Raw genomic sequence first — 199,982 nt, 5'->3', positions numbered from 1 at the left:
AACCTGAAATTGTTAAATCAGGCGAAAGGTTCAAAATGCCTGGCGGAATCGTTAGTCGTTCCTATTGTGCCTCTTCTGGCATGTTACCATCGGAATCTTGTCAAAAGGCTGGGCTTGTTCGAACAGATATTTTCAATGCTAAATACGTTCCTAGTAAAACAGATGATAGCTTAAGCCCTGGTGGTCGTTATATCCTTGCAAACGGAAAAAAATATAGTGCGCTATCTTCTACTCCAAAAGAATTTACTAAAGAAGGTCTTGTAGTCAACCCAGAATTTTTAAAACAGATGACCCTTGGCTTAGTTCGTGACTATTCACAACTCATTCCGCAAAATTCTGGATGGAAGAATTTAATTGTTGCTGATGCAAAGCTAGAAGATGACGGAAAAGCACCAGCTGCTGTTAAAGCTAGTTTAGCGGGTGACACAATTAAATGGAGTGCTTCTTCAAGTAAAGATGTTGTTGGCTATCGTGTCTATAGCGAAGCTGGTAAAAAGATTGCCTCGATTGTTTCTGATGAAACATTTGCCCATAAAGTTGGCAAAGGGAAATTCTATGTAGTAGCCGTCGATGTGGCTGGAAAAGAATCCCAACCTTCGAACCAAGTAGGCGAAGAAGAAAAAAAGGAAGAGGAATCAACCGAAGTAACTAAGCCTAATGATTCTGAAAAAGAACAAACAAACAATGGTCAGAAAGAAGAAGGCAAAAATAATCAACCTAATAAAGACAAGGATCAAAAAGAAAACAAACAACCAGAAAAAGAAAAGCCAAAAGACGAATAAACAGAACAAAAGCGCAAGCGCCTGTTTAGCGACGTACAAATTTAAATAATAAGGATGAACGGCTAAAAACGCGCCGTCCTGGCGCAACGCCGTTCTGACCAACATCCTGTTGGCCTGAGATAAAGGAAACACGGCGAAGCATGAGCCGATGTTGACTTATCGTAGGAAGAAGACGTAAATTTGCTAGTCGCTAGGCGCTGGAGCTGGGCGACAAACCCTTCTGTTAGAACTTATCCACACGCTAAAATTTTATCATTTCCTAAACATTAAAAAAAGCAAGTGGAGGAAATATCTCTTCTCGCTTTTTCTCTTAGAGTAGAACCTTAATCGCAATCAACAATATGCAACAGTCCAAGTTAACAAAGTCAAAGAAATCAGCCATTCCCTTATGGAAGGCTGATTTCCTTTTATGATTAATCTTCCATTGTCGATAGATCCCCTGTAGGTAAATTCAATTCCCATGCTTTAAGAACACGGCGCATGATTTTCCCACTACGAGTTTTTGGCAGCTTATCACGGAACTCAATTTCCCTTGGGGCTGCATGGGCAGCTAAGCCAAGTTTTACAAACTGCCTAATATCCTCTTTTAATTCATCAGTTGGCTCATAACCGTCCAATAACGCAACGAAGGCTTTAATTATTTCTCCACGAACGGGATCTGGTTTACCAATGACACCTGCTTCAGCAACAGCTGGGTGCTCAAGAATTTTACTTTCAACTTCAAAAGGACCGACACGCTCACCAGAAGTCATAATTACATCATCGACACGGCCTTGGAAGAAGAAATAGCCATCTTCATCCATATACGCAGAATCACCTGATACATACCAATCGCCTGGTAGAAAATATGATTCGTATTTTTCTTGATTATTCCAGACAGTACGCATCATCGACGGCCACCCTTTTTTAATAGCAAGGTTCCCCATCCGATTTGGAGGAAGAATGTTCCCTTGATTATCAACAATAGCAGCTTCAACTCCCGGAATTGGCTTACCCATCGACCCAGGCTTAATGTCTAAGCATGGATAATTCGTAATTAAGATTGCTCCTGTTTCTGTCATCCACCAGGAATCATGAATGCGTTTATTAAACACTTTTATCCCCCAGCGAATCACTTCTGGATTTAGTGGCTCACCAACACTTAATACGTGGCGCAGTTCGGATAGATCAAATTGCTTCACTAGTTCATCCCCTGCACCCATTAACATCCGGAACGCCGTTGGGGCGCTGTACCAGACAGTTACACCAAAGTCTTCTAATGTTTGATACCATGTCTCCGGTTTGAAACGTCCACCAACAATGACATTAGATGATCCTGTAAGCCATGGTCCAAAGATTCCGTAGGATGTTCCCGTTACCCAGCCTGGGTCAGCCGTACACCAATAAATATCCTCTTCTTTCAAATCATGGACGAAACATGCTGTCTGATAATGTTGAATCATCGCATTATGAACATGAAGAACTCCTTTAGGTCTTCCTGTTGAACCAGATGTGTAATGAAGAATTAACCCATCTTCCCGGTCAACCCACTCAATGTCGAGGTCTTTACTAGCTTCTGCTAATCGTTTATTAAAATCAATATACTGATCCTTTTCTTCCACATTTTCTCCAACTAGAAAAATATGCTTTAAATTAGGTAACTCGGCAACTGGAACTCTACTAAGTAATTCAGGAGTTGTAACAAGAACTTTCGCTTGACTATCTTCTAAACGGTCGCGAACAGCTCCCTCCATAAACGCTTCGAATAAAGGCCCTACAATCGCTCCGAGCTTAATGGCACCGAGAGTAGCAAAATACAATTCAGGAGAACGAGGCATAAAAATAAAAACTCGATCGCCTTTTACCACATTTCCGTAGCTTTTTAATACATTCCCTGCCTTGTTAGACATGACTTTCATATCCCGGAATGTATACTTCTCTTCCCTGGAATCATCACGGAAAAAAAGAGCCACTTTATTTTTTCTGGATGTCTCTACGTGGCGATCAATTGCTTCATAAGCCATATTGACTCGGCCTGTTTCAAACCACGAAAAGTTTTTTTCTGTTTCAGCCCAATCAAAATTAGCATAGCTTTCATCGTAGTTCTGCAAATTATAGTCTCCCTGAACCGCTGGCAACGCTTTCAAATCCATATTACGTAACTCCCCTTTTCTCTCAGATTGCACAGACGCCATTAAGTTTTTTAACGTCTATAAACTCTACCAGTAAGAAAATATTAGGCTTACTGGAATTTATGTTTTATATTATAATATAAAAAGCTACCTTTCTCAATTTTAAAAATAAAGCGAGTAAATATTTTTTTCTGTATACTCTTAAACTAGCTAATAAGTAGGCATGAAAAGAGGGTTGAAGCTTGGAACACATCAAAACATACCATTCATTAGAATTGCAAACGAGAAATGGAAATCTATTAATTGAAGGCCCAATCTCTGGCGAACAACTAAAGTCTTTGAATTTCCATGAGGATTTAGTCGCTTTCAGACCCGCTAAACAACAGCATGAAGCATTGGTAGAAATCGCTGACCTTCCAGAAGGAAGAATTATCGTTGCACGAGCTGATAACGAAGTAGTCGGATATGTCACTTTTCTTTATCCTGACCCACTTGAAAGATGGTCACAGGGAAATATGGAAAACTTAATCGAACTTGGGGCTATTGAGGTAATCCCTAAATTCCGTAGTAGCGGGGTTGGGAAAGCTTTGTTAAAAGTATCCATGATGGATGATTTCATGGAAAATTACATTATTATTACGACAGAATATTATTGGCACTGGGATTTAAAAGGAACAGGCTTAAATGTTTGGGATTACCGAAAAATTATGGAGAAAATGATGAACTCAGGCGGTTTAGTATGGTATGCCACAGATGACCCTGAAATCACTTCACATCCCGCCAATTGTCTAATGGTCAAAGTTGGCAAAAGGGTTGATCCTGAATCTGTTCAAAAATTTGATAGTATTCGCTTTGTAAATCGTTTTATGTATTGATCTCTTTCATAGGAGTTGACGAATTTGCTTGTAGAACAAATTATGAATAAAGATGTTATCACTCTTCGTCCCGACGAAACAATTAGAGCGGCAATCCAAATAATGCGTCAGTGTGACATTCGCCATCTGCCGATCGTGAATAATGAAGAAAGAGTAGTTGGGATTGTAACTGAGCGAGATCTAAAGGCAGCGACTCCTCTATTAATAGAAGGAGATAAAGCCCAGGAACAATTGGAATTGCCAGTGTCCTCAATTATGATAACAGATGTCATTACAGGACATCCACTCGATTTTGTTGAAGAAGTAGCCCTTATTTTCTATGATCATAAAATTGGCTGTTTACCTATTGTAAGAAATGGAAAACTTGTTGGAATTATAACTGGAACTGATTTACTGCATACTCTAGTTGAACTAACTGGAGCAAACCAACCCGGGTCTCAGATTGAAATAAAGGTAGAGAATCGAAAAGGGGTTCTTTATGAAGTGACAGGGGTTTTCAATAAATTAAATGTCAATGTTCACAGTGTCCTCGTCTATCCGGACCCCATGAGTGAACGACATAAAATCCTCGTTTTCAGAGTAGCTACGATGAATACTACTAAACTTGTGCTAGCTTTGAAAAATGAGAGACTTAACGTACTATGGCCAAGTATGCCAGGGACTAATCAATGAAAAATTCAATTTTCATCTATTCCGACAAGTTATTAACGTACCGTTTTTCTGAGCATCATCCTTTTAATCAACAACGGTTACTTCTAACATTAGATTTGTTAAAGAAATTAAATGCGATTGCGCCAGAGGATATCATTCCACCTAGAATCGCAACAGATGAAGAACTCCTTTTGAATCATGAACGCAGCTATATTGAGGCCATTAAAAAGGCTGGGAATGGCATGTTATCTGCAGATGAAGCTGAAAGTTTTGGCGTTGGCACTGAAGATACTCCTATTTTCAAAAATATGCATGAAGCGAGTGCACAACTTGTTGGCGGCACATTAACAGCAGTAGATTACGTCATGCAAGGGAAAGCAGAGCACGCCCTTCATTTAGGCGGCGGTCTTCATCACGGTTTCAGAGGAAAAGCATCAGGTTTTTGCATTTATAATGATAGCGCTGTCGCCATCCAGCATATAAGGCAAAAATACGGAGCTAAAGTTTTATATGTTGATACAGATGCTCATCATGGTGACGGAGTACAGGCCTCTTTTTATGACGATGATTCTGTTTGCACATTGTCCATCCATGAAACCGGTCGGTATTTATTTCCAGGTACAGGTAATATAAATGAATGGGGACAAGGACAAGGATATGGATATAGTTTCAACATCCCACTTGACGCTTTTACAGAGGATGATTCCTTTCTAGAAGCGTATACGACAGCATTTAAAGAGATTGCCGAATATTTTAGACCAGATGTCATTTTAACTCAAAATGGAGCTGATGCTCATTATTTTGATCCTTTAACCCATCTTTCCACAACGATGAATACATATCGAATGATTCCTAAACTAGCACATGAAATTGCTCATCAATATTGTGGTGGAAAATGGATAGCTGTAGGTGGTGGAGGTTACGATATTTGGAGAGTCGTTCCAAGGGCTTGGGCTTTAATCTGGCTAGAAATGACGGGTCAATCGACTATTAGCGGCTCCCTTCCAAAAAATTGGATTGAAAAATGGGAGGAGAAATCCCCAGTACCATTAATTGATCAATGGGAAGACCCTGCCAATATGTATGAGCCGATTCCCCGCAGACAAGAAATTGAGGAAAAAAATCGGCAGATAACGGAACGTGCTCTCTATTTTGTTCGGCAACAACAAAAACAAATAAAGAAGAAAAACGGGCATTAAAGGTAGACCCGTTTTTCTTCTTTATAGCTAATCAGGCATCTATTTTGTTGTTCCTCTATATTCGATACGATGTGGTAGAACTACAGAGCCTTCTTCTACATTTTCCTTGTTCATATATTTCGTTAACAATCTCATCGCAACTGCTCCAATATCATAAAGCGGTTGAACAATCGATGATAATTGCGGTCTTACCATAATAGCTAGTTTTGTGTTATCGGAAGATATAATTTCTAAATCATTTGGAAGTGATAAGCCCTCATCCTGAGCACCATTCATAATGCCAATAGCCATATCATCATTACCAGCAACAATTGCTGATGGTCGCTCTTCCATCTTACTGAAAGCTTCCCAAGTTTCATAACCCGATTCATAGGTCTCGTCACCCTCAATGACATAGTCCTCATTAAATTCGATACCCGCTTTTTCTAATGCATTTTTGTAACCAACCAATTTCTGCATTTGATTAATAGGGTTGTTCAACGGACCAATCATAAGACCTAGTTTCTTATGCCCTTTCTCAATCAAAGACGAAACTGCGTCTTCAGTAGCTTGGCGATAATCAATATTTACTGATGGCACCACTCCTGATTGATCAACAGATCCTGCCAGAACAATCGGAACAGGAGAACGTTTAAATTCATCGATATGGGTTTCTGTAATATGTCCACCCATAAACACAATACCGTCCACTTGTTTACCTAACATTGTGTTAAGAAGACGTAACTCTTTATCTAAGTTCTGATCTGAATTACTAAGAATAATATTGTATTTATACATTGTTGCTATATCTTCTATTCCCCTAGCAAGCTCCGCATAAAAGATACTGGAAATATCAGGAATAATCACACCTACAGTTGTTGTCTTTTTACTAGCCAAACCACGTGCTACTGCATTCGGTCTGTATTCTAGTCTTTGAATAACTTCCATTACTTTTTTTCTAGTTGCTGGTTTTACATTAGGGTTACCATTTACTACTCTGGAAACGGTGGCCATTGATACGTTTGCTTCTCTCGCAACGTCATATATTGTTACGTTCATTGATTTTCACACTCCTCTAATACATTTTCAACAAAAAGCAGATAAATAATCCATTTTTACATATATATTTCCATCATATCATACGCTAGCAACGAAATCGCTAATAAAGAAGCGAAATATCGTTCATTGAGGGGTTCCTGCTCGATAGAAATCTCTTAGTAAAAAATTCTAATTTTTCGTGAATTATTTCACAACAAAACAAACATTATTCCAGCTGTCTTCTCTTCCATTAGATGTTATGGTACATTTCTAATAATAGCAGAAAATCATAAAATATAATAATGTTATATACAGCATATAGTAAAAAAAGCGTAAGCACCTGTCTAGCGAAGTAAAAACTTAAAGTTTTTCTAATGAAACGCGGTAACAGATCTATGTTAGACACAAAAGCTGAATCAACCTTCTTTGATCATAGTTGAATAGTACGTTTGCTAGGTGCAGCCATTGAATATAACAAAGAGTAGGTGAAGTGATGAATAATGAAAGAATCTTTGCTTTAGATATAGGCACCCGCTCTGTCGTCGGTCTTATTCTCGAACAATCTGGAGAGCAATATAAGGTTGTCGACTTAACGGTAAAAGAACATAAAGCTCGAGCAATGCAAGATGGGCAAATTCACGATATCGTCGCTGTTGCAGAAATTATATCCGAAGTGAAAACTACTTTAGAAAGGCAACACGGTCCGTTATCCAAAGTTTGTGTTGCGGCAGCAGGAAGATCACTAAAAACAGAGAGAGCAAAGGCTGAAGTATCAATTGCAGAAAAACCGTTGCTCACCCAGGAAGATATTCTATTCTTGGAATTAACAGCTGTTCAAGATGCTCAAACGACAGCTGCAAAAAAACAAGCGACTGACCATTTTCATACATATTATTGTGTTGGCTACTCTGTCCTTCATTATTTTATTGACGGAGAAATGATTGGGAATCTCATCGACCAACAAGGTGATGTAGCTTCTGTTGAAATCATTGCAACATTTTTACCTAGAACCGTTGTCGACTCTTTAATTAATGCTCTGAAAAGGGCTGGTCTTGAGTTAGAAGCCCTCACACTAGAACCAATTGCAGCCATTAACGTACTTGTACCTGTCTCAATGCGCAGATTGAATGTCGCTTTAGTCGATATCGGAGCTGGTACTTCGGACATCGCAATTACGAATGAGGGAACCGTGATCGCCTATGGTATGGTTCCGACCGCTGGCGATGAAATAACTGAAGCTGTGAGTGACGAACTTTTGCTCGATTTTCCTGACGCAGAACAAGCAAAAAGACAGTTATGGCAAAATGATAAAATCATCGTCCAAGACATATTAGGATTTGAAACTGAGATTAATAAATCGGACGTCGTTACCCAAATCTCTCCAGCTATTGATAAACTAGCAGAAGAAATCCGTAACGAAATCATAGAACTAAATAACGGTGTATCACCAAAGGCAGTTATGCTCGTTGGCGGTGGTAGTATGACGCCAGAATTAACAAACCGGCTTTCCCGGTTATTAAACCTTCCCGATAATCGGGTCGCGATCCGGGGAGCTGATGCAATTCAAGGGTTAACATTTCCGGAACATATTTCAGGCGGCCCAGAAAACATTACACCTATTGGGATAGCAATCTCAGCACGTAAATCGCCCATTCAATATGTCAGTTTTACAATCAACGATCGGCTAACCCATATGTTTGCCGTAAAAAAATTAACTATTGCTGACTGTCTTCTAGCAGCAGGGATTTCAATCGGTAAACTTTATGGGAAACCGGGTATGGCTATGTTTGTTACATTAAATGATCAGCCGCTGACTATTCCTGGAACATACGGCGGTCCACCAGTTATTCTAAAAAATGGTGTGGAATGCAGTTTAGAAGATTCAATCTCAGATGGAGACCAAATCCATATTCAAAATGGTAAGGACGGCGAAAAGTCGAAAATTAAAATTAGAGAATTGATCGACGAAATTCCTGAAAAAACAGCGATTATTAATGGTAAGCCATATGAAATTCAAACAGCTATATCAAAAAATGGAAAACGTTCTAGTCTTGATGAATGGATTGATGATGGGGATCACATTTCAGTTTCTTTTCCCGAAACTATTAGTGAATTGCTTAAAGCCTTAAATTTAAATGAGCTATCCTCTCTGCTTCAACCTTTTATGATTAAGTTGAACGGCAAGGAAATGTTTTTTCCTCACTTTTCCGGAGAAATATGGTTAAACGGAAAAGAGGTAAAGGGATCACATTCTCTTCCAAATAAATTGGAGTTGACGATCGTGCGAAAATTAATCCCTACTGTCCGCAATCTCGCAACCTTACTTCAGCATTCACTTGCTAAGTCGATTACAGTATTTTACAATGACGAACAAATTACAATGACGAATAACTCCGCAGAATATTATCGAAATGGTACGGAGCTTGATCTCGATGAAGAAATCCACTTTGGAGAAAAAATTGAATATAAGCAAAAGCCAAGCTTGGGATTTATTTTTCAAGATATTTTCAAATATGTAGCAGTTGAAAAACCGGACAATGCATCTGGCAACTTTTCTTTAAAAATTAATGATGAAGAAGCAACGTTTTACTCCTCGATTAAAGACGGGGACCGCTTAGAAATTATTTGGCCTGTTGTGATTAAATAAGTCGGATTTTATTTGTTATAAAAAAAACAGTCGAGGACATCTCCCCGACTGTTTTTTTATTTTTGTTCAATTAATTCGTCATTTGCATCTGATTTAACAGGTTGTCCAGCTTCTGTGCTTATTTGGGCTTGCTCATTGTTGGATTGCTCTTCTATAACTTCGCCAGCTTCATTAACTGTTTCTTTCCAGCCATCTGCCTTATCTTTTACTACATTGCGTAATTGATCGGCTTTTTCCTTTACAACGCTCGCTTTATCTGCTGCAATTTGATAATATTGTTCTGTTTTTTCTTTGGCAGCTGTAGTAAATTCAGAGCTTTTTTCAATGACGGAATCTTTCCATTCGCCGGATTTCTCTTTAATAGTTCCTACTTGGTCATTAATGTCGCTTCGAAGTTCACGACCTGATTTTGGTGCTAATAATAAGGCTGTTGCTGCTCCAACAATACTTCCAACAATAATACCTGCCATAAAATTTCCTGTACTGTTATTATTTCCATTTTGATTATTGGCCATTTTACATCTTCCTCCCTGATTGCTTCTAATTTATTTAATTAATCATGGTCCGGCTGAGTAGTTTGGATGACATCATTAGAAGATCTGCGACGTTGCTTTCGCTTCGGCTCATTTTTTCTATTCTCGCCAAACCATTTATCTTTAACTTCCTTCGCAACAGCACTCCATTGAACGACTTGCGCAATCTTGTCCTGATTTCTGACTAATGTTGTCGAAATAGATGATGTCACTGTCCTCACAGATTGGTTCAACTCTTGAATCGTTCCGCCAACACCTTGAACGGCATCTACAACTGTATTTAACCTCTCCACTTTTCCGTGAATATCTTCGGCAAGACTGTTCGTCTTATGTAATAGTGCCGTCGTCTCTCCTGTTACACCTTGGAGCTGTTTTTCAAGACCAGTTAAAGTGACGGAGACACTATCCAATGTTTTTGTGACACTCTCCAACGTATGGGTCACCTCATTCATTGTTTCATCTAAAGCTCGAGAAGTCTTAACTATACTAATTACTAAGAAAACAAACGCAATTGCAATAATCGCAACACTTACATACAATATAATGATCATTTCTTCTAACACCTCCTACGTACAACTCTTTACCCGGGCTATTAAGAAACTAAACGTTTCTTCACATTGCTCTTCTCCAAAAGTAGATGATTTTCCTGCAAAAAAACGAAATATATGAAAAAAGTCGTAATTTGTATTAAATTTCCCATTTCCGCTTTTTACTATTCAAAAAGAACGAAAACCCGGCGTTTAAAAAATGAAATGCCGGGTTTCGATACTATTGAGCCTTTTTTAATTGTTTTTCCAACAAATTTTCGTAAGCTAATTGAAATTTTTGAATATCTCCCGCACCCATGAAAAGAATGACCGCATCATTTGCTAGCAAAAGTGGAGATGTGTCATCTTCGTGAATAATTTCCGCTCCATCAATTTTCTCTTGCAAATCAGCAATCGTTAATTTCCCATGGTTTTCTCGTGCAGAACCAAATATATCGCATAAGTATACTTTATCAGCTTCACTTAAACTTTCCGCAAAATCTTGCAAAAATGTTTGAGTTCTCGTAAATGTATGTGGTTGAAAAACAGCAACCACTTGTTTCTGTGGATACTTTTTCCGTGTCGCCCGGATTGTAGCCCTAATTTCAGCAGGGTGATGAGCGTAGTCATCCACTAAAATTTGGTTACCAAGCTTTTTCTCAGTAAACCGGCGCTTCACGCCTTTGAAAGTGATTAACTGATCTTTAATATTTTGCACATCAATATTCTCATAATGACAAAGTGCAATAACAGCTAGAGCGTTCAATACATTATGATCCCCAAAAGTAGGAATCTCAAAATTCGCATAAAAATTATTTCTTATATAGACATCAAAACTAGTGCCCTTCGAAGAAGTCTTCATATTCCGTGCTTGAAAATCGTTCTCTTCCTTAAAGCCATAATACAGGATAGGGACTTCTGCCTGAAGCTTTTGTAAATAATCATCATCACCAAAAGCAACAATCGCTTTATTCACCTGCATAGCCATTTCTTGAAAAGCAGAAAATACATCCTCAACGTTGGAAAAATAATCAGGATGGTCGAAATCAATATTGGTCATAATGGCATAGTCCGGATAATATGAAAGGAAATGCCGGCGATATTCACATGCTTCAAAAACAAAATACTCAGCATCTCTTTCACCGTGCCCTGTCCCGTCACCAATTAAATAAGAAGTCGGTTGAGCACCGCCTATCACATGAGCTAAAAGACCCGTTGTTGATGTTTTCCCATGAGAACCAGTTACAGCAATGCTAGTGAATTGCTTCAAAAACTCACCTAGAAAAGCATGATATCGAACGACAGGAATTCCCAACTTATTCGCTTCCTCGATCTCTTCGTGGGTATCCGGAAATGCATTCCCTGCAATAATTTTCATTCCTTGTTTCACGTTATTTCGATCAAATGGCAAAATTTTTATATTCGATTTTTCGAGAGGAACTTGAGTGAAAAAATATTTTTCCACATCCGACCCTTGCACTTTATAACCTTTATCATGAAGAATTTGTGCGAGCGGGCTCATTCCCGAGCCTTTGATCCCTACAAAATGGTATATAGTCATATTTGAACCTCCAACATTCGTCTATCTATTTGCATCATATGAAACAATACTCCAATTGGATAAAATTTGAATTAACAATCCACTTTGAAGCTCGGCATTCTATGTTAGAAGCCGTTGTTTTTTCATTCCACTGAACTAATCAGGCTTTTGCTGCTTGTAAAAGCGAATTTCTATTCGTCTTTTTCGTAAACATTCTTTTATCGTTATTATCTAACAGCCAGATCACTTGTATGTAAGGAACACTTATTTTTCAATTTTGCATGTTGCCATATTATAGCATGAACCTGCTCGTATTTCTATGTGCAAAATTTGTCGAATACGTTTCCCAACATTCATTACTCTCTCATAACTTCAAGCTCTACTTGAGTCATCAGAACCTCACGAGGCTTACTTCCCCTCGCTTCAGAGATAACGCCTTGCTGTTCCATCATGTCAATTAAACGAGCTGCGCGATTGTAGCCGATTCGAAATTGACGTTGTAATAAAGAAGTGGATGCACTTCCTTGTTGAACGACAAATTCACATGACTCCAAATAAAGATCATCCTCGTCTTCTTGGATTTGTGCTTTTTTAAGAAGTTCTTCTTGTTCAAACAAATAATTCGGTTTTCCCTGGGAACGGACATGCTCAATAACTCGATCAATCTCTTCATCTGAGACAAAGGTGCCTTGCAGCCGAACTGGTTTCGATGAACCACTGCCTAAAAACAACATATCACCACGACCAAGTAACTTTTCTGCACCACTAACATCGATAATTGTTCTTGAATCAACTTGGGATGAAACGGAAAAAGCAATTCTCGTTGGAACGTTAGCTTTGATCAGCCCGGTAATTACATCAACAGATGGACGCTGAGTAGCAATAAGCAAATGAATTCCACATGCACGAGCTTTTTGGGCAATACGGCAAATCGATTCTTCCACATCATGAGGTGCCATCATCATTAAATCGGCTAGTTCATCAATGACAACGACAATATAAGGAAGTTTTTCACTATACCTTCCCTGGGATTCGGCTAATTCATTAAAACGGCTAATATTTCGTACACTTGCATGCGAAAACAATTCATAACGACGTTCCATTTCATCTACAGCCCATTTTAGAGCGGCTGTAGCAGCTTTCACATCTGTAATAACAGGACTTACAAGATGTGGTATATGATTGTATGGAGCTAATTCGACCATTTTAGGATCGATTAAAAGTAATTTAAGTTCTTCAGGCTTTGCTTTATAAAGCAAGCTCACTAAAATGGAGTTCACGCAAACACTTTTACCTGAACCTGTTGCACCAGCGATTAATCCGTGAGGCATCTTCTGCAGATCTGTAACAATCGGTGTTCCAGAAATATCTAGACCAAGAGCAGCTGTAAGCAATGAATCGCTTTGTGAAAAAGTTGAATCTCCTATTATTTCACTAATTTGTACAGGGCGGCTATTATGATTCGGGATTTCAATCCCAACCGATCGTTTCCCTGGAATAGGTGCTTCAATCCGAATATCTTTTGCGGCCATGCTTAACTTAATATCATCGCTTAGGTTAGTAATTTTATTAACTTTGACACCACGCTCAGGTTGAACCTCAAATCGTGTAACAGATGGCCCTTGACTTACATGGACTACATGAGCATTCACATTAAAATTAGCGAGGGTTTCATTTAAAAGCTCTCGTTGTTCATTTAACCATTCTGTATTCTCCTGTTTTATGACAGGAGGATACAGCATTTCTATTGGCGGAAATTGATATCCGGCCTTTTGCTCTATTTGAGAATCCGATTTATGGCCCTCTTTCATATTAGATTGTCTTTTTCTTTCGGATTGTTGAGTCACTTGTTGACTATTTTGTGCTGACTGCTTGAGCTCCCACTTTTTTCGGTCGTTTTTCAACATTAATACATTAAAAGGTAATTGAGATCGCGATCTTGGCTTTGGACGCTCCTCCGATGATTCTGGAGGACGATGGGTGACTTCTTCATGTTCAATTTCAGTCTCCACATCAACACGTTCTTCCACAATCACCTGCTCTTCAGATGTGAACACTTCATAGTCTTCCATCAGTTCTCGCGATTCCTCATGATCCTCTACAATTTCTTCTATGTCTTCACGTATATCTTCCACCGCTAGTTGCTCAACATCCAAACTGGCAGAAACTTGTTGTTTCGCGATTTCTGATGAATCAAGCTCTTCAGCTTCAAAAGTAAAATTCAGCTCGATCTCCGCAGGCATTTGCTGATCCTTCACAGGGTCTTGAGTTTTTAGAAAAGATTCTTGTAGTTCATATTCCTCCGTTTGTTTTTCCGGTCGCTTGTAACCGTATATAGGCGAAGGAATAGTCGTTGGTCGAAACGGTTGATTGTATTTTACACGTTCTTTTTCTTTATCTACTTTCCGCTCCATTTTTACAACTGGTGATGGCTCTTGAACAGGTGTAGGCTGTGTTCTATCCCTTTCCCTATTCGGATTTAGACTTTTTTTAGGAGGATCTTGGATTAAAGGGAAGCGGAACGGTCCCTTTGGATATTGGTAAGTCATCCTTGTTTCCATTTGCTGTCTGGATGACTCGGATGGTTTTTTAATTGCTTCATATTCTTCAACATGATCTTCATCTGACATGATTTTGGCGATAATTTTTTTAATCCAGGACATTGAATCACTCTTTCTATCCTAATTGCGTTTTTTACATTAAAAGTTCGACTGCTCTATTATAACAAATCTTAGGCATAAAAATTGAGTCTTTTGGAATGATATAAAAGAATCACGAATAAAAAGGAGGTTTTTTAATGAAATTCCTTAAACCACTTGCATGTGCAAGTTTGGTCTCCGTCATGCTTGTTGGATGTGGTGCAAATAATGATAATAACGATCGCTTTGCGAACGATAATAATGGTCCACTTGATGTACGTTATGAGCCTGGAAACGGACGCAACAACGTAGACTGGGATTCAAGAAATGACCTAACATACCGCAATAACAGGGATGGAATGGGGACGAATGTACGAAACGATATTCGTGATAATGATGGACTTAATGCGAACAACACAAATCGGGACAATAAGGTTGATTTAGCCGATGACATAGCTGATGAAGTAACAAAGCTAGATGAAGTCGAGCGTGCTTACGTCTTTGTGACAAACAACAATGCTTATGTTGCCGTAAAACTAAATAATAACCGAGATGACTTAAATCAAAAAGTTGAAAAGAAAATTGCTGACCAAACACGAAAAGTGAAAAAAGGTCTAGACAATGTTTTCGTTTCGGCTAACCCGGACTTTGTTGATCGCATGCGCGGATACCGTGATGACTTCCAAAACGGTCATCCTATTAGTGGCTTTTTCGATGAGTTTACAGAAACAGTCGAAAGAATATTCCCGACTTCTAGATAGGTGACTGGCACGTAAACCGACCAAATCATTTGGTCGGTTTTTCTAATGATGGTTTCAAAATTATTTTCTTTCTGGAAGCTGGATTACAATCCCTTGGACAACACGAATATTTTCATCTTCTTTCTCTTCTTCCTTCCCCCAACGACTAATTAAGTAAAAAAGTGCCGTTCCATAACCAAGCAGTTGTAAAGCTTTAAGAAGAGCGCCTCCAAGCTGTTGATCACTAATTCCATTCATTTCTCCAAACAGTCGATATCCAGACGCATCGTAAACAGTATAGTGAGGATAAAGGATACTAAGAATTAAAAAGATTCCCATTGGCATTAATAATAAGGAATTCAGAAAAACATAAGAAACACGTATAAAATAAGAAAACTTCCCTACTCCTTTTAACGGAGCAATGATAGTCCACCACATAAGGATAGCCGAAATAACTAATATCGTTTGGCTTATAAAAGATAAAACAGAATGTCCATGAATTTGGTTGAAAAATTTTGGTACGAGATAAATGGTCAATACTCCGTTAAAAATGAGAGCGGCTACCCAAGGATAAGAAAACCATTTTATTGTTTTCCTAAGGCGGTAGTGCCAAAATATTTTTTGTAATAACTCCACTGGAACACTCAGAATAAATAAAGGGATAATCGCAAAATGAATCGTTGCTAATTCAAAAATGTGAGCACTAAACAGAAAATCCTTTCCGACTAAATTGAAAGGACTTCCTTTAACTATGTATAAAAGAAGCATAGCTCCATAAAAAAAGCCGTAATGACGAAAGCTTACTTTATATAAAGAAGACGCTAATATTTTTTTATAATACAGCCAAGAAATTAAGATCAATAAGAATAAGAAGAGGGGACTCCATAATACATACCATGGATATTGGGAAAATAAACTTGTGATCACAGTTCCTGCTCCTTTACCCATTATTTTTCCACTTTTCAAACATTAACTATTGCCCCTATTCTATCATATTCCCTCTCCGCTATCGCCAAGTGGAATTGAATAAAGTGTGACTTCCCTAATTTTTATTCGCTATTACGATTATAAAAGTTGCAATCGGGCCTAAAAGTAATGAAATAAGGAACCAAGCTAAACCACTTCTATTTTTCCCTTGAGCTAATCCTGCATTAATTAGCGCCAATGTGCCCCATCCTACAAAGTATCCTTCATTTCCCATTAGTTCATCCTCCTTATTTCTTTTTATCTAAGATTGACGATTCGAAAACAAATCCGATGCCAATTCCAATAACAACACCTAATGCAAGATTATCCAGAGCCACTCCTAATGCAACGCCAATAGCGACTCCGACCGTAACTCCCCTTCCAAAGCCTTTTTTCGTCTTTTCTTTCCTAGACATGGATTCACACTCCGTATATTTTTTTGATTATTCTTTACATACGTTTTACTTTATAGAAGGATTCACCGTTTCTGTATATTCTATAATGACTGTTCAAGCAATTGAGTAAACTGAAGGGAGCTTTACAATATTTTTGTGAATAGGAAAAATTAAATGCTAAAATTTCTACCAAATGATTATTTATGCAAATCCGTGTTATACTGTCCGATGTACATATGGAAGGAGTTTACATCATGAATCAGAAAAAAACATGGAACATGCCGCACACTTTTGTAATCGTCTTTTTCGTCGTTTTATTTTCGGCAATTCTAACGTTTATTGTTCCAGTCGGAATGTTTCAAACAGAAGAAATTACATACACACTGAACGGTGAAGAAAATACGAGAACTGTTATTCAACCAGGAAGCTTTGAATTTTTGAAAGATGAAAATGGTCATCTCATTCGTCAAGGAGCCGCTCTTTTTAAATCAGGCGGTGAGACGGGATTTCTAAACTATGTTTTTGAGGGACTTACCTCTGGTGATAAATGGGGTTCTGCAGTTGGCGTTGTTGCTTTTATACTTGTCATCGGAGGAGCTTTCGGCATCGTAATGAAAACTCGTGCGATTGAAGAAAGTCTTTTATCCGTGATTTCTAAATCGAAAGGGAAGGAAATATTCCTAATACCAATTTTATTTTTCCTATTCTCCCTTGGTGGTGCCGTTTTCGGAATGGGGGAGGAAGCAATTGCTTTTGCTTTCATTCTAGCTCCGATGATGGTTACGATGGGCTATGATGGGCTGACCGCTGTCTTAATTACTTATATCGCTACTCAAATTGGTTTTGCGACCTCGTGGATGAATCCATTTAGTGTCGCAATTGCTCAAGGTGTTTCTGGAGTTCCCGTCCTATCAGGGTCAGGTCTAAGAATTATCATGTGGATCGTCTTTACGTTAATTGGAATTATTTTCACATGGCGCCATGCCGTCAAAGTAAAAAAAGATCCAATGAGATCTCTTTCCTATCATTCAGATCAATCTTTTCATTCTGAAGAAGCAAAAGATCAAGTCTCTGCTAAATTCTCATTCGGACATATTCTTGTTTTATTAACTTTGCTATTAGGGATTATCTGGATCGTTTGGGGTGTAACGGAGCGCGGTTATTACATTCCAGAAATCGCCACCCAATTTTTTACGATTGGACTTGTTTCCGGGTTCATCGCTATCGTATTTAAATTAAACAATATGCGGATTAATGATCTTGCTACTAGTTTTACCGAGGGAGCAAAAGATTTGCTACCTGCTGCACTTGTTGTGGGAATGGCGAAAGGAATTGTCCTTATTCTCGGTGGAGATAGTCCCGATACCCCGTCCGTATTAAATACTGCTTTGTACGGTGCTGGCGAATTAATTGGTGACTTTCCAAATATGCTTTCGGCTACATTTATGTATTTATTCCAATCCGTCTTTAATTTCTTCGTTGTCTCTGGTTCAGCACAGGCAGCTTTAACGATGCCATTAATGGCTCCACTTGCTGATATTGCAGGTGTTACTCGTCAAGTCGCTGTTCTTGCATTTCAACTTGGTGATGGCTTAACGAATATTATTGTTCCGACATCAGCCTCGTTACTTGGAACATTAGGTGCTGCAAGAGTGGATTGGGGAATTTGGGCTAAATTTATTTATAAATTTTTATTATTATTAATGGCTATTTCAATTGTTTTTATTATGATTGCAGTCGTTATTGGCTATTAGGAGGCGTCAACTTATGTTAACACTCATCCAAAACGGAGAAATTTATGCTCCAGATTATTTAGGAAAAAAAGATATCCTGCTTGTTGATCAAAAAATTGGCTTTATTCAAGATCGTATTGAAGTTCCTGCAAATTTTGTGGAGATCACCGTCATCAATGCGACGGGGAAAATGATTGTACCAGGATTCATTGATGCCCATGTCCATATAACAGGTGGTGGTGGTGAAGGCAGCTATAAAACGAGAACACCAGAACTTCAATTAACGAATGCAACTTTAGCTGGGGTTACGACAATTGTCGGAGTGATCGGAACAGACGGTACAACACGAACAATGACTAATCTCATTGCAAAAGCCCGAGGATTAGAAGAAGAAGGTATCACCTGTTATGCACAAACTGGCTCTTATCAAGTACCTGTTAGAACTCTAACAGGCACAATTGAAGACGATATTATATTAATTGATAAAATCATCGGAGCTGGAGAAATTGCGATTGCCGATCATCGTTCCTCCCAACCAACAGTCGAGGAACTAGCTAAAATTGCATCAGCTGCTCGGATCGGCGGTATGCTTTCCGGTAAAGCAGGCATTGTCAATATCCACGTTGGAGATAGCTTCGATCATGTGGAACTAATTGAAAAAGTGATCGATACAACGGCGATTCCGATTAAACAGTTTTATCCGACTCATATGAATCGGAACCCTCATTTATTTGAAGCAGCGATCGACTTTGCAAAGCGCGGAGGGTATGTCGATTTTACAACAAGCAGCATTCCTAAGTTTTTTGAAGAAGGCGAAGTGAAATGCAGTCTTGCTTTAAAAAGAATGCTCGATCAAGGAGTGGACATTTCACAAATCACCTTTACTTCTGATGCGCAAGGAAGCCTCCCTGATTTTGATGAAAATGGAGAGTTTATTGGATTACAGGTCGGCAAAGTATCCTCTCTTTTCTCTGAAGTGAGGGATGCGATTTTACAAGAAAAAATTGAACCTGAACTGGCCTTAAGGGTGATTACCCAGAATCCTGCCGCTATTTTAAAATTACAGCAAAAAGGAGTCGTTGCGGAAGGTAAAGATGCGGATCTTGTTATTTTAAATCGCGATGATTTGTCAATTGATACAGTTTTTGCGATGGGGAAAATGATGGTAAAGGATGCAGTAGCTATTGTAAAAGGTACTTTTGAACAATAAGTTAAAATTCAATCTATAGGGGGGGTTCACTTTCAGATTATTCGAGCATACTAAAATAAAAGAACACATAAAATAAAAAAACGTTTCGATGCGGCTAACATTGAAACGAATGTGCAAAGCTGGTGCCCGTATGGAGTCATCGGCACACAACGTGCTAAAAACCGCCAGAGTCGAGGAACTCAATGGGCGGTTTTAGTCTTTTTTGTGAAATGACAGTATCGCAATAATTAATACCCCAAACGACAGTTTTACTTTCCTCACTAGTTAGGTAACGGTCAACCGGAATAGTCACTCTCCGACAAACTTTAGAATCGCTTCAATGACATCCTTTTCCCAATAATAGGAGTTAAAAGTATGATCCCCATCCTCAATAGTATGAAGGGTTGCCTGATCGCCATAACACTTTTCGATATAAAGGTTAGAAACCTCATATGGAACAGCCTGATCGTTTGTACCATGAATTAATAAAACTTTGCCGCTATACTGACTTGCTTGTGACCAAACATTAATCGTTTTTAAATCTTCACCAAAAGCAGTGCCGACTAAATTGCCTCCGTGATCATAAGCGTCCAAACTTTCGATAAATGGTACGTTTTCTCTCATCCGCTCAACAGATATACCCATTGTTCCAGCGGGAGCCATTAAGATAAGCCTTTCGATTTCAGCCTGTAAGTCACCTGCAAGCAAACTAGCAACTAGGCCACCCATACTTAATCCCAATACAACGATCCGATCTGTATCCACCTTTGGATGGGCTTTGACAAATTCAAAAATAGTCCCAGCCTCTTCCCACTCTTTTCTAACGGTCATATCTTTGAAATCGCCATCACTCTCTCCACTACCAAGAAAATCAAAACGGAAACTGGCAAACCCTTTCGCTTCCAAAGCCCGGGAAATATTCAAAAATAAGCGATGCGGTTCCAATTTATTACCTGTAAAACCATGGAATAAAATGACAGCGGGTAACTTTTCCCCTTCTGGAATATGCTCCATTCCTCTCAAAACCATCCCATTATGAATAACTTCAACAGCTTTTTGCATACGAGCATCCCTCTCTTTATGTATTTATATTGTAATTGTAGCATGCTTCGTTCAAAATATTGAATCTATTTATTCTTAACTTTAGAAATTTCTTTAGATAGAATCGAAGGTCTGAACTTCTTTTGTTTCAATCAAACGCTAATTTCTTCTTGGGCCTGAGAGGAAAGCCAAATATGTTAATAGTTTATATGTTTCATGACAGCAAAAGCCAAATCCATAAACCACATAAAGTAATGAAAAGTGTAGGTACCGTTAAAAGAACTCCAACCTTTAAATAATACCCCCACGAGATGCGGACTCCTTTTGTCTTTAATACGTGAAGCCATAAAAGGGTAGCAAGAGAGCCAATCGGTGTGATCTTCGGACCTAGATCAGAACCAATCACATTTGCATAAATAAGCGCTTCTCGTGTTACTCCTGTTGTATTCGTATCCGCGATGGCTAAAGCATCAATCATAACAGTCGGCATATTGTTCATAATCGAAGATAAAATAGCAGCGATAAACCCCATCCCAATCGTTGCTATGAAAAGACCTTGATCTGCTGCAAGCTGGATTAAATCCGTTAAAACACTCGTTAGTCCGACATTGCGAAGGCTATAGACAACAACATACATACCAATGGAAAAAAAGACAATCGCCCATGGCGCGCCTTTTATGACTTTTTTAGTTTGAACAACTGGACTTCTTTTTGCTGTTAATAAGAAAATGATTGCCACTACTCCAGCGATGAAGGAAACAGGAATGTTGAAAAATTCACTTCCGAAATAACCAATTAGTAGAATAGCCAGTACACCCCAAGACATTCGGAACATTTTCAGATCACGAATCGCTTCGATGGGCATTTTCAGTTGATCTGTCGCAAATTTTTTTGGAATGCTTTTGCGGAAGTAAATAAACAGTACCCCCATACTAGCTAATAAGCTGAATAGATTCGGAATTATCATTCTTGATGCATACTCAGCAAAACCGATACCGAAAAAGTCTGCTGATACAATATTAACGAGGTTGCTTACAACAAATGGCAAGGACGTTGTGTCGGCAATAAAACCAGAAGCCATTATGAATGGTAATATCATTTTTTCTTTAAAATTTAGGGTACGTACCATCGCGAGAACGATTGGCGTTAAAATCAATGCGGCACCATCGTTAGCGAATAGAGCGGCCACAATTGCTCCTAATACTGTGACGAGTAAAAACATTTTCACTCCGCTCCCCTTCGCAAACCGAGCCATATGTAAAGCCGCCCATTCGAAAAAGCCAATTTCATCCAGAATAAGGCTGATAATAATGAGGGCAACAAAAGTAAGGGTCGCGTTCCATACAATCCCGGTAACATCCGCAACATCTTGAATAGATACAACCCCAACTAGTAGCGCCAGCACCGCTCCTCCACACGCTGACCAACCAATCGATAAACCTTTTGGTTGCCAAATAACGAAAATCAAGGTTACTATAAATATCGCTATTGCTAAGAATAAATCCACTTCTTTTCTTCCTCTTTTCCTAGTTACATGTCTTTCTCTTGCTCGAAATTTCTAAAGGTGGTAAAAGACTGACCAAATGGAGAATAAATGGATATAATTCATGTTGCTTATTTAAAGAATAATACACCCACCTTCCTCTTTTCTCCTCATTTGTAAGATTGACCTCTCTTAGTTTTTTCAAATGCTGACTGACAGCTGGTTGGCTTAGTTCGAGAATGTCGACCAATTCACATCCGCAAAAAGTATCCACGGATAGAAAGCAAAGTATTTTGAGCCGACTTTCATCGCTAATTGCTTTCAAAACACCTTCCATTTTTTGAATGTTCATTCGTTTACCTCTTTCTTACATAAGTAATCACTTATGTGTCTAATAATAATATATTAGATTTTGCACTTCAATAGATTTCAATATTGTAATCTATTATTTATATTGAGTAACTTAAATGGCAAACAAGCGGGACTGGGGAAACACATTTACAAAATTAAGGAAAATTGAAGAAGATGACCTCTTTGAGACAGATCATCTTCTTAGAAAATTCCGTAGGGAGGGGATAGCGAAGGATGGCGTGGTCTGATTTAAACCCGTTCACAAACGGCCCATTGCCGTTCGTGAACATAGACTAAGATAACAAAAAACTATTCTTCAGGTTCGGAGACGAAGCCTAAAAAGGCATGTAGTGCGATCGATATCCACCAATACGCGGCAGTGCTTATCAATAAAACCGCTACGATTGGAGATACATTAATTCCAATCCATCCCACAGCAATAATAATGAAAGCAATTCCAACTGTGTGCACAGCACGGATCATAGAAATAAGTAATGTCCCTCTTATAAAATGGGCTAAGTTCATATTTAAATGGACAAGAGCTGGCAAGCCATATATCCAAAATATAAGTAAAAATAAAGCAACAAAGTAACATGCATAGATGCCATATTGGTTTAAACCAATTTGTTGAAAATGCTGAATAAGTATAATTAGCCCAGCATAAGCAGCTAAAAACGGCAAACAAACGAGATTACCTTTTAAAAATAGTTCTTTATAATAACGCCAAAACATTTTATGTATCGGTGCATCATCTGTTTCTCTTTTATATTGGCGTACAACCGCCATCACTGCTAACAAGGCAGGAAAAAAGCCAAACACGCCCAATCCTACTATAGTAAAAACCATAAACAATAATTGCAAAATAAGAATTCGCCCGATAGTCCGACCGTAAGTCTGAGTTGGACCACTTTGAGTTTGATTCACCAAGTTCCGACCCCATTTCGACAACTTTTTTTAAAAAGCGTACCATACATACTGGAATCCCTCAATAATAGTTTACATTATTCGTTAGTTCTTAAAAACTCCTTTGGAAACAAACTGCAAAAAAGCCGGCTCCGTTTAAAGAGTCAGCTTTTCTACAAAACTATTCAATTTGTTATTTTACAATTAATACAGGACAGTTAACTCGCTTTGCTACTTTATGACTAACACTACCAAGCACCATTTCTTGTAAAGTATTTAAGCCCCTGCTCCCAACAATAACCATGTCACAATTTTGTTTATTGGCGTATTCAACAATGGCTGGTCCGGGGTCTCCGTGCAACATTGTTACTTTGTGATTAATATGGGCTCGCTTAAACATTTCTTCAATTGGAATTAGCTTTTGACGCCTTTCGAATTCAAGAGTCTCTGGATTTTTACTGTGTAACACTTCCGTTGCTGCCTTTGAGTAATCCATAACAAAAACGATCTCGATCGTCACATCTTCCATCATGCTAACAATTTTCAGTGTCTCCTCAGCGGCACGAAGAGAATAGTCAGATCCGTCTGCAGCTAATAAAATTCTTTTATACATCATTATGACCCTCCCTTCGAACTGGTTGCTTTATACTTTATTATGAACCGATAAACGATTGACTAATTGAGAACTTGGCTTATTTAACCCAATCAAACGAACAGTTTTTCCAACTTCCTCTAATTTTAATACAATCTTATCAATTGCGGCTACCCCTGAATCATCCCACACATGAGCATTGCTAAAGTCTATAACAACATTTTTTTCATGACCATTTAGGTCAATGGAACGTATCAGCTCTTCAACAGAGGCAAAAAAGACTTGTCCAACGACTTGATATTCCTTTTTGTCACCAGTCTCTTTCGACTCCACTTTCAGTTTCGAAATCTTGGCCACAAAGAAAATGGCACTTAAAATAACTCCTGCCAATACTCCTTTAGAAAGGTCGCCCGTCACTACTACTGTGACAACCGTAACAATCATAACAACCGAATCTGTTAGAGGAGTTCTACGTAAATTTTTTAACGAAGCCCAGTCGAATGTTCCAATTGATACCATAAACATCACACCGACAAGAGCAGCCATCGGAATTTGAACAACTACATTTCCTAATACAATAATGAGAAACATGAGGAACGCACCAGCTACAAATGTAGATAGTCTACCTCTCCCCCCCGACTTCACATTGATCACAGATTGGCCAATCATTGCGCAGCCCGCCATTCCTCCAAAAAATCCGGTTACGATATTGGCAATACCCTGTCCACGTGTTTCCATATTTTTATTACTTGATGTATCTGTCATATCATCGACAATGGAAGCGGTGAGCAAGGATTCCAACAATCCAACTAAAGCCAATGAAAGTGAATACGGAAAGATAATTTTCAACGTTTCAAAGTTAAATGGGACGTCTGGGATTAAAAAAGTTGGTAAAGCAGATTTCAATGTCCCCATATCCCCTACTGTTCTTACTCCACTATTCGTCATAATCGCAATCACCGTAATTACGATAATAGCAACTAAAGGAGAAGGAACGGCTTTTGTTAATTTCGGAAAAAGGTAAATGATGACGAGTGCTCCTGCTACCATTACATACATTTTCCATTTTTCGCCAACAAAATGTTCCAACTGTGCCATAAAAATTAAGATAGCTAAAGCATTGACAAAGCCAATCATGACAGAACGCGGAACATATTTCATAAACCTTGCCAATTTAAAAATCCCGAAAATAATTTGTATGATGCCCGTTAAAATCGTAGCCGCTAACAGGTACTGCAAGCCGTGATCAGCTACAAGTGAAACGACGACAAGCGCCATTGCTCCAGTAGCAGCGGAAATCATCGCTGGCCTACCTCCAGCAAAAGCAATGACAACTGCCATTGTAAAAGAAGCATACAATCCAATCATTGGATCAACTCCAGCGATGATTGAAAAGGCAATCGCTTCAGGTATGAGGGCTAAAGCCACAACAATTCCCGACAAAATATCGCCCCGAATATTACCAAACCATTGTTCTCTCAAACTATTCGTTTTCAAGCAAACACTCCTATCATTTTATTATTCTGACTTTGAACTCTCATCAAAGTCAAGCAGTCAAAATTTTATCATAACAGGAGATTTTCGCAACATCCATTTGTTTATTTATCCATAATTCACTTACTTTTTAACCATTAATAAAGTAAAGTGAAACTTCAATGGTTTGAATTTCACAGTTATTTAATACGGGACAACCTAAAAAGATGCGAACGAATCCGTCCGCATCTTTTTTTAAAACTGAAAAGCCTCGCCGATTTGATAACGATCTTCTTCCAAAACAAGAATGCCTTTTTCCTGTGGAGCATTAGGCAAGTCTAACTCTTTTGCTGAACAGATCATACCACTTGATGGAACGCCGCGAAGTTCGGCATCTTTAATAATCATTCCGCTTGGCATAACCGCGCCTACTTTAGCGACAACTACTTTTTGACCTGCATCCACATTTGGAGCACCGCAAACGATTTGTAATTCTTCTGTTCCTACATCCACTTTACAAACACTTAATTTATCTGCATTCGGGTGTTTTTCTTTTTCCTTAACAAATCCAACAACAAACTTAGGTGAAAAATCAGCTTCTAGCTTTTCGTCAAAACCGTTTTGTTGGATCGCTTCGTTGATTTTACCAGCGAGCTCCTCATTTAACTCAACTTTTCCATTCGCATCCAATTGAACATATTTCGAAGCGTTAAAAATATTAAATCCACCTGTTTGCCTCGTTTGTTCATCATAAATTCGTGCAACATCACCTTTGCGTTCGACGGTTTTGTGTTCTACATCCTGAATCGCAATTAAAAGTGTATCGCCGATCCCTTGCAAATTATAAAAAACATTCATCCCTTACTTCCCCTTTCCATCACTCTTCTTATGATCATGTGCCAAAATAAAAATCGGCTCGAGTTTACCATCTTCATATGTAAACGAAAGTGCGGTGATTGGAACTTTTCCAGATGTGAAAAAGCTCATTGTTAACTCAGCGAGAATATCATATCCTGTTGCATTCCGTATATCGCCAATAATGAGAACATCTTGATGAGGAACAGCGACAACCATCTCGCCTTCGATCTCATCGGCTTTTTCTTGTAAAAATTTCTCATTAAGAATTCGACTGGCGTCATAGCCATCATTCGTGTTTAAGAAATAGAAAACATTACTTGCGACAGTGTCTTTCTTCATATCCGTCGGTAATGATCTTACATTAAACCGAGCGATTTCCCTAACTTTCTGAGGATCCAATCCTTCTTTTTCGATTAACTTTTCATCAAGCAGCCGATATGTATTCCCTAGGTCCAAAGCATAATAAATCCTTGTTTCAGCTGTATGTTCATCCGTGAAAAACGGGATTTCTTCTCCAGTTTCTTTCGGAAATGAAGTGGAGCGAATGACAGGGAATATTTTCTTCTCTTGCCCTGCAACTTTCTGTTCCTTCCCCATTACACGAAGGGCCTCTTCCACGTAATAGATAACTTCCTCAATCACTTTATCTTTCCGTTCATGCCATTTAGCGACTAATGGTGACAGAGCCACTTCGATGCCTTTGCCAGTTTCCTTGCTCTCAATTCGAAGACTTTCTTTCTCACGGTCATATAGAAATGACCTTCCTGGCTTTTCTAACCTCTGTTCTAGCTCTCTTCGCATTTTCTTTTCATCCATTTTCATGTCGCACACCTCCTTACAATCAAAATGCTTTAACCATTTTACCCTAATATTTGCATATCTTCCATTTTACACAAAACTGGAGATAGGCTCAAAATTTGAAGTGTATTTTCTTTCTTAGTGAATATTTTATTGTAAACCAGTATAAAAATGTTGCCATTCATACGGTAACATTGCTTTGTATTTCGGTTGCAAAAATCGATCATCGATCAACGCAATAACACCACGATCCGATTCCGTCCGAATCAGTCTTCCGCCCGCTTGCAACACTTTATTCATTCCTGGATAGACATACGCATAATCATAGCCATTTCTACCGACCGCTTGAAAATAATCTTTGATAATATCACGCTCTAAGCCAATTTGCGGCAAGCCAACGCCTACAATGATAACCCCTTGTAACCTCTCCCCTTTTAAATCGATCCCTTCCGAAAAAATTCCGCCTAGTACAGCAAAACCGAGCAATCGGTCTGTTCGGTCATTATTCTTTTGGAAAGCTTCGAGAAAAGCTTCGCGTTCCTCCTCCGTCATACCAACATCTTGTACAATCGTTCTTTCATCAGGAACCTTCTCTATAAATTGCTCATAAACGGTGCGCATATATTGATATGACGGGAAAAAGACTAGAAAATTTCCAGCTTTCTGCTTTACCAAATCAATGATAAACTGCACCATTGGTTGTAAAGTTCGTTCGCGATCACGGTATCTAGTTGATAGTGGCTGAATGATCACTTCCGCATGATCTCGGTCAAATGGTGATGGAATGGAAAGTACATAATCATCTTCTCGCCCGCCTAGCAAGTTCATATAATAACCTGCTGGAGTTAATGTCGCTGAAAAGAACACTTTCGCTCGAAAACCTTTCCCCATTTTCTCAAGTTGTGAAGACGGATCAAGGCAAAATAATTTCAACTCGACATTACTGCCGTCGATAGTTAAATAACTTGTGAATTTCTCATCATAAAGCTTAGCAATTTTACCAAATGCCTGTGCTTTGAAATATGTATCAAGCAAAAGTTCGCCCGCCTCACCATCTTTTGTTAACTCTTCTTCAGCATGAAAGGCGAATGCATCGACTAACTTTACAAGCTGATCATCCAATTCTTTTTCAAGCAGTTCATTTTCCTTTTTCTTTTTTAATAAATGATCATTCACCGCTTTGGCCGACTTCGCAATTTCCTTTTTCTCTCCTTTATAGAGCCGATATAAATCGAGAAAATGGGCTTTCTCAACTGTTGCTGAATACATCTCTCTAGCTCGATCCACTAGATTATGGGCCTCATCAATTAAAAGCACCGTCTTTTTCTTCTGCTCCTCAAATAATCTTTGTAAAGATACTCTCGGGTCAAAAATATAATTATAATCACAGATGACAACATCCGCGGCATAGGCTAAATCCAATGAATATTCAAAAGGACATACCATATGTTTCCGTGCATATTTTTCGATGACAGGCCGCGTTAACAAGGATTCATGTTCCAAAATATCGGAAATAGCACCATTAATTCGATCATAGTAACCATCGGCAAATGGACATTCGGCTTTATCGCACTTTACTTTTTCCTGAAAACAAATTTTTTCCTTTGCGGTGATCGTCACAACGGTGAGCTCAAGCCCCTTAGCTTGTAGAAGACGAAAAGCCTCCTCAGCACTCGTGCGAGTAATCGTTTTGGCGGTCAAGTAAAAAATCCGTTCTAAATGTCCTTCACCAATCGCCTTCACTGCTGGAAAAATAGTAGAAATAGTTTTGCCAATTCCTGTAGATGCTTTAGCAAACAACGTCTTTTTTTCTTGAATTGTTTTATAGACAGCTCCTGCTAGTTTACGCTGTCCTTCGCGATATTGTATAAAGGGAAATGCTAATGATAACGCACTCTCATTCCTTTTTTCTCGAAGCTTTATTCTTAAACGAGCATAAGAAGCATAGCGCGCTACCACATCCATGACAAAGCTCTCTAGCTCGTTGTATGTCATACTTCGTTGGAAATCTTTTTGTTCCTCTGTACGAACTTGAACGTACGTTAGTTGAATATTCATTTTATCTAAATGATGATCTTTCGCGTAAATGTAGGCATAGACAATCGCCTGTGCCCAATGAACAGGATGAGTTTCCTCTGTAATTCGTTCAAGTGAATGGGAAGTAGATTTAATTTCATCAATAGTGATTTCACCATCTTCATCCATTAACAGACCGTCGCAACGTCCATCAATTTGAAAGGTGAGCCCATCCAACGATATTTCAGTTTCCAAATATACTTCCTTTTGGTCCGTCTCACGATAGGTCTTTTGAATTTTTTGATGAATTTTCGTCCCATTATGAAGTGGGGCTGCCGTGCGAAACCCCGACTCAATACTACCAGTGCGAAATACATATTCTACTAGCGTTCTCGCCGCTATTTTTATCAACTTTGTCATCTGATCACCTAATGGTTTTATATACATTAAGTTTATCATAGAGTGTAGGTAAATAGAAACGTACGTTTTCCCTAGTTGACGTTCTCTTCTATCTCTCAACACAATTCCTGGTCTTTCCCTTGTATTCCTGCCTTGTAAGGTATGTCAAATGAATGATAATCCGCTTTTTTAGAATATAAAAAAACGATGCTCATTTATTCTAAGCATCGTTCTCAAATAAATTTCAATCAAAATCATCTTCTTCTTCAACTTTTAGGATCTTCCCGGACTTTGCAAGAACTTCTACCTCAAACATCCGATTTTGTGAAGTTAATATAAAAATTTCATACACGAGAACTCCATGATCTAGATCCATGTCAACGTGTAAAACTTGACCTGGCACACGCTTTAGCGCAATATCCTGAGCCTGTTGCAACGAAACTCTCTGTCTAACCATCGGGGTATGGACTGGGTGGGGGTAATAATTCCCGTACATTTAGACATCCTCCTAATCTGATATTTATCCCATTTATCTATATGTCTAAAGCGATGTTGTTGTGAATAACGTTTACCCCCACTAATAGGATTTTTCTTATGCAATGTTACATGATATATTCCTCTGAAACTTTTGCTAATTCTAAATCGAGTCATTCGGTTCTTCATATTTGTCTATGTACATATTTACCCTCTGCTTTAACTCCTGCACCTCACTTAATTCCGATACAGATTCATTAATTCTCGCAATGAGTATATGTTCTTCCCCCAATGTCAAAGTAAATGAGCTAGTCCAACAATTTAAATTGTAATCTTAGAATTTATCGGGCAGTCCTGAATTTAGTCATGGGCTGCCTCCTTATTCCCGATCCATTGGTGAGTGAATTTGATCATCATATTGGTCTATGTAGATGTTCCCATTTATAGCCAATACTGCATATACAACCTCACCTACAGTGACATGGCGTTTTTGTAATTCGGTATGAAGCCATTCTTGAGAAAGATTATTTTGTTTTAAATTTTCTTGGATAATTTCCCCATCCATTATTAGCTCTATAGGCAATCTCTGTTCAGGGTTAACTGTTAAAGCTAAATCCTGCCTTGTAACATTTCGAAATTGCGGTTTTTTGAGAACTGTTAAAGTTCCATTCGTTTCAACTATTGCAAAAAGTACTTCCTCTATACGAAAAACATCTTTTTCTCTTAATTGCTGACTTAAATAATCAATTGTGTAACGCATCTTTTTCATATTATTTTCCAATATTTTTCCGTTTTGAATAACGATCGTTGGATCCCCAGCAAAAAACTTACGAGCCTTTTGGCTTTTCAAAGAAAATATCGCTATTAGAAAGCTAATTCCAACAAATAAAGAGAGAGCTATAAATGTCTGATATAACTTCATTGATATATTAAAAGCTAAATTTGCCGCGATTGCCCCTAAAGATATCACTGTTACAAAATCAAACATCGTCATTCGTGACACTGTTTGTTTTCCTAATATGCGAGCTCCAATTAGCAAAAGACCGAAAGCAAGTAATGATCTTAAAATAACTTCAATATAATCCGGCATCCTTCCACCTCGATAAGGATATTGTTCATGTGTATAGTCTTTACTTTCCATCAATATAAATTCATTTTATTCTTAGGAAGATGTTGTGATGGACAATTTTGCTGATATATTAATTATCATATTTTCACAATAGTTTCCTATCAATCTCTAAAGCACAGACCCTTGAATTTTATGAAAAAGCATGATAGATTGTACAATGGTAAATATATTTTTTTGTATAACCTCAATAATAAGGTTTGAGGGTCTCTACCAGGAACCATTTAAATCCTGACTACAAAAGCACCATCTTGTAGTTGGGATTTTTTGTGTTATTGATTGAAGGAATTTGGAGGAGTTTAGATGAATTTAAAAGTTTTTATTCTGGCAGCATCTACGATTATTGTAGGTTTAGTCGAGTTAATTGTAGGTGGAATTTTGCCCATCATAGCTGATGATTTACATGTTACGATCGGAACTGCAGGACAGTTGATCACGATTTATGCTCTCGTTTATGCAATTGCTGGACCTGTCCTCTTATCGATAACAGCGAAAATAGAGCGAAAAAAATTATATTTAATGACGTTGTCAATCTTTTTTATTGGGAATGTCATTACCTACTTCAGTCCAACTTTTACACTTATTATGATAGCAAGAGTGATTACAGCCATGAGTGCCGCTTTGGTCATCGTGCTTTCCTTAACAATGACAGCGAAAGTTGTAAAACCTGCCCAAAGAGCAAAAGCATTAGGAGTTATTTATATGGGAATCAGTTCATCCCTTGTACTCGGTGTGCCCCTTGGAATTCTCATCACGAATACATTCGGTTGGCGTACTGTTTTTCTTGGGATTGCTATACTTACAATCGGCTCCATTGTTCTCATATATGCTTTCTTAGATAAAATCCCATCTGAGAAGAGTCAGCCTTTATCTGTACAAATTAAGGCACTAGCTAATAAAAAAATGGCTGCTGCTCACTTCGCGATGTTGTTCATGTTAGCTGGACATTACAGCTTATACGCGTACTTTACACCATTTTTAGAGTCGACTTTACATTTAAATCAATATTGGATTAGTATTTGTTATTTTCTGTTTGGACTTGCTGCTGTTGGAGGCGGAGCATTCGGAGGCGGACTTGCCGCTCGCATTGGTGCAACGAAAAGCATATTAATCGTTATTGGTGCATTTGCCCTTGTTTTATTCTTGCTTCCCCACTTCACTTTTTCATTTCCGATCTTTCTTATCGTAATGATGATATGGGGAGCACTAAGTTGGAGTCTTGCCCCACCACTGCAAGATTATATTATCCAGTCAGACCGTTACACTTCTGACATTCACCAAAGTTTTAATAACTCTGCTTTACAAATAGGGATTGCACTAGGTTCAGGCATTGGGGGCTTAGTGATGGAGCACACTGGTTCTGTTACCTTCACTGCTTCCGTTGGTGCCGGGGTTGTAATGATTGCCTTTATTTCTGCGCTCGTATCATTAAGTATGCGAACAGAGCTTAGGCAAACGGAAACGATCACAAATTAAAGTAGAGCTGTCTAAAAGGTTAAAGCAATAACCTTTTAGACAGCTCTTTCTTGATTATTCATTTGGTCCAATGACCCTTTTTCGAACATTCGAAGACTCACCTTTTTCCACCCGCTTTGTTAAAGTTTTCTTCCAATTGGAAGCAAGCAAGGCGTTATTGGCAAGTTCTCGTGATTTTTCGATATTTTCTCGATCAACATGCATTATATAGTTGCACTTCGCGATCGTCCATTCTGGATAAGGCCGCTCTAGTAAACGAAAACTTTTCCCTTCCTCAACATACCCTTCTTGCAAGACGCGAAAATACCAACCCGTTCTCCCGGTATCTTGTATTAACAAGGCTAAATTTTTTATTTTAAAACGGCGAGCAGGCTTCCAACAAGGCTGTCTTGGTTGCGAAACTTGGACAATCGCCTCACCGATTTGGTAAGTATCACCAATGCAAATATCTGCTTCTCCAATTCCCTCAATGGAAAAGTTTTCACCCATTCCACCTATCACGATATTTGTAAAATTTTCTTTCTCTTGCCAGTATGTATAGTGATTAGAAGGATATGCAAATACGGCTTTTTCCGGACCTCCATGATTTTTGAGATCGGCTTGACCATCCCCTGCTACATTAGTTTTACTTACCCAGACAGGTCCATGAATTGGTTCTTTAAAAATCCCACTCGTCCATTCACGATCCATCGGTTCTTTTGCCTCTTTATTCCCAACTGTTTTTGGCTTTCCAACAAAAATCTTGTTTAGTACTATATCCACTTGAATCTCACTCCCCCCGATGCTCAAGCATTCTATTTCTATTATATAGAAAAAATGTGCAAAGAGGCTACCTCATTTCATTTGTAAAGCCTTTCTCCTTTAAAGCAGGGAGTATTTATGGATTCAAGCCTTTGTAAAAAATAACCTAGATAGGTTCGCCATTAATAAACACTTTCTCCACTCTATTTCTCAGATCGAATGGATTCCCGGACCAGATAACAAAATCGGCATCTTTTCCAGCTTCAATTGATCCAACACGATCTTCCACCCCTAAATGCTTCGCCGCATCTAAAGTCAAAGCCTGCAAAGCTTGTTGTTCGGAAATTCCACCACGGATAGCGTGGATGGCACTTGTTATTAAGTATTCGATGCCAATCACAGGATGATCAGTTGTGATCGAGCATGGAACACCTGCATCAAGCAATGTTTTAACCGTAGACCAGCCTTTGTCTTGAAGTTCTACTTTAGAACGGGTGGACAATGTTGGACCAACAGAAACTCGCACATCATGACTCGCAATAAACTCAGCAATTTTATGGCCTTCCGTACAATGTTCGATCGTAATATCAATTTCAAACTCACGTTTAATTCTTAGGGCCGTTACAATATCATCTGCACGATGAGCATGGATGCGAAGTGGAATTTTCCCTTGAAGGACTTTGACTAAATTTTCCATTCCTAATTTTCTATTTCTATCATCACTATATAAATAGTTTTGTGCTTCTATCAATGTTTCTCTTAGTTTAGCAGCAATTCCCATTCTTGTAATAGGCATTTTACCTTTATCACCATGCACTCGTTTCGGATTTTCGCCTAGTGCTGCTTTCATGCCAGATGGTTCTCTTAAAATCATTTCATCTACAATTGTACCGACTGTTTTTAAAACAACCATTTCTCCACCGATCACATTGGCGCTCCCAGGCATTACTTGAACAGTCGTAATCCCAGATTTCCTTGCATCCTCGAACCCGCTTTCCAATGGATTAATCCCATCAATCGCCCGTACTTGCGGGGTAACCGGGCTACTTGTTTCATTGAAATCACTGCCTTCTTTTCCAACACCCTGTTCAGAAACACCAAGATGAGTATGCACATCAATAAGACCAGGTGTCACAATTTTCCCTGCAGCATCAATTATTTTATAATTAAATGGAACTTTTTCCAGTGATGAAACCATTTCAAAGATCCCTTCTTTGACAAGGATCGTTCTGCCCTTCAATATATTTCCAGTTCCTTCATAAATGGTAGCGTTTGTAATGGCTAACATAAAATCCCTCCCTTTAATTGCCTATACTACAGAAGTGTCTCATAAATCACCAGGGATCGCTCTTTTATTTGTATGATGGATTTTTAGTGGTTATTCTTTTTGAAATTGTTGTTAGCAACAATAAATATCACATTCAAAAAAGGAAAGCAATCTTCGACAATTTCGGCTATAATAGAAAATAAGATTTGTAAGGGGGTGTGCAAGATGAACCAACCAGTAAGTCTGGAAATGATTTTGCAAGCTGTACTAGAGTCTTCACAACAAGTAAAAGATCTATCTAGTCGCGCTGACGGGCTTTCCAACCAGGTTAATGGACTCTCGGATCGAGTTGATGGACTTTCCAATCGAGTTGATGGACTTTCCGATCGTTTTGACGGGCTTTCCGATCGTTTTGACGGGCTTTCTGAACGTGTCGATGGGTTAGCAAAACAAGTAGAAGAAAATCATGTGAAAGTAATGGATCGAATTACTAGCGTTGAAGAAAATTTAAGTGATCAAATTGATGAGCTTGAAACGAAAGTTCTTGTACTCAATGAAGATTATTTAGACGTTAAGGCTGACATCCGGAAATTAAAACGTGCAAAATAGCTGAATGGAAAGTCTAACTACCTCTTTGTGAACACTTGCAATACTACCTAGAAAACCCTCTTTTTCCCTACTTTTTCTCATCCCATTTTGAGGGTACAGCCTAAAATACGTGCCTGACCCTTTTACGGACAGGCACGTATTTTACCGTGTATTAGATCTCAAATAACATATCCAATGTAATTAACACATGATGAAGAAATTCACCTATCTCACTCATATTTTCTTCATTCATCTTCTGCTTAAATTTTACTTCTATCGTATTCTCATATCCAGACGCTTCTTGTTTATAGTTAAAACTCAATGTTTGCGATATCTCGATTTCATCTTCCCAGATCCCATTCAATGTTTGCTCAATTTTCGAGCATTGTATATCCACCTCTTCAACCTTCTTACAGAATCGCAACATGAGTGAGCATCCAAAATTTGAGTTAGGCAACTCTAATATTTCTCCGGCTAAATCTTCCAATTTTGCTTCCAAAACAATTTCAGCTGTCACATTTGGTTGATCTAACTTTGAAAATTGAATAGCGAACTCCCGAGTCAGAATAGAAAAATCCATTCGATCAACCCGGTTGCCTATCGTTATTGCGCAATCTAAATTATCTAAATCATACACATGATTTTCAAACGCCACTTTTAGGTTTTCGAAAACGGTTGGGTCATACATAAAAGTTCCTCCGTTGTATGTAGTGATCTTGCTCTTTTAATCTAAAGCTTGATCATAAATAATCGTACCAAATTGGGCTAGACAGTCAACAATTCCCCTTTAAGGTAAATCTTAATCTTTCTCCGTGGTCACCTTTCATACTTTACAGATTGACCATAGCTATTATTGCCATTATTCGAGTGCCAAGGCTTTTTATGATATGATGCAGATACTATGTCTTTTTTCAGAAAAATTACAGGGGGTTTGCTGATTGGAACATATTTCAATTCATTCATTAATAGAAGGTTATAAGAATAGGAGATTTTCACCTGTAGAAATCACTCGGAATTTTTTAGATAGAGTGAGTGAATTACAGGATTTGAATGCATATATAACGGTGACGGAAGAGATTGCTCTAAAGCAAGCGGAAATTGCTGAGAAAAAATATATGGCCAATGAAGCAACGGGGATATTAGAAGGAATTCCGCTCTCTTATAAAGATAATTTGAATACGAAAGGGATTCAGACAACGAGCGGATCGAAAATCGATAGAGATTTTATACCTGATGAGAATGCTCATGTTGTCAGCACTCTTCAGCGAGAAGGTGCTATTCATCTCGGTAAAGTAAATATGCATGAATATGCTTTCGGCATTACGTCCAACAATCCATTTTATGGAGCTGTTAAAAATCCATGGAACAAGGATTATGCCCCTGGTGGATCAAGTGGTGGGTCAGGAGCCGCTGTGGCCGCTGGTTTAAGTGTCGCTTCAATCGGAACAGATACGGCTGGATCCATCCGAATCCCTGCCTCTTCTTGTGGCGTCATCGGTTTAAAACCGACACACGGCCTCATTAATCCAGCTGGAGTCAAACATATTTCATGGACACTTGACCATATCGGACCGCTAACGAAAAATATGAAAGATATGGCGATCATGATGGAAGCTATGACGGGAATGAGCTACACATCCAGTCTGAAAGAGGATGTTCGCGGATTACGAATCGGTGTGCCCAAAAATTATTTTAACGAAGGTATCGATGAGAACACTGCCTCCCTTTATAATCAAGCTTTAAAAGATTTAGAGAGCCTAGGTGCGGTTTTAATCGAAATTGATATTCCGTTCACACCTGAAGATCTTGCCCTTTCCTTCGGGATTGGTATTGCAGAAGCAGGATTTGTTCATGAAAATTCAATTGTATCTGCATTAGATTCATTTGGTCTCGATGTGAAAGCATCACTTGAACATAGTCATGCGATCACAGCCCTTGATTATATTAAAGCTCTTAAAAGAAAGGGCCAGTTAACGGTGCAATTTGAAAGGCTGTTTGAGCAAGTCGATGTGTTGGCCACACCAACGATCCCTATCACTCCCCAAAAAATCGGTGAGGAAATGGTTGAAATTAACGGTGTAACTGATAGCGTCTTTAACACGATGATTCGGATTCCAGCTGTTTTTGATTTAACAGGCCAACCTGCCCTATCAATCCCATGTGGAATTGCTAATAATGGACTACCTGTTGGACTGCAATTAGCCGCTGCCAATCATAATGAAAAAATCTTGATGCATGCTGGATACGCATATGAGCAAACCTTTTTAAAAGAGTTTTATAAAAAAAGAGAAGAGTTATTAGGCTTTGCTATAAATAAGTAAAAATCAGTCCCCTGTGTGCCCCTGCGCAATAGGGGACTGTATTGGATGATCCAAAAAAATCTCTATTCTCCCTCATGTCCCCTGTAACGTCATCGTTAATGGTTCGTTATTTTCCCATGCGCTTCCGATCTGCAATAGAAGTTTTTCGGAAAGATGATTGCCAATCAATTGCATACCAACAGGAAGTCCCCGCTTGTCTAAACCCATTGGGACCGCTAGGCTTGGTAACCCTGTTAAGTTTATAGGAGAAGTAAATGGCAAGCACCGTTTTACAACTTCCAAATTTTGCTCTATCCAACTATCACTAAAAGCTGGGGTTGTAATCGGGATAGTCGGGCCGACTAGGATGTCAACGTCTTGAAATACTTGATCCAACGCTTTCACCATTTTTCTTCTTGCTTGTTGTGCTCTGACATACTGGGGTGTACCCGTTAATGTCCCTGCTAGAAAGAAAGTTCTAATATCCTCCGAGTAGTCCTTTGGATATTTCTGAAGCCAATCATAATGAAATGCAGAGGCTTCTCCAGTTACAGTTGCATAGCCTGCGAATGTTGCCATAGCTAACTCAGGGATAACAAGTTCTTTTATTTCTGCCCCTAAACTTCTAAGTATTGAAATTGCGTGTAGAAAAAGTTTCTCGACATCTGAGTCCAATCTTTCGAGGTAATACGAAGGAATTCCTATTTTTACTCCCCTAATTCCTTTATTAAGATTTTCTGTATAATTGGGAACCGCTACTTTAAGACTTGCAGGATCATTTGCATCAAAACCGGCCATATAATTAAGCATGAGAGCCAAGTCTGAAACAGATCTCGCCATTGGTCCCGCAGTATCCAATGACCAAGCTGATGGAATAACACCATAAGTACTAACAAGACCATAAGTTGGCTTTAATCCGTATACTCCACACATGGCCGCTGGTAATCGAATAGATCCAAATGTGTCTGTCCCAGTTGCAAGTGTCGCTAAACCATCTGCTAAGGACGCAGTACCACCACCACTTGATCCACCTGGCATGTAATCTGTATTCCATGGATTGCGGGTAGTCCCAAAGAATGGATTTGTGCCCGTTGAACCAGCTGCGAGTTCATGCATATTTTGCTTACCTAACATTATTGCCCCTGCTCCTAACAGTTTTTTTACTGTTGTCGCACTTTCCTCAGGAATAAAATTAGCAAAAAGCTTCGATCCGACAGTTGTTCTTATACCTTTCGTAACATAATTATCTTTTATGCCGATTGGAATTCCGTGCAGAGGTCCGATGTACTTACCATGCATGATATCATCTTCAGCCTCTCTTGCTTGTTGAAGGGCAAGTTCAGGTAGTGGAGTTATATACGTCCGGAGAATTGAATCAATCTTATCAATACGGTTTAATATGTGTTTTGTCAATTCTACTGGTGATAACTGCCTCGATTTAATTAGTGGACCAAGCTCTGTTGCGGTCCAAAAAGCTATATCAGTCATCTCATTAACTCCTTATCTACAACCATTATCGGAACTTCCATGTTTAAATAGGGATATGCTTGCAGAGAATTTTCGGCTATCTTCATCGTCTTCAGTATATCTTCAATATATGGGACATCTTTTTCGTAGCTTGGTAACCCCTGCAAATGTAAACCTTTTCTAATAAAGCTTTCATTATCCATCTAACTAACCTCCTTTATAGGTCGTAATACTATATGAATTCGCGAAATGAGTGTGCAGATGTCGCCTTAATAGGTCTAGGCCAAAAAAAATAGCATAGGTATATGAATGGAACTAATAAATTTAAATCTCCATTAATAGGGGTGGGACTTATATGGATGAGAAATCATCACGAAACCAAAAGCCTATTCAGAAAAATGCTAAAAACGAGCAATTAAATGAGTTCCGCGTAAAAAATACAGGAAAACCAATGACAACAAACGAATCGCTAAAAGTATCAAATGATGAGGAAACGTTAAAGGCAGGAGTGCGTGGTCCGTCATTACTCGAGGATTTCCATTACTTTGAAAAGATGACGCATTTTGTCAAAGAGAGGATTCCGGAAAGGGTTGTTCATGCAAGAGGTTATGGAGCCCACGGAGAGTTTGAATGTTATCAGTCGATGAAGCAGTTTACAAAGGCTGGGTTTTTACAGGAAGCAGGAAAAAAGACTCCTGTATTTGTGCGCTTTTCTACCGTGCAAGGAGGTAGAGGGTCTTATGATACGGCAAGAGATTTACGCTGTAAAGGGGTTAAGTTTTATACAGAAGAAGGTAATTACGATTTGACTACAATTGCCATGCCAGTATTAATTAATCAAGATGCGATGAAGTTTCCAGATGTAATCCATGCGTATAAAGGCGAGCCGCGCACAGACGTCCCAACAGCTTCTGGTGCCCATGACAATTTTTGGGATTATGTCGCCAATAATCCTGAATCACTTCATATGGTATTGTGGATCATGTCCGACCGGGGGATTTTAAGAAGTTATCGAATGATGGAATCGTGGGCGATTAATACTTATCTATTTGTAAACGAACAAGGAAAGGCTACTTTTGTCAGGTTTGTTTGGAAACCAGTGCTCGGTGTTCACTCATTACTTCAAGATGAGGCACTGAAAATTGGCGGACTTGATCCAGACTTCCACCGACGGGATCTTATTGAGGCAATTGAACGAGGTGCGTATGCCGAATATGAATTAGGCGTCCAGCTAATAGCAATGGAGGATGAATTTAAATTCGACTTCGATCTTCTCGATCCCGCAAAGTTTTGGCCGGAAGAGGTCGTCCCTGTTCAGCTAATCGGCAAGATGACATTAAATAAAAATGTAGATAATGAATTTGCCGAATTGGAACAAGTAGCTTTTAACCCTGCAAATGTTGTTCCTGGAATTGACTTTTCCAATGATCCTGTCCTGCAAGGCAGGTTAATTGCTTATCAAATTGCACAATACCATCGGCTTGGAAGTGCTAACTTTCAAGATTTACCGATCAATCGACCAATCTGCCCTTTTCATAACAATCAACGACAAGGCCATATGAGGTATCGAATAGATGTTGATCAGGTTAACTATCATAATAATTCAATAGCCAATAACACACCTTACACTACCCCGCCAGAAGAAGGCGGCTATTCTCATTATCCCCAAAAAGTGGAAGGTCATGATATACGAGGCAGAAGCAAATCATTTAACGATTTCTATTCGCAGCCGCGAATATTCTGGAACAGTTTGACGCCCATTGAAAAACAACATACGATTGACGGGCTTAGCTATCAAGTTGGAAGTGTAAAAAGAAGGTCTGTTCGCCAGCAAGTTGTCGATATTCTTGTTAACGTCGATCAAGAATTGGCCTATATTGTTGCTGACAATATTGGCGTCGACCGTCCAAGTGGAACCCAAGTTCCGGTCTCTACAAGTTATTCTTCTCTTAGTCAAGCTAGTACACCTCGTTACGCCTACACGCAAAAAGTAGGTATACTGATCGACAATGGCTTCAATGGTAATGAAGTAAGAAACGTACTTAAAACATTAAAAAAGTATGGAGTTTTTGTCGTCGTCGTAAGTGAAACACTTGGTACTGTTACAGGTGCGGACGGTATAACACTTAAGGTGGATAAAACCTTTCTTACAACAAGTCCTTATCTGCTTGACTCCCTCTATGTTGTGGGCGGAAGTGCTAAAAATCAAGCAAAATTCAATGCTAATGTGACAGAATTCGTACGTGTAGCTTATCAACACTATAAACCAATTGGTGTTGCCTCGACAGGACAATCATATATCCAAGCATCTGGAAAAAACAATTTGGCTGGTGTTGTTTTTGCCGCAAATAATCCAAACTTTGGAGAAGATTTTGTCTCCGCCATTGCACAGCAACGTTTTTGGAATAGAACCTAGTTTAAAGCGTCCATACTTAATCAACATTTTAATGCATAAAAGAAGATTACTATTTGACGAATAAAACCGCCAAAAATGATTGGCGGTTTTATTCCTTATAAATTGTCGACTCGTTCAATGATTTCGCCAAACCTATTTCCAAGAACCAGTTTTTCAAAAATAGTCCGAATTATGAAACCTCTTGTTCTCTCCCCGGCTTTTTCCACTTAAGTGAAAGTCCAACACCGATCAATAATACTACCGCAGCAAAGTAGAATGGATAATCCAAGTTAACATCAAATAACGCCCCACCTACAATCGGTCCAATGACATTGCCTATACTCGTGAACATCGAGTTCATTCCACCAACAAAACCTTGTTCATTTCCAGCAATTTTCGATAAATATGAGGTGACGGCTGGGCGTATCAAATCAAAACCGACGAAAATAAAGATGGCAGTCATTAGAATACTAGCATACGAATTCACAGTGGTCATGATAAAAACAAGTACCGCCGAAAAAATTAAACAGTATAATGTTAAACGGATTTCACCAAAGTGTTTCGTAAACCAATCAAATAATACTAACTGGGCAAACGCGCCAACAATTCCCCCGCCTGTGATGATGATCGCAATATCTGTCGGAGTAAAACTAAATTTATGATCAACATACAAACTAAAAATCGACTCAAAGGATGCTAAACCAAACGACAGAATGAAAATGACGATGAATGCGATAAAATACATTGGCGCAAATATCCGTTTCCAGCCTGTTTTGAGTTTGTCGTTCTGTAAAACCGTTTCTTTCTGTCTCTCGGGTTCGTTAAGGGCAATAATGGAAAATATTGCTGCAATTAAAGCGAGACCTGCGGCAAAAAAGAACGGTACCCGTGTTCCGATTCCAGCTAAAAAACCACCAATCCCAGGTCCGACGATAAAACCAGTAGAAATGGCTGCTGACATATACCCTAGTGCTTTTGAACGTGTCTCCATTGTCGTAATGTCAGCAATAAATGCTGTAACAGCAGGCATAATAAAAGCTGCACTAACTCCACCTAAAGCACGGGAAACAAATAAAACCCATAAATCATTTCCAATCCCAAATAAAAGTTCTGATACACTAAAAATAAATAACCCGCTGACAATCATCTTCTTACGGCCAATCGAATCTGTCCAACGTCCCGCTATAGGAGAGGCCAATAATTGCATAATCGCAAAAATTGCAACCATATAACCAACGACAGAACCTGAAATATGCAGCTCATTCATCAATGTCGGCAGTACTGGAATGACGAGACCTATACCTAAAAACGCAATAAATAAATTGGATAATAATAGTACAAGTGTGATGTTTGTTTTCTTCATGTTTCTTTCTCCTCTGCACTACAAACAACTAAAATTTACATAAAAAACGCCTTCTCCCTCGAAATTTCCGAAGAAAGAAAGATATGTCTATTATGGCTTAAGCCTCCGAGAATTAGCAACAGAAAGGTTTCCAACTTTGAAAATTATATAGTGATTTTTAACATGATAGCCATAATTTAGAACAGCAACAATACGTAGAAATGAATGTTCATCCAATGTACTGCACTAAAGTAGAACTAATCCCTCTCTCACATACTTTCCAGCAAATAAGTAACAATAAGAAAAAAAGGAGAGATGTTCAAATGGGTGCAATTGAGCGAAATGGTTTCGTTTTTGAACAAGAGTATAGTGTTGTTAGTCAAGATGGAGCAATTCATGTATATAAAGATGGAGTTTTTATAGAAGAAATTAAATTTGAGTTTTCGGGGGAATTTCCTGAACACAATTTAATTGAGGAGCTCGTTAACCATTATTGTGCGGAATTTCAAAACTAAATACGTAATCAAACTTGTAACATCATAGTACGTCATATCGAACCATTACTTTATAATAAAAAAACACTAAAATATATGCCAATAAATAACTAAGAAACGTATGGAATATATTCCAGCCATTATAATAGAATATATATTTTGCTACTAAAGCAACATACTCCATTCCAGTTGTTATTAATCCATAAAACACCATCCAAACTACCGGCTTTCTTGTAGATAATTGAAGTGAATAAACTAAAAGACAACCAAGAACTGGGTATAAGCCTAAGTTTAATGGTAGTGACGATAATGATATATTTTTAAACCTCGGAATAAAATCCCAAAAATTATTAAATCCTATCTCATTTAATACAAAGGCAACTACTGAAACAAAAGGAGCCATTATAATTACGAGCTTCAGATTTACTCGAAAAAATAGAATTAAAAGCAACCAAGGTAATATAAAACCAAAAATCCAATAATTGATCATAATTTTCCCCCAATAAATTCATACTTTTATAAGTTTGTTATTGTTTGGGAGAAATCATACTATAAAGTATACGTTTTTAACTGTAAAAATCACTTCCAGTAAACATTAATAGCATATGCCATAAAGATCAGACAGTTTTTTGCGCAGTTTTTGGAATATATGTAGAATGCAATCATTCAATTCATTGGAGCGGAAGGCCGAGACTCTGCAAATCGCATAGCGTCTAATTAGACTTCATCCATACTGTAGGACATAAACAAAAAATAGGGTTGCCCAAAAAGAAAGTAATCTTCCACTTTTTGGACAGCCCCCCTACTCGTTTAGTTACCTTGGTAACGGTCATACGCTTTTTCTTGTATTTCCATGTACTTTTGAAGACCCATTTGTTCAATTTCTTTCACGTATTGATCCCATTTATCCAAAGACTCATTACCCGAGATAAACTTATCACGCATTTCAGTTACATATTTTTCAATATCTTGACCATTTGAAGAGAGGAATTTATTTTCATCCTCCGTGTAAGTAAAGGTTGACCATATTTCCTCGGGAATAAATGGCTCAATTTTAGCTGCAGCTTCTAAAGATGCATCGGAAGCCTCAGACCCAGTAAAGAAATCCTTCTTTACGATTCCTGGAGGATTCACTCCTACCCATGGCAAGTATTGTGAGATAGCTGTTTCTCTATGTTCCGCATTTTCAATTTCATCAACATATTGATATACACCGTTCTCCTCTTCATAAGTCTTGCCTTCAATCCCCATATACATGAGTTTTGCACCTTCATCACTGTAAAAATAATCAAGCCATCTAACTGTTGCAGCAGGGTTCGGGTTATTTTGCGTGATTGCAAATTGTCCATTATTAAAAAGTGGAGATGTTACATTTGTGTACATTTGATCTCCGTTTGGACCTTTTAAAGCACTTAAACTTACAAAATGCTCTCCTTCTACACCTTGAAATGTTCGACTTGGATCGTAAAACATTGTACTAGCATATTTTCCTTCTTTAGCATTCGCCATAAACTGTGCCCATTCTATCGTAAAGATGTTTTGTTCAATAAGTCCTTCAGAATATAGCTTATGAACATACGTCAACATCTCTTTATAAGCATCAGATGTTGGCATAAATCGTAATCCTTCTCCATTTGGAGATTTATCGACAAGTCCTGTTCCACCTGTAGTACCTAAACCAAAGGCACCTCGTAGCCACCCAAATAGATCGTTAATATTGACTCCTCCATATGGAATGATCTTACCATGTCCAAAATCTTGATCTTTCACAGCTTTGAGAAACTGATAGAAATCTTCTGTTGTTTCGGGCGCTTCAATCCCTAGCTCATCTAAATAATTTTGATTGATCCACGGACGTGCGCCTAGACGGATAGATAAAAACTCTGGATCCCTTACACCAGGCATCGAATAAATCTTTCCGTCAGGGAAAACCATTCCCCTTTTAATGTTAGGGTCATTATCCATTAATTTTTTCAAATTAGGTGCATATTGATCGATCAAATCGTTAAGCTCTACAAACATGCCTTGTTGACCATATTTGTACAAATCCAAATTCGATACACTGGAGGCATAAAATACATCTGGTAAACTGCCTGTAGATAAAGCTAAATTCCGTTTTTCATCTAAGTTATCCATTGAAACTTGCTCTATCCAATCTATTTTTACGTTCGTCATATCTTCATATGTGTTCCAAACGAGCAGGTCATTCCAATCAACATTTGTATTAGTTCCAGATTTCGATGTAAACATTTTTAATGTGATCTTCTTCTCGACAATCGGAAACCCTGTTTCTTTAACCTTATCTAGTGCTTCCTGATCTGTTTCCGTTTGCTTCCCGCCTGCTGGGTTAGTTGAACATGCAGCTAGAATTATGAGTAAACTTATACATATAATATAAAACACTCGATTTTTTTTCATTTTGTACTCCCTTCTTTTCATATAGTTTTTTAACGCAATTCTTGTGGATGACGTCTCTTTAATTCTGGAATTGCATGGCCTCTTCCTGTTTCTTCTAATCTCTCAATATACTTTTTCAAATGTCCTTTTGCGTGCAATGGTCCACCCTCTTTCATTACTGTCCAGAGTGGGTCAATATCAAATGGCATCGTACCCATCATTTCATCGTGCCATTCCATGAGGTAATAGACGGCTTGTCTACAAAGGTCAGAGCGCTCTGCAGCTAAATCCGTTGTTTCAAGCGGGTCATTCTTAATGTTATAAAGCATTTCTTTGTTAAATAAATGATAGCCATCATGATAAGTTCGAATATACAACCAGTCACCAAATCGAACACTTCTTTGGCAAACGTGTGCACATTGAGAAACTACAAGATAATCTCGCCCTGTATCTTCACCCTTCGTAATCGTGTCAGCGTAACTTTGCCCATCCCAACTAGCTTGCGGCTCCTTCCCCACTATCTCAGCAACTGTTGGCAATAAATCAAGATGATAATGCAAACCATGGTCAACATGTCCTTTCTTGTAACCAGGCCAGCGAATAATCATCGGAATCCGACAAGTTCCTTGGTCAGATGTTCCATGTTCACCATATATGCCCAACTCCCCCATGTTCTCCCCGTGATCTGAGGTAATAATAATAATAACTTCATCCATTAACCCCTGTTTTTCTAATTGTTTAAAAATATATCCTACATGCTCATCCATATAGCGGATTCCGCAATCATACCCATCAATCATTTTCCGTAAATCATCTTTATTTTTAATCTCACCAGGATATCTTGGATATTCTGGATATGTGTTATTATCAAACATGTTAATTTCATGGACACTATGTGGGCCGACTTTTTCCTTATGCTTTTCAAAAATTTCATCAGTAAGCCACACTGGTAGTGGTTCTCCTTCAAATGGATTCCCAAAAGTTTCAGGTGTTCGGTAGGGTGTATGCGGATCCCAATAATTTACATATAAAAACCAGTCATCTTTATTTGCATTTTGTTCCAACCAATTTAATACAGTTGGTGTAACATCCTCTGCCAACTCTCCGCCGCTTTGACCAGTATTATGCATTTCGTTAAAACCTGCATAAAATGTGTACGCAGAATGTCTTTCTGCAAAGGGACTAATTAAGGTTGTTTTCATATTCATAGAACGAAATAACGACGGGAAACTTTCTGTTGCAAGCTTGTCTTTAAATCCTCGATTTACTCCTTCATGGCGAACATCTGCAGCTGATCCGCCATGATTAACGACGCCATTATGGATTCCAAACTTTCCTGTCATTAAGGCCGTGCGCGAAGGAAAACATGGTGCATCCGATGTATAGTAATTCGTAAATCTAACACCTTCTTCAGCTATTCGATCAATATTCGGCGATGTATTTCGATGATATCCGTAACATCCTAAATGATTGGGATTAGTAGAATCCAAGTCTAAAAATAATACTTTCATACGTCTAACGCTCCTTAAATAAAATGTCGCTTAACATGATAACGTTTCCACTAAAATCGTAACAAATTAACACAATTAGTCCATGTACGATTCAACGATTCGTTGTACAATATAATCAAAATCTTTACATTAACTGTAAATCCCGTAATATTGTGATAAATAAGGAAGTGCAAGTTAGGCTCCTAACAAAATTCCTATCTTCTAATAAAAACAATTGACCACATTATGTGCGTTTGGCTTACTTTAGAAAGAGCGTTGCGGTTTATTTAGCCTTGTTTGGTATAAAAACTAACCACTATAAAATTAGCCCAAAATAGTGAAAGATTCATAGTAGGAGGGGTCATTATTTTCACATTTGAATCCGTTCATTTCGATAATCTTATTAAAAATTGGGGTACATCAACTGAAAAAATTTTCTATCATGTCCTAGTAATTGTTGTGGAAGGTAAAGTACAATACACGATTGATAATGAAAAAGTAGAATTAGATAAAGGTGAAATAATGTATATTCCTAGATCCGCAGTTAGAAGTGGGGAAAACTACCAATTTACCTTACATCAAAAATATACCATTTTATTTATTGATCATGAAAAGGAAATCGGGATTCCCTTTTTAGATAAAAGGCAATTCTTTAAAATTAAGCCTCGAAACTTTCAATATTTTAAGCAACGAGCTGAATATCTTTACAGAGATCTAAAAGGGAATAATAAGTACAATCTGTATATCTGTCTAGGAATTTTACAAGAAATAATCGGAATGCTCGCTCGCGAAAAAGAAGAAACCGAAACTTCGCCAATGAAACTTAAGTACGCACAAACTATACAAGAATATATAATTCATCACTATAGAAGCCCAATTGAAATTGATTCTCTCGCAAAGTTAATTCAAAAATCACCAAACTATACGATTTCCATATTTAAAGAAGTTACAGGCCAAACACCCATTCAATACCTTCATCAATTACGAATTCTTGAAGCAAGTAACCTCTTACTAAATTCAAATATGGCAATCTCGAGTATAAGTGAATACTTAGGATACTATGATACATCCTATTTTTGCAGAGTGTTTAAAAGGCTGATGTCTCTCTCTCCTCAAGAATATCAAAAAACGATCAAAACAGCGGACTCGGCAAATTCACGGGGAGCCGCACATCTATCCGAGGACTAAACTTAGTTCTACCTATTAGAATATTTAGAATTAACTCCCCACACCATATGCTTATGTTATAATTAGCGTAATCTTTTAACTACTTTGCTAATACATTGGGGGAATATCCGTGGAATTGAAAGGGTTTATTGGAGCACTTTATAAGCTAGGTGATTGGGTTATCCGACTTGTCTACGTAAATATTCTATGGGTTTTGTTTATTGGAGTAGGGGGCATTGTACTTGGGATTATGCCATCAACTACCGCATTGTTCAGTGTGATGCGCAAATGGATGAAAGGTGAGACAGATCTCCCCATCTTTAAAACGTACTGGCGATCTTTTAAAAAGGATTTTAAAAAGGCAAATTTACTTGGCCTAGTACTTGGAGTTATCTCCCTGATCCTTTACGTTGATTATCGGGTAATCTTAATTTCACCAGGTGCAACTTTTCAAATACTTGCACTCGTTTTAATGGTCATTTTATTCATATTTAGTTTAATGTGCCTTTATCTTTTTCCCGTATTCGTCAGCTATGAGATGAAACTGTTTCAATACTTTAAATTTAGCTTTTTATTCACCTTTGCTAGCCCTTTATCAACGATCATCATGCTTGTCGGCCTTTTCTTTACAGGAATACTATTGACTATGGTGCCTGGCTTAATTATCTTTTTTGGAGCAAGTGCAACAGCATTTATTATAATGGCTTCGGCAAATCGTGCATTCGGAAAAATTAAATATAAAATCGAAAAAAATCACATTCAACAGGAAAATATAGTGAATCAATAACTATAAAATGTAATCGTTTTCTAAAAACAGCTTTTCGAATAGACATCGGAAAGCTGTTTTTTCCTTGTCACCCTCTATATTACTTGTCCATTTTTTGTGAAGTAAATAATGATCGACTTTATAAATTTCTACCTATTTACGAAATTCCACCACCCATTTTATCGTTGATACTAAAGACTTTTAAGCGCTTTCCATTATCCTCCCCTCCTTTCCTACAGAGGAAGTGAAAACCATTTGTTTACAATTGTTACAAAGAATCCTATAGTAAGGTTGCCTGCTGATTAGAGTTTTTACTTAGTAATTAGCGGAGCAAAAAAGAAAAGCAGTTCTAATAATATGTATAGGGGGAGAAAAAATGCTTGGAAGACTATCAAAAGTTTTATTAGTCTTATTATTAGTGTTCGGGATTTTCGCTGCTTGTAGTAATTCCGATGATTCATCAAGCGTCGGTGGAAACGAACCAAATAATGAAAGCGGAAACACACCTGAAAAATCAGGCGATGATGCCGAGAAAGAAGATGAAACTACTGCCTCAGATTACGGAGACACTGGCGGAATTACGTTGCCGATCGTAGACAAACCAGTTGAACTTACTTGGATGCTAGTTAGTGATGAAGCTAATTTGCAAGATTCCGCTATTATTAAGGAAATCGAAAAAAGAACAGGCATTAAGCTTAAAATCCAAGCATATTCTTCGGGAACATATAAGGAGAAGCTTAATACGGTTGTAGCATCTGGACAACTACCTGACATTTGGCACGGTTTGCCTGTAGCGAAAGTTAACGAGCTTGGTAAAAAAGGTGCCGTAGTCGCAATCAATGACTATTTAGATCAGCTTCCTAACTATAAGAAGTTGTACGTTGAAGAAAATGATTGGGTTATGAAATCCTTTTCAAGTGATGATGGTGACATGTACACTTGGCCAATATATGGTGTAAACCGTGACGTTAACCATGGATTCTTATATCGGAAAGATATTTTCGACGAGCTAGGAATTGAACTTTGGAACAACACAGATGAATTCTACGAAGCTCTAAAAAAATTGAAAGAAGCTTATCCAGATTCTGCTCCTTACGCGTCCAAAACTCTCGAATATATTTTTAGAGACTGGGCATTTGGTTGGGGCATCACTGGCGCCCAATACCCCGCTTATTATGATGAAGGTGATGGAACTTGGAAATTCCAGTTTACAGATCCAAAACACAAGGATATGTTGGACTTTATGAAGAAGCTATACAATGAAGGTTTACTTGATAAAGAATTTATTACGGATACAGATGCTTCTTGGACAACGAAAATGACAACAGATAAATCATTTGTTACGTTTGACTGGATTGGTCGCCTTGATATGTTCTATGAGCAAGTAAAAGGAGAAAATCCAGACTATGATTTGAGATATGGTAACCCGGTTGGACCAGAGAATACAATTCGTAGTTTAGATAAAGTTGCGAACTGGGGGCATGCAGTCACTAAAAATGATAAAAGTGAAGTTGCTTTAAAACTACTTGACTACTTATCTAGCCCTTCAGGCGCTGAATTAATTACAGTCGGTATTCAAGATGAAATGTATGATTTAGATGCAGATGGTAATGTAATCTATCCTGATTTAGATGTAGAAGTTGTTGGAATTAAAGATCTTGAAACGAAATACGGAATGTGGGTAGAAGGAATGTATCTGCGTGCAGATGATCGTAGTGTCTATTTTAACTACACCGAAAAAGAACAAGAGGCTCAAGATATGATGCAAGGAAAAATGCAGCCAATTGATCCGATCTTGAAATTCACAGATAAAGAAAATGATACATTAGCAAAATTACAGCCAAACCTTTTAACAGCTGGTGTCGAATTTAGTACGAAATACGTTATGACAAAATCTCATGGTGACAAAGAATGGGATGCATGGCTTGAAGAGGCAAAACGATTAAAGGCAGAAGATTTTATTGCTATCTATAACGAAGCTCAAAAACGCTATGACGCTGAATAGCATCGTATAAACCTTTAGTGTAGAGGCGAAACCATAAAGGGTTGGGATTCCAAGGTAGTTATGGAAAACCAGCCCTTCATGGGATACCTCTAACTATTTTAGGAGGAGACCACTTTGCAAAAAACATTTTCAGAGACTAATAACGCTCCAGTGAATAACACACCGCCATCACGCTGGGTCTCTGCACTTCGCCATATAAAACGAGATAGGCAGCTACTCATTCTTTTTATCCCTTGTATTCTGTTTTTTATCATTTTTCGATATGGGCCAATGTACGGTTTAATCATTGCTTTTAAGGAATATGATGTTTGGTCTGGTATTTTAGGCAGTGAATGGGTAGGTTTTGAACATTTTCGTACCTTTTTTACTAGCCCTGATTTTTTAAAACTATTTAAGAATACGCTTTTATTAGGGTTTTTCAGCTTAATAATCGGGTTTCCATTTCCAATCATTTTTGCCATTCTCTTAAATGAGGTGCGCTTGATCTGGTTTAAAAAATCGATTCAAACAATTAGTTTTTTACCATCCTTTTTATCTATCGTTATCGTAAGCAGTATGTTGATCGATTTTTTATCACCAGGTAATGGAATTATTAACGATATCATCGCTGCACTCGGTTTTGAGAAGATTTATTTTTTAGCTGAGCCTTCATGGTTCCGTACCGTTTATATTGGATCAGATATTTGGCAACAAATGGGGTATGGATCGATTCTTTATCTTGCTGCGATTGCTGGGATTGGACCTGAATTATATGAAGCAGCGAAAGTTGATGGCGCCTCTCGTTGGGCAAGAATTCGTTATATCACCTTACCAAGTTTAAAGCCTACTATCTTGATTTTATTTATTATCAATGCGGGAAATATGTTCAGAATAGGATACGAAAAAATCTTACTTATTTATAATCCAATGACATATGAAGTTGCCGACGTATTTTCTACTTATGTATACAGACAAGGTTTATTGCAGGCGAACTATAGCTATGCCGCTGCGGTAGGTTTGTTTGAGGGGATTATAGCCTTAATTATGCTATTAGTCGCTAATATTGTAAGTAGAAAGCTTGGAGGTAAAAGTCTATGGTAGGAGAAAAGAAATTTACGATATTTACCGTATTCAATACACTTATCTTACTTGGTGTGGGAATTGCGATTTTGTACCCCATCGTGTACATTATAGCCGTTTCATTCAGTGATACGAGTCAAGTTGTTCAAGGGAAAGTTTGGCTGTGGCCAAAAGGGTTTAATATTGATGCGTATAAAGAAATTTTAACTCAGAATCGAATCCCGAAAGCCTATCTGAATACGTTAATTTATACAGGACTTGGAACGTTTATTAACTTAATGATGACAGCGATTGCGGCCTATCCTTTATCAAGAGTAACCTTTTTCGGACGAAAGTTTTTCATGCTCGCCATCGTATTAACGATGTTTTTTAATGGCGGTATGATTCCAACTTACGTTCTCGTTCAAAGTCTTGGTATGATTGATACGATATGGGCCATTGTCATTCCAAACGCGATTTGGACAGTCGAATTACTTATTCTAAAGAGCTTTTATGAAAACATGCCTGACTCCTTAAGAGAGTCTGCCATTATCGATGGGGCATCGGAATTTCGAATTTTGTTTAACATTATGATTCCACTATCGAAACCAGCTCTAGCTTCGATTGGTCTCTTCTATTTTATGGGACATTGGAATAGTTATTTTCTACCGATGATCTACTTGAATGATTCGGCTAAATATCCACTTCAAGTTGTTCTTCGAGATATGCTCATCTTTGCGAATAATGAAAATGAAAGTTTAATAGATAAAGCAGCTTTAGCACCTGAAGCCTTGAAAAATGCTACCATCTTTATAAGCATGATTCCAGTTCTCATTATTTATCCATTTGCTCAAAAATATTTTGCAAAAGGAGTAATGTTAGGTTCTGAGAAGGGATAATGATATTTTTGTCGAATGCAGTAAGTAACAACATTCGGACGTTTGATCTGTTTAATGAGGTGGAGTAAATGAGAAAGTTTGTCACTATTATAGGGTTTATTCGTATTTTTGCTGTATTGCTCTCTATAGTGATCGTTATGTTCGGTACTAATTACCTTCTTATGAAAAGCTCCACTCAGAGACTTTATGAGCAGATGAAAGAAAATAATCGATTAGTCGTTAGTAGTATCATTCAATCCATCGATAATTCTTTCAAAGACATTAATAGTTTAATCTATTCAATTGATATTTTGCCCTATGATTCACGAACTTTAAACAATGAGGGGAATTACTCAAACTATCTATTGTATAAAGATATGAATAAGCTCATCACACTCTCCTCTTCTCATGATTATCTTGAAGAGGCAGTTGTGTTTTTTGAGAATTCAAATATTGCGGTTACTTCAGTCGGGACAATTGATCTAAACGAATTATTAAATAAGCAGTATCAAAGTAAACAAAAAAATTCGATGTTTTGGACCTCCTTTTTCGGTGAAGAAAGACCATTCCAAGTATTTCCTGCGGCGGATTATAAAATAAAGGTTAGCGGCGATAACTTTCATACTAAAAAGTTAATTACGATCGCAGGAAATACCCAATTTTCATCTAAAAATATTATTATTTTTCTAGATGTTGAAGCCTTACTAGAAACGGTTAATCAGAAAACAATGATGGATGAAACCTCCTTCATTATTTTAGACCATGACAATAATGTTATTTTAAGCACCGAAGATAAATTAAACTTAGGGGATGTTGTGCAAGGTTTATATTTAAATGAAGGTGAAGAAACCATCTTAACAAATAGAGCTTATGAATACGTAGTCTATAAATCTGACTACAATGGCTTCACTTATATTAATCAAATCCCTATCCAATATACAGCCCTTGACTCGATTACAGAAGGACATCGAACGATTACGATCACGAGTTTAGTTGTCTCTTTCTTTTTATTGTTCTTGCTTGGTCTGTATTTATTTAGACCAATCCAAAAACTGAGCAGCCTTATCGGAGGTGAGCCAAATTGGAGCAGTATTCATAAAGGAATCAGTCGCTTGACGAAGGAGCTAAAAGCATCTCAAGATCAAGAAGGTACATTGAAATCGGAATTGCGATTAAATAGGTTTCTTAACGCATTGCACTTAACGGATAACGGCTGGGAAACAACGTACCCTTTCACAAACTTTATCTCAAATCGTCAATTCATTCTTATGAAATTAGCATTTGATCATAAGCCACCTATAGAAAAATGTAAGGGCTTTATAATCAAGGACTTTGGAAGAAAAGAAATGATTTGGCATGCGACGAATACTGAATTTTTAGTACTAGTTGGGGTTGATCGCAGTTTTGAACGAGAACAGTTGCTTGAATCCGTTCACCATTTAATCGATCACGTCGGGAAAAAATGGCAATCTAATATGAAGGCGTTTATTAGTAAGGTGTATGATTCTAGGATGGAGCATTTGCATTCAGCCTATCAAGATATTCTCGATGCTTCCATTTATGGAAATATCGGCGCCGAAGATCCGATATATGATGCTGAAACAATTCCATATAACCCTCATATGTATTTTCCAGCGGATCAACTTGAAAAGTTATCAAATTTAATATTTAGCGGGAATGAGCAAGATTCGATCGTCATTATTAATGATATAATCGATAAGAATAAAGACGCAAACATTCAACGTCACCAATTTATTGCGATATTACAAAGCACTTTATTATTCGCGAAAAGACACCTTACGCTACAAGCGGATGATGAACAAGTTTTACATACATTAGAAAAAGACTTTTTGAAAAGTACGATGGATTCTCTTGATGAAATGACAAAGTCGTTTATGCAAATTATTAAGTTTATTTCACAGAAAACAAGGCAAACCCAAGCAAGTAAATTAGATCGTACCTTTATAGCGCAATATATCGAACTTCATTATATGGATAATTTATATTTGGAACATATGGCATCCATTACAGATACATCCTCCAAGTATTTCTCTAAATTCTTTAAGAAGACATTTGGAGTAAACTTTATCGAGTACCTGCATCAGACGAGGATTCACCATGCAAAAGAGTATTTAAAAACAGAAAACAGTACGATTGCAGAAATTGGTGAAAAAGTAGGCTATTTAAATGCGACCACTTTCGCCAGCACATTTAAAAAATATACTGGGGTCTCACCAAAACAATATCGGGATAAAATAATTAAGGGTGAATAACGAAGAAGAGCATGCGACAGTACGGGGCTTTCCATTTGGATAGCCCCTCTTTTCATGAAAGCGGAAGAAGAATTCGCATCACAAACGGTTAAAATACTTTGCCATTTTATGAACCTATTTTACATTCCCCTTCCCTTCCACCTATGACTAGTCTAAAATGTTGATAGATTGGCATTATTAATAAAATTCTATCCCCTTCAACTTCAGCATACGATACTAGTAAGTATCCCATTCCGCAAAATTATGCTGCAGATCTAATAATGAACGAGGTGTTATTATTTATGGCGTTTCATTCCCCGGAAAAAATTATCGAATTGGCTCGGGACGCAGGCGTTAAAAAGGCTAAACTTCCTTTCTCCAATGCTATGATTTTAGGATTTTTAGCTGGAGCCTATATTGCCCTAGGGTTTTTATTATATATTCGGGTATCCGCTAACTTTCCAATCCATATTTGGGGAGCCTTGCCTTCGATTATCGGGGCGAGTCTCTTTCCTTTAGGACTTATTCTTGTCATTATTGCAGGTGGAGAACTTCTAACAGGAAATATGATGGCCGTCACGCTTGCTAAGCTTTCTGGAAAAATTACCACTTGGCAGATTACCAAAAATTGGATCATAGCTACGATCAGCAACTTTATCGGTTCCGTTTTTGTTGCCTATTTTTTCGGCCATTTACTCGGTTTAACTGAAACAGGCCCTTACTTGGAACGAACGATTACGGTTGCTGAAAATAAAATCAACGAACCTTTTCATCTCGCCTTCATTTCAGGCATCGGCGCCAACTGGCTTGTCTGTCTAGCAGTTTGGCTTGCTTACGCGGCAAAAGATACAGCTGGTAAAATAATTGGAATCTGGTTCCCTATCATGGCCTTTGTAGCAATTGGTTTTCAACACGTTGTCGCTAATATGTTTATCATCCCTGCCGCTATTTTTGCAGGATCATTCAATTGGCTTGTATATTTCGAAAACTTCATCGCTGTTTTTCTTGGAAACGCCATTGGCGGTGCTATTTTTGTCGCTAGTTTCTATTGGGTGGCGTACGGAAAAAATGAGGAGCGTGTATAACGTCCTCATTTAATTAATCGCTCATAAAGACTGTATCCACCCTTCTCTCCGATATAGCTATACCCGTTCGCTTTGTAAAATTGATTTAAATGGTGATTATCCGCAACACAGTCCAAACGGATTATTTGTTTATTTTCAAAAGAGATTCCGGAATCGCACCACTGCAAAATCGCTTGACCAAGTCCCGTTTTCGCGTATTTTCTTCTAATCGCTAAACGATGTAAGTAAATCGCCTGATCCTCAAAATCCGCCTTTTCTCCCCAAAGGCGGCAATCCCACTCACTCGGCTGCCGCATCAAAATCGCCATTCCTGCAAGTTCATCCCTATACCGACAAACAAAAACATCACCACGCTCAATTGCTCCCGCCGTATCATGAGAATCATCCCCGGTCAACAGTCCACTCCACTGTGAAGAACCTTTACTACTCAACCATTCAGCAGTTTCACGTAGTAATAAAATAATTTCATCAGTATCTTCCATTTCTGCTTGAGCCATCACATATACATCATTCAATTGCTTGTTTTTAATTGTAAAAGAACTTTTCATACGGAACCTCACTTTTTGTTTTTTCGACTGGTAACCTTTTTTCATAATACATGACCATCCAAGTTTTTCAATCGATTATTTCCATAATAAATCTTTTGGGATATGGAATATGCAACTCTTAATTTGTGAAGTCCATCACAAATATGTTATACTAAATTAGTAGAGTGGTCTCTACTAATTAACAATACCAATTGAGAATGAGTGATAATCTGATAGTTTGGATAAACCGTTTTCTAGTAAACGGGGCAGTAATTTTATCACTTTCACAGATGGAGCGCCATATTCTTATCTTCTTCCTTTTAGATAGACAAAATAAGTAGTAACTAAAAAAATACATCCTTTATTACGAAGATGCTAGGATGATCGATCGGTTTGAGGTAAAATAAAGTGAACGTTCAATTAGTGTCGGGATTCCATCTTCTACTTACAATTCTTGGATTTCCTGCGAATTGAAAGTTTTACACCATGCTGGATAAAATGAAACTTAATTTTTAGCACAGATGAAATATCTTTTTGCTGTTTAAGTCGAATTTTATCAAAAAAGTAGAGCAAAATACTTGCAAAACAGATAATACTATATAATAATGAATATTGAGTTGTAATAATTATTATCTGAATGATAGTTTTTCCATCCTTTTGGGAAAACTATACATAAATCAAATCATATTTAGGAGGAAGATGAATTATGGCACTTATTGGTAAACAAGTAGAACCATTCAAGGCAGAAGCTTATCACAATGGTGAATTTATCACAGTAACAGATGAGAATTTCAAAGGACAGTGGAGTGTTGTTTGCTTCTATCCTGCAGACTTTACATTCGTTTGTCCAACAGAATTGGCTGATCTTCAAGAACAATACGCTACTTTGAAAGATCTTGGTGTTGAAGTATATTCTTGCTCTACTGATACACATTTTACACATAAAGCATGGCATGATCACTCAGAAGCAATCAGCACCATCGAATACATTATGATCGGTGACCCTTCTCAAAAAGTTAGCCGCATTTTCGATATTCTTGATGAAGAAGCTGGTCTTGCAGAGCGTGGTACGTTTATCATTGATCCAGATGGCGTAATCCAAGCAATTGAAATCAATGCGGGTGGAATCGGTCGTGACGCAAGTGCTTTAATTGATAAAATTAAAGCTGCACAATATGTACGTAACCATCCTGGTGAAGTTTGCCCAGCTAAATGGAAAGAAACTGGTGAAACTCTTAAGCCAAGCCTTGATCTAGTAGGAAAAATTTAAGGAGCGCGATAATTCATGATCCTAGATGCTGACATCAAAGCACAACTAGCCCAATATCTACAAATGTTAGAGGGCGACTTACTTCTTAAGGTTAGTGCAGGAACGGACAAAGTATCTCAAGATATGCTCGACTTAGTCGATGAATTAGCGACTATGTCATCGAGAATTAAAGTTGAGCATACACAACTAGAAAGAACACCTAGCTTCAGTGTCAATCGAATTGGCGAAGACACAGGAGTTACTTTTGCTGGCGTTCCACTTGGTCATGAATTTACTTCACTTGTTTTGGCTCTGCTGCAAGTTAGCGGCAGAGCTCCTAAAGTGGAGCAAAATGTCATTGATCAAATTAAGAATCTCCAAGGTGAATACCATTTTGAAACATATGTCAGTTTGACATGCCACAACTGCCCTGACGTAGTTCAAGCATTAAATATCATGGCTGTTCTAAACCCAAATGTTACCCATACGATGATTGATGGGGCAGCTTTCAAAGATGAAGTTGAAGGAAAAGGCATTATGGCTGTTCCAACAGTTCACCTTAATGGCGAATTTTTCGAAAGTGGCCGTATGACTTTAGAAGAAATTTTAGTAAAAATGGGCAGTACATCTGATCCATCCGAATTCGCTAATAAAGATCCATACGATGTCCTCGTTGTCGGTGGTGGCCCTGCCGGTGCAAGTGCGGCGATTTATGCAGCACGTAAAGGCATTCGCACAGGAATTGTCGCTGAACGTTTTGGCGGCCAAATTATGGATACTCTTGGCATTGAAAACTTTATTAGTGTAAAACGTACTGAAGGACCTAAGCTCGCCGCAAGTCTTGAAGAACATGTCAAGGATTATGACGTTGATATAATGAACTTACAACGTGCGACACGACTAGAAAAGAATGAGCTAGTTGAAATTGAACTTGAAAATGGTGCTGTTTTGAAAAGTAAAACTGTCATCATCTCAACTGGTGCCCGCTGGAGAAATGTCGGTGTACCAGGTGAAGTAGAGTTCAAAAATAAAGGTGTTGCTTACTGTCCACACTGTGACGGCCCATTATTTGCTGGCAAACGCGTCGCTGTTATTGGTGGAGGTAATTCTGGAGTAGAAGCCGCTATTGACTTGGCAGGCATTGTGAAACATGTAACAGTTCTTGAGTTTGGAGCTGAACTAAGAGCTGATAGTGTGCTTCAAAATCGCCTTTATAGCCTTCCAAACGTAACAGTGCTTAAAAATGCACAAACAACAGAAATTACCGGAACAGATAAAGTAAATGGTCTAACTTATATCGATCGCGAAACAGAAGAAGAAAAGCATGTTGAATTAGAAGGTGTATTTGTACAAATCGGTCTTGTACCTAATACTGAATGGTTAGATGGCGTTGTTGAGCGCAATCGCATGGGAGAAATCCTTGTTGACAAGCGGGGAGCCACTAACATTCCTGGAGTATTTGCTGCAGGTGATTGCACAGATGCTGCTTTTAAACAAATCATCATCTCCATGGGATCAGGTGCAACAGCTTCCTTAGGAGCATTCGATTATATGATTCGCGGTGAATAGTTTTATAATTCAGAGGTCACTTTTTAAAGTGGCCTCTTTTTTTTTTGCAATAGATTAAAAGAAAGAATGATTGTTTCATTTGTCTCTTATGCCACGCTTGCTATAGCTTTTAATTATAGCAAGCGATACTTTTTTTCAGTTACCCTATGTCAGTTGACGCATGGTAAGATTCATTTACAACAACAACATCTGTGCAATTTATGCCGGCATACGTAAGGAGCAGATGGGGAATTTCTGGAGAATGAGAATGAAAGTGCAACTCCTATTTTCCCAATATTCAAAACAAATCAAGGAGGATGAACCCTTTAATGAGAACAATTCATGCAACACAAATTGTAGCCAACAGCAAATTTAACAAGTTTCAATTACTCGTTTTTTTATGGTGTTTCTATGCTATCGCCTTTGATGGCTTTGATAGTGCTTTATACGGAATTGGCTTGCCCCTGATGATGGAGGATTTCCAAATAAGCCATGTCGAGGCTGGTGCCATCAGTAGTTACTCGGTTATCAGTACGATTATCGGTACATTTTTATTTGGCGCTCTCTCAGATCTAATTGGTCGAAAAAAAGTTATCGCTATCTGTGTACTTTTATTTAGTGTTTTTACCTTTCTGTCCGGTTTCGCACCTAGCGTCTTGATTTTTACAATTTTACGCTTCATTGCGGCACTTGGACTGGGCGGAGTTATGCCCGCACTCATTGCGGCAATGGTCGAGTATTCCCCTAAGAAAAACCGAGCATTAACCGTTGCAGCAATGTATTGCGGCTTTTCCATTGGGGCGATTGTCGCATCATTAATCGGTATATATTTCATGGAAAACCTTGGATGGCGATTCTTATATTGGATAGCTATACTCCCCTTTTTAACGTTACCCTTTTTCCTTAAAAAGTTCCCGGAATCCCTAGGCTTTTATATCGCCCGCAAACGGAACGATAAAATAGCTCAGATTCTTAATCAGGTGGATCCAAGGGGCAATTATCAAGCTACAGACAAGTTTGAAGCTGGCACCGTCGAAATGCAGAAAAAGGAATTGCCTATTAAACAAGTCTTTTCCAATAAAAGACTTATTAGTACATTAGCCTTTTGGCTAGCGATGACTTGCTCCCTGTTAGTTATCTCTGGTTTAGGTACATGGCTTCCAAAAATCATGAATGAATCTGGGTATGGTATCTCTTCCAGTTTATCTTTTAATCTTGTCCTTTCGTTTGGGCAAATTACTGGATCCATTGTCGGAGGAGTGTTAGTTGAACGAATTGGCCACCGCAGAGTTTTAATTTCGATGTTTTTAGTTGCTGCTCTTTCATTTCTTTTATTAAGCTCGACATCTAATACACTCTTATTATATGTTCTTGTAATGTTAACTGGGGCATGTACAATTGGTACGCAAAATCTTATGAATCCGTACGTTTCCGAATTTTATCCACGAGAAGTTCGAACAACTGGGCTTAGTATAGCCATTGGTGTCGGGCGGTTCGGGGGAATTTTAGCACCTGTTATGATTGCGCTTTTGCTAGCGACAAACTTGCCACCACAACAGGCATTTATGGCCTTTGCGATTCCTAGCCTGCTCGGAGCTCTTGCTTTTTTCACAGTTCAAGAGAAATATGGCAGTTTTGATCGTGTCTTGAAGCCAGCTAGACAGATTTCGGAGCCAGCTAGACAGCACACAGAGGCATGAATATAAGATTAGAAAAAGGTGCTAGGTTTCCGGGCTTGCGGGAACCTAGCGTTTTGTTAAAACAAGCTTTCGTAATAGAATGATTTCTGAGCTTGATATGATCAAAAAATTAATCCATAATCCTAAAAGTATTTTTCTAAACTTAAAAGATTAATCTGTAATTTAATAAATTGTCGTCCAAACTCGGAAGTTTATTCTTAAACTAAATTTTAAACATGATTATCTGAATACCTGAAATGTACAGAAACAGTTATTTCTCATCAATATAAATTTAAAAACCAGCTCCCGTTAGGAACTGGTCCTATATTACCCGATCGAAACCATCCGATCAATTGACAGCTTCGCTCGTTCCGCAATCTCTTTAGGAACTGTGATGACATGCTTGTTTTCCTTTAGAGCCGCAAGTACTTTTTCAAGGGTGATCATTTTCATAAAAGGACAAACTGCTTCTGGATTTGCAGCGATGAATCGCTTCGTAGGATTTTGCTTTTCCATTTGATGAATGATGCCCACTTCCGTTGCCACAATAAATTCCTCAGCTGATGAATTTTTCGAGTGCGTCAACATATTCCCAGTTGATAAAATATGAGTTTTATCTTGAGGAAGAACCCCCTCCGACTTCAAATACATACTTGATGTCGAGCAACCACATTCCGGATGAACGAGTAAATCTGCTTCAGGATGCTTGGTTAGCACTTCTTCTACTTGGTATGGGGCAATCCCTGCGTGCACATGACATTCCCCCATCCAAATATGGATATTCTCGCGGCCTGTTTGATTTTTCACAAAGGAACCAAGAAACATATCTGGTAAAAATAAAATCTCTTTATCTTCGGGGATCGAGCGTACAATATCGACTGCATTAGACGAAGTGCAGCAATAATCACTCTCTGCTTTCACTTCAGCTGTTGTATTTACATAAGCAACGACTACAGCATCAGGGTGCTCCGCTTTCCAAGCACGGAGCTGTTCCGCTGTAATTGAATCCGCTAAAGAACAGCCTGCTTCAAGATCTGGCAAAAGAACAGTCTTCTCTGGATTCAGCATTGCTGACGTTTCTGCCATAAAGTGAACACCACAGAAAACAATCACATCAGCCGAAGTATCTAGCGTTGCCCGAGCTAGACTAAGAGAATCACCTAATACATCTGCAATATCTTGGATTTCCGGTAGTTGATAGTTATGGGCAAGCAAAATGGCATTACGCTTTTTCTTCCATTCTTGAATTTCTTCAATTAAGCGATTTTTCGTTTCAGTCATGATCATTTTCATACTCCTCCCTTATTCCAATACAACTTTTACACTAATATCAAACGCTTTATAGGAATGCGTTAAAAAACCAAGTGAAATATAATCAACGCCACAATCTCTATAGCTTTCTAAATCTTCCATAGTAATCCCGCCTGAAGCCTCCGTCGTAATATGAGCAGGCACTAATTTTATGAATTCCTTTATTTCATCTGGTGTACGGTTGTCAAACATGATTACATCCGCTTTCGCTTCTACCGCCTCAATCACCTGCGCTTTTGTCTCCGTTTCCACTTCAACCTTTACCATATGTCCTAACTGTTCATGGATCAGGTCAACAGCCCGCTTTATCGAACCTGCAAATGAAATATGATTATCTTTAATCATGACTCCATCATAAAGTCCAAAACGATGGTTATAGCCACCGCCACAACGGACAGCATATTTTTCTAGCATTCGCAGACCAGGTGTCGTTTTTCTCGTATCACATATCCTTGTATGATCGCTATTTAACAACTCCACTGCTTTTCGCGTCAAAGTTGCAATCCCACTCATCCTTTGTACAAGATTTAAAACAACTCTCTCCCCTTTTAAAAGGGTTGAAATCTCCCCAGAAACTACGCCAAGACGCTCTCCTATCGAAATTCTATCACCGTCTTTAACGAACAGCTTAATATCCACGTCACCATTCAAAAGCTGAAATCCCGTCCTAATGATTTCCTCGCCGCAAAATATTCCCTCATCTTTCGATAAAAAGACGATTTCCCCATGAGTATTATCTGGAAAAATTAAATCTGTTGTTATATCTTGCTCACCAATATCTTCAATAAAAAACTGCTCCATTAACTTCCTCAGTTTCAGTTTGTTCATCTATCACTACTCCCCCTTCACGATTTTGAATGATCACTTTCTTTCGCCAATATTCATCTTCATTTGGGAAATCACTTCGAAAATGACCACCTCGGCTTTCTGTCCGCTTCAAAGCTGCTTCTGTAATCAAATACGCATTAATATACATAAAAATCATCGTAAGATCTTGAATAGAATAAACGTCAAGGATTGTGAAATTTATCACATCCAATTGATCTAGCCACTCCATTTGCTCTGATAACAGCTCTTTGGAACGAACGATCCCGACTTTTTTCATCATCGTTTCCTTTAAAAGCGAAATATCGGGAAGCTGGATCGTTTTTTCTTCAACCGCTTGAAGCGCATGTCTCGGAAACGCACCTAGTTTTTCGTGAGAGTTTATCCATCGTGAAAGCTTTTTCCCTTGATAAAGACCTTCTAATAGCGAATTACTTGCCAACCGATTAGCACCATGAAATCCCGTACATGATGCCTCCCCAATCGCAAATAATCCTTTTAGGGAAGAACGCCCGATTCCATCGGTTTTGATCCCGCCCATTAAAAAATGGCTCCCAGATATAACCGGGATTCTTCCTTCCGCTAAATTCACACCATTCTTTTGGCAAATTTCTGTAATCGATGGGAATCTCCTCTCGAAATTAGAAATACAGTCGATATCTAAATAAATCTCATGACCTTTTTCCCTATAATCAAAAATTGCCTGAGAAACAATATGTCTTGGCGCAAGATCTTTTAACGGATGGACACCTTCCATAATCGGAGTCCCATCTTCTGTAACTAAGATCGCTCCTTCTCCACGAACTGCTTCGGAAATTAACCCTCTCACTTTTCCGTCTTTATACAACAAGGTAGGATGAAATTGGATAAATTCCATATCCGCAATCTCGGCACCAGCTAAATAAGCCATGGCAATCCCGTCTCCTGTAACCGTTTCGGCATTGGAAGTAAATGAATACAATTGCCCGCAACCGCCAGTCGCCAATACGATATAATTTCCATAAAAATGGCGAATTACTCCATCCTGATTTTTCGCTTTAACTCCAATACAACGATTTTCTTTCTCGTCTACAATTAACTCATACGCAAAAATATTTTCCTCTACCTCGACATGATCTCGGAGACTATGAATCAAATATTCTATTAAATTTTTTCCCGTTGCATCTCCACCGCTATGAACAATGCGCTTCTCACGATGAGCTCCTTCTAACCCGAGCACGAGATTTCCTCTCGCGTCTTTATCAAAAATATCCCCATCTGTCGAGATCTCTTGGATAAGCTCAGGAGCCTCGTTCAATATTTCACGAACAAGACCTGAATGATGGTGATGGTACCTTCCCGCCTCCAATGTATCGGCGAAATGCTTTATCGGATCGTCTTCGATTGCTACTGCCGCTGCAATTCCACCTTGAGCTAAATAAGAGTTCGCGTTCTCCATACGTGACTTTGTCAGAATCCTCACATTCAAATCGTCACGAAGCAAAGTCGCTAACCGCAAAGCAGCAACCCCACTTCCAACAATTACAACATCATCATCTTTCATGATGTAACCCTCCGAAGTTTACATATGTCTTGACAACTATAATTACACAAATTATTGTGAAAAACAAGGATTTTATGTAATTTTTCACCTTCGGTTATAAATTTCGCAAAGCTGAGCCTGAAGATGTGATCATAAAAATTGATTATAGAATATTTAAAAAACATGAAGATTTTATCGATTATAGTTCCCTATTCGAAGATAGCGGTTGGAAGCACATTTACTGAACTCAATATTTTAATTATATATAGACATACACAACGAGCTGTTATCGCTTGTTGTGTGTTTTTTCTCTAGTTGAATTTAAGACCTTCTAGTTATTTTTACTTATATTTTTAAAAATTTTATAGTAACATAGTTACAGATAGGAATTATTTGGCAGGATGTCATTATTTGAAATCCTAGCCTTTCACTACTTATACAGTCAACTTGGAGGAATCATCATGAGAAAATTACTAAGTATTTTTGCTATTATACTATTATTTTTAGCAGCGTGTAGTAGTAATAATAACGCAGGGGTTACAAATAAGGATGCAGATAAGACTAACACAGAAACATCTGAGGAAAATTCCGATGACACGGAAGACGTAATTTCTGAAGCAGAACAAATTAAAGGCTTCACACCATATGTTGAAAAGTCCGATTTTATTATTGAAGAAAATACTTTTGATCCTTTATATTATTATAAAGAGAGCCGATACGAAGAGGACGACCCTTATACTTGGGGGATTGGAAGTATTGCATTTGTTAAAACATCACCAGACGGTTCCCTTTATTATTTCAGCGGTTCAGGGGGGCATAAGGAAGAGGGCCTAGCATATGAGGTCTTTACACTTAACGAACAGAATAAACCTGTCATTCACAGCAAAATCTACATGCCGACACAAAAGAAATTAGTGGAAGAAAATGAAGAATATTATTCAGTTGATGAGCAAATCATCAATAATACTCTCATAACTTTATATGAGCACCACCATGTTCAAGAGGGTGAAAACTCATCTATCCAATTGACTATAGAGACGACCGATATAAGTGATATTTTGAATGGTATAGATAAGGATTATGAAGCCAAAGCGGTCTTCGAAAAAACCCTTAACTATGACGATAATGATACATTGGAATATTATCGGAATGACTTTGGTTCCATCGTTAACTCTTCAATAGGTCCTGTCTTTATCTATCCAAATAATCCGAATGAGAAAAGCGATTTTAACATATTTCCATTAACAAACAACCCATTGAATAGCGAGACCAAATTAAAAGATCCTTATGACATTGTATATACATCAAGTGAAATCCTTTATATCGATTTTGAAAAGGGCTATTATTTTGTTGAAGACAGTTCAGATGATGGTATAAAGAGATTAGACATCGAAAGTGGCGAACCGTTATATGATGGGGCAACTGACAAAGTATTACCACTCGATTTTAGTTATTCGAGTGAGATCTATCAAATAGATGATGAATCTTTCTACGCTATTGATGACGAAACAATTTATGTAATCGGCCATGATCTTGAATTATTGGATTCCACTTCTATCTTTGCTGATGAGGATGAGGAAGATGACTATGAAGGAGATCTGTACGGTCCTTACTATTTAGGCGATAACCAATTCCTAATACTAGAAAATTATGAGTATCAACGTAAAGAGCATTTGAAAACGTCTATTATGAAATACGAGTTTTAACCATTAGTGCCAGGTTTCGATACCTGGCACCTTTTTTTGAATTAAGCATCTACCGTATAAGCTTTTTTCATTGTTTCTAAACCATAACGAGCTACTTCCAATGCTGATTTGCCTTGATAATCTTCAATAAACAGTTCTAATGATAGAAATCCTTTGTATTCGATCTGTGCAAGTATGTTCGCCATTTCTTTTGTTGGGGATATTCCTTCTCCTGGAAAAACACGATGACGATCTTCTAGTTTCTCTCTGGATGGATCGTCAGGATAATCATTGACATGAACAACCCCAATCTCGTTTGCATGCATTCTTTTGATTTCAAAAAGGCTGCTCCCACCCAAATGCATATGGAATGGATCGATTAAAACCTTTGACTCTCTGTTAGCTTTTGCTAAAATTAGTTGCGCTTCTTTTAACGTCGATAGTTTCGCTGCCTTCCCCCAAAATTCTAGAATAGGTTCGATTCCTATCTTTCTACCAATATCAGCTAGTCGATTAAAATCGCTTGCTATATCTTCTAATGGGACCTCCGCTACATTTCCAAACGGTGGAGCAGCAATAGCAGTACACCCCAATGACTTTAATAATCTCATTTCTTTTTCAGCTTGTTCCAAAGCGTTCTCCTTTATCTCTCTATTTGCATCCGCCCATTTGAAAAACGTTATTGCATTGATAAAAGAAAGATTAGATTCCTCTAACGCTGCTTTGATCCCCTGAACAGTTCCTCCATTTGCTAGGAAGTCTTCGATATTACGCATCCACAGTTCAATTCCGTCATATCCAGCTTGCTTTGCCACTTCAATTTGCTCGAGGATCGTAAGTTGGAACGGAAATAAAGTTGAGGCATTTAATGCTGTCTTAAATGGAAACATTGGTTTTTCTCCTTTCATATAGATAAAAACCGTCCTTCCTTGTCGGATTGTAAAGCCCGTTCAATTAAATAGATATTGAATCTCGCCTCTTCCGGTTTCACTAGTAAATCGGAGAATCCCATTATAGAGTCGTATATATTTTGGTAGTAATGCTGGTAGCCCCCAGGAATAGTCTCAATTTCCCCCTTAATATTCAACTGTCCGATTGTTGTGTGGACAACTCCCCAGCGTTCTTTGCTTTCCCTCCCCCACTGTCTGTTCGAGGCAGGAGATTCTCCAGCTATTAAAGCTTTTTCTTGTGGATCGATTCCAAATTTAATGAATGATCCTTTTTCTCCATGTAAAACATAACGAGGGCTTTCCATTCGAACAAATGGGGAGGATCTAAGAGTGACCTTCAAATTGTTTTCATATAGAAGCGTTACATCAAAGTAATCATGGGCAATGGCACCTTTACGTTGATTTTGAATATGTGCACTAATTTTTTGAGGAGCCCCGAAAAGCTGAACGGCTTGATCAAGTAAATGAACACCTAAATCATAAAATACTCCTGCCCCTTTTCCTGCTTGATCACGCCAATTATGATTCGTCGCATTCGGATGATAACGATCCCAACGGAACTCGCATTCCTTGATTTCTCCAAGCAGTCCCTCTCGAATAATAGCTTGAAGCGTCATAAAATCGCCATCCCAGCGCCGATTATGAAAAACACTTAATACCTTATTTTTCTCTTTCGCCAACTGGATTAGTTCATCTGCCTCTGCACTCGTAGCTGTGAACGGTTTCTCAATAACGACATGTTTTCCTGCATTCAATGCATCGCGGACGAATTCGCCATGTTGTGTGCTTAGAGTTGTGATGACGATTAAATCAATTGTTGGATCCTCATAAAGTTTAGTAACAGATTTTACAACTTCCACCCACGGATACCGTTCTTTCGAATGTTCGCTCCTTCGCTCTACCACTTTTTTTAAGTGTAAGCTAGGAACAGAAGTAATAATTGGAGCATGAAAGGTTCTACCTGCGAATCCATAGCCTATTAACCCTACTTGTAACGGATTGCTCAAATAAAATCACTCCTCTTCATTAAAAATTCCTGTTCATTTCTTGGAGTAATATCCTCATAGATCATATGAAGGATAAATAATGATAGACCAAAAAGATTCTGTCCGTTTGTATATCAATGATATTAATAAAAATAAATCTGTCATAAATAGTTTACGAGAGGACTAATCTTTTAAGGTAGCAAGAACTTTTATACAGGAGGTATGATCATGAGTTTTCAAATCGGAATGCGGATCCCCCCGCATATTGGCAAGCTAGGAATGGAAAACGTCGCTTATTGGGCGGCAAGTATTGGACTTGATGTCGTTGACGTTCCTGTATATAACGAAAGTATTAAAAAGACTTTACATGATGCGGGGCTTCAAGTTGGTTCCATTGACCTGAGAGGCACTTCGGCTTTGCTTAGTGAAGATGAATCGCGACGCGCAAATGCGATCGAGTCGATCACGAAACAAATGACGGAAGTATCAGAGTTAGGTGGAAAAGTACTGTTTCTAGTTCTTATCCCTGAAGATGCGAATCAATCAAGAGAAAAGAGCTTTTCAATCTGGAAGGAATCCTTTCCTGAGGTTATTAAACACGCGGAAGAAAAAGGCCTTTATCTTGCCCTAGAAGGTTGGCCAGGACCAGCTCCGCAATATCCGGCAATTGGCTGTACACCGGAAACATTAAGGGCGATGTTCGAGCATATTCCATCCAAACACTTCGGACTGAATTATGACCCGTCTCATTTAGTCCGGCTTGGAATTGATTATTTACGAGTTCTTGCTGAGTTTGGTGATCGTGTTAATTATTGCCATGGAAAAGATACTGAGATTTTACATGATGAACAATATGAATATGGCACTTTACCTGCTAGCTTTGGAGTGAAATATGGATTTTCTGAAGGGGCATGGCGATATACGATTCCTGGCCATGGCGATGTCGAATGGGACAAGGTAGCCGTTCGCCTTGAAAAAATTGGATATAAAGGCCCCATTAGTATTGAACTTGAGGATATGCGTTTTTGGGGCTCTTTAGAAGCCGAACAACAAGGGATTGTGAAAGCTAAAAATCATTTAACACTTTATTTTAAATAAGTCGCATTTTTTCCGAGTTTCGCTTGTATCTATTTTATAGAAACAAATTTTAAATCGGGGAATGAGGTAAATTATGAAGAAAATTCATATTGGTATAATTGGAACTGGCGGGATTTCTAATTTGCACGGGGATCATTTGGCTGTATTAGACAATGTGGAAATTGTGGCGGTTACAGATCCGAATGAAAATAATAGAAAACGATTTATTAACAAGTATCAACTAACAGCGGCTTCTGAGTTCGATGATCACACAGATATGCTAAAGCACCCTTCATTAGATGCAGTCATTATTTGTTCCCCACACACACTTCATTTTAGACAAGCTATGGACGTCATGGAGCACGGTTGCCATGTATTGATTGAAAAACCAATGGCCTGCTCAAAAAAAGAAGCGGAGGAATTAATAAAGACAGCTGAAAAACTGGGAAAGGTGTTACAAGTATCGTATCAACGTCATTTTGAACCCGCCTTTATGTATATCCGTGAAGCCATCGCAAATGGCGAGATTGGAAGATTAACTTCAGTTACGGCCTCTTTATACCAACAGTGGGGACATGGATCAGAGAATGTATGGCGTAAAAACCCTGCTTTATCAGGGGGTGGGATGTTAATGGATTCCGGCAGTCATATATGTGATGTGCTACTCTGGACAACGGGATTAACTCCGATAGAGGTATCGACACAATTAGAAAAGCATCATTCAGCAGTAGAGCTCGATTCCTTTACAGCTATTCGCTTTGAAAATAATGTCATCGCTGGTTTAAACATTGTCGGTTATGCGCCTTTTTGGCATGAAACCTATGTATTTTGTGGTGAAAAAGGTGGTATTTTCTATGATAATGGAAAAGTCACACTCCATCGTTTAGGAACTGAGCCAATTACACCGCTACTTCCAGAAAAGGCAACAAATCAAGATAAAAGCTTTATTGATGCGATTCTAGGAAAACACGAAGTTAAAGTACCAGGTCATTTTGCTAAAGAAGTCGTTAATCTGACAGAATTGATATACAAAGCAGCCGGATATGAGCCTTTAGTATAAATGAAAAGAATCCTATTCTTTGATCATATATATTTTTTTACTCGAAACAGGACGGAAATCATAATGATTTTCCCGTCCTGTTTTACTTATTTTTCAAGATGAAATTATCCTTCTTCTCCGCAAAAAAGATTGTTATAAATGCATCTAATGTCATATCAAATTGTCTTGACTATTATAACAATTTTGGATATATTTATTATAATTCCCCTAATTTAAATATTTGAATAATTTTTAAGGCAATACATAAAAAGGAGTTGAGGGATTAAACAAAATAAAGAGCTATGGTCGGGTCATACAAGTATCAAAACTCCAGGTGCAAAAGAATCTCGCAATGATGTTAGAAAGATTATTAAAGTTTTTAACAAAAACTTAGGAGGAAAGTTAATGAATGCGCTTACTAAACCCTTTTCGCTCTTAATATTGATTAGTTGCTTAAGCTTATTACTATTTGCGTGTTCTAATGGCCCCACAGAAAAAGTGGATACCAATGGAAATTCTGGGAATGGGAGTTCTGAAAATGGCGATTCTAAGCCTAACGATGATCCAGAACCAGCAATGGAATTTTCAGATGAGGAAGTAACTATTTCTATTCAAGTCCATTGGGATGAAGAGATGTTTAATACTCGTTTTAAAGAGCCTATTGAGGCTGCACTTCCTCATATTACTGTAGAACATGTCCGATCAGGTTCGGGACGTGAAGAACTAGAAGAGTTGTTCGCCCAGGGGATTGTCCCAGATATCCTTTTTGAAGTCTCGACGGAAAACCTTGACTATTTGGACCTAGCCTATAATTTAGATGAGATGATTGAAAAATATGGATATGATACAAGTCATATTAATCCAGTTTTTCTAGATGCAATGCGGGGCAGTGATAGTCAAGGACGACTATTAGGCATACCATATGAAGTTATTTATCGTGTTCTGTTTTACAATAAAGATATTTTTGATTTGTTTGGTCAGGATTATCCTTCGAACAATATGACATGGAGTGAAGCATTAGAATTGGCAAGAAAGATGACTGGGGAACGAAATGGAGTTCAATATCGGGGTCTTGACTTCGCCAACCCATATGTTCCGCTCCAGCAAATTCCTGTTAACTTAACCGATCCAGAAACTGGAGAAGTCAATTTAGATCAACCAGAGATTGCGAAATATTTTGATCTTCTCGATCAGGTTATTGCCTCTCATGGAGATGTTGAGGATCATTTTAGCGGAGCTCGTTACGTTGAGGACCAAACAACAGCTATGCTAGTAGAGTTTGTACAGGGGCTCAATTGGTGGCAAAATAATGAATCACTTGTTCAAGCCGTAGCTCCACTTCCTGTATGGGATGATGGGCCTGCTGTCAGTCATCGCCCTGACGGACAAATAATTCCATTGCACATTAATAAGCATAGTGAGAAAAAGGATGCAGCCTTCCAAGTATTGGCGTTCTTTACAGAAAGTGAATACCAAACCTTTGCATCACGTCAAGGCATCGGGCCTTCAACAACCGACACATCCGTACTTAGCGAGTTTTTCCAAGACTATGATTTCGCGGACGAAACAAATGTAGCTACTATTTTTGAACATCCACCTGCGACTCCGCCAGCGCAAATCAGTCCATGGGATCGGTATGTCGACCTTGATCCAGGTAGATATGCGACTTCTGGTATGGATCGTAACGAATATCTCCGCGTCATTAAAGAGGAATCAGAAGCTAAAATTCAGGAGGCTAAGGCTACTCAGTAATGCTTTTTGTAACGTCTATGTTCTGGAACTCCTTTGTTCTGATTAGCTGCTGATGAATCGAAAATAGAAAACAAATGGAGCCAAGGAAAGGTAAAACTACCTATTCTTTGGCTCCATTTGTATAGTTAATTACTACTTAAACTTTTAGCAAAGGTCAATCCGCTTTAGGATAGAGTAACTGAATAAATACGCCTCCAACTACAGAACGGTTTTGAAAGCCTACTTGTTTTCCAGTAACCGTATCATACCAATCTGTAAATGGCACTCTACTCGGCGATTCATTTAAAAGGTCCCATAATGGCGCAATCAGCTTTTCAAATGTATCCTTGTCTTCTGCCATTGACGCACTCCAAACGAGCCAATCTGCTTTTGTATACGTATTTCGGCTATCTAGCGGCGTCCCGTACTTATTACTCTTCTCTTGATAAAAGAGAACTTCCTTCTCTGCAAGCTCTTCTGGAAATAGGTGCAGATTAAAAAGTCGATCCCATACGAGATTATATTTCAGGCTCCAAGTATCCGATTCACTATCAAAAGTTAACTTTGAATGATTATCCACTCGTGCCATTTCTTCCCATTTGGAAGCCATTTCCTTTGCTGCTTTTAAGTACCGCTCCTCACTCTCGGTTTCAGCCAACATTTTGCACATAATGGAATAGGCGCCAATTCCGATAATCGCTTTGATCGATAGGTTGGCATTGCGTGCTAAATGCCCTGCAAAGTCATCTGTGCATAATTGATTCTCTGGGTCAAGTCCATTTTCTAGTAAATAGTTCGCCCATTTACTTAAAAGATCCCAATGTTCTTTGGCGAAGTTGGCATCGTTTTCAAAGACACTAACAGCGGCAGCCATGATTAGCATATTCCCGCACTCTTCAATCGGCATTTGAAATTCTAATTTATTTTCACCGTATACTTGCCCATTCGCTTTTGGATATGTTCCAACATCGTGGGGGGCAAAGTCAAACTTCCAATCTTCACTCGCAGCATAGCGGAAAATCGGCCGCATCATCCCTTTAACTAGCTCTAGATTATAATATAAATAAAGAGGGATAGATGGATAGCTCACATCAACAGTTGCGATACAGCCATTGCTGAAGTTCTCTTTTGATAAAAATAAAACATCCCCATTTTCATCACTTACTAGTTTATGAGCAGCAATGGATTGTCTATAAGCTAGTGACAGAATGTCTTTATATTTCTCTCCTCCAGTATCTTTGCCGACTCTTTGCAATTGTTCATTAAACGCAACCGACTTTGTCTGAATTTCCTCATATTGCTCTACAGCTAAAACGAGCATTTCTGAAAAAGTTAAACCATTTCTACGCCAGTAGGCATCTAGTGATTTCCCAAAATATTCAACAGAATGAATATCATCATAGGCTAAAACTAAATAATTTGATGACCAACCTTCTTCCACATTCCCATAGTCAATGACAGTCGCCATTACTGGAGGATCCTCAACAACCGTTCGTGGTTGATTATGATCATCGTCCCCTGAGATTTGACTCGTTTCTACAAACTGCTTGCGAACTTGATAAGATTGAATAACAGTTTCTACTTTCCTTGCATCAGGTGCAGCTACATGAAAATAGCCCCAATCAATTCTCGTGTCATCGCCAACTCTTTCTAAAATCGGCTGGTCTTTCGTTCCTATCGCCATGGACACAATATGCTCACCAACCGTTTTTCTCTCCCAAACAACAGCTTGATCAGCTGTATTCACACAGCAATCACCTGAAACATCAAAGTAGATACTAACATTATGCGGTTGCCCATCAATGGAACACACGCGAAATGTAATATAGGAAGCTGGTCTTGACAATAAATCTAAATCATCTAATAACAATGGTGTTAAAAAGTGAACCTCTAGTTCTACACCAGCCCCTACAAATGTGTATGTACTTGTTAGCGGTTCAACTATTAAACTCGTTTGCTCCATTGTAGCTGGTTCTTCAAACTGTCCATCTTCAGCCATTTCTACTTTCCCCATAAATTTCCTTACAGTACCGTCTATGGAGATCATTCCTACCATACTGTTACGTTTATTTGTCCAATGGCGAGTATGGTCATCATATAACTGATCTGCAGCTGACCAAATACTGAAGTATGGATCAACAGTGACAAGGGGTACAGATGGGGGTCTAAAATTTACTGGCATACTAACTCTCTCCTTTAGCGGAGGGGAGTGATTTCTCCCTCTCCCATTTTTATATATTTATTTTTAAAACTAGATTACCAGTTAACGATTAACTTTGTTCTTTCCTCCGAATGATGAGAATAATGGAGAATTATTGTTTTCGACTCATCATCCCATTCCCACTTAATTGGCTCACTCTGCTGTCCAACTTCAATTTTGGCTGCCAATGGCTTTTTAGGACAATAAACCCTGGCAACCGCTTGAATCTTTTCAGGGCCTTTCACAACCAGCTCAAAGCCTGATCGATTTTGAGCGAGTTCTTCTATTCGCGAGGATGCCGCAATAACGACCACTTCCTTATCAAACTTCTGATAGTCGAGATCATATAAAAACGCATTACCACCTGGCTTCAACGAGATTTGTTGAATAATTCTTAAGTCTGGGTCAAATAAATCTACGAAACTACCATCAAGTTCAAGCGGATTGTCATGGACGGATTCATCTAGAACAGCTGCAACTCGATAAGGCCCTCTTTGCAACATAAAATAATTATTTTCTTCCCACTCAAAATCAGCATCAGCCATTGTTAAACTATTTTTCACCATTTCTCTCAAACCATCCGCATCCACTTTACTTTCCGCACATTGATCTGGAGATATGGTCAAATAACCCGCAATTCCCTTACCTATTTCATAAATACCTTGCTTCGTTGCAGTGGAAAGTCCAAGACTTTCGAAAAGATGTTCCCTAGGAGAATCGTATTTCTGTTTGCCGTTATTCCACCATTCTCTCACGTTATGATAAGGATCACTGTCGTCACCTACATAGATGAGAATGCCTCCCTCCTTTACCCATTGTGCGATCGCATTATGGATGTCCGGATATTCTGGTTTTAAAAATTCATAGCTTAAAATCAATAACTTATAATCTTTTAAGTAATTGGAAAAGCGGCGAACATTGTCCAACTGAACGGGTCTTACCCAAAGTCCCCTCTTTAAAAGCGGCAGAGCTAATCCATAAAAATGGGAAAAGTTTAATAGACTTCTTTCCTCTTCAGCGGTAGTAGTTTCAGTGTCCATACCTTCATACTTAATATTTTTTCGCTGATACATCATCGAATCAGCAACAAGCACACCAATCTTTTCATGACGTCCATAAACTTGAATATCCGCTTGATCCATGTTCCCCAACGTATGCATCACTGTAAGGAGCGTTGTTGCATAATCGTTCGGTATTCTTTCCCGAGTAGTCCCATCCTCACTTGGATAAGTTCCTTCAAAAATTCTTCTTGGCCAAGGTGAAACTTCATAGTGAGCAATATCTGGATGTAAAAGCGAAGCCACGACTGTTTTAAAGTAATTATCCCGATAATCTGACCATGTATATCTTGGATTATCTTCAATTGGGTCATGTAAAAACCACATTCTTCGATCTGTACCGCTTACAAGTTCCTGCATCATACCGTACTCCAGAAAAGCCGTTTCAAATGTCCGCTCTTTTTGAACTCCCTCATATACATTTTGCGTGCGAGAAGTCCCTGTCCAAATTTGCGCAATATAACCATCTACCGCTGGCAAATCAATTAACTTAGACTCCGGACTGACAATCCGCCATTGTGTATAATTGATCAGACTATGGGTCGGTACGTAAAAACGAAGAAAACGGTTATACTTGACAAGTGCATATTCCTTCAATTCACTGCATAAGCGGTCTAATGTCCGAGTATATAAATATGCCTTTAATTGGGATGCTCGATATTGAGCATCTTCCGACTCATGAGGCGGTTGCCACGGTTCTTTATAGAAGATTTGCCACTCCCGCTTAAACGCCTCCGAATATCCACCATCTACCCAAAATTCTGGCTCTTCCAAATGAATGGCCTGAACACCTGCGTCGACTGCTATTTTTATTCTTTCTGTTAAAAAATTCGTAAATGCAATGGTAGGTACCATATACGGAACATCTACACCATGGCTAATATGATTTCCTTGCGCATTTTTCTGGGCTTCATCCCAATGTTCTCGCCCATCAACTTCGCCATATAAATATTCCTTATATTCACCCCATGATACACCTGTCATTAAATGAACGACATAGCCTTTCTCTTTCCACTGTTTTATCCGCTCTGGCATCGAATCATCAATTCCGTAAACCATAACAAAATCTGTTTGCAAATCATAAGAAGGTTTGTATGCCTCCACTTCTTGGAACCCTGTTCTTTCTTCATTACGGCTTCTTTTCAGCATTTTTCATCTCTCCTAGCTGAGGGTGGGAAGAGAAATAAGTCTCTCCCACCCTATAGATTCATTAGACTCTATAAAGTTATTTAGCCTGTAACCCGTATTCCTGGCGGACGAGGTCAAAATATTGGTCACCACGGACAACGACAAATTCTTCCCCAAGTGAATTTGCAATAACTTCTATATCTGCCGGGGTAATCGACCACGATAACATTCCCATCGCTATAAACAAAGGTGACTCCCCATCCCACTTCCTTGCCGCCTTAGCAATTTCCTCTTTTGCCTCCCTCACACTACTGGACGAAAGCAAAATCGACTGTGGTAATTGTCCATTCAAGATCGTTGTTTCAGTATAATTGTCCCAACCTAGAAAAATCCCTTTTAAGTTGACATGATCAATATAATTTTGGATCTTTTTCTCGGACAATGGAAGATCACGACTGTTAACCCGGTTTAACGCATAAATAATATCCATACCGGTTTTCTCCATATACTCTCCCGTTTGCTTAGCAAATATATGGAATGTCTCATCAGGCCATGGTGTTGGATAAATATATCCTGCCCCTGATGGACCGGCAATTAAAAGATCGTTCTCTGTTGCTGTTTTTTGATAGTACGCTAGTATGGAAGGAGCGGCATCATAGAGAATTGGGGTTGTAGACCAATTAATTGGTACTTTGCCCCTCCGCTCATTATCCCAAAGCATTCTCATATGATGTTGGTTATATTGAAGGTTATCGCCTTCTCCAAGGGTAAAAGTAATATAAATTTTATTTTCTAATTCAGGAGCTTGCAGAGGAGCTTGTTTTTGGATTTCTCCCTCTACTCCAGAAAAAACCGTCATATTATTAAACCAGTCAGCTGGGAGTACGTAAACGCCATGTGCTGAGACTAATTCCGTACCACTAAACTCCCCTGCTACATCATTTCCGAACCAGCCTAAATAAGGAGTATTCGGTTCCACTTGATTTAAAATTTCCTCGAATAATTCCTTTTCCTCTGGAACATTTGATTCAAGCGAAAATACCATCGCCCGATTTGCAACAGCATAATCTCTTAAAAATCCATATGGTTCCTTTTTATCTGATGACACAGGTTGAATATTAGAGGCAGACACCTTATATTGGTTCCACATATCAATTGAAACAATTAGCTTTTTCGTATTCTCGGATGGGATAAATCGATAAATGAAATAGTTTCCGTTATCTGCCCAGCGGTGCCCATTGAATCGATCATCTGAACTCGATCCACCGCTGTCATATAAATAGAGATCTTCTTCGGCCGTACCGGGAATAAACTCGCTAATCGTTTCACCATCTGCTTTTACAGTTACTTTATGGATAGCTGCTCCCCACCCATCCGTAGGGAAAGCATCTTGAAAGCGGAGATAGACAGCTTCCTTTCCTAGAAACTCTGATAAATCAAGGTCATACACATCCCGATTAGAGCCATCTCTTATTTCCTTAGCTACGATAAGATTCTTAAAGGAGGAAAAATTGTCATTAGGCAAAGGAATGCTTTTGCCAGGGTCTAATCCAATTAACATTTCATCTGTTGTTTCAGACCAAAGGTTTTCAAACTGCCATCGATAGGCATCTAAACCATTCGAGAATTTTGTACGTAAATCTTCTATAACTTTCAATTGATATGGTTCCTTTTGAAGCTTTTCCGCAAGTGAAGGACTTGCTACTACTGCATTCCTCACTCCGGCAATCGTCGTTGCAACATTAATCGTATCCTGCACTTCCGGATCATAAATAATCATACCAGCCACTTCATTCTTATATTTCAATAAGACATCCCACGGATCTTTCATGACTGTATATGGAACCTCCAAATCTTTTAACCAAGTATACTTGCCTTCTTCAAACTTATTTTCGATTAAATAGATTCTTGGTTCTTCCCTATTTACGTTCCCTTGTAAAGTTGCAAACAAAATTTTCTCATCACCTGATTTTTTTTCGATATCTAGCACATCTAGCTGTTTCGCTTTTGGAAATGTTGGCAGAGCTTGACTAACGGGAAATTTCACTTTCTCACTGTTAACCACCTTCATTACATAAATAATGATCGCTACCGGGATTAACAACAATATTAAGACCGTTAAAAAAGGTTTTCGAAACATTCGATCCTCCCTGATTTCGAGTGTGACCTCGGATTGGAATAAATAGTGGACACCTCCTTCGCTAGTGATTATTTGGGGGCAGATCCCGTTGTTCCTTTCACAACAAGTTTAGGTGCAATATTTATTTTTTTATATCCTTCATTTTTTCGCTGATTTGTAAGTAATTGATTTAAAATATTTGCAGCTTCTTCACCAATACGCTGTTCGAATTGATAAATATGCGTAAAATCACCTAAATCAGAGTCGAAGTAAGGATCATCGAAAGAGATAATCGATATATCCTCTGGAACTCTTAGTTTCATGCTTTTAGCTAGTTTATAAAGATGAAGACCCAGTTTTGCATTTAACGCAATAAAAGCAGTAGCAACCTTATTTTCAATTAGCTGTTGGAGCGGCAATACATTTTCATTAGAAGAACCACTCACTTTAAAATCCGTTACAATAAAGGATGGGTTAATCATTGCCTCCTTTTCCGTAAGAGCATCCATATAACCTTTAATCCGATCTTCTACAGAAACCGTTGTTCCAGGTGAATCTGCGCAAATAACAATATTACGATGCCCCAAATCCCATAAATGTGATACAGCCAATTTGGCTCCCATTGTATTATCAGAACTTACATAGTTTGTTTCGACGCCAGGCAAATAGCGGTCAATTAAGACAAAAGGAAAGTTTCTGACCTTTAACTCTAAAAGATCCTCATTATATGTTTCGGCATCAATTGGAAAAATGAGTAAACCAGCCACTTGCATCCGTAAAAATTCTCTAATGGCTTCTTGTTCCTTTTCTTTTGAATTGTGGGTCAGGATGATCGAGACAGTATATTCCGTATTGAGTAAAACCCCATAAATACCATTAATTAACCTTACTGCAAAGAAATCTTCAATGGTCGGCATGATAAGCCCAATGACCTTGCGCTTTGGATTTGAACTAGTTGAAGAATCCATTAAGTGAGTTTTAAAGTCCTTATCATCTAAATTCGCTACGCTATCAAATAGATTCTCGACCCCATCTTCTACAAAGCTTCCTTTCCCTGCAATTCGGTAAATCCACCCTTCCTTTACTAATTCCGATAGAGCATTTGTAACAGTTATCCGGCTAACATCGAATTTTTCCATAATCTCACGTTCTGTCGGTATTCGATCGTGAGCAGATAACTTTTTAGATGTAATTAACTCTTTGAAGTACTCTTTAATTTGTAAATAAAGTGGTTCCCTTGTTTCATTGACCATTTTGAAAACCCCTAATATAGCTCATTTATTTTAAATATCATATTTAATATATCATTTGCAGATTAATGTTTCAATTAAGAACTTTCAAAGATACTAAATTTTCCCCCAAATGTTTTTGTATTCTCCGATTACATGCTATATTAATTTTATGAAAGGGAGGGAAAATGCTATGAAATTACGAAACGAGACAAAAACTTCTGGAAACCCGCTATTTTCCGGATGGTATGCTGATCCAGAGGCAAGAATTTTCGAAGGGAAGTATTGGATTTATCCAACTTATTCAGCTCCGTATGAGGAACAGACATTTTTTGATGCTTTTTATTCAGAGGACTTAGTAACTTGGAATAAGGTAGAACGCATATTGGAAATGAAGGATATATCATGGGCTCATAAGGCAATGTGGGCGCCATCGCCAATAGAGCATAAAGGAAAATACTATTATTACTTTGCTGCCAATGATATCCAAAGCAATGACGAGTTAGGCGGTATCGGTGTCGCTGTTGCTGATCGTCCTGAAGGGCCTTTTAAAGATGCACTCGGAAAACCGCTCGTTGATCAAATTTATCATGGTGCTCAACCAATTGACCCTCATGCTTTTATCGATGATGATGGTCAAGCCTATTTATATTACGGGGGCTGGGGGCATTGTAATGTCGTAAAGCTTAATGATGATATGATTAGTATTGGAACATTTGAAGATGGAACTACCTACAAATCGATTACTCCTGATAAATTTATAGAAGGACCTTGTATGATAAAAAGAGAAGGTAAATATTATTTCATGTGGTCAGAGGGCGGTTGGGGAGGTCCGAATTATTCCGTTGCCTATGCGATTGCCTCTTCTCCATTGGGGCCTTTTCAGCGGGAAAAGAAAATCCTTCAACAAGATCCAGATGTTGCTACAGGAGCTGGCCATCACGGAATGATTCAAATACCTGAGAAAGATGAATGGTATATCGTCTATCATCGTAGACCTTTAACAGAAACAAACCACAATCACCGTGCAGTTTGTATCGATCGGCTATACTTTGATGAAGGGGGTTACATAAAGCCGGTTAAAATAACATTCGAAGGTGTAACAGCACATCCCTCCTCTAATTTTAGTAAATAGAAAGTCTATTAAACACTGCTAGAATAATATTTTTCTAGCAGTGTCATTTAAGATAAACGATAAGGTGGAAAGCATGATGGAATTATTCACTGCAAAATTAAACGGCTGGGACTCATGGGGAAGAATATTTCAATCCATCCCTACCTTCGAACCGTTGATCAAGTATATATTTAAAAAAGAAAAACTACCATTTAGCGAAATCGAGCATTGCACTCCTGGAACTAATGCCGTATTTAAAGTCGGGAATTACGTCATAAAAATATTTGCACCAAAAGAATCTGGCATCGACAGCACATCAGATTTTCATACTGAATCATTTGCTATTGCTCGAGCTAACAAACTTAGTGTTCCTGTACCAAAACTTATCGCTAGCGGTTCTGTACAAGACCGTTACGAATTTGCATATATGATTTTAGAGCACGTCAATGGAACAGAAATAAATAAGGTTGATTTAAGTTTTACTGAAAAAGTGAAGATCGGACAGAAATTGCGTAAGTTAACCGACTCCCTCAATACACCTTGTCCCCCATTTAATGACATCGATGTAATTCACGATCAAATTAGGCAGAAGCGTTGGGAAAAATATCCTGAACGTTTCAAAAAAGAGCGACTGGACTATATTCAATCTCATCATTTCGGTGATACCGTTTTTGTTCATGGGGATTTAAATGGCGACAATATACTAATAACCCCAAATTTAGATTTACATATCATTGATTTTGCTGATGCTGTACTCGCTCCACCTATATATGAAGAAGCCTTAGTCGCCTTGGAATTATTTCGATTTGATCAAGCTTATATGCAAGGATACTTCGGTCAGTATAACAAAGATGAAATTACCGATATTTGTTTTAATGGTATATTGATACATGATTTCGGCGGAGATATTATCCAAAACTTTATTGGTCAAGTAAGTGAATTAGAAAGTTTGGAGAAATTAAAACGCCGGATACTGGAACAATTATGAATTGTTTCGGTATCCGGCACTTTGCTTTTTGAACATTTTACTGTATTTCGAGGTTATTTGGTTGTTGATTAGCCTTTTCTACGACCGTTTTTCCTTATAAAACTACCAAATTTTCGCAAATTCACGCATCTTGCCATTTCTCAATAAGTTCATTCGCAACAGTTTGCAAACTATCATACATTTCCTGAGAAATAGAGTTGTTCTTCAACTGATGATCTAGTAAGAACGTAAAACTTTCCATATGTTTGACTACTTTATCCGCTGCACCTTTTTTCTCAAATTGATCAACAGATATCAAATGAATAGAAAGCTGTCGATAAACTTTTTGGTCTAAATCTTCCTGATAGCCTTCTAAGATTGAAAGTAGAATTTCCGTATTCAACTCATCAGTTTGTATGAGTTTACCATCAAGATAATACAGAGTAAGTGGTTCAGAGACATTACCCGTGTAATCATTATAAGTCATCTCAATCTTACTAGTATTTTGAGGAATAGCTATCCCTCGATTTAATAAATCTGCACCACGTTTTAAGTTTCTAACTTCTTGACCGCCCATTTTTACATTGAGATAATACCAGTCTTTAGGTGATGGTGAATTAAACATTAACTGATTTCTATCATTCAGCCATATATCGCTCTCAAGTGGCTTTGGTACAAATATATCTTTAGTATGGCCTATATAAGAAATGGCATCACTTTTTTTCCCATCTTTAATCGTCCGAATGGAAAGCGTATATTCGTAACCCTCTTTCGTTGGTACTTCAACTACAGCACTTGTTGCACTTTTATCAGCACTAACAGTGTATACTCGATTGTCTGGATGAGCCGTTTCTAAATTATTCAACGTAACAGCAAGTTCATAAGAGTCAAAATCGGCTTTTTCAGGTACGTCCCAACTTACTTTAATTTTACCATCATAAACACTTTGAGTGACTAAACCAGACGGACTCTCAGCCTCTTCTACCACAATGTTAGATGGTTTATTCTCATAATTGTAAGACACAATTGTCGGCTCACTTTCGGCACCATCATGTCCAACTGCCTTTAGTTGAATTTCAATTGCTTTTTCTTTTTCAAAAGTAGATTTCACATAATAGATGTCATCGTAGATTCCGCCCAAAAAGACTTCTTTACCATTTGATAAAGTTGCATACAAATTATACTGTTTCACATCTTTGTAGTCCGCTAAATCCCACGTTAGTACCATTTCCTTTGTATCGAAAGCATTTTTAATTTGGAAATTCTGTGGCCGATCAGGAACTGCCGTTTCTCCATCAGTGATCTTCAATTCACCAATATTCATTTGATAATGGTCTGCGGTTCCTTCAACAACAAATGAAATGGCTGCAATATCTCTCCCTGCAAATCCAGCTAATGAAATCGTGCTAGTTGTCCAATCACCTTTAACATCACTGTCTTTCACATCCAGCTCGACTATTTCGTCTGGCTTATCCTTAAAAATAAGACCTAGCTTCATCACTGCCTCATCTGTGGAGGCTTTTTGGAAAGTTAGCGAAGCTTTAGAGCCTGACTTAACTTGCAGATCTGTTTTATAAAGGTGCAGGGTGTTCTTTGCATCAAGCCTGCCATACATTACTAGAGATGAGCCGCCATTATAAGCACCAATTGTCTCAAATGGTTGTTCCAGAAGATTTCCAGCCAAATTCTTGCGCTCTAACTTTGCACCGTAGTCAAAATCAGCTTTTAGTTTCGTACCCTCGGAATCGATCCACCACTGCCAAGATGGTAAAATATCTTGAATATTGATATTCGTCCATTCTTCATCGGTTGCCACCGTACCTTGGTGGAAATATTGCATACCATGACCAGTATTAAAATTACTATGAAATACTGTACCGTTGATCACAGATCGCTCACTAGTGAAATCCGCAACTCCAACCCACCCGCCTGCATTAGTTGCATTTACTTCAGGCCGTGCAAACCCTGGATGACTTCCGGTATCAGTAGGATCACTCTTCACCCCAGAGAAGAACATTCTTTCTCTTTCCATAATCATCCATTGATATTCATCAATTTGGAACATTGGTTTCTGCTGTCCATTGGATTCGCGTATTTCATCCTGAATCCCTTCAGCCACACCTCTCTGATAATAATCAGATGGAGTAAAGAGAGCAATGCTAGCACGAGGATTTTTCGTTCCTTCTGCATAAGTGTTAATAATATTGGCATTACCCGAAAATTTCCCTTGATTGTTCTCTACACCAAAAAAGATTTGTTTGAATGGATCATATCCATTATCTTTTGCAAATTGAAGTTGGCTGTCGACTCTACTTCTAGTATTAAAGCCTCCATAATTTACAAATACTGAATCATGAATTGTGCCAAGGTTTTCGTTACCTAGCCACTCCGCTTTACTCGCATTAAAAGTACTGTTCACATCGTACCACTGCGTATACAACCCATGATCCGTTAAATAAGCCATGAATTCCTTTACTTTTTCTTGATCATCTGTACCAGCACGGAATCGTTCTTCCGAATTTAGGAAGTACCCATCATAGCCAAAATATTCAGCCATCTCAACCAATTGTTTTGCCACTGGGAAACTTCCATCCTCGTCCTGTGTAAGCATTTCAACATAAGTCTGACCCGGGCGGAAAGCAGGATCAAAATAGACAACAGCTATCGACATTACCCCGTTTTTATGTGCAGCATTCGTATAGGCAGGGTTCGGGATATTTACAATTCCAAATTCAAACCCGCGAGAACGCCAATCACTAGTAAATGGATCATATAACGATTTCGGTGTACTTGCAGTAGCAGCCCCGTGCCATGGTGAAAAGTAGTCAGTGTATTGCCAAAAATTTAGAACATGCTCACTGAACTCGTTCGTATACATCGTACTATCGAAAAAAGAGTTGCCATAATCACCTTGCATCAACATGATCTGTGCATCTGAATCAAGCGTTGGATTCGCTTGAGTAGGTTTAAACGGTTCATTGCGCTTTTGTAAAGGTACTTTAGCACGAAGCATCTCTGCATAAGGATCTGTTTCTGGGCTCCAATCACGGACATCCCATATTCTGTACCCAGAAAAGTTTGGCTGTGCTTTTCCTAGCTCCTGATCCCCTTTTAGCGGGAATGAATCTGCTGCTAACGTACTTAGCGGAATCATTACAGATAATATCATTATTACAACTAGCATCGACAAAGTCTTTTGTATTTGCCTTTTCTGCATGTATATCATTATTCCCTTCTTCTTTAGATTTTCTGTTAGTCCATTCAATGTAGTTTCATGACAAGAACACCATTAACTTAGTAGCTATAATGCTATGTTTTTCAAATTGGAAGTCGTTTCAGATCCTGTTTTATCTCCTCCTTAATTTGGATAATAGTGGCAATATTAACTTCATTGCCCTGCTATCATTTCTTTATTTAACCCTCCGGGGTTTGTTTCTGAAAATTTACTCTTGATGGAATTATATGTAAATTATAACAAACTTAGGTATATAGATCACTTAACAAACTATAGATTCAGTGCAAAAATTAAAGAATGATTATAATATTCACTATCTTCTAAACCCTCTTAGGATGATAACCATAGGAATAACAATCTCTATTATTTTCGAAGAAATAATAATGTTCATGTAAAAAAATAAGCGGTTGACATACAAATTTATTTGTGGTAAATTAATATGATACTTATCGAATGAACTTGAAAAACTTTGAATAGATGAAATATTTTTTGGCGTTCTTACTATGTTATTAGAAAGACTTATTCACACTGGATCGGCTTCGGAGCCGTAAGGATGTATGAGAGGTAGGGCTTACGTCGTTTAGGTTTAATGAAGAATAAAACCGCGGCAATTTATCTAAGATTTTTAATTAATGCAAGTTACAATATATTCGTCAAGTATTTAACGCACCCTTACTCGGGTGCGTTTTTTTCTTTCAGAAATAAAATAATTTCAGGTGATACATTTCAAAATTCTTAACGTCTAATTAGTGAAGATGAAGACGGGGGATCGTTCATGATGTCGAATACAGACGAAGTTATCTCGGATTGGTTTGATGAATATAGCCAGGATGTATACAACTTTTTAGTTTATTACACAGGAAAAGTCGATGTTGATGATATGGTTCAGGAAGTTTTCATTAAAGCTTATAAGGGATTGAACTCCTATAAAAAACAAGCCAATCCAAAAACATGGATTTTTAGCATTGCCCGTCATGTGGCGATTGATGAAATCAGAAAACAAAAACGGAAAAATTGGTCGAACTTTATACCCTTTATTGATCATCCCCATGACGGAAAGACACCTGAGGAACTTATTCTGCAAAATGAGGAACAGCAGGAATTATATCAAACCATTCAACAATTGCCTGAGAGCTATCGGGATGTGCTAATCTTACGAGCGATAAAAGATTTTTCAATTGCAGAAACGGCCCAAATTTTAAAATGGAAAGAGACCAAGGTAAGGACCAATTATCATAGAGCCATTCAAGCTATTAGGAAGCAGCTCACAAGGGGGTCGAAGTGGTTTGAAGAAGGACAATGAATTGACACGGCACATACGAAAGTTCCCCAAGCACCGAATGAGTGAAGAAAGACAGAATAAAATCCATACACAGTTAATGGATTCGATCGATCAAAATAAAAGATGGGAGGGAAAAATGAAGAGAATGAAAAGGTTAATAGCAGGAGTAGCCAGTGTTGCAACAGCTTTTTTAATTGTGTTTTTAGCGATGTCTTTCTCGAATGAAAATACCGATGTCAATAAGGAAAGTTTGAATGGACAGAATCAAACACCGATAGAGAATTCTACAGAAAAAGAGACACCTAAGCTAGACCGAGCAACAGCGAAAGAAGTCTTGCACGTATACAAACAGACGTTTACAACGTTAGTCAATGAAGCAGAAACAAATACAGATGGGTTGATTCAATCATTTTCATCAAAGGAAGAGGTGCAGACCCATTTTGAGGAAATAATGTCCAAAAATCTGGCTTTCAGTATGGTTGAATCTTACTTCATGGAACAAAATGAGAAACTGTATCTTATTTCAAAGATGGGACCTACATGGTTGGATGAAGAGGCTGACTTTGAATTCCACAAAGTGAATAAAAAAATCTATACAGTCATTCAGGAACAAGAAAACCTACTAATTGGTCATGTGAAAATGTCCTACCAACTACAACGGGAGAATGAAAAATGGATTGTTGATAAAGTTGAAAGCAAACAACTAAACCCCGATAATGCTGTCCAATCGCTGGCTCAGGACATTATCCAAGCATTAGATCAAAGGGATATGATATCACTTGCGGATCATGTCCATGAGGAGAAGGGACTATTGTTTTCACCGTATGTTCATATCGAAGAAAATGCACTAATATTTGAAAAAGAAGAGGTGGAGACCTTGCTGGATAATGTTGAAATCTTTAGGTGGGGTCACTATGATGGAAGTGGATTGCCAATCGAACTTTCTTCGAATGATTACGTTGATCAGATTCTTTTAGAAAAAGAATTTCAACTGGCTGATCAAATTCTGATTGATGATCCAATACAGCGTAGCACGACAATCAATAATATAAAGGAAACTTTTCCCAATTCTAAAGTCGTTGAATATTATGTAGCTGGTTCGGATGAGAATGATCAAATGGATTGGGGCAGCCTCCACCTAGTCTTTGAAGAAAATCAAAACGGCGATTGGAAACTTGTCGCACTAGTCAATGATAAGTGGACAATGTAAGGCAGCATGCCAGGTTTCGGATTGCACCTTAATTCGAACCTGGCCTTTTTCTGTCCTTTTGAAAGATTATTTTAGCAACTCGAAAAATTATTCTCTAAACTCGGGAGATTATTTGATCAAATCAAAAAATCTCCTTCCTATCTCGAATGATTGCGTGATCCAATTAAAAAATAATCCCCCTAACTTGGAAGATTATTTTAGCAACTCGAAAAAGTTACCCAATATTGTACCGAATTCCAGCATTATGCCTGATGCACGCTCTACTTTTTCACTTGGTAAACTAGCCTCTCTAACTGATCACGACCTAAAAAGGGAGCTAGACTCATGATGCGATCACTATCAAGTTTCCCTTCCACTACTTGATTAACGAGGTCATCCATCGTTGCTCTACCTATAAAAGGAGCTAGCGATTGGACGATGTCCCAGCTTATGTTCCCCACTTGCAGAACTAATCGATCCACCTGCTCACGACCTAAAAAAGGAGCTAGACTAACGATGCGATCACCGTCAAGTTTGCCTTCTACAACTTGATTAACGAGGTCATCCATCGTTGCTCTACCTATAAAAGGGGCTAGCGATTGGACGATGTCCCAGCTTATGTTCTCGACTTGAAAAACTAATCGATCCACCTGCTCGCGACTTAAAAAAGGAGCTAGGCTCACGATGCGATTACCGTCAAGTTTGCCTTCTACAACTTGATTAACGAGGTCATTCATAGTCGCACTACCTATAAACGGAGCCAGCGATTGGACGACGTCCCAACTCATGTTTCCCTCTTCCACTTGGCGAACTAACTTATCCACTTGAGCACGACCTAGAAAAGGGGCAATTCTTACAAGTTCATGTGAATCAATCGAACCTTCAATTGTTTTATCAACCAAATGCTCTAGCGCGTTTTTGCTAAGGAATGGAACTAGCTTCGTAACCCTCTCCCATTGCAGATTGCCTTCCTCCACTTGAAGGACGAGTGAATCCAATGTTTCTGTCCCGAGAAATGGAGCAAGTTTCTCAATAAGATCAGTGTCAAAGATACTCTTGTCGATGCTTTCAGAAACCTTGCTTAAAGTGCTTGCTTTAATTAAAGGAGCAACCTCCACTAGTTCCTCAACATTCACTTCCCCGATATTAATCATTTCCGCGACCTGTTCAGTGTTTTGATTGGAAATTTCCTCAACGATTCTGCCAGCATGTGTAAATTTAGGCTGTACACTGTTTTCCCCGCCGTTTAATATCTCATCAATCGTTTTACTAAATAACTGCGCAATTTTTGGAAACATCGCAATATCAGGAAGTGATTCCCCACGCTCCCATTTTGATACAGCCTGATGACTTACATTCAAATCTTCTGCCAACTCTACTTGAGTCTTATCCTGTTCCTTGCGAAGTTTAGATATATAAGAACCAACCTTACGTGAATCTAGCATAAACAATCCCCCTGTGCCCAATTTTTTTCATGAAGGATAAGTCTGGAAGTTCATTACCCATCAGCCCTTCATGGTTGTTATGTTAGCATATCCCCTACCACGAACCTATCAACAGTTAGTAGAATTTAGCTATTCAACTAATGGTTGAATAGGGACAGAGGAAAGGTAAACAAGAAGACAAAAAAAGAATGGGGGCAGTCATCGAACCCATTCTATTAATTATTATTTGGCTCAAGATCTGCAGATTAATGCACTCTAGACTTTCGAAAACCTTCATATATATTATATGCTACCGATGCTAAATAGAGGAAAATCCCCCCGCTTACGAGCCAAGTTGTAAATTGTTTTGTAGTTATGGAGAATAAGTCAGCCATATACGTAATAAATTCCTCACTAAATATATTTGGATTTACGAGTATAACAATAAAGATTACCGCTGAAATTAGATGGAGTAACGTACTGTATGTCGCCAGTCTTTTCGACCACTGTTTTTTGATTAACATATAAAGAGCTAATCCAATTTCGCCCGCTATTGCCAATAGAACGATTGGCCAAAACGAGAGCAATACTTCTTGATTAAAAACTGGAGTTACAAATTCAAGTCCATTCTTATCTCCATGATATACACCAACAAGCTTGTTAGCATAAAAATAAAGCGTTGCCCAAATGGCCGTCCACGTTAAGCTTCCAAATACTTCAACCTTTGAAACAGCTCTTTCCTTAGGTATATACGGAATGTTTTTCAAATCATCTGGCGTCCATTTTGATAAACTTGAAGTAAGCGGCTGTTCATCTTTCCCTTTATCTGCTCTTTCAATAATAGCAAACACAATTGTTAACCAAAAAAATGTTTGAATCCCTACTTCCATAATTCTCCATATCCCAAAACTAAAAATATCCAGAATCACATTTATGACAGCTGCATTACCTTGATAACTAATAAAGAACTCAGCAACTACAGCAATAAATGAGATGATTGTAGCTATTGGCAATATCATTTTTAATAAGGAAACATACACATCAAAATAACGGGGACCAATAAGGTGCATAGGACGATCTCGATAACCATTAGCCAATGAAACTGGATTTCCCAGCTTTTCTAGTACCGTTTTTACATCCTTTTCCTCGTACTCATCTGGAAGCATATCCTCGATCGTAGACTGTAACTCAAGTGCAATATCCTCACGATTTTTTTCAGGTAACCTCCGAGTAACCTCCTGAATATAAATCTCAATTAGGTTCATTATCTTCCTCCTCCAATAAGTTATAAAGCTCCTTCGAATTCTTAATCCATTCTTTTTTCAATTGTAAAAAAATCTCTAATCCATATTCACTAACAACATAATACTTCCGCGGCCTGCTTTCAGAAGTATCCCAATTACTTGTTACCAACTCCTGTTTTTCCAAGCGGCGAAGCAATGGATACAAGGTACTTTGATCAATCGTGATACCTGCTTCCTCCAATAATTGGACAAGGGAATATCCATATTGCGGAGTTCGCAGCTGACTTAAAACCGCTAATGTCAACGTCCCTCTCCTAAGTTCTGTCATTAATGAATTTAATAAATCACTCATTCACACACCTCATTTCCATTACTAGTTGTCATACAGTATTCGTTTTATACTATGTATCATACACTATTGTTGTTCCGAAATCAATTGTAATTTCTGAATATAATACAAACATCTTTATTATTCTTTTTAAATTTCAATGTTAAGATTTTGCCTTACAACAATCAGCATAAAAAAAGAAACCACATATTAGCTATGTGATTCCCGTTTATTCTTGCGAAATAATTCTCTTTACTCTACCTACTTGCCCATCCTGCAGACGAACTTTTATGCCATGAGGATGTGACGGAGACTTAGTTAAAATATCCTTCACAATTCCACGTGTTCCTTTGCCAGTTGCTTGATCCTTTTTAAGGACAATCTCTACTGTTTGCCCAGTCATGATATTTGTTCTATTTTTACCGTCCATATGATCGAATCTCCTCGTTTGTTCATCTTTCACCACTGTCAATTCTTCCTAATAAAGGAATTCTACCCTTTTCCGAGAATATATACTACTAAGAGGTGAAAAAATTGAAATCTATATTCACAAACCTTCTTTTACACATACTGTTCTATCCTCTGCCCAAAATGACAATTAGTAAAAAGGAAGAGAACTTATTCAACAATCTACTGGAAAACTCATTAAAAAGACCTGATAAGACTATAGACTACAAGCTTGCGATTCCTAAATATAAGTTCCTTTATTATGCGACGAAACAAAAATCCTTTGTGTTGCATGGATCGAATAATAAGTATATTGATTCGTTTGAACCGCGCAAACAAACCTTATATAACGGAAAATGGACTACAGCTGTTTTTGCAACAAAAGATCCGATTTGGCCTATTTTCTACGCGATTTTTAATAAAGAAAAAATAGTAGGAAATATGAGAAACGGTTCGGTTTCCGCTAATGGCAAAAAGCCGTTTCACTTTTACTCCTTAACAAAACCAACACTCCAAAATGAGCCTTGGACTAATGGGATGATTTATCTTTTACAAGAAGACTCCTTTCGTCATATAAGTCAAGGAACGATTCAATTCGATGAGTGGATTAGTGACGAAGCCATAGAGCCCATCGCAAAAATCGAAGTGGAGCCCGATGACTTTTACTTTCTAAATAAAGTGGCAACGCATCGTTCTGATGAATCCGTCATGAAAGCATGGTTATTTTATAAAATAAGATCCCTATTAGTTTGACTTTTGGTTGGATTTGTTTTGAAGAACACAATATTATAGTACATATTCTAATGAACTTAGAAATAACGCCATTATACAGATCTGTGCACGCAAAATAACGTGACCATTTAACGAATTTCACGTTATTTATCACAACTGAGCCAGAGTCCCCTCTTTATCTACTTAAAGCACCTGCTGCCCGGCTTATTAATGGCTAAGCATGATCCCCTTTACTTTACTTTTCAGCTCCTTGGGATCATGAGAGACAATAAAAGCTTTAGAAAATCGATAATAGTACTCATCCTCATGTCCCTTTGGAGATAATATAATTAATTTTCGTTGAAGTTCTTTCGCATATAGCTGGAAGACTTTGGCTTTACGGTTTTCATCCAAGGCACTATCAAATTCATCCATTACGATAAAACTAGCACGATTTTCTAAATTTTGCAGTAAAGAAAGTGCAAATAATAACGAGCTTAAAGACTCTTCTCCTCCAGATACACCTTTCCCGACACGACCTCCCCTTGCTTTCAAACTTACATCCTCAAATTTTCCCCGATGTCCTTCTTTACGGACGTAGATAAACAATTTAAATACAGGACGACCTTTTTTGTCCAAAAGTTTCTCATATTTAATCTGGCCCTCAAACTGGAATAGACCCATATACTGTTCAAAGAGGAGATGAATTCTTTGAACCTGCATCGTAATAGCAGTTTCTAAGTGCTTTTCATTCTGATTTGCACGTTCTTCGTTTTCCTCTAAAAGATTTTTGGCCGCATGCAATTCGTCCTTTTTACGAAGAACTTCTTTTTCCATCGTATAAAAATTTTCCACTGCATTTGGATCTATATCTTTTTCATCCCTTGCAGTATGAAATTCAACTTTTGCTTGGTTTTGTCTATGTTGAAGTTCAAACTTTGACTCTTCAAATTGCTTATCCACGATGGCCTCCTCAACGAGATCGGGAATAAGTTGGCGAAGTTCGTTTAATTCATTTTTATATCCTGCAGCCACATTATTCATGGTAATTCGTTCTTGTTCTTTTTCCCGCTTTTGATTGGTAGTTTGTGTAATGGAACGTTGGTTTTGGATACGGACATCCTCTAAATCATCAATATTCCGTTGATTTACCCTAAGTTTTTGTTGCAAGTCATCTAGCCCATTATCCAATTTTGCTATAGAACTACGGACATCTTTTATTTCATTCTTTATCTCTTTTAGTGACTGTTCCAGTTTTTGAAGTCTCTCAATTTTCGCTGATTGCTGACTGAATTTCTCATATACTATTAAATCCGCTTCTAGTTTCTTGATCTCGCCAGACAACCGATGATTTATTTTCCATGCATCTTGTACTTTTTTCTCGAGTTCAGTTTTATCTTCTTGTAATTGGCTATACAATATCTTTAATTGTTCCAATTGCTCGATTCTGTAATCTTGCTCTGCTTTTGTGGACAAAAACGCCTCTGCTTCTCTCACCTTCTGAACGTCGGCGTTCCAAATACGATATGTTTCATTGTCCTTTTTCCACTTTTCATCCAAAAATGCAATTTCTTCTTGTAATAAATGAATCTGCTGCTCAAGTTTCCGTTTTCGATCTTCCAGAGCTTTATTACTCAAAATATACGTATCATGTTCCTGCGGACCCCTTATTCCTTGTGGGTCGATTAGCCAACCATTTTCAATGTGTGGAGTCTCTTTCGTAAAAAATTGTTCAATCCACCATAGAACACGGGCAGCTTTATTTTGGTCCTCACTTGAGAGACCTTCACGCATTCTTAATCCTAATTGGGGCAACTCCGTTAGTGATCGGTCAGGAATGAGTTTTTTTAATGATACATGATATAAATCATTAAAGGGGTGACAGGTAGAAGCATCATAGAAAATCGTGTATTTAATAGTATCAAATAAGCATTCCTTTTTCAGATTGGTATTGTCTATCATTCTAATAAAATAGCGAAAGGAGTACGCTTGGATTCCTCGTTTCTTCAACTCACTAATTGCTTCATGCTGACGTGGTGACTCGATCTGATTTCGTGCCAACATTTCTAACTCATTTTTAAGAGTACGAAGTTGTTTATCCTTTTCTTCACGCTGTTCTTTCATCGATTGAATAGAATCGTCAAGTAGGATGAGTCTTTCAGTTAGTTGATAACTCGATGTGTAACGTACAAGTAATTCATTTGCAGATTGGCTATTTTCAATCCACTGGTTAATCTTCGCTTTCAGATCGGATTGTTTTTGGCGTGTGGATTCTATTTCACCGTCCATTTCCGTAACCTTTTCACGCAAACTCTTTTCTTTTTCTTTTAACTGCTGAGCTTGATCTTGGACTAGCTGCCATCTCTCTTTAGTTTCTTTTTCAGAGTACGATAGTTTCTTATAGGCTTCCGTTAGCTCACTTAGCTCATTTTGCAACAGATCTACCTCTTCCTCCACTTCCGAATGTTTAGCTTCGCTAGAACTTAATCGCTCAAGCAGTTGCTCCCGACCTTCCTCTTTTTGACTTTGTTGAGCTTCTAACTCTTTTCTCGCATTTTTCTCTTGGACGATTCTTCCTTCATTTTCAGCTTGCTTATTAAAAAACTCGTCTAACTCAATTTCACGTTCTTCAATATACTTCTCCATCTCCACTTGATCCTGCTTAGCCCTCTTTTGCAGCCTATACGTCGTCCATGCATAAAGATAACCACTTTCATCCAGCCGCCTCTTATTCGCTTCATAACGATCCTTTGCACTTCTAGCAATTCCTAAATTAAATTCATATGCCTTTTGTTGATTAGTCGCAACCGCTAATGAATCTTGGGCTTCCTTCACAACCTCTAGGCTTGTTTCCCAATCTTTCTGGATCTTATCAATCCCGTGCATTTCACTAAATATCCGGAAACGCTCTTCTGGCGCCATTACAGCAAATTGATTGACTTCTTGCTGATACCAAATCAAATAGTACAAGTCGGGATGAATTTTGTATTTAAACTGCAGTTCTCGTTTATAGGCGGAATAATTGTTTTTATTTACATCTCCGGACCGAAACGTTTGCCGAAGGTCTAATTGATCGATTGCATCACCATCATGGATTTCATAGCGGAGTTTGATCGGCTGCTTTGGAAGTTGTTCACAATATAAGCGAAATTCAATATATAAAGGGGCATCAATTCGCGAATATCCTTCATTCTTAAAAAGAAAACGGATTTGAGCATGCCATGGTTGATCTTCTGGAAGGTTTTGCGATTTCAATCCTTCAATATCAACTTTGCTTGAACGCAAAACCGCTCCCATACAAAAAGAAATAGTGGATTTCCCTGCTCCATTAGGACCCGTAATCATAATGTGGTCATTTTCATTTTCCAAATTCATTTCCTCTATACCGTAATCTCGAATACCCGAAAATTGTAAACGCCATGGAATCACACCATTCCCTCCTGCTCATAAAGATTATAACGATTGAAAAATTTCATAACGTCTTCTTTCGACAATTGATTGGAATGACTGAATTCCACTACTCTACGTAAAAATGAATCTGAAAACATATGGACACCAATAGTTGTTAAACAATAGGAATCTTTTCTATCTGATGATTGATCATGTTCAATGGCTCCAATTTTTCTTAGTGAATCAAGGGCTAGCTGGATTCGCCGTCCCCCTTTTAACATTTCATGGCCAAAAGCTTCCAGTAATTGGGACAATAGTGTATATTCATGCTTTAGCACTTCCTGTTGATAAAACATATAGAGTAACACGGCAAGGGATTCCTCCGATAAAGTATGGCGTGCTGATCGGGCAGGTACACGTAGCATAACGACTACTTGATCCCGTTGTTCGTCATATATGAGCCTATAATAACGGCCAACAGCCTGGTTAACTCGTGATAAAAAGGAAAAAAAGTATTGGTCATTTCGAGTGACGCCTAAAAGCTTTTCTATCTCCTTACGCGAAAGACCAAAATTGTTAGCCCGAATCGTTGCACTTGATGAAAACAATATCGACATAAACGTCTGTTCTTCCCGGCCCGTTAAGACACTTTGCAAGGTATGAAGGCTATTTAAAGTTTGATTATGAATGCTCTCTTCTTCGAATGCTGGATTTTCTGTCGTCATCTTGGATCCACTCCCATTCTTTTTCATATTGCTTCACTTCTTGTTTCGGTCGAATTTCAATCTTTTTATTTGCTTCAAGTGCTGATATAGCTAAGAGCTGGCGAATCGCATCGCCCCATAAAGGGGAACTCGTCTCAACGATCGTTTCCTCCATATCCGCTTCTTTTTTCTGTTCCAAATATTTCTCGACTTTTTCTGTATCAATACTTGCCTTCGTGAGAAGCCAGCCCGCTTCCTCTACTAATTCTGTCAACGAATCTACCTCAATATTTTCCTCGTGAAATTCAGGGTTCGTTATTTCTTCAATATCGGCCACAACAGGCTCATAGTTTTCCAAAAAGTCAATTCCCTTTTCAATATCCAAATAGGATAATGGAGCAGCATACTTAACCGGTATCCAAATACCATCTCTTTCTTCCCCTTTATACTGTCCTTGATCCATAAAACTAAATAGTTGATGGGCATTTGGGATTTCCGATTCAGGAGGGGGATTGAACATTTTCTCAATAAAAACTCGAACTGATTCCGGAGAAATTTTTGTTTTAAGAGGAGTTTGTTGCACATTCATAAATTGAAGGTATTTATTAATCATTCCAATTGATAAGCTTGTCCCTTCAGCAAGCGCCCCTGTCCCCTTTTGCATTAAATTGCTGAGAACAAGACTGTCTTCTATTGTTTGAAATTGATTAATTCTTTCTTGAAGCTTTCCCTCCAGTTCCTCCATTAACGTATGAATTAATTGAAGCTGAGGCAAGGCGTTACGGTCAGCAAGCAGTTCTAGCTCACGTTCCTTTAACAGATTAATTGCTCCCTGAACATTATGAATTAAACTAGCAATCCTATTTCCACCTGATATTCCCTTATCATCATATGCCTCACTAATTTCCGCGTCTCGCCTCGCTTGAAACAAGGATCGTCCAATTTCATCTTCCAAATAGTACGCCAATGAATCATTAGCTAACCTTGTTAAAGCATCCATCATACGTTTCCCAACACTCATCATTTTGATCTGGTGTGTCTGTTTACTGACCCAATTGTTCTTTGCCAAAACATTCACAATTTGATCCACTCTTGCTTTTGTTGGTGGCTCTCCATCTTTGTAGCGGGACTGGTACCGATAATAAAGTGTCTCTGCATTATCTATTGGATCACTTAAACCGTATGCTTCCTCATGAATCAATTCTATAATTCTTAAAAAACGCAACATTTCTAAAGGTGAATCAAATACTGATTCTGTTGATAGATCTTTCATTACGCCAGCTAAAGAGATAATATCTCGCATTGCTCTCGCCATTTGCGGTAAATTGTGATCACTTTTAAAAATGGAAATTATTTCTCTATCCACTTTTTCCATTCTTCTGGACCTCCTAACGTCATCTCTTGTTCTGCTGGCTGAGTATTTGTTGACCATTTAACATACTCTTCGTATGAGGAAAATAAATTTCCTTGATTTCCAACTATGCAATAAGAGATTCCCTTCACTAGCTGAACGATATCTCTCGCAATGATTTCGCCCGCTTTATCGTAATCAACCCATATGATAATTTTTTGAACGGATAAGTTGGTACACAGCTGTTTAATCATTTTTCGATGTGCTCCGCGAATCTGACCATCAACACCTATTATAAAAGATTGGGTTTTTTCCAGAAAATCAACTTCAGCAGCCATTCTAGTTAAGACAGCCCGATTTTCTACTAACCATAAATACCTGGCGTCTGTCTGAAACATTTCATCTACGATGGCAATGTCAGTCGTAGCATGGACGGTTCCCAAAGAATAGCAAGAAAAGCGCCCATTTAAATTCCCTGTAAAAAGTACGGATACAATCGAGCCGATACTTATAATCCCTAACTCATTGACTGGGGCATTTTGCCACTTTTCCATTCGTGTAATAAAAAATGCCCGATAAGAATCAAAAGCTTTCGAACCACCCACTTTTTTATAATACGTAGCTCCAATTTCTTTAAATTCTATCCTCGATTTTTCTCTTCTTAACTGAAGATAACCTATTAAAAAATGGCAAAACCTTCGAACTCTTTCTTTACCCCATGATTCTGAATCAGCATTTTCATTAGCAAATTCTATAATTTCATTGAGAAAATCAGCTGGAAGAATGCCTTCTAATTTTACCACTTCAGCTTTTAAAATTTGTTTAAGCTCCCGATCCTCTGAATTAGCTTCCTCCTCCTTGAGTCTTTCATATTCATATAAACCAGGACCCATGCGATATACCGAAGACAGGGGTGTCCTGCCATCTTTCTTAAAACGGATTTCTTGGATAATCCATCCCTTGTGTAATGCCTCGTCTATTATTTTCTTTTGTAAGGATAATGAACTTCTACGAGAATTTGGTTTCAGCTTTAACTTAATCAATTCTTTAGTTGGTAACATGTCATAATGTTCAGCAGCTAGAACATTGCCCAGCGTTTTAAAAGTTCTTGCCGTCCATTTTTGAATTTGCCACTCATTATGACTAATTTGATCAACCGTTTCCCCAACTTTACAAATATATCTCTCTATAAATTCTTTTGTGTTCAATAGAATCACCTATATAATAAAATCATTCTTTTTTATTTCCAATACGCCTTTTTTTCATTGAAATCCACTATTAGTCCGGTTTTAATCATAAAATCTACTCCGAGAATGCCATTAAATCCATAGGTTTCCTTCGTTATACCTAATTGGATTAGAAAAGAGTCTAGTGCAAAATGATCAATTTGTAATTCTTTTACGATCTGCTCATAGCATAGTTCGCTTTCTCCACCTACTCCATACATTCTTCTTGGTTTTCCGTTTTTTCGATCTATAATAAGTCCAACTTCTTCGACTTCATCCGTATCAAAAATTGTGGTTGAGCACCCGGTGTCTAAAAGTACGTCATCAAGTCGAATCTTTCTCCCTTTGAACGTAAGGAGTACTGAAACGATTGGCAACCCATCCTGTATTTTTATTTTTATTGAAGTCGCCTCCTAACGCCAATAAATTTCTGCTCCTTTACTTCAATAGTTTCATGATCTGTATGGAAAATGTAGTATTCCTTTGAGGGGTTAGCTAGATGTAGTTTTTTATATTCTTTCCACGCAACAGTCGATTCAGTAAAATTTGAAATGACGGATAGCTCGTTGAAATGGCGAGTGGATTTTGCAGAGTAAGCTGATATTGCTTCAACAAGCACCCACTGTTCTGGATATTGATGACGAACCTGTTCCCATTTCATCGTTACCACCTCCACGTATCCTTTCTCTCTATTATATATCATGTTTAATAACTTGTTAAAGAATCATAACGATTGTGAGCTTCTCCCTACTAGTTTACGTACATTATTTAATGCCTCAATTTCCCAAATACAGTTAGATTTCTATGAATGAGAGTTAATAACTTAGCGATTTTAAAATTCAAAAAAACTGGCAACTCGCCTTATTCGCGTAGTACCAGTTTATTTTAATTTCTCTTACTTTAAAAAAATCCCTAGTTAACCTAGTTTGATTCCCTTTTAATAATTGCTTTGATCATTTCCCTTTGTTGAATCATTAAAAAGAGATTTTTATTTGTCTTTTAAAATATGTATTGATTTTTGCTAGTTCACTTTTTCATCTTAATAACAATCCCAATTATAAAGAACTTTAGAAAAATCACGTTTCTTTAAATCTTCCGCGGCAATAAAGAAATTCGCTACGCCGGAATCTCCCCACATAATGTCCAAATCATTATCGGTATCGATCTGCAACAATAAAGTATCGCATTCTATGTAATTGCCGTATGCTCTTGGGTCTTCCTGTGTAAAAAATGGATACCCGCCTAGTTTTGAACCTTGGCCACATGCTATCTCATTGTACGCTTCCATAATTTCATCATAAGCATCATAGTCCTCGTCTGTACCGCTTTCTAATAACTGATCGATTCCTGTAATAACATTAAAACGATAATCTCCTGATGACATCATTTCATCTGATCGTTCAAACGATAAGGCGCATTCCTTCTCTATTGGGAAATAGTTTTCATCATCGAAAACTTGAAGTTCAGTTAACCATTTTGAAGAATCCAATTCAATCTTTTCGTGATAAACAATTCGGAATGTATCTTGATTCTTCCCATTATCAAAATCTAATCCATACACATCATCATCTGCTACAAAAAACTGTAAAATACCCTCTGTTGGATAGTCAGGAATGGTTTCCCCGATCTCACTAAAGTTTATTTGTGCAAGCAAACGAAGCGGTTGCCCATCTTTAGATGTTGGATATGGATCAGTTTTTAACCAGTACGGTTGTCCAGCAAACTTACTTTGTAATGGAGTTGTATTCGCTATTTTCCCTTTAATGTTCAAACATGGCTTTTTCGTATTTGCTAGAGAGTCTGCATATGGTTGTAATTGCTTTGGTAATTCCACGTTATTACTCTTCCTTTCAAAATGCAATTTTTGACGGTATCTTCTGTAACTGAAATCTCCCCTCCATGTAAGAATAGGGAGATTTCTTTTAGAACTTAGAGCTTTAATAGTTTAATATTACGGAATTCCGCATAGCCACCATGATCTTGCAGTCCGATATGACCTAGACGCGGACGTTCACTCCAAGCATATATAAACTTATTTTCTGTTCCATCCGGATTTTTTCCAGCAACAGTCCATTCGTCAATATCTGCTTCCACAACCATCTTGCCGTTTAAAGTCAGTTGGATCAAATTTCGCTCACATTTAATGATCACTTGATTCCATTCTCCAGCCTTCCGAACTACATTCGAAGAAGGAGCAACTAGATCGTAGAGCGCACCTGAGCTATTTTTGACCATTTCTTCCTGATCGAAAGTGTCCCAAATTTGCATCTCAAGACCAGTATTTACAGGATCCTCAAGATCTGTCCATCTAAAAAAGACTCCGCTATTCGTTCCAGGTGCTGTCCGATACTCTAGTTCCAATACAAAATCTTCAAATTGATCAGTTGTATACAAATAACCACTCGATTCACCTTTACAAATGATCAGCCCATCTTGTGCCAGCCAACCTTCTGGATGACTTGTTGCCGCCCAACCATTTAGCGTTTCACCATCAAACAATAGATTGTATCCTTGCTTCTTTTCTGCGTCTTTTAAAATGTTCAAATTGATTCCTCNTTTGAGGGGTTAGCTAGATGTAGTTTTTTATATTCTTTCCACGCAACAGTCGATTCAGTAAAATTTGAAATGACGGATAGCTCGTTGAAATGGCGAGTGGATTTTGCAGAGTAAGCTGATATTGCTTCAACAAGCACCCACTGTTCTGGATATTGATGACGAACCTGTTCCCATTTCATCGTTACCACCTCCACGTATCCTTTCTCTCTATTATATATCATGTTTAATAACTTGTTAAAGAATCATAACGATTGTGAGCTTCTCCCTACTAGTTTACGTACATTATTTAATGCCTCAATTTCCCAAATACAGTTAGATTTCTATGAATGAGAGTTAATAACTTAGCGATTTTAAAATTCAAAAAAACTGGCAACTCGCCTTATTCGCGTAGTACCAGTTTATTTTAATTTCTCTTACTTTAAAAAAATCCCTAGTTAACCTAGTTTGATTCCCTTTTAATAATTGCTTTGATCATTTCCCTTTGTTGAATCATTAAAAAGAGATTTTTATTTGTCTTTTAAAATATGTATTGATTTTTGCTAGTTCACTTTTTCATCTTAATAACAATCCCAATTATAAAGAACTTTAGAAAAATCACGTTTCTTTAAATCTTCCGCGGCAATAAAGAAATTCGCTACGCCGGAATCTCCCCACATAATGTCCAAATCATTATCGGTATCGATCTGCAACAATAAAGTATCGCATTCTATGTAATTGCCGTATGCTCTTGGGTCTTCCTGTGTAAAAAATGGATACCCGCCTAGTTTTGAACCTTGGCCACATGCTATCTCATTGTACGCTTCCATAATTTCATCATAAGCATCATAGTCCTCGTCTGTACCGCTTTCTAATAACTGATCGATTCCTGTAATAACATTAAAACGATAATCTCCTGATGACATCATTTCATCTGATCGTTCAAACGATAAGGCGCATTCCTTCTCTATTGGGAAATAGTTTTCATCATCGAAAACTTGAAGTTCAGTTAACCATTTTGAAGAATCCAATTCAATCTTTTCGTGATAAACAATTCGGAATGTATCTTGATTCTTCCCATTATCAAAATCTAATCCATACACATCATCATCTGCTACAAAAAACTGTAAAATACCCTCTGTTGGATAGTCAGGAATGGTTTCCCCGATCTCACTAAAGTTTATTTGTGCAAGCAAACGAAGCGGTTGCCCATCTTTAGATGTTGGATATGGATCAGTTTTTAACCAGTACGGTTGTCCAGCAAACTTACTTTGTAATGGAGTTGTATTCGCTATTTTCCCTTTAATGTTCAAACATGGCTTTTTCGTATTTGCTAGAGAGTCTGCATATGGTTGTAATTGCTTTGGTAATTCCACGTTATTACTCTTCCTTTCAAAATGCAATTTTTGACGGTATCTTCTGTAACTGAAATCTCCCCTCCATGTAAGAATAGGGAGATTTCTTTTAGAACTTAGAGCTTTAATAGTTTAATATTACGGAATTCCGCATAGCCACCATGATCTTGCAGTCCGATATGACCTAGACGCGGACGTTCACTCCAAGCATATATAAACTTATTTTCTGTTCCATCCGGATTTTTTCCAGCAACAGTCCATTCGTCAATATCTGCTTCCACAACCATCTTGCCGTTTAAAGTCAGTTGGATCAAATTTCGCTCACATTTAATGATCACTTGATTCCATTCTCCAGCCTTCCGAACTACATTCGAAGAAGGAGCAACTAGATCGTAGAGCGCACCTGAGCTATTTTTGACCATTTCTTCCTGATCGAAAGTGTCCCAAATTTGCATCTCAAGACCAGTATTTACAGGATCCTCAAGATCTGTCCATCTAAAAAAGACTCCGCTATTCGTTCCAGGTGCTGTCCGATACTCTAGTTCCAATACAAAATCTTCAAATTGATCAGTTGTATACAAATAACCACTCGATTCACCTTTACAAATGATCAGCCCATCTTGTGCCAGCCAACCTTCTGGATGACTTGTTGCCGCCCAACCATTTAGCGTTTCACCATCAAACAATAGATTGTATCCTTGCTTCTTTTCTGCGTCTTTTAAAATGTTCAAATTGATTCCTCCTCGTATATTATGTTTAGGCTCCTTTTTAAGAGCCCATAATTTCCTATTTTTCCTGTAATAATTTATTCAAATTTCTTGGATGTCCCGAGATATTTCTAGATAATGAGAATAGGATCATTTGGGACAATTCTTTTTCCTCCTGTGGGTTTAACCACATTTTTAGACTGTTTCTCAGTGTACGTGCGGTGCTTCCTACTCGCAGGCTGTTCTCCCTGAATCTCGAACCTAGAGGATAGTAGCTCTAGGGCGGCTTTCGAATCAGGGTAAGTTCTGATACACGAGGTTGCTGGTCGGCGTTCACACTAGAGATATCTCAGGGCATCCAAGAATAATACCAATGATTCTAATTTGAAAGGAGGGGACAACCCATGAAATTATTTGTTGGTTTAGATATTAGTTCTTTTGATATAAAAGTTTGTATCTTAGGCGATGAAGGAGAAAAGCTTACATCCTTTACCGTCTCTAACGATCTTCCAGGTGCCATACAACTACGAGACCGTATTCTAGATTGCACCACAAACAATAATATTCAAGCATTAAAAATCGGTTTAGAATCTACGTCTGTCTATAGTTTTCACCCTTCCATGTTTTTGCATAACGATGAATCACTAAAAGGTCTTGGCGCAAAGGTTTTTGTCATGAATCCCAAACAGATTGCCAATTTTAAGAAAAGCTATACGGATATGGATAAGACAGATGAGATTGATGCTTTTGTGATAGCTGACTATCTTCGCTTTGGGCGTAATTCCATGTCCGTGGTAAAGGAAGAACAGTATATTGCCTTACAACAATTGACTCGTTCCCGTTACCAACTCATCCATCAAGTGACGAAAGAGAAACAACATTTCTTACAGCACCTAAGTTTTAAATGTAATACCTTTTCTCAAGAGGTGGATTCGTCCGTTTTCGGGAACGCCATGATGGAAATGTTCTCAGAAAAATTTAGCCTAGATGAACTAGCACAAATGCCATTAGAAGATTTAGCCGGTTTCCTTCAGGAAAAAGGAAAAAACCGATTCAATGACGCAGAATGTGTAGCGAAATCCATCCAAAGGGCCGTCCGTTCTTCGTATCGCCTAGATAAGGTAGTCGAAGATTCAATCGACGTTCTCCTTGGTACATCCATTGAAGTGATTAGAACGCTTCAAAAGCAAGTAAAGGAGATTGAAAAGGCCATTGAACGCATCATGGCTGGCTTAGAAGAGACTCAGACCCTTCAATCCATCCCTGGTGTAGGACCTGTATTCACAGCTGGTATTATCGCTGAGATCGGTCAAATTGACCGTTTTGAAGATGAAACGAAAATAGCCAAATATGCAGGTCTGTACTGGCGAAAACATCAATCTGGACGTTTTACTGCGGATGATACTTCCCTTTCGCGCAACGGAAATCAATACCTAAGATATTACTTAGTTGAAGCCGCCAACTCAGTAAGAAGGCACATTCCCGAGTATCAAGAATACTACGCGAAGAAATACAAAGAAGTACCGAAACATCAGCACAAAAGGGCACTCGTTCTAACCGCAAGAAAATTTGTACGTTTGGTCGATGCGCTACTACGCAATCACCAAATTTACACGCCGAAAAGGAGCGTAAATATATGACGCATATGCGCTAATAAATCCTTTCTCTAATTCCAGTAAATACCAAAAATTTACTGGTCTAGTTTAGTGCTGCCTTTTTTCAGATATTTGATCCTTGATAACCAAATAACTAATTATTTTGTGCTTGACATATTACCGCAGGTCTAAATAAAAACGTCTCAACTATATTCACCTTTTAAGAAGCATTTCCCTGCTAATCGGGACTGATTTTTTACAGTAAGCTGGATAACTTTTTTGGCTGATAAGCTAGTTGCTCAAACTGCTTAGTGATAGGCTTTAGGGAATTGTTCGCGACGATCAATTACAGTTGCAACTTCGCATCACTGATTCGGGCATCATTCGTTATCCCATTTTACCTTAGCAAAGGCCGCTCTAATGACGCTTTGCTCAAAAAAACCGTTTCGATACAGCTATGTCGAAACGGTTTAAAAAAATTTGCAACACTCATAAAGAAAACGAAATATCATTTTACAAATGTTAATTTTTTCTCACCCTATTGGTCTAAATCTGACCGCCAAACGATATTTTATAAAAGGGATGTCATCCCAATTTCAGATGAAACAGGTGAGGGAAAATGTATGTCGTTCATTTTTTAGAAAACAAAAATACTCTATTAACTCAGCTTCGTTCACATATCCCAACAATAGGTGAAGAGTTAACCATTAAGGGCCGAAAAGCGAAGGTTACAAGTGTCGAAAATATCGATGAAAAAAATATTCATGTGCAACTGACGATAGCAATTATTAATAAAAGTAAGTCTACTGTCGATCCTTCAAAAAAGAAAAAAAGATAAACATAATCGCCGCCTCCGCTAAACTAGTCCCCGGAGGCCTTTTGGTACAATCTAATCCGCTGTTCAGACGAAGCATAACAACGAAACCTTTCCTTTAGCCATTCAAATTAATCTCATTTCTCATTTAAAACCCAATAGCGAATCGCTTTTGCTACCCCATCAGCATCATTCGTGTCTGTAACCCAATCGGCCGCCTCTTTAACTATAGATTGTGCATTGCCCATCGCAACGCCACAGCCAGCTGCTTGAATCATGGCTAAATCATTGAGGCTATCTCCACACGCCAGTACTTCATCCATCGAAATGCCAAGTAGCTTACAAATCTTCTTTAATGCGTTTGCCTTATTAATTCCTAATGCATTGACTTCAATATTAAGTGGACTTGAATTGCTAATTTCCAATTGGTTATTTTTTCTAAGTTCAGTTAAAATCAACTCCCTAACCTCATGATCATCTAAATCAAACCCAAATTTAAGCCATTCCAAACCAGATATATTTTCCGGCATACTATTATGAAATACGGAATCTGAGGTCACCGCCCAAAAACGACCATTATGTTGTTTACACAAATCCCACATCGATTGAACATAATTCTCCTCAAGACGGTTTGTTTCTAACAAGTTACCAGAGGGATCCCAAATTTCACCCCCATTAACAACAATAAGATAGGATGAAAGCTGTAAAGAATCTGCATACTTTTTAGTGGATTTCAGATGACGTCCAGTACTGAGTACGACATGTACACCTTTTTCTATCGCTTCAGCAATGGCTTTTCGATTGGCTTCCGATATTTCTTGCTGATGATTTAATAGAGTCCCATCCATATCAAGAGCAATTAATTTATAAGATCCAACTTTTTTCAACGTTTCCATGAGCAAACCCCTTTCTGTTTGTCTTAGAATAGAGTTTATCATGATTTTTAGTAGGTTACGAAGGAATACCATTTTCCAAAGCATTTCAGTATCAATAAAAACCACGTACTAATACAAGGAGCTTTTCCCTAATATGCGTGGCACTGCCTGTCGCTTTTCAAAAAAGCATAGAGATTGCCAAAGACGCATCTGTAAATACATCTCTCAAAACTAAAAAAGCCCGAATCATTTTGTAAGATTCGAGGCTCTTATTAATCATCCATTCGGAAGATCCAACTTCTTAATCTCCTTCACAGTCGCCTTCCCTGGTTGGAAGTTAGTTATTTTCCCATCAATGGTCGCTTCAATTTTATCGCCTTCACGAAAATCTTCTGTATGGACACCATCTAACATTGTAAAGTCAATCATATAAGCATCAAAATCGATATCCTCCATTTCATCTTTTAGCCACTCATAATCAAACATGGTTAGGCCTTCACCAATTAACAATGTATCATCCTTGATTTTCAGCACATAACCTTGGACAATAATGTCTTCCTGTTCTTGTTGATTTTTTTGCGCTTGCTCTATCATATATTCTGCAATTGCCGTAAACTTGGCACCATCACGGCTCTGATCACAATCAGACCACTCGAATTCGCGCTGTCCCCCATTTATGTGAACTAGTAGATTATATTTTCTTGCTTCATCAGAGCCACATTTCGTCACTAAATTCTTCTCAGCTAAATAATTGGCAAACACTAATTTCTTATAAACTTCTTGCTGCACACTTTCCGCTTCGATCAAATTATATTGGTTTGACTCAGAGCGTTGCATATTTGTATTAGATGCCACTTCATTTTCAAGATTATCACCATAATTTAGTCTAAATTCGAATCGATCCTGTTGCCGCATATTATAATCAATAGTAAGAATCTCATCCATCTGAAAAGATTTATTGTCACAGCCGATTGCAATGTAGGAAGTGTTGGCGAGATTCACTTCCTCAACTAGATCCGTACAACGTTTAGTAGTTATTCCCCCAGCCCCAAAATTGTCGCGGGTCGTATCATATTTTACTTCAAGTGAATTCCCATCATAAGTTAGATCCGAAATGATAGGATCTCCTTCGGTTGTATAGTGAACAATGCGCAAATCGGAAGAAACACCCTTTTGCATGTTGTCATAAAAATTTTGTATATTTTCCAGTCCCTCAATACTTCCATGAGTATTCACAACATCTACATCTTTGACTCCTTTCACAGTAGGTTTTGGAGTATCGATTGCCAATACCTTACTACCATTCTCTTTATTTTCAACGGAATTGCAGGCAGCTAATGTGAAAAGGAATAGAAATAAGAGACCGATCTTTATCGTTTTTTGCATTGCTTCCCCCCCTTTTATATATCTCATATTCATTTTGACGTTTGTTATTATAAAATGGTTACATATATGTATTCGTAAAAAAGTAAGAAGATAAATAACACCACCTGCTAAATCCATAGGCAGGTGGTGTTTCTTTATTACGGCATCGTTTGATAAAGTCCAATTGCAGATAGATGGACAGGACCTCGTGATTGTAAAAGTCGAACTCGAAATTCCTTAGCTGTTACTTCATTCGGAAGCAGAACAATTCTTTTATAGCCAATCATTCCAGCCGAAATCACTTCTTCCCAGCTTCCATCCGATTTTTGAATATCGATTGCGAAGGATTCTACTTGTTGTCCGTGATGTATATTTTCTTGCAAGACAACCTTATCAACAGTTACAGCTTTTTCAAGGCTGATTGTTATGCTGCTTGGATCTATAGAAGCAGACTGCCAAGAATTTTCATATACACCATCGATTAGTGTATAAGGGTCTGCTCCCTCCGCTCCATTCTCCGCACTAATTTTCGCATTAACAGCATGATTAATCGCAAAATCACGCTTAATACTTTCATGCCATTCTATTAGTCTTTTAACATCTACTTCAGCAAGTTTCCCCCGTTTGTCAGGTGGAATGTTAAGTAAAAGTACTGAGTTTCTTGCGACTGATTGATAGTAAATATTTCTTAATTCCTCTATAGATTTAGGTTGTTGGTTGTCATGATAGAACCAGCCCTGACGGATACTTACATCGACTTCTGCTGGCCACCATGTCAAATACTTCATTCCTTCTCTAGCTGCAGACAAGAGCGCTTTTCTACTTCCAACGTCTGGAGATCTGTACTCTGGATAGTAAAATTGGCTTCCATTATCAGCAGTGTCAACAGCAAGAACACTCCATTCATCTTCTCTTGCCCAACCTGACTCGTTCCCAACCCAACGAACATCATTCCCTGTTATCGCTATCACAGCTTGTGGCTGAAGAGCATAGATTAGTTCATAGAAACTATCCCAATCATAATGTTCTTTCGTATCTCCCGGGATATGTCCCTGTGCACCATCAAACCAAACTTCATCAATCTGACCATATTCCGTTAACACTTCATATAACTGATTTAATAGCATTTCCCCATAATCAGTTGCGTTTAATGTAAATTGCGCCAAACTAGAATCCCCTACACGGTCGTCTCCCTCTACCAATGTCGGGATTGTCCGTTCTATCCGTGGACTTCCATTCGCGAAGACGCCATCCGTAAAAGCACCATGGTCAGCTGGCGAGAGATACACACCGATTTTTATCCCATATTTGCGCATTGAGTTAACAAACTCGCGAAGGACGTTACCGGTACCATCTCGCCAAGTACTGCTCGCAACACTAAAGTTCGTATAACGAGTTGGATACAAGACGAATCCATCATGATGCTTAACCGTTAGAATCGCGAGCTTAAAACCACTATCTCTTAATGTACGTGCCCATTGATCTGTATCAAGCTCGGTCGGTTGAAACATGTTTGGATCCTCATTAAAATTACCCCACTCCACACCATAGTACGTATTGATGCCATAATGTAAAAATGCCGTTTGCTCATACTGTTGCCAAGTAACTTGCTTAGGCTGTGGACGGACGAGTGAAGCTTTAGCTGCCAATGATGCAGATCGCTCATTTGCTTGAATCGGAATACGATAGCCAGGTTTAAGATCAGTCGGAAGGACACTAGGGCCGCCACGCAATGCTAAATATTTAACATCGAAGTTTCCTCTTAGAATAGCAAATGCAATTCCAAACACCTTACCTGCTAGATTTTTACCTTGCTTTGAGACATCGCCAGCAAAAACAACAGTTTTGCGATTAGCCATTGGTCGTTTAGCCAAAGTGATCGTTTCTCCGAGTTGTTCTTCGCCCCATAATAAACTGATGTTTGCCTGATTATCTCCAATAGTTTGATATAAAAGGGTAAGATGGAAGTATTCACCGGCTAGTTTTCCAGTTATATCGATCGTCGAATGTACTTGATTATCCACGATGACATCAATGGCTTCATCTGCCAATGAGCGACGAAGTGTAACTGCACCTGCCAAATCGATCAGTACTGCTCCTTCTTTAACAAAGGATGAAGCAGCAACAATTTCAACGATGGCATCCTCTTTAATCTCTTCATCTTCAACAATCGTTTTAGTAGGAGCGTATTCGATGTAGGATTCATTCCCACCCATATTCATGCTCAAATCGGAAATTTTGCCACCGTGTATTTCCAATTTTCCTTGAACGAGTTCATCTTCTGCAGGTAAATAGTTCGTCCCCTCTACACTGCCTCCCCAAGATGATGATAAACCTCTCTCAATGCTAGAGATAGCGGCAAATGAGCCTTCAAAGATTGTAGCAGCAACCTCTGAGAATGAGCCATTAACCCCGCGATCAAGACCTGATCCATGTACGTCATTTCCGAAACCGATCGCATTTTCTACCTTACTTGCTTTCCCAATATCAGAAATAATAGCAGGAAGCTCCACATCATTTAAAAGCACCCGTAATTTTGCTCCATTTTCAGTAGGTTCATAGATTAGTACGATCGCATGATCCTCATTTGCCTCAGGCGCTTTTATACTGTTCGAATATGCAGTCCAGTTGCCATTTTCCTTTACATCAAACCCATACTCAAGGCTCGTTGCTGAAGTATATCTTACATACAAACATCCACCAACAGATATCACCGTATTGAATGTCTTTTGATCAGAGCTCGGTCTGAATGTCGTTTTAATCAATAAAGCGCGATCAATTGTTTCAGCACCAAGCGACTCACGCGGATGAAAATCAATTCCGTTTAAGTTCCCGTGCAGAATCACTCCACGATTTACATCGATTTCCTCGGTTCCTGTACGACGCAAAATAGATCCGTCCATAACTTCTCCCGTTGCATTCGTGTAACCTGTATTTGTCGAAAAGGCTCCTCCGAACCCAATATTTAGCAATTCTATACTTGTTTCATTCATAGTCTTTAATACCATCGTTAGGTTAACTCCTTCTTTAGTCATTGAGAAATTAGTAAACCATAGTAACCAATTCTACTTCAAGGCAACGTTTTCATTTTTTTATGAGCGCTAATTTTCAGCTTGCTCGCTAATCTTATAAAACCTCCCTTTTATTTCCTAACTACACTTTAATTCATCACGAATGGAAAATCTACTAATCTCAAATAAGAATTTTCGGAAATATATTTTTGAATTACAGCCATAATTGGTGTTTCATCCACTTATCAGCCTCTAACATATATTTTACTCGTAGATGTTTACACCCTTTATCTGCTTGCCTAGGACTAGAGGCAAGTACCAACGATCTCCACCGACACGACTTAGTTTTAAGTAATTACCGGTTTGAAAATAATAACTTACATGCATGAATCCAATTAAAATTATGTATTGGATGTTTATAGATGAATAAATTAAGATAATTCTAGAAACATAGTAAAATGAAGTAAAAGAGAAAAACTACTAATAAAGCACGAAAAGAGGTGAATAGTGAAATGACATCTTCGCGTTTTGCTGTTGAATCAAGAGAAGCGATTATAGAAAAGTTTTTGCCTTTCACTTATAAATCGATGCCGTATCGTTTATATGTACCTGAAAATTACGATCCAAACTTCTCATACCCACTCATAATGTTTTTACATGGCGGGGGAGAACGTGGGGATGATAATCTTAAACACCTGACGACAAATAATGGTGCAATCATCTGGGCAATTCGCGAAAACCAAGCGAAACACCCAACTTTTGTATTAGCGCCACAGGCACGTGATGATGTAAACGGCGGCTTCGGGCTTACAAGAGATGTGAAAAATGGGAAAATGATTAATTTAAGTCGCGTCTTTGACGTAAGTGATGACCTTTTATTAGCTCATGAAATACTCGAAACAGTAATAGAAAACTATACTATAGATCGAAAGCGCTTATATATAACTGGTTTATCTCAAGGCGGCTTCGGAACATATAATTTAAACATACTATACCCGGATTTATTTGCCGCTATGATTCCGATTGCTGGTGGGGGCGATCCAGAAAAGGCGGTATTATTAAAAGACAAGCCTATTTGGAATTTCCACGCAGAAGATGATGGTATTATCCCCGTCGAATATTCTCGTCGTATCATTAAAAGTATTGAAAACGCAGGCGGCAAACCAATTTACACTGAATATTCAGCGATCGAACGCTTTGATCATGGCTCATGGGTACCTGCTTATGAGAATCAAGAAATGATAGACTGGTTGTTTCAACAAGTTATGAAAGAATAATATGTTCCGTAAAATTGTTTTGTTATGAGAAGTTGCCAGACAACAGCTTAGAAGCCTTGCTTGATTTGAAAAGGAAGGCTTCTAAGCTGTTGTTTAACCCTATGATTCTTTGTCTTTCATATATTTTTCGTAAAGAAATGTCCGAAACCGTTCTGCCGGTGGTGACAAATAAGCACCGGCCTTCCAGGCTAGACCAATTTTTCTTCGGCTTCCAGAATCGATAATTCGAAGCCGAACAATATTACTTTGATCCAATTTTGAAATATCTGGTAAGAGCGAAATCCCTAGCCCAGCGTTTATGAAGCCAAGTATTGTGACCACTTCATCTCCTTCAAATAAAATGTTTGGTGTTACCCCTGCTTGTTGGAATAGGCGATCGGATATAGTTCGTAATCCGTATCCTTCCTTTATGGCAATAAATCCTTCTCCCTCTAATTCTCGTATTTGTACTTCACCTTTCTTAGCAAGTCGATGATTAGAAGGAACATATACAAAAATTTCCTCTTCCCATAAATACTGCCACTGAATCATTGTTCTCGATTCTGTCATCGATGATAGTGCAAAATCAATCTCACCATTCTCTAACTGATCCAACATCACTTTTGTTGCTTGTTGATATAATTGAAACCTTATTTGCGGGGCTTCTTGTATGAATTCATTTAACATCTTTGGGACGACTGAAATTCCGAGAGATTTCAAAAAGGAAAGAGCTACTACTCCATAATCCGGATGCAAACGATGTTTAAGTTCTTCTTTACCATCTTGTATTTCCTTCAAGGCACGATTCACCCGAATTTGAAATCGCTCGCCAAAACGGTTGAGACGAACACTCCTGCCTTGACGATCAAACAGAGGAACACCGAGTTCTGCCTCTAATTTTGCGATGGAGCGGCTTAACGCAGGTTGTGAAATAGAGAGCATTTCCGCAGCCCGTGTAAAATGTTGAACTTCCGCAACGGTTTGAAAATATTCCAATTGCTGCCATTCCAAAACCGAACAACTCCTTCTCATGCATTTATTGCATAGATTCTATCTAAATAATACATTAGACAATATAACTAGTTCAAATTAATATTAGAATAGATAGAAAAAGAGGTTGTGGATTTAAGGAGATGGAAGATTTGGAAACAATAGAATTGATTTTTGTGATGCTATTAACTGGATTGCTGCTCGGATTTATTGGCGCGGGCGGATCCGGTTTTATGATTGCCATATTAACCGTTTTATTTGATTACCCGATCCATATAGCGATGGGAACAGCACTTGCGGCAATGATGTTTACAACTTTGTCTGGAACCGTCAGTCAAATTCGCGAAAAGAATACAGATATAAAAAGTGGACTCATCGTCGGAATAACTGGAGCTATTGCTGCTTGGTTTGGAACGAAAGTAGCATTTTTTATACCAGAATCAACGATTGTTTGGTTAACTGCAGGAATGCTAGCATTATCGAGTGTTGCCTTATTTTTAAAACTAGTACTCTCTTCAGACGATGATCGGCAATTGGAGCAAAATTCAATTAAATATTGGAGTATGGTTATTCTGCTTGGAATCGTAACTGGTTTCCTATCTGGAACATTTGGAATTGGTTCGACACCGTTTATTCAAGTAGGATTAATGCTATTGCTTGGATTACCGATGAGGATGGCTGCCGGGACATCGATGCTGATTATTTTGCCCATTGCCGCAGCGGGAGGAGCCGGGTATTTCTGGGCGGAAAGCCTAGATCTCGCATTATTATTCACCGTTCTTATCGGTACAATGAGTGGGTCTTATATCGGAGCAAAATTCACGAAGAGAGCGCCACAAAAGCTATTAAAATTTGGTATGATTGGTACTCCAATTGTAGCCGCATGTTTACTAGTGTTTTAACATAGGCTATTATGCGTGAATCAATTGCATGCCTGAAAGATTTACTGTCAGTCCCGCCACTTACAATTCTTAGCTTCACGTGGTCTTACAGTTTAGCAAGTTGCAAAAATTCATTATAATTCAATGTAAACTTCTCTATGATTCAACTAATATTTCAAAAAATCAACCAGCCGTTGAAAACTCAAGAACGCCTCCATACCAAAAAAGCAGAAAACACGTTATTGTAAAAATGAGGTAATTATTTCATGGAGGTGTTCATTGGGTGGAACTGGAAAATATTGGTGTAAAAATTGCAAAACAACGACGAGCTCATAACATGACTCAAGAAGAGCTTGGAAAAAAAGTATCGGTTTCCGCACAAGCTGTATCAAAATGGGAAAAGGGTGACTCTCTACCTGACTTAGCTATCATCGTTGAGTTGGCGAATATTTTTCATTGTACGACTGATTATTTATTGGGACGGACGGGAAATCTGGAGTCCTTGTTCCCGCAGATTCATGAAGCTTTGATGCAAATGTCAGCAGAAGAAAAAATAAGTTTTCTAAGCGAAATCATTACATTATCTGAAGTGGCAAGCCCATCCCCAGCACCGCTTGGATCACACGAACCTTCACCGTATGTACACGTTCATCTCGGTCCAACTGGAATCGGACTATGGGCGAAGGATCGTCTAATCTGCATTGCAACGACTGAGTTTCTGGATGAGGCCATTGAAACGATACAAAAAGGTACTGATTTCCCACTTACCCTTCTACCTGATGGGATATTGCCAGTCTTGTTAGCCCTTTTACAGGACATGAATGATTTGAAACCGGATGAGGCGGTAAATGAAAGGATACTACAATCTCGCTTTCCAGATGCGAGCAACTTCGACGATGTCATCACGGAATGTATCGAACTAGGTTTTGTCGATCGAGTGCGTGGCGGATATCGATTGAATACTAAAGCTGATCTTGCGGTACGATTGCTTGCCATCATTCATCAAACGATCAACAAGCAAGCAGCAATGTATGTGACGATGGGTAATCCTTCAAACTAAGTTTTTTATTATTTCGCTAGGTTCCTGAACAATTCTCGATCGTTCAGGAACCTGCTTTTTTCCTCCATTATTTAAAACGATTATCTACTTTCCACAACATTTCTTATATTTCTTCCCGCTCCCGCATGGACACGGATCGTTTCTGCCTACTTTTTTATCATTACGGATAGGAGTATTTTCTGGTGGATTATTATCCTCATACATATAATCCCTCTCTCTTTGTAACGCCTCTTCTTTCCATAAATACAATTCGGGATGACTTTCGCCTATGATCGTGTAAAAACTGTAAGCAAGTTGTTCCATATCCACTAATGTAGTTCTATACTCATTTTTCATCTGTTGTTCAACAACTGGCAGAGCTTCTTTTGTAAAATGATGACTAAGCGCTTCAACTATAAATTCCTGTTCATCTAATTCTGTTGCTTCATTATAGGCCTCTTTTAACACCTTAACAGCAAGATCTGATTTTATATTTTCAACAATGGACGTAGCGAAAATCACTGATTCTGATTTTTTTATGTATGGCGCAACTTCCCTTACGACCTCGTCTGATTGAAAACGGATCAAGCTACTGGCAACCTCTTCCAACAAAATATCTTCATCGCGAATCAAGAGACTCGCTAAAAATGGGATATATTTTTTATGTTGCAGCAGGCCAATTATATACACATGTAAAATGCCGTTAAAAGAAAACCATTCTTCCTGTAATTCCTCAGCAAAAACAAGATCTATTTCAGCGTCTGTCACCCAATCATTTGTCACAATCGTTTCAGCTAACTTTTTTGCTTTTGTATAAAGGTCATAGTGAAACGATTGATCAAGATCATTTAATACTTTGCCATATTCTTCATATACTTCTTCTTCCGTTCCATTAGTAAGTAACTCATAAAACGACCACGTATCTTGAGGTAGATATTTTTTCAACTGTTCTTTGTATTTTAAGGCAAGAAAAGTGTCTACGTTGAAAAGTAATTTTAACGCCAAGTGACGCTTTGTCAGCTCCATTTTCGGAATAAGTTCTAACAAAACCTGCAGTGCGTCTTCATTTATTTTCTGCTGATCAATATAAATTAATATGGAATCTTGCTTTTCCTCATTGATCATCGCTTCTTTCAATAACTCGACTACCCATTCCTCTGGTACGTTAGGATAGTCATGGATCGCATGCAATACGGTCTCTTGAACCAATGGATCATTCGATCGTAAGTGTGGCTTGATTGTATCTAAAAATGTCATAGATTCCATCCTTTCAAACGCTTTTCCTTACAACCATAATAACAGAAGTTTCATTCAAACAACTATTCACTGATGAAAAACTGGCATGTTCGCCTAATAGGGAAATTCAGAAAAAAAGCATCCCCCTGGTATATGAGTCCGACTAACAAATCGGACCCATATACAAAGGGGGACAAAAATTACGTCAAAGACAAGAAATTATAAATGCTTATCTAACCACGCAAACACGCGATCATAATAATCTTTAATATTTTCGTATTCCCATGTCGCATGCCAATGATCTTCATCTTTATATAAAATCAATTCCGCAGTTTTATCCAAGCGTTTTAAAGCTGAAAAAGTAGGACCCGCTTCATAGCCGCAAATCGCATCTCTTGTTCCTTGAATAATTAATACAGGTGTTTCAATCTTATCAAAATCAAAAACAGGAGAATTTCGAATATATCTTTCTCTATTTTCCCAAATAGAAGCTCCCATATTGCCTTGCCCGTGTTCAGCCCAGTCATAATTAAATTGAGTCCATTCTGGATCAAAATGTGTGGCAGAACTAATCAAGTTTCCAATTCCCGAATGAGCGATCGCTGCCTTAAACCTCCCAGGTAATCGAGTAATCGCCACCAATGTAGTATACCCGCCATAGGAGTGCCCCATAATCCCTATACGTTTCATATCTATTTCAGGAATTTTTGCTAATTCATTTATTGCTGCGTGCAGTCCTTTTTCAATTTCATCTGCTGTTTCGTTACTTGTAATTGGTAGCTCTGGCATAAAAATAGCGTATCCTCTTGATGCATATAAATGTCGATTATCTACAGGACTATCATAGAGTCCAAATGCATCGATAGAACCAGTTATTTTTTCTCCCGCATATACATCCAATACGACAGGTACTTGATCTTGACGATCTTTTGGAAGTAGTAGGACACCCTTTGCTTCCGTGTCTCCTACTTTCCAGTTTAGGACTCTCGTTTCACCTATGCAGTCTGTTGAAAATGAAGATAAATTCGTTATTTTCCTTGTTTCATTCGTTTCAAGATTCCAAGTCCACAAATTAGGTGCTTCTGAAGCAGATTCTGCCACGAAGATGGCCATTGGATTAGCGCTATTATAACTTACACCTTCTTCACCTATAAACCAAGGCGTAAGTTGTTTACTTTCCTCCACCATCTTCACAACTTCTCCACTTTCTATGTTCAGCAAAGCAAGTCCCCACTTCTGAGGATGGTAATCTATCGTTCTCACAATAATAAATTGCTCTCCATTCGATTCCCTAAGATTGATAAGCGCTGGTATAAAAGAAATGACACGTCCCCTTTGAATTTGAGAGCTTAATTCGATCATTTCATTAGATTTGTGCATATAGCGCCATAACTTTCCATTTGCAATGAGGATCACATCACCATTTTCTAAAACAAAAGGAGCTTCATAATCACGATCCAACCTTAAATGCTCTTGTTGAAAAAGTTGTTTACCTTTCCCAATTTCATCGATATGTATAGACCATAATCCGCCATCTGCCAGTGGCCCTTCTGTCGTATAATAAATCGTCTTATTATCTTTTCCCCATGTGAAGCTTAAGCCATAGGCCATCCGTGTATTTTTTTGCAAACAATATTCTTGAACAGGATCGCTCGGATAAACGGGTGCAATCCATAAATCATAGATAATTTGCTCTTCATTTATCTGCTCTACTCCTTGGCAAGAAGCAAATGCAATGTTTTGTCCATCACCTGCTAGAAAAATTCCCACCGGACGATGATTTGTAGCAATGATCGTGGATTTATTTGACTGCCAATCGATCCGAATGATGTCGGCATGGTACCTTTCGATAAACGAATTATCGTTTTCTCCTTGTGTATCCCCTTCCATTTTTGTAGAAAATACCATAATCGGCGAATCCTTCTTCTCATGCACAGGGATGGCCTTAGAATTAAATGAGAAATCATGAACATCCGCTTCTGGCATTCCCTTCACAATAATGGACTGGCCATCAGGTGTCCAAATCGGTTTCTCGAATCCGAAGAATGGCCGAACAATCGCATCGGATGCTAAGGAGATGGATTGACTCTCGGAATTCCATAACCATAATTGCGCTTTTCCATTAAGGTCAGAAAAGAAAGCAAGAATTTTCCCGTCTGGAGACCAAGTTCCAGACCAACTGCTCGTCGCTTCAGGAACAACGGGAAATGCCTCTCCTGTTTCCACATGACAAACCCATTGGGTAAATCCATCCACCTCATCAGAAACACCCACATTCCCTTTTCTTAAACCATGCCCTTCAGCTGTAAAAGCTACCCACTCATTCGTAGATGATACAGAAAGCGGGAAGCGGATAATAGCTGGTTTTACTAATCCAAGAATATCATCAACATTTAAAACAGTAGTCATCATATCCTCCTTCTACAAGGGACAAATGGGCAGGATCTCGCTCTTTGGCTCGCAGTCCCTCATTCACTACATTCATTGTAAAGAATGGAGTCAGCTTCTAAAATGGATAAAATGACTAAGAAACGAATATTACCTAAATACAGCACTGTTGGAAATTTTCCACTAGTGCTGTTCAGCTATTTTTTATTTGAATAAACAATCTTCTTAATGGTTTCAGTAGATAAAAAGTATTCCTCAGCAAGTCGTTCGATACCGCTTCCATTCTTAAAAGCATCTCTAATAGCAGCATTTCGACGATCAAGCAGCCTTCTTCCTCCACTAACAGTTCCCCATTTCCGATACTTCGTTTCTAGTTTCGGAATATACAATGTCTCCCCCTGAACATATTTTTGAATTTCCACGATTAAGTGTTCAGGTAAAACTTTTTTAGCGTTCAAATAATTCATTTTCGCTCGCCCCTTATTTTGATTTAGATAAAAAATAAGGTGCAAAGCCAAAAATATATTAGAAAAGCTTATTCGGCGATAAAATTAAAGATCTCGCCTCATGCAAAGTATCGCCTTTCCAATAACAGGCTTTGCATGAGTGAAGCAACGTGGTAGAACTCCAAATGTTTTTTCATTTGAAACACCTCCCTTCGGGAATGACCTTGTTATCACAGCAACGATAAAAAACTTACAGTGAGTTGTTTTACTTTTGTGTCTAACTTTTTATCCTTTCATCAAAGTCTTGCTTCAACAAAGAATAGATATATTGCTCCTGCTGACCCTTGACCATAAACTTGCCACTTAAATTAAATACCTTCTACTTAATATAAAATTGCCTCTTAATATTCCCCTAATTTCAAATCTTTTATATAATTCAAGAAAGCTCCTAAATTTCATTATCTTATCAGAAAAATTGAAATGCATCCAGCAAACAACTGGATTCAGAATCCTTTTGTCCATTCTGATTAGCGCTGTAAAGAAAGCTGATCCATTTTTCAAATGGAAGATTTTAAATTATTTTTGGGAGATGAAAGCATGAAGCGCCTTATCACTAATATTCAGAATGCTGTTGAACAGGTTGGAGGAACATGGGGGATTGCCCTTAAAGACCTAGATACGCAGGAAACATGGGACTTGAATGGAGATGAACTGTTTTACGCTGCTAGTGTGATTAAGGTTCCGATAATGGCTGCCGTTTTCAATGCCTTTGATAAAGGAGAATTTACATTAAGTGATACTATTATCTTAAAGAGGGAAGATCTTGTTGGCGGGGCTGGAATATTACAATTTATGACACCTGGAGCAAGTTTTACCATCCATGACATTATGACTTTGATGATAATCCAAAGTGACAATACTGCAACGAATATGCTCATTGACCTTGTTGGTATAGCAAACATTCAAAAGACTATGAAAGATATTGGCCTAAAAAGAAGCAGTTTTTATAATAAACTCATGACCGTTCCAGTCCATATTGATGGGAAAAACCTTATTACAGCTGGGGAAATGGCTACACTGCTTGAAAAAATTGCTTGCGGAAAAGTTGTATCCGTGTATGCCTGTGAACAAATGATTGACATCATGAAAAAGCAACAAATAAGAGATTGTTTACCCGGAAAACTACCATACAATGAATCCGCCATTATTGGTGTAAATCCTGAATGGGAGCTGGCAAACAAGACGGGCTGGGTTTCGGGCTGTAGACATGATATCGGTATTTTCTACGTTGGAAAACGGAAAATGATTTGCGCTGTTCTTTCTAAAGATGTTGATGATGGGAAATCACTACAGGTTTTGGCGGAAATAGGAAAGCTTATCTATGATTATATGAACCTTCCGCCACTATCTGATTGTTGATAAAGGACCAGAATCTCAGTACTTTTTTTCTCTGTTTGTTGGGGTAATATCAGCGGGACAGCGATACTGGTACTACCCCGTAATAGACAGTTCACAGACTTTCATCCTGTTTACATCTATGGACTTGAAAGTTATATTTATTTACACATTCTCATCTCATAGATTTTTTCCAATGTATTTAGGTGATTTGCTTTATCTTCTGGTGACTCTGCAAATTTATACCATTCCACAAGCCTATATCCGAACATAGTGAGGATCAGTTCATAGATACAATGATCAGAGATATGAGAAACATCCGCATATTCCGAAAAACCCCTGTAGTACGCTGGAATGCATTTTTGATAGTATTCAACCATATGGCAGACGTCTGCTTCATCTGTTATTAAACTCGCGATATCCTCGCCCATGTACCCCCATCCGGCGGTATCCCAATCGATCAGTACGATTCTATCATCCGAATAGAATATGTTTTCCACCCAAAAATCTCTGTGACAAAGCACGATTGGCAGCTTTTCGATTTTACTAAATACTTCATCCACATTGTTATCTATGTCTATGAGCATGTTACACAGGTGCTTCGGAATGTCGCAGTCATCGGAGCGTATATAATCATACAAAACATTCCATGACCGATACCGCAGATAGTTGTTTTTCGTAAACTCAACCTTGCTTAAGTTGGATAGATTCTGCAATATGTTTGGTCGTTCAGTGTACAACTTCCCTTGAAATCGCCCCAATTCCTCGGCTATACGTTCAAACATTTCCAAGGTTAGATGTAAGCCTGACACACCGTCAATATATTGCATCCACAGTTGAATCTCATCACCATTTATTTCAGCGTGATAACACTCCGGAGCTCGAAATGAATCGCAGAAAACCGTTTTGAAATCCGATGCATAAAGGTCATATTCCCTTCGCCATGAATCTAGATCACCATAACGCTCAAATTTTTTCTGTGTTTTCCAAACCAGCTTATACGGCAGATTTTCACCATCGGACGTTTCAGCCATACCTGTAACAAGCCGAACATCCCCTAGTGTCCCGCCTTGCAACTCTTTAAGTTGATAATCTGCGTGGATGATCGTCTTGTCGAGCATTTTACCCAAAACAAGCGCCAGTATTTCGATCTTTACAAAACTTTCATCATGGTTGTTCATTTCTCGTATCCTCCCTTTTCCCCTTATGGTCACATGGCAAGCAAATGATTGAACTGATCTTCTCCTAAAAATTAAAGTTGTTTTTGGGGATAAACCGCGAACAAGCAGCCTCCTAAGAAGCTGTTGAAAAGCCAAAAGTCAGCTTATAATCAAATAGGGATACGACCTTCATCATATCCCGCTTGCTCTCATTCCAAGCTGCAATCAAAAATCTATCGGCTAAGTTAAAACCACCCATACTTTATAAGCAGTCATAAAAACATCTCCTTTCGCAGGAAAAAGTTGAGTAAACAGGTTCACTTCTTTAGTTTGACCTAACTCTTTATGATGGAACAAGAGAAAGTTTGATTATAAGCAAATTTTCACAGTCAGCTACCTTTCGAATTCCACCCTAAACTGTCGAATATAACGGGAGAAAAGCCATCTTCGTTCTCAGCTTTAAATTAAAAAAAACCGTTTCGATGCTGTTAACATCAAAACGGTTAATGCAGTAACAGATCCCTAAAAAGGACTACTTGGAGGAAACATGTGCTGACAGCCCGTGAGAACCTAGTCTATTGCTACTTTGTTCTACCACTATTTTCTGATTATTGATAAAAAGACAAGCGTCCCAGTAATCTATTTAGGCTGTCTCTTTCGCCAAGGTGGAGTATCGTCTTTATCGTTAGAGTTTCCTAATAAAAAATATGCCACTACGCCTGACAGAATGGTTCCTCCAGCGGAAATCAGCATCCTCGTTTGACCATCAATATCGGAAAAATTCTTTTCTAGAATGAACATGGACATCACAGCAACGATGATGACGATGGGAATGACAGGAATCAATCTTTTCATTCGCTCGCTTCCTTTCTTAAGTGAATGCTATTAGTAGTTTAGCATATATTCATGAGGAATTATCAAAGAAACAGAGGGACATTTCTTGCAATTCAATAATGAATCAAGAAAAGGCCCTCTGTTTCTGAAAAAAGTGTGAGATCATCTTCCTAATTCTATCTATCACATACTTTACAAACTGAAATTTATATAAAAATACTACAAGTTTTACACTAGTATCTAAACATTTATGTACCCATTTTAAGCTCTAAAAAATGAAGTATCATATTATTGCTATGCATTATCTTTTTTTATTAAAAAGTCCATATTTATGGGTTGTTATTATTTTTTGACTAGGTTGGTCATACACAATAAAAAAGCTTTTAAACAAACTTCCTCTTCCTAAGATTGCAATGCGATTTCCTTTAATTGCAGAATCATATTTTTTTGCTTTTACTTCACTTGGTAATAAATCCAATATTTGTTTTATTTGCGGTGTAACAGAACTAATTGGTTTAAGTGATCGGCAAAGTTCACAGATATTTGTTAGGTTACACGATTTACAACAAAATTGACCACAGTTATTGCATAAGTGCAATTCCTCCGATGAAACAGTATTTAGGCATGTTTGACATTCTTTGTAATGACTTTTACATAAAGTTGATTGAGATATTGCAGATATTTTGATGCATTCAGGGCATAAATCTGTATGGCAAACTCCACAGTTATTCATTTTATTCGTTCCTAATGATTTATTGCAATTCGAGCATGAAAATACGCTGTCTGTTCTAACGATCAAATTATCACTGGTTATTGTAAAAGGTCCATTGGTAGTACCAGTAATAGAGCAATTTACTTCAGGTGTCTTTTTAGCTGTTAGATCCACAACTGTTCTTCCATACTCGTTTGATACTTGAACGATGGCAGACTCAGTTTTATCATTTAATAACAATAAAGCAACTGGTTCAATTGTAACTTCCTTTTGTCGAATATTATATTTAAAAATTTGTTGCTCAATTAAGGATTCTCTTTCCTTTTTTAGGTATTCATGCTCTTCCTCAGGAGATAATCCTTTAGAACTTTCGGCAACTTCATTTTCAGATATTAGCAAATCATAATATTGATTAATCCTTTTAACTTCTTCCTGTAATGCCCTACTATTTTCCTCTTGCTTTTGTTGAACAAACACTTCTGCATCTTCTTTAGCTATTGAATAAAGCTTGTTCAAGGATTTATCTATCAGATCATCTGGTAAATCTACGATGAGTTCTTCTTTAATTGAAAATAATAGGGCTTTACATTCATCATCATTGGGTGGGGTTTCTAAATTACCAGTCTTAATATTATATTTGAAGCATTTTAAATACTCTTCGGTTAAATTTAAATTAACAGTGGTCTTGAACCAAATTAAGATATAATAATTATTATCTAGTGTAGAAGATTCAATATTAAGCTCACAATCAGAAAAACTTTTCTTAAGACTTTGAAGCTTCGGTTGAATTGAATGAATCCTTATGCCACTGCTGACTCCCGAATTATACTCTGCCACAAGCTCGGCTATTTTTTGCGTAAAGTAAGACTCAAATGTAATAAACATTATTTTAGGATTATTGTTTTTTTCAAAACTAATACTTATTTCTTCCTGCCCATTAAACTCATTTATAAATTTCTGTGGTATTTTGATATTCCATATAGAAGGGGATATCTTTGTTGCTTTCAAACCAAGAAATTTGCAACTTGTAAGTATATAAGGTTCAAGTTCATATAAGTGCATCATAATCCAACTCCAATCTTATTTAAGATTTTTGTGGCATGATTAACATCTTGATCTAATTCGTTTTTGGCCAATAAAAATTCATCCCCAATTGCACGAAGCTTCTCCTCTACCTCGTTAGAATCCTTAGATTCTAAAATGATTGTTCCGATACGAACATCAAGTGCTTGTTCATCGTTTCTCATATAAGATAGAATTGTATCGAGTTCACCAATCACAACTTCAAAAAGATTAACTTTGGATGTAAGAGTATACAGAAGATATTCATCAATTGCTCCTTTCGTTGGCATCGTGTATATTTCTACATCATTAGTTTGACCAAATCGATGTACTCGACCAATTCTTTGCTCAATCCTCATTGGATTCCAAGGAAGATCAAAGTTAATTAAACGATGACAGAATTGTAGATTTAGGCCTTGTCCACCTGATTCAGACGAAATAAAAACTTGAACCTCTTGGTTTTGGAATCTTTGAATTGAAATTGACTTTTGAGTCGAAGACAATTCACCATGATAGGTGGTTAATGAAATGTTATGTTCTGTTAGTAAATTAGTAAGCATTAAAATGGTTTCTCTATACTCAGAATAAACAATGACCTGTTCATTAGACTTTTTTATTATCTTTAATAATTCAAGAGCTTTTGAAGTAACAGCAATTTTTTTCCCAAGTTGTATAATTTCTAAACAAAACTTTTGATCTATGCTACCTTCTAATCTAGGCAACATCGTTTGCTGAAGTGTTTTTATAGCCGAATGAGGACTGCTGCAGTTTTGCTTTAACAAGGACATTAGAACTAGCACAATCAGGTGTACTCTCGTTTGATCCCAACCAATTTGAATTTCACCATCCATATATTTTCGGTAAATATTTCTGCAAAAGTCAATTACTCCATTGTGAAATTGTCTTTCTATATCCGTTAATTCAATTTCGACATTTTTTATTTTTCTTCTTGGCAATTCAACCAATGTATCAGCTCGACGGTGTCGTATCATTACTTTATTTAATAATTCCCTAAGGTTGTCAATATTTTTAGGAGTATATCGATTAACAATGTATTGCTTACGAAAATTCCTTCTACTCATTAAATAGCCTGGCTTTAAAATATTCACTAAATTAAAAAGTTCTCTTATATCATTTTGAATAGGTGTAGCTGACATAAGCAACGTATTATTTTTTCGTATAGTATAAACGAATTTATACGTTGATGTTTTATGATTTTTAAGAGAGTGAGCTTCATCAACAATTAGTAGATCAAAAGTACGATTACTGATTTTAGATCTTCTTTTTTCAGAGCGCACAAGATAAGGCATTGAGGAAATTAGTAACTGTTGCTCCTCCCAGCCATCATCTTTAAGATCAGTTAATTTTATTTGAAATTTTTCTAGCATCTCATTCTTCCATTGCTCAACTAATGGAGCAGGAACTAATATTAGAACAGAATTAATAAGGCCCCTAATAAGTAATTCTTTCATAATTAATCCAGCCTCAATGGTTTTTCCTAGACCAACCTCATCAGCTAGTATGGCGCTGCCTTGCATATCTCTTAATACCTTTATTGCTGTTTCATATTGCCAGGGTCTTGGCTCCAAGTGAATATGATCTAAACAAATTAGTCGATCAAAGCCTTTTTTTAATCGAATTACTTGTGACTGCAGTTCTAGTTTTAAATTTTGTAATGGAGAGAGTTCGGTTGTTAAATATCTTTTCTGTGTTTTAGTTATGGGCATAATCTTCAATGAATTGCCTCCTAAAAAGGATTCTAATTTTCGGGAGTTTTGTCTTGTAGTAATAGAAGGGATAGTATAAAATTACTCAATTATAAATAACCAATCAAGGAGTATAGTAGGATAAATTAGTAATATTATACCATATGCAGATTGAAAGGGGTTTCCTATTTAATATATGAAGACAAAACATGATTATTCATATCTATCTCATATTTAGCAGAGATTAAAGCTCGCTGATGTCGACAGGAAGAATAGGAATCAATCTTTTCATTCGCTAGCTTCCTTTATTAAGTGAGTGCTATTTCAGGGGGCGGCAATACTCGAGATTAAAAAAACTGAGTGGCCAGTCGGTTTTAATCCTAACGATGAAAAATCGCCTATCCCTCTTGCAAGGATAGACGACCATGTTTTTCATTTCTTCTTGCACTACTTTAACTCTCCACTTGTTTCAAACTGCTTACTCCAAAGTGAAAATTCCTTGCTATAAATCGACTTACACACCTTTTATCATTTTGATATAGGTCTAAAACAGAAAGTTGGTTCAAAATGGAAGATCCTTCGTAAACAGAGAGTACTATTTTATGAGAACTTTCTATTTGACGAGCTTGTTCATATAACTTTTTAAGGTGTTCAGGTTTAATATCGTCGTATAATTCTATACAACTCTTTTCTGGATTTCCGAATAAATTATTGGCCAATGTGATGAGTTTTTTATCTTGTAAAACATATAGTCCAATCATTACTAGTGCATCTTCCAGCATATTTTCTAAAGTGGGAATCCAGGTGATCTGTGTTTGTAATTGTTTTTGCTCCTTGAAAAGCTCCATTGGTGTTAAGATCCAGGCAGGTCTACTATTTTCCGAGAGAAATAATGAATGAGATATATTAATAATTCCGCTGTCATAGGAATGTTTTTGTCCAATTAGTATTTGCGCTGTAAAAGTTGCCATTTTACATACCTCCCGATTTTTGTTCTTTTAATGTGGCCATATGGTTAGCTATTTTCGAAATATATTCATCTGATAAAAATCCAGTGGCACCGCGAAGGATTTCTTGTTCATATTTAGCAGGCGGAGCTGTTTCCGGCTCTTTGTTCACAACCACAAACGTTAATGCCTGCACCCGTTCTCCAATCAGGTCGATTGTGATGAAGGTTGGGCGGTATGTGTCTGGTGCGCCTTCGCGGCCATAAAGGTAATCCTCTAAAGCATTCACAGGAATTTCATACACTTTCCCTTCTACTCTGCCACCTTCTTCAACGATATCAGCACGTCCTCCATCCCTTGCTTTACGGGTAAAACGCAACATATAATTCAATAGCACGCCAACTCCGCACAGTTTTTGGAAATAATGCTCGACCCTTGCCTTCTTAAAGCGGTGATCATCCATACAACTGCCATAGGCAAAATAATGAACGGAATTCATTTTGTTTGCTTCAAGTTTGTGCACTTTCCAGTCACCGTTTGGAATCTTGGTTGCCAATAAGTCGTCTTGATTGGCGATATACATGATGGCATTCACTTCACCTTGATCGGTATATACGATTTGTTCGATTCTTTCATATAAATTATTTTCTCCATTAACTGAATAACCTTCTAATTGATCAATTGTTGTTAGTTCACTTTCCGTTATGGCGTAGAGTTCACCATACACTCGTGAGTTGTAAGCCTGCTTTAAGGCGGGATAACCATAGCCCGTGTCATACAACGCACCATTTGTCCAACACTGCTCCGCTACGCGTGCAGCATTTTTCAACAAGTGACTATTCCTTTCACCTTGTCGCAATGTACCATAAACAAAAATATTAATCATTTTGCATCACTCCTTATTTTTTATATTCACAGATTAATATAAAAAGGTTGGGACTGCCCCAACCTTTCATGATCTATTCGTTTATAATTCCTTGATAATCTTTGTTTCGATTTCAGAGGTCCAGCGATATTCACTGCCACGCTTTGTTGTAATGAAATTCTGATGTTCTTCTGAAAAGCATTTTTACAGCTTTGTTCTAATATAGAAGATAATCGGCCTGATTGGCTCTTAGGATGGTTGTAAAAGTGGAAAATGTAAATAGGAATTAGAGACCCTATTTCTGTAAAACTTTGAAGAAAGGCTACAACAAAAGTAGATACTACTATTTTTCCTGAATTAATGTTTCTTTTATGAAAATCATCTGGTCCACCCCCTACTATGCTACAGGAGGAAATTTGTTATCAAATCCTCTAGCCTGGATCTCATGAAATAAATATTGCTCTCTTAATTCCCTTTCCGAAAGTAACATATAAATTTGGTTTTCATATATCTTCTTACTTTTATGAAAAGGAATTAAAACAGACCTTGCATACTTCTCAATTAAAAAAAATTGGTTAGTATTAAGGTTTTGATTAATCCGCATATGTTCGATGTACCCTAAAATATGAGGGCTTTTAAGACGTAACACTGGGGAATTCCATATTTTATTAAGCATAGCCAAATCACGATTCTTCACAGCATATAGTTTTCCTTTTTTGGACATATCTTTATGAAATGAAAATTGGTTAATTTGTTTTTCCGTAAGTCCCGTATGTTTTTTAATTGTTTCAAATTCTGGGTCAGAAAGTAAGCTTACCAAATCAAAACGAAATTGGTTCTGTTTCAAGATGCCAACATTGTGAACAAACGAATTGCATATGGTATCGTATATAATTTCATCTTTATTTTGAGCATTAACAATTTCGGCTTTTACAATTCTCCCCCCACGTGATTTATGCAGCGCTACTTCCTTAAAATGACTTGTATAATATAGCTCTTTTTCAAACTTATATAGTTTAAGTATCGGAATTGATAAAAATATATTTCTTAACCCTCTTAAGGAATTATTAGATGGCAGATGTTCTTTATTTTTTGTAATAATGTGTATTTTTCCATTGGAACTGTTGTTAAAAGCCCGTTGTCCAAAGTTATCCCCTCCTCACTCTAACATATGAATCAGGAGGATTGTCCTATGTAAATTTATTAATTATGGTATAAACCCCGTTTCCAACACAAATGATGATCTTTCTTATTGATTGCATCTGTTTGCTATACCTGCCCCCTGCCTAGGTACGTCACCCTCAACTAGACCAAATCTCCTATTGTAGTATAATATAGAAAAATGACAATTTTTGGAGTGCTCATAATGGCCTATACTGTACCTGAAACCATCCGTTCCAGTGCTACTGCTGGTGAGAGGTTGCTTTTTCGAACGTTAAAAAACTACCTTCCTGACGATTATATCGTGTATTATGAACCCGAAATTCATGGTAGACGCCCTGATTTTGTTATAGTTGGTCCAGATATTGGGTTAATTGTTCTAGAGGTAAAGGATTATACAAAAAATACTCTTTTTCAATTGAATCAAGATGAGTGGTCATTACTTACTTCAAATGGTGAACAGACAAAAACAAAGAGTCCTGTGAAACAGGCGAGAGACAATATGTTTCATATAGTGGATGTACTTAAGAAGGATCGAAACCTTGTACAACTAGAAGGTAAATACCAATTTCAACTTAAATTTCCATGTGGTTTTGGTTCTGTTTTCACAAGACTTTACCAGAAAGATTTCATCGAGCTTGGTCTGTATGCTGTTGTGGAACCTTCGCTTTCTTTTACAAGGGATGAAATTGATCCAGAGCATGAATCATTTTCGGAAGAAAACTTCTTTGAAAAGCTGTCAAATATGTTTATTATTCCTTTTCGTCTTAAAGACCCGTTAACAAAGGAAGAAATTGACAATATACGCTACCACCTCTTTCCAGAAGTTCGAATTAGTGCTGAATTTAAGCAACCTGTTCCATACCAAGATCAGCTCTTATTGTCTCTTCATGATGTGAAAGCAATGGACTTGCATCAAGAAAACTTAGCGAAACAAATTGGTGATAAGAATCGCTTAATTCGCGGAGTAGCCGGGAGTGGAAAAACCTTAATTTTAGCAAGTCGAGCGAAGTTGTTAGCTAGGGAGCATCCTGATTGGAAAATTTTGATCCTTTGTTACAACATTTCCCTCGCGCGCTCAATTGAGCAAATGGTTGCCCATATGATGAAGGAGCCAGATAGCTTGTTTGACTTCAATTTTACGAATGATGTTGCTCCGAATGAACGTGAAAACCATAATATCCAAGTGTATAATTTTCATGCTTGGCTGAAAAATGAACTGCTTATTTCAGAAAATGTAATACCAAATATGATTAAGAAACTTGAAAATGGAGAAGCTATTTTGCCTATGTATGACGCGATCTTGATTGATGAAGGGCAGGATTTTGATTCAGAATGGTTCATGCTTGTAAGCCATCTGCTCAATCCGGAAACAAAGTCACTATTGCTTGTTGAAGATCGAGCACAGTCCATTTATAAAAGAAAAAGAAGTTATGCGCAAGATACTGGTCTAGACTTTAGAGGCCGATCGAAAATTTTGAGCATTAATTACCGAAACACGGCCCAAATCGTCAAGTTTGCCTGGGATTTCTATCAAAAGCACTCTTCCTTGAAAAATAAAGTGATTACGAAAGACTTTGAAGGTGAAATCATCGCTCCACAAAGTACGCGAAGAAACGGAGTTCTACCAGCTCTTGTGCGAACAGATAATTTTTTCAAAGAAGCGGCTCTTGTCGCAAAACAAATTCGTAAATTACATGAAGAACATAAAGTTCCGTTAGCAGAAATCCTCATTTTATATCGAGTAAAGCGAACGTATAATATGGATTATATAGCGGTTTTACAAAAAGCATTACAAAAGGAGGGTCTTCCTTTATATTGGCTTACAAAAAGCAGCGACACAAAGCGAAGTTTTGATAAAGAGGATGAATCCGTGAAAATTAGCACGATCGATAGCAGCAAGGGCCTGGACTTCCAAGCTGTTTTCATCGTCAATATCGACAACATGCCTTTTGCGCTTGAGGAAGATAAAGAAAGAGAAGCCTCGTTACTCTATATCGGGATGACCCGGGCGAAAGAATTTCTCTGTCTAACTTATTCGGGGGATTCTGAATACACCCAGTACTTCGATGGATTGATAAAAGAGGCGAATAATCAGAAATTGAAGGCTGATAAGAGCGGATAAGTAAATTGATTAAATAGGTACCAGGTTACTGGAAAGGTCTGCAATGCTTCCCAGGAACCTGGTTTTATCTCTATTATGAAACTCTTGCCTATCTTGCAACTAATACCCCATGCCTACCTCCATTGATGATTCCTTACTTTTCCTCTTCTGTTTCTTGTTGATCATTATAATATTGGACACTTGTCATCGCACCTTCATCAACCATTTTCGCATCCTCTATCTCATCAGGTTTGGCTAGACCTTTCAGATAAGATTCATTAAACCAATTAAATTTATTTTTTATCAAATCCCGATTATCACTGTTTGCTAAATATGCTACTCCAGCGACCGCGCCAGCAACCCCTACTATTTTCCAAACTTTTCCCACGTAATATTCAACTTCCCTTCCATTATGTTGTTAAGTAAAGCCTGTAAAAAATGAACCAGAACTTCTATAAGGACAGAGCATTCTCTACAGGTAAAACGAACTTCATGCATTTGCATCCTCATTTAACAAACCTTTTTACAGGATATGCTTGAATGGGCAAAATGCCATTAACAACTTTTTTGGAATTGGCAGTCCATATCATTTTCAATTCTAAGAATGGTGTCGGATTTGTTTGGGTGTCTAGCACTCAGCTTTTAATTTCTCCAGAAATAATTTTACCTAAATTCCACCACCAAAAGTAAACGCACGTTTATGATGACAGCGGCCGTGATGTGTTTGGACCAGGAGGGACGGAAAGTTCTTCTGGCTTCTTTCATTGCCATCCCTCACCACAGTATAAATCCAGCCCCTCCACGAACGCTGTTTCCATCCGCTACATAATCTAGCAATGCTCGGCGGAGTGATGTATCATGCGGTGCATTTGATAGATCGTCCAGCTTCATTCCGAATACCCGTTCAAACATTTGTGTATCATCAGGTAGAAGCGTGGTGCAGTAGTAATCGCTTTGGAATTTTACTATATTAGATGACTCGGGTAAAATTTGGCGCAACTGTGGACTGAGCAGCCAAGACGTACAAGTGAATGCTTTGATGTTTTGGTCAGGTAAATAGGTTGCAGCAAATTCTTTCGCTTGGCGATAAGAGTCCTTACACAGTTCATATGTCATTTTGCTGCCTTCGGGAATATGTACTTCTAGGATCCGATCCCCTTCCTCCAAAACAAGCTCCCACTCCTTCATAGAAAGCTCCATTGGTTCACGGTCAACGGTACCATTTGGAGTAATCTTATTCCCTTTGACCACGTCACCATCATGCTCAAGGATTGATGTCCATTTATGATCATCTTCTTTTTGACCGTTCGCACTAAATTTCACACCATCATCCGAAAGGGCAACAACAGATCCATTGGCACGGTTACGAAATACCTTAACTTTTTCGTTGTATGAATTGGGCAAAAATTGCAAGCGCCCCAATCTGAATATTCCACCTCGAAAATGCCACACCAACCATCCTAATTCACTCAACCCCCAAACACCGTATTTTTGACGATGATGGTTCATCCAGATTTCCAAATCTGACAACGTATCCTTCAAGATGTGGAGGGGAATGCCTCTTGAATTATATTTATCTATAAGAGATGGCAATCCCGAAGCGTACACCACCGCCGCAAACATACCTTCTTCTGGCCCCATTCCTAGTAATCGGGCATTCATTTCCTGTACACTCTCATCGGAATCATATAAACGACGGTGTAATTCCCATGCCAATCGCTGCAACTCAGGGCTGCGATTGATTCTATCTATTTCCAGATGGAAAGCTTCAATAATCGGCTCAGACAATCCGAAAAATTCATTTGCGTAGTCCCAATAGTCTTGATCCAAAAAATCCATCTCCAGCATCCTTCATCTCCTTTTATTATGAGTAAAACCCTCTATACAAGTATACCAGGGAACCAGTGGGGACGGTTCTCCTAGTGTTATTTTTAAAAATGTTTCCACAATTATCCATATGAACCGCCCTACTTGTCAAAAGCAGGCATCTCCTCGCCAAATAAAGAATATTTACTATTGGGGGGATGTATATGAATTCAGAACACGATTACGAATCAATAAATTTCCATTTTGATAATAATTATTTTAACAATCCGCAATTGTTTAATTCTATCAAGCTGTATCAGATTGGCGACATAAGTTGTAAGGGCGGATATGTCATTGGGACCCATGAACAACTATGCTATGAATTAAGTTATATTGTCTCGGGGAGTGGCTATTTTTCTATTAATCATACGGAGTTCTCCGTCCAAGAAGGAGATATTGTGCTCAATGTTCCAAAGCAGTTGCATAGTTGTCGAGCAGATATGGAAGAGCCTTTTCGTTTTTATTATTTTGGTTTTCAATTTGCCGATGGTTTAGACAATGACTATTCCCTGGCTCCGATTCGAAAAATGTTTGATCAGGCGGTGGATCCTGTTGTCCCAAATAAGATCGGGATTGATGCTCCCTTTGTTCGGATTTTCAACGAGTTGATTAACCTTGATCGCTATTCTACCTATATGATGGAGATGTATCTTAGACAAATTGTCATCTTAGCCTACCGTAGTTTTTCTGACAATTGGACCGCTACCTATACACCAAGTAGGAAATTGAACGAAAGAAAGGAAATTGTTTACAAAGTAATTAATTACATCGATAATCATCTTTTTCAATTGACCGATTTAACGGAGATTGCCGATGAATTACATTATAGCTATCCTCACCTATCACGAATCTTTGCGAAAGAAGTTGGGCTTACCATTAAAGACTACTACAATCGAAAGAGGTTCGAAAAAGCCGTTGAATGGCTGAAGAATGGTGAAATGAATGTCACTCAAGTTGCGAAACAGCTTCAGTATCACTCGATTCATACCTTTAGTCGAGCCTTTCGTCAACACCTCGGAGTATCACCAACCGAGTACCAAACGTTATTAATAAACGCAAAAAAAGATCAATATGATATCAAAAAATGCCAACGAAATATTCCTAATATTTTGTTAAAATAAACTCATCCTTAGTTGATTGGGGGGTTTTCAAAGCTAAGCACTATGTTCAGGTAAATGAGAATCTAAATCTAGTGAACATTGGAGGCTGTTACAAATCAACATTGACAAACAATATCCACTAACCGTGATTACAGATGTGGAAAGCGATCTGTTATCGCTCATGAAACAAACAGACAGCAAACTGCTGGTCGTGCGTCCAGACGATGCTTCTACTCTGAACTTTGATAAGATCGGAGCCATTGCCATTCTTGGTGGAGGTGGTCCAAAACCATTATTACTACTACCTCCCCTGCGAAAAAAAATTGAAGCTGAGATTCTAAAGGGTAAACGTGTATTTACTGAATTTGTTAGAAGTATTGGAGATGTCTATTTTGAAAGTCCTACTGTGACCCGCTTTTCAAGGTTGGCGGTTGTCCAGGATGGTTGGCTTCCCAATGAGTCAAAGGGTGCGTTAATCGACGATCAGTATGGAGAAAGAATTCGGCCACATATTTACATGTGTTCTCAAGAAAAGCCACTCTTATCTTTTATTACTACTCATAGTCATGACCGTATACGTGACAGTGAATTAGATTGGGAAGTGGTTAACAAGGAAAGGGCCTTATGGTTTGAAAAAGAAGGACAGCTTTTAATTTGTGCATTTCGACTAGCTAATTTTTATCGTGCCCGCCATGCTCCGAAGAGTCGGATTAAAAAGGTTATTTCCTTTGTGCTCCAGTGGTTATATGGTACGGAAATTGAAATCGGGGAATTCCCTGAATATTACCGTACTGGTTCAAATAGTCGTGATGGGATGGCTGCTGCAGAATATCAAGAGATCGAGAAGTCAGTCGAACGTTCGCTGCTTTGGGTAAAAAGATCAGGAGTGCTTAGAGATGATGGTCATGCAGGTGCGTTAGAAGGATTAGGAACAGAAATTAATTATCAGGGGCATCAAGAGCTGAGAGAAATCCGGCGAGCCGACTGCATTGGAGAACTATCCTTTTCCTATTGGCTGCATTCTTTAAAAACGGGCATCCAAAATAGCAGGAAGATTTCCAATAACTTGATAAATTATGTTCTCGATCATTATATTCATCATGATGATGGTCCCTTACAGGGCATGTTTCGTTGGACCGATGAAGCGTGGGGCGTCTGTTATCAAGATGATGCTGCCCGGGCACTCCTCCCTCAACTTTTTCGAAACTTTTATGAGGAAACTACAGAACGATTGGATGAATGTTTAAGTGTTCTTGATTTTCTTGTTCGGACTACGGGTACAGATGGCACGAGAGTATTTCGTACAGATAACATCCATCTCAGTTCGAATATGCTGCATAAACTGCAGAATACTCCTGGGAATTTACCAAGTGCTCATTATAATGCCTTTTATTATGCCGCCCTTTGTATAGCTTTTAGGTTGACGGGACGAAATAAGTATCGTGATACGGCTGTGGCAGGGTTGACGACAATTATGACACATTATCCGGAAACAAAACGGGAGCAAAGCCAAACACAAGAACTATGTCGGCTAATTCTTCCATTAAGTTGGCTCTACGAAGTTACTGGAGTAAAAGAACATTTGAACTGGTTATATAAAGTAGCCCATGATTTGCAGCAATATTATCATCCCAGTGGAGCGTATCTTGAGTGGGATGATGGCTATCAAGCGTCCATGCGTCATAGCCCTGGATCCGGCGAAAGTTCGTTATTAAGTACAAATGGTGATCCGGTCGCTGATCTTCTTTATTCGAACAACTGGTTGCCAATCGGTTGGATTCAAGCCTATTTCATTACTGGGGATGAATGGTTTAAAAAACTATGGGAGGATACTGTACGCTTTATGGTTAATGCCCAGATCGAAAGTGAGGATATTCAAATTGACGGAGCATGGGCTCGTGCCTTTGATGTGGAAAAAATGGAGGTGTTCGGTTCCCCTGCTGATGTCGGATGGGGTCCCTGGTCTATCGAATCCGGTTGGACAGTAGGAGAAATTACTTCTGGTTTGCTTATGGGATTATTGGAATCTACTTTTCTTCCGAAGCACAAAAATTAAGCTAAGTTCACAGTCATTTTTTAAATAGAGGGACTTAAGAGATCAAAGAAGGTATTTTCTAAATACGGGGGGATCAGAGATGAATTGGAAAGCCAAACAGCGATATGGAACATTTTTCATGTTTTTGTTTATATGCTTATCTCTAATGGTTGCTTGTACTCAAGAAGGGACGAAACCAGTTGATAAGGTGGAAAATGAAGAACCAGACGATACTGAAGTGGAACAGGAACTCGTTACTATTCAAATCGGCTATCCCTTTGGAGAAGAATCCTTTAATAAAAGGTTTGGTCCTATTGACGAGGCGCTGGAACATATTGAATTGGAACACGTAGGATTCGGAAATTCCGTGGAATCATTACAAGAACTATTCGCTTCCAATACACTACCTGACATCTTCTTCGGTTCAATCGAACACTTTGAGGAGGTTGAGATAATTGAGCCGTTAGATGAATTGGCTGAAAAGCATAATTTTGATATATCCAAACTGGAACCCTCACTCGTTGAATTTATTCGCGCACAGGATTCAGAGCGGCGATTGGTAGGGTTTCCCGATGGAACTTCCTATGCAGCAACCTATTATAATAAAGAAATTTTCGATCTGTTTGGTGTACCCTACCTAGATGAAAATAAACAATATACATGGGATGAATTACTGGATATCGCACGGTTAATGACAGGAGAAAGAAATGGTGTCCAGTATGTTGGAATGCAAATTGGTTGGGGGTCAACCCCTACTTGGTGGGAGATTTTACACCCACTCATGCAATTCGCTGTTAATGCTACCGACCCAGAGACAGGCGAGGTCCTACTTACTGAAAAACAAGAGTTCCATCAATACTTTAATATGATGCATGAGCTCTATAGCATTTCAGGTATATATGGAGAACATAGCCATGATCAAAATTTATTTGCACAGCGTCAAGCAGCGATTGGGATTGGAGCAAATGCACAGTTAAATCTTTTTCCTGAAGAGGATCTTGAATATATTAAAGAAAACATTGGCATGTTAACGTACCCAGTCTGGGAAAGCCAGCCAAATATTGGTCCGTTTCTTGGGACGACACCGATAATTATTGCCAACTACAGTGAACATAAAGACGAGGCTTTTGAAGTTTTAATGGAATATGCCTCTCCAGAACAACAAATTCCAATGATTCGAAACTTATCATCAGCAACCATTTTGAATGATCGTTCAGTGTTAGAGCAAGTATTGATCGATGTTGAAACGTATGAAGGTAAAAATAGAGAGGCGTTATTTAAGCTACAACCTGCCATTTACGATGGTCACATCAGTAGATGGGATCGATATGTAGACTATCACAGTGCACTAACGAAACTCGCAACGTCCGATATTGACGTCAATACAGTACTCCGTGAATTAAAAGAGGAAACAGAAATAAAAATTAAGGAAGCAAAGGAACAACAGTAGGACTGGAGACCAGGGGGAACGGTTCCTCTGGTCTCATTCCATTACATGTACAATTAAACATAAGAAAAATACCCACTAATGACATGCTTCAGTCGCTTATTTATCATTTCTTGACTGAGCACTCTACCAATTTGACTTTCGGCCCACATTTTCATGTTCTCATACTCTGGGTGTTCCATATTTGCCATAATTTGCGTAAAGTATTCGAAGCCTCCTTCACCGCCCACATCTTCAGGTGGCCGTTCACCCTCTCCTTCTATGAATACAGCTTGGTAATGTTGGGACTTGACAACTTTTTCAAGGATTAATTTATGTACCCAAGAATCACCAAAATCATATTCATACGTGACTTCTCCATGCTTTGGAAAAACGTCTTTTAGTATGACAAGTCGCTCTTGCCGAACCTCGTATTCATCGAAGTTTAAATAAGCAAGCGTTTCGGGATCGTCATCCATCACAATTTGCAGTGGCTTACTATCTTCTCTTTCTATTATAAACTCATGTAAATGATAATTTTGCCAATCAAACACGATTTGAATAATATGGTGAAGAGAACGAAAAGAAAAAGTGGATGGTACAAGAACCCGCCGCCAAATCTCATGACCTTCAATATCGACCTGAATCTTCAATTGATACATATCGATGTCTAAAACAGGATTATTTTGATAAAACTGCTCACTGAGACAGGTCAATAGTTTTTCAATAGGATAGAACCCTTTGCTCCCCTCAGACAATTGGATCATTCTACCCGTTATGATACTTATATGTTTTTGAATTCGTTCCTCATCATCCAAAAATTGTTCCGAAAATTGAACTTCGCGAACCGTATTATTCATCTTGGCCACCATGCTTTTACTACCGGTTTTGGAATAGGAAATTTCCCCCGCCTTCGCCAAATAAGCGTCAATCACGTCCTCGTGAATACCCTCCATCCGAAAGGCCGTTGCAATCGCTTCGCTTATCAGATCTTCAATTTGCGAAAAATCCTTCTTACTCGGACGATAGATCACAACTGGATACCGTGTTTCATTATTCATTAACACGATCGCCTTCTTCCTCCCAATACTGACAAAATTCCCATGCCACGCCATCAGGCTATTCGGATATTCTTCCGCCCCTTCACTTTCAGCAAATTCATTCCCTTTCAACCAGAACTTATCAAGGAAAGATTTGGTACATTGGATTAACAATTGGATTCACTCCTTCATTGTAAAAGCTAAATTCAAAGTCTACATTTCATACTTATTGACTCTCTTTCATCCAACATATCTTGCCTTCAATGTGAGGTTATCATATACAAAGGTTCAATACTATATTTTTTGATAATAGGATGGTTCTAATTAAAATCTATTTAAAGCAACATTTGTAGGTGGTCGCAGAAGTTCTTACCACCTAGTTACAAAATAAGAATTATTATACAGTAACTCTATTAGTTTCTAAAAACCAATTGCTGGCGATTCACCTTACAATAGTATAGGAAGCAATAACCTAAGTTCTACAGCATTTAAACGTTTACAACTCTATTTCCCTTTAACTATTATTGCTATAATCAAAGTAAAATAAATTTTAGACCAGGGGTGGGTAAAATAGATCTAGATCGCTATTTAGAAATTGAGGAGTATGTGAAAGATTGGATTGAGATATATTCAAATGCAAATGAAATTACATTAACCGATGAAAACATAGACAAAATTGCCACAGATATTACTGACACATTCATAAACATGGGCTATGATAGGATTTCTGAAATTGATGATGATGAGGTAGCTGATTCGGTGGCGAATGCAGTGTCGTACTTTATTTAATCCTGCATAACCTTTTTCTAAAGCACTCACATATTTTAAGTGGTTTTATTTTGTATCTGACAAATTATAACTATTTACATATTCTTATCCACTTTCAGTTATAAAGGCAACAGAAAACAAAAAAATTTACAAGTATCTAATTTTTCTAAAAGAGACGTTAAAACATACTCGAGAATACTAGATCCAATCACTCAGCCTAAACATTCATCATTGGAACGAATCCGAGAGAGCGAAGGAAGGAGAATGGATGATGGAGCGGAGCCAATTATTCGTCGATGGTTCACATTTTTTAAATGAACATGCTACCCAAATCAACGGAACAAATACTTCAATTTTAGTGCATTATTGGGGGGCACAATCTTCACATTATAATAACCTGCCACATCAACACTCATTCTTTGAACTTTGCTATATCGTTGGCGGAAAAGGTCAATATATTGAGCAAGACCAATCATTCCCTTTAATGGGAGGGACGTTGTTTCTTTCAAGACCATATATTCAACATCAAATTGTGAGCAAGGATGGGATCGATATTGTTTTCGTTGCCTTTGAATTAATCGAAAACCAGTCATCCCAGGAATTCAGAGATTTGTTCAACAATCTCAAAAATACAAAAAACTTTTATATGAATCATGCAGAAAATAGCACGGTTGCACACTTATGGACGTCTTTACTAATCATGTCGACCGACTCATACCCAGCATTAAATAATTGGATTCAAGGACTATGTTCTTCCTTTTATGCGAGCGTTCTTGGCCAATTTAACGAGCAACTGAAAAAAAGAGCTCCTTCGAACGAACATAGTTCGTACCCAACCTTGATCCATCAAGCAAAACTATACATCCGCGACAATTTGTCCCAGCAACTTAGACTTGATCACATCGCTAACTATATTCATATTTCCAGCAGACATTTATCGCGTATTTTTAAAGCTGAATTAGGCCAATCCTTTTCCAGTTATGTGAGGGCGGAACGAATTCGAAAAGCGAACTTGCTTCTTTCCGAAACCGATTTATCCATTAAGGAAATCTCAGACATCGTCGGTTTTGACACCGTTCACTATTTTACAAGCGTCTTTACAAAAGAAATGGGAATGGCGCCTGGACAATTCCGACAAAAAATGAAGCAACATCTTGGATAGGTTTGTAGATGCATGGGGGATAGACTTGCTGTGGATGTAGTTTTTCAAGCCGAAGTCGATACAATGCAAAACCCAAGAATGCTAGAATATCAACATTCCTGGGTTTCAAAGTGGACTTTTTAGAAAATCGTTCTTTTATTTCATTCTAAAAGCGAGTAAGCCACTATTAAAACTATGACATTTTTGAATCGCTTTTTGTACGGAATCCATATTTTTATTCCAGTTGACAATAAATCGGAATTCATAAAATCCCCCTAGTGTTGCTTTAAAGTTGGTTTCCCAATAATTGGTTAATACCCATGCATATAAGTGTCGGGCATCTCCCCCATCATGCTGACCATGCACATACCGCTGTCTGTTGGCTAATGGTCCAACTTGGACGAGAGGGGTATCCGGGGTAGCGATCAATACACCACGATTATTGGATAAGTAGGCCAATCCTTCCTGAATACAATAATAATCCAGACAAGTTCCTACTATTTGATCAACACCCGGGCGTACAGCAACACCAGCCTTTTCCACCCAAAGTTCACTAGACATCTGGTTGCTACTAGTGAACGGCATCGAAATATACACGTTTTCCGGATCCCAAACACTATCTTTATGCATCCTTACCGCAACATCCACCCTTGCCGATTCACGATACACTTTTAACAATAATGAAAAATAAGACATCCCTTCAATTTCATACAACAATTCAACAACACCGTAAAGAGGGCCATTTGTAATGTCCTTCACTCCAACGAAGCGGCCAATAGAACGTTTGACGTCAAGCCCCTTACGATTTCTGCCCATTCTTCGTCTAACATCTGCCATTTTGTCTACTTGATGGGCTTTTGTTACTTCATAAACCGGTGAAAAAGCGGGAACCTCATAGTCATCTCTCAATAATTCTTCCCCAGATGTTTTATCAATCCAGGAGATAATTCCCTCGTCGGCTCTCCAGTGAATCTTCACATATTCGGACTCTATCCCATTTTCATTCATTTTTAAATGGACAGGTTTATTCTCTGTCCCTAATGAAATAAGGTCTTCCATGTCATAGACACCATCATGGCCTTTTAAACGATTACTTCTAGCAGTTCGACCGGAATTTTCACTCTCACTATTTCCACGCAACTCTAATATTTTCTCTTCATTAGGTTGCATCTGGAGTAGCACTGAAATTTGATAACCGCGACTCACATTTTCCACTTGGTGCGGCAACACTGAACCACTTTTCTGATCAATAACCGTGAACCCATTTTTAAACAAACCTGGTTCCCACGGATCTAAATAGATAGCAGCGAGATCCTCAACCTCATGATCAAAAGTATTGATCACTTTAAATTGATAAGAGCGGTCAGGCCCAAGCATCACTTCCCCGCGTTTCTGCAAAATATCATCCAATGCTGTATAGATGATCCGATTCGCATTTGCAGCATAAGCCTCTTTTCGAACCGCCAATGTTTGTACCATTGGATGCCAAGGTTCGTAAACGGAAGAATGATAACCCCAAGTATGTTCTGCGTACATCGTTAATTGATGTTCCGCTTCTTCAATCGCCGCCTCTTGCACTATTTTATTTTGCGGATCGAGTTTTTTGACCCGCCTTAATGTTCTCTGGGCATCCCTAAAAACTTGGGTATGCATAGCCGTTGAAGCGACACCATCTGACCACCAATCAGGCCAATCCCCTTTATAAACTAGGATTTCCTGATCCTGTGCTTTGACAACACTGAAAAAGTGATGCAGTGTTGTCATTTCAATTTCCACAAATTCGCCAAAACGCTCATTCCACTTATGAATAAATTCAATGACACTTGTGTTGGGAGAGGCGTTATCACGAAGAAGCCCCATGACATTCACTAAAGCAAAATCGTAAGGATAGTCCTCTTTCTCCAATTGGTGAAGATAACGAATAATCCGTTCCTTAGCAATTTCCCAATGCCGATCTGACGGCCCGTATGGATTGAACTCATCCCGAATCGTATAGGATAAATAAGCTCCCGGAGATAGTCCAAGATCATTCCCTAACATATAATGTTCCCCATTCCAAACGAGCAAGCGGTCCCCCTTCGGAGTTTCCCAATAAAAGGGCCTTTGTTTTCTACCAATGGCATACATTCCGTGATGGGTATGGACACAAGACAATAAATGATCAATTCCAGCATCATACAGTGTTTGCGCATACCCCCAACTATAGCCATTAATATCCGCGGTCATCGCGGAATCAACTTTGATACCGATTGATTTTCCATAATTCACAGCTTTCATGTGATTTTTTCGGAGAATCTCGTAATCTAGCAATTCCGTCATATTCAAGTAACTCCCGGAAAGCTCGATATCTCCTCGTCTTAAGGCCTCATTAAATTCTTGACGTTCCTCAGCAGATGCCTTTTTCAAAAATTGTTCAACAGCCCAAAAGGTTTCACATGTCCATTTAAAACCTTGGATCGTTTTGTCTTTTTTAGTTTGCAGTCTTTTAGAGACAGCAATGGCCTGACGAATAAAATCAACATGGTATTGTTCGATTTTCTCTTGACGCTCGGTATAGCCAATATCCGTATGAGAATGATGAATCGCATACATCTTCCATTTTCTCGTAAGACGTTTATCCACTTCACTACTCCCTTTCCCGCATACTCTTTACCTTACAAAGGCAGCACAACAGACTACCTCACATATCACAAGTTTATGATGAAGGCTGTCCACTGTCTTTACAAAAACTGGCCCTACTTTTGCAAAATGGAGACATGACGGGCGTAGAGGCCACGAGAGCCATTCTTTCGGTCTAAAAACACGAGACATCCAATTTCCATGTAACATACTTTTTAAGCTTCCGATGAGATAAAAGACAAGCGTAAGGTGCCCCAATAAAATCAACACCACACCATTTTTTGAATATTGAAAGGATGAAAATAGCCACATATTCCTTTAAAATGAATCTATCCATGTAAAGAATTATAGAGGAGTTTGTCGATGAAAATTGGAGCAGTTCCATTTAGTATATCAAAGCAAAAAAACTTTTTTGATCGTTTAGGAGAATACGTTGGGGATGTTTTTTACGATATTTTACCCGAGAAGGGGTATGAGTTGCGGGATGAGCAAATTTTTATGGCTTATCAATTGGAGAAGGCTTTCCGAAACAAGAGTACTATTTTTGCAGAGGCTGGGGTAGGTACGGGAAAAACATTCGTCTATTTATTGTTTGCGATTAGTTATGCTCGTTATCTTAGAAAACCAGCGATTATATCCTGTGCCGATGAAACATTGATTGAGCAGTTGGTGAAAAAAGGCGGGGATATTGAAAAACTGGAAGAAGCATTAGGACTGCAAATCGATGTGCGGATGGCCAAAGCAAGAGAGCAGTATGTTTGCGTAAGAAAGTTGGACAGCCTCGCGAATACGACAGATGATAAGGACATTTTACGGGTTCATGATGAAATACCTGACTTTGTTTATGATACAAGTGCAGGTGGAAAAACGTTTCAACGGTATGGAGATCGGAAAGAATATCCATGGGTATCCAACGAATCATGGGAGAAAATCGCTTGGGATCCGTTGCAGCAATGTTCCACATGTGATCTTCGCCACCGCAGCGGACAAACGTTAAATCGGGATTATTATCGCCATGCGACAGATATCATTATTTGTTCCCATGATTTTTATATGGAGCATATTTGGACGAAAGACTCTCGTAAGCGTGAAGGGCAATTGCCGTTATTACCTGAAGCAAGTTGCGTCGTTTTTGACGAAGGCCACTTACTCGAATTTGCGGCTCAAAAGGGATTAACACATCGTTTCCATGCGGAAACATTAACCGATGTATTAACGGGGTACATGAATCAAAACATTCGTGAGGATTCGCTCTACTTAATTGAAGATATCTTAGCATTACATGATGAATGGTTCGATTTGTTAACAGAAAATGCAAAGGCTGTTGAGGGGTCAAATCGTAAAGAGGTAGCATTTTCCGACCACGAGCTTGCGATTGTCAAAACATTATTTGATAAAGTACAAGAGCTATTAGAACAGCTCGTTTTTGATTCAGAACTATTTGCCTTTGGTGATTACTATATTAAAATTATTGAGGAATATTTGGAGTTCTTCTCCTATGGATTATCGATTTTATTAAAAGATGACAAGGCGATCTTTTGGTTAGAAGAAAAGGATCATAACGTTAGCTTGGTGATGATGCCGCGTTTAGTCGAAGATGTTTTGAAAAAAGAAGTTTTCTCACAAAATATTCCATTCATCTTTTCATCAGCTACTTTATCTCATGATGGCGATTTTTCTCATATCGCTCGCAATTTAGGAATAGAACAATTTTTATCATTTTCCGTTGCTTCCCCCTTTGATTATGAACAAAAAATGCAGGTGATTCATCATTTGGATGATGGCTCTACCGATAAGTGGAGGAAAATTCGAGAAAAATTAGTTGCTAACGATGGGAGATCGTTAATTTTATTTTCATCCATTGAAGAAATGCAGCAATTCCGTGCATGGGCTGAAGCGGAAGATATGCCTTTTTCAATTCTGTATGAGGGAGATAAAGAAATTAGCGAAACGGTCAGGCGCTTTCAGACGGATGAATCCACAGTTCTTTGTTCGTATCATTTGTGGGAAGGATTGGATGTTCCCGGTAACGCCTTAACCCAAGTCATTATTTCTTCCCTTCCCTTTCCACCGAAAGATCCTGTCTTTCAAGCTAAACGAAAGCATGCCAAGGATCCGATGAAGGAAATCGATGCCCCTTATATGTTGCTGAGACTTCGCCAAGGGATCGGCCGTTTAATTAGAAATCATAATGATTCGGGGGTCGTTCACATTTGGATGACAGAAAATGAAAAACATCGATACGAACAAGAAATAAAACAAGTTTTACCCGTTGAAACTGTTTGGGAATAAAGTGTAAAATCGGGGGGACAGGCTCTTCAATTCAGGCGCCGTCCCCCGAAATTTCTATAACTTCTTCTCGATATTTTTAATGGAATTCCTAGCGACAATGATACCAGGTGTATAACCTAATCTTCCCCAAAATTTCTCCGCTTCTATATTTCCAAAATTATAATCTAAAAAAAGATCATTAACCCCATTTTCTTTGAAAAACTGAATGATCCGCGCAACAATGGTTTTCCCAATATTATTTTTCCGATGTTCAGGTTCTACCCATAGATAGTGTATGTTTCCTGCAATCTTTATTTTAGGGTCATCATGGTGTTCAAGCATACTAATGCCCATACCAATGACTCATTTGTATTTGGCAGAGAAGCAATATGTATTTTGGCATTTGGATCATTAAAATAGGATTTCAAGCCTTGTAGGAATTTATTTTCATCTTCTTGCACATAGTTAGGTACGGAATTAGCAATATGCTTTTCCAACCTCTTCCTCATCCTTAATACATCTAAAAGATGCTCTTTTTCATTTGCTTCACTAACTATTATATTTTGCTGCATACAATGACCTCCAATATGCTTAGTTTCGCGCATTTAAATCTTCGACTCTAGCAGACTTACTGAATTTCCCACGATTCACTTCGGCATATACCAGTAGGAATTCATACCAGACAATTGTTGAAGGGATCCTTTTGGCATTTGAAATGTGGCGTTAAATACATTTAGATAATCTCCAACTCCAAACAATAAACTAAGGAATGCAAATGAAAAAACAATTTCTGTAATAGCTAAGTCATGGGGTAGGAAAATCCAGATTATGAGCGGAATAAAGCCGAACACAATATTTGGCAATAACGATAAAAAGATGAATCGTCCTTTTGAAATAGGTGCCGTCGATATAACAAAAACGCCTAGTGCCTTTGGACTAACCCATAGTTCTACTTTTTCCCCTTTTGGAAAAACGATGGCATGTAAATATTCGTGGGGTAGGATCATTAAAAAGGCGAAAAGAATTCCCCATAAATTAAAAATGCTATTTCCAACTAAATCTCCTATTAAGAGCGATTTGATAATGATCGCCAATACAATCAGTATAATAACTGGGATAACAAACAAGCTTGCAACGATATTTAGTTTCAGCATTGAGTCAGGCTCTTTGTATTTCACAGCATGTGCAGGTAGTTCCCCCACTGGAAGTTGGTCCTTACTTTTATAGACTCCTTTCCATACTAACTTCATAGCCTCTCCCCCCTAATTGTTTACATCTATAAGTTAGCAAAATTAACTTTGAAATACTAGTGCGCCCTTTCAGAACTAACTGTCAATTCCTATTCCTGTAAAACAAAATATCTAAATAATTCCCTGTTCCTTTTATTATCGGCAATCCTTGTTCCGCTAACTTCTGCCAAATTTTTCGATCAAGGGCAAACGGGCCTTTTTCTTGAAGAGATTGAACATCATTTTTCGAAAGAACAAGATGATAAAACAAATTATGATGGTTAACGAAAAGTTTATACATGCTCCCTTTCATTATCACCTTCACTTCATACTGCTCATCCCATTCCTGCAGCTGGCTTTCTACTAAGCTAGCTACTTGTGTGAAAAATTCCTCTTCGTTAAAATTTTTAGCCATTAGACCGCGCGTAAATCCAGTCACATTCATCATTGTACTCTCCTTTGTTTAGCTATCAAATAACCTGAAAGAACACACGACTCCAAATAAAAAATCCCTCTTGCCATTGAACGCAAAAGGGATTTCCATTCCGATTTTATCATCCAAAGCAAATTGCTTTGCTGGTCGGAGCACCTTGCCGGAGCAGGTTGCTGTGACGTCGTTGAGCCAGTTCTCTCAGCCACTCTTGATAACTATTTAATTTATGCTTTTATTATAACTTATTCTGTGATAACTCAGCCAATTTTTTAATCAAATAAATTTAACTGTTCAATCGTTTCATCTGAATCACGCTTTAAATCAATCTTTTTTTCGAATCGCTCTTTATGTTCAGTATTGAGTCTTAATTCATAATCTAGTAATGTTTCATGAATTGATTGATACGATTCTTTGTTTTTTAATACAGTAACACCGTTTTTTATTAATTCCATATTTCCCTGAATCGCATTTTCATGTTCATCTTGTTTTAAAGGAATCGGTGTAAATAAAAATCTATTTTGTTTTCGTGTGAACTCGATTGTATGTTGAGTTCCGCTTTTTAAAGGTGTTTGCACGGGGCAAACGCCTAAAGATAAACCACTTTGAATCCGGTCTCTCTTCACGAAATTACCCCGTGTATTTGCTTGGCCGATCGGAGTTTCTGAGAGCCATAATCCATCCCGCTCCAAAATTTCCATTGCCAGTTCTTTATTTTTGGCTGGATAAATTTCTGTCAGGCTCCCTGCTAAAACGGTTATTGTTTTTCCGTTTTCTATCATTAATGCTCCTTCATGACCAGCTGTATCGATTCCTAATGCCAAACCGCTGACGATCGTATATCCCATTCCAGCAAAAGTTGCGGCAATTTTACGGGCAGCTTTAATCCCCATTTCAGTCGGTTCTCTTGTTCCAACGATAGCCAAAGTATGTTTTTCTTTCAGCAGATCTATATTTCCTTTTGCATATAAGAGGGTTGGCGGGTCTGCAATTAACCGTAAATATGTAGGATACCACTCACTTGAAATCGGAATGACTTTAATGCCTTTTTCTTCGTGTACTTTAATTAAATGTTCAGCTTTTTCTTTAGCAAGCTTCATATTTTCCATTGATAACAATTGGCTTACACTTTTTTGCTTCATCAATTCTAAGAGTTCATCAAGATTATCAAAATTTAGGTGTGGATTATTTCCATATAGTTGAATTAACGTTTTACTGCCTACACCTTTAATACAACTGAGTGTGGTCCAGAAGAAATCATTCAATTAGTTCACTCCTACTAAAATTCTAATGGTGCGTATCTATTAAGGGTCCGTATCAATACATTATCATCCAATACTGTATCTATATGCAAACTCATCATTCCAGCCTTATTTCCCGCTTGCAAATCTGTTTTCTGATCGCCTATATTCACTATGTATTCCGGTTTTATCTTTAGCTTTATCGCACATTTTAACAATGGATCTGGAGCTGGTTTACTTCTTAAAGTATCTAACGATGCTATGAGGCAATCATATGTATAGCCATAGGCTGCTAACAATGATTTAGCGTAATTTCTCGGTGATCTAGTCACAATTCCAACTTTAATATTTGCCCGTTGTAATTCTGCTAGTATATCAGGTTGTATAATTATATGTTCTTTTTTAATAAGGCTAGTATCTTTAATAGCCGTTCTTTGCAAGCGATAACTCTCTAAGTGGTCTGTTTGAAGTAGGGTATTATCTAGATCAAAAATAATAGCCTGTATTTCTTTGTCTGCGCTATATTCCTGAACCTCTACCTTCTTTGCGGACCAATGTCCATGATAATCTACGTACTCTTGATTGATAATCTCAAAATTCTTAGAATCAAATTCTCCATTATCCTTCTTACTTGACCAAAATACTTGGTGGTCACTATTTCGAAAACGTAAATGATATTCATTTCCGTCTGAATTAAAAATGACGGGCATGACAGATTGTTCATAGTAGTTAAAGTGCTGTGTAAACGCTAATGGTAAAATGGTTACCTTACTAGCCCCCTCTTTATATAATACCCTGGCGCATTCAGCTGTCGTTGCTCCACTTGTAAAAACATCATCCACTAATAACACATGTCCTGATATTTTTTTCGTACATTTGATATTATCATAAACATGTTGATACTTTTCGTTGAATGTTGGGTATTTTCCAGGAGAGTCATAATCATTAACAGACTCCAATAAATCATGTTCCACTTTTATATCTGCGTCCATAAATTCTTCCATCCCAATAAATCGACTTTCTTTATTAGGCCTTGGTGGCACAATGGCAATATGAGTAACAGTATCGTCACTATTCAAATACTCACCTATTGTTTTGCCAAGTACTTTCTTAACTACGTCTCGCTGATTAAATCTATCTTTTTTAAATCCCAAAATGGCCCTTGATAATGGATGGTGATAATGTCGATTGTCTTTTGATGTAAAATATCGTCCGGTAAAAATAATATCGGCTTCCCAATCGGTATTGGGAATGCGCAGCTTATTAGAAAGCTTAAATAATTTAGACTTTAACTCAGCCTTATTCGGAAAGCCTAATAGCTCACTTGAATAGGTGAACCGTAGATTCGGATGATCGGCGAAACTATTAAAGTTGTCATAATCCCAAACTTCATCTGGCATTACCGTAGTATCAAAATCTAATTGACAGTTTTCCGTTTGTAAATAAACGGTGCTAAATCCGTACTCCACATAATGTTTCATATGGTCTATATTATTTGAAATAATTAATACTCCTGTTTCATCCGTATCCAAATCTTCATACACGATCCATCCGATATCTGTTGGTAAACCTTCAGGGTTAAATGGATACATTCGAGATTCTGTATCTTCTATCAAAGCTTCACTCGCGTATGTAACACTTTTCTTTTTTGATAATTGTTTCATTTTCTCTAAAAAATCACGATTCTCCTGCCAGCCATCTGGACCAGTTAAATCTAAGAATATATTAAAATCTGAGTGGCAATATGTAAACAAGTAATCATCTCCTTAATAAACATCCAACTATTTTACTATATCTTATTACCCGAAAACGTTTCTAGAAAAGTAGTCTTTACTCAACTTTATTTTCTCTTAACCCACGTAAAACCATCGCCTTTTGTAATAAGAGCAACATCAATCGGACCGCCGACAGTCTCTAGTGATATCGACATTTTTCTTTTTAAAGAAGTAATACTTAACAAAGCTTCGGCCATTTCTGCTAACTCCTCAACTGGCAATGCTTCCACAATATCTACAATCGGATCTATAAAGTTTTTTCTTTTATAATGGTACAGTGCTCGATTAAACCTGCGGTATACCTCCAATAACTCATCTGTTATGCTGTCTTCGATTGTTTCCAAATTAGTTTCTTCTTTAAATGAATCCTTTAATTTTTCAGTTAATGTATGGGATAATCCCTCAAATTCTCTTTCTAGACCAGCAAAAACAAACTCCTGCATTTCAATATGTATTCCCGTTAAAAAATTCTCAACCATATCTCTTTGCGCAAGTGGTATGATGCTTGCTCCAAGTGAATTGCTAATACTTTTAGTTTGATGCGGCATAATACTATATTTGATTTTCCCATTTATTTTCCCATCAACTTTAAGTGTGATCACAGATGGATATATTTCCTTACTGCCAAAACCAGCAAACACAATTCCCGAATAATAATTATTGGGAAAATCCTTTAATAAGGCTTGAATAACAATATACTTTATTTCTTCTGTCCATTCTTCTATAAGTAAATGATTCTCAAATTGTTTATGAATCAGTTCTTCCACTTCTGCTCCATACTTTTCAATTAATAGATTAAAGTCACTATTATTAAAAACATCTATGTATTTTTTCTCTTCTAAACTTTGAATTCTATCTCTTAGATAATTCCATCCGTGGTGGATATATAATTCTTGTATATCGTTTTGCAGATTTAGTTCCCCATACTCACTGTATAACGTCATACTTAAATCCGATAAATCGCTATGTATTCCCGAAACGTTTAATTGCAAGGAATTTCTGATAAAGTTTTCTTCATTGCTTTTCGACATAAATTCCTTATATTCATTTTCATTCAGAAAGTGTAAAAAAGCTTCCACATATTCATTTAACGTATCAAACTGATGATCATCCAATTTATTTCTATATATTTTTATAAGCGTTTCCCACGGAACATTTAAAAGGGAAACTGATTCATAGAACATGACTCCCACTGGGTTATGTTTGGAAAGCTCAAACAATTTATTTGCTGAATTATATACCTTTCTGCCCGCAATAGTTACTGCACTATCAGTTGCGAGAGCAATTCCTTTTGTGTTCATTACTACTATTTCCGCCGTCATTATATCCCTCCTTATATTCCATTATAGGTATTTAGTAATAACACATCTAGTAATATTTTATTACGTTCGAAAAAATTGAAAAGGGTATACGGGGTTTTCATTATAGGCGACTAGAGGAAAAACGCTTTATTTAGTGAAAAAAATCCGCCATTCCCTCTTTGGAATAAGGTCGGATTTATTTTTGTTTCTTATATTTGATAGATAATCTCAAGCTAGACACCATTAATAAAGTGAAACTTCAATCAGTGGGGGTTTTTTTCATCCCCACTGATTGTTAGAGGAACAAAGGCTAAATTCGCAACATCCTGTTGCAACGCCTTTGTGACCCGCGTCCTGCGGGCCCGAACCAATCGGGCTTTTACTCTTTAAGGCGCAAGCGCATTGTTCATCGACGTACAAACTTCCTAGCTTCTGACGAGATAAAGGAAACACGGCGAAGAATGAGCCGATGTTGACTTATCGTAGGAAGAAGCGTAGAAGTTTGCTAGTCGATATGCGCTTAAGCTAGATATGGCTGTTGATCCCCCACTTACAATTCTTGGACTCCTCGAATTCTTGAAGTGGGGGTCTTACAGCCAGTTAATGCGGGATAAAAGCCTTTGTTTCCATCGTTCAGCTTTTTTACTTACTCCTCTCTTTCACCGATATTTCTCCCGTTAACTCAAGATAAGCAATTTCCACCGTTTCGATCTCAAAAACTCCTACTACTCTCAGTCTAGACTCTAGTTCTTCTATGGACATTCTTTCTTCTTTTAAGCATTTTTGATCCACTTGACCATCCTTAATAATCAATTTAGGTTTTCCTATCATATACTTTTCTGCTCGATTATACTTCATCGCTAGCCAGTCAACAGCATACATAATGACTACCAAGATCACGAGAATCACAATCATATGCCAAATCGAATATTTCGGCTCAAGTGCCATATCCCAAACTATAGACGCTGCTAAAACAGCAAAGGCGAAATCGATCGCTGTGGCTTGCGCTACCTCTTTCATGCCCATAATACGAATCGCGATAAATAAAAAAGCAATCGATAACGGAAATTTAATGATGAGATTAAGAAACTCCATATCTTTTACTCCCTCTTTCCAAGAATTAGATAAAAACTAATCGAGCTGATTAATTGTCAAAACTCTTGTCAGACTTTCTTGATCCTCCCTATATTTGTTGAGATGAATCACTTTAGATATTCCTTTTTTTGCCAATCTTCAAACCTTAGCGGCTGTGTACTAAGATCAATCATCACAACCGTTTAAGATGTGTAGAACACCCGCTATTCTTCCTATCCACGTATCGTCCACGTTACGTACACAATATAAAGAAAAGAAAATAAAAGAATAGAAAAGACAAAGAATAAGAACGTTGATTTCATCGTAGTGGTATTTTTTTAAAATCTTTTCTTTAAGGGTGTCCTTTTCGCTCGGAATTCTCTATATAGACATTGAAGAGATCAATTATGGTGGAAGGAGAGAGTAAGGATGACAATGTTTCGTATTATACATACTCGTTTTTGGAATGATCCAAAAGTAGTGGAAGAGATGACTCCAGAGGATCGCTATTTATTTCTTTATTTGTTGACGAACGATAAAACGACCCAAATTGGGATATACCAGATTATGATTAAGCAGATGGCTTTTGATACGGGTTATTCACTTGAGACGATTTCAAGTATCTTTCGACGCTTGCAAGATGAGCATAAGCTTGTGAAATATAATTCGGAAACGCGTGAACTAGCGATTAAAAACTGGGGCCAATACAATTTAACACGCGGTGGAAAACCAATGGAAGATTGTGTAAAAAGTGAGTTAACACGAGTGAAGGACCGTTCCCTTATCCAGTATGTAGGCGAGTCGGTCAAGCATCAAGGCATTCGTGAATTATTCCTAAGTGCTGCTCCTGAATCCGCTATAGATCCTAATTTCTCAGAGTTGTATAGTAAGGCAATGCAATTTTACCAACAAAATTTCGGTATACTTTCAGCTTATATCGGAGAAGAGATCATAGATTCAATCGATGAATTTGGCGAGGAACTAGTAATAGAAGCGATGAAGATTTCACTGTCTATTGGGATTAGAAACTGGCGCTACACTTATGGAATTTTAAAAAGATGGCGCGATCAAAATGTGAAAACTTTGAATGATGTATTGGCTTTGGAGCAGGAATTTCAACAAAGGAAAGCGAGTCCTACCCAGGCTGCATCGAATCACTTGAAAGTATATGTCCACAACCCTTCAGCAGGAGAAGATGAAGAATGACGATTGAAAAAGCGGTTCTTGGAACAATGTTAAAGGAGAACTATTTAATCTCCGACTCGATTGTCCGTCCAGAGTTTTTCGAAGATCCACGTCACCAAGCACTTTTTAGAGAAATGAGAGTTTTACAGGAAAATAGAACAGTGGTTGATATGATTACAATTTCAACCGCAGTCAACTTGGAAGCATTCGGAGGTATTTCCTACCTTTATGACTTACAATCCTATGCTTCAGCAAAAAAATTCGATGACTACGAACAGCTTCTTCTAGAACAATGGAAAGAACGGGAAAAATGCAATATTTTAACACGAGCAAAAGAAGAAGATTGGAGTATTCAACAAGTAACTACAGCGTTGGATCAACTGAATGAAGCGAAACTAGATGATCACTTTTCCATTTCAATGGCTTTATCCGAAGTGTATGAATCACCTTGGCAAGAAAATAAAGCGGTTCAAGGGGTACTAAGTGGTTTAAAAAGGTTAGATCAAATGACAAATGGTTTTCAAGCGGGCGAATTGACAGTCATTGCGGCCAGACCTTCCATGGGAAAAACGGATGTCATGCTTCATTTTGCTAAAGAAGCGGGATGGAGATCCTTCCTCCCGATTATTTTTTCAATAGAAATGCCTTATGAGCGGATTGTTCAACGGATGATTGCTTCAACTGGTCGGATCAACCGTGCAAAACTAAGGAATCCAAAAGATAATCTTAACTCTGAACAAAAGAAAAATTGGGCAACCGTGATTGGACGCTTATCTGCAACAGATATTCAAATTTTCGATGGAGCTAGACAAACTGTTGCTGAAATGCGGGCGAAGACGAGAAAACTAGTTTACCAATTTCCCGAGCGAAAACCGATCATCTTCATTGACTACTTAACACTCATTCGTCCTGAACATCATTATGGCGGGAATTTACATTTACAAGTCTCCGAGATTTCTAGGCAATTAAAGGTTCTTGCAAAAGATATGAACTGTCCCGTTGTACTGTTAGCTCAACTAAACCGAGCTGTGGAGCAAAGACAAAACAAGCGGCCACTCATGTCAGACATCCGTGAATCCGGAAGTGTCGAACAAGATGCCGATGTGATTCTCTTTCTCTATCGCGATACATATTATCATCCCGATTCTGATCAGAAACATCTAGAATTGCTCGTAGCCAAAAATCGTAATGGACCTGTTGGCGTTGTTTCAGCCAATTATAATCCTTTTACTGGAGGAATTGATGATGTCAACCATTAAAACTCTATTCGAAGATGCTGTTCAATACGAAGAATCACTGCTTGCCCATCATATTTTTTGTTTAGTTCAAGAAGGAAAAATCAGTTGGCATGACCCTGACTCCATACTCTCAAATATAGAGCCAAACTTTGAAAAATTAGAAAGCATGCACGAATCCAATTTTCTTGGCCTTTGTCCGATAAAAATATTCTCCCTTAAATTGGAACGAGGGCAATGGGCATTTGTATACGCTAAAGACCCAGCGGAAGCAAGCCAATACGTACAAAGAACAGTGGGGAAAAAGCCATTAAACTGCCACGAACTCTCCCCTGATTTCGAAATATACTACGGCAATCGGATTCTAAATTTCCGGGCTCTGAAAAAAGAACAAACGGAATTCCCTTGTTTAATTATGTATTATGAGGGATGAAAATAGAAAGCAGTGCCTGCTTGTCCCCCAATCTGTTATAGCGGTGAAAGATTGGCGGGCAGGCATTACTCACGGGCATTATACTCATCAATAATCCCCGTATATTCTTCTCCTATTTCACGAATAAACGTAACAACATCCTTATTGGAATGAAGGAACTCTATTGTTTTATCACGCATGAACCATTCAAACTGATCGTCATCTGAATATCGCGGTAAAGTTAAACTTTGAGATTGAGATGCTTCTTTCTACTGTTAGTCTTCTAGCTAAATCCACTACTTCTTCCCAAGTCATCCCATCTTCTGGATACGATTCACCTAACAGATTTAAAATATCTTTATTATAAAACAGTTTAAAAATTGCACGTTGGCTATCAATTACCCCTGTTAATTACCAATTCAAATACTAACAAGCCCTTCCATAGCATGATGCTCGATTCGATTTTCTCCCCTACTTTCTTAACTTAACTCATTTTCTCCTGAATTTCCGTTATAAAAGCAGTGAAAAATCCGACTTTTCCCCAGAGGAATAGGGTCGGATTTTTATATCTGAATACCAAGAGGTAGCTCTTCTGTCCTGTCCTGTTCTGGGTAGAAACTCCACAGCCAAAAAGTTATATAAAACATTAAATTTAATAGATTTTCTGTTCGTATGGAACGGAATCCTATTTTATCGTCCCCGATATTATTCACTACCAAGCAAAATTGGCAATTTTTTTTCGTGTAGAACTTCATCACAAAAACGTTGAATTTCTAGACTTTCATCCTTCTCGTATTCCATTGCCTGTTTTAAACTTTCCAACTTCCGGGAACAACTCTCTATTTCATTTTTATAAAAATTAGCAATCCGTTTATCTTCTTCATTCATGAATAGACCTAAAGGCTTTTTATGTTTTTTAAATTCCTTACTATAATTTTCCATCTTCTTCTCTTCTACAGCTATTTCATTTCTCAGGACGCCCCGAAAGCTCGATCCATGGGGACGAAACTTATTAATATACTGGATTATTTCATCGCGTTTGTTATTGAACAGATCACATTGTTTTTCTACAAGTTCAACATATCGGCAAAGAGAGAAATAAGAATCATCCGTTGAACTTATTAACCCCCTAAGATTATCCAAAATACGATTCAACGCTTCATAGTCATACTGAAAAACATTAATAAGCGAGTGATAGTTATAAGGAATACCGGGTTTATTGGGTCTAGCTATATAAGCGAAACCATTTTCTAATTTATAAAGTGTTTCATTTAAAAGCGTATTCCTTTTTTCAGTATAGTCATAATCTGGAAGAGTTAGATTTGAGAGTGTATGAATAATCTTATCCCTGTATTCTACTCTTTCGCGTTTCATGTTTAAAAGTACAGATTCTAATTCAGGCTTTATTTGTTTAAAGGCTGAATCAACTAATGCATATCCGAAATATTGTGGGTCGCTTTCAATGACTAACTGCAGTTTTGAAAGTGCTTCCTCCCCTTCATTCAGCAACGCTAAATATCTCACTTCTTCATAAAAATATTGGGTCTCATTATTTTGCTGTTCCATCGCCTTCTGAATATGGATCAGCGCGTTATTCAAATCATTATTCTTTTCATATAGTCTGGCAAGTAAATAATATGTATAGCCCATAATTTCTAGATAGTTCTTAGGGGCAAGGAAAATACTTTCTTTCGCATATTCCAGCGCCTTGCCATATTCTTTGTCATTCATATATAAATTGGCAAGTTGAATATAGGAACGATAATGTAACGGGTTTAAATCTATAGCTTCAACTAATAATCTTTCCGCATGCATCATTGCCCCGCGAGAGATTAAATCAACGGCCATATCATATTTCTCTAAAGCAGATGTTTTATTTGGGGCTTTTAATGTGGCATCAATGCTTGCTAATAAATGATTGCGCTCTTTGTTTTGCAAATACATGTGGGAACCGAAATCTTTAACAAAATCAACTAATTCGCTTATTTGGTCAGACAAATAATTCATTTCCACTGTCATTTCTTGAAAGCCTTGCTCGGTGATCTCATTAAGCATGTTAATATTGGAACCAATATTATAAGTTGACGATGCCACCTCGGAGTTAACGGAAGAAATATTTGCTAGTTTAGAAGATAAATCATGAGACATCCGATAGACATCTGCTTCAAAATATAAATTCAAATCGATCGTCCTCCTAGAAAAATTAATACAAAAAGATTATACCAAAGTCTAGGAGAAAAGGACCAGAATTATCAAGGTGTGGGAGACGGCTTTTGTGGATTGCTTCGCACAACATTCAACTACTTTTTTATAGATTTTAACGTACTTGTCCCTACTATAGAAAAAATCCAACTCACTCCGATTTAGGTGAGTTGGATTTTTCTATTACTTATTCATATTGGCTAAATAAGTTTCGAGGTCGATCCCCTTAATACGAGCATTCTTAACCAAGCTAGTGGATCGAACATATTCATTCTTGCCTGGACAAAGCGGATACAGGCCTAAACTACTAAATACGTACCAAGCGGCCATTGTGCCGTTATCTTCATCTCCTGGGAATCCATCATTCTCGGCAGTGAATAATTCATCACAAATCTTTTTAACCCAGTAATCGGTTTTTTCTTGCTCACCAACTGCTGAATAAAGATAAGGAATATGGAAGCTCGGTTGATTGGAAATGGCGCATTGTCCAAAATCAACTGCGGCCATCTCGGACATTTCATGAATTTCCCCGCCATAACCTCCTACATTGAAACGAGGTTCAGCAGCGAATAATTCATCTAGCTTTTGCAAAAACTTTTCTTTTCCGCCATAAAGTTCAACTAGACCTGCAACATCATGCGGAACAAAGAAACTAGGTGGGAATGCGGAGCTTTCGGTATAATCTCTTCCCCATGTGTAAGGATCAAAGTTCGGTCTGAACTCCCCTTTACTATCACGTGCCCGCATAAATCCTGTTTCTGCATCGAATAAGTGGCGATAGTTCTTCGCGCGCGCACGATATTCTTCTTCGATCTCTGTTTTGCCAAGAACTTTAGCTACTTCAGCAATACAAAAATCACCATATGCCGCATCTAATGTTAAGTTGACACTTTCTCCTTCAAGATCATAAGGCACATATCCATGTTCTAAATAAGCTTTTACACCATTACGACCATTTCTAGCATCCGGTGCTGCTTCATTTGCATGTTTGAGCATACCTTCAAGCGCTTTTTCCAACAATTCATTGCTGACAAGACCCTTAACAGCTGCATCGGCAATCACTGCATCGATTAATGTACTAGGCATACAATTGACCGCACCAGTGGAAATCCAACGTGGCAGCCATCCGCCATATACATAATCATTCACAAACCCTTCAAGCATTTCAGCATACTCTTCTTTTGCAATCAGTGAATATAGAGGATATACAGTGCGATACGTATCCCAGAATCCATTGTCAGTGTAACGAACACCTGGATAAACTTTTCCTGTGTCCGGTGAATAGTGAATCGGATTACCTTGTGCATCATACTCATAAGCTTTATGCGGGAATAGGAATGAGCGATACATACATGAATAGAAAGTACGCATCTGTTCTTCGGTCTCTGTTTCCACTTCTATGCGAGATAGATAACTCTCCCATTTTTCCTCTGCTTGAGCATGGACTTGCTCATATGTTTTACCAATTAGCTCCTGCTCTAGGTTTAGAATCGCCTGCTCTTCACTAATATAGGAAATCGCCACTCTTCCAGTTACCTTCTTACCATCAAAGACAATATGGATCCCCGCTTTTTCACCTTCAATAGATTTTCCTTCCTTAATGGAACTGTTAGAACCTAGTGAAATAAGAGTTTTATCCGCGATGATCGGCGTATCAAATTCCATCACATAATACGTTTTAAAATTCTTCGCAATATCTAACGAATGGTAAGTAGTATAGCCATATACACGGCCATTCTCAGCGTCAACGCGGTGACCCATTTCCCCGCCAACAGGCAAAATAGACAATACAGCTTGTTCTTCGCCACGGTAGTCTAGTTCAATGGCTGCTCCACGTTCTGTAGGTGAAATCGTCATTTGCGTCCGATAGCGCAGAAAATTAACATTTAAGTAATCAGGATTTAGCTTTGCTTCTTGTGGGCGATAGCTTGACCAATTCGTCCACGTCTCTGCCAAAGGCCTTTCGCGCTGTGGCAGAAGAACGAAACAGCCGTAATCCCCAATCCACGGACTTGGTTGATGACTCAAACGGATTCCTTCTAAAGAACGATCATCTGGATGGAAAAACCAGCTTCCTCGATCAACTTGTGTTTGTGGAACAAATGAAACCATTCCGAACGGCATTTGCGTTAATGGTAAAGTATTCCCATTTGAAAAACGCGGCACAGATTTACTGCCTTGTTTTATATTCACATAAGGTAAATACTGCATTGTTTCCTCTCCTCTTCAATAAAAGTAATAATACTCGGAGTTTTCACCATTAAGGATAATCTATTCCTGTTATTATTTCTACATTATTAACTTCAGATTCTATGGAATTATTAATTATACTAAAATATTTTTGCAAGTGTTGTTCTTGAGTTAGCAAATCTGTACGCTGGTACCTAGCAAAGTACTTTGAATGATGTAAATGAAATCATTAACGGAGCCTTTGATTCAAAAGCAGTATCAGAACTTGAGTTTATCGGGAGTTTACAATCTTCATCTTAGGAAGACTGGAAGCTACATTCCAACAAGTTTCGCTACTAGGAAGCTCCTTTCCTCCAATCTTATGTAATGGTAGATTGGAAAAATTAAAAACGGCAAGCCAAATCACTACATAATTGGCATGCCGTCTTCGATTTATTCTTTCCCTTCATATAATCCATATGTTTTATTTACATCTTGAATGAATATGATCCCATTACCGGGCTCATCGATTTTAAGCTTATTTCTAATTGAGGAGACGATGGATTCGGTGCTTTCTATTTTTGATAGAATTATCACGACCTCTTTCTCAGGTTCAATATCCATTGCAAAAAGCTTACTCGTTTCATGGATCCCCGAGCCCCTTGCATTAATGATTGTTCCTCCTTTAGAGCCTGCCTCGGTCGCTGCATCAATGACAAGCTCCGCATTCCCTTTTTCGACAACCACTGTAATCGCATGGTACATGATAGGTTCTGCACCCCTTCCTCCTTCAATATAATCACTTTTATAACTACTAGCACCTACAATCCGGCAAACTGAAGTTGTAAACGCAATACCATGATTAGGTTTTGTAAACTTAAATTTCTTATCGAGTTGTTCAAGAGCATGCCTAACTGTTCCTCTGGCTCCAACCATTAAGACAATCTCTTTTCTAGCATCATCTAGGGCAAGCAATTCCAAGAGGCGGCTTTTAATCGTACCTTTTCCTAGTAACACAGTCCCGCCTGAAATGCCGCTTTTCTTAGCAGTTTGCATGACTTTGCTTCCCAATCCATAGTTTACGATAGTACATACTTGCTCAAGATCGGTCATCTCGGAATCACCCAACATTAGGCTCTACTCCTTCCTTTTTTGATTTTATTTTAAAGACAAGTCCTAAAACCTGTAAAGCGATTAAAGGTGTCATAGCGACCATCGCAATCATACCGAATCCGTCGATTAAAACATTTGCCCCATCAACAGCCTCAGCAACCCCTTGTACAAAGGCTAATATAAATGTAGCTGTCATTGGACCTGATGCAACGCCCCCTGAGTCAAAAGCAATCCCCACGAATAATTTTGGAACAAAAAAGGTCATTGTTAAGGCAATCGCATAACCAGGCAATAGATAATGCCATAATTGAAGCTCAGGAATGAGTATTCTTAATACTGATATAAGGACGGCAATACCTACGCCGATCGCAAGGGTTCCCATTACTACATTCCTTTTGACATATCCGCTCGTCACATCCTCAATCTGATGAGTAAGAACATGAACTGCCGGCTCAGCCAAAATCGTCACCAATCCCAAAACGAATGCGACAATAATAACATATGCTTTATTATCTAAGGAGGCAATACTAAAGCCTACAGCACTACCAACGTCCATAAATCCGGCATTTACACCAACTAAAAATAATACAAGGCCTATGAACGTAAATAAAAGTCCCATTAAAATTTTTCTAACAGCTTTCTTTGACATTTTAAACGATATTTTCTGAAATACAAGGAAAATTAAGAAAATAGGTAACAAGGCCACAACAATTTCTTGGGAAATGATCGGGATTTTCTGTAGAAAAGGACCAATGACTGAAATTGAGCTGGCATCTACTTGTTCAAGACTTCCTGTCATTTTATCTGTTTTCGAAATAATATTCATAATCATAACGGCGATAATTGCACCTGTAGAAGCAATCGCCACTAAGCCAAAACTATCTTTCTCAGAAGCTTTACTATCCTTTTTTAGCATAGAAACACCTAAAGCAAGGGCTAAAATGAACGGTACTGTCAATGCGCCAGTCGTTGCTCCAGAAGCATCGAAGGATATAGCTAAAAATTCCGGTGACGTGAATAAAGCAAGAACAAAGATGATAAGGTATAAAACTATCAACAATTTATAGAGTGGGATATTGTAAACAATTCGGACAAGTCCCGTAGCAATCAAAACGCCAATACCGATTGATACTACAATAACAAGACTTGATTTTGAAATTAGACCAGATGTGACAGAATCAACCTGTCCAGCGAGAATATGTAAATCTGGTTCGGCAATAGATATGAAAAAGCCAAGTAGAAGACCTGCTATGATAACCATCCAAAGTTTATTTGATTTGGCAATGGTGGAACCCATTGATTGACCAATAGGAGTGATTCCAAGATCGACACCAATTAAAAAGATAGCTAGACCAATAATAATTAAAACGGCTCCAATTACGAACCGGATAATGAAAGATGAATCGAGAGGAGTTAACGTAAAGTTTAATAATAAAACTATGATCGTAATGGGGAGTACTGCATACAATACTTCTTTTAATTTCGAAACAAGAATATTCAAATACAGATCATTCCTTTCTATATGAAGCGAAAGTTTTTGGAATACCACTACCATATGATAAAAAAGTCTGTTACAAAAGGACATACGTATGCCTTAGTGACAGACTCCACCTAAAAAAAACAATATAGAATTAGAGAACTAACTTACTATTATTATCTCATAAAGATGTGTATTTAATAAAGAATTTGATAATAATATTATTAAAAAAATTTGTACGGATATTCCTCTCCTTTAGCAAAATCGTCCAAAGAATCCAGTTAATGCGTAGAAAATAATTTAATCCGTAAGACTTCCCTTCTTTATCCCTCAAAAGAATCTTAAAAAATGTCACTTTATTATTTCAACTATTAAGCTGACTACAAAAATAGTGAGCAAGCATAATAAAAGCAATTTCCACCATTTCATATTATTAAACTCCTTTTAATCAATTTTTCACGAATATGAAACTCTCATTCTCTGAATTTCAACATAAAAACACAGGCAATTTCTTGTATGGAATAGCCTGTGAATGGTTGTGTACACCTTTAAAGTTGTTCATACAAATGATAACGAGAGCTGAGTGTTTGAAATTCTTCCGCCTTTTCCAAAAACTTTTCTTGCTTCGCTTGTCCTAAACGTAATCGGTAAAGCCATAACCACCCCCTTCTAAAATAATTCTTTCCTTTCGAACTCCTTGATGAATTGTGGTGCCAGCATTTAAATGACACCCTCTACCGTAAAACCACCCCACCTGAAATTTTCAGACTCTCACCTATAATATTTCGCGAAGCATCAGATAGGAGGAAGGCGATGGAGTTAGCGACCTCTGTTGGTGTCGTAATCCGACCGGATGGGATGTTGCTTTCAACGATTCGCCGCTTTTCTGTAAAACTCTGGTCGGTCCCTTTAGTTTGGATGACAGCTTTCCCCATGTCGGTGTCGACGAAGCCTGGACAAACAGCGTTAACACGGATACCATATTGAATAGCTTCTAGAGCAATGCAATGGGTGAAGCCAATGAGTGCAAATTTAGATGAGACATATGCAGTGTTTCCAAAATTGCCACGCAGTCCAGAGAGAGAGGCTACGTTAACGATCGCACCCTGTTTACGCTCTTTCATCTGTTCGTATATTTTCTGGGTTAATAGGACGGTTGAGGTGAAGTTAATGGACATGATACGGTTTAAACTTTCTTCGTTCAATTCCTCAACGGTACCGTATTCATATACCCCAGCGTTATTTACTAGCATCGTGACGGTGCCCACCTCGCTCTGTACAAAATCCAATAGTTTCTCACGTTCCTCTTCGCTACCTAAATCACAGGCAAAACTATATATCTCGCGATCATGGTATTCACGTTTAAGGGTTCTTTCCAGGTAGGATAACTTTTCTAGATTGCGCCCTGTTAAAAGCACCTTCGCTCCTAAACTCAAAAGTGTTTTTGCTGTCGCCGAACCGATGCCTCCCGTAGCGCCGGTAATTAAAATCGTCTCTCCTTGAAAAGCTTCGCTTGAAAATAAAGACAATTTGCTCCCTCCTAGTTGATTGGATACTCTCCCCTAATATAGAGGGTTATACTCTTCTAGCACCCAGATACACATGCATTATCTCATCCTCCGCGGCTAATTCCGCAGGCGTTCCTTCGTATACCAATTTTCCGGACTGGAGGACATAAATCCGATCTGCATATTTCATCGCCAATTTAACATTTTGTTCGATTAATAGAATCGTCATTCCCTCCTGATGGATTTGATCCACTAGTTCGAACACCGATTTTATCATTAATGGAGCTAAACCTAGGGATGGTTCGTCAAGCATTAAGAAGGATGGTTTAGCCATTAATGCTCTGCCAATCGCCAACATTTGTTGCTCGCCGCCACTAAGGTTCCCTGCTCGCTGTTTTTTTCTTTCCTTTAATATGGCGAACAGTCCGTATATCCGCTCTAAGTCTTCTTTTATCACATTTCTGCTACGATGATATCCGCCCAAAAGCAGGTTTTCCTCAACCGTCATTTCATTGAAAATTCTTCTTCCTTCTGGGACATGGCTAATGCCAATTTCGGATATTTTTTCAGGGGCAACTTTCGAAATGTCCTTTCCAGCAAACATGATCTTGCCTTCCTTGCGAGGAATTAAATTAGAGATTCCCTTCAAGATAGTGCTTTTCCCTGCCCCGTTGGAACCAATAATCGCTACGATTTCCCCTTTTTCCACGTGGAGATCAACTCCGTGGACGACATTCCCTGCACCGTAGGATAATTTTAAATTAGATATATTAAGCATTGATCAGATCATCCCCTAAATAAGCTGACCGTACCGCATCACTCGCCATTACTTCCTGCGGAGTTCCACTGAAAATCAACTTTCCATAATCAAGAACTAAGATCCTTTCGCAAAGATCCATAACAACATCCATATCATGTTCGATTAATACGACAGTAATGTTATAGTCTTTTTGTACTTGCTCGATCAATTGAACAAGTTCTTTTCCTTCTGCAGGATTCATTCCTGCTGCAGGTTCATCTAAAAATAAAACTTCTGGGTCAGTCGCAAGTGCCCGAACAATTTCGACACGACGCTGATCCCCGTAAGATAGATTGTTCGCCAATTCGTTTCTTTTATCTAAAAGGGAAAAGGTCTCAAGCAATAACTCTACTCTTTCTTGTAAAACCATTTCCTCTCTCCTCCATGTTTTTGTGTGAAATAGATTCGCAAAGAAGTTACGGTTAGCCGATTTATGCGTGGCAGCTAAAACATTTTCAAAAACAGTTTGTTCTTCCAACAAACGGATATTTTGAAAGGTGCGTGCAATCCCTGCTTGAGCAAAATCCACCATCTTTTTACCTGTTATATCTTTTCCAAATAGATGGATTGTACCATCCGTAGGCTTAATGGCTCCACTTAGTAAATTGAAGACCGTTGATTTTCCGGCACCATTTGGTCCAATAAGACCAACAAGTTCAGACTTTTTCAGTTCAATTTCAAATCGATCTACTGCTCGAACACCGCCAAAGGATTTTCCTAGGTTTCGAGCTTCCAAGATAGCCTTTGTCAATGTTCTCCGCCTCCTATTTTCCCTTTAATCCACTTAGTTGGCAGACTACCAAGTAATCCTCGTGGTGCAAAAGGAAGAATTCCAATCAAAATTAATCCATAAATTAACATCCGATAATCGACCAGTTCTCGTAAAGCTTCCGGTAAAACGGTTAATAATATAGCTCCAACAACCGGACCTAAAATATGGTTCATCCCACCAATCACAACCATCGCAAGCAATATGAATGATTCCATTAAGTTGAAATTATCATAGTTAATATAAGCGCTATAATGGGCGAAGATACTTCCAGCATAGCCAGCAATTCCTGTAGAAATTGTAAAAGCAGCAACTTTGTAATGGACTGTGCGAATCCCAAAAGATGAAGCTACAATTTCATCTTCACGAATCGTTATTAGAGCTCTTCCGATGACTGAACGATTCAAACTATACAATCCCATTAAAAGTACAATTAAACTGACCAAGACAAAATAATAAATTTTCGTTTCACTATCCAACATAAAGCCGAAAATGGATGGATAAGGAATACCTGCGATCCCGTTCGGACCATTCGTCAGATTCTCCCAATTGAGAAAGACCATCTGGGCAACGATTCCGAAGGCAAGTGTTCCCATTGCAAGATAATGCCCTTTCAATTTCAAAATCGGTACTGAAAAAAGAAACCCGATAAATGCTGACATCAAAAAGGAGCACAACAAAGCAACTAGAAACGGAACGTCATAGCGAACAGTTAATATGGCTGATGTATAGGCACCAACTCCAAAAAAGGCAACATGGCTCAAAGAAACTACGCGAATTCCCCCCACTACCAAGCCCAAACTAGTAGCTAAAATGGCGTATATAAGTGAAAGGACAATGATATGCATAAAATAATGACTTTCAATAAGCAATGGTAAAACAAGGGCTAACAAGACGATGATTAAAGGAATCCATTTTCTCATAGTTTTTCCTCCGTAGTTTTTCCAAGAATTCCTTTAGGCCGAAGTAAAAGAACTAAAATGAGAATCCCCATTGATACGACGTCTTGTAAGGAAATATTAATATAAGCTGCCGTAAAAACTTCTAATACACCCAATACTAAGCCCCCGATGACCGCACCACTCATGCTTCCTAGACCACCAAGAATAGCAGCCGCAAACGCCTTTATCCCCATTGAAAAACCAAAGGATGGAAAAATCGCTCCATATAATGATCCGGTTAAAACCGCTGCTGCCCCAGCCAATATGGAGCCAACAACAAATGTTAAAATATAAATGCGTTCTGTCTTAATTCCCATCATTCGGGCTGTTTCTGAATCATTCGCTGTGGCTCGAACCGCTCTCCCAGAACGTGTATGAAATAGCCAATAATTAAACAGTAACATGATAACAAAGACAGAAATAAAAATGACAATTCGAACACCAGATATAGTGATGTCCCCTAATTGCAATGGACTAATCGAAAGCCCCATAGAGAAATTTTTCTGTCCTGGCTCCCAAATGATTAATGCTAGATTTTGAAGAATAAGAGAAACCCCAATTCCGCTTATCAACGGGATAATATGAAAAGACTTTCGATAAGGCTTAAAGGCCAATCGCTCTACTAAAAATCCTAAAACAGCCGCCGAGATCACACCGATCAGGAGAAGAACGATAAAATGGACCTGGTCACTTATTGTAATTACGGTGTAGACGATATAGCCACTAAACATTAAGACATCCCCGTGCGAAACGTGGAACAGCTTTAACACCCCAAATATTAAGGTAAAGCCTAGCGCAACGAGAGCATAAACCCCTCCCAGTGCTAGGCCATTAATTAATGTTTCAATGAACAAGTGAATCCCCCCTATTGAACCAATTCAAATTTGCCGTTTTTTACAACAAGATTATAATAGGGTTTATTCACATCATCACGATTTTCATTAAACTGAACAACCCCCGTTACAACAGGAAAATCGTAAATATCTGCCATCGCATCACGGATTCCCTCTCGTGTTGTTCCGCCGTTTTTAATCCCTTCTAACAAAATCGTTGTTGCATCGTAAGCTAGAGCATTGAAATAGCTAGGCTCCTTGCCGAATTTCTCTTTGAAGTCGGCAACAAATTTCTGAATCAATTCCCCCTCAGCTGTCGGAACGAATAGGGAGTTTAAATATACCCCCTCAACTACATCTCCACCTGCTAAGAAGCCATCAGAATTAAAAGTTGTTGTTCCCATAATATCCACATCAATCCCTAGTTCCTTAGCTTGTTTTATAATGAGAATCCCCTCTGTATAAAGACTTCCTAAGAAAAGCAAATCAGGTTCAGAATCCTTTACTTTTGTTAAGGCCGCTGTGTAGTCAATCGCTTCCCCCGGCGGATAGGATTCATACACGGAGATATTTGCACCGTATTCTTCCGCAAACTGTTTGAAATATTGGGCATTAGCTTTTCCCCAATCTGAGTTCACATAAAGGACAGCAATATTCTTTTTCTCTAGTTGGTTGACAGCAAAATCAGCAAGGTTTTTCCCTTCCAAAATTTGCGTAGTCGAGCTTCGGAATACCCATTCTGTATCAGGACTTGTCAAATCAGGGTGGGAAGCCGTTGCAATAATGTATGGAAGCTCGTTACGGTTATAAATCGGAATTCCCGCAAATGCTGTTGAAGAACTCCAGTGCCCCATCACCGCTTTAATGTCTTTATTGGAAGCAAAGCTCTGTGCAACAGAAGCGGCTTCCTTTGGTTCATTTTTATCGTCTCCAAATACGATTTCCACCTGTTTCCCTTCATAGCCACCACTCTTATTAAATAGCTCTACAGCTAACTCTGACCCCTCTTTGAAGTCTCGTCCGTATTCGGCTCCTCCACCAGTCAAGGGGCCGGCAACTCCGATTTTAATGACATCATTTGAACTAGCAGATTCTGACCCACAGGCTGCTAAAAGAAGGACCATAAACCCGATGAATATATATATAATTTTACTTCTTTGAGACATTCGCTTCCCCCACCTTTCCTTTTTTCGTTCAATCATGCTGTACTATAAACACCACGACCTATAGCGATTTCCTTACCAGCTTCATTGCGCACGACTACATCACTCACTCCCAAAGTGCGACCACATTTTACTACTTTAGCTTCAGCGACTAAATTTTCCTTCCGCGCAGCACGTAAGTAATCCACTCTGAGGTCAATAGTCGGAATTCCTTTTCCAACCTTAGTAATTAAGGCAAAATCACCAGCCACATCGATTAAAGAAGAAATAATTCCTCCATGAATATAACTATCATTTTCATCCGCAAGAAATTCCTCTTTAAAAGGAAGCTTGATCTTCACATAACCGTCTTCTACACTTTCCAACGATAACCCTAAAAATTGGTGATATTTTGACACTACCAATAACTCTTCTAATCTCTCATATGAAATATTCATGGAATCCTCCTCGTGTTATGCTCATTTAAGAGGTTCTTCAACTGCCCTTTATCAATTTTCCCCGTTCCACCTAACGGCATTTCATTAATGAAAAATACCAATCTCGGATGGGCATAAGCAGGGCCATTTTCAATAAAAAACCGCTTAATCTCCTCTTCTGTCGTCGCCTCATATCCTTGAACTTTTTTTATAAAAGCAACAGGTGCTTCCCCTTTAACGGAATGTTTTGTACGAATGACACATACATCTTCAACTGCATCATGCTTCAGGAGTACTTGCTCAATTTCCTTTGGATAGGCATTTTCTCCACCAATGTTAATCATGTCGTCGGTGCGACCAATGATATATCCATAACCGTCCTCATCTAAGTAAGCAAGATCACCCGTTTTCAGCCAGCCACCTTTGAATTTGACATCAGTTAACTCGGGCCGATTCCAGTACCCTTTTACAACACCTGGATTTTTCACCCATAATTCTCCGATTTCATTTGCAGGTAACTCCTGATTTTTATCGAGATCCACTATCTGCACTTCGCAACCTGGAATTGGAAGCCCAGATGACCCTTGTTTATGAGTTCCCCATCTCGGGGTAGCAAACACTTGTGGCCCACCTTCCGTTAACCCATAGGCCTCCATAATTTTAATATCAAAGGTTCTCTTTAAAGCCTCCAATAGTTCAATCGGAACCTCCGAAGAACCACAAACAATGAACTGTAAAGAGCTCACATCATAGTGTGTTAAGCTTTGATAGGCTGCAAGAATCATTTTGAACATGGCAGGAACACCTGTTGTATACGTACACTTATACTGATCGATCGAGGCGATCACATCTTCAGGGTCAAAATCAGGACGGATCACGATCGACGCTCCTACCATCAAGCATGGCTTCACTGCATTAATCATGGCATTTTTATGATAAAGAGGGACAGCAACGAGTGCCCGATCCTCTCGATCTAGCAAATAGCACTTTGCTGTTGTATAGGCATTCCACCATTGTCCATGATGGGTAAGCATACATCCCTTCGGCTTTCCCGTCGAACCAGAAGTGTACGGTAAGAAGCAAAGATCATCATCTTCGACGTGTACCGTTTCCAATTCAGTACTTGCCTTTTCCCTCAAATCTTCATAGGTGTTTTCCTGATGGTGCCCTCCTGCTTGAATGAAGCAGGGACCATCCCCCGTTTGAAGCCTCTGGGCCTTATCTAGCAAACTTTCTTTATAAACAACTAGCTTTGCCCCACTATCCGTTAAAATGTAGGACAGTACCTCAATGGAAAGTTTAATATTAAGGGGCACTGGTACAGCCCCTATTCTCATTAATCCGAAGCAGATTTCAATAAAAGAAACATCATTCGGAAAAAGCAAGGCGACTCGATCACCTTTTACTATTCCAAGACTTTTAAAAACATTGCCTGCTCGCTTAATCCGCTCGTCAAGCTCTTTGTATGTCAATTGTTCGTGTTTACCGATAACAGCAAGCTTATGAGGCGTAAAAGTAACAGCCTCATGTAGTAAATCACCTAAATTTCCCGACGCTGGTCGCAATGTTTACACTCCTTTATCCCGCATTAACTGGCTGTAAGACCCCCACTGATTGAAGTTTCACTTTATCTCAAGGGATCATTATAATTTTTCCGAAAATTTCTCGTTCTTCGATTAATCGGTGTGCTTCTTGAATTTCCTCAATAGGCATGACACGGTCAATAATAGGAATGATCTTTTTCTCATCAACAAGCTTGAGCAGTGTTTCTAAATCTTCTCGTTCCCAACCATTAGACCCGAGAATAGCCATCTCTCGTACCCATACGTAGCGCAAATCGGTAACAGCTTCAAAGCCCGTTGTAGCTCCACATGTAAGAATGCGCCCACCTTTTTTACAAGCTTTGATACTTTTCGGCCAAGTTTCTTTCCCGGTATAATCGACAATCACGTCAGCACCTTGTTTCCCAGTGAGCACCCACGTCTCTCTTGAAAAATCGCTTGTATTATAATTAATCAGGTGGTCAGCACCTAATTCTTTTAGTTTTTCTAATTTCCCATCGGATCCTGCAGCCGCAATCACCGTTGCACCAGCAAGCTTTGCTATTTGAACCGCGGCTGTTCCAACCCCGCCACTTGCTCCAAGTATCAAAATTGTTTCCCCTTCTTGAAGCTTCCCACGCGTCATGAGCATTCGCCAGGCAGTACCATAAGCAATTGGAAGTGAGGCAGCTGCTTCAAAACTAGTATTATCGTGAATAGGGATACAGTTTTTCGCAGGAACAGCGACATATTCTGCCAACCCGCCTGTCATATCTTCCCCCAATGCTTTTCCGTTAATCAATGGATCAATGACAATACGATCCCCAACAGCTAGATGAGTTACATCTGGACCTACTTTATCTATAACCCCGGCGACATCGCCACCCGAAATATGAGGCATTTCCAGTTTATGGCCAGGCATACCGCGACGCACAAAAATATCTAAATGATTCAAACCAACAGCTTTTACATTAATAAGAACTTCGTCCGCTTTAATCTCTGGAGTAGGATGTTCCGCAACAACTACATTACTTCTATCTCCATGCTTTAAAATAAGTGCCGCTTTCATTAATAATCTTCCCCTTTGTCTATTTTTTTCTGATAGCCTTGAACAATCCCAATTTAGAAAACAACTATTATAATTCCTATCACAGTAGATTGATTGTGTTTCAACCAATCCAATGGAATAAGAAGTGAAAACCATTATTCAAAATTCCAAAAACAGTTTCCAGTTTGAATGGAATCAGCTTGTCCAGTATCTGTTAATTGAACAAAGAACGGAACTTCTCCCCTCGTTTGCAGTACCTCTTGAACGATCCCTTGCCCTGTAGGTTCACAAAAAAGAAGCCTAGTTCCCGTAACGATCAGCACTTGACAGCGGGCTTGAAGAGTTTCATTGAAAAAAACTTCAGAACAATGTAATCCAAATAACTGTGACCATTGTTTCACTGTGTCACCTAAATCATGAACAGCAAAACCAACGTGAGAAAAAGTTGGTGATCCATTTCCAATAGCATGTTGCCCAGTGAACTGGTTAGCCTGAAGCTCTTCAAGTCGCTCCTCATCTGATTGATCCCATTGGATAATGAACGGATAAACAAGTTTAGAATCATAGGAGTTTTCTGGAAATAAAAGTGACCATTTGATTATTTTCCCGTCCTTTTTCGTCCGTTCCCCTGGATATGGTCCATATACTTGGATCCCTTTTTCTCTTAAATAGTAGGCTGATTTTTCAATATCGTCGGTTCGAAGTGCGACTCGAAGGGGACCTTCTTCTCCCTTTTTCAGCATGTTAGCAGTTTGAGCTATTAAGCGATTTTCATTTTCTCTGGTCGCAATCTCCCAATTATCAATTCCGAGAAACTCAATATAACTAAGTCCGAAGTAACTTAGAGAATTATAAGACCCCCACCTTTCATGACGTCCCCCTCCAATTATATGTAACCCTAACGGTTCAAAGGCTGAAACAAGTCGCTCCGGCTCCTTTGCAACATAAACTAGATGATCAAATCTAAACTCCATAAATATCCTCCAATATTTCATTCTCCAAAATAATGGGAATTTTTACATCATTAAAGAACATTATACCTATTAATTCCTATAAGTAAAGTATGGATTGATATTTTTTATAAAATTTAGTATTTATGCTTGCTGTCATCTTTATTAACATGGTCATTACATTTCTTTTATATTTGTATGTTGGAAAGTTTCAAAATATCATTTTAAGTTTTTTAAAAAAAGGAGAAAATAGTAGTATAGTAGAATCAATATGATCAAGGAGGGGATGAATAGATGGTACTAGCGAGAAAAGATGATATTGTTGAAGATTTTCATGGAACAAAAGTTGCTGATCCATATCGTTGGTTAGAGGATCCAACATCAGAAGAAACGAAGGAATGGGTTAAAGCGATAGGGGAACACCGAAATTCCTATTTCGCGAAATCCGAAACAAGCGATGCAGATAAAAAAAGGTTAGAAGAATTGTGGGATTATCCGAAGGTCAGTGTTCCCAAAAAAGTGAAGGGTCGCTTATTTTATTCAAAAAATAGCGGATTACAGAATCAACCTGTTTTATATGTAAAAGATGGGGATGAAGAGGTCGTCCTTATTGATCCGAATACACTTAGCGAAGATGGAACCGTTGCCATGACGAGTACTTCTATCAGCCATAATGCCGAATGTATCGCATATGCGACTTCAACGCACGGCAGTGATTGGCAGGAAATACACGTTAGAAACGTTCAGACAAAAAAAGATGAAGCTGACCATATTCAGCATGTAAAGTTTACAAATATTGCGTGGGCGCCAGATGATAGCGGTTTCTTTTACAGCCGTTTTCCAGACCCCGATACGATTAGTAAAGAAGATGAAGGCAAGCATCATACAGTGTATTTTCATAAACTTGGGACACCGCAAGCGGAAGATGAGTTAATTTATGCGAGGCCTGATCATAAAGAATTAATGTTTTCCCCCATGATCAGCCATGATGATCAATATCTTATTTTACATGTGTCACTAGGGACTGCATCAGAAAATCGTCTGTACATTAAGCCGCTTCATTCCAACGGGGAAATGATTCGCCTTTTGGATGAACAAGATGCAAGCTATACATATGTGACGAATGAAGGAAGTACTTTTTATTTCCAAACGAATTTAGATGCCCCAAATGGGAAAATGATTAAAATTGATGTTGATCAGCCAGCACGTGAACATTGGGAAGATGTCGTCCCTGAAAAAAGTGATGTTCTATACTCGTATTTATATATAAATGGAAGATTCGTGATCGCCTACTTGCATGATGCTCATTGTCAACTACATGTATATGAACAAGATGGGACGTACTCCCATGAAATCGAGCTCCCAGTGATCGGTTCACTAGCGGGAATGACACGTAGTAAAGAAGATAATGACATTTACTTTGGAGTTACCTCCTATGTTAACCCAACAACGATCTATCGATATAATATGGATGAGAAAAAGTTGAATTTGCATTATCAAACAGAGATACCTGTTGATACGAGCCAATTTGAGACGAAGCAAGTGTTTTATCCTTCAAAAGATGGAACAAAGGTGCCGATGTTTATTTCCCATAAAAAGGGTATTCAGTTAGATGGTGAGAATCCAGTCATCCTTTACGGATATGGCGGCTTTAATATCAGTTTAACACCAGCTTACAGTCCGACGATGATCCGCTGGATGGAAAAAGGCGGCATTTACGCGGTGGCCAATCTCCGCGGTGGAAATGAGTACGGAGAAGAATGGCATAAGGCAGGTATGTTAGAAAAGAAACAGAACGTTTTTGATGACTTTATTGCTGCTGCCGAGTGGCTCATTGACAATAAGTATACTAGGAAAGAAAAGCTAGCGATCATGGGCGGATCCAATGGCGGGCTCCTTGTTGCTGCATGTATGGTGCAACGCCCTGATTTATTTGGTGCGGTTCTCTGTCAAGTCCCTGTCATTGATATGCTTCGGTATCATAAATTCACTATCGGACATTACTGGATTCCTGAATACGGCAACGCGGAATTACCGGAACACTTTCCGTTTTTATATACCTATTCGCCATTGCACAATGTGAAAGAAGGACAAAAATACCCACCTATTCTTATTGCAACAGCAGATAGCGATGACCGTGTTGTTCCAGCGCATGCGAAAAAATTTGCGGCCACCTTACTTGAAAAAGCTGACAAAAATAGCACCGTCATCCTTCGTCTCGAAGAGAAAGCAGGCCACGGTGCCGGGAAGCCAACATCTAAAGTCATGAATGAATGGGTCGACTATTTTACATTTTTAGATAAAGAATTGCGTTAACAAAAGTGCCGGATACTAAAAACTATTGTTAGTATCTGGCACTATTTCTGATTTTCTGTTTTTGCTAAGAATATCTCTCCTGTAACTAACATTTTTCACAATCCCCCATCCACAATGAATGGTTTGTTTACACTTCTGAAATTAAGAATACAAATGATAACGAGAACTGATTGTTTGAAATTGTTCCGCCTCTTCCAAAAACTTTTCCCATAGCATATCGACCGTTTCATTTAGCACATGCTTCCGTACTTGATTCGTGCGCGATAAGTTATCTAGAGAATATCTGCCATGCACATTTTGTAAAAATTGTATATTTCCTGGTGCTGCTTTCACAATTTCCTCAATGAGAACAAGTCCAGCGTCAAGTGGTTCAAATGTATGCCGATCCGTTACATGTAATTGCACACCTGCACATAATTTTCCGGCATGTTTTTGTTTAGCAGGAATAAATGTAGTGGGACGAGCAAGCACTCCGGATAATGCTCGGTCATTAAATGCTTTCGCTAACGTATTTGCTTTTAAAAACGGGGCGCCGATATACTCAAATGGAAAGGCTGTCCCTCTTCCTTCTGATACATTCAAGCCCTCGATCAAACATGTCCCTGGATAGAGCAGACACATATTTAAACCAGTTGTATTCGGTGATGGAGGAACCCAAATACGACCTGTATCATCAAAATACATGTCTCGTTTCCAACCATCCATAGTGATTACTTCTACATCACACTTTAAACCGTATTCGTGAACAAACAAAAGAGCAAGCTCTCCAATAGTCAGACCATGACGATTCGGAATACGAAGCCGATCACGAAACGCGGAAGGTCCTTTCAAATTTAGATAGTTTCCTTCCACTCGACCCCCTGAAATCGGATTAGGCCGATCAAGAATAATCATCGGAAGCCCATGTTCACCACATGCTTCCATTACCTGAGCCATCGTATATATGTATGTATAATAGCGAGAGCCGACATCTTGCAAGTCAAAAACGATAAGATCTAATTCATTAAGAATGTCAGGTGACGGTTTCCTCTCCTTTCCATACAAACTATATACAGGCAAGCCAGTTTGTGCATCAGTAAATGAATCGATCGGCTTTCCTTCATCTTCATCTCCCCGGATTCCATGTTCCGGTGCAAATAACGCCCGTAAATCAAGCTCTTTATCTTCATAAAATAGATCGATGGTTGACCGAAGTAGATGATCGACACCCGTTGTATTCGTTACCAATCCAATCCGTTTTCCTTCGACTCGTTTTCGTTCATCTGTTAAAAGGACTTCAACTCCTATTCTCAATTCTATCTCCCCCCTAGCCATTTATTTCGATTATGAACTTTTAATAATTCCCCCTGCCTGCGAAAAGGACGCAAACAGGGGGAGCGAAATACTATTATTCAGTTTCCTGTGCTTTTCGAATATTTTCCTCTGTCTTTTCTGTCATAATTCTTAAGAATGTATTGACATCTGTATCCAATGAAGCGAATTCCTGTACGCCTCGATATAAAGCATTATATTGCAAACCGGCATACTCGCTAACTTCTTCAATAGGAAGTCCAGGGTTTCTTTCCATAATAAAGATAGACTGAAGATTTTTATCCTCTAACCCCTCAATTTCAGAAGCAATTGTCTCTTGAATTTCCGGATTATCCAACACAGTTGTACGCCCTAAATTTCGAGAGGCCCACTCTTGGTACTCATCAGATAAGAAATATTCTAATACTTCATAAACCGCATCTTGATGTTCAGTCGTTCTAGAAGGGAACACATAGTAAGCATCAGGTGGTGTGATCATATTTGGTTGATCATCCCAAACCGGCATTGTCACCATATCCCAATTTAAGCCCTGTTCTTCATAAGCCTTTGCATTTGGAAAACGATCCCAAGCAATGGTCATTGCGACATCATGGTCACTAAAGAAATTTGCTCCCCAACGATATAAGTAATCTCCGGGATCTTCTTCTGGCAACATACCAGGTATGGACCATAAGCTTTCCAAGTAGCTAACATATTCAGCATAAATCGGTTCCTTTACAAACAACACTTCATTTGTTTCTGGATCAATATGTGTCACTTGACGCTGATCTAACATCATTTGCGGTGAATTAATGTCAAAACCACGATACATCTTCCCATTCTTTTCCCCTGTTACCTTAGCGGCGAGATCCCTTACCTCATTCCACGTCATATGGTCCTTTGGATATTCAACTCCAAATATATCAAAAATATCTTTGTTGTAATAAAGGCTGTCCGCCCCCTGATAGAGTGGAACCATATACATTTGTTTATCGCGCACTTGGTTGCGAACAAACTGTTCAATTTTAGGGTTTACGCGACTCCAATCATAATTATTTTTTTCAAATAACTCGTCGAGTCCCCAATCCATCTCATATTGTTGCATAATCCTTAACTGAGCTGCCCCAGATCCAACCCACATATCCGGAACAATCCCTTTTGACAATAGTTCCTCTACTTGCTCCGCGAGCCCAATATTCGCCTCTACCCATTCCAATTTAATATGCGGTAAAGCTTTTTCTACGGGGTCTTTATAATGTTCAATAAAAGCCTCTTCTCCCCATCCATAAGCAAACTTCAAAGTCACTTCCTCTGGTCCTTCGGCTTGCTCTTGGTCCTCCCCTTTCTCATTGCCTGTATCCTTTTGATTACTTTCTTTGCTGTTACAAGCAACAAGCAAGCTACAAAGTAAAATGATTAGACCCAGCATCCACCATTTCTGTTTCAACATCTCCTTACCTCCCTTAATTTTGTTTCTATTGTTTAAATAAAATTCAAACCAAAGATAGTAAGTTAGCTTGCGATATTCAAATCATAATACATTAATTACATTGGAATAATCGGATAAAATATCGCCAAAAAACTAATGTTCCTTCACTTGGCAAATGCCACCCACTTCTTTTACTCCTTATTAAAACGGGATGGAAATTCTCCTTGTTAGTAACATACTTGTCAAAAGCCCATTGCAAACGCTGTCATTTTTATCGGGATTTTTATAGATTTCGGTAATCTAAAGTGAAGTGAAATCAGCTAGTTTCTATCAATCTAGCAAAATGACATTTATTACCACAATTCCATTGCCTATAAGACTAACATAAGTAAAATGATAATTCAATAAATTATTTATTTTTGTGTAATTTCCTTTTATAAAATCAACTTGCAGCCACCCGATCCAAAAAGAAATAATAAATCTTTATCCACTACTTCCTTCTTAATTTTTGCACGGTATTCTCCTGGACTATAGGACTTGACATTGGAAGAATAGTTCTTTGAAAAGGTTATTGTAGGAAATGGTTGATAAAGCTATACTAAATTAAATTACCTTTCATTACGTAAAATTTGGAGAGATTTTTTTGAAAAAAAGTATACTGATTATTACCATTTTGTACGGATTAGGATTATCAACTTCCCTTTGGTTTTACAATCATAAACCATTGATCATAAAAGATGTCGGTCAGTTACTACCAACTAAAATAAAAGAAGTTCATAGCTTTACAAGTGAATCGGAATTGCAAAGTTGGGTGAAAGAAGCCATCGATAATGAAGAGAAAATCTCTGTAGCTGGAATGCAGCATAGTCAAGGGGGACATACTTATTATCCAAATGGTATGTTAATAGATATGAAGAGTTATAATAAAATCCTTGATTATAACGAAAAGGAGAGAACGATTACAGTTCAAAGTGGCGCTACATGGGAAGATATCCAAACTAAAATTAATCCAGACCACCTGGCACTTCGTGTGATGCAATCACAAAATATCTTTACCGTGGGCGGGTCCATTAGTGTTAATGCTCATGGGAGAGATATTCGTTACGGTTCGCTCATTGATACAGTCGAATCTTTCCGACTGCTCACTTCTGAAGGTGATATTATCAATGTCAGTCGAACTGAAAATAGTCAACTATTTCCATTAGTCATTGGCGGTTATGGTCTATTCGGAATTATTCTAGATGTCACTTTCCATTTGACCGATGATGAACTCTACCAAATTCGCTCAAAATCTATCAATTATGAAGATTATCCTGATTATTTTCTAAATGAGGTTAAACAAAATAAAGATATCCGCATGCATATTGCTAGATTATCAGTAGCACCAGAAACAATGTTGCAAGATATGTTTGTCACTGATTATGAATTGGCCGAGGAACACGATCTACTTTCAAGTTATTCGAAATTAAAGGGAGATGCACTTGCTTCACCGCAAAAATTCATGCTCGGGCTATCACGCTACAGTGACTGGGGAAAGGATCTTCTATGGAATGTGCAAGAAAAATTTTATGTTGGTCAAGACGGCAACTACATTACGCGTAACAATGCGATGCGAACCGACAGTAAATTTATGGAGTATGATCATCCAACAAAAACAGAGACATTGCAAGAATATTTTGTCCCAATTGATGAGTTCACCAACTATCTGGATGATTTACGGACTGTCCTTGAAAAAGAAGAGTTAAATCTACTAAATATTACGGTCCGTTATGTAAATAAGGATGCAGAAGCTGTATTGTCCTATGCAAAAGAGGATATGTTTGCGCTAGTTTTGCTAATCAACCAAGGCAAGAGCAAAAAGGACATTCAAAAAACGGAACAGGTTATCCAGAAGATGATTGATGTCACTTTAGAACATAATGGCTCCTACTATTTACCATATTATCCGTACCCTACACAAGCTCAAATGGATGAAGCCTACCCACGTAACAAGGAGTTTTTTCAGTTAAAAAAACAATTTGATCCGAATGAAGTATTCATGAATCTATTTTACAAGGAGTATAGCAAATGAATTTCCGTAAATTTCTTATTGCCCAAAGCATCCTTATCACCGCAAGTAGTATCGTCTTCCCTTTTTATCTATTATTAATAAAAAACATTGGAGATAGTTACTCTCAATTTGGTTGGGCATATGGCTTGTTTACCTTAACTGCAGCTCTCTCCTACCCAATCATTGGGCGATTAGGTGATCGGTTTGGCGATAAAAATATGCTTCTTGTTTATACTTTAGGAATGGCAGCTACAATGTTGCTGATCCCACTTCTTATTCATGTCTGGCAAGTTTACGTAATCCAGATCGTCATGGGGATTCTCGGCGCCATTCAAAAAAATACAGAAAAAGCCTTCCTAGCTCGCGACAAAGATGTTCAGTCAGCCGGTAAAAGAATTGGGAATTATCATCTCCATATATCACTTTGGAGTGGGATAGGAATTATCGCAACCGGTTACCTCATTGATTTCTTAACCGTTGCTTCCTTATTTTATTTAATTTCTTTTGTTTATATTATTGCTTCTTTTGTAATTGTTAAGAGGGAGAGGATATAACACATTAGTTTGATGAATAGAGGGATGTCATACTCATTCGATCTATACAAGGGAACTGTTAAGGACGGTAAGTAAAACCGTAGAAAACAAAACTTTTTCATACATAATTTCGCTTTTGTCATTCCTCATAGTCAAACTATTTACGGCAGTTTGGTAGAAACATTTGGACCATATTTCCAAACCTATATGAAGAATATATGAGAGGTATTTATCCTTAAGGTTACGAATTAATAAACTTTATCGCCGTTAAAAATAGAATTTTTCACAACAACGTAGTCGACGTTGCGGATGGCGCTTAATTTATTACCACCTGCATACGAGATGGAGGATTGTAGATCTTGCTCCATTTCAGTTAAAGTTTCTTGAAGCGGACCTTTGTACTCTACATACATTTTCTTACCTTCAACATTTTTCTTTTCGCCTTTTTGGAATTCGGAGGCTGATCCGAAATATTCTTTATAAAGCTTGCCTTCTTTTTCTATTGTTTCACCTGGTGATTCGTCATGCCCAGCAAATAATGAACCGATCATAACCATTGTGGCACCAAAGCGTACAGACTTAGCAATGTCGCCATGAGTACGGATTCCGCCATCAGCAATAACTGGCTTGCTCGCAGCCTTTGCACACCAGCGAAGTGCAGCCAATTGCCAACCGCCAGTACCAAAACCAGTCTTTATTTTTGTAATACATACCTTACCAGGACCAATACCAACTTTCGTTGCATCCGCTCCTGCATTTTCTAATTCCCTAACTGCCTCTGGAGTTCCAACATTCCCTGCGATTACAAAGCTCTCAGGTAAATACTTTTTAATATGCTTAATCATTTCAATTACAGCATTAGAATGTCCATGGGCAATATCAATCGTTATATATTCAGGCGTCAACCCAGCACTAGCAAGTTGCTGAACGAACTCATATTCTTCGGATTTCACACCAACACTAATGGAAGCATACAAGCCACGGTTTTGCATGTCCTTAACAAAGTCGATCCGAGACTCTGGGACAAAACGATGCATAATATAGAAGTAACCATTTTCTGCTAGATAAAGAGCTACCTTTTCATCAATAATTGTTTGCATATTGGCCGGCACTACTGGCAATCTAAAAGTACGCTCACCTAAAGTAACGCTTGTATCACACTCAGCACGACTATCTACTACACATTTCGCCGGAATGAGCTGTATATCTTCATAATCAAATACGTTATCCATAACTCACACTCCTAAATACGAATATTAATATCATTTTTTTATACATCATTCGTACATTTGTTAATTTACAATACAATCCTGCTCATGTCAATCACATTTTTTCATGTTTTCTCAATACCTATGGGAGTTGGATTCTAACATATTATTTCTAGTTATCTCTTCAACACGGAAACATACTAGCTTTTTAAAAAATAAAAGGAAAATCCGAATGATCCATTTTCAAACTAATTCCCCCTAAGACACCTAAAGTTGATCTTCCATATTCCCGAACATTTTAGAATCTTTCTAAACACAATTACCGGAAATCACAGCGAGATCATTGACTTACTTACTTAAATCGCATAAGCTTGCTGTGTCAATCAATTTTTGGAGGATTATGCATTTATGCTAACTGTTAATAATGTAAGTTTACAATATGGTGATCGAAAATTATTTGAAGATGTCAACATTAAATTTACCCCAGGCAATTGCTATGGGTTAATTGGTGCGAATGGAGCCGGAAAATCAACGTTTCTTAAGATTCTTTCTGGTGACATTGATGCTCAAACAGGAAATGTCAGCCTCGGTCCAAATGAACGTCTTGCTGTTTTAAGGCAAAACCATTTTGAATATGAGGACTATGAAGTACTTGAAGTTGTGATCATGGGGCATGTCCGACTTTATGAAATCATGAAAGAAAAAGATGCCATTTATATGAAAGCAGACTTTTCCGATGAAGATGGAATCAAAGCAGCCGAACTTGAAGGCGAATTTGCTGAATTGAATGGATGGGAAGCAGAATCGAATGCTGCTGTTCTTTTAAAAGGTCTTGGCATCAATGAAGATCTTCATGCTAAAAAAATGGCTGAGCTTACTGGTAGTGAAAAGGTGAAAGTGCTTCTCGCACAGGCCCTTTTCGGTAATCCGGATATTTTGCTTCTTGACGAGCCTACGAACCACCTTGATTTAAAAGCGATTCAGTGGCTAGAAGAATTTCTCATGAACTTTGAAAATACGGTCATCGTCGTTTCCCATGATCGTCATTTTTTAAATAGAGTTTGTACTCACATTGCTGATCTTGATTTCGGTAAAATTGAAATTTACGTTGGGAATTATGACTTCTGGTATGAGTCTAGTCAACTCGCAACGAAATTGGCTCAAGACCGCAATGCAAAAAAAGAAGCTCAAATCGAAGAATTGAAGAAATTTATTGCCCGATTTAGCGCGAATGCGGCGAAATCAAAACAAGCGACATCCCGTAAGAAATTATTGGATAAAATTACACCTGAAGATATAAAACCTTCTTCCCGCCGCTATCCTTATATTGCTTTTACACTAGGACGTGAAATCGGGAACGATCTACTAACCGTAAAGGACTTATCTAAAACTATTGATGGTGTTAAAGTGCTTGATCGTGTTAGCTTCACCATGAATAAGGATGACAAAATTGCGCTTGTTGGAAATAACGAAATCGCAAAAACAACCTTATTTAAAATTTTGACGGGTGAAATGGAACCTGATGAAGGGGAATTCAAATGGGGTGTGACAACCTCACAATCCTACTTTCCAAAGGATAACGCGGAATATTTTGAAGGCAGTCAACTTCCTCTTGTCGATTGGTTGCGTCAATACTCACCAATCGATCAGACGGAAAGCTTTTTAAGAGGATTTCTCGGAAGAATGCTCTTCTCAGGCGAAGAAGCGTTAAAAAAGGCCAATGTTCTTTCAGGGGGAGAAAAAGTCCGCTGCATGCTTTCGAAAATGATGCTTACAGAGGCCAATGTCCTTCTACTTGATGAGCCAACGAACCACCTTGATTTAGAGTCGATCACAGCGTTAAATAATGGGTTAATTAAATTTAAAGGCTCGATTATTTTTGCTTCTCACGACTACCAATTTATACAGTCGATTGCCAACCGCATTATCGAAATTACACCGAATGGTTTGATCGATAAACAAATGGCGTACAATGAATATCTTGAAGATGAGAAATTACAAAAACAAGTAGCTGAAATGTACGCTTAACCAAACTATGCCAGGAACTAAATTGTGTTAGTTCCTGGCATTTGTTTTAGCAATAAAATGAAGCTACCCCTACAGATTAGTGCACTATGGTCATTATTTAATCTTCCCTAAGTACATATTCATTTCCATCTTGATCATGAAAAGTCTTGAAAGGTCCAGCTAAATACTTCCCCATAAAATTTCTTCGCCCTTTCCATGTCGTCTACATGAATCTCGAAATGTACCATTCTTCCCACTTCCATTCCTCCTAATTTTTCCATACCAATCATTATCTTGTATGTATTCCATAGCCATGTTAGAGAAAAAATACAATTTTATACGTTAACCTCTATCAATAAAACGTCTACTTCTTTTTTTGCCGAAATAAATCAACAGATTTATACCGCAGAGATAAAATATCAACCATTTGGGCTTGCCGCTTTTCTCGTGTTTTCTGTTGTTTCGCTGAAAAGATGTAACGAGCCCAATCCCTTTGATAACCAGGTGTTAGTTCTTGAAAAAATTTTAATTCTTCCGGATAATCGTCTAATAGCCTTTCAATATCTTTTACATGATCTTCATAGTCTGCAACACATTGACTAGCAGCTGGAGACTTTTTCGCTTTCTTCTTTTCACGTTTTAATCCTACGACAGTAAACACATCATCCATACTGACCATTCGCGAGAATTTCAAATCACTGTTTTGCACATAGCCATCTTCTTCTACTTTCATCCTTGGAAAAATCTCATCTCTATGCACAAACGTATCATACCTTTTATTCCCTTTTTTTGGATAGGCAAAAAATAGGTAGCCTTTTTCAAGCAATTGTTCCTCATTGATAATCCGTTCTGTATGCTGCACCATCTCTTCCACTGTCTCAACAAAAATAAAAATAGCATCATGGTCTTTCCTTAATGATGTCTCGTATCCATTAAACAAGTCATAGTCCCTCGGTTGATTAAGAACAGTCATGTTTTTATACTTACTTAGTTTTAATTTATCGATAATTGTCATCTTTGTTCATCCTTTTTACTATCATTTTCCTAGTTTTCGCATCCATCCTGCTCGATCCATTGCTTCTACTTTTCTTAATATAATATTTAGCAAGTGGCACTTTACAAGCGGTATTTTCAATATCTATATGCAAGTTCCAATTGCTGGCTCTCTCTTAGATAGTGTTTTTTCTTTTGGCTCTGTTAAAGGTAAATGTTGATATTTGAAACCTCTCCGAAAACTTGATATAATCAATATAAGAACATGCATTCGTTTAGGTATCAAGGTGAGCAAAGCGTTTAGCAATTTGTTAAGGTATATCGACAAATTACCACACACCCAAAAAGCACAAGTCTATCAATGGGTTAAACGCTATGTTGCCCCTTCCTCCTCTGCTGGTGGTCGTTTAATCAATGAAATGAGAGAAACTCGCTTCAAGGATTTGAGTGTCCTCATTGTTCATCTGAACACGTTGTTCGGTTCGGTAAATATAATGGTCGGCAACGGTATCGCTGTATATGTTGTGGAAAAACCTTTACTGACACATCCAATACCGTCTTGTACCGTACTCGAAAAGGCAATGAATAGATTACCTTTGTTGATTGTATGTTCAAAGGATATTCCCTGCGAAAATCGGCTGAAATCGTAGTGGTTACTTGGGTTACACTTTTTATTGGAGACACAAACTGTTGTCAGCCTTAAAACAAATGGATGTTGAACATTTTGAAGGTATCGTTGAAATTGACGAGACCTATTTCCTGTACTCTCAAAAAGGTCAGCGTGGATTACAGAACGGAAACCTCGCAAACGTGGCGGAAAGTCCAAACATAGAGGAATAAGCCACGAACAGGTTTGTGTCCTTGTTGCCAGAGACCGTACAAAAGCAACTGTCTCCAAAGTTGCGTGTATTGGGCGTATTGTAAAACCGAGAGTCGATGCTTGGAGAGCTTACAAAACCTATGCAAAAGAAAAAGGTTTAGAGCATTACCGTATAAATCAGACAGTGGCAAACACGTTATCAAGGGCTTGTATCACATCCAAAATGTCAACGGTCTCCATTCTCGTTTGAAACAATGGATAGACCGTTTTAAGGGCGTGGCTACTAAATATTTGGATAATTACCTTGCTTAGTTTCTATTCGTTGATAGTCGAAGTAACGAAAGCACAAAACAACATATTAAAGAATTGTTATTAACATCTTTTGTATTCGAAATGACCGATACTTATGATAGTCTATGTTTATCTAAATTTAGTGTGTAACGGTGGTGAACAAGAAGTGAAACTTCCTAATGGAATAACTGGTTTTTATAATTCAAAAGTCAACACCCCACCACCTCAAGTAGACTGGAGACAATTCAAACAATTATGCTTTGATGTTGCAATTCGTAGCGGTGGAAAAGTAATTGATTTTAAAAGCCCTCGATATACAGAAAATTTTTATTATGCTCAAGTTAAGATTTTAGATAATCAGTTCTATATACTGCTTAATGAACATTTTCCTTATCTTGCTTTTGCATCGGTAGTCGAATTTGGAAACATCAAATTCATCGACGAACCTTTTATTTATGAGCAATTTTCTCCTTTTTATCAAGTATTGAAATCAGTTGAACTAAATGCTCCTTTTAATCAAAATTTGGTGAAACCTACGGAATTGAATAATGCAGAATTGGAGCAAATTTCCTACTGGAAACCCGAAACGATAGGACAATTAATCTTTAACTATTGGGATTGAACAATCCGGAACTCCATAAAAAGGAGTTCCAATATTCTTTTCAAAAAACAACATTAAAATTTAACAGAGCCTTTCTTTTGTACTATAATGTTCGGTGAAAGACGGGGACTTTTTTGATTTCATTATAGTCGAACAGATTCGTCCCCACGGTTAGCCCATCAGTTTCTATTTTTCTTTGTTATTTTTTATATCCCAATACTTTCCCTTGAACGGCATCAACGGATATGAGTCCGAAATCACGACTGTCGAATCCTCGCCACCAGTGATCGACTAAAACAAATATCGTTCCCTCTTCTACCGTTACCGGATCCATAGTAGTTTTAAAATATTCTTTCATGGATGGAATATTTACCCAATGATCTGCATCCTTTATAGATTCAAAGTACTCATCTTCCCTTTTCCCTCTCACAGTAGCTGTTCCATAAAAAGTATCCAGTTTTTTCCCATCAATATATACTTGCCCACCCTTGATTTCAACAGTTTCACCTGGTAATCCGATAATCCTTCCTAAACGATTTTCGTTTTTAAATTCATAGTATAAAACATCCCCCCGATTAACGGGCTGAAATTCCTTTGAGACTACGAGTTCACTATGGTAATCAGTATACATATCGTGATTTCCTCGGTCCATATCATCTGATCCCCATTCAAGCGAAAAGGCATTTTCCGGCAGTTCGATTGTTGGTAAAGTTTCTGGAGTTATCGGATCTGTTATGGATCCGTGGGTTCCTTCGGTAATGATAAAATATAATGCACCAAACATAAACAAAGTCAATAAAGCCGTCATAACCCTCGGCAGAAAATGAGAGTTCGTTTTCTTTTTTGAATGGACAATCTGGTGATACATTCGCTTCTTCGTCGATTCATTAAGAGATATTGTTTGGTTCAAACGTTTAAATTGATCATCATATATAGTTTTCATCTTGCATCCCTCCTTGTTCCTCCATTTGTTGATGAAGGGATTTTAAAGCCCGCATTAATTGCATTTTGACCTTCCCCTCGCTCCAACCTAAGACTGCCGCTGTTTCCTTTACTGTAAATTGTTGAACCTTTCTGAGCACAATTACTTGCTGATAACTCGTTTTCAACGCAGAAATCGCCTTGAATAGTTGACGTAATTCCTCTTGTTCAATCACAATATCTTCGAGACTTTTCGTTGCAATTGGAGCACCAAACAACATTACAATTGGATGCTTTTTTCTAAAGTAATTCATCGTTGTCGTATAAGCGATTCGGAAAAGCCATGTCTTAACTTCCGACTGTTCTTGAAATTGGTTCGCATTTGTGAATGCTTTTATAAATGTATCTTGGGTCAAATCTTCTGCAAGCTGGTGTTCTTTTACAATCATCAAAATATATTTATAAACAGCGTCCGCATACTGTTCAAACCATATTTCCACTTTCAATGGAGCACCCCCCTTTAGTAATTAGACACCTATTCCTTCCATTTGGTCACGCTTTTATAATTTATTGTTATAACTTATGAGTTTCACCTAAATATAAGCCACCTTGTAAACGTTGGTTAGAGTAGCTAAAAAGGACGTATCCGTCGTTTCTTTCTAAAAACAATAAATACGCCCTCATATATTAACTGACGATTTCTCTTCTCATTCTTAACCTTCTAACAAGCCTGTGCAGTTCAGCCGCTTTTTTAAAAGTAACTTCTAAAAGTTTGACAGTTTGGTAGCATGCGGCAATATTTAGTGTTTCGTAGTCTGTATGTTCATGCTGGTAACCAACTGAAAGGTTGACGCTTTGGATTCCATGTTCTGCCCAGATCCGTGTATCACTGCTGCTGCCTGCCGTGCAATTCCAGCCGGATAGACCGTTTTCCAGCGCAACCATTTCAAAAAATTGTCCATACTCATCATCACAAAAAGGGATAACCCCAGCGCATGATGTAACAATATCCCCACTGCCCCTGCGATCAACTACTATCGCTGCGTTAGTTCCCCAAAGGAAATATTCATCTACTTGCCGAGCCCCTACGAGACCTACTTCCTCCTTTACCGTAAAAATGTATTTTACTTTACCAGAGAAGGAAATGTTTTCCAATTTTTTGGCCATTTGCAATAGGACAGCGACACCTGCCCGATCATCAGCTCCAAGAATTCCTTTACTACTAGTCCAAATACCATTTTCCTTAACGATGGTCCTGTCTATTTCCAATTCGCTTGCTACATCTAAATGGGCGTTCAAAAGGATCGTTGGGCCATGTCCTGTTTTATATGTCTTTTCAGCGAGAAGATTGCCATGACGATCTATTGTAATGAAATCGACATGTGGTGATAACTGCTCTTTCACAAAATCACGAATCATTTCCTCATTTCCGCTTACACCTGATAATGAAAGAAGTTCCTCTAGTTGGTGATAAAACAGCTGTTCTTCGATGAATTCATAACCTTTGTCTAGCCAGCTTTTTTCTACTACACTCATTTTTTCAGCTAGATCAAGTAACTCTATTTTTTTGAGCGGTAATGATAGGTGATAGTTTTTTCCATTTTCACGATAATGGATGCGTTTCATTCCAAATGCAAGAAGCATTTGGCTCAGTTTTTCAAAGTCATTCCCTTCCTTGGAAATGACTATATGCGCAACTCTTCTGCCATGTCCATCACAGGAACCTACTGTTTGAAATCCAAGTCGTATGAGCTGACGGACGATACCACTTATATACGTATCCAGTTCATTTAACTTTGGTTCCTCTGTATTTGGCTGAAACCAAAAGCCCCCTCTACCTCTGTATTCAAAATCGAGAACTTCAATCCAAGCTTCTTCAGGAATTGGCACGATTGGCAATACTAACTTTCCCCCGCTCACCGTATAATCAACGTGAGCTAGCTCCAAACTTTCCATTAAAAAACGAACATTACCTTCTGTTTCCGTCCGCAAATTAAATACATTTTCTTTTTCATTTCCAAGATTCCAGCCGTGGCGCAGAAATAATTGATTCCATGTTTTCATTTACTGTCATCCTTTCCTCATTTCTAAATTAAGTATCACATGAGGTCGATGACATACATGTCATTGGACTGGATGTCCCTAATTTCCATCTAAAATAAAGCTACTGTCACTGCGGAAGATAATCGCATAAGGGAATATCTGGTTGTAAAAATAAGCGACTTGCCCGTGATATCTTCCCTCATAATTTTCAATGATGTTGGCTGTGATATCCGATTGTCTAACTTTTTGATTTAGCCGTCGTACTGTCTGCACAAAGCTGTTGTCAGGTATTTCAATTGCTCTGCTTTCAAGTATTCTTGCAAAATCATTTTTTGTTGCCGGAGTAGCTTTATTCGTCCTTAGAAAAAAGTAACGGAGCATTTCAGCTTGTTTAATATTTAACAACGACTCGCGGCCATTGAAAAACAAGGAATGGTGGCGATCTGAAAAATAAAGAATAAACGTTGCTGGTAGAGCATTTTCTTCAATTATTCTCTCGCACTCTTCTTTCGTGCACATTCTGTTACCATCAGCACTTAAAACTGTAAAGGCATTTGTATTTAAGTATCGTTCATTTTTTTGAATCGTTTCATATAAAGAAGACTTATTATAATCTGGTATTTGTTCTTCATATTCTTGAGTTTCTAGGTCTTTAAGCGTAGCTTGCGCATTCTCAGCCATATATAAAAAGCTATTCATCAAATATACATATGTGTTGTAAAGTTGCTGCTGGTTAAGCTTGTACTCTAGTTGGCGACAGGTTGAATTGGACTTCGTTGCCTTTTGAAAATAATCTGCAGCTAATGCAAAATTATGCTTTTTGTAACTAAGAAAACCTAAACGGTAATAGGCAATCGGCAACTCACGATTATATTGAATTGCTTTTTTAAGTGAGGATTCAGCTGCGCGGTCATCCTTTTGATATTGAGTTTTCATGTATGTTCCATATTGAACTAAATAAGCGATTAACCTATTTTTAATTTCCCCCAGGCTCGAGTCATACTCACTCTCTAAATCACGTAAAATCTTTTTATAAAGTTCCTCGTAGATAGATGTTAATAGATATAAAGCAACATCTTCTTCATTACTCTGCTCGCGAAACTCAGCCTCTAAATCAAGAAGCTCTTCAATCGTTTTATCTTTTAATTTCATAATGAAAATTCCCCCTATTTTATTCAAGATCACTTTATTACTTCTCTATCATTGCAGACAGTTAATGCGAGATAAATTACAATTATCTAAAGATTTTGTCGGCATGTGTTGTATTTTGTCTAATTTGAGAGTATGATAGATTTCATTAGATTCTATATTACTATAGTATGTTAAGCATCTATCAAGGAGAAATTATAATGAAGGAAAAACTTTCACTTTCAAAATATGCAGCCATTGGATTCATGTTATTTGCCTTATTTTTTGGTGCCGGAAACTTAATTTTTCCAGCACAATTAGGTCAATATGCCGGAACAAATCTTTGGCAATCTGTCATCGGCTTTTTAATTACGGGAGTTAGCCTTCCACTACTTGGTATTTTGGCAATGGGCTTTTCTGGAAAACGAAATTTGGAGGAACTTGCTAGCAAGGTCAGCCCAACCTATGCGGTTTTATTCACTTCTCTTCTTTATTTAACGATTGGTCCATTCTTTGCATCACCACGTACTGGAACAGCTGCTTACGAAATTGGAATCGCACCATTTATAAGCGAAGGATTTCAAGAGGTTGGATTACTCATTTTTACTCTATTATTTTTTGCTACGGCACTTTGGTTTTCATTAAATCCGGCAAAGATTGTCGATAACGTAGGGAAATTATTGGCGCCTGGAATTGTCATACTTTTAGCAATATTGCTTTTCATGGTATTCACTAAACCGATGGGAACGATTCAACCTCCAGTTGGAGATTATAAAAGTGGTGCTTTTGTTAAAGGATTCTTAGATGGATATAACACGATGGATGCACTTGCCTCTCTAGTATTTGGTATCATCGTAATCAATTCCGTTCGGTCCATGGGGATCACTTCTAAAAAGGGCGTCCTCCATGCCACTGCAAAATCAGGTCTTGTCGCCATCACACTACTTGGAGTCATCTATGTTGGTATTGCTTATATGGGAGCAACAAGTGTAGAATCCTTTGAAATTTTTGCGAATGGCGGACCCGTTTTAAGTAGCGCTGCTAACTATTACTTTGGAACATTTGGATTGATTATGCTCGCCATTCTAATTACTCTAGCCTGTTTAACGACTGCTATCGGATTAACAACAGCGTGTGCTGAATATTTTCAAACCCTTTTTCCGAAATTCACTTATAAATCGCTCGTTATATTTTTTTCAACTTTAACATTCATCATCGCTAACTTTGGATTATCAAACATAATAACATTTTCCGTTCCAGTTCTTATGTTCCTTTACCCACTGGCAATTGTGTTAATGATTTTAACTTTCCTTGCACCACTATTTAATCATCATCGAGCCGGCTATATTTCAGCCATTTCTGTTACGTTTTTCATTAGTATCTTTGATGGCTTGCAATCTTTATGTAAGTCTTTAGAAATAAATAATTTTCGTTGGATGGAACCTGTTATTTCCTTCTACAAGCAAATATTGCCTTTTTACAGTGAGGGACTTGGATGGCTGTTGCCAGCAATGATCATGATTATAATCACAATTGTCATAGTTCGAATACAAAATTTAAAAGAGGTTATCTCATGAGTCATTAAAACGGCGTTCAAGAGATTTCATTACTTGCCCGTATGATTTGATTACCGTTTTAGGTTCAAACTTCGTGATCGGGCATCAATGGATACGTCATATGCTAACTTGGATAGGAAAGAGATGTGTATTTCCGAAGCGGGTAAATCCACAATCTCCATATCTTTCGGATTTATCAAAGGTAAAAAGACTTTTGTTTCACTCTGTTTTTTATCAAAGTCAGAGATGAATCTTATTAACTCGTTTGACACACTCTCTTTCCCCATATACACTAGAGTTAAAAGTTCATATTTTGTCCTCGCTAGGTGAGGCTCCTATATGGAGATACGCTGCTGCCCAGAAATGTCGAAAGACTCCAATGGGTCAACAGAAACCATCGACCTAAGGTGGTTTTTAATGTAGCTGGAAGAAAGTTTTCCTATGCCATATAGTGCTAAAGCTCTGCGAAGGGGGTCTATTCAGCATGCATATAATGAACACCCTTCTTTGTAGAGGGGTGTTTTTTCTTTGTCCAGCTTCTGCGCATATCGACTAGCAAACTTCTGCGCTTCTTCCTACGATAAGTCAACATCGGCTCGTTCCTCGCCGTGTTTCCTTTATCTCGGGCCAACAGGACGTTGGTCAGAACGGCGTTGCGCCAGGACGGCGCGTCTTTAGCCGTTCATCCTTCTTAGGAAGTTTGTACGTCGATGAGCTATGCGCTTGCGCTTTTGTTGTTTCCCAGATTAATTTCTTGGGAATAGGCTATTGAAAGGAGGTGAGGGGGATGGATGATCCTCATAGTAGGTTATTGAATTGTACTTTTGAAAATAGCAGTCTCCCCTCACCTGGGGGGCTGTGGAAACAAGGAGGAATTTAACATGAACGCAGCCATCTATCAAAGTGAAACAACTGGAAGCTTAATGGAAAAAGGGTATGTTTCCCTTGAAGAAACATACACAGTCAAAGATTCCATTCAGCAAGTAAGATTGCAGGTACGAGATAAGAAAAATATTCATTACGTTTATATTATTGATGAAAACAGTCATTTAAAAGGTGTCTTGTCAATTCGTGAATTACTCGGAGCTAATGACACTGATCACATCTATGAAATTATGAAAAAAGATCTTGTCTACTTTCCGACTGATTTAGACCAAGAAGAAGCGGTTTTAATTTTCAGGAACCAAGACCTCGTTTCAGTACCTGTTGTTAATCAATATCAACAACTGATCGGCGTCATTCACGTCGAAGATATATTAGATGTTATGCATCAAGAAGCAGACGAGGATATTGGAAAACTTACTGCTTCCGGAAAAGAGATTAATTTTCAGACGAACCCGATTGTAGCCGCCAGTCGCAGGCTTCCTTGGCTAATATTACTATTATTTATTGGCTTGATTTCAGGCGGGATTATCGAAAGCTTTGAAGAAACTTTGGAAACTGTCGTTGCACTCGCCTTTTTCATGCCGATGATTGCTGGAATGACAGGAAACACAGGGACACAATCGCTTGCTGTTGTCGTAAGGGGACTCGCATCCGAAAAATTAGATATGAAAAAGGCCTTGAGGTTATTAGTACGTGAATTACTAGTCGGCATCTTGATTGGATTAACCTGTGCCATCATCATTGCCATCGTTGCTTACGTATGGCGTGGCAGCCTAGTTCTCGGATTTGTCGTTGGTGTTTCTTTGCTTGCCACATTAATTATCGGAACAATTGCAGGGACCATCATACCGCTCCTATTGTATAAATTCAAAGCCGATCCTGCGATCGCATCCGGTCCACTCATTACAACGATCAATGATATTTTATCACTACTCATCTACTTCGGCATCGCGACGGTGTTTATTTCAAAATTAATGTGATGGAAAGTTCCGCAAAAGCGGAAGTAAAAAATAGATAAGCTAGTCCAGATCATTCACCACATGTCAGAACGGGGGTAAGGCCTTTAGCCCTCCCCCCTTTAAATATTATCTTGGCAAACTTAATCTCGTTTTAAGATAACTTTCATTATTAAGATTCATAATATCTGGATGAATGCCTTTTGCTAAAGCTAGTTGATAGGCAAATTGATAAATAGGTAATATTGTATAAAGGGGAGTCACATTTTCAGGAACATCGGGTATATTTGTTACATAATCGGCCCCCTCTATCGATTCAGCATTCGTAATGACCCACACTTTTGTGCCAATTTCTTTTATAGCTGAGACGAATTTTCTTGCTTTTTCAAAACTAGAACCTTTAGTCGCGATGAGTATAACCAAATCATTTTCTTTCATACTTACCCACGGTCCGTGCATTCCTTCTTCTAATTGCCATCCGCTTGCCGAGAGATGAACAATTTCTTTAAGTTTTAATGATGCTTCATAAGCGGTTGCTCTGTTCGGTCCAGCTCCTAAAACAAATACCCTAGATAAATCTTTAAATGTAGATCCAAGTTGTTTCGTGAACTCATCGTTTTCGGTTATCACTACTTTTGCTAATTTGGGGGAACTTTCCAGAGCTTCTTTGTATTTAAGAACATCAAAACCTTTAATTGCTCCCATTTCTATGGCAAGTAAATAGTGTTTTAATAAAGAAACTACATAACTACGTGTTTTCGGGATTGCTGGTTCGCGACCTTCTTTTCCTAAAATGACGTGGTTTGTAGCTTCAGCTAATGGTGAATCTTCTACATCTGTTAATCCGATAGTTGATACGTCTAAGCCTTTGAGCGAGTTTATAGAATCTAAAACAACTGGCGTACTTCCAGTATGTGAAATAGCAATATACAAACGATTGTCCCTCTTTGGAATTGGATATGCACTAAATTCCCAAGCCTGGTGTGCGAATGCATTAATCCCTGCAACTTCATGAAAAAAATAAGTCCCTGCAATCGCTGAAAAGTAAGAACTCCCACAGCCAAGTAAGTGAACATTCGATCGATGAGACGTTTCATGAGCAATTTTTTGGATTGACAATCTTTCTTGCAAAATAGAAGAAAGGCTTTCAGGCGTGCTTATAATTCCATCCCATACATGAAAGGGGTGAGATATCCGCTCGAAAGCCGGCAACATTACTTCAGGTACTTTTATTGTCATTATCTAATTTACTCCTCCTAAAACTATATAAAAATTATCCTGCTAAAATTTTTAATGAACCTAAAATAATTCCGCCAATAATTATTCCGAGCATTATTGGAACCGTTTTTACTTGTTTCCTGATTAACCAGAAGATCAATAAAGTAACTGCAAGCGGTAACATTTTAGGCAGAATATTATCGAGCATCGCTTGAATCTCAAACGTTTTTTCCTCAGCAGTATAGACAAGTGCAGTTTGTACTTTTAACCATGAAGCTACTAATGCACCTACCGCAACTAAACCAGCCATTGTTGCTCCATCCATCACTTTTTTCAACTTATTAGTTGCTAGCATTCCAATCGCTTGTTCACCGTAGTCGTATCCTTTTTTCAGTAAAAACCATTTAACAGTCACATGAACAGCATTTACTGTGATAAAGAATAATAAAGGTGCAATTGGATTGCCTTGTAAGGCAAGGGCTGCACAAACACCACCCATCACCGGCCGAAGCGTTCCATGGAACATTGAATCACCAATACCGGCAAGTGGACCCATCAAACTTGATTTCAACCCTTGGATCGACTTTTCATCAATATCTTCGCCTCTAGCTTTTCTGGCTTCTAAGTTAGCTGTAGTTGCTATTATGGGGCCAACAGTCCAAGGATGTGTATTGAAAAATGTTAGATTTCGCTTTAAAGAAGCGATTAACCCTGCTGGATTGTTTTTATAGATCTTTTTTAAAAAAGGCAGGAGTCCCCATGTAAAACCAATCGCCTGCATACGGTCGAAGCTAAAAGATGATTGAAGGGCAAAGGAACGGAAAAATATCGTTTTAAGGTCTTTCTTAGCAATTGTATCCCCAAACCCTTTAGCAGCTTCAGCAGTAATTTCTGCCCCTTCCTCGTTTTCTCCCTTTTTAAAATGTGTTTGAATAATAAAAGCAATTATAAATCCAAATAAAGCCATACCAAGAACATCAATGTTCAAATAGGCAGCTCCTAAAAATCCCGCGAAAAAGAAAGGAAATAGAGCTGGTGCAACAAGTGAACTTAATAATAGAGCAAAACCTAGTGCAGGTAACATATTTCCGGCAACTTTAATTCCATTTTCTAACCACGATGGAATTGCCTCAATAATTGTATTAACAATATCTGCCCCAATCGCAAGAGCAAGGAATGTTGGGATCGCATAAGATAACGCATGGACTAAGTTTCCTGAGTGAACAACAATAGATATCCCTTTCGTATTTCCTTTCTCAGCAGCTCGGTCAGCTGCATTAACAAAAAAGGTACAGATTGTTTTGGCGAATATTTCAAAAAGTGACCCGACTAAAGCTGCAGGAATCGCGATGACTAAAGCTGCTTGCACATCAAGGTTCGATGAAATCGCGAATGCTGTACCTAAAACCGCTCCAATTGTATAATTCGGTGGTGCCGCACCTCCGATATCGGCTGCTCCCATAAAGATTAGTTCAAGCATAGCCCCTACCATTAAACCTGTCTCTAAATCTCCCATAATTAAGCCGACAAGAGGACCAATGATAATCGGACGTTCTATATACCAATCTCCAAAAAACCTACGTGAAAAATAAGCAAAGCCTGCGACTAAAGCTAATATAATCGCAATTGTAATATTCACGTTCCCCACATCCTCACTATTCTTTTGTCTTTTTTAGTTGAAAGATTCATTACGCAATATCGAGCCAATATCAACAATACTTTCCCGTGATGAATGAATTAAGTGATGCACCAATTCCTCTATTGGATAAAGTTCTCTAGCAAGCATAGCCTCAATAAGTATAGGTAAGTTAACTCCTGTAATGAGTTCAACTTTTGGATTCGTTAGAACTAATTCACCTATTACTCTAGCAGGGCTTCCGCTTGGTATATCAACTAAACATAAAATATTAGTTGCATCATTCAACATCGATATTTTTTGTAGGACAATCTCCTTCAAATCCTCTACTCCTTGATCTGGCGAAAAACATACATAGTCAACATCACTAGGATTACTAACAAATAATTGTGATGTTTCCAATAATGTCTTTGCCAATTGTCCGTGCGTAACTATGAGAATGCTAATCATACTGACTCCTTTTTGGTAGATTAATATTTCTTGATCAGGTCATTAAAATTGGTTTCCCTCGCTCCAGGTAACCACCGAGCTCTTAATTTTATGTTACGCTGATCAAGTTCTTTCCAATGAGCGATTTCCTCTTTAGTCGCAGCCACTTCTTTAATAATTCTTTTTCTACCTTCCATAGACCTTACATTCCCAATATTAACTTCAGTAAAATCAACTCCTTCATTTAATAGTCTTATGAGAGAAATTGGGTCCCTTACTAATAGTAAGATCTTGTCATTTTTAAATTCCTGATTAGATAATTTTCTTGCAGCATCTTCAACTGTTAAAATTGAAGCTTTCACTCCTGATGGTGCTGCAAATTTTAAAAGTGTAACTTGAACAGGATCATTTGCCACTTCATCACAAGCAACAACTATATGGGTCGCGCCAACACTTTTTGTCCACCCTACTGCCACTTGTCCATGAATTAGTCGATCATCTACTCTTACTAATGAGATTTTCACTTTATCCCCCTTTCGATAATTAAGGAAATTATTACGCAAGCATCAGTTAACAATATGTCCAGCAGTAACAGAATATTACTGAGTGACCATTGTGCGTTCCTATTTTCACGGCATAATAATTTTACAGATAAATATAAAAAGGTCCCTCAGCTATTATGAATAACTTGAGAGACCTTGCAGTGCACCTATTTAATGATAAATCCTATTCTTTCCTACTCGCAATCTCCTCAACTAACGGTTGCAACCAATCATGTAAATTCGAAAATTGGAAACCACTGTTCGTTGCTTTCGCGTTCGTCATATACCAGGACGATGGGATCGCATATGGTGAACGAATTTCGTCATTCCCAACTAAAGAGATTTTTGCCGTTTTCCCAGTAGCTTCCTCTACTATTTTAATTAAATCAGCTAACGATATCCTTCCGTTTGCTGTTGCGTTAAATGGGCCTGTCACACCAGTCATACCCGCCCATTTTAAAAACTCCCCCGCTTCTTTCGCAAGGATATAGGACATTTCCGCATCCATATTTAAAAATCCAATTGGCAATCCATCTGCAACCCTTTCAACATGGAAATGAAGACGGCGCGTATAATCATCCTCGCCCATAACTATTGGAAAACGCACTGCTACAACTGGGAATTTTGCATATTTATAGAAAACAGCTTCAGCCTGGCGTTTGCCCTCCCCATAGGAGAAATCTTTACTGTTCCCCATCCGGATTTCATAATGATATGGATCAAAATCAGCCTCGTTTTTCTCTTTCCCATCTGCATTATATGTAGCTAATGTTGAAGTAAAAACAAGCTTGCCGATTTTCCCATTAAACACTTCACAAAACTCGTACGCTTCATTAGGTGAATAACAAATATTATCGTAAACGATATCGAATGTACGCCCTTCCACTATGCTGGCTAATTCTTCCTTACTTAAACGGTTCGCTATCAGATGCTCCACTTGATCACCAAAAGGATTCCCCGACTGCCCCCTTGTCATAATCACAACATGATGACCCTCAGCAATTAGCAACTCAACTAATTCACGCCCAAAAAAACGAGTTCCGCCTAGCACTAAAATATTTTTCATTTAACTTCCCCCTTTTGTACAACCGTATTGTCAAAACATCTATAGTAAAAAGTTAATAATTCCTTGATTTAAAAGGGTTTATAGACAAAAAACTTGCCACCCCCTAAAATCTTTGGATAATTGAGGTTACCAGACCACCAACAACCAAGATTAGGAAGTGACAAGTTGTACCCTCAATTATTAACCTATTTACTTCAATTTATCAAGTACCAAGATCAAATGATCCGTACTTTACAAACTCTTCTCATTGGTAAAAACATGTTTGAGAAACCTTTAGAAGAGCCAGTTAATAAGCCTTATCGAAAACTGCAGGTAGATGACCTTCCGATCATCGAAACCGTAAAAAAATTTGATTACAAATTACTTTTAAACGAGTATCTTGAGGAACATGGAAAGGTCCTCAAACCTGTTCAAAGACGTTCTAACGCAAAGGCCACTGTACCAAAAACAATGAACTGTCCACAGTGTGGAGCTCCATCAGATTATCTGTACGCCAATAATGGTGATAAAGGGCAGTTTCAATGCAAGGTTTGTTCTTGCCTTTTCAGTGATAAGAATCGCTTTTCTAAAGAGGCCATTCTTAAGTGCCCTCACTGTGCAAAGACCCTTGATAAGATTAAAGAAAGAAAAGATTTCTCTGTCTACAAATGTAGAAATAATGACTGTTCTTATTATCGAAAGAAACTGAAGACCATGTCTAAAAAAGAGAAAAAGCGGTTTAAGAAAGATCCTCAAGCATTTAAATTGAGGTATATCTTTCGTCAGTTTCACATTGATTTTAGACCTTTATCTAAGAGATCATTCGAGTTACCAAAAGTCGATTTATCTAGGATTTATGCTTCGCCACACGTTTTGGGTCTGATCTTAACCTATCATGTGAATTATGGGCTTTCAGCCCGTAAGACAGCAGCCATTATGCAAGATGTCCATGGTGTTGCAATTTCCCACCAAACCATTTTGAATTACGAAAACAGTGTGGCTCTATTGCTTAAACCGTATGTGGATCATTATCCCTATGAGCTTTCTGATCAATTCTGTGGCGATGAAACCTATATCCGAGTCAATGGAAAGTGGCACTATTTATTTTTCTTTTTTGATGCAGTAAAGAAGATCATTCTCTCTTATCCAGTGTCTCCAAATCGCGACACGGTAACGGCTATTCGTGCCATTGATGAAGTGTTAGTTAAAATGCAAGATATCCCTAAAGATCTTACCTTCGTAGTGGATGGAAATCCCATCTATCTTTTAGCTCAACACTTTTTTGCCCAGAACGACATCAAATTTGATGTGAAACAAGTGATTGGGCTTACCAATGAGGATCCTATTTCAACTGAATACAGACCGCTAAAACAAATCATCGAGAGATTGAATCGTACTTTTAAGGGGAACTATCGTTCCACGCATGGCTTTGGTTCAGAACATGGTTCTGTTTCCTATGTCACTTTGTTTGTCGCTTATTTTAATTTTCTGCGGCCACATGCCTCTTTAGAAGGAAAGGTACCTGTTGTGAACACAGCGTTATCGGGTCTTCCTACCATGCCAGCACGGTGGACAAAATTGATCGATTTAGCTCAGCATTGGATTGTTCAACAGCGGTTAGCCTAACTTTTTGTTTAGCTGAGCCCTTGTGTTTTTGGATCTGTTCAGCAATCGGCGTAGCGAACTCTTGACAAACCGAACTTGCCAATGGTTTAAAATTGGAAAAACCAAGGGCTTATTTGGCCTGCCTTCTTTTGTCCCCTTCGCCCTTGATACTCTGAATTCAAACCATTGGCGTGTTTGTCAAGAGCGATTGCGACGGGTTTCCACTCCGTTTCGGGATGAATCACTAACATTAGGCTTTAGTTTTCATAGAACTTTTTACAATACC

Annotated in this window: 163 protein-coding genes, 5 pseudogenes and 4 riboswitches; of the genes and pseudogenes, 59 read left to right on the top strand and 109 right to left on the bottom strand. The window is 38.2% G+C overall.

What is annotated here, in order from left to right; all coding sequences use genetic code 11:
* Nucleotides 1-782, top strand: a pseudogene (locus tag BN1243_RS21265) (transglycosylase domain-containing protein); the annotation flags it as partial.
* A 413-nt stretch (nt 783-1,195) separates the two neighbouring features.
* Here the strand turns inward: BN1243_RS21265 and acsA are convergent.
* Nucleotides 1,196-2,914 carry an acetate--CoA ligase gene (gene acsA, locus BN1243_RS21260; RefSeq protein ID WP_062110207.1) on the bottom strand — a complete coding sequence of 573 codons (1,719 nt, stop codon included), beginning with the start codon at nt 2,912-2,914 and terminating at the stop codon, nt 1,196-1,198.
* A gap of 221 nt (nt 2,915-3,135) precedes the next feature.
* On the opposite strand from acsA, the gene BN1243_RS21255 reads away from it, so the two are divergent.
* Genes BN1243_RS21255 through BN1243_RS21245 form a run of 3 tightly spaced genes read left to right on the top strand, consistent with a single transcriptional unit; the run spans nt 3,136 to nt 5,618 of the window.
* Entirely contained in the window at nt 3,136-3,768 is a 633-nt protein-coding gene (locus tag BN1243_RS21255) for a GNAT family N-acetyltransferase (protein WP_062110205.1), read from the top strand.
* Between the two features lie 24 nt (nt 3,769-3,792).
* Complete coding sequence (locus BN1243_RS21250; protein WP_062110204.1) at nt 3,793-4,440, top strand: CBS and ACT domain-containing protein; 648 nt, start codon at nt 3,793-3,795, stop codon at nt 4,438-4,440.
* Nucleotides 4,437-5,618 (top strand): acetoin utilization protein AcuC, encoded by a 1,182-nt coding sequence (locus BN1243_RS21245; protein WP_062110202.1) that lies wholly within the window; start codon nt 4,437-4,439, stop codon nt 5,616-5,618. The genes BN1243_RS21250 and BN1243_RS21245 overlap by 4 nt, the downstream gene beginning before the upstream one ends.
* Nucleotides 5,619-5,657: 39 nt before the next feature.
* Here the strand turns inward: BN1243_RS21245 and ccpA are convergent, their stop codons facing one another.
* The gene (ccpA, locus tag BN1243_RS21240; RefSeq protein WP_062110200.1) at nt 5,658-6,656 is read right to left on the bottom strand and encodes a catabolite control protein A; all 999 of its coding nucleotides are present in this window, start codon (nt 6,654-6,656) and stop codon (nt 5,658-5,660) included.
* Nucleotides 6,657-7,128: 472 nt separating this feature from the next.
* Here ccpA and BN1243_RS21235 point away from each other — a divergent pair, with 472 nt between their 5' ends.
* On the top strand, nt 7,129-9,282 hold the full coding sequence (locus BN1243_RS21235; protein ID WP_062110198.1) for a cell division protein FtsA: 2,154 nt from the start codon (nt 7,129-7,131) through the stop codon (nt 9,280-9,282).
* 56 nt (nt 9,283-9,338) lie between these two features.
* Here the strand turns inward: BN1243_RS21235 and BN1243_RS21230 are convergent, their stop codons facing one another.
* From BN1243_RS21230 to BN1243_RS21215, 4 genes are all read right to left on the bottom strand, one after another.
* On the bottom strand, nt 9,339-9,797 hold the full coding sequence (locus BN1243_RS21230) for a YtxH domain-containing protein (protein WP_062110195.1): 459 nt from the start codon (nt 9,795-9,797) through the stop codon (nt 9,339-9,341).
* Between the two features lie 38 nt (nt 9,798-9,835).
* Entirely contained in the window at nt 9,836-10,366 is a 531-nt protein-coding gene (locus BN1243_RS21225; RefSeq protein ID WP_062110194.1) for a DUF948 domain-containing protein, read from the bottom strand.
* A 217-nt stretch (nt 10,367-10,583) separates the two neighbouring features.
* Nucleotides 10,584-11,903 (bottom strand): UDP-N-acetylmuramate--L-alanine ligase, encoded by a 1,320-nt coding sequence (gene murC / locus BN1243_RS21220; RefSeq protein ID WP_062110191.1) that lies wholly within the window; start codon nt 11,901-11,903, stop codon nt 10,584-10,586.
* Nucleotides 11,904-12,238: 335 nt separating this feature from the next.
* On the bottom strand, nt 12,239-14,545 hold the full coding sequence (locus BN1243_RS21215) for a DNA translocase FtsK (RefSeq protein WP_062110190.1): 2,307 nt from the start codon (nt 14,543-14,545) through the stop codon (nt 12,239-12,241).
* A gap of 134 nt (nt 14,546-14,679) precedes the next feature.
* Here BN1243_RS21215 and BN1243_RS21210 point away from each other — a divergent pair, with 134 nt between their 5' ends.
* The gene (locus tag BN1243_RS21210; RefSeq protein ID WP_062110188.1) at nt 14,680-15,282 is read left to right on the top strand and encodes a YhcN/YlaJ family sporulation lipoprotein; all 603 of its coding nucleotides are present in this window, start codon (nt 14,680-14,682) and stop codon (nt 15,280-15,282) included.
* Between the two features lie 60 nt (nt 15,283-15,342).
* On the opposite strand, the gene BN1243_RS21205 is transcribed toward BN1243_RS21210, so the two are convergent.
* The 3 genes from BN1243_RS21205 to BN1243_RS22410 all read right to left on the bottom strand — a co-directional run bounded on the left by BN1243_RS21205 (nt 15,343) and on the right by BN1243_RS22410 (nt 16,643).
* Complete coding sequence (locus tag BN1243_RS21205; protein WP_062110186.1) at nt 15,343-16,209, bottom strand: cytochrome c oxidase assembly protein; 867 nt, start codon at nt 16,207-16,209, stop codon at nt 15,343-15,345.
* A gap of 94 nt (nt 16,210-16,303) precedes the next feature.
* Nucleotides 16,304-16,462 (bottom strand): hypothetical protein, encoded by a 159-nt coding sequence (locus BN1243_RS22415; RefSeq protein ID WP_195892143.1) that lies wholly within the window; start codon nt 16,460-16,462, stop codon nt 16,304-16,306.
* A 13-nt stretch (nt 16,463-16,475) separates the two neighbouring features.
* Nucleotides 16,476-16,643 (bottom strand): glycine zipper domain-containing protein, encoded by a 168-nt coding sequence (locus BN1243_RS22410; protein ID WP_195892142.1) that lies wholly within the window; start codon nt 16,641-16,643, stop codon nt 16,476-16,478.
* 233 nt (nt 16,644-16,876) lie between these two features.
* Between BN1243_RS22410 and yfcC the strand changes: the two genes are divergently transcribed.
* Nucleotides 16,877-18,376, top strand: coding sequence for a putative basic amino acid antiporter YfcC (yfcC, locus tag BN1243_RS21200; protein WP_154669919.1), 1,500 nt, complete (start codon nt 16,877-16,879; stop codon nt 18,374-18,376).
* Between the two features lie 13 nt (nt 18,377-18,389).
* Nucleotides 18,390-19,565: a beta-aspartyl-peptidase gene (iadA, locus tag BN1243_RS21195; protein ID WP_062110184.1), complete on the top strand. Its 1,176-nt coding sequence runs from the start codon at nt 18,390-18,392 to the stop codon at nt 19,563-19,565.
* 288 nt (nt 19,566-19,853) lie between these two features.
* On the opposite strand, the gene BN1243_RS21190 is transcribed toward iadA, so the two are convergent.
* The 12 genes from BN1243_RS21190 to BN1243_RS21140 all read right to left on the bottom strand — a co-directional run bounded on the left by BN1243_RS21190 (nt 19,854) and on the right by BN1243_RS21140 (nt 31,022).
* Complete coding sequence (locus tag BN1243_RS21190; protein ID WP_062110182.1) at nt 19,854-20,606, bottom strand: alpha/beta hydrolase; 753 nt, start codon at nt 20,604-20,606, stop codon at nt 19,854-19,856.
* A gap of 193 nt (nt 20,607-20,799) precedes the next feature.
* Nucleotides 20,800-22,092: an arsenic transporter gene (locus tag BN1243_RS21185; protein ID WP_062110180.1), complete on the bottom strand. Its 1,293-nt coding sequence runs from the start codon at nt 22,090-22,092 to the stop codon at nt 20,800-20,802.
* Between the two features lie 19 nt (nt 22,093-22,111).
* Nucleotides 22,112-22,420, bottom strand: a complete 309-nt coding sequence (locus BN1243_RS21180; RefSeq protein ID WP_062110178.1) for an ArsR/SmtB family transcription factor — start codon at nt 22,418-22,420, stop codon at nt 22,112-22,114.
* 308 nt (nt 22,421-22,728) lie between these two features.
* Complete coding sequence (locus BN1243_RS21175) at nt 22,729-23,343, bottom strand: YesL family protein (RefSeq protein WP_230200346.1); 615 nt, start codon at nt 23,341-23,343, stop codon at nt 22,729-22,731.
* A gap of 172 nt (nt 23,344-23,515) precedes the next feature.
* Nucleotides 23,516-23,935, bottom strand: coding sequence for a universal stress protein (locus BN1243_RS21170; protein ID WP_062110853.1), 420 nt, complete (start codon nt 23,933-23,935; stop codon nt 23,516-23,518).
* A gap of 30 nt (nt 23,936-23,965) precedes the next feature.
* On the bottom strand, nt 23,966-25,411 hold the full coding sequence (locus BN1243_RS21165) for a SulP family inorganic anion transporter (protein WP_062110175.1): 1,446 nt from the start codon (nt 25,409-25,411) through the stop codon (nt 23,966-23,968).
* Nucleotides 25,412-25,642: 231 nt separating this feature from the next.
* Nucleotides 25,643-26,245: a YtpR family tRNA-binding protein gene (gene ytpR / locus BN1243_RS21160; RefSeq protein WP_062110174.1), complete on the bottom strand. Its 603-nt coding sequence runs from the start codon at nt 26,243-26,245 to the stop codon at nt 25,643-25,645.
* A 3-nt stretch (nt 26,246-26,248) separates the two neighbouring features.
* Nucleotides 26,249-27,067, bottom strand: coding sequence for a DUF1444 domain-containing protein (locus BN1243_RS21155; RefSeq protein ID WP_407638874.1), 819 nt, complete (start codon nt 27,065-27,067; stop codon nt 26,249-26,251).
* Nucleotides 27,068-27,193: 126 nt separating this feature from the next.
* Complete coding sequence (locus BN1243_RS21150) at nt 27,194-29,479, bottom strand: helicase C-terminal domain-containing protein (RefSeq protein ID WP_062110173.1); 2,286 nt, start codon at nt 29,477-29,479, stop codon at nt 27,194-27,196.
* A gap of 223 nt (nt 29,480-29,702) precedes the next feature.
* Nucleotides 29,703-29,954, bottom strand: a complete 252-nt coding sequence (locus BN1243_RS21145) for a PepSY domain-containing protein (RefSeq protein WP_062110172.1) — start codon at nt 29,952-29,954, stop codon at nt 29,703-29,705.
* Between the two features lie 141 nt (nt 29,955-30,095).
* Nucleotides 30,096-30,224 carry a hypothetical protein gene (locus tag BN1243_RS22905; RefSeq protein WP_268258076.1) on the bottom strand — a complete coding sequence of 43 codons (129 nt, stop codon included), beginning with the start codon at nt 30,222-30,224 and terminating at the stop codon, nt 30,096-30,098.
* Between the two features lie 87 nt (nt 30,225-30,311).
* Entirely contained in the window at nt 30,312-31,022 is a 711-nt protein-coding gene (locus BN1243_RS21140; RefSeq protein WP_062110171.1) for a DUF421 domain-containing protein, read from the bottom strand.
* 193 nt (nt 31,023-31,215) lie between these two features.
* Nucleotides 31,216-31,316, top strand: a riboswitch (purine riboswitch).
* 45 nt (nt 31,317-31,361) lie between these two features.
* Between BN1243_RS21140 and BN1243_RS21135 the strand changes: the two genes are divergently transcribed.
* Nucleotides 31,362-32,534, top strand: a complete 1,173-nt coding sequence (locus BN1243_RS21135) for an MFS transporter (protein ID WP_062110170.1) — start codon at nt 31,362-31,364, stop codon at nt 32,532-32,534.
* A 54-nt stretch (nt 32,535-32,588) separates the two neighbouring features.
* Here the strand turns inward: BN1243_RS21135 and BN1243_RS21130 are convergent, their stop codons facing one another.
* Both BN1243_RS21130 and BN1243_RS21125 read right to left on the bottom strand, forming a co-directional pair.
* On the bottom strand, nt 32,589-33,296 hold the full coding sequence (locus tag BN1243_RS21130; RefSeq protein ID WP_062110168.1) for an MOSC domain-containing protein: 708 nt from the start codon (nt 33,294-33,296) through the stop codon (nt 32,589-32,591).
* A 145-nt stretch (nt 33,297-33,441) separates the two neighbouring features.
* Entirely contained in the window at nt 33,442-34,563 is a 1,122-nt protein-coding gene (locus tag BN1243_RS21125; protein WP_062110167.1) for an amidohydrolase, read from the bottom strand.
* A 204-nt stretch (nt 34,564-34,767) separates the two neighbouring features.
* Here BN1243_RS21125 and BN1243_RS21120 point away from each other — a divergent pair, with 204 nt between their 5' ends.
* On the top strand, nt 34,768-35,151 hold the full coding sequence (locus BN1243_RS21120; RefSeq protein ID WP_062110165.1) for a hypothetical protein: 384 nt from the start codon (nt 34,768-34,770) through the stop codon (nt 35,149-35,151).
* Between the two features lie 151 nt (nt 35,152-35,302).
* Here the strand turns inward: BN1243_RS21120 and BN1243_RS21115 are convergent, their stop codons facing one another.
* Nucleotides 35,303-35,818 (bottom strand): hypothetical protein, encoded by a 516-nt coding sequence (locus tag BN1243_RS21115; protein ID WP_062110163.1) that lies wholly within the window; start codon nt 35,816-35,818, stop codon nt 35,303-35,305.
* Nucleotides 35,819-36,068: 250 nt separating this feature from the next.
* Between BN1243_RS21115 and BN1243_RS21110 the strand changes: the two genes are divergently transcribed.
* The gene (locus BN1243_RS21110) at nt 36,069-37,451 is read left to right on the top strand and encodes an amidase (RefSeq protein ID WP_062110161.1); all 1,383 of its coding nucleotides are present in this window, start codon (nt 36,069-36,071) and stop codon (nt 37,449-37,451) included.
* 72 nt (nt 37,452-37,523) lie between these two features.
* Here BN1243_RS21110 and BN1243_RS21105 read toward each other — a convergent pair whose 3' ends face one another.
* Entirely contained in the window at nt 37,524-38,918 is a 1,395-nt protein-coding gene (locus tag BN1243_RS21105; RefSeq protein ID WP_062110159.1) for an Asp-tRNA(Asn)/Glu-tRNA(Gln) amidotransferase GatCAB subunit A, read from the bottom strand.
* Nucleotides 38,915-39,100 (bottom strand): hypothetical protein, encoded by a 186-nt coding sequence (locus BN1243_RS21100; RefSeq protein WP_062110158.1) that lies wholly within the window; start codon nt 39,098-39,100, stop codon nt 38,915-38,917. The genes BN1243_RS21105 and BN1243_RS21100 overlap by 4 nt, the downstream gene beginning before the upstream one ends.
* Before the next feature lie 152 nt (nt 39,101-39,252).
* Between BN1243_RS21100 and BN1243_RS21095 the strand changes: the two genes are divergently transcribed.
* Nucleotides 39,253-41,313 (top strand): catalase, encoded by a 2,061-nt coding sequence (locus BN1243_RS21095; protein WP_062110156.1) that lies wholly within the window; start codon nt 39,253-39,255, stop codon nt 41,311-41,313.
* Nucleotides 41,314-41,482: 169 nt separating this feature from the next.
* Here the strand turns inward: BN1243_RS21095 and BN1243_RS21090 are convergent, their stop codons facing one another.
* Nucleotides 41,483-42,655, bottom strand: a complete 1,173-nt coding sequence (locus tag BN1243_RS21090) for an MFS transporter (RefSeq protein ID WP_062110154.1) — start codon at nt 42,653-42,655, stop codon at nt 41,483-41,485.
* Between the two features lie 302 nt (nt 42,656-42,957).
* On the opposite strand from BN1243_RS21090, the gene BN1243_RS21085 reads away from it, so the two are divergent.
* Complete coding sequence (locus BN1243_RS21085; RefSeq protein WP_062110152.1) at nt 42,958-43,149, top strand: YbxH family protein; 192 nt, start codon at nt 42,958-42,960, stop codon at nt 43,147-43,149.
* Between the two features lie 22 nt (nt 43,150-43,171).
* Here BN1243_RS21085 and BN1243_RS21080 read toward each other — a convergent pair whose 3' ends face one another.
* The 3 genes from BN1243_RS21080 to BN1243_RS21070 all read right to left on the bottom strand — a co-directional run bounded on the left by BN1243_RS21080 (nt 43,172) and on the right by BN1243_RS21070 (nt 47,036).
* Nucleotides 43,172-43,579, bottom strand: a complete 408-nt coding sequence (locus BN1243_RS21080) for a CBO0543 family protein (RefSeq protein ID WP_230200287.1) — start codon at nt 43,577-43,579, stop codon at nt 43,172-43,174.
* 359 nt (nt 43,580-43,938) lie between these two features.
* Complete coding sequence (locus BN1243_RS21075; RefSeq protein ID WP_062110147.1) at nt 43,939-45,546, bottom strand: extracellular solute-binding protein; 1,608 nt, start codon at nt 45,544-45,546, stop codon at nt 43,939-43,941.
* A gap of 29 nt (nt 45,547-45,575) precedes the next feature.
* Nucleotides 45,576-47,036 (bottom strand): sulfatase family protein, encoded by a 1,461-nt coding sequence (locus BN1243_RS21070; protein WP_062110145.1) that lies wholly within the window; start codon nt 47,034-47,036, stop codon nt 45,576-45,578.
* Between the two features lie 438 nt (nt 47,037-47,474).
* On the opposite strand from BN1243_RS21070, the gene BN1243_RS21065 reads away from it, so the two are divergent.
* The 7 genes from BN1243_RS21065 to BN1243_RS21035 all read left to right on the top strand — a co-directional run bounded on the left by BN1243_RS21065 (nt 47,475) and on the right by BN1243_RS21035 (nt 56,206).
* Nucleotides 47,475-48,203, top strand: coding sequence for a helix-turn-helix transcriptional regulator (locus tag BN1243_RS21065; protein ID WP_069201813.1), 729 nt, complete (start codon nt 47,475-47,477; stop codon nt 48,201-48,203).
* 109 nt (nt 48,204-48,312) lie between these two features.
* Entirely contained in the window at nt 48,313-48,969 is a 657-nt protein-coding gene (locus BN1243_RS21060) for a YesL family protein (RefSeq protein WP_062110143.1), read from the top strand.
* 355 nt (nt 48,970-49,324) lie between these two features.
* Nucleotides 49,325-50,953 (top strand): extracellular solute-binding protein, encoded by a 1,629-nt coding sequence (locus BN1243_RS21055; protein WP_062110141.1) that lies wholly within the window; start codon nt 49,325-49,327, stop codon nt 50,951-50,953.
* 114 nt (nt 50,954-51,067) lie between these two features.
* Nucleotides 51,068-52,033 carry an ABC transporter permease gene (locus BN1243_RS21050; RefSeq protein ID WP_062110139.1) on the top strand — a complete coding sequence of 322 codons (966 nt, stop codon included), beginning with the start codon at nt 51,068-51,070 and terminating at the stop codon, nt 52,031-52,033.
* Nucleotides 52,027-52,890 (top strand): carbohydrate ABC transporter permease, encoded by an 864-nt coding sequence (locus BN1243_RS21045; RefSeq protein WP_062110138.1) that lies wholly within the window; start codon nt 52,027-52,029, stop codon nt 52,888-52,890. The genes BN1243_RS21050 and BN1243_RS21045 overlap by 7 nt, the downstream gene beginning before the upstream one ends.
* 68 nt (nt 52,891-52,958) lie before the next feature.
* Nucleotides 52,959-55,142, top strand: coding sequence for a helix-turn-helix transcriptional regulator (locus tag BN1243_RS21040; RefSeq protein WP_062110136.1), 2,184 nt, complete (start codon nt 52,959-52,961; stop codon nt 55,140-55,142).
* Between the two features lie 281 nt (nt 55,143-55,423).
* The gene (locus BN1243_RS21035; RefSeq protein WP_062110134.1) at nt 55,424-56,206 is read left to right on the top strand and encodes a formate/nitrite transporter family protein; all 783 of its coding nucleotides are present in this window, start codon (nt 55,424-55,426) and stop codon (nt 56,204-56,206) included.
* A 5-nt stretch (nt 56,207-56,211) separates the two neighbouring features.
* On the opposite strand, the gene BN1243_RS21030 is transcribed toward BN1243_RS21035, so the two are convergent.
* Nucleotides 56,212-56,754, bottom strand: a complete 543-nt coding sequence (locus tag BN1243_RS21030; protein ID WP_062110849.1) for a GNAT family N-acetyltransferase — start codon at nt 56,752-56,754, stop codon at nt 56,212-56,214.
* A gap of 685 nt (nt 56,755-57,439) precedes the next feature.
* On the opposite strand from BN1243_RS21030, the gene ahpC reads away from it, so the two are divergent.
* From ahpC to BN1243_RS21015, 3 genes are all read left to right on the top strand, one after another.
* The gene (gene ahpC, locus BN1243_RS21025; RefSeq protein ID WP_062110132.1) at nt 57,440-58,003 is read left to right on the top strand and encodes an alkyl hydroperoxide reductase subunit C; all 564 of its coding nucleotides are present in this window, start codon (nt 57,440-57,442) and stop codon (nt 58,001-58,003) included.
* Nucleotides 58,004-58,018: 15 nt separating this feature from the next.
* Nucleotides 58,019-59,551: an alkyl hydroperoxide reductase subunit F gene (gene ahpF / locus BN1243_RS21020; RefSeq protein WP_062110131.1), complete on the top strand. Its 1,533-nt coding sequence runs from the start codon at nt 58,019-58,021 to the stop codon at nt 59,549-59,551.
* Nucleotides 59,552-59,859: 308 nt separating this feature from the next.
* Nucleotides 59,860-61,230 carry an MFS transporter gene (locus BN1243_RS21015; protein WP_062110129.1) on the top strand — a complete coding sequence of 457 codons (1,371 nt, stop codon included), beginning with the start codon at nt 59,860-59,862 and terminating at the stop codon, nt 61,228-61,230.
* Between the two features lie 306 nt (nt 61,231-61,536).
* On the opposite strand, the gene nadA is transcribed toward BN1243_RS21015, so the two are convergent.
* From nadA to nadB, 3 genes are read right to left on the bottom strand one after another with little or no spacing between them, the layout of a single operon-like run.
* The gene (nadA, locus tag BN1243_RS21010) at nt 61,537-62,496 is read right to left on the bottom strand and encodes a quinolinate synthase NadA (protein ID WP_154669918.1); all 960 of its coding nucleotides are present in this window, start codon (nt 62,494-62,496) and stop codon (nt 61,537-61,539) included.
* A 15-nt stretch (nt 62,497-62,511) separates the two neighbouring features.
* On the bottom strand, nt 62,512-63,348 hold the full coding sequence (gene nadC / locus BN1243_RS21005; RefSeq protein ID WP_062110127.1) for a carboxylating nicotinate-nucleotide diphosphorylase: 837 nt from the start codon (nt 63,346-63,348) through the stop codon (nt 62,512-62,514).
* Nucleotides 63,302-64,888, bottom strand: a complete 1,587-nt coding sequence (gene nadB / locus BN1243_RS21000) for an L-aspartate oxidase (RefSeq protein WP_062110125.1) — start codon at nt 64,886-64,888, stop codon at nt 63,302-63,304. The genes nadC and nadB overlap by 47 nt, the downstream gene beginning before the upstream one ends.
* 86 nt (nt 64,889-64,974) lie before the next feature.
* Between nadB and BN1243_RS21905 the strand changes: the two are divergent.
* Both BN1243_RS21905 and BN1243_RS20995 read left to right on the top strand, forming a co-directional pair.
* Nucleotides 64,975-65,106 (top strand): annotated as a pseudogene (locus BN1243_RS21905) (DUF2812 domain-containing protein); the annotation flags it as partial.
* A gap of 222 nt (nt 65,107-65,328) precedes the next feature.
* Nucleotides 65,329-66,573 carry a hypothetical protein gene (locus BN1243_RS20995; protein ID WP_062110123.1) on the top strand — a complete coding sequence of 415 codons (1,245 nt, stop codon included), beginning with the start codon at nt 65,329-65,331 and terminating at the stop codon, nt 66,571-66,573.
* Nucleotides 66,574-66,614: 41 nt separating this feature from the next.
* Here BN1243_RS20995 and BN1243_RS20990 read toward each other — a convergent pair whose 3' ends face one another.
* Nucleotides 66,615-67,442, bottom strand: coding sequence for a sugar phosphate isomerase/epimerase family protein (locus BN1243_RS20990; protein WP_195892141.1), 828 nt, complete (start codon nt 67,440-67,442; stop codon nt 66,615-66,617).
* A gap of 14 nt (nt 67,443-67,456) precedes the next feature.
* Nucleotides 67,457-68,509 (bottom strand): oxidoreductase, encoded by a 1,053-nt coding sequence (locus BN1243_RS20985; protein WP_062110112.1) that lies wholly within the window; start codon nt 68,507-68,509, stop codon nt 67,457-67,459.
* A gap of 207 nt (nt 68,510-68,716) precedes the next feature.
* On the opposite strand from BN1243_RS20985, the gene BN1243_RS20980 reads away from it, so the two are divergent.
* The 3 genes from BN1243_RS20980 to BN1243_RS20970 all read left to right on the top strand — a co-directional run bounded on the left by BN1243_RS20980 (nt 68,717) and on the right by BN1243_RS20970 (nt 72,356).
* Nucleotides 68,717-69,586, top strand: a complete 870-nt coding sequence (locus BN1243_RS20980) for a sugar phosphate isomerase/epimerase family protein (RefSeq protein WP_062110109.1) — start codon at nt 68,717-68,719, stop codon at nt 69,584-69,586.
* A 73-nt stretch (nt 69,587-69,659) separates the two neighbouring features.
* Nucleotides 69,660-70,625, top strand: a complete 966-nt coding sequence (locus BN1243_RS20975; protein WP_062110107.1) for a Gfo/Idh/MocA family protein — start codon at nt 69,660-69,662, stop codon at nt 70,623-70,625.
* A 384-nt stretch (nt 70,626-71,009) separates the two neighbouring features.
* Complete coding sequence (locus tag BN1243_RS20970; RefSeq protein ID WP_062110105.1) at nt 71,010-72,356, top strand: ABC transporter substrate-binding protein; 1,347 nt, start codon at nt 71,010-71,012, stop codon at nt 72,354-72,356.
* A 154-nt stretch (nt 72,357-72,510) separates the two neighbouring features.
* On the opposite strand, the gene BN1243_RS20965 is transcribed toward BN1243_RS20970, so the two are convergent.
* From BN1243_RS20965 to BN1243_RS20950, 4 genes are all read right to left on the bottom strand, one after another.
* Complete coding sequence (locus BN1243_RS20965; protein ID WP_062110104.1) at nt 72,511-74,517, bottom strand: glutaminase family protein; 2,007 nt, start codon at nt 74,515-74,517, stop codon at nt 72,511-72,513.
* A gap of 74 nt (nt 74,518-74,591) precedes the next feature.
* Nucleotides 74,592-76,742 carry a hypothetical protein gene (locus tag BN1243_RS20960; RefSeq protein ID WP_230200286.1) on the bottom strand — a complete coding sequence of 717 codons (2,151 nt, stop codon included), beginning with the start codon at nt 76,740-76,742 and terminating at the stop codon, nt 74,592-74,594.
* 76 nt (nt 76,743-76,818) lie between these two features.
* A complete protein-coding gene (locus BN1243_RS20955; RefSeq protein WP_084782194.1) occupies nt 76,819-78,861 on the bottom strand; it encodes a GxGYxYP domain-containing protein in 2,043 nt (680 codons plus the stop codon).
* A gap of 68 nt (nt 78,862-78,929) precedes the next feature.
* Nucleotides 78,930-80,093, bottom strand: a complete 1,164-nt coding sequence (locus BN1243_RS20950) for a GntR family transcriptional regulator (RefSeq protein WP_062110102.1) — start codon at nt 80,091-80,093, stop codon at nt 78,930-78,932.
* A gap of 169 nt (nt 80,094-80,262) precedes the next feature.
* Between BN1243_RS20950 and BN1243_RS20945 the strand changes: the two genes are divergently transcribed.
* On the top strand, nt 80,263-81,204 hold the full coding sequence (locus BN1243_RS20945; RefSeq protein ID WP_062110100.1) for a glycoside hydrolase family 43 protein: 942 nt from the start codon (nt 80,263-80,265) through the stop codon (nt 81,202-81,204).
* Nucleotides 81,205-81,280: 76 nt separating this feature from the next.
* On the top strand, nt 81,281-82,171 hold the full coding sequence (locus BN1243_RS20940) for an aminoglycoside phosphotransferase family protein (protein ID WP_062110098.1): 891 nt from the start codon (nt 81,281-81,283) through the stop codon (nt 82,169-82,171).
* Nucleotides 82,172-82,292: 121 nt separating this feature from the next.
* Here the strand turns inward: BN1243_RS20940 and BN1243_RS20935 are convergent, their stop codons facing one another.
* A complete protein-coding gene (locus BN1243_RS20935; protein WP_062110097.1) occupies nt 82,293-85,376 on the bottom strand; it encodes an endo-beta-N-acetylglucosaminidase in 3,084 nt (1,027 codons plus the stop codon).
* A 784-nt stretch (nt 85,377-86,160) separates the two neighbouring features.
* Between BN1243_RS20935 and BN1243_RS20930 the strand changes: the two genes are divergently transcribed.
* Together BN1243_RS20930 and BN1243_RS20925 are read left to right on the top strand one after the other, a co-directional pair.
* Entirely contained in the window at nt 86,161-86,688 is a 528-nt protein-coding gene (locus tag BN1243_RS20930) for an RNA polymerase sigma factor (RefSeq protein ID WP_326569858.1), read from the top strand.
* Nucleotides 86,689-86,803: 115 nt separating this feature from the next.
* Nucleotides 86,804-87,877, top strand: coding sequence for a hypothetical protein (locus BN1243_RS20925; RefSeq protein WP_154669917.1), 1,074 nt, complete (start codon nt 86,804-86,806; stop codon nt 87,875-87,877).
* A 260-nt stretch (nt 87,878-88,137) separates the two neighbouring features.
* Here BN1243_RS20925 and BN1243_RS20920 read toward each other — a convergent pair whose 3' ends face one another.
* The 4 genes from BN1243_RS20920 to BN1243_RS20905 all read right to left on the bottom strand — a co-directional run bounded on the left by BN1243_RS20920 (nt 88,138) and on the right by BN1243_RS20905 (nt 91,282).
* The gene (locus tag BN1243_RS20920) at nt 88,138-89,301 is read right to left on the bottom strand and encodes a helix-turn-helix transcriptional regulator (protein WP_062110093.1); all 1,164 of its coding nucleotides are present in this window, start codon (nt 89,299-89,301) and stop codon (nt 88,138-88,140) included.
* A 245-nt stretch (nt 89,302-89,546) separates the two neighbouring features.
* The gene (locus tag BN1243_RS20915) at nt 89,547-90,545 is read right to left on the bottom strand and encodes an HAAS signaling domain-containing protein (protein ID WP_062110090.1); all 999 of its coding nucleotides are present in this window, start codon (nt 90,543-90,545) and stop codon (nt 89,547-89,549) included.
* Nucleotides 90,532-90,876, bottom strand: coding sequence for a PadR family transcriptional regulator (locus BN1243_RS20910; RefSeq protein ID WP_062110088.1), 345 nt, complete (start codon nt 90,874-90,876; stop codon nt 90,532-90,534). The genes BN1243_RS20915 and BN1243_RS20910 overlap by 14 nt, the downstream gene beginning before the upstream one ends.
* A gap of 205 nt (nt 90,877-91,081) precedes the next feature.
* On the bottom strand, nt 91,082-91,282 hold the full coding sequence (locus BN1243_RS20905) for a YwbE family protein (RefSeq protein ID WP_062110839.1): 201 nt from the start codon (nt 91,280-91,282) through the stop codon (nt 91,082-91,084).
* Nucleotides 91,283-91,443: 161 nt separating this feature from the next.
* Between BN1243_RS20905 and BN1243_RS20900 the strand changes: the two genes are divergently transcribed.
* On the top strand, nt 91,444-92,052 hold the full coding sequence (locus BN1243_RS20900) for a hypothetical protein (RefSeq protein ID WP_069201894.1): 609 nt from the start codon (nt 91,444-91,446) through the stop codon (nt 92,050-92,052).
* Between the two features lie 186 nt (nt 92,053-92,238).
* Here BN1243_RS20900 and BN1243_RS20895 read toward each other — a convergent pair whose 3' ends face one another.
* The 10 genes from BN1243_RS20895 to BN1243_RS20845 form a co-directional block, all read right to left on the bottom strand.
* Nucleotides 92,239-95,439: a hypothetical protein gene (locus tag BN1243_RS20895; RefSeq protein ID WP_062110083.1), complete on the bottom strand. Its 3,201-nt coding sequence runs from the start codon at nt 95,437-95,439 to the stop codon at nt 92,239-92,241.
* Nucleotides 95,436-96,125: a hypothetical protein gene (locus BN1243_RS20890; protein ID WP_062110081.1), complete on the bottom strand. Its 690-nt coding sequence runs from the start codon at nt 96,123-96,125 to the stop codon at nt 95,436-95,438. The genes BN1243_RS20895 and BN1243_RS20890 overlap by 4 nt, the downstream gene beginning before the upstream one ends.
* A complete protein-coding gene (locus BN1243_RS20885; protein ID WP_062110078.1) occupies nt 96,082-97,479 on the bottom strand; it encodes a hypothetical protein in 1,398 nt (465 codons plus the stop codon). The genes BN1243_RS20890 and BN1243_RS20885 overlap by 44 nt, the downstream gene beginning before the upstream one ends.
* Nucleotides 97,455-98,663 carry a toprim domain-containing protein gene (locus BN1243_RS20880; RefSeq protein WP_062110075.1) on the bottom strand — a complete coding sequence of 403 codons (1,209 nt, stop codon included), beginning with the start codon at nt 98,661-98,663 and terminating at the stop codon, nt 97,455-97,457. The genes BN1243_RS20885 and BN1243_RS20880 overlap by 25 nt, the downstream gene beginning before the upstream one ends.
* A gap of 32 nt (nt 98,664-98,695) precedes the next feature.
* Nucleotides 98,696-99,058: a retropepsin-like aspartic protease gene (locus BN1243_RS20875; RefSeq protein ID WP_230200285.1), complete on the bottom strand. Its 363-nt coding sequence runs from the start codon at nt 99,056-99,058 to the stop codon at nt 98,696-98,698.
* Between the two features lie 20 nt (nt 99,059-99,078).
* Nucleotides 99,079-99,342 (bottom strand): hypothetical protein, encoded by a 264-nt coding sequence (locus tag BN1243_RS20870; protein ID WP_062110069.1) that lies wholly within the window; start codon nt 99,340-99,342, stop codon nt 99,079-99,081.
* Between the two features lie 378 nt (nt 99,343-99,720).
* Nucleotides 99,721-100,515, bottom strand: a complete 795-nt coding sequence (locus BN1243_RS20865; protein WP_062110066.1) for a YwqG family protein — start codon at nt 100,513-100,515, stop codon at nt 99,721-99,723.
* A gap of 95 nt (nt 100,516-100,610) precedes the next feature.
* Nucleotides 100,611-101,225 carry a 3-keto-disaccharide hydrolase gene (locus BN1243_RS20860; RefSeq protein ID WP_062110064.1) on the bottom strand — a complete coding sequence of 205 codons (615 nt, stop codon included), beginning with the start codon at nt 101,223-101,225 and terminating at the stop codon, nt 100,611-100,613.
* 569 nt (nt 101,226-101,794) lie between these two features.
* The gene (locus tag BN1243_RS20850; RefSeq protein WP_062110066.1) at nt 101,795-102,589 is read right to left on the bottom strand and encodes a YwqG family protein; all 795 of its coding nucleotides are present in this window, start codon (nt 102,587-102,589) and stop codon (nt 101,795-101,797) included.
* Nucleotides 102,590-102,684: 95 nt separating this feature from the next.
* Nucleotides 102,685-103,299, bottom strand: coding sequence for a 3-keto-disaccharide hydrolase (locus BN1243_RS20845; RefSeq protein WP_062110064.1), 615 nt, complete (start codon nt 103,297-103,299; stop codon nt 102,685-102,687).
* 380 nt (nt 103,300-103,679) lie between these two features.
* On the opposite strand from BN1243_RS20845, the gene BN1243_RS20840 reads away from it, so the two are divergent.
* Nucleotides 103,680-104,915 (top strand): IS110 family RNA-guided transposase, encoded by a 1,236-nt coding sequence (locus BN1243_RS20840; protein ID WP_062104226.1) that lies wholly within the window; start codon nt 103,680-103,682, stop codon nt 104,913-104,915.
* Between the two features lie 574 nt (nt 104,916-105,489).
* Nucleotides 105,490-105,708: a hypothetical protein gene (locus BN1243_RS20835; RefSeq protein WP_062110062.1), complete on the top strand. Its 219-nt coding sequence runs from the start codon at nt 105,490-105,492 to the stop codon at nt 105,706-105,708.
* Between the two features lie 113 nt (nt 105,709-105,821).
* On the opposite strand, the gene BN1243_RS20830 is transcribed toward BN1243_RS20835, so the two are convergent.
* The 3 genes from BN1243_RS20830 to BN1243_RS22810 all read right to left on the bottom strand — a co-directional run bounded on the left by BN1243_RS20830 (nt 105,822) and on the right by BN1243_RS22810 (nt 110,932).
* A complete protein-coding gene (locus BN1243_RS20830; protein WP_062110061.1) occupies nt 105,822-106,580 on the bottom strand; it encodes a Cof-type HAD-IIB family hydrolase in 759 nt (252 codons plus the stop codon).
* 255 nt (nt 106,581-106,835) lie between these two features.
* The gene (locus BN1243_RS20825; protein WP_062110059.1) at nt 106,836-107,945 is read right to left on the bottom strand and encodes a DUF4362 domain-containing protein; all 1,110 of its coding nucleotides are present in this window, start codon (nt 107,943-107,945) and stop codon (nt 106,836-106,838) included.
* A gap of 137 nt (nt 107,946-108,082) precedes the next feature.
* Nucleotides 108,083-110,932 (bottom strand): alpha-L-fucosidase, encoded by a 2,850-nt coding sequence (locus tag BN1243_RS22810; protein WP_230200284.1) that lies wholly within the window; start codon nt 110,930-110,932, stop codon nt 108,083-108,085.
* A gap of 515 nt (nt 110,933-111,447) precedes the next feature.
* Here BN1243_RS22810 and BN1243_RS20815 point away from each other — a divergent pair.
* Nucleotides 111,448-112,212, top strand: coding sequence for a carboxylesterase family protein (locus tag BN1243_RS20815; RefSeq protein ID WP_062110058.1), 765 nt, complete (start codon nt 111,448-111,450; stop codon nt 112,210-112,212).
* Nucleotides 112,213-112,311: 99 nt separating this feature from the next.
* Here BN1243_RS20815 and BN1243_RS20810 read toward each other — a convergent pair whose 3' ends face one another.
* On the bottom strand, nt 112,312-113,202 hold the full coding sequence (locus BN1243_RS20810) for a LysR family transcriptional regulator (protein ID WP_062110056.1): 891 nt from the start codon (nt 113,200-113,202) through the stop codon (nt 112,312-112,314).
* Nucleotides 113,203-113,324: 122 nt separating this feature from the next.
* On the opposite strand from BN1243_RS20810, the gene BN1243_RS20805 reads away from it, so the two are divergent.
* Both BN1243_RS20805 and BN1243_RS20800 read left to right on the top strand, forming a co-directional pair.
* A complete protein-coding gene (locus tag BN1243_RS20805) occupies nt 113,325-114,083 on the top strand; it encodes a sulfite exporter TauE/SafE family protein (protein WP_062110055.1) in 759 nt (252 codons plus the stop codon).
* Between the two features lie 262 nt (nt 114,084-114,345).
* Nucleotides 114,346-115,122 carry a helix-turn-helix domain-containing protein gene (locus tag BN1243_RS20800; protein WP_230200283.1) on the top strand — a complete coding sequence of 259 codons (777 nt, stop codon included), beginning with the start codon at nt 114,346-114,348 and terminating at the stop codon, nt 115,120-115,122.
* Nucleotides 115,123-115,206: 84 nt separating this feature from the next.
* On the opposite strand, the pseudogene BN1243_RS23140 reads toward BN1243_RS20800, so the two are convergent.
* The 3 genes and pseudogenes from BN1243_RS23140 to BN1243_RS20785 all read right to left on the bottom strand — a co-directional run.
* A pseudogene (locus tag BN1243_RS23140) lies at nt 115,207-115,299 on the bottom strand (SEC-C metal-binding domain-containing protein); the annotation flags it as partial.
* Nucleotides 115,300-116,556: 1,257 nt separating this feature from the next.
* Nucleotides 116,557-118,746: a S9 family peptidase gene (locus tag BN1243_RS20790; RefSeq protein ID WP_062110052.1), complete on the bottom strand. Its 2,190-nt coding sequence runs from the start codon at nt 118,744-118,746 to the stop codon at nt 116,557-116,559.
* Between the two features lie 176 nt (nt 118,747-118,922).
* Complete coding sequence (locus BN1243_RS20785) at nt 118,923-119,192, bottom strand: CD3324 family protein (RefSeq protein WP_062110050.1); 270 nt, start codon at nt 119,190-119,192, stop codon at nt 118,923-118,925.
* A 576-nt stretch (nt 119,193-119,768) separates the two neighbouring features.
* On the opposite strand from BN1243_RS20785, the gene BN1243_RS20780 reads away from it, so the two are divergent.
* Nucleotides 119,769-120,590, top strand: a complete 822-nt coding sequence (locus tag BN1243_RS20780; RefSeq protein WP_062110048.1) for a serine hydrolase — start codon at nt 119,769-119,771, stop codon at nt 120,588-120,590.
* Nucleotides 120,591-120,727: 137 nt separating this feature from the next.
* On the opposite strand, the gene BN1243_RS20775 is transcribed toward BN1243_RS20780, so the two are convergent.
* From BN1243_RS20775 to BN1243_RS20745, 7 genes are all read right to left on the bottom strand, one after another.
* Nucleotides 120,728-121,747: an aminoglycoside phosphotransferase family protein gene (locus BN1243_RS20775; protein ID WP_062110046.1), complete on the bottom strand. Its 1,020-nt coding sequence runs from the start codon at nt 121,745-121,747 to the stop codon at nt 120,728-120,730.
* Nucleotides 121,748-122,365: 618 nt separating this feature from the next.
* Complete coding sequence (locus BN1243_RS20770) at nt 122,366-122,581, bottom strand: hypothetical protein (protein WP_062110045.1); 216 nt, start codon at nt 122,579-122,581, stop codon at nt 122,366-122,368.
* A 280-nt stretch (nt 122,582-122,861) separates the two neighbouring features.
* The gene (locus BN1243_RS20765; protein ID WP_062110043.1) at nt 122,862-124,337 is read right to left on the bottom strand and encodes a hypothetical protein; all 1,476 of its coding nucleotides are present in this window, start codon (nt 124,335-124,337) and stop codon (nt 122,862-122,864) included.
* Entirely contained in the window at nt 124,334-126,061 is a 1,728-nt protein-coding gene (locus tag BN1243_RS20760) for a DEAD/DEAH box helicase (RefSeq protein ID WP_230200343.1), read from the bottom strand. The genes BN1243_RS20765 and BN1243_RS20760 overlap by 4 nt, the downstream gene beginning before the upstream one ends.
* A gap of 431 nt (nt 126,062-126,492) precedes the next feature.
* Entirely contained in the window at nt 126,493-127,011 is a 519-nt protein-coding gene (locus tag BN1243_RS20755; protein WP_062110040.1) for a hypothetical protein, read from the bottom strand.
* A 1-nt stretch (nt 127,012) separates the two neighbouring features.
* Nucleotides 127,013-127,873, bottom strand: coding sequence for a gamma-glutamylcyclotransferase family protein (locus tag BN1243_RS20750; RefSeq protein ID WP_062110039.1), 861 nt, complete (start codon nt 127,871-127,873; stop codon nt 127,013-127,015).
* Between the two features lie 376 nt (nt 127,874-128,249).
* Nucleotides 128,250-128,699, bottom strand: coding sequence for a hypothetical protein (locus BN1243_RS20745; protein ID WP_062110037.1), 450 nt, complete (start codon nt 128,697-128,699; stop codon nt 128,250-128,252).
* 519 nt (nt 128,700-129,218) lie between these two features.
* Here BN1243_RS20745 and BN1243_RS20740 point away from each other — a divergent pair.
* On the top strand, nt 129,219-131,138 hold the full coding sequence (locus BN1243_RS20740; RefSeq protein WP_062110036.1) for a 3'-5' exonuclease: 1,920 nt from the start codon (nt 129,219-129,221) through the stop codon (nt 131,136-131,138).
* A 133-nt stretch (nt 131,139-131,271) separates the two neighbouring features.
* On the opposite strand, the gene BN1243_RS20735 is transcribed toward BN1243_RS20740, so the two are convergent.
* Nucleotides 131,272-131,505, bottom strand: a complete 234-nt coding sequence (locus tag BN1243_RS20735) for a hypothetical protein (protein ID WP_062110034.1) — start codon at nt 131,503-131,505, stop codon at nt 131,272-131,274.
* Nucleotides 131,506-131,657: 152 nt separating this feature from the next.
* Here BN1243_RS20735 and BN1243_RS22250 point away from each other — a divergent pair, with 152 nt between their 5' ends.
* Nucleotides 131,658-131,807 carry a hypothetical protein gene (locus tag BN1243_RS22250; protein ID WP_154669916.1) on the top strand — a complete coding sequence of 50 codons (150 nt, stop codon included), beginning with the start codon at nt 131,658-131,660 and terminating at the stop codon, nt 131,805-131,807.
* 84 nt (nt 131,808-131,891) lie between these two features.
* On the opposite strand, the gene BN1243_RS20730 is transcribed toward BN1243_RS22250, so the two are convergent.
* Nucleotides 131,892-132,965, bottom strand: coding sequence for an acyltransferase domain-containing protein (locus BN1243_RS20730; RefSeq protein ID WP_062110033.1), 1,074 nt, complete (start codon nt 132,963-132,965; stop codon nt 131,892-131,894).
* 182 nt (nt 132,966-133,147) lie between these two features.
* Between BN1243_RS20730 and BN1243_RS20725 the strand changes: the two genes are divergently transcribed.
* From BN1243_RS20725 to BN1243_RS20715, 3 genes are all read left to right on the top strand, one after another.
* Entirely contained in the window at nt 133,148-134,104 is a 957-nt protein-coding gene (locus BN1243_RS20725; RefSeq protein ID WP_062110031.1) for a helix-turn-helix transcriptional regulator, read from the top strand.
* 160 nt (nt 134,105-134,264) lie between these two features.
* Entirely contained in the window at nt 134,265-136,139 is a 1,875-nt protein-coding gene (locus tag BN1243_RS20720; protein ID WP_230200282.1) for a hypothetical protein, read from the top strand.
* A 79-nt stretch (nt 136,140-136,218) separates the two neighbouring features.
* Nucleotides 136,219-137,568 (top strand): ABC transporter substrate-binding protein, encoded by a 1,350-nt coding sequence (locus tag BN1243_RS20715; RefSeq protein WP_062110028.1) that lies wholly within the window; start codon nt 136,219-136,221, stop codon nt 137,566-137,568.
* 53 nt (nt 137,569-137,621) lie between these two features.
* Here the strand turns inward: BN1243_RS20715 and BN1243_RS20710 are convergent, their stop codons facing one another.
* The gene (locus BN1243_RS20710; RefSeq protein ID WP_062110026.1) at nt 137,622-138,758 is read right to left on the bottom strand and encodes a plasmid pRiA4b ORF-3 family protein; all 1,137 of its coding nucleotides are present in this window, start codon (nt 138,756-138,758) and stop codon (nt 137,622-137,624) included.
* Between the two features lie 387 nt (nt 138,759-139,145).
* Here BN1243_RS20710 and BN1243_RS20705 point away from each other — a divergent pair, with 387 nt between their 5' ends.
* Both BN1243_RS20705 and BN1243_RS20700 read left to right on the top strand, forming a co-directional pair.
* Nucleotides 139,146-139,373 carry a hypothetical protein gene (locus BN1243_RS20705; RefSeq protein ID WP_154669915.1) on the top strand — a complete coding sequence of 76 codons (228 nt, stop codon included), beginning with the start codon at nt 139,146-139,148 and terminating at the stop codon, nt 139,371-139,373.
* A 250-nt stretch (nt 139,374-139,623) separates the two neighbouring features.
* The gene (locus BN1243_RS20700; protein WP_062110023.1) at nt 139,624-140,514 is read left to right on the top strand and encodes an AraC family transcriptional regulator; all 891 of its coding nucleotides are present in this window, start codon (nt 139,624-139,626) and stop codon (nt 140,512-140,514) included.
* A 135-nt stretch (nt 140,515-140,649) separates the two neighbouring features.
* On the opposite strand, the gene BN1243_RS20695 is transcribed toward BN1243_RS20700, so the two are convergent.
* The gene (locus BN1243_RS20695) at nt 140,650-143,115 is read right to left on the bottom strand and encodes a glycoside hydrolase family 38 N-terminal domain-containing protein (RefSeq protein WP_230200281.1); all 2,466 of its coding nucleotides are present in this window, start codon (nt 143,113-143,115) and stop codon (nt 140,650-140,652) included.
* 360 nt (nt 143,116-143,475) lie between these two features.
* On the opposite strand from BN1243_RS20695, the gene BN1243_RS20690 reads away from it, so the two are divergent.
* Nucleotides 143,476-145,404: an ATP-dependent DNA helicase gene (locus tag BN1243_RS20690; RefSeq protein WP_062110021.1), complete on the top strand. Its 1,929-nt coding sequence runs from the start codon at nt 143,476-143,478 to the stop codon at nt 145,402-145,404.
* A 54-nt stretch (nt 145,405-145,458) separates the two neighbouring features.
* Here the strand turns inward: BN1243_RS20690 and BN1243_RS20685 are convergent, their stop codons facing one another.
* The 8 genes from BN1243_RS20685 to BN1243_RS20650 form a co-directional block, all read right to left on the bottom strand.
* Nucleotides 145,459-145,737: a GNAT family N-acetyltransferase gene (locus BN1243_RS20685; RefSeq protein ID WP_084782172.1), complete on the bottom strand. Its 279-nt coding sequence runs from the start codon at nt 145,735-145,737 to the stop codon at nt 145,459-145,461.
* Nucleotides 145,695-145,955, bottom strand: a complete 261-nt coding sequence (locus BN1243_RS20680) for a hypothetical protein (RefSeq protein WP_062110019.1) — start codon at nt 145,953-145,955, stop codon at nt 145,695-145,697. The genes BN1243_RS20685 and BN1243_RS20680 overlap by 43 nt, the downstream gene beginning before the upstream one ends.
* Before the next feature lie 75 nt (nt 145,956-146,030).
* Nucleotides 146,031-146,633: a DUF3267 domain-containing protein gene (locus BN1243_RS20675; protein ID WP_062110017.1), complete on the bottom strand. Its 603-nt coding sequence runs from the start codon at nt 146,631-146,633 to the stop codon at nt 146,031-146,033.
* 82 nt (nt 146,634-146,715) lie between these two features.
* Complete coding sequence (locus BN1243_RS20670; protein ID WP_062110016.1) at nt 146,716-147,057, bottom strand: hypothetical protein; 342 nt, start codon at nt 147,055-147,057, stop codon at nt 146,716-146,718.
* 103 nt (nt 147,058-147,160) lie between these two features.
* A riboswitch (SAM riboswitch) is annotated at nt 147,161-147,263 on the bottom strand.
* A gap of 51 nt (nt 147,264-147,314) precedes the next feature.
* Entirely contained in the window at nt 147,315-148,307 is a 993-nt protein-coding gene (locus BN1243_RS20665; RefSeq protein WP_062110015.1) for a DNA-processing protein DprA, read from the bottom strand.
* A 14-nt stretch (nt 148,308-148,321) separates the two neighbouring features.
* Nucleotides 148,322-150,037: an HAD-IA family hydrolase gene (locus tag BN1243_RS20660; RefSeq protein WP_062110013.1), complete on the bottom strand. Its 1,716-nt coding sequence runs from the start codon at nt 150,035-150,037 to the stop codon at nt 148,322-148,324.
* Nucleotides 150,038-150,123: 86 nt separating this feature from the next.
* Nucleotides 150,124-151,380: a hypothetical protein gene (locus BN1243_RS20655; RefSeq protein WP_062110012.1), complete on the bottom strand. Its 1,257-nt coding sequence runs from the start codon at nt 151,378-151,380 to the stop codon at nt 150,124-150,126.
* A gap of 621 nt (nt 151,381-152,001) precedes the next feature.
* Nucleotides 152,002-152,454, bottom strand: coding sequence for a DUF421 domain-containing protein (locus BN1243_RS20650; protein ID WP_062110011.1), 453 nt, complete (start codon nt 152,452-152,454; stop codon nt 152,002-152,004).
* A 408-nt stretch (nt 152,455-152,862) separates the two neighbouring features.
* Here BN1243_RS20650 and BN1243_RS20645 point away from each other — a divergent pair, with 408 nt between their 5' ends.
* Genes BN1243_RS20645 through BN1243_RS20635 form a run of 3 tightly spaced genes read left to right on the top strand, consistent with a single transcriptional unit; the run spans nt 152,863 to nt 155,286 of the window.
* Nucleotides 152,863-153,639 carry a DnaD domain-containing protein gene (locus tag BN1243_RS20645; protein ID WP_062110009.1) on the top strand — a complete coding sequence of 259 codons (777 nt, stop codon included), beginning with the start codon at nt 152,863-152,865 and terminating at the stop codon, nt 153,637-153,639.
* A complete protein-coding gene (locus BN1243_RS20640) occupies nt 153,636-154,877 on the top strand; it encodes a replicative DNA helicase (RefSeq protein ID WP_062110008.1) in 1,242 nt (413 codons plus the stop codon). The genes BN1243_RS20645 and BN1243_RS20640 overlap by 4 nt, the downstream gene beginning before the upstream one ends.
* Nucleotides 154,864-155,286, top strand: coding sequence for a hypothetical protein (locus BN1243_RS20635; RefSeq protein ID WP_062110007.1), 423 nt, complete (start codon nt 154,864-154,866; stop codon nt 155,284-155,286). The genes BN1243_RS20640 and BN1243_RS20635 overlap by 14 nt, the downstream gene beginning before the upstream one ends.
* A gap of 684 nt (nt 155,287-155,970) precedes the next feature.
* On the opposite strand, the gene BN1243_RS20630 is transcribed toward BN1243_RS20635, so the two are convergent.
* From BN1243_RS20630 to BN1243_RS20565, 14 genes are all read right to left on the bottom strand, one after another.
* Nucleotides 155,971-157,446 carry a tetratricopeptide repeat protein gene (locus BN1243_RS20630; protein ID WP_062110005.1) on the bottom strand — a complete coding sequence of 492 codons (1,476 nt, stop codon included), beginning with the start codon at nt 157,444-157,446 and terminating at the stop codon, nt 155,971-155,973.
* 204 nt (nt 157,447-157,650) lie between these two features.
* Nucleotides 157,651-159,678: a GH92 family glycosyl hydrolase gene (locus BN1243_RS20625; protein WP_062110004.1), complete on the bottom strand. Its 2,028-nt coding sequence runs from the start codon at nt 159,676-159,678 to the stop codon at nt 157,651-157,653.
* 411 nt (nt 159,679-160,089) lie between these two features.
* A complete protein-coding gene (locus tag BN1243_RS20620) occupies nt 160,090-160,767 on the bottom strand; it encodes a P-II family nitrogen regulator (protein WP_062110003.1) in 678 nt (225 codons plus the stop codon).
* Nucleotides 160,757-162,304 (bottom strand): DUF1538 domain-containing protein, encoded by a 1,548-nt coding sequence (locus BN1243_RS20615; protein WP_230200280.1) that lies wholly within the window; start codon nt 162,302-162,304, stop codon nt 160,757-160,759. The genes BN1243_RS20620 and BN1243_RS20615 overlap by 11 nt, the downstream gene beginning before the upstream one ends.
* A gap of 656 nt (nt 162,305-162,960) precedes the next feature.
* Nucleotides 162,961-163,755 carry an SDR family NAD(P)-dependent oxidoreductase gene (locus BN1243_RS20610; protein WP_062110000.1) on the bottom strand — a complete coding sequence of 265 codons (795 nt, stop codon included), beginning with the start codon at nt 163,753-163,755 and terminating at the stop codon, nt 162,961-162,963.
* Between the two features lie 46 nt (nt 163,756-163,801).
* Entirely contained in the window at nt 163,802-164,512 is a 711-nt protein-coding gene (locus BN1243_RS20605) for an ABC transporter ATP-binding protein (protein ID WP_062109999.1), read from the bottom strand.
* Nucleotides 164,505-165,284, bottom strand: a complete 780-nt coding sequence (locus tag BN1243_RS20600; RefSeq protein ID WP_062109997.1) for an ABC transporter ATP-binding protein — start codon at nt 165,282-165,284, stop codon at nt 164,505-164,507. Before BN1243_RS20600 ends, BN1243_RS20605 begins: the two co-directional genes overlap by 8 nt.
* A complete protein-coding gene (locus tag BN1243_RS20595; RefSeq protein WP_062109996.1) occupies nt 165,281-166,225 on the bottom strand; it encodes a branched-chain amino acid ABC transporter permease in 945 nt (314 codons plus the stop codon). Before BN1243_RS20595 ends, BN1243_RS20600 begins: the two co-directional genes overlap by 4 nt.
* Nucleotides 166,222-167,097: a branched-chain amino acid ABC transporter permease gene (locus BN1243_RS20590; RefSeq protein ID WP_062109995.1), complete on the bottom strand. Its 876-nt coding sequence runs from the start codon at nt 167,095-167,097 to the stop codon at nt 166,222-166,224. Before BN1243_RS20590 ends, BN1243_RS20595 begins: the two co-directional genes overlap by 4 nt.
* Nucleotides 167,098-167,108: 11 nt before the next feature.
* On the bottom strand, nt 167,109-168,242 hold the full coding sequence (locus tag BN1243_RS20585; protein WP_062109993.1) for an ABC transporter substrate-binding protein: 1,134 nt from the start codon (nt 168,240-168,242) through the stop codon (nt 167,109-167,111).
* Nucleotides 168,243-168,274: 32 nt separating this feature from the next.
* A complete protein-coding gene (locus BN1243_RS20580; RefSeq protein ID WP_062109992.1) occupies nt 168,275-168,676 on the bottom strand; it encodes a PaaI family thioesterase in 402 nt (133 codons plus the stop codon).
* On the bottom strand, nt 168,673-170,220 hold the full coding sequence (locus BN1243_RS20575) for a class I adenylate-forming enzyme family protein (RefSeq protein WP_062109991.1): 1,548 nt from the start codon (nt 170,218-170,220) through the stop codon (nt 168,673-168,675). Before BN1243_RS20575 ends, BN1243_RS20580 begins: the two co-directional genes overlap by 4 nt.
* Nucleotides 170,221-170,287: 67 nt before the next feature.
* On the bottom strand, nt 170,288-171,265 hold the full coding sequence (locus BN1243_RS20570; RefSeq protein WP_062109989.1) for a zinc-binding dehydrogenase: 978 nt from the start codon (nt 171,263-171,265) through the stop codon (nt 170,288-170,290).
* Nucleotides 171,266-171,399: 134 nt separating this feature from the next.
* Nucleotides 171,400-172,218: a VOC family protein gene (locus tag BN1243_RS20565; protein ID WP_062109988.1), complete on the bottom strand. Its 819-nt coding sequence runs from the start codon at nt 172,216-172,218 to the stop codon at nt 171,400-171,402.
* Between the two features lie 270 nt (nt 172,219-172,488).
* Here BN1243_RS20565 and BN1243_RS20560 point away from each other — a divergent pair, with 270 nt between their 5' ends.
* Nucleotides 172,489-174,510 carry a prolyl oligopeptidase family serine peptidase gene (locus tag BN1243_RS20560; protein WP_062109987.1) on the top strand — a complete coding sequence of 674 codons (2,022 nt, stop codon included), beginning with the start codon at nt 172,489-172,491 and terminating at the stop codon, nt 174,508-174,510.
* A 141-nt stretch (nt 174,511-174,651) separates the two neighbouring features.
* Here the strand turns inward: BN1243_RS20560 and BN1243_RS20555 are convergent, their stop codons facing one another.
* Both BN1243_RS20555 and BN1243_RS20550 read right to left on the bottom strand, forming a co-directional pair.
* Nucleotides 174,652-175,803, bottom strand: a complete 1,152-nt coding sequence (locus BN1243_RS20555) for an exo-beta-N-acetylmuramidase NamZ family protein (RefSeq protein WP_062109986.1) — start codon at nt 175,801-175,803, stop codon at nt 174,652-174,654.
* Nucleotides 175,804-175,897: 94 nt separating this feature from the next.
* Complete coding sequence (locus BN1243_RS20550) at nt 175,898-177,250, bottom strand: ABC transporter substrate-binding protein (protein ID WP_062109984.1); 1,353 nt, start codon at nt 177,248-177,250, stop codon at nt 175,898-175,900.
* Between the two features lie 622 nt (nt 177,251-177,872).
* On the opposite strand from BN1243_RS20550, the gene BN1243_RS20545 reads away from it, so the two are divergent.
* A complete protein-coding gene (locus BN1243_RS20545; protein ID WP_062109983.1) occupies nt 177,873-179,300 on the top strand; it encodes an FAD-binding protein in 1,428 nt (475 codons plus the stop codon).
* Complete coding sequence (locus BN1243_RS20540; protein WP_062109982.1) at nt 179,297-179,833, top strand: MFS transporter; 537 nt, start codon at nt 179,297-179,299, stop codon at nt 179,831-179,833. Before BN1243_RS20545 ends, BN1243_RS20540 begins: the two co-directional genes overlap by 4 nt.
* Before the next feature lie 108 nt (nt 179,834-179,941).
* Nucleotides 179,942-180,043: riboswitch (purine riboswitch) on the bottom strand.
* Between the two features lie 17 nt (nt 180,044-180,060).
* Here the strand turns inward: BN1243_RS20540 and guaC are convergent.
* The gene (guaC, locus tag BN1243_RS20535) at nt 180,061-181,044 is read right to left on the bottom strand and encodes a GMP reductase (RefSeq protein WP_062109981.1); all 984 of its coding nucleotides are present in this window, start codon (nt 181,042-181,044) and stop codon (nt 180,061-180,063) included.
* A gap of 384 nt (nt 181,045-181,428) precedes the next feature.
* Between guaC and BN1243_RS20530 the strand changes: the two genes are divergently transcribed.
* A complete protein-coding gene (locus BN1243_RS20530; protein ID WP_062109979.1) occupies nt 181,429-183,048 on the top strand; it encodes an ABC-F family ATP-binding cassette domain-containing protein in 1,620 nt (539 codons plus the stop codon).
* A 137-nt stretch (nt 183,049-183,185) separates the two neighbouring features.
* Here the strand turns inward: BN1243_RS20530 and BN1243_RS21900 are convergent.
* A pseudogene (locus tag BN1243_RS21900) lies at nt 183,186-183,284 on the bottom strand (VOC family protein); the annotation flags it as partial.
* Nucleotides 183,285-183,391: 107 nt separating this feature from the next.
* Nucleotides 183,392-184,042 carry a YdeI/OmpD-associated family protein gene (locus tag BN1243_RS20525; protein ID WP_062109978.1) on the bottom strand — a complete coding sequence of 217 codons (651 nt, stop codon included), beginning with the start codon at nt 184,040-184,042 and terminating at the stop codon, nt 183,392-183,394.
* Nucleotides 184,043-184,307: 265 nt separating this feature from the next.
* Between BN1243_RS20525 and BN1243_RS20520 the strand changes: the two are divergent.
* Both BN1243_RS20520 and BN1243_RS20515 read left to right on the top strand, forming a co-directional pair.
* Nucleotides 184,308-185,281: pseudogene (locus BN1243_RS20520) on the top strand (IS1595 family transposase).
* Entirely contained in the window at nt 185,247-185,753 is a 507-nt protein-coding gene (locus tag BN1243_RS20515) for a hypothetical protein (protein ID WP_230200279.1), read from the top strand. The pseudogene BN1243_RS20520 and the gene BN1243_RS20515 overlap by 35 nt, the downstream one beginning before the upstream one ends.
* Nucleotides 185,754-185,931: 178 nt before the next feature.
* On the opposite strand, the gene lepB is transcribed toward BN1243_RS20515, so the two are convergent.
* The 4 genes from lepB to BN1243_RS20495 all read right to left on the bottom strand — a co-directional run bounded on the left by lepB (nt 185,932) and on the right by BN1243_RS20495 (nt 189,848).
* Nucleotides 185,932-186,675 (bottom strand): signal peptidase I, encoded by a 744-nt coding sequence (lepB, locus tag BN1243_RS20510; protein ID WP_062109974.1) that lies wholly within the window; start codon nt 186,673-186,675, stop codon nt 185,932-185,934.
* Nucleotides 186,659-187,153 (bottom strand): RNA polymerase sigma factor, encoded by a 495-nt coding sequence (locus tag BN1243_RS20505; protein WP_230200342.1) that lies wholly within the window; start codon nt 187,151-187,153, stop codon nt 186,659-186,661. The genes lepB and BN1243_RS20505 overlap by 17 nt, the downstream gene beginning before the upstream one ends.
* A gap of 187 nt (nt 187,154-187,340) precedes the next feature.
* Nucleotides 187,341-188,717 carry a M28 family peptidase gene (locus BN1243_RS20500; protein ID WP_062109972.1) on the bottom strand — a complete coding sequence of 459 codons (1,377 nt, stop codon included), beginning with the start codon at nt 188,715-188,717 and terminating at the stop codon, nt 187,341-187,343.
* A gap of 78 nt (nt 188,718-188,795) precedes the next feature.
* Nucleotides 188,796-189,848 (bottom strand): tetratricopeptide repeat protein, encoded by a 1,053-nt coding sequence (locus tag BN1243_RS20495; protein ID WP_062109970.1) that lies wholly within the window; start codon nt 189,846-189,848, stop codon nt 188,796-188,798.
* Nucleotides 189,849-190,045: 197 nt separating this feature from the next.
* Here BN1243_RS20495 and brnQ point away from each other — a divergent pair, with 197 nt between their 5' ends.
* Together brnQ and mgtE are read left to right on the top strand one after the other, a co-directional pair.
* Complete coding sequence (brnQ, locus tag BN1243_RS20490; RefSeq protein ID WP_062109969.1) at nt 190,046-191,401, top strand: branched-chain amino acid transport system II carrier protein; 1,356 nt, start codon at nt 190,046-190,048, stop codon at nt 191,399-191,401.
* Nucleotides 191,402-191,691: 290 nt separating this feature from the next.
* A riboswitch (M-box (ykoK) riboswitch) is annotated at nt 191,692-191,860 on the top strand.
* 401 nt (nt 191,861-192,261) lie between these two features.
* Nucleotides 192,262-193,245: a magnesium transporter gene (mgtE, locus tag BN1243_RS20485; protein ID WP_062109967.1), complete on the top strand. Its 984-nt coding sequence runs from the start codon at nt 192,262-192,264 to the stop codon at nt 193,243-193,245.
* 105 nt (nt 193,246-193,350) lie between these two features.
* Here the strand turns inward: mgtE and BN1243_RS20480 are convergent, their stop codons facing one another.
* From BN1243_RS20480 to BN1243_RS20460, 5 genes are all read right to left on the bottom strand, one after another.
* Entirely contained in the window at nt 193,351-194,460 is a 1,110-nt protein-coding gene (locus tag BN1243_RS20480) for an SIS domain-containing protein (protein WP_062109965.1), read from the bottom strand.
* Nucleotides 194,461-194,494: 34 nt separating this feature from the next.
* On the bottom strand, nt 194,495-196,078 hold the full coding sequence (locus BN1243_RS20475; protein WP_062109963.1) for a PTS system mannose/fructose/sorbose family transporter subunit IID: 1,584 nt from the start codon (nt 196,076-196,078) through the stop codon (nt 194,495-194,497).
* A 33-nt stretch (nt 196,079-196,111) separates the two neighbouring features.
* Entirely contained in the window at nt 196,112-196,525 is a 414-nt protein-coding gene (locus BN1243_RS20470) for a PTS sugar transporter subunit IIA (RefSeq protein ID WP_062109961.1), read from the bottom strand.
* A gap of 20 nt (nt 196,526-196,545) precedes the next feature.
* Complete coding sequence (locus BN1243_RS20465) at nt 196,546-197,028, bottom strand: PTS sugar transporter subunit IIB (protein ID WP_062109959.1); 483 nt, start codon at nt 197,026-197,028, stop codon at nt 196,546-196,548.
* Between the two features lie 202 nt (nt 197,029-197,230).
* Nucleotides 197,231-198,112, bottom strand: coding sequence for an NAD-dependent epimerase/dehydratase family protein (locus tag BN1243_RS20460; protein ID WP_062109957.1), 882 nt, complete (start codon nt 198,110-198,112; stop codon nt 197,231-197,233).
* 165 nt (nt 198,113-198,277) lie between these two features.
* Here BN1243_RS20460 and BN1243_RS20455 point away from each other — a divergent pair, with 165 nt between their 5' ends.
* On the top strand, nt 198,278-199,717 hold the full coding sequence (locus BN1243_RS20455; RefSeq protein ID WP_062104485.1) for a DDE-type integrase/transposase/recombinase: 1,440 nt from the start codon (nt 198,278-198,280) through the stop codon (nt 199,715-199,717).
* Nucleotides 199,718-199,982 lie beyond the last annotated feature (265 nt).

The sequence above is a fragment of the Bacillus niameyensis genome (genome assembly GCF_001375535.1).
In the GTDB taxonomy this organism is placed as follows: domain Bacteria; phylum Bacillota; class Bacilli; order Bacillales; family Bacillaceae_C; genus Lederbergia; species Lederbergia niameyensis.
Note: the sequence above shows the minus strand (reverse complement) of the source record. Positions and strands in the feature narration are given on the sequence as shown.

Bases quoted from the DNA above. Each gene is read 5' to 3' on its own strand.
- acsA (WP_062110207.1), bottom strand. From the start codon at position 2,914: ATGGATTTGAAAGCGTTGCCAGCGGTTCAGGGAGACTATAATTTGCAG.
- BN1243_RS21245 (WP_062110202.1), top strand. From the start codon at position 4,437: ATGAAAAATTCAATTTTCATCTATTCCGACAAGTTATTAACGTACCGT.
- ccpA (WP_062110200.1), bottom strand. From the start codon at position 6,656: ATGAACGTAACAATATATGACGTTGCGAGAGAAGCAAACGTATCAATG.
- BN1243_RS21235 (WP_062110198.1), top strand. From the start codon at position 7,129: ATGAATAATGAAAGAATCTTTGCTTTAGATATAGGCACCCGCTCTGTC.
- BN1243_RS21230 (WP_062110195.1), bottom strand. From the start codon at position 9,797: ATGGCCAATAATCAAAATGGAAATAATAACAGTACAGGAAATTTTATG.
- BN1243_RS21225 (WP_062110194.1), bottom strand. From the start codon at position 10,366: ATGATCATTATATTGTATGTAAGTGTTGCGATTATTGCAATTGCGTTT.
- murC (WP_062110191.1), bottom strand. From the start codon at position 11,903: ATGACTATATACCATTTTGTAGGGATCAAAGGCTCGGGAATGAGCCCG.
- BN1243_RS21215 (WP_062110190.1), bottom strand. From the start codon at position 14,545: ATGTCCTGGATTAAAAAAATTATCGCCAAAATCATGTCAGATGAAGAT.
- BN1243_RS21210 (WP_062110188.1), top strand. From the start codon at position 14,680: ATGAAATTCCTTAAACCACTTGCATGTGCAAGTTTGGTCTCCGTCATG.
- BN1243_RS21205 (WP_062110186.1), bottom strand. From the start codon at position 16,209: ATGGGTAAAGGAGCAGGAACTGTGATCACAAGTTTATTTTCCCAATAT.
- BN1243_RS22415 (WP_195892143.1), bottom strand. From the start codon at position 16,462: ATGGGAAATGAAGGATACTTTGTAGGATGGGGCACATTGGCGCTAATT.
- BN1243_RS22410 (WP_195892142.1), bottom strand. From the start codon at position 16,643: ATGTCTAGGAAAGAAAAGACGAAAAAAGGCTTTGGAAGGGGAGTTACG.
- yfcC (WP_154669919.1), top strand. From the start codon at position 16,877: ATGAATCAGAAAAAAACATGGAACATGCCGCACACTTTTGTAATCGTC.
- iadA (WP_062110184.1), top strand. From the start codon at position 18,390: ATGTTAACACTCATCCAAAACGGAGAAATTTATGCTCCAGATTATTTA.
- BN1243_RS21190 (WP_062110182.1), bottom strand. From the start codon at position 20,606: ATGCAAAAAGCTGTTGAAGTTATTCATAATGGGATGGTTTTGAGAGGA.
- BN1243_RS21180 (WP_062110178.1), bottom strand. From the start codon at position 22,420: ATGAACATTCAAAAAATGGAAGGTGTTTTGAAAGCAATTAGCGATGAA.
- BN1243_RS21170 (WP_062110853.1), bottom strand. From the start codon at position 23,935: ATGTATAAAAGAATTTTATTAGCTGCAGACGGATCTGACTATTCTCTT.
- ytpR (WP_062110174.1), bottom strand. From the start codon at position 26,245: ATGAATGTTTTTTATAATTTGCAAGGGATCGGCGATACACTTTTAATT.
- BN1243_RS21155 (WP_407638874.1), bottom strand. From the start codon at position 27,067: ATGAAAATGGATGAAAAGAAAATGCGAAGAGAGCTAGAACAGAGGTTA.
- BN1243_RS21150 (WP_062110173.1), bottom strand. From the start codon at position 29,479: ATGACAAAGTTGATAAAAATAGCGGCGAGAACGCTAGTAGAATATGTA.
- BN1243_RS21145 (WP_062110172.1), bottom strand. From the start codon at position 29,954: ATGTACGGGAATTATTACCCCCACCCAGTCCATACCCCGATGGTTAGA.
- BN1243_RS21140 (WP_062110171.1), bottom strand. From the start codon at position 31,022: ATGCCGGATTATATTGAAGTTATTTTAAGATCATTACTTGCTTTCGGT.
- BN1243_RS21135 (WP_062110170.1), top strand. From the start codon at position 31,362: ATGAATTTAAAAGTTTTTATTCTGGCAGCATCTACGATTATTGTAGGT.
- BN1243_RS21125 (WP_062110167.1), bottom strand. From the start codon at position 34,563: ATGTTAGCCATTACAAACGCTACCATTTATGAAGGAACTGGAAATATA.
- BN1243_RS21120 (WP_062110165.1), top strand. From the start codon at position 34,768: ATGAACCAACCAGTAAGTCTGGAAATGATTTTGCAAGCTGTACTAGAG.
- BN1243_RS21115 (WP_062110163.1), bottom strand. From the start codon at position 35,818: ATGTATGACCCAACCGTTTTCGAAAACCTAAAAGTGGCGTTTGAAAAT.
- BN1243_RS21105 (WP_062110159.1), bottom strand. From the start codon at position 38,918: ATGACTGATATAGCTTTTTGGACCGCAACAGAGCTTGGTCCACTAATT.
- BN1243_RS21100 (WP_062110158.1), bottom strand. From the start codon at position 39,100: ATGGATAATGAAAGCTTTATTAGAAAAGGTTTACATTTGCAGGGGTTA.
- BN1243_RS21095 (WP_062110156.1), top strand. From the start codon at position 39,253: ATGGATGAGAAATCATCACGAAACCAAAAGCCTATTCAGAAAAATGCT.
- BN1243_RS21090 (WP_062110154.1), bottom strand. From the start codon at position 42,655: ATGAAGAAAACAAACATCACACTTGTACTATTATTATCCAATTTATTT.
- BN1243_RS21085 (WP_062110152.1), top strand. From the start codon at position 42,958: ATGGGTGCAATTGAGCGAAATGGTTTCGTTTTTGAACAAGAGTATAGT.
- BN1243_RS21075 (WP_062110147.1), bottom strand. From the start codon at position 45,546: ATGAAAAAAAATCGAGTGTTTTATATTATATGTATAAGTTTACTCATA.
- BN1243_RS21070 (WP_062110145.1), bottom strand. From the start codon at position 47,036: ATGAAAGTATTATTTTTAGACTTGGATTCTACTAATCCCAATCATTTA.
- BN1243_RS21055 (WP_062110141.1), top strand. From the start codon at position 49,325: ATGCTTGGAAGACTATCAAAAGTTTTATTAGTCTTATTATTAGTGTTC.
- BN1243_RS21045 (WP_062110138.1), top strand. From the start codon at position 52,027: ATGGTAGGAGAAAAGAAATTTACGATATTTACCGTATTCAATACACTT.
- BN1243_RS21040 (WP_062110136.1), top strand. From the start codon at position 52,959: ATGAGAAAGTTTGTCACTATTATAGGGTTTATTCGTATTTTTGCTGTA.
- BN1243_RS21035 (WP_062110134.1), top strand. From the start codon at position 55,424: ATGGCGTTTCATTCCCCGGAAAAAATTATCGAATTGGCTCGGGACGCA.
- BN1243_RS21030 (WP_062110849.1), bottom strand. From the start codon at position 56,754: ATGAAAAGTTCTTTTACAATTAAAAACAAGCAATTGAATGATGTATAT.
- ahpC (WP_062110132.1), top strand. From the start codon at position 57,440: ATGGCACTTATTGGTAAACAAGTAGAACCATTCAAGGCAGAAGCTTAT.
- ahpF (WP_062110131.1), top strand. From the start codon at position 58,019: ATGATCCTAGATGCTGACATCAAAGCACAACTAGCCCAATATCTACAA.
- BN1243_RS21015 (WP_062110129.1), top strand. From the start codon at position 59,860: ATGAGAACAATTCATGCAACACAAATTGTAGCCAACAGCAAATTTAAC.
- nadA (WP_154669918.1), bottom strand. From the start codon at position 62,496: ATGATCATGACTGAAACGAAAAATCGCTTAATTGAAGAAATTCAAGAA.
- nadC (WP_062110127.1), bottom strand. From the start codon at position 63,348: ATGAACAAACTGAAACTGAGGAAGTTAATGGAGCAGTTTTTTATTGAA.
- nadB (WP_062110125.1), bottom strand. From the start codon at position 64,888: ATGAAAGATGATGATGTTGTAATTGTTGGAAGTGGGGTTGCTGCTTTG.
- BN1243_RS20995 (WP_062110123.1), top strand. From the start codon at position 65,329: ATGAGAAAATTACTAAGTATTTTTGCTATTATACTATTATTTTTAGCA.
- BN1243_RS20990 (WP_195892141.1), bottom strand. From the start codon at position 67,442: ATGTTTCCATTTAAGACAGCATTAAATGCCTCAACTTTATTTCCGTTC.
- BN1243_RS20980 (WP_062110109.1), top strand. From the start codon at position 68,717: ATGAGTTTTCAAATCGGAATGCGGATCCCCCCGCATATTGGCAAGCTA.
- BN1243_RS20975 (WP_062110107.1), top strand. From the start codon at position 69,660: ATGAAGAAAATTCATATTGGTATAATTGGAACTGGCGGGATTTCTAAT.
- BN1243_RS20970 (WP_062110105.1), top strand. From the start codon at position 71,010: ATGAATGCGCTTACTAAACCCTTTTCGCTCTTAATATTGATTAGTTGC.
- BN1243_RS20965 (WP_062110104.1), bottom strand. From the start codon at position 74,517: ATGCCAGTAAATTTTAGACCCCCATCTGTACCCCTTGTCACTGTTGAT.
- BN1243_RS20960 (WP_230200286.1), bottom strand. From the start codon at position 76,742: ATGCTGAAAAGAAGCCGTAATGAAGAAAGAACAGGGTTCCAAGAAGTG.
- BN1243_RS20955 (WP_084782194.1), bottom strand. From the start codon at position 78,861: ATGTTTCGAAAACCTTTTTTAACGGTCTTAATATTGTTGTTAATCCCG.
- BN1243_RS20950 (WP_062110102.1), bottom strand. From the start codon at position 80,093: ATGGTCAATGAAACAAGGGAACCACTTTATTTACAAATTAAAGAGTAC.
- BN1243_RS20945 (WP_062110100.1), top strand. From the start codon at position 80,263: ATGAAATTACGAAACGAGACAAAAACTTCTGGAAACCCGCTATTTTCC.
- BN1243_RS20940 (WP_062110098.1), top strand. From the start codon at position 81,281: ATGGAATTATTCACTGCAAAATTAAACGGCTGGGACTCATGGGGAAGA.
- BN1243_RS20935 (WP_062110097.1), bottom strand. From the start codon at position 85,376: ATGATATACATGCAGAAAAGGCAAATACAAAAGACTTTGTCGATGCTA.
- BN1243_RS20930 (WP_326569858.1), top strand. From the start codon at position 86,161: ATGATGTCGAATACAGACGAAGTTATCTCGGATTGGTTTGATGAATAT.
- BN1243_RS20925 (WP_154669917.1), top strand. From the start codon at position 86,804: ATGAAGAGAATGAAAAGGTTAATAGCAGGAGTAGCCAGTGTTGCAACA.
- BN1243_RS20920 (WP_062110093.1), bottom strand. From the start codon at position 89,301: ATGCTAGATTCACGTAAGGTTGGTTCTTATATATCTAAACTTCGCAAG.
- BN1243_RS20915 (WP_062110090.1), bottom strand. From the start codon at position 90,545: ATGAACCTAATTGAGATTTATATTCAGGAGGTTACTCGGAGGTTACCT.
- BN1243_RS20910 (WP_062110088.1), bottom strand. From the start codon at position 90,876: ATGAGTGATTTATTAAATTCATTAATGACAGAACTTAGGAGAGGGACG.
- BN1243_RS20905 (WP_062110839.1), bottom strand. From the start codon at position 91,282: ATGGACGGTAAAAATAGAACAAATATCATGACTGGGCAAACAGTAGAG.
- BN1243_RS20900 (WP_069201894.1), top strand. From the start codon at position 91,444: ATGACAATTAGTAAAAAGGAAGAGAACTTATTCAACAATCTACTGGAA.
- BN1243_RS20890 (WP_062110081.1), bottom strand. From the start codon at position 96,125: ATGACGACAGAAAATCCAGCATTCGAAGAAGAGAGCATTCATAATCAA.
- BN1243_RS20885 (WP_062110078.1), bottom strand. From the start codon at position 97,479: ATGGAAAAAGTGGATAGAGAAATAATTTCCATTTTTAAAAGTGATCAC.
- BN1243_RS20870 (WP_062110069.1), bottom strand. From the start codon at position 99,342: ATGAAATGGGAACAGGTTCGTCATCAATATCCAGAACAGTGGGTGCTT.
- BN1243_RS20840 (WP_062104226.1), top strand. From the start codon at position 103,680: ATGAAATTATTTGTTGGTTTAGATATTAGTTCTTTTGATATAAAAGTT.
- BN1243_RS20835 (WP_062110062.1), top strand. From the start codon at position 105,490: ATGTATGTCGTTCATTTTTTAGAAAACAAAAATACTCTATTAACTCAG.
- BN1243_RS20830 (WP_062110061.1), bottom strand. From the start codon at position 106,580: ATGGAAACGTTGAAAAAAGTTGGATCTTATAAATTAATTGCTCTTGAT.
- BN1243_RS20825 (WP_062110059.1), bottom strand. From the start codon at position 107,945: ATGCAAAAAACGATAAAGATCGGTCTCTTATTTCTATTCCTTTTCACA.
- BN1243_RS22810 (WP_230200284.1), bottom strand. From the start codon at position 110,932: ATGGTATTAAAGACTATGAATGAAACAAGTATAGAATTGCTAAATATT.
- BN1243_RS20815 (WP_062110058.1), top strand. From the start codon at position 111,448: ATGACATCTTCGCGTTTTGCTGTTGAATCAAGAGAAGCGATTATAGAA.
- BN1243_RS20805 (WP_062110055.1), top strand. From the start codon at position 113,325: ATGGAAGATTTGGAAACAATAGAATTGATTTTTGTGATGCTATTAACT.
- BN1243_RS20790 (WP_062110052.1), bottom strand. From the start codon at position 118,746: ATGACTACTGTTTTAAATGTTGATGATATTCTTGGATTAGTAAAACCA.
- BN1243_RS20785 (WP_062110050.1), bottom strand. From the start codon at position 119,192: ATGAATTATTTGAACGCTAAAAAAGTTTTACCTGAACACTTAATCGTG.
- BN1243_RS20780 (WP_062110048.1), top strand. From the start codon at position 119,769: ATGAAGCGCCTTATCACTAATATTCAGAATGCTGTTGAACAGGTTGGA.
- BN1243_RS20775 (WP_062110046.1), bottom strand. From the start codon at position 121,747: ATGAACAACCATGATGAAAGTTTTGTAAAGATCGAAATACTGGCGCTT.
- BN1243_RS20770 (WP_062110045.1), bottom strand. From the start codon at position 122,581: ATGAAAAGATTGATTCCTGTCATTCCCATCGTCATCATCGTTGCTGTG.
- BN1243_RS20765 (WP_062110043.1), bottom strand. From the start codon at position 124,337: ATGATGCACTTATATGAACTTGAACCTTATATACTTACAAGTTGCAAA.
- BN1243_RS20760 (WP_230200343.1), bottom strand. From the start codon at position 126,061: ATGCCCATAACTAAAACACAGAAAAGATATTTAACAACCGAACTCTCT.
- BN1243_RS20755 (WP_062110040.1), bottom strand. From the start codon at position 127,011: ATGGCAACTTTTACAGCGCAAATACTAATTGGACAAAAACATTCCTAT.
- BN1243_RS20750 (WP_062110039.1), bottom strand. From the start codon at position 127,873: ATGATTAATATTTTTGTTTATGGTACATTGCGACAAGGTGAAAGGAAT.
- BN1243_RS20740 (WP_062110036.1), top strand. From the start codon at position 129,219: ATGGCCTATACTGTACCTGAAACCATCCGTTCCAGTGCTACTGCTGGT.
- BN1243_RS22250 (WP_154669916.1), top strand. From the start codon at position 131,658: ATGGGCAAAATGCCATTAACAACTTTTTTGGAATTGGCAGTCCATATC.
- BN1243_RS20730 (WP_062110033.1), bottom strand. From the start codon at position 132,965: ATGCTGGAGATGGATTTTTTGGATCAAGACTATTGGGACTACGCAAAT.
- BN1243_RS20725 (WP_062110031.1), top strand. From the start codon at position 133,148: ATGAATTCAGAACACGATTACGAATCAATAAATTTCCATTTTGATAAT.
- BN1243_RS20720 (WP_230200282.1), top strand. From the start codon at position 134,265: ATGAAACAAACAGACAGCAAACTGCTGGTCGTGCGTCCAGACGATGCT.
- BN1243_RS20715 (WP_062110028.1), top strand. From the start codon at position 136,219: ATGAATTGGAAAGCCAAACAGCGATATGGAACATTTTTCATGTTTTTG.
- BN1243_RS20700 (WP_062110023.1), top strand. From the start codon at position 139,624: ATGGAGCGGAGCCAATTATTCGTCGATGGTTCACATTTTTTAAATGAA.
- BN1243_RS20690 (WP_062110021.1), top strand. From the start codon at position 143,476: ATGAAAATTGGAGCAGTTCCATTTAGTATATCAAAGCAAAAAAACTTT.
- BN1243_RS20685 (WP_084782172.1), bottom strand. From the start codon at position 145,737: ATGGGCATTAGTATGCTTGAACACCATGATGACCCTAAAATAAAGATT.
- BN1243_RS20680 (WP_062110019.1), bottom strand. From the start codon at position 145,955: ATGCAGCAAAATATAATAGTTAGTGAAGCAAATGAAAAAGAGCATCTT.
- BN1243_RS20675 (WP_062110017.1), bottom strand. From the start codon at position 146,633: ATGAAGTTAGTATGGAAAGGAGTCTATAAAAGTAAGGACCAACTTCCA.
- BN1243_RS20670 (WP_062110016.1), bottom strand. From the start codon at position 147,057: ATGAATGTGACTGGATTTACGCGCGGTCTAATGGCTAAAAATTTTAAC.
- BN1243_RS20655 (WP_062110012.1), bottom strand. From the start codon at position 151,380: ATGACGGCGGAAATAGTAGTAATGAACACAAAAGGAATTGCTCTCGCA.
- BN1243_RS20650 (WP_062110011.1), bottom strand. From the start codon at position 152,454: ATGGAGTTTCTTAATCTCATCATTAAATTTCCGTTATCGATTGCTTTT.
- BN1243_RS20645 (WP_062110009.1), top strand. From the start codon at position 152,863: ATGACAATGTTTCGTATTATACATACTCGTTTTTGGAATGATCCAAAA.
- BN1243_RS20640 (WP_062110008.1), top strand. From the start codon at position 153,636: ATGACGATTGAAAAAGCGGTTCTTGGAACAATGTTAAAGGAGAACTAT.
- BN1243_RS20635 (WP_062110007.1), top strand. From the start codon at position 154,864: ATGTCAACCATTAAAACTCTATTCGAAGATGCTGTTCAATACGAAGAA.
- BN1243_RS20625 (WP_062110004.1), bottom strand. From the start codon at position 159,678: ATGCAGTATTTACCTTATGTGAATATAAAACAAGGCAGTAAATCTGTG.
- BN1243_RS20620 (WP_062110003.1), bottom strand. From the start codon at position 160,767: ATGTTGGGTGATTCCGAGATGACCGATCTTGAGCAAGTATGTACTATC.
- BN1243_RS20615 (WP_230200280.1), bottom strand. From the start codon at position 162,304: ATGGTAGTGGTATTCCAAAAACTTTCGCTTCATATAGAAAGGAATGAT.
- BN1243_RS20605 (WP_062109999.1), bottom strand. From the start codon at position 164,512: ATGCTTAATATATCTAATTTAAAATTATCCTACGGTGCAGGGAATGTC.
- BN1243_RS20595 (WP_062109996.1), bottom strand. From the start codon at position 166,225: ATGAGAAAATGGATTCCTTTAATCATCGTCTTGTTAGCCCTTGTTTTA.
- BN1243_RS20585 (WP_062109993.1), bottom strand. From the start codon at position 168,242: ATGTCTCAAAGAAGTAAAATTATATATATATTCATCGGGTTTATGGTC.
- BN1243_RS20580 (WP_062109992.1), bottom strand. From the start codon at position 168,676: ATGAATATTTCATATGAGAGATTAGAAGAGTTATTGGTAGTGTCAAAA.
- BN1243_RS20570 (WP_062109989.1), bottom strand. From the start codon at position 171,265: ATGAAAGCGGCACTTATTTTAAAGCATGGAGATAGAAGTAATGTAGTT.
- BN1243_RS20565 (WP_062109988.1), bottom strand. From the start codon at position 172,218: ATGGAGTTTAGATTTGATCATCTAGTTTATGTTGCAAAGGAGCCGGAG.
- BN1243_RS20560 (WP_062109987.1), top strand. From the start codon at position 172,489: ATGGTACTAGCGAGAAAAGATGATATTGTTGAAGATTTTCATGGAACA.
- BN1243_RS20550 (WP_062109984.1), bottom strand. From the start codon at position 177,250: ATGTTGAAACAGAAATGGTGGATGCTGGGTCTAATCATTTTACTTTGT.
- BN1243_RS20540 (WP_062109982.1), top strand. From the start codon at position 179,297: ATGAATTTCCGTAAATTTCTTATTGCCCAAAGCATCCTTATCACCGCA.
- guaC (WP_062109981.1), bottom strand. From the start codon at position 181,044: ATGGATAACGTATTTGATTATGAAGATATACAGCTCATTCCGGCGAAA.
- BN1243_RS20530 (WP_062109979.1), top strand. From the start codon at position 181,429: ATGCTAACTGTTAATAATGTAAGTTTACAATATGGTGATCGAAAATTA.
- BN1243_RS20525 (WP_062109978.1), bottom strand. From the start codon at position 184,042: ATGACAATTATCGATAAATTAAAACTAAGTAAGTATAAAAACATGACT.
- BN1243_RS20515 (WP_230200279.1), top strand. From the start codon at position 185,247: ATGATAGTCTATGTTTATCTAAATTTAGTGTGTAACGGTGGTGAACAA.
- lepB (WP_062109974.1), bottom strand. From the start codon at position 186,675: ATGAAAACTATATATGATGATCAATTTAAACGTTTGAACCAAACAATA.
- BN1243_RS20500 (WP_062109972.1), bottom strand. From the start codon at position 188,717: ATGAAAACATGGAATCAATTATTTCTGCGCCACGGCTGGAATCTTGGA.
- BN1243_RS20495 (WP_062109970.1), bottom strand. From the start codon at position 189,848: ATGAAATTAAAAGATAAAACGATTGAAGAGCTTCTTGATTTAGAGGCT.
- brnQ (WP_062109969.1), top strand. From the start codon at position 190,046: ATGAAGGAAAAACTTTCACTTTCAAAATATGCAGCCATTGGATTCATG.
- mgtE (WP_062109967.1), top strand. From the start codon at position 192,262: ATGAACGCAGCCATCTATCAAAGTGAAACAACTGGAAGCTTAATGGAA.
- BN1243_RS20480 (WP_062109965.1), bottom strand. From the start codon at position 194,460: ATGACAATAAAAGTACCTGAAGTAATGTTGCCGGCTTTCGAGCGGATA.
- BN1243_RS20470 (WP_062109961.1), bottom strand. From the start codon at position 196,525: ATGATTAGCATTCTCATAGTTACGCACGGACAATTGGCAAAGACATTA.
- BN1243_RS20460 (WP_062109957.1), bottom strand. From the start codon at position 198,112: ATGAAAAATATTTTAGTGCTAGGCGGAACTCGTTTTTTTGGGCGTGAA.